Source organism: Pantoea sp. UYEF8 (assembly GCF_040546285.1).
Classification (GTDB): domain Bacteria; phylum Pseudomonadota; class Gammaproteobacteria; order Enterobacterales; family Enterobacteriaceae; genus Pantoea; species Pantoea brenneri.
The window spans coordinates 1-227,370 of the sequence record NZ_JBEPNM010000005.1 but is presented as its reverse complement, the minus strand read 5'-3'; the positions used below and the strand labels follow the sequence as shown (position 1 = coordinate 227,370).

At 57.4% G+C, this 227,370-nt stretch carries 207 protein-coding genes, 2 tRNA genes, 1 rRNA gene, 1 pseudogene and 1 riboswitch (1 of these 212 only partly in view); of the genes and pseudogenes, 87 read left to right on the top strand and 124 right to left on the bottom strand.

Going from position 1 to position 227,370, the window contains the following annotated elements; all coding sequences use genetic code 11:
- The 4 genes from slyD to kefG form a co-directional block, all read right to left on the bottom strand.
- Positions 1–554: the 5' portion of a peptidylprolyl isomerase gene (gene slyD, locus ABIB18_RS12485; protein ID WP_031376817.1), read on the bottom strand. Its footprint begins 7 nt before the window's first position; only the first 554 of its 561 coding nucleotides appear in the window; it begins with the start codon at positions 552–554; its stop codon lies off the left edge, out of view.
- 197 nt (positions 555–751) lie between these two features.
- A complete protein-coding gene (locus ABIB18_RS12480; RefSeq protein WP_010253033.1) occupies positions 752–946 on the bottom strand; it encodes a YheV family putative zinc ribbon protein in 195 nt (64 codons plus the stop codon).
- 23 nt (positions 947–969) lie between these two features.
- On the bottom strand, positions 970–2,775 hold the full coding sequence (gene kefB / locus ABIB18_RS12475) for a glutathione-regulated potassium-efflux system protein KefB (protein WP_031376816.1): 1,806 nt from the start codon (positions 2,773–2,775) through the stop codon (positions 970–972).
- The gene (gene kefG, locus ABIB18_RS12470) at positions 2,776–3,327 is read right to left on the bottom strand and encodes a glutathione-regulated potassium-efflux system ancillary protein KefG (RefSeq protein WP_031376815.1); all 552 of its coding nucleotides are present in this window, start codon (positions 3,325–3,327) and stop codon (positions 2,776–2,778) included.
- A 112-nt stretch (positions 3,328–3,439) separates the two neighbouring features.
- Here kefG and ABIB18_RS12465 point away from each other — a divergent pair, with 112 nt between their 5' ends.
- Positions 3,440–5,344: an ABC transporter ATP-binding protein gene (locus tag ABIB18_RS12465; protein ID WP_354474216.1), complete on the top strand. Its 1,905-nt coding sequence runs from the start codon at positions 3,440–3,442 to the stop codon at positions 5,342–5,344.
- A 51-nt stretch (positions 5,345–5,395) separates the two neighbouring features.
- On the opposite strand, the gene tauD is transcribed toward ABIB18_RS12465, so the two are convergent.
- The 4 genes from tauD to tauA are packed head-to-tail and all read right to left on the bottom strand — an operon-like array spanning position 5,396 to position 8,813.
- Positions 5,396–6,235, bottom strand: coding sequence for a taurine dioxygenase (gene tauD / locus ABIB18_RS12460; RefSeq protein ID WP_031376813.1), 840 nt, complete (start codon positions 6,233–6,235; stop codon positions 5,396–5,398).
- The gene (tauC, locus tag ABIB18_RS12455; protein WP_031376812.1) at positions 6,232–7,059 is read right to left on the bottom strand and encodes a taurine ABC transporter permease TauC; all 828 of its coding nucleotides are present in this window, start codon (positions 7,057–7,059) and stop codon (positions 6,232–6,234) included. The genes tauD and tauC overlap by 4 nt, the downstream gene beginning before the upstream one ends.
- Positions 7,056–7,823: a taurine ABC transporter ATP-binding subunit gene (tauB, locus tag ABIB18_RS12450; RefSeq protein ID WP_031376811.1), complete on the bottom strand. Its 768-nt coding sequence runs from the start codon at positions 7,821–7,823 to the stop codon at positions 7,056–7,058. Before tauB ends, tauC begins: the two co-directional genes overlap by 4 nt.
- 9 nt (positions 7,824–7,832) lie before the next feature.
- Complete coding sequence (tauA, locus tag ABIB18_RS12445; protein WP_089562385.1) at positions 7,833–8,813, bottom strand: taurine ABC transporter substrate-binding protein; 981 nt, start codon at positions 8,811–8,813, stop codon at positions 7,833–7,835.
- A 237-nt stretch (positions 8,814–9,050) separates the two neighbouring features.
- Here tauA and ABIB18_RS12440 point away from each other — a divergent pair, with 237 nt between their 5' ends.
- Positions 9,051–10,031, top strand: coding sequence for a LacI family DNA-binding transcriptional regulator (locus tag ABIB18_RS12440; protein ID WP_031376809.1), 981 nt, complete (start codon positions 9,051–9,053; stop codon positions 10,029–10,031).
- 1 nt (position 10,032) lies between these two features.
- Here the strand turns inward: ABIB18_RS12440 and ABIB18_RS12435 are convergent, their stop codons facing one another.
- Entirely contained in the window at positions 10,033–10,635 is a 603-nt protein-coding gene (locus ABIB18_RS12435; protein ID WP_031376808.1) for a LysE family translocator, read from the bottom strand.
- A 60-nt stretch (positions 10,636–10,695) separates the two neighbouring features.
- Between ABIB18_RS12435 and ABIB18_RS12430 the strand changes: the two genes are divergently transcribed.
- The 3 genes from ABIB18_RS12430 to ABIB18_RS12420 all read left to right on the top strand — a co-directional run bounded on the left by ABIB18_RS12430 (position 10,696) and on the right by ABIB18_RS12420 (position 12,866).
- Positions 10,696–11,712, top strand: coding sequence for a hydrolase (locus tag ABIB18_RS12430; protein ID WP_031376807.1), 1,017 nt, complete (start codon positions 10,696–10,698; stop codon positions 11,710–11,712).
- Positions 11,713–11,716: 4 nt separating this feature from the next.
- Positions 11,717–11,935 (top strand): YheU family protein, encoded by a 219-nt coding sequence (locus tag ABIB18_RS12425; protein WP_031376806.1) that lies wholly within the window; start codon positions 11,717–11,719, stop codon positions 11,933–11,935.
- 61 nt (positions 11,936–11,996) lie between these two features.
- A complete protein-coding gene (locus ABIB18_RS12420) occupies positions 11,997–12,866 on the top strand; it encodes a phosphoribulokinase (RefSeq protein WP_031376805.1) in 870 nt (289 codons plus the stop codon).
- Between the two features lie 584 nt (positions 12,867–13,450).
- Here the strand turns inward: ABIB18_RS12420 and ABIB18_RS12415 are convergent.
- Complete coding sequence (locus ABIB18_RS12415; protein ID WP_031376804.1) at positions 13,451–13,855, bottom strand: OsmC family protein; 405 nt, start codon at positions 13,853–13,855, stop codon at positions 13,451–13,453.
- 302 nt (positions 13,856–14,157) lie between these two features.
- Between ABIB18_RS12415 and crp the strand changes: the two genes are divergently transcribed.
- On the top strand, positions 14,158–14,790 hold the full coding sequence (crp, locus tag ABIB18_RS12410) for a cAMP-activated global transcriptional regulator CRP (RefSeq protein WP_000242758.1): 633 nt from the start codon (positions 14,158–14,160) through the stop codon (positions 14,788–14,790).
- A 57-nt stretch (positions 14,791–14,847) separates the two neighbouring features.
- A complete protein-coding gene (locus ABIB18_RS12405; RefSeq protein WP_069729407.1) occupies positions 14,848–16,923 on the top strand; it encodes a YccS/YhfK family putative transporter in 2,076 nt (691 codons plus the stop codon).
- A gap of 1 nt (position 16,924) precedes the next feature.
- On the opposite strand, the gene argD is transcribed toward ABIB18_RS12405, so the two are convergent.
- The 5 genes from argD to ppiA form a co-directional block, all read right to left on the bottom strand.
- Positions 16,925–18,145, bottom strand: a complete 1,221-nt coding sequence (gene argD, locus ABIB18_RS12400; protein ID WP_354474215.1) for a bifunctional acetylornithine/succinyldiaminopimelate transaminase — start codon at positions 18,143–18,145, stop codon at positions 16,925–16,927.
- An 81-nt stretch (positions 18,146–18,226) separates the two neighbouring features.
- Positions 18,227–18,802: an aminodeoxychorismate/anthranilate synthase component II gene (locus ABIB18_RS12395; protein ID WP_354474214.1), complete on the bottom strand. Its 576-nt coding sequence runs from the start codon at positions 18,800–18,802 to the stop codon at positions 18,227–18,229.
- 41 nt (positions 18,803–18,843) lie between these two features.
- Positions 18,844–19,437, bottom strand: a complete 594-nt coding sequence (locus tag ABIB18_RS12390; protein WP_031376800.1) for a putative adenosine monophosphate-protein transferase Fic — start codon at positions 19,435–19,437, stop codon at positions 18,844–18,846.
- A complete protein-coding gene (gene ficA / locus ABIB18_RS12385; protein WP_089562387.1) occupies positions 19,427–19,597 on the bottom strand; it encodes a FicA/YhfG family antitoxin in 171 nt (56 codons plus the stop codon). Before ficA ends, ABIB18_RS12390 begins: the two co-directional genes overlap by 11 nt.
- Positions 19,598–19,695: 98 nt before the next feature.
- Entirely contained in the window at positions 19,696–20,268 is a 573-nt protein-coding gene (ppiA, locus tag ABIB18_RS12380) for a peptidylprolyl isomerase A (RefSeq protein ID WP_031376799.1), read from the bottom strand.
- A 260-nt stretch (positions 20,269–20,528) separates the two neighbouring features.
- On the opposite strand from ppiA, the gene tsgA reads away from it, so the two are divergent.
- Positions 20,529–21,707 (top strand): MFS transporter TsgA, encoded by a 1,179-nt coding sequence (tsgA, locus tag ABIB18_RS12375; RefSeq protein WP_031376798.1) that lies wholly within the window; start codon positions 20,529–20,531, stop codon positions 21,705–21,707.
- Between the two features lie 35 nt (positions 21,708–21,742).
- On the opposite strand, the gene ABIB18_RS12370 is transcribed toward tsgA, so the two are convergent.
- Positions 21,743–23,020: a cytosine deaminase gene (locus ABIB18_RS12370; RefSeq protein WP_069729410.1), complete on the bottom strand. Its 1,278-nt coding sequence runs from the start codon at positions 23,018–23,020 to the stop codon at positions 21,743–21,745.
- Between the two features lie 220 nt (positions 23,021–23,240).
- Between ABIB18_RS12370 and nirB the strand changes: the two genes are divergently transcribed.
- Genes nirB through cysG form a run of 3 tightly spaced genes read left to right on the top strand, consistent with a single transcriptional unit; the run spans position 23,241 to position 27,517 of the window.
- Positions 23,241–25,778 (top strand): nitrite reductase large subunit NirB, encoded by a 2,538-nt coding sequence (nirB, locus tag ABIB18_RS12365; RefSeq protein ID WP_279857171.1) that lies wholly within the window; start codon positions 23,241–23,243, stop codon positions 25,776–25,778.
- Positions 25,778–26,104: a nitrite reductase small subunit NirD gene (nirD, locus tag ABIB18_RS12360; RefSeq protein ID WP_031376795.1), complete on the top strand. Its 327-nt coding sequence runs from the start codon at positions 25,778–25,780 to the stop codon at positions 26,102–26,104. The genes nirB and nirD overlap by 1 nt, the downstream gene beginning before the upstream one ends.
- 48 nt (positions 26,105–26,152) lie before the next feature.
- Positions 26,153–27,517, top strand: a complete 1,365-nt coding sequence (gene cysG, locus ABIB18_RS12355) for a siroheme synthase CysG (protein WP_354474213.1) — start codon at positions 26,153–26,155, stop codon at positions 27,515–27,517.
- 65 nt (positions 27,518–27,582) lie between these two features.
- On the opposite strand, the gene trpS is transcribed toward cysG, so the two are convergent.
- The 12 genes from trpS to pilM form a co-directional block, all read right to left on the bottom strand.
- Positions 27,583–28,587, bottom strand: coding sequence for a tryptophan--tRNA ligase (trpS, locus tag ABIB18_RS12350; protein ID WP_031376793.1), 1,005 nt, complete (start codon positions 28,585–28,587; stop codon positions 27,583–27,585).
- A gap of 16 nt (positions 28,588–28,603) precedes the next feature.
- On the bottom strand, positions 28,604–29,281 hold the full coding sequence (locus ABIB18_RS12345) for a phosphoglycolate phosphatase (RefSeq protein WP_354474212.1): 678 nt from the start codon (positions 29,279–29,281) through the stop codon (positions 28,604–28,606).
- Positions 29,265–29,948 (bottom strand): ribulose-phosphate 3-epimerase, encoded by a 684-nt coding sequence (gene rpe / locus ABIB18_RS12340; RefSeq protein ID WP_031376791.1) that lies wholly within the window; start codon positions 29,946–29,948, stop codon positions 29,265–29,267. The genes ABIB18_RS12345 and rpe overlap by 17 nt, the downstream gene beginning before the upstream one ends.
- A gap of 67 nt (positions 29,949–30,015) precedes the next feature.
- Complete coding sequence (gene dam / locus ABIB18_RS12335) at positions 30,016–30,831, bottom strand: adenine-specific DNA-methyltransferase (protein ID WP_031376790.1); 816 nt, start codon at positions 30,829–30,831, stop codon at positions 30,016–30,018.
- 95 nt (positions 30,832–30,926) lie between these two features.
- Positions 30,927–31,967 carry an SPOR domain-containing protein gene (locus ABIB18_RS12330; RefSeq protein ID WP_069729412.1) on the bottom strand — a complete coding sequence of 347 codons (1,041 nt, stop codon included), beginning with the start codon at positions 31,965–31,967 and terminating at the stop codon, positions 30,927–30,929.
- 72 nt (positions 31,968–32,039) lie between these two features.
- Entirely contained in the window at positions 32,040–33,128 is a 1,089-nt protein-coding gene (aroB, locus tag ABIB18_RS12325; protein WP_069729413.1) for a 3-dehydroquinate synthase, read from the bottom strand.
- A 38-nt stretch (positions 33,129–33,166) separates the two neighbouring features.
- The gene (gene aroK / locus ABIB18_RS12320) at positions 33,167–33,688 is read right to left on the bottom strand and encodes a shikimate kinase AroK (RefSeq protein ID WP_003852989.1); all 522 of its coding nucleotides are present in this window, start codon (positions 33,686–33,688) and stop codon (positions 33,167–33,169) included.
- Between the two features lie 363 nt (positions 33,689–34,051).
- Positions 34,052–35,323, bottom strand: a complete 1,272-nt coding sequence (gene hofQ / locus ABIB18_RS12315; RefSeq protein ID WP_072051026.1) for a DNA uptake porin HofQ — start codon at positions 35,321–35,323, stop codon at positions 34,052–34,054.
- Positions 35,262–35,645: a HofP DNA utilization family protein gene (locus ABIB18_RS12310; protein ID WP_354474211.1), complete on the bottom strand. Its 384-nt coding sequence runs from the start codon at positions 35,643–35,645 to the stop codon at positions 35,262–35,264. The genes hofQ and ABIB18_RS12310 overlap by 62 nt, the downstream gene beginning before the upstream one ends.
- Positions 35,635–36,129 carry a HofO family protein gene (locus ABIB18_RS12305; protein ID WP_316553190.1) on the bottom strand — a complete coding sequence of 165 codons (495 nt, stop codon included), beginning with the start codon at positions 36,127–36,129 and terminating at the stop codon, positions 35,635–35,637. The genes ABIB18_RS12310 and ABIB18_RS12305 overlap by 11 nt, the downstream gene beginning before the upstream one ends.
- Complete coding sequence (locus ABIB18_RS12300; protein ID WP_354474210.1) at positions 36,122–36,664, bottom strand: PilN domain-containing protein; 543 nt, start codon at positions 36,662–36,664, stop codon at positions 36,122–36,124. The genes ABIB18_RS12305 and ABIB18_RS12300 overlap by 8 nt, the downstream gene beginning before the upstream one ends.
- Complete coding sequence (pilM, locus tag ABIB18_RS12295) at positions 36,664–37,470, bottom strand: type IV pilus biogenesis protein PilM (protein WP_089562395.1); 807 nt, start codon at positions 37,468–37,470, stop codon at positions 36,664–36,666. Before pilM ends, ABIB18_RS12300 begins: the two co-directional genes overlap by 1 nt.
- A gap of 117 nt (positions 37,471–37,587) precedes the next feature.
- On the opposite strand from pilM, the gene mrcA reads away from it, so the two are divergent.
- Positions 37,588–40,131 carry a peptidoglycan glycosyltransferase/peptidoglycan DD-transpeptidase MrcA gene (mrcA, locus tag ABIB18_RS12290; RefSeq protein ID WP_031375662.1) on the top strand — a complete coding sequence of 848 codons (2,544 nt, stop codon included), beginning with the start codon at positions 37,588–37,590 and terminating at the stop codon, positions 40,129–40,131.
- 76 nt (positions 40,132–40,207) lie between these two features.
- On the opposite strand, the gene nudE is transcribed toward mrcA, so the two are convergent.
- Positions 40,208–40,774 carry an ADP compounds hydrolase NudE gene (nudE, locus tag ABIB18_RS12285; protein ID WP_031375661.1) on the bottom strand — a complete coding sequence of 189 codons (567 nt, stop codon included), beginning with the start codon at positions 40,772–40,774 and terminating at the stop codon, positions 40,208–40,210.
- A 390-nt stretch (positions 40,775–41,164) separates the two neighbouring features.
- On the opposite strand from nudE, the gene ABIB18_RS12280 reads away from it, so the two are divergent.
- From ABIB18_RS12280 to pckA, 5 genes are all read left to right on the top strand, one after another.
- Positions 41,165–43,300 carry an intracellular growth attenuator family protein gene (locus tag ABIB18_RS12280; RefSeq protein WP_354474209.1) on the top strand — a complete coding sequence of 712 codons (2,136 nt, stop codon included), beginning with the start codon at positions 41,165–41,167 and terminating at the stop codon, positions 43,298–43,300.
- A gap of 53 nt (positions 43,301–43,353) precedes the next feature.
- Positions 43,354–44,004 (top strand): GMP/IMP nucleotidase, encoded by a 651-nt coding sequence (yrfG, locus tag ABIB18_RS12275; protein ID WP_031375659.1) that lies wholly within the window; start codon positions 43,354–43,356, stop codon positions 44,002–44,004.
- Between the two features lie 13 nt (positions 44,005–44,017).
- Complete coding sequence (hslR, locus tag ABIB18_RS12270; RefSeq protein ID WP_031375658.1) at positions 44,018–44,419, top strand: ribosome-associated heat shock protein Hsp15; 402 nt, start codon at positions 44,018–44,020, stop codon at positions 44,417–44,419.
- A 50-nt stretch (positions 44,420–44,469) separates the two neighbouring features.
- Complete coding sequence (gene hslO, locus ABIB18_RS12265) at positions 44,470–45,336, top strand: Hsp33 family molecular chaperone HslO (protein ID WP_031375657.1); 867 nt, start codon at positions 44,470–44,472, stop codon at positions 45,334–45,336.
- Between the two features lie 352 nt (positions 45,337–45,688).
- A complete protein-coding gene (gene pckA, locus ABIB18_RS12260) occupies positions 45,689–47,308 on the top strand; it encodes a phosphoenolpyruvate carboxykinase (ATP) (protein ID WP_069729417.1) in 1,620 nt (539 codons plus the stop codon).
- A 37-nt stretch (positions 47,309–47,345) separates the two neighbouring features.
- On the opposite strand, the gene envZ is transcribed toward pckA, so the two are convergent.
- Both envZ and ompR read right to left on the bottom strand, forming a co-directional pair.
- Positions 47,346–48,713, bottom strand: a complete 1,368-nt coding sequence (gene envZ / locus ABIB18_RS12255; RefSeq protein ID WP_031375655.1) for a two-component system sensor histidine kinase EnvZ — start codon at positions 48,711–48,713, stop codon at positions 47,346–47,348.
- Positions 48,710–49,429, bottom strand: a complete 720-nt coding sequence (ompR, locus tag ABIB18_RS12250) for an osmolarity response regulator transcription factor OmpR (RefSeq protein ID WP_001157751.1) — start codon at positions 49,427–49,429, stop codon at positions 48,710–48,712. The genes envZ and ompR overlap by 4 nt, the downstream gene beginning before the upstream one ends.
- A 535-nt stretch (positions 49,430–49,964) precedes the next feature.
- On the opposite strand from ompR, the gene yjbE reads away from it, so the two are divergent.
- From yjbE to ABIB18_RS12230, 4 genes are all read left to right on the top strand, one after another.
- Positions 49,965–50,207 carry an exopolysaccharide production protein YjbE gene (gene yjbE, locus ABIB18_RS12245; RefSeq protein WP_031375654.1) on the top strand — a complete coding sequence of 81 codons (243 nt, stop codon included), beginning with the start codon at positions 49,965–49,967 and terminating at the stop codon, positions 50,205–50,207.
- Positions 50,208–50,394: 187 nt separating this feature from the next.
- Positions 50,395–50,871: a transcription elongation factor GreB gene (greB, locus tag ABIB18_RS12240; protein ID WP_031375653.1), complete on the top strand. Its 477-nt coding sequence runs from the start codon at positions 50,395–50,397 to the stop codon at positions 50,869–50,871.
- A gap of 100 nt (positions 50,872–50,971) precedes the next feature.
- Positions 50,972–53,299: a Tex family protein gene (locus tag ABIB18_RS12235; RefSeq protein ID WP_069729418.1), complete on the top strand. Its 2,328-nt coding sequence runs from the start codon at positions 50,972–50,974 to the stop codon at positions 53,297–53,299.
- Between the two features lie 127 nt (positions 53,300–53,426).
- Positions 53,427–55,112 carry a sugar phosphorylase gene (locus ABIB18_RS12230; protein ID WP_069729419.1) on the top strand — a complete coding sequence of 562 codons (1,686 nt, stop codon included), beginning with the start codon at positions 53,427–53,429 and terminating at the stop codon, positions 55,110–55,112.
- Here the strand turns inward: ABIB18_RS12230 and ABIB18_RS12225 are convergent, their stop codons facing one another.
- The gene (locus ABIB18_RS12225; protein WP_031375651.1) at positions 55,113–55,382 is read right to left on the bottom strand and encodes a YdgH/BhsA/McbA-like domain containing protein; all 270 of its coding nucleotides are present in this window, start codon (positions 55,380–55,382) and stop codon (positions 55,113–55,115) included.
- Positions 55,383–55,550: 168 nt separating this feature from the next.
- Positions 55,551–56,327 (bottom strand): pimeloyl-ACP methyl ester esterase BioH, encoded by a 777-nt coding sequence (gene bioH, locus ABIB18_RS12220; RefSeq protein WP_354474208.1) that lies wholly within the window; start codon positions 56,325–56,327, stop codon positions 55,551–55,553.
- Positions 56,328–56,361: 34 nt separating this feature from the next.
- On the opposite strand from bioH, the gene gntX reads away from it, so the two are divergent.
- Entirely contained in the window at positions 56,362–57,042 is a 681-nt protein-coding gene (gene gntX, locus ABIB18_RS12215) for a DNA utilization protein GntX (RefSeq protein ID WP_031375649.1), read from the top strand.
- 58 nt (positions 57,043–57,100) lie between these two features.
- Entirely contained in the window at positions 57,101–57,676 is a 576-nt protein-coding gene (gene nfuA, locus ABIB18_RS12210) for a Fe-S biogenesis protein NfuA (protein ID WP_031375648.1), read from the top strand.
- A gap of 38 nt (positions 57,677–57,714) precedes the next feature.
- On the opposite strand, the gene malQ is transcribed toward nfuA, so the two are convergent.
- The 5 genes from malQ to glpE all read right to left on the bottom strand — a co-directional run bounded on the left by malQ (position 57,715) and on the right by glpE (position 64,333).
- Positions 57,715–59,784 (bottom strand): 4-alpha-glucanotransferase, encoded by a 2,070-nt coding sequence (gene malQ / locus ABIB18_RS12205; RefSeq protein ID WP_354474207.1) that lies wholly within the window; start codon positions 59,782–59,784, stop codon positions 57,715–57,717.
- Between the two features lie 8 nt (positions 59,785–59,792).
- The gene (malP, locus tag ABIB18_RS12200) at positions 59,793–62,198 is read right to left on the bottom strand and encodes a maltodextrin phosphorylase (RefSeq protein ID WP_354474206.1); all 2,406 of its coding nucleotides are present in this window, start codon (positions 62,196–62,198) and stop codon (positions 59,793–59,795) included.
- Positions 62,199–62,355: 157 nt separating this feature from the next.
- Positions 62,356–63,114, bottom strand: a complete 759-nt coding sequence (locus ABIB18_RS12195; RefSeq protein ID WP_354474205.1) for a DeoR/GlpR family transcriptional regulator — start codon at positions 63,112–63,114, stop codon at positions 62,356–62,358.
- 41 nt (positions 63,115–63,155) lie between these two features.
- Positions 63,156–63,977 carry a rhomboid family intramembrane serine protease GlpG gene (gene glpG / locus ABIB18_RS12190; protein WP_031375644.1) on the bottom strand — a complete coding sequence of 274 codons (822 nt, stop codon included), beginning with the start codon at positions 63,975–63,977 and terminating at the stop codon, positions 63,156–63,158.
- A gap of 29 nt (positions 63,978–64,006) precedes the next feature.
- Positions 64,007–64,333: a thiosulfate sulfurtransferase GlpE gene (gene glpE, locus ABIB18_RS12185; RefSeq protein WP_069729423.1), complete on the bottom strand. Its 327-nt coding sequence runs from the start codon at positions 64,331–64,333 to the stop codon at positions 64,007–64,009.
- A 227-nt stretch (positions 64,334–64,560) separates the two neighbouring features.
- Between glpE and glpD the strand changes: the two genes are divergently transcribed.
- The 9 genes from glpD to mdcH all read left to right on the top strand — a co-directional run bounded on the left by glpD (position 64,561) and on the right by mdcH (position 73,563).
- On the top strand, positions 64,561–66,066 hold the full coding sequence (glpD, locus tag ABIB18_RS12180; RefSeq protein WP_031375642.1) for a glycerol-3-phosphate dehydrogenase: 1,506 nt from the start codon (positions 64,561–64,563) through the stop codon (positions 66,064–66,066).
- A gap of 431 nt (positions 66,067–66,497) precedes the next feature.
- Positions 66,498–68,153, top strand: coding sequence for a malonate decarboxylase subunit alpha (gene mdcA, locus ABIB18_RS12175; RefSeq protein ID WP_031375641.1), 1,656 nt, complete (start codon positions 66,498–66,500; stop codon positions 68,151–68,153).
- Positions 68,153–69,016, top strand: coding sequence for a triphosphoribosyl-dephospho-CoA synthase (locus tag ABIB18_RS12170; protein ID WP_354474204.1), 864 nt, complete (start codon positions 68,153–68,155; stop codon positions 69,014–69,016). Before mdcA ends, ABIB18_RS12170 begins: the two co-directional genes overlap by 1 nt.
- An 8-nt stretch (positions 69,017–69,024) precedes the next feature.
- A complete protein-coding gene (mdcC, locus tag ABIB18_RS12165; RefSeq protein ID WP_031375640.1) occupies positions 69,025–69,324 on the top strand; it encodes a malonate decarboxylase acyl carrier protein in 300 nt (99 codons plus the stop codon).
- Complete coding sequence (locus ABIB18_RS12160; RefSeq protein WP_031375639.1) at positions 69,317–70,150, top strand: biotin-independent malonate decarboxylase subunit beta; 834 nt, start codon at positions 69,317–69,319, stop codon at positions 70,148–70,150. The genes mdcC and ABIB18_RS12160 overlap by 8 nt, the downstream gene beginning before the upstream one ends.
- On the top strand, positions 70,150–70,950 hold the full coding sequence (mdcE, locus tag ABIB18_RS12155; RefSeq protein ID WP_031375638.1) for a biotin-independent malonate decarboxylase subunit gamma: 801 nt from the start codon (positions 70,150–70,152) through the stop codon (positions 70,948–70,950). Before ABIB18_RS12160 ends, mdcE begins: the two co-directional genes overlap by 1 nt.
- A gap of 132 nt (positions 70,951–71,082) precedes the next feature.
- On the top strand, positions 71,083–72,042 hold the full coding sequence (locus ABIB18_RS12150; RefSeq protein WP_031375637.1) for an AEC family transporter: 960 nt from the start codon (positions 71,083–71,085) through the stop codon (positions 72,040–72,042).
- 1 nt (position 72,043) lies between these two features.
- Entirely contained in the window at positions 72,044–72,664 is a 621-nt protein-coding gene (locus ABIB18_RS12145) for a malonate decarboxylase holo-ACP synthase (protein ID WP_354474202.1), read from the top strand.
- Entirely contained in the window at positions 72,661–73,563 is a 903-nt protein-coding gene (gene mdcH / locus ABIB18_RS12140; RefSeq protein WP_046289365.1) for a malonate decarboxylase subunit epsilon, read from the top strand. The genes ABIB18_RS12145 and mdcH overlap by 4 nt, the downstream gene beginning before the upstream one ends.
- Here mdcH and ABIB18_RS12135 read toward each other — a convergent pair.
- From ABIB18_RS12135 to ABIB18_RS12100, 8 genes are all read right to left on the bottom strand, one after another.
- Positions 73,544–74,479: a LysR family transcriptional regulator gene (locus ABIB18_RS12135; RefSeq protein WP_031375635.1), complete on the bottom strand. Its 936-nt coding sequence runs from the start codon at positions 74,477–74,479 to the stop codon at positions 73,544–73,546. The genes mdcH and ABIB18_RS12135 overlap by 20 nt on opposite strands.
- A gap of 311 nt (positions 74,480–74,790) precedes the next feature.
- The gene (gene glgP, locus ABIB18_RS12130; RefSeq protein WP_046289366.1) at positions 74,791–77,238 is read right to left on the bottom strand and encodes a glycogen phosphorylase; all 2,448 of its coding nucleotides are present in this window, start codon (positions 77,236–77,238) and stop codon (positions 74,791–74,793) included.
- A gap of 19 nt (positions 77,239–77,257) precedes the next feature.
- Positions 77,258–78,691, bottom strand: coding sequence for a glycogen synthase GlgA (glgA, locus tag ABIB18_RS12125; protein WP_031375634.1), 1,434 nt, complete (start codon positions 78,689–78,691; stop codon positions 77,258–77,260).
- A gap of 62 nt (positions 78,692–78,753) precedes the next feature.
- The gene (gene glgC, locus ABIB18_RS12120) at positions 78,754–80,046 is read right to left on the bottom strand and encodes a glucose-1-phosphate adenylyltransferase (protein ID WP_031375633.1); all 1,293 of its coding nucleotides are present in this window, start codon (positions 80,044–80,046) and stop codon (positions 78,754–78,756) included.
- Between the two features lie 10 nt (positions 80,047–80,056).
- Positions 80,057–82,039, bottom strand: a complete 1,983-nt coding sequence (gene glgX / locus ABIB18_RS12115) for a glycogen debranching protein GlgX (RefSeq protein ID WP_354474201.1) — start codon at positions 82,037–82,039, stop codon at positions 80,057–80,059.
- Entirely contained in the window at positions 82,036–84,219 is a 2,184-nt protein-coding gene (gene glgB / locus ABIB18_RS12110; protein WP_031375631.1) for a 1,4-alpha-glucan branching enzyme, read from the bottom strand. Before glgB ends, glgX begins: the two co-directional genes overlap by 4 nt.
- 365 nt (positions 84,220–84,584) lie before the next feature.
- Positions 84,585–85,694: an aspartate-semialdehyde dehydrogenase gene (gene asd, locus ABIB18_RS12105; protein ID WP_031375630.1), complete on the bottom strand. Its 1,110-nt coding sequence runs from the start codon at positions 85,692–85,694 to the stop codon at positions 84,585–84,587.
- Positions 85,695–85,729: 35 nt separating this feature from the next.
- Positions 85,730–86,065, bottom strand: a complete 336-nt coding sequence (locus ABIB18_RS12100) for a hypothetical protein (RefSeq protein ID WP_236566415.1) — start codon at positions 86,063–86,065, stop codon at positions 85,730–85,732.
- Here ABIB18_RS12100 and ABIB18_RS12095 point away from each other — a divergent pair.
- From ABIB18_RS12095 to ABIB18_RS12080, 4 genes are all read left to right on the top strand, one after another.
- Complete coding sequence (locus ABIB18_RS12095; RefSeq protein WP_236566404.1) at positions 85,956–86,507, top strand: YhgN family NAAT transporter; 552 nt, start codon at positions 85,956–85,958, stop codon at positions 86,505–86,507. The two genes, ABIB18_RS12100 and ABIB18_RS12095, sit on opposite strands and share 110 nt — an antisense overlap.
- Before the next feature lie 128 nt (positions 86,508–86,635).
- Complete coding sequence (locus tag ABIB18_RS12090) at positions 86,636–87,217, top strand: hypothetical protein (RefSeq protein WP_354474200.1); 582 nt, start codon at positions 86,636–86,638, stop codon at positions 87,215–87,217.
- On the top strand, positions 87,214–87,639 hold the full coding sequence (locus tag ABIB18_RS12085; protein ID WP_354474199.1) for a hypothetical protein: 426 nt from the start codon (positions 87,214–87,216) through the stop codon (positions 87,637–87,639). The genes ABIB18_RS12090 and ABIB18_RS12085 overlap by 4 nt, the downstream gene beginning before the upstream one ends.
- Complete coding sequence (locus ABIB18_RS12080; RefSeq protein WP_354474198.1) at positions 87,636–87,953, top strand: DUF805 domain-containing protein; 318 nt, start codon at positions 87,636–87,638, stop codon at positions 87,951–87,953. The genes ABIB18_RS12085 and ABIB18_RS12080 overlap by 4 nt, the downstream gene beginning before the upstream one ends.
- Positions 87,954–87,977: 24 nt before the next feature.
- On the opposite strand, the gene gntU is transcribed toward ABIB18_RS12080, so the two are convergent.
- The 4 genes from gntU to ABIB18_RS12060 all read right to left on the bottom strand — a co-directional run bounded on the left by gntU (position 87,978) and on the right by ABIB18_RS12060 (position 91,791).
- Entirely contained in the window at positions 87,978–89,318 is a 1,341-nt protein-coding gene (gntU, locus tag ABIB18_RS12075) for a gluconate transporter (protein ID WP_354474197.1), read from the bottom strand.
- Positions 89,319–89,320: 2 nt separating this feature from the next.
- Complete coding sequence (gene gntK, locus ABIB18_RS12070) at positions 89,321–89,857, bottom strand: gluconokinase (RefSeq protein WP_354474196.1); 537 nt, start codon at positions 89,855–89,857, stop codon at positions 89,321–89,323.
- Positions 89,858–89,997: 140 nt separating this feature from the next.
- Positions 89,998–90,993 carry a gluconate operon transcriptional repressor GntR gene (gntR, locus tag ABIB18_RS12065; RefSeq protein WP_159224111.1) on the bottom strand — a complete coding sequence of 332 codons (996 nt, stop codon included), beginning with the start codon at positions 90,991–90,993 and terminating at the stop codon, positions 89,998–90,000.
- Positions 90,994–91,095: 102 nt separating this feature from the next.
- A complete protein-coding gene (locus ABIB18_RS12060; protein ID WP_031375625.1) occupies positions 91,096–91,791 on the bottom strand; it encodes a pirin family protein in 696 nt (231 codons plus the stop codon).
- A 491-nt stretch (positions 91,792–92,282) separates the two neighbouring features.
- Here ABIB18_RS12060 and ABIB18_RS12055 point away from each other — a divergent pair, with 491 nt between their 5' ends.
- Together ABIB18_RS12055 and ABIB18_RS12050 are read left to right on the top strand one after the other, a co-directional pair.
- Positions 92,283–93,566: an HAAAP family serine/threonine permease gene (locus tag ABIB18_RS12055; protein WP_069729844.1), complete on the top strand. Its 1,284-nt coding sequence runs from the start codon at positions 92,283–92,285 to the stop codon at positions 93,564–93,566.
- A gap of 60 nt (positions 93,567–93,626) precedes the next feature.
- Positions 93,627–94,994 (top strand): L-serine ammonia-lyase, encoded by a 1,368-nt coding sequence (locus ABIB18_RS12050; protein ID WP_354474195.1) that lies wholly within the window; start codon positions 93,627–93,629, stop codon positions 94,992–94,994.
- Positions 94,995–95,074: 80 nt separating this feature from the next.
- Here the strand turns inward: ABIB18_RS12050 and ABIB18_RS12045 are convergent, their stop codons facing one another.
- Entirely contained in the window at positions 95,075–95,518 is a 444-nt protein-coding gene (locus tag ABIB18_RS12045; RefSeq protein ID WP_354474194.1) for a helix-turn-helix domain-containing protein, read from the bottom strand.
- Between the two features lie 672 nt (positions 95,519–96,190).
- On the opposite strand from ABIB18_RS12045, the gene ABIB18_RS12040 reads away from it, so the two are divergent.
- Positions 96,191–96,685: a GNAT family N-acetyltransferase gene (locus tag ABIB18_RS12040; protein WP_069729108.1), complete on the top strand. Its 495-nt coding sequence runs from the start codon at positions 96,191–96,193 to the stop codon at positions 96,683–96,685.
- 412 nt (positions 96,686–97,097) lie between these two features.
- Here the strand turns inward: ABIB18_RS12040 and ggt are convergent, their stop codons facing one another.
- Positions 97,098–98,849, bottom strand: coding sequence for a gamma-glutamyltransferase (ggt, locus tag ABIB18_RS12035; RefSeq protein WP_031375620.1), 1,752 nt, complete (start codon positions 98,847–98,849; stop codon positions 97,098–97,100).
- Positions 98,850–99,055: 206 nt separating this feature from the next.
- Between ggt and ABIB18_RS12030 the strand changes: the two genes are divergently transcribed.
- Positions 99,056–99,316: a DUF2756 domain-containing protein gene (locus tag ABIB18_RS12030; RefSeq protein ID WP_354474221.1), complete on the top strand. Its 261-nt coding sequence runs from the start codon at positions 99,056–99,058 to the stop codon at positions 99,314–99,316.
- On the opposite strand, the gene ugpQ is transcribed toward ABIB18_RS12030, so the two are convergent.
- The 10 genes from ugpQ to ABIB18_RS11980 form a co-directional block, all read right to left on the bottom strand.
- Complete coding sequence (gene ugpQ, locus ABIB18_RS12025; protein WP_354474193.1) at positions 99,313–100,056, bottom strand: glycerophosphodiester phosphodiesterase; 744 nt, start codon at positions 100,054–100,056, stop codon at positions 99,313–99,315. The two genes, ABIB18_RS12030 and ugpQ, sit on opposite strands and share 4 nt — an antisense overlap.
- Positions 100,053–101,126 (bottom strand): sn-glycerol-3-phosphate import ATP-binding protein UgpC, encoded by a 1,074-nt coding sequence (locus ABIB18_RS12020; RefSeq protein WP_089561858.1) that lies wholly within the window; start codon positions 101,124–101,126, stop codon positions 100,053–100,055. The genes ugpQ and ABIB18_RS12020 overlap by 4 nt, the downstream gene beginning before the upstream one ends.
- A 1-nt stretch (position 101,127) precedes the next feature.
- A complete protein-coding gene (gene ugpE, locus ABIB18_RS12015; RefSeq protein ID WP_089561859.1) occupies positions 101,128–101,973 on the bottom strand; it encodes a sn-glycerol-3-phosphate ABC transporter permease UgpE in 846 nt (281 codons plus the stop codon).
- Entirely contained in the window at positions 101,970–102,857 is an 888-nt protein-coding gene (ugpA, locus tag ABIB18_RS12010; RefSeq protein WP_046289367.1) for a sn-glycerol-3-phosphate ABC transporter permease UgpA, read from the bottom strand. The genes ugpE and ugpA overlap by 4 nt, the downstream gene beginning before the upstream one ends.
- A 57-nt stretch (positions 102,858–102,914) precedes the next feature.
- A complete protein-coding gene (gene ugpB / locus ABIB18_RS12005) occupies positions 102,915–104,231 on the bottom strand; it encodes a sn-glycerol-3-phosphate ABC transporter substrate-binding protein UgpB (RefSeq protein ID WP_069729104.1) in 1,317 nt (438 codons plus the stop codon).
- Between the two features lie 441 nt (positions 104,232–104,672).
- Positions 104,673–105,386, bottom strand: a complete 714-nt coding sequence (gene livF / locus ABIB18_RS12000; protein ID WP_031376713.1) for a high-affinity branched-chain amino acid ABC transporter ATP-binding protein LivF — start codon at positions 105,384–105,386, stop codon at positions 104,673–104,675.
- Between the two features lies 1 nt (position 105,387).
- The gene (gene livG, locus ABIB18_RS11995) at positions 105,388–106,155 is read right to left on the bottom strand and encodes a high-affinity branched-chain amino acid ABC transporter ATP-binding protein LivG (RefSeq protein WP_031376712.1); all 768 of its coding nucleotides are present in this window, start codon (positions 106,153–106,155) and stop codon (positions 105,388–105,390) included.
- Positions 106,152–107,423, bottom strand: a complete 1,272-nt coding sequence (locus tag ABIB18_RS11990) for a high-affinity branched-chain amino acid ABC transporter permease LivM (protein ID WP_031376711.1) — start codon at positions 107,421–107,423, stop codon at positions 106,152–106,154. The genes livG and ABIB18_RS11990 overlap by 4 nt, the downstream gene beginning before the upstream one ends.
- Positions 107,420–108,346: a high-affinity branched-chain amino acid ABC transporter permease LivH gene (gene livH / locus ABIB18_RS11985; protein WP_009087789.1), complete on the bottom strand. Its 927-nt coding sequence runs from the start codon at positions 108,344–108,346 to the stop codon at positions 107,420–107,422. Before livH ends, ABIB18_RS11990 begins: the two co-directional genes overlap by 4 nt.
- Before the next feature lie 133 nt (positions 108,347–108,479).
- Positions 108,480–109,592: a branched-chain amino acid ABC transporter substrate-binding protein gene (locus ABIB18_RS11980; RefSeq protein ID WP_031376710.1), complete on the bottom strand. Its 1,113-nt coding sequence runs from the start codon at positions 109,590–109,592 to the stop codon at positions 108,480–108,482.
- Positions 109,593–109,989: 397 nt separating this feature from the next.
- Here ABIB18_RS11980 and panM point away from each other — a divergent pair, with 397 nt between their 5' ends.
- Positions 109,990–110,385: an aspartate 1-decarboxylase autocleavage activator PanM gene (panM, locus tag ABIB18_RS11975; RefSeq protein ID WP_031376709.1), complete on the top strand. Its 396-nt coding sequence runs from the start codon at positions 109,990–109,992 to the stop codon at positions 110,383–110,385.
- 62 nt (positions 110,386–110,447) lie between these two features.
- Here panM and rpoH read toward each other — a convergent pair whose 3' ends face one another.
- The 4 genes from rpoH to ftsY all read right to left on the bottom strand — a co-directional run bounded on the left by rpoH (position 110,448) and on the right by ftsY (position 114,872).
- Positions 110,448–111,305: an RNA polymerase sigma factor RpoH gene (gene rpoH / locus ABIB18_RS11970; protein ID WP_031376708.1), complete on the bottom strand. Its 858-nt coding sequence runs from the start codon at positions 111,303–111,305 to the stop codon at positions 110,448–110,450.
- A 240-nt stretch (positions 111,306–111,545) separates the two neighbouring features.
- Positions 111,546–112,532: a permease-like cell division protein FtsX gene (ftsX, locus tag ABIB18_RS11965; protein ID WP_046289368.1), complete on the bottom strand. Its 987-nt coding sequence runs from the start codon at positions 112,530–112,532 to the stop codon at positions 111,546–111,548.
- Positions 112,522–113,190: a cell division ATP-binding protein FtsE gene (gene ftsE / locus ABIB18_RS11960; RefSeq protein WP_031376707.1), complete on the bottom strand. Its 669-nt coding sequence runs from the start codon at positions 113,188–113,190 to the stop codon at positions 112,522–112,524. The genes ftsX and ftsE overlap by 11 nt, the downstream gene beginning before the upstream one ends.
- A 5-nt stretch (positions 113,191–113,195) precedes the next feature.
- Entirely contained in the window at positions 113,196–114,872 is a 1,677-nt protein-coding gene (gene ftsY, locus ABIB18_RS11955; RefSeq protein ID WP_354474192.1) for a signal recognition particle-docking protein FtsY, read from the bottom strand.
- Positions 114,873–115,105: 233 nt separating this feature from the next.
- Between ftsY and rsmD the strand changes: the two genes are divergently transcribed.
- Together rsmD and ABIB18_RS11945 are read left to right on the top strand one after the other, a co-directional pair.
- Complete coding sequence (rsmD, locus tag ABIB18_RS11950; RefSeq protein WP_031375238.1) at positions 115,106–115,705, top strand: 16S rRNA (guanine(966)-N(2))-methyltransferase; 600 nt, start codon at positions 115,106–115,108, stop codon at positions 115,703–115,705.
- Positions 115,695–115,967 carry a DUF1145 family protein gene (locus tag ABIB18_RS11945; RefSeq protein ID WP_354474191.1) on the top strand — a complete coding sequence of 91 codons (273 nt, stop codon included), beginning with the start codon at positions 115,695–115,697 and terminating at the stop codon, positions 115,965–115,967. The genes rsmD and ABIB18_RS11945 overlap by 11 nt, the downstream gene beginning before the upstream one ends.
- 28 nt (positions 115,968–115,995) lie before the next feature.
- Here the strand turns inward: ABIB18_RS11945 and ABIB18_RS11940 are convergent, their stop codons facing one another.
- Entirely contained in the window at positions 115,996–116,352 is a 357-nt protein-coding gene (locus ABIB18_RS11940; RefSeq protein WP_031375240.1) for a DUF2500 domain-containing protein, read from the bottom strand.
- Between the two features lie 152 nt (positions 116,353–116,504).
- Here ABIB18_RS11940 and ABIB18_RS11935 point away from each other — a divergent pair, with 152 nt between their 5' ends.
- Positions 116,505–117,134, top strand: a complete 630-nt coding sequence (locus tag ABIB18_RS11935) for a lysoplasmalogenase (RefSeq protein WP_031375241.1) — start codon at positions 116,505–116,507, stop codon at positions 117,132–117,134.
- An 84-nt stretch (positions 117,135–117,218) separates the two neighbouring features.
- Positions 117,219–119,495 carry a zinc/cadmium/mercury/lead-transporting ATPase gene (locus tag ABIB18_RS11930; RefSeq protein WP_354474190.1) on the top strand — a complete coding sequence of 759 codons (2,277 nt, stop codon included), beginning with the start codon at positions 117,219–117,221 and terminating at the stop codon, positions 119,493–119,495.
- Positions 119,496–119,546: 51 nt separating this feature from the next.
- Here the strand turns inward: ABIB18_RS11930 and tusA are convergent, their stop codons facing one another.
- Complete coding sequence (gene tusA / locus ABIB18_RS11925) at positions 119,547–119,798, bottom strand: sulfurtransferase TusA (RefSeq protein ID WP_031375242.1); 252 nt, start codon at positions 119,796–119,798, stop codon at positions 119,547–119,549.
- A gap of 204 nt (positions 119,799–120,002) precedes the next feature.
- Here tusA and ABIB18_RS11920 point away from each other — a divergent pair, with 204 nt between their 5' ends.
- On the top strand, positions 120,003–120,668 hold the full coding sequence (locus tag ABIB18_RS11920; protein ID WP_031375243.1) for a 7-cyano-7-deazaguanine/7-aminomethyl-7-deazaguanine transporter: 666 nt from the start codon (positions 120,003–120,005) through the stop codon (positions 120,666–120,668).
- 118 nt (positions 120,669–120,786) lie between these two features.
- Positions 120,787–121,341 (top strand): DcrB family lipoprotein, encoded by a 555-nt coding sequence (locus ABIB18_RS11915; protein WP_031375244.1) that lies wholly within the window; start codon positions 120,787–120,789, stop codon positions 121,339–121,341.
- A 79-nt stretch (positions 121,342–121,420) separates the two neighbouring features.
- On the opposite strand, the gene iolE is transcribed toward ABIB18_RS11915, so the two are convergent.
- The 3 genes from iolE to iolD form a co-directional block, all read right to left on the bottom strand.
- Positions 121,421–122,317 carry a myo-inosose-2 dehydratase gene (iolE, locus tag ABIB18_RS11910; RefSeq protein WP_031375245.1) on the bottom strand — a complete coding sequence of 299 codons (897 nt, stop codon included), beginning with the start codon at positions 122,315–122,317 and terminating at the stop codon, positions 121,421–121,423.
- A 47-nt stretch (positions 122,318–122,364) separates the two neighbouring features.
- Positions 122,365–123,375: a bifunctional inositol 2-dehydrogenase/D-chiro-inositol 1-dehydrogenase gene (iolG, locus tag ABIB18_RS11905; RefSeq protein WP_069729100.1), complete on the bottom strand. Its 1,011-nt coding sequence runs from the start codon at positions 123,373–123,375 to the stop codon at positions 122,365–122,367.
- Between the two features lie 63 nt (positions 123,376–123,438).
- A complete protein-coding gene (gene iolD / locus ABIB18_RS11900; protein WP_312758837.1) occupies positions 123,439–125,379 on the bottom strand; it encodes a 3D-(3,5/4)-trihydroxycyclohexane-1,2-dione acylhydrolase (decyclizing) in 1,941 nt (646 codons plus the stop codon).
- 546 nt (positions 125,380–125,925) lie between these two features.
- Here iolD and ABIB18_RS11895 point away from each other — a divergent pair.
- Positions 125,926–127,839 (top strand): bifunctional 5-dehydro-2-deoxygluconokinase/5-dehydro-2-deoxyphosphogluconate aldolase, encoded by a 1,914-nt coding sequence (locus ABIB18_RS11895; RefSeq protein WP_354474189.1) that lies wholly within the window; start codon positions 125,926–125,928, stop codon positions 127,837–127,839.
- Positions 127,840–128,145: 306 nt separating this feature from the next.
- Positions 128,146–128,988 (top strand): MurR/RpiR family transcriptional regulator, encoded by an 843-nt coding sequence (locus tag ABIB18_RS11890; RefSeq protein ID WP_046289370.1) that lies wholly within the window; start codon positions 128,146–128,148, stop codon positions 128,986–128,988.
- 104 nt (positions 128,989–129,092) lie between these two features.
- Here ABIB18_RS11890 and iolB read toward each other — a convergent pair whose 3' ends face one another.
- Positions 129,093–129,911 carry a 5-deoxy-glucuronate isomerase gene (gene iolB, locus ABIB18_RS11885; protein WP_089561866.1) on the bottom strand — a complete coding sequence of 273 codons (819 nt, stop codon included), beginning with the start codon at positions 129,909–129,911 and terminating at the stop codon, positions 129,093–129,095.
- Positions 129,912–130,047: 136 nt separating this feature from the next.
- Positions 130,048–131,553: a CoA-acylating methylmalonate-semialdehyde dehydrogenase gene (locus ABIB18_RS11880; RefSeq protein ID WP_031375252.1), complete on the bottom strand. Its 1,506-nt coding sequence runs from the start codon at positions 131,551–131,553 to the stop codon at positions 130,048–130,050.
- A gap of 426 nt (positions 131,554–131,979) precedes the next feature.
- Between ABIB18_RS11880 and ABIB18_RS11875 the strand changes: the two genes are divergently transcribed.
- Complete coding sequence (locus ABIB18_RS11875) at positions 131,980–132,795, top strand: TIM barrel protein (protein WP_354474188.1); 816 nt, start codon at positions 131,980–131,982, stop codon at positions 132,793–132,795.
- A 76-nt stretch (positions 132,796–132,871) separates the two neighbouring features.
- Here the strand turns inward: ABIB18_RS11875 and ABIB18_RS11870 are convergent, their stop codons facing one another.
- Complete coding sequence (locus tag ABIB18_RS11870) at positions 132,872–134,089, bottom strand: MFS transporter (protein WP_354474187.1); 1,218 nt, start codon at positions 134,087–134,089, stop codon at positions 132,872–132,874.
- Positions 134,090–134,374: 285 nt separating this feature from the next.
- Between ABIB18_RS11870 and ABIB18_RS11865 the strand changes: the two genes are divergently transcribed.
- Positions 134,375–135,430 (top strand): AI-2E family transporter, encoded by a 1,056-nt coding sequence (locus tag ABIB18_RS11865; protein WP_031375254.1) that lies wholly within the window; start codon positions 134,375–134,377, stop codon positions 135,428–135,430.
- On the opposite strand, the gene ABIB18_RS11860 is transcribed toward ABIB18_RS11865, so the two are convergent.
- Positions 135,419–136,102, bottom strand: coding sequence for a FadR/GntR family transcriptional regulator (locus ABIB18_RS11860; protein WP_069729095.1), 684 nt, complete (start codon positions 136,100–136,102; stop codon positions 135,419–135,421). The genes ABIB18_RS11865 and ABIB18_RS11860 overlap by 12 nt on opposite strands.
- Positions 136,103–136,240: 138 nt before the next feature.
- On the opposite strand from ABIB18_RS11860, the gene uxuA reads away from it, so the two are divergent.
- From uxuA to ABIB18_RS11830, 6 genes are all read left to right on the top strand, one after another.
- Positions 136,241–137,425 carry a mannonate dehydratase gene (uxuA, locus tag ABIB18_RS11855; RefSeq protein ID WP_069729094.1) on the top strand — a complete coding sequence of 395 codons (1,185 nt, stop codon included), beginning with the start codon at positions 136,241–136,243 and terminating at the stop codon, positions 137,423–137,425.
- A 338-nt stretch (positions 137,426–137,763) separates the two neighbouring features.
- Positions 137,764–139,347: an EAL domain-containing protein gene (locus ABIB18_RS11850; RefSeq protein ID WP_354474186.1), complete on the top strand. Its 1,584-nt coding sequence runs from the start codon at positions 137,764–137,766 to the stop codon at positions 139,345–139,347.
- The gene (locus tag ABIB18_RS11845) at positions 139,331–139,498 is read left to right on the top strand and encodes a hypothetical protein (protein ID WP_159222896.1); all 168 of its coding nucleotides are present in this window, start codon (positions 139,331–139,333) and stop codon (positions 139,496–139,498) included. Before ABIB18_RS11850 ends, ABIB18_RS11845 begins: the two co-directional genes overlap by 17 nt.
- A gap of 374 nt (positions 139,499–139,872) precedes the next feature.
- Entirely contained in the window at positions 139,873–141,378 is a 1,506-nt protein-coding gene (proP, locus tag ABIB18_RS11840; protein WP_031375258.1) for a glycine betaine/L-proline transporter ProP, read from the top strand.
- A 128-nt stretch (positions 141,379–141,506) separates the two neighbouring features.
- A complete protein-coding gene (gene hemB, locus ABIB18_RS11835; protein ID WP_031375259.1) occupies positions 141,507–142,484 on the top strand; it encodes a porphobilinogen synthase in 978 nt (325 codons plus the stop codon).
- 110 nt (positions 142,485–142,594) lie between these two features.
- Positions 142,595–143,563, top strand: coding sequence for a GGDEF domain-containing protein (locus tag ABIB18_RS11830; protein ID WP_031375260.1), 969 nt, complete (start codon positions 142,595–142,597; stop codon positions 143,561–143,563).
- A gap of 42 nt (positions 143,564–143,605) precedes the next feature.
- Here ABIB18_RS11830 and ABIB18_RS11825 read toward each other — a convergent pair whose 3' ends face one another.
- Positions 143,606–144,628: an alpha/beta fold hydrolase gene (locus tag ABIB18_RS11825; RefSeq protein ID WP_031375261.1), complete on the bottom strand. Its 1,023-nt coding sequence runs from the start codon at positions 144,626–144,628 to the stop codon at positions 143,606–143,608.
- Positions 144,629–144,981: 353 nt separating this feature from the next.
- Between ABIB18_RS11825 and ABIB18_RS11820 the strand changes: the two genes are divergently transcribed.
- Entirely contained in the window at positions 144,982–145,479 is a 498-nt protein-coding gene (locus ABIB18_RS11820) for a helix-turn-helix domain-containing protein (RefSeq protein WP_031375262.1), read from the top strand.
- Between the two features lie 3 nt (positions 145,480–145,482).
- On the opposite strand, the gene ABIB18_RS11815 is transcribed toward ABIB18_RS11820, so the two are convergent.
- Positions 145,483–146,142, bottom strand: coding sequence for an epoxyqueuosine reductase QueH (locus ABIB18_RS11815; protein ID WP_031375263.1), 660 nt, complete (start codon positions 146,140–146,142; stop codon positions 145,483–145,485).
- A 270-nt stretch (positions 146,143–146,412) separates the two neighbouring features.
- Between ABIB18_RS11815 and ABIB18_RS11810 the strand changes: the two genes are divergently transcribed.
- Entirely contained in the window at positions 146,413–147,801 is a 1,389-nt protein-coding gene (locus ABIB18_RS11810; protein WP_031374836.1) for a sugar porter family MFS transporter, read from the top strand.
- 15 nt (positions 147,802–147,816) lie between these two features.
- On the opposite strand, the gene ABIB18_RS11805 is transcribed toward ABIB18_RS11810, so the two are convergent.
- Entirely contained in the window at positions 147,817–148,497 is a 681-nt protein-coding gene (locus ABIB18_RS11805; RefSeq protein WP_031374837.1) for an SDR family oxidoreductase, read from the bottom strand.
- A 254-nt stretch (positions 148,498–148,751) separates the two neighbouring features.
- Between ABIB18_RS11805 and ABIB18_RS11800 the strand changes: the two genes are divergently transcribed.
- The gene (locus ABIB18_RS11800; RefSeq protein ID WP_031374838.1) at positions 148,752–149,771 is read left to right on the top strand and encodes a LacI family DNA-binding transcriptional regulator; all 1,020 of its coding nucleotides are present in this window, start codon (positions 148,752–148,754) and stop codon (positions 149,769–149,771) included.
- 31 nt (positions 149,772–149,802) lie between these two features.
- Here the strand turns inward: ABIB18_RS11800 and ABIB18_RS11795 are convergent, their stop codons facing one another.
- Together ABIB18_RS11795 and ABIB18_RS11790 are read right to left on the bottom strand one after the other, a co-directional pair.
- Positions 149,803–150,630: a hypothetical protein gene (locus ABIB18_RS11795; protein WP_031374839.1), complete on the bottom strand. Its 828-nt coding sequence runs from the start codon at positions 150,628–150,630 to the stop codon at positions 149,803–149,805.
- A 1-nt stretch (position 150,631) separates the two neighbouring features.
- On the bottom strand, positions 150,632–150,829 hold the full coding sequence (locus tag ABIB18_RS11790; protein WP_031374840.1) for a hypothetical protein: 198 nt from the start codon (positions 150,827–150,829) through the stop codon (positions 150,632–150,634).
- 286 nt (positions 150,830–151,115) lie between these two features.
- Here ABIB18_RS11790 and ABIB18_RS11785 point away from each other — a divergent pair, with 286 nt between their 5' ends.
- A complete protein-coding gene (locus tag ABIB18_RS11785; protein WP_031374841.1) occupies positions 151,116–152,102 on the top strand; it encodes an aldo/keto reductase in 987 nt (328 codons plus the stop codon).
- Between the two features lie 9 nt (positions 152,103–152,111).
- Here ABIB18_RS11785 and ABIB18_RS11780 read toward each other — a convergent pair whose 3' ends face one another.
- Entirely contained in the window at positions 152,112–153,296 is a 1,185-nt protein-coding gene (locus tag ABIB18_RS11780) for a BaiN/RdsA family NAD(P)/FAD-dependent oxidoreductase (RefSeq protein WP_089561873.1), read from the bottom strand.
- A 243-nt stretch (positions 153,297–153,539) separates the two neighbouring features.
- On the opposite strand from ABIB18_RS11780, the gene pitA reads away from it, so the two are divergent.
- The gene (pitA, locus tag ABIB18_RS11775; RefSeq protein ID WP_128088259.1) at positions 153,540–155,042 is read left to right on the top strand and encodes an inorganic phosphate transporter PitA; all 1,503 of its coding nucleotides are present in this window, start codon (positions 153,540–153,542) and stop codon (positions 155,040–155,042) included.
- Positions 155,043–155,079: 37 nt separating this feature from the next.
- Here pitA and uspB read toward each other — a convergent pair whose 3' ends face one another.
- Positions 155,080–155,415, bottom strand: a complete 336-nt coding sequence (gene uspB, locus ABIB18_RS11770; protein WP_031374844.1) for a universal stress protein UspB — start codon at positions 155,413–155,415, stop codon at positions 155,080–155,082.
- 417 nt (positions 155,416–155,832) lie between these two features.
- On the opposite strand from uspB, the gene uspA reads away from it, so the two are divergent.
- The gene (gene uspA, locus ABIB18_RS11765) at positions 155,833–156,270 is read left to right on the top strand and encodes a universal stress protein UspA (RefSeq protein ID WP_031374845.1); all 438 of its coding nucleotides are present in this window, start codon (positions 155,833–155,835) and stop codon (positions 156,268–156,270) included.
- A 49-nt stretch (positions 156,271–156,319) separates the two neighbouring features.
- On the opposite strand, the gene rsmJ is transcribed toward uspA, so the two are convergent.
- Positions 156,320–157,072 carry a 16S rRNA (guanine(1516)-N(2))-methyltransferase RsmJ gene (gene rsmJ, locus ABIB18_RS11760; RefSeq protein ID WP_031374846.1) on the bottom strand — a complete coding sequence of 251 codons (753 nt, stop codon included), beginning with the start codon at positions 157,070–157,072 and terminating at the stop codon, positions 156,320–156,322.
- Between the two features lie 8 nt (positions 157,073–157,080).
- The gene (gene prlC / locus ABIB18_RS11755; protein WP_031374847.1) at positions 157,081–159,123 is read right to left on the bottom strand and encodes an oligopeptidase A; all 2,043 of its coding nucleotides are present in this window, start codon (positions 159,121–159,123) and stop codon (positions 157,081–157,083) included.
- Between the two features lie 424 nt (positions 159,124–159,547).
- Here prlC and ABIB18_RS11750 point away from each other — a divergent pair, with 424 nt between their 5' ends.
- Both ABIB18_RS11750 and ABIB18_RS11745 read left to right on the top strand, forming a co-directional pair.
- On the top strand, positions 159,548–160,390 hold the full coding sequence (locus ABIB18_RS11750; RefSeq protein WP_031374848.1) for a 23S rRNA (adenine(2030)-N(6))-methyltransferase RlmJ: 843 nt from the start codon (positions 159,548–159,550) through the stop codon (positions 160,388–160,390).
- A 62-nt stretch (positions 160,391–160,452) separates the two neighbouring features.
- On the top strand, positions 160,453–161,271 hold the full coding sequence (locus tag ABIB18_RS11745) for a CPBP family intramembrane glutamic endopeptidase (RefSeq protein ID WP_354474185.1): 819 nt from the start codon (positions 160,453–160,455) through the stop codon (positions 161,269–161,271).
- Here ABIB18_RS11745 and rnz read toward each other — a convergent pair.
- Positions 161,268–162,179: a ribonuclease Z gene (rnz, locus tag ABIB18_RS11740; protein ID WP_354474184.1), complete on the bottom strand. Its 912-nt coding sequence runs from the start codon at positions 162,177–162,179 to the stop codon at positions 161,268–161,270. The genes ABIB18_RS11745 and rnz overlap by 4 nt on opposite strands.
- A gap of 128 nt (positions 162,180–162,307) precedes the next feature.
- Between rnz and gorA the strand changes: the two genes are divergently transcribed.
- Positions 162,308–163,660, top strand: a complete 1,353-nt coding sequence (gorA, locus tag ABIB18_RS11735) for a glutathione-disulfide reductase (protein WP_354474183.1) — start codon at positions 162,308–162,310, stop codon at positions 163,658–163,660.
- A 99-nt stretch (positions 163,661–163,759) separates the two neighbouring features.
- Here the strand turns inward: gorA and ABIB18_RS11730 are convergent, their stop codons facing one another.
- The 4 genes from ABIB18_RS11730 to ABIB18_RS11715 all read right to left on the bottom strand — a co-directional run bounded on the left by ABIB18_RS11730 (position 163,760) and on the right by ABIB18_RS11715 (position 167,800).
- Complete coding sequence (locus ABIB18_RS11730; protein WP_031374852.1) at positions 163,760–164,656, bottom strand: alpha/beta hydrolase; 897 nt, start codon at positions 164,654–164,656, stop codon at positions 163,760–163,762.
- Between the two features lie 167 nt (positions 164,657–164,823).
- The gene (locus ABIB18_RS11725; RefSeq protein ID WP_031374853.1) at positions 164,824–165,162 is read right to left on the bottom strand and encodes a hypothetical protein; all 339 of its coding nucleotides are present in this window, start codon (positions 165,160–165,162) and stop codon (positions 164,824–164,826) included.
- 20 nt (positions 165,163–165,182) lie between these two features.
- Positions 165,183–166,529 (bottom strand): cation:proton antiporter, encoded by a 1,347-nt coding sequence (locus ABIB18_RS11720; RefSeq protein WP_069729086.1) that lies wholly within the window; start codon positions 166,527–166,529, stop codon positions 165,183–165,185.
- A gap of 62 nt (positions 166,530–166,591) precedes the next feature.
- Positions 166,592–167,800 (bottom strand): MFS transporter, encoded by a 1,209-nt coding sequence (locus tag ABIB18_RS11715; protein WP_046289373.1) that lies wholly within the window; start codon positions 167,798–167,800, stop codon positions 166,592–166,594.
- Between the two features lie 93 nt (positions 167,801–167,893).
- Between ABIB18_RS11715 and ABIB18_RS11710 the strand changes: the two genes are divergently transcribed.
- Positions 167,894–168,853 carry a LysR family transcriptional regulator gene (locus tag ABIB18_RS11710; protein ID WP_046289374.1) on the top strand — a complete coding sequence of 320 codons (960 nt, stop codon included), beginning with the start codon at positions 167,894–167,896 and terminating at the stop codon, positions 168,851–168,853.
- Between the two features lie 51 nt (positions 168,854–168,904).
- Here the strand turns inward: ABIB18_RS11710 and ABIB18_RS11705 are convergent, their stop codons facing one another.
- The 9 genes from ABIB18_RS11705 to ABIB18_RS11665 all read right to left on the bottom strand — a co-directional run bounded on the left by ABIB18_RS11705 (position 168,905) and on the right by ABIB18_RS11665 (position 180,346).
- Positions 168,905–169,408, bottom strand: coding sequence for a TIGR00645 family protein (locus tag ABIB18_RS11705; RefSeq protein ID WP_031377731.1), 504 nt, complete (start codon positions 169,406–169,408; stop codon positions 168,905–168,907).
- Between the two features lie 54 nt (positions 169,409–169,462).
- Complete coding sequence (gene kdpD / locus ABIB18_RS11700; RefSeq protein ID WP_354474182.1) at positions 169,463–172,138, bottom strand: two-component system sensor histidine kinase KdpD; 2,676 nt, start codon at positions 172,136–172,138, stop codon at positions 169,463–169,465.
- A gap of 16 nt (positions 172,139–172,154) precedes the next feature.
- On the bottom strand, positions 172,155–172,721 hold the full coding sequence (kdpC, locus tag ABIB18_RS11695) for a potassium-transporting ATPase subunit KdpC (protein WP_159223118.1): 567 nt from the start codon (positions 172,719–172,721) through the stop codon (positions 172,155–172,157).
- A gap of 10 nt (positions 172,722–172,731) precedes the next feature.
- A complete protein-coding gene (kdpB, locus tag ABIB18_RS11690; protein WP_046289376.1) occupies positions 172,732–174,780 on the bottom strand; it encodes a potassium-transporting ATPase subunit KdpB in 2,049 nt (682 codons plus the stop codon).
- Positions 174,777–176,465 carry a potassium-transporting ATPase subunit KdpA gene (gene kdpA / locus ABIB18_RS11685; RefSeq protein WP_354474181.1) on the bottom strand — a complete coding sequence of 563 codons (1,689 nt, stop codon included), beginning with the start codon at positions 176,463–176,465 and terminating at the stop codon, positions 174,777–174,779. The genes kdpB and kdpA overlap by 4 nt, the downstream gene beginning before the upstream one ends.
- The gene (gene kdpF / locus ABIB18_RS11680; protein ID WP_010253443.1) at positions 176,465–176,554 is read right to left on the bottom strand and encodes a K(+)-transporting ATPase subunit F; all 90 of its coding nucleotides are present in this window, start codon (positions 176,552–176,554) and stop codon (positions 176,465–176,467) included. Before kdpF ends, kdpA begins: the two co-directional genes overlap by 1 nt.
- A 108-nt stretch (positions 176,555–176,662) precedes the next feature.
- Positions 176,663–177,829 (bottom strand): HD-GYP domain-containing protein, encoded by a 1,167-nt coding sequence (locus tag ABIB18_RS11675; protein WP_031377166.1) that lies wholly within the window; start codon positions 177,827–177,829, stop codon positions 176,663–176,665.
- Between the two features lie 188 nt (positions 177,830–178,017).
- On the bottom strand, positions 178,018–178,974 hold the full coding sequence (locus ABIB18_RS11670) for a 2-hydroxyacid dehydrogenase (protein ID WP_354474180.1): 957 nt from the start codon (positions 178,972–178,974) through the stop codon (positions 178,018–178,020).
- Positions 178,955–180,346, bottom strand: a complete 1,392-nt coding sequence (locus tag ABIB18_RS11665) for an MFS transporter (RefSeq protein WP_031377164.1) — start codon at positions 180,344–180,346, stop codon at positions 178,955–178,957. The genes ABIB18_RS11670 and ABIB18_RS11665 overlap by 20 nt, the downstream gene beginning before the upstream one ends.
- A gap of 420 nt (positions 180,347–180,766) precedes the next feature.
- Here ABIB18_RS11665 and ABIB18_RS11660 point away from each other — a divergent pair, with 420 nt between their 5' ends.
- Positions 180,767–181,684 carry a sugar ABC transporter substrate-binding protein gene (locus ABIB18_RS11660; RefSeq protein ID WP_031377163.1) on the top strand — a complete coding sequence of 306 codons (918 nt, stop codon included), beginning with the start codon at positions 180,767–180,769 and terminating at the stop codon, positions 181,682–181,684.
- A 35-nt stretch (positions 181,685–181,719) separates the two neighbouring features.
- On the opposite strand, the gene ABIB18_RS11655 is transcribed toward ABIB18_RS11660, so the two are convergent.
- Positions 181,720–182,220 carry a GNAT family N-acetyltransferase gene (locus ABIB18_RS11655; protein ID WP_031377162.1) on the bottom strand — a complete coding sequence of 167 codons (501 nt, stop codon included), beginning with the start codon at positions 182,218–182,220 and terminating at the stop codon, positions 181,720–181,722.
- Between the two features lie 72 nt (positions 182,221–182,292).
- Here ABIB18_RS11655 and ABIB18_RS11650 point away from each other — a divergent pair, with 72 nt between their 5' ends.
- The gene (locus ABIB18_RS11650; protein WP_279809605.1) at positions 182,293–184,125 is read left to right on the top strand and encodes an ABC transporter ATP-binding protein; all 1,833 of its coding nucleotides are present in this window, start codon (positions 182,293–182,295) and stop codon (positions 184,123–184,125) included.
- Here ABIB18_RS11650 and ABIB18_RS11645 read toward each other — a convergent pair.
- The gene (locus ABIB18_RS11645) at positions 184,122–185,246 is read right to left on the bottom strand and encodes a GNAT family N-acetyltransferase (RefSeq protein ID WP_089561884.1); all 1,125 of its coding nucleotides are present in this window, start codon (positions 185,244–185,246) and stop codon (positions 184,122–184,124) included. The genes ABIB18_RS11650 and ABIB18_RS11645 overlap by 4 nt on opposite strands.
- A 142-nt stretch (positions 185,247–185,388) precedes the next feature.
- On the opposite strand from ABIB18_RS11645, the gene ABIB18_RS11640 reads away from it, so the two are divergent.
- The 3 genes from ABIB18_RS11640 (at position 185,389) to ABIB18_RS11630 (ending at position 187,956) form a co-directional block, all read left to right on the top strand.
- Positions 185,389–186,288, top strand: coding sequence for a LysR family transcriptional regulator (locus tag ABIB18_RS11640; protein WP_031377159.1), 900 nt, complete (start codon positions 185,389–185,391; stop codon positions 186,286–186,288).
- 99 nt (positions 186,289–186,387) lie between these two features.
- Complete coding sequence (locus ABIB18_RS11635; RefSeq protein WP_031377158.1) at positions 186,388–187,329, top strand: glutathione S-transferase family protein; 942 nt, start codon at positions 186,388–186,390, stop codon at positions 187,327–187,329.
- A gap of 21 nt (positions 187,330–187,350) precedes the next feature.
- The gene (locus ABIB18_RS11630; RefSeq protein ID WP_046289378.1) at positions 187,351–187,956 is read left to right on the top strand and encodes an alpha/beta hydrolase; all 606 of its coding nucleotides are present in this window, start codon (positions 187,351–187,353) and stop codon (positions 187,954–187,956) included.
- Between the two features lie 3 nt (positions 187,957–187,959).
- On the opposite strand, the gene ABIB18_RS11625 is transcribed toward ABIB18_RS11630, so the two are convergent.
- Together ABIB18_RS11625 and crcB are read right to left on the bottom strand one after the other, a co-directional pair.
- Positions 187,960–188,775 carry a sugar phosphate isomerase/epimerase family protein gene (locus ABIB18_RS11625; protein ID WP_031377157.1) on the bottom strand — a complete coding sequence of 272 codons (816 nt, stop codon included), beginning with the start codon at positions 188,773–188,775 and terminating at the stop codon, positions 187,960–187,962.
- 139 nt (positions 188,776–188,914) lie between these two features.
- Positions 188,915–189,292: a fluoride efflux transporter CrcB gene (gene crcB, locus ABIB18_RS11620; protein ID WP_031377156.1), complete on the bottom strand. Its 378-nt coding sequence runs from the start codon at positions 189,290–189,292 to the stop codon at positions 188,915–188,917.
- 92 nt (positions 189,293–189,384) lie between these two features.
- Positions 189,385–189,460, bottom strand: a riboswitch (Fluoride riboswitch).
- 127 nt (positions 189,461–189,587) lie between these two features.
- Between crcB and ABIB18_RS11615 the strand changes: the two genes are divergently transcribed.
- Entirely contained in the window at positions 189,588–190,529 is a 942-nt protein-coding gene (locus ABIB18_RS11615) for a nucleoside hydrolase (RefSeq protein ID WP_279809604.1), read from the top strand.
- Here ABIB18_RS11615 and ABIB18_RS11610 read toward each other — a convergent pair.
- On the bottom strand, positions 190,514–191,542 hold the full coding sequence (locus tag ABIB18_RS11610) for a zinc-binding alcohol dehydrogenase family protein (RefSeq protein ID WP_354474179.1): 1,029 nt from the start codon (positions 191,540–191,542) through the stop codon (positions 190,514–190,516). The genes ABIB18_RS11615 and ABIB18_RS11610 overlap by 16 nt on opposite strands.
- A gap of 138 nt (positions 191,543–191,680) precedes the next feature.
- Between ABIB18_RS11610 and ABIB18_RS11605 the strand changes: the two genes are divergently transcribed.
- Together ABIB18_RS11605 and ABIB18_RS11600 are read left to right on the top strand one after the other, a co-directional pair.
- Entirely contained in the window at positions 191,681–192,583 is a 903-nt protein-coding gene (locus ABIB18_RS11605) for a GntR family transcriptional regulator (RefSeq protein WP_031377153.1), read from the top strand.
- A gap of 170 nt (positions 192,584–192,753) precedes the next feature.
- Positions 192,754–194,106: an MFS transporter gene (locus ABIB18_RS11600; protein ID WP_031377152.1), complete on the top strand. Its 1,353-nt coding sequence runs from the start codon at positions 192,754–192,756 to the stop codon at positions 194,104–194,106.
- A gap of 21 nt (positions 194,107–194,127) precedes the next feature.
- On the opposite strand, the gene ABIB18_RS11595 is transcribed toward ABIB18_RS11600, so the two are convergent.
- The 5 genes from ABIB18_RS11595 to mntP all read right to left on the bottom strand — a co-directional run bounded on the left by ABIB18_RS11595 (position 194,128) and on the right by mntP (position 198,449).
- Positions 194,128–195,519 (bottom strand): hypothetical protein, encoded by a 1,392-nt coding sequence (locus tag ABIB18_RS11595; protein WP_354474178.1) that lies wholly within the window; start codon positions 195,517–195,519, stop codon positions 194,128–194,130.
- Positions 195,512–196,423 (bottom strand): alpha/beta fold hydrolase, encoded by a 912-nt coding sequence (locus ABIB18_RS11590; RefSeq protein WP_069729074.1) that lies wholly within the window; start codon positions 196,421–196,423, stop codon positions 195,512–195,514. Before ABIB18_RS11590 ends, ABIB18_RS11595 begins: the two co-directional genes overlap by 8 nt.
- Before the next feature lie 105 nt (positions 196,424–196,528).
- Complete coding sequence (locus ABIB18_RS11585) at positions 196,529–197,365, bottom strand: fumarylacetoacetate hydrolase family protein (protein ID WP_046289387.1); 837 nt, start codon at positions 197,363–197,365, stop codon at positions 196,529–196,531.
- A 311-nt stretch (positions 197,366–197,676) separates the two neighbouring features.
- Positions 197,677–197,754 (bottom strand): stress response protein AzuC, encoded by a 78-nt coding sequence (gene azuC, locus ABIB18_RS11580; protein ID WP_122983632.1) that lies wholly within the window; start codon positions 197,752–197,754, stop codon positions 197,677–197,679.
- Between the two features lie 119 nt (positions 197,755–197,873).
- Complete coding sequence (gene mntP, locus ABIB18_RS11575) at positions 197,874–198,449, bottom strand: manganese efflux pump MntP (protein ID WP_031377046.1); 576 nt, start codon at positions 198,447–198,449, stop codon at positions 197,874–197,876.
- 317 nt (positions 198,450–198,766) lie between these two features.
- Here mntP and ABIB18_RS11570 point away from each other — a divergent pair, with 317 nt between their 5' ends.
- The gene (locus ABIB18_RS11570) at positions 198,767–199,009 is read left to right on the top strand and encodes a DUF1158 domain-containing protein (protein ID WP_031377047.1); all 243 of its coding nucleotides are present in this window, start codon (positions 198,767–198,769) and stop codon (positions 199,007–199,009) included.
- Position 199,010: 1 nt separating this feature from the next.
- Here the strand turns inward: ABIB18_RS11570 and pdxR are convergent, their stop codons facing one another.
- Positions 199,011–200,450, bottom strand: coding sequence for a MocR-like pyridoxine biosynthesis transcription factor PdxR (gene pdxR, locus ABIB18_RS11565; protein WP_031377048.1), 1,440 nt, complete (start codon positions 200,448–200,450; stop codon positions 199,011–199,013).
- Positions 200,451–200,509: 59 nt separating this feature from the next.
- Here pdxR and ABIB18_RS11560 point away from each other — a divergent pair, with 59 nt between their 5' ends.
- The 3 genes from ABIB18_RS11560 to ABIB18_RS11550 all read left to right on the top strand — a co-directional run bounded on the left by ABIB18_RS11560 (position 200,510) and on the right by ABIB18_RS11550 (position 205,596).
- Positions 200,510–200,965 carry a carboxymuconolactone decarboxylase family protein gene (locus ABIB18_RS11560; RefSeq protein WP_354474177.1) on the top strand — a complete coding sequence of 152 codons (456 nt, stop codon included), beginning with the start codon at positions 200,510–200,512 and terminating at the stop codon, positions 200,963–200,965.
- Between the two features lie 508 nt (positions 200,966–201,473).
- Entirely contained in the window at positions 201,474–203,087 is a 1,614-nt protein-coding gene (gene mqo, locus ABIB18_RS11555) for a malate dehydrogenase (quinone) (protein WP_069729072.1), read from the top strand.
- A gap of 124 nt (positions 203,088–203,211) precedes the next feature.
- A complete protein-coding gene (locus ABIB18_RS11550; RefSeq protein ID WP_089561891.1) occupies positions 203,212–205,596 on the top strand; it encodes a phosphoketolase family protein in 2,385 nt (794 codons plus the stop codon).
- Here ABIB18_RS11550 and ABIB18_RS11545 read toward each other — a convergent pair.
- Positions 205,593–206,180: a LysE family translocator gene (locus ABIB18_RS11545; RefSeq protein WP_031377050.1), complete on the bottom strand. Its 588-nt coding sequence runs from the start codon at positions 206,178–206,180 to the stop codon at positions 205,593–205,595. The genes ABIB18_RS11550 and ABIB18_RS11545 overlap by 4 nt on opposite strands.
- Before the next feature lie 134 nt (positions 206,181–206,314).
- Here ABIB18_RS11545 and ABIB18_RS11540 point away from each other — a divergent pair, with 134 nt between their 5' ends.
- Positions 206,315–207,802, top strand: coding sequence for an aminotransferase-like domain-containing protein (locus ABIB18_RS11540; protein WP_354474176.1), 1,488 nt, complete (start codon positions 206,315–206,317; stop codon positions 207,800–207,802).
- Here ABIB18_RS11540 and ABIB18_RS11535 read toward each other — a convergent pair.
- Complete coding sequence (locus ABIB18_RS11535) at positions 207,769–208,392, bottom strand: glutathione S-transferase family protein (RefSeq protein ID WP_031377338.1); 624 nt, start codon at positions 208,390–208,392, stop codon at positions 207,769–207,771. The two genes, ABIB18_RS11540 and ABIB18_RS11535, sit on opposite strands and share 34 nt — an antisense overlap.
- 108 nt (positions 208,393–208,500) lie before the next feature.
- Here ABIB18_RS11535 and ABIB18_RS11530 point away from each other — a divergent pair, with 108 nt between their 5' ends.
- Complete coding sequence (locus ABIB18_RS11530) at positions 208,501–209,349, top strand: PhzF family phenazine biosynthesis protein (RefSeq protein WP_031377337.1); 849 nt, start codon at positions 208,501–208,503, stop codon at positions 209,347–209,349.
- Between the two features lie 45 nt (positions 209,350–209,394).
- Here ABIB18_RS11530 and ABIB18_RS11525 read toward each other — a convergent pair.
- Positions 209,395–210,153: pseudogene (locus tag ABIB18_RS11525) on the bottom strand (SDR family NAD(P)-dependent oxidoreductase).
- A gap of 115 nt (positions 210,154–210,268) precedes the next feature.
- Between ABIB18_RS11525 and ABIB18_RS11520 the strand changes: the two are divergent.
- From ABIB18_RS11520 to ABIB18_RS11510, 3 genes are all read left to right on the top strand, one after another.
- Positions 210,269–211,168, top strand: a complete 900-nt coding sequence (locus tag ABIB18_RS11520; protein WP_031377335.1) for a LysR family transcriptional regulator — start codon at positions 210,269–210,271, stop codon at positions 211,166–211,168.
- Positions 211,169–211,213: 45 nt separating this feature from the next.
- Positions 211,214–212,227, top strand: a complete 1,014-nt coding sequence (gene yhjD / locus ABIB18_RS11515) for an inner membrane protein YhjD (RefSeq protein ID WP_031377334.1) — start codon at positions 211,214–211,216, stop codon at positions 212,225–212,227.
- A 277-nt stretch (positions 212,228–212,504) separates the two neighbouring features.
- On the top strand, positions 212,505–213,836 hold the full coding sequence (locus ABIB18_RS11510) for an MFS transporter (protein ID WP_354474175.1): 1,332 nt from the start codon (positions 212,505–212,507) through the stop codon (positions 213,834–213,836).
- Between the two features lie 48 nt (positions 213,837–213,884).
- Here the strand turns inward: ABIB18_RS11510 and ABIB18_RS11505 are convergent, their stop codons facing one another.
- Both ABIB18_RS11505 and ilvC read right to left on the bottom strand, forming a co-directional pair.
- Positions 213,885–214,136 carry a hypothetical protein gene (locus ABIB18_RS11505; RefSeq protein WP_354474174.1) on the bottom strand — a complete coding sequence of 84 codons (252 nt, stop codon included), beginning with the start codon at positions 214,134–214,136 and terminating at the stop codon, positions 213,885–213,887.
- Positions 214,137–214,654: 518 nt separating this feature from the next.
- On the bottom strand, positions 214,655–216,130 hold the full coding sequence (gene ilvC / locus ABIB18_RS11500; RefSeq protein WP_031377332.1) for a ketol-acid reductoisomerase: 1,476 nt from the start codon (positions 216,128–216,130) through the stop codon (positions 214,655–214,657).
- Positions 216,131–216,293: 163 nt separating this feature from the next.
- Here ilvC and ilvY point away from each other — a divergent pair, with 163 nt between their 5' ends.
- Positions 216,294–217,175, top strand: coding sequence for an HTH-type transcriptional activator IlvY (ilvY, locus tag ABIB18_RS11495; protein ID WP_031377331.1), 882 nt, complete (start codon positions 216,294–216,296; stop codon positions 217,173–217,175).
- Here the strand turns inward: ilvY and ilvA are convergent, their stop codons facing one another.
- The 6 genes from ilvA to ilvL form a co-directional block, all read right to left on the bottom strand.
- Positions 217,176–218,723: a threonine ammonia-lyase, biosynthetic gene (gene ilvA / locus ABIB18_RS11490; RefSeq protein ID WP_354474173.1), complete on the bottom strand. Its 1,548-nt coding sequence runs from the start codon at positions 218,721–218,723 to the stop codon at positions 217,176–217,178.
- A 1-nt stretch (position 218,724) separates the two neighbouring features.
- Positions 218,725–220,575 (bottom strand): dihydroxy-acid dehydratase, encoded by a 1,851-nt coding sequence (gene ilvD / locus ABIB18_RS11485; RefSeq protein ID WP_031377329.1) that lies wholly within the window; start codon positions 220,573–220,575, stop codon positions 218,725–218,727.
- A gap of 62 nt (positions 220,576–220,637) precedes the next feature.
- Positions 220,638–221,567 carry a branched-chain amino acid transaminase gene (locus ABIB18_RS11480; protein WP_031377328.1) on the bottom strand — a complete coding sequence of 310 codons (930 nt, stop codon included), beginning with the start codon at positions 221,565–221,567 and terminating at the stop codon, positions 220,638–220,640.
- A gap of 18 nt (positions 221,568–221,585) precedes the next feature.
- Positions 221,586–221,843 carry an acetolactate synthase 2 small subunit gene (gene ilvM, locus ABIB18_RS11475; RefSeq protein WP_008926359.1) on the bottom strand — a complete coding sequence of 86 codons (258 nt, stop codon included), beginning with the start codon at positions 221,841–221,843 and terminating at the stop codon, positions 221,586–221,588.
- Entirely contained in the window at positions 221,840–223,486 is a 1,647-nt protein-coding gene (ilvG, locus tag ABIB18_RS11470; protein WP_031377327.1) for an acetolactate synthase 2 catalytic subunit, read from the bottom strand. Before ilvG ends, ilvM begins: the two co-directional genes overlap by 4 nt.
- 150 nt (positions 223,487–223,636) lie before the next feature.
- Complete coding sequence (ilvL, locus tag ABIB18_RS11465; protein WP_082097622.1) at positions 223,637–223,735, bottom strand: ilv operon leader peptide; 99 nt, start codon at positions 223,733–223,735, stop codon at positions 223,637–223,639.
- Between the two features lie 330 nt (positions 223,736–224,065).
- Here ilvL and ABIB18_RS11460 point away from each other — a divergent pair, with 330 nt between their 5' ends.
- On the top strand, positions 224,066–225,586 hold the full coding sequence (locus tag ABIB18_RS11460) for a YifB family Mg chelatase-like AAA ATPase (protein ID WP_031377326.1): 1,521 nt from the start codon (positions 224,066–224,068) through the stop codon (positions 225,584–225,586).
- Positions 225,587–225,611: 25 nt separating this feature from the next.
- Here ABIB18_RS11460 and ABIB18_RS11455 read toward each other — a convergent pair whose 3' ends face one another.
- Positions 225,612–225,950, bottom strand: a complete 339-nt coding sequence (locus ABIB18_RS11455; protein ID WP_031377325.1) for a MaoP family protein — start codon at positions 225,948–225,950, stop codon at positions 225,612–225,614.
- Between the two features lie 120 nt (positions 225,951–226,070).
- Here ABIB18_RS11455 and hdfR point away from each other — a divergent pair, with 120 nt between their 5' ends.
- Entirely contained in the window at positions 226,071–226,904 is an 834-nt protein-coding gene (gene hdfR, locus ABIB18_RS11450; RefSeq protein WP_031377324.1) for an HTH-type transcriptional regulator HdfR, read from the top strand.
- A gap of 117 nt (positions 226,905–227,021) precedes the next feature.
- Here hdfR and ABIB18_RS11445 read toward each other — a convergent pair.
- The 3 genes from ABIB18_RS11445 to rrf all read right to left on the bottom strand — a co-directional run.
- Positions 227,022–227,097 (bottom strand) — tRNA-Trp (locus ABIB18_RS11445).
- Between the two features lie 8 nt (positions 227,098–227,105).
- Positions 227,106–227,182, bottom strand: a tRNA-Asp gene (locus tag ABIB18_RS11440).
- A gap of 99 nt (positions 227,183–227,281) precedes the next feature.
- Positions 227,282–227,370: ribosomal RNA gene (rrf, locus tag ABIB18_RS11435) — 5S ribosomal RNA — on the bottom strand; the annotation flags it as partial.

Here is a 227,370-nt window from a genome sequence, read left to right as displayed (position 1 = left end):
CTGCAGCCGCAACCGCCAGTACCGCAACCGCCCTGACCGTGATCGTGGTCATGACCGTGATCATGGTCGTGGTCGTGATGATGGCCATCTGCACCGTGAACGTGACCATGGGCCAGTTCTTCCGGTGTGGCTTCACGAATCGCGACCACTTCGACGTTAAAGTTCAGGTTCTGACCCGCCAGCATGTGGTTACCATCAACCACGACGTGATCGTCTTCCACTTCGGTAATTTCTACCGGTACCGGACCCTGATCGGTTTCTGCCAGGAAGCGCATGCCAACCTGCAGTTCGTCAACGCCCATGAAAACGTCTTTCGGCACACGCTGTACCAGGTTGTCATCGTACTGACCGTACGCGTCGTTTGCCGGAATATGCACGTCAAACTTGTCGCCTGCTACGTGGTTTTCCAGCGCATTTTCCAGACCAGAAATCAGGGAACCATGACCGTGCAGATAGTCCAACGGTGCACTCACCGGTGACTCGTCAACTAACACGCCGTCTTCTGTACGTACCTGATAGGCCAGGCTTACCACCAGGTCTTTTGCTACTTTCATGATATCTCCTAACCGTTGAGAGCTGAGATCCCGTCTCATTGGTCTATTCTTGCGTGCAATAACACCAACCAGAAAGGTTCGTTGCTGAGTGCAAGAGGACATAACCTTTCTCTTGCGACCACAGCGTTAATGGCGCCAATTGTAACGGAATTCAATCCCGCTGTAAGTTTAAGCTTAAAAAAAGCTGAGCCATTCCGCTACTCGGGATGGAAAATCCCGATAACCTGCTCATTGGTGCGAACCTGATCGCGGGCCTGCTTATCGGCCTCACGCATCTGGTGGCCGCACTTAACGCACTCCACCACATCGACATTGTTTTCACGCCACATCGCCAGCGTGTCTTTTTCCTGACAGTGCGGACAGGTCGCACCGGCAATAAAACGTTTACGCATGATATCCCGCCTGTTTAATCACGTTATTCATCATCGTCCCAGCCATCAAGCTGCCGCTTCTCCTGCTGCATTTCGCGCTGGAAGATATCCTCCAGTTCACGCCGCGCTTCACGTACCCGTGACACCTGGGCGGAATCGGTGAGATTCGGCATCAGTTCACGCAGCATGCGCATATCCAGCCGACGGAAATGCTGCTGAGCGCGATGCGCCTGATGGGGATGCATCCCCAGCGACATCAGCGTTTTACGGCCCAGCTCCAGCGCACTGGAGAAGGTTTCACGCGAGAACTGGGTCACGCCGGCCTGCAATAACTCGTGCGCTTCAACACGACCACGGGCACGCGCCAGAATCTGCAGATGGGGAAAATGCTGCTGACATAAATGCACGATCGTCATCGCATCTTCAGGTTCGTTACAGGTAATAACGATCGACTGCGCGCTGGCGGCCCCGGCTGCGCGTAACAGTTCCAGTTCAGTGGCGTCGCCATAGTAAACCTTATAGCCATATTTCCGCATCAGGCTGACCACGCTGATATCGCGTTCCAGCACGGTAATGCGGCTATGGTTTGCCATCAGTAAACGACCCACCACCTGCCCAAAGCGACCAAAGCCGACCACAATCACCTGCGGCTGATCGTCTTCGACGAACGGTTTTTCCGCCTCGTCGTCCGGCTCGTTGAAACGGCGCGCCAGCAGGCGATCGACGCCCTGCATCAGTAATGGCGTGGTCATCATCGACAGCGTTACCGTCACCAGCAGCATCGGCAGCTGATCGCCAGAGAACAGCTTCGCAGAGGCAGCGGCGGAAAACAGCACAAAGGCAAATTCACCGCCCTGGCTCAGCACGCCAGCAAACTGCTGCCGTTCTGAACTGCGCAAACCGTAAATCCGCGCCAGCACGTACAGCACCAGCGTTTTGACCACCACCAGCGTCAGCACGCCCAGCAGGATGGTAATAATATGGGTATAGAGCACCCCGAGGTTAAGCGCCATGCCGACCGAAATAAAGAACAGCCCAAGCAGTAGCCCTTTAAACGGGTCGATGGCGACTTCCAGCTCATGGCGATATTCACTTTCCGCCAGCAAAATGCCGGCAATAAAAGTACCGAGCGCCATCGACAGGCCGAGCGCATCCATAAATAGCGCCGAGCCCAGCACCAGCAACAGCGAGGCGGCGGTAAACACTTCGCGCACCCCGGAAGCCGCGATATAACGGAAGATCGGCCGCAACAGGTAGCGTCCACCCACCAGCATGCCGGCAAAGGCCAGCACCTTCATGCCGACCTTCATCCAGTCGACATGCCCGCTATCGGTGCCCGCCAGCAGCGGAATCAGCGCCAGCGCCGGGATGACCGCGATATCCTGAAACAGCAACACCGAAAAGCCCAACTGCCCCGCTTCGCTGCGGTTCATGCCCTTATCCATCATCAGCTGCAACGCCATGGCGGTGGAGGACATCGCCAGGCCAATCCCGCCGATAACCGCCGCCTGCCAGCTAAAGTGGGTCAGCCACAATAGGCCGCCCAGAATCGCGGCAGAGAAGATCACCTGCGCGGCCCCGACGCCAAAGATCGAACGCCGCAGCGCCCACAGCTTGGCCGGATTCAGCTCCAGCCCGATGATAAACATCAGAAACACCACACCCAGTTCAGAGAAGTGCAGGATCTCATCGACGTCGCTGATAAAGCCTAATCCCCACGGACCAATGGCAATACCCGCCACCAGATAGCCCAGAACTGCACCGATACCGAGGCGAGCCGCCACCGGTACGATCAGTACCGCCGCCACCAGATAAATCACCCCCGCGGTCAGCAGCGTTTGTCCTTCCATCTACACCCCTCCATTCGGCAGCGGTGCTGCCAGCCAGTCGCCATAGGCGCGGGCATAATTTTTCATTAAATCGGGATTCTGACGACGCGCCCAATAGACAATCATTGGCGGCATCCAGTGCATTCGGCACATCTGCGCCGTCAGTTCGAACGGCCGCATAATGTCGTTCATCGAATAGCGATTCAGACCATGGTGTTTAAAGGCGCTTTCCGGTTCGCCGGTGGTGATCACGCTGCGCCAGTACTTACCTTCCAGCGCATTGCCATCCACACCGTTAGCAAACCCGCGCGACAGCACCCGATCCAGCCACTCTTTCAGCAGCGCCGGGCAGCTGTAGGTATAGAGCGGATGCTGGAAAATGATCACCTCGTGTTCGCGCAGCAGCTGTTGTTCATGATGAATGTCGATAAAAAAATCCGGATAGGCGGCGTAGAGATCGTGCACCGTGACATGCTCCAGCGCCTGAGCCGACTGCAGTAAAATCCGATTCGCAATCGAATCCTGCGATTCCGGATGAGCATAAAGCAGCAAAACCTTGGGTGGCTGCGACATCCTTTCCCTCCAAAGCGTCGTCATTGGTGCGGTTTTCCGCTACCATGCACGACGCAGCAAAATCTCATTATGTTGCCTGTAAATTAACATATTCTGACGATACGGCGCTTACATGATTGTCTTCTCTTCCTTACAAATTCGCCGCGGCATCCGCGTTCTGCTCGATAACGCCACCGCCACCATCAATCCTGGCCAGAAGGTCGGTCTGGTGGGTAAAAACGGCTGTGGTAAATCCACGCTGCTGTCGCTGTTAAAAGGTGAGATCACCAGCGATGCCGGCTCAGTCACTTTTCCGTCCAACTGGGCGCTGGCCTGGGTCAATCAGGAGACGCCGGCGCTGGGTAAACCGGCCCTGGAGTACGTGATTGACGGTGACCGTGAGTATCGCCAGCTTGAGGCGCAACTGGCAGACGCCAACCAGCGCGACGACGGCAATGCCATTGCCCTGCTGCACGGCAAGCTCGATGCGGTACAGGCATGGAGCATCCATGCGCGCGCCGCCAGCCTGCTGCACGGCCTGGGCTTCAGTCAGGAGCAGTTGCAACGGCCGGTCAGCGACTTTTCCGGCGGCTGGCGCATGCGTCTTAACCTGGCGCAGGCGCTGATCTGCCGTTCCGATCTGCTGCTGCTTGATGAACCAACCAACCACCTCGATCTCGATGCGGTGATCTGGCTGGAGCGCTGGCTGAAAAGCTACGAAGGCACGCTAATCCTGATCTCCCATGACCGCGACTTCCTCGATCCGGTGGTCGACAAGATTGTGCACATCGAACAGCAGGCGATGTACGAATATACCGGCAACTACACCTCGTTTGAGCGGCAGCGCGTCGCCAAACTGGCACAGCAGCAGTCACTGTATGAGAGCCAGCAGGAGAAAGTGGCGCACCTACAGAGTTATATCGACCGCTTCCGCGCTCAGGCCACCAAGGCGAAGCAGGCACAGAGCCGCATCAAAATGCTGGAACGCATGGAGATGATTGCGCCTGCCCACGTCGATAACCCGTTCAGCTTCAGCTTCCGCGCGCCAGAAAACCTGCCGAATCCGTTGCTGAAGATGGAAAAAGTCACGGCGGGTTATGGCGATCGCATTATCCTCGACGCGATCAAACTCAACCTGGTGCCCGGCTCACGCATCGGTTTGCTCGGCCGTAACGGCGCCGGTAAATCGACCCTGATCAAGCTGCTGGCTGGCGAGCTTGAGGCGATGGAAGGCAAGATTGGTCTGGCAAAAGGGATCAAGCTGGGCTACTTCGCACAGCATCAGCTGGAGTATTTACGGGCTGATGAGTCGCCGGTGCAGCATCTGGCGCGCATCGCACCAAACGTGCTGGAGCAGCAGCTGCGTGACTACCTTGGCGGATTTGGTTTTCAGGGTGACAAAGTCAGCGAAATCACCGAACGTTTCTCGGGCGGGGAGAAGGCGCGACTGGTGCTGGCATTGATCGTCTGGCAGCGTCCTAACCTGCTGCTGCTTGATGAACCGACTAACCACCTCGATCTGGATATGCGACAGGCGCTGACCGAAGCGTTGATCGATTTCGAAGGCGCGCTGGTGGTGGTATCGCACGATCGCCACCTGCTGCGCGCTACCACCGACGATCTCTATCTGGTGCATGACGGCAAAGTGGACGTGTTTGAGGGCGACCTCGAAGATTATCAGCAGTGGCTGAGCGATCTGCAGAAACAGCAGGCGCAACAGGATGCGCCGCCGAAGCTGGATAACGGCAACAGCGCCCAGGCCCGTAAAGATCAGAAGCGCCGGGACGCAGAGCTACGCGCGCAAACGCAACCGCTACGCAAAGAGATTGAGAAGCTGGAAAAGCAGATGACCCGCTGGCAAAGCCAGCTGGCCGAAGCGGAAAACCAGCTGGCCGACAGCGCGATTTATGAGCAAAGCCGTAAGGCGGATCTGACGGTCGCCCTGCAGCGTCAGGCCGAGAGTAAGTCGGCGCTGGAAGAGGTCGAGATGGCCTGGCTGGACGCGCAGGAAAAATTAGAGCAGATGATGGCCAGTTAAACGGCTGGCGTTCTCCCTTTAACCGGGGGAGAGCGCCGCTGACTCTGCGTCTTAAAACGGCTTATCCCCCAGCACCGTTGCCCGCTGCATTATCCGCCGCGCCGGATAGTAATCGGCATTAGCATAATGCTGGGTAACCCGGTTATCCCAGATAGCCAAATCGTTCGGCTGCCAGCGCCAGCGCACCTGGAATTCCGGCTTAGTGACGTGGCTGAACAGGAAGCTCAGCAGCGTCTCACTCTCTTTCTCGCTCAGATCAACAATCCGCGTGGTAAAGCCTTCGTTCACAAACAGCGCTTTTTTGCCGCTGACCGGATGTGTACGGATTACCGGATGCTGCACCGGCGGATGCTTCGCCACCGCCTGCTGCCAGCGCTGATGCTCCTCTTCCGTTTTGCGGTACTTATATTCCTGGAAAGACTTTTTGAAATCGTGCTCGGCGGTCAGGCCGGCCAGCAGGGCTTTAAACGGTGCCGAGAGCGCCTCATAAGCAGCAATGCCGCTGGTCCAGAGCGTGTCCCCTCCCGCCTCCGGCAGAACTTTTGACGCCAGCAACGCAATCGCCGGTGGCGTTTCGATAAACGTCACGTCGGTATGCCAGTTATCGTTATCCGGTGGATTGTCCTGATGCGTGTCCAGCACGATGATCTCTTCAACCCCGTCGGCGTGCGGATAGACCGGGTGAATATGCAGATCGCCGAAGCGGATCGCCAGCGCCCGATGCTGCTCCGGCGTAATCACCTGGTCACGCAGAAACAGTACCTGATGACGCAGCAGGCCATGGTAGAGCTGTTCAAACTGCGCATCACTGAGCGGCCGTGAAACATCAAGGTTGGAAACCTGGGCGCCAATATACGGACCAAGCGGTTGAAAATTCAGACGTTCATTCATGATTGTTCTCCATTCCACGGCGTCAGACGGCGCTGCAGGGCCCGTAAGCCGAGTTCTAAACTAAACGCAATTAAGGCGATGACCGCGATGCCCGCCAGCACCACATCGGTGGCAAGAAACTCCCCGGCGGACTGCACCATAAAACCGAGCCCCCGGGTGGCGGCGATCAGTTCAGCCGCCACCAGCGTTGACCAACCGACCCCCAGACCGATGCGCAGTCCGGTCAGAATTTCGGGCAGCGCGCCAGGCAGAATGACCCAGCGCAGCAGTTGCCAGCGGGAAGCGCCCAGCGACTGTGCCGCCCGGATGCGTACCTGTTGCGCATTACGCACCCCGGCTAAGGTAGAGAGGGTGACCGGCGCAAAAATGGCCAGATAAATCAGCAGGATTTTCGAGGTCTCACCAATGCCGAACCAGATCACCATCAAAGGCAGGTAGGCCAGCGGTGGGATTGGACGATAAAGTTCGATCAGCGGGTCAAGCAATCCACGCGCCACCGGGCTCAGGCCCATCAGAATCCCGACCGGAATTCCGATAGCGGCGGCGGCAAACAGCGCGATCAACATGCGGGTCAGGCTGGCTGTCAGATGCTGCCACAGCGTGGCGTCCATAAACCCTTGTGGGCTGGCAATCAGCAGCAGTTTGCTGAAGACCTGCTGCGGCGGCGGTAAAAACAGCGGCGCGATTAACCCCAGCGCGGTCACGCCCCACCACACCAGTAACAGCAGTAATACGCTCAGTACGCTTAATGAAAAGCGGGTAGAAAAAGGCCAGCGCAGTCGGCGTCGCACCGGCAAGGTTTTGTCGTTGATTAACGCACTCATGCGAACGCCTCCCGTTGCTCAAACACCCGGCTCAGCACATATTCGCGCTGAGCAATAAACTGCGGATCGGATTTGATGCTGCGGCACGGCTCCCCATCGGCAAAGCGCTGACCAAAATCGGGCCGCAGCCGCTCGACAATGCGTCCGGGTCCCGGCGACAGCAGGATCAGCTCGCTGGCGAGAAAGATCGCCTCTTCAATATCGTGGGTAATCAGCAGGATCTGTTTGCCGCTGTCGCGCCACAGCGTCAGCAACAAGGTCTGCATCTGTTCGCGGGTAAAGGCATCAAGCGCGCCAAACGGCTCATCCAGCAGCAGCAGGCGCGGATCGGTCGCCAGCGCGCGCGCAATGCCAACCCGCTGCCGCTGACCGCCTGATAACTGCCAGATTGCCCGCTTTTCCGCGCCTTCCAGGCCGACCTGCCTGATCAGCCGGCGCGCAATGGCTTCACGCTCCTGACGCGCCATGCCAGCCAGTTGCAAACCGAAGGCGACGTTATCCAGCACGTTGCGCCACGGCAGTAAGCCTTCATGCTGAAACACCACTCCGCGGTCAGCCCCCGGTCCGGTGACCGGCTGGTTATCCAGCGTGATGCTGCCCGATTCCACCGGCAAAAAACCGGCTACCAGGTTGAGCAGCGTGGTCTTACCGCAGCCTGACGGCCCCAGCACCACCAGCAGTTCACGGCGATCGATCTGCAGATTGATATCCTGCAACACCGGTTGCCCGGCATAACGCGCATTCAGATGAGCGATGCGTAGCATGAGGACTCCTTAAGGTTTGGCTAACGGCGCGACAAAGCGGGAGGTCACGTAACTGCTGTAATCGTTATCCGCCTGCGGCACTCTGCCCTGCGCTTTCAGAAACTGGGCCGTGTCGACAATCGCCTTGTTCACCGGCTTGCCCAGCTGTTCAATCTGCTGTTGCGCCGTCAGGTAGGTGTTGCCTTTTACCAGGCCGGGCACCTGCGCTTCCGGTACGCCGCTCAGGCGTGACAGCTTGCTGAGATTATCAGGCTGCTTCAGCCAGCTATCAGGATTGTCGAGATAGGATTGCTGCGCGGCCAGCGCGCTGCGGGCAAAGGCGGTGACGATTTCCGGATGCTGCCGGGCGAAGTCTTTGCGCACCACCCAGACGTCGAGAGTGGGCGATCCCCAGCTTCCCACCTGCGCAGAGTCGGTTAACACCTTGCCGTTTTTCTCCAGCTCATTGACTGCAGGTGCCCAGACGTAGGCACCATCAATGTCGCCACGCTGCCAGGCAGCGATAATCGCGGGCGGCTGCAGATTGACCAGCTGCACCTGTGACGGTTTGATGCCCCAGTGTTTCAGCGCCGCCAGCAGGCTGTAATGGGTCGTAGAGATGAACGGCACGGCGATGCGTTTACCGATCAGATCCTGCGGTGTTGTGATGTTCTTCTTCACCACTAAGGCTTCAGAGTTACCGAGCTGAGAAGCCAGCAAAAAGGCTTCGATGGGCAGCTTCTGCGCCGCAGCGACCGCTAACGGACTGGAGCCGATATTGCCGATTTGTACGTCGCCCGACGCCAGCGCGCGCAGCACACCGGCACCGCTGTCAAACTTACGCCAGTCAACGCTGGCACCACTCTCTTTGGCGAAACTGTTGTCCGCCTGCGCCACCTTGGCCGGTTCGGCAGAAGTCTGATACGCCACGGTGACATTGACCGCGTCCGCCCGGAAGGCCAGCAGCGCCAGCGCTGCGGCTAAAAACGTTAAACGTGCTGTAACTGCCATGATTGCTACCCCACCCTTTTTATGATGGAAGCAGTGTCTCTGGCGGCAATAATTTCACCAAGGAATTAAAAATTATCCCTAATAGAAATAAGTTCTTAGATCACTATCTGCAAAACTAAGCTAAAAATCGCAAATGCTGAAAACAGCGCCAGCATAAAAAAATGTCAGGCGCTCACATTCGGCCTGTGCTATTGATATGCGTTCCCGTTTCTTGCTTGTAAAAGGTCTTTGTGTTCGATGTCGATTGAGAAAGTCGCTCAGCTGGCTGGCGTCTCTAAAGCCACGGTGTCGCGGGTTCTCAACGCCCATCCCGGCGTCAAACCCGATACGCGTGAGAAAGTGCTGTCGGCTATCGCCGCCTGTGACTACCAGCCCAACTTATTAGCCCGACAACTGCGCACGGCGCAAAGCCACATGCTGCTGGTGTTGATTTCGGACATCACCAATCCCTTCTGCTCGCGGGTGGTACAGGGCATTGAGGCGGAAGCCGAGCTGCACGGTTATCACATCCTGCTCTGCCACTCCGCCTCGCAGTTACAGCGTGAAGCCGCCTATCTCACGCTGCTGACCGGCAAAGTAGTGGATGGCGTGATCACCATGGATGCGGCGTCGGGACTGCAGGATTTGCAGCACATCATTGCAGGCGCGCCGTGGGTCCAGTGCTCGGAGTTCGATCCGGCTATCCCGGCCTCTTCCGTCACCATCGATCATCTCGATGCGGCACGCGATACCGTCCACTACCTTGCCGGCAAAGGCCGCAAACGCATCGGGCTGGTTAACGGGGATATGCGCTACCTCTATTCGCACCATCGTGAACAGGGCTACCAGCAGGCGATAAACGCGCTGGGACTGCAGTGGTCAGGGGTCGCCTACGCCAGCGATATCTCCACGGAAGCGGGCAGCCAGGCACTACAACAATTACTGGCGATGCCGCAACCGCCGGATGCGATTTTTGCCGTGTCGGATGTGTTGGCTGTGGGGGTGATTCATGCCGCGCTGCAAGCGGGGCTGCGCGTGCCGGAAGATCTGGCGGTAGTGGGTTTTGACGGCATTCCATTTACCGGCAGCCTTAATCCGCCGCTGACCACCATCGAACAACCGATGTATCAGCTCGGGGCGCGAAGCGTGCAGCTGTTGTTGCAGAAAATCCGTCAACCGCACGCGCCGGTAATCCGTGAAGTCCTGCCCTGGAAGCGCGTTGAACGCGCCTCCAGTTAACTCAGTGCCAGATCAACAGCACGCAGGCTGCCGTCAGCAATCCCATGGCGAGATTAAAGATTTTCCAGGCGCGGCGGCTGCGTAAAATGCGGCCAATCATTGCGCCGAATCCCATCCAGATCAGGCCGGACACCAGATTAACGATAAACATGCCGAGACTGATCGCCATCACCGATTGACGATAGGCATCGCCAGCCAGGCTAAAGCTGGCGACCGCGCCCAGCGCCATCAGCCAGGCTTTGGGATTGATCAGCTGCAGTAATCCGCCCTGCCAGAACGGCATGGGCGACTCCGGCACCTGATCGGTTTCCAGTTTTTCGTAGCTGGCGGTGGCAATTTTCCATGCCAGCCACAGCAGGTAGAGGCTACCGGCGATTTTCAGCACCAGATGCAGTGAGGGATAGAGCAGGATCAGTCCGCCGACGCCAAACGCCACCATCAGCAGCATGACCTGCATGCCGATCATGATGCCAATCATCAGAGGAATGGTCCGCAGGAAGCCAAAATTGGCGCCGCCCGCAGTAAGTAACATATTATTAGGGCCTGGCGTGATCGCGGCGACCCAAAGGAATCCTAACATCGACAAGAAAAGACTCAGTTCCATAGCAATCGGGTGCTCCTCACCCCCAGCAAGCAAAAAACCTATCGAAGCTAACAGCGCGATATGGAACAGACAAGCTTTTACCCGATGAAATTAATCGCACCCGACACGGATCAATTTACGCCGTTAGCCGGCATGCGCAATGCGCATCTGCAAACGGTACTGCCACGCCTGCTACGGCGGCAGATCAAGCTCGATCCTCACTGGCAGCGTCTCGATCTGCCCGATGGCGATTTTGTCGATCTCGCCTGGAGTGAAGATCCGCATCTGGCACAGCACAAACCCCGGGTGGTGCTGTTTCACGGACTGGAAGGCAGTTTCCACAGCCCCTATATCCACGGGCTGATGGAAATTTGCCGCGCACGCGGCTGGCTGGCGGTGGTGATGCACTTCCGCGGATGCAGCGGCGAACCTAACCGGCTGAACCGTATCTATCATTCCGGTGAAACCGAAGATGCACGCTATTTTCTGCACTGGCTGCAAACCCGCTGGGGTCGGGTACCGACCGTGGCGGTGGGTTTTTCGCTCGGCGGTAACATGCTGGGCTGCCTGCTGGGTCAGCAGGGATCCGATGCGCCGGTTAACGCGGGCGTCATCGTCTCCGCGCCGCTGCTGCTGGAGCCGTGCAGCGTCAAACTGGAGCGCGGCTTCTCGCGCTTTTACCAATACTATTTACTGGCGCAGCTGAAGAAGAACGCCCGGCGCAAACTGCACGCCTGGCCGGAAACGTTGCCGGTGAATCTGACGCAGCTTAAAGCGCTACGCCGGCTACGCGACTTCGATGACGCGATCACCGCCCGCGCCCACGGTTTCAGCGATGCGGCTGACTATTATCAGCGCGCCAGCGCCCTGCCCTGGCTGAAACAGGTCGATAAGCCGCTGCTGATCATTCATGCCAAAGATGACCCGTTCATGAGTGATGAGGTGATCCCGCACAGCAGCCAATTATCTGCCACTATTACTTATCAACTGACGCCGCACGGCGGTCACGTTGGCTTTGTCGGCGGGACGTTGCGCCAGCCCGAAATGTGGCTTGAACAGCGCATACCCCAGTGGATTGCCCCTTTTCTGGATACCTAACGTTGTGATTATTCCCTGGCAACAGGTCTCACCTGAGACGCTTGAAAACCTGATTGAAACTTTCGTACTGCGTGAAGGCACCGACTACGGCGAGCAGGAACGCAGCCTGAGCGAAAAAGTGGCTGACGTGCGCCGTCAGCTGGAAACCGGCGAAGTGGTGCTGGTGTGGTCGGAACTGCATGAATCGGTCAATATTATGCCGCGCAAAGAATTTCGCGGCTGATGCAGCCGGCGGCAATTCATGTTAACAATGCGCATGGCCCGACTTCACAGGGAGCTTTTTTATGTCAGCACGCCATCCGATAATCGCCGTCACCGGTTCCAGCGGCGCGGGGACCACCACTACCAGTCTCGCGTTCCGTAAAATCTTTCAGCAGCTCGATCTTCACGCTGCCGAACTGGAAGGCGACAGTTTCCACCGTTTCACCCGGCCTGAAATGGATATGGCAATCCGCAAGGCGCGCGATTTGGGCCGTCATGTCAGCTATTTCGGTCCGGAAGCCAATGACTTTGGCCTGCTGGAGCAGAGCTTCAGGCAGTATGGGCTCAACGGCCAGGGCCAGTCGCGTAAATACCTGCACACCTATGACGAAGCGGTACCGTGGAATCAGGTGCCGGGCACCTTTACGCCGTGGCAGCCGCTGCCGCAAAACACCGATATTTTGTTTTACGAAGGACTGCACGGTGGCGTGGTGACCGCCCAGCATAACGTAGCGGAGCATGTCGACCTGCTGGTGGGCGTGGTGCCAATTGTTAACCTCGAGTGGATTCAGAAGCTGGTGCGTGACACTAGCGAACGCGGCCATTCGCGTGAAGCGGTAATGGATTCGGTGGTGCGCTCAATGGAGGATTACATCAACTTCATTACGCCGCAGTTCTCGCGCACCCATCTTAACTTCCAGCGAGTTCCGACAGTCGATACCTCAAATCCGTTTGCCGCCCGCGCTATTCCGTCACTGGATGAGAGCTTCGTGGTGATCCATTTCCAGGCGCTGGACGATATCGACTTCCCTTATCTGCTGGCGATGCTGCAGGGATCGTTCATCTCGCATATCAATACGCTGGTGGTACCGGGCGGAAAAATGGGGCTGGCGATGGAGCTGATCATGGGTCCGCTGGTGAAGCGGCTGGTGGAAGGCAAGCGGATAGAATAAGAGGCCAGCAAAAACCGCTCTGAGAGCAGATGTCTTTAACAAAGAGAGTAAAACTGGCTTTCCTGCGGCTAAAGACTTACCCCTGGGCAGGCTTCAGGGAGCATACACCTTTCGCAAAGACGCAAAACCGCTATCCCTGGCAGGCTCAGCACGGGCCATCCCTGGCCCGCGATGCTTTGCTACAGGCATATGCTCCCTTCGCTTCACGTTCGACAACCGCATCCGGTTTCAGGAAGGTCGCTACAGACAACCCCTGGGCAGAAAGAATCTGGCAGCAATAGATAAGTTCAACACGCTGGGAACCGGGTCAGAAGAGGAAAGCGTCCCGCCGCCCGGATAAAAACGCCGGGAGCGTTTTTGAACAACGCAAAGCGTTGGCCCGGCTACGGGCGCGCCTCAGGGATGAGGTGCGTAATCGCGCGGGCCGAGCGGCCAGGGATTGGCTTAAGCGACTTTCCGATCTGACCCGGTTCCCTGCGCAGGCACAGTATCAAAACGGATTCCCTGCCCAGGCACAGTCTTAAAGCAACCTGCATCAGATACTGGAAGTGAAGTTAGCAGGTCTGCAATGACCCTTGCGGCTACTACAGTTCGATCACTTCATAGCTGTGGGTGATGGTAACCCCTTTACCCAGCATGATGGCGACCGAGCAATATTTTTCAGCAGAAAGATCCACCGCGCGTGAGACCGCCTTATCCTGTAGCGCTTTGCCGCTCACGATAAAGTGCAGGTTGATGTGCGTAAAGATTCGCGGCGCCTCTTCACGACGTTCTGAGGTCAGTTTTACTTCACAATCAGCCACATCGTTGCGACCTTTTTGCAGAATTGAAACGACGTCGATGGCGCTGCATCCGCCCGCCGCCATCAGCACCATCTCCATTGGGCTGGGCGCTTTATCACCCGAATTGCCATCCATTAATACCTGATGTCCGGATGACGACTCACCGAGGAATGTCAGCCCTTCTACCCATTTCACTCTTGCCTGCATGATTTTCGCTCCAGAATATGCGGTTTTGCCGTCAGAGTACGCTTTCGCCTGGTAAACAGCAATCCAGAGAAATCCGCCGTTAGCTGAAGCGAGACAACAGAAGACAGTCGGCAAAAGCTGTGCTACAAACAGTGCTGAAAATATTTTTCGTCACCCGATGGCGAAGCCGGGAAGAATGATGCGCACTGCGCCGAATGCAGCCCGAATAATTTCCTGTAAGGGAAACGCTTGAAGCTTTCATCGCCTGACAGGGAAACTGCCCCCTGTATTTTGGGCACGATTACAACAGAGGATAATAGCGAATGGTTCTCGGCAAACCGCAAACAGACCCTACACTCGAATGGTTCCTGTCCCATTGCCATATTCACAAGTATCCATCCAAAAGTACGCTGATTCACCAAGGTGAAAAAGCTGAAACGCTTTACTACATCGTGAAAGGTTCCGTTGCGGTTCTGATCAAAGATGAAGAAGGCAAAGAGATGATTCTTTCTTACCTGAATCAGGGCGATTTCATTGGCGAGCTTGGCCTGTTCGAAGAAGGTCAGGAGCGCAGCGCCTGGGTACGTGCGAAAACCGCGTGCGAAGTGGCGGAGATTTCTTACAAGAAATTCCGTCAGCTGATCCAGGTTAACCCGGATATCCTGATGCGACTGTCGTCGCAGATGGCGCGTCGCCTGCAGGTTACGTCAGAAAAAGTGGGTAACCTCGCTTTCCTCGACGTGACCGGACGCATTGCTCAGACCCTGCTTAACCTGGCGAAGCAGCCAGACGCCATGACGCATCCCGACGGCATGCAAATTAAAATTACTCGTCAGGAAATTGGCCAAATCGTTGGTTGTTCACGTGAAACCGTGGGCCGTATTTTGAAGATGCTGGAAGATCAGAACCTGATCTCTGCACACGGCAAAACCATCGTCGTTTACGGCACCCGCTAATTCCTGTCACCCACGGCGTGATGGCAACATCGCGCCGTTATTGTTTGTGTTGGGCCGATGTGGCGTCGAATTATTTACCATCCTGAAGTCAACTACGCCTTGCGGCAAACCCTGGTGCTCTGTCTGCCAGTGGCGCTGGGCTGGCTGGCTGGCGACCTGCAAAAAGGTCTGCTGTTCTCGTTAGTTCCCGCCTGTTGCAATATCGCCGGTCTGGATACCCCGCATAAACGCTTCTTCAAACGCCTGATTGTCGGCGGCAGCCTGTTTGCGCTCGGCAGCTTTCTGATTCAGTGGCTGACGCAGCACGCCATTCCGCTGCCGCTGATTCTGTTCGCCTTGCCGTTGCTGCTGGGGGTCACCGGCGAAATCAGCCCGCTGCACGGCCGTCTGCTGCCCGGCACCCTGATCGCCGCCATCTTCACGCTGAGCCTGATTGGCCGTATGCCGATCTATGTGCCGCCGCTGCTCTATATCGGCGGCACGCTATGGTATGGGCTGTTTAACTGGTTCTGGTTCTGGCTGTGGAAAGAGCAGCCAATGCGTGAAAGCCTGAGCCTGATCTACCGTGAGCTGGCCAACTATTGCGACGCCAAATATACCCTGCTGACTCAGCTGACCGATCCGGAAAAGGCCCTGCCGCCGCTGCTGGCGCGTCAGCAAAAAGTGGTCGATATGATCACCACCTGTTACCAGCAGATGCACATGCTTTCCGCCAGCCGGGATCACAGCCATAAGCGGCTGACCCGCGCCTTTCAGGTGGCGCTGGACCTGCAGGAGCACATCTCGGTCAGCCTGCATCAGCCGGAAGAGGTGCAGAAACTGGTGGAGCAGAGCCATGCCGAAGCGGTGATCCGCTGGAACGCCCAGACTATTTCGGCCCGCTTACGGGTGCTGGCGGATAACATTCTCTATCACCAGTTGCCGGATCGTTTTGGCATGGAGAAGCAGCTCAGCGCGCTGGAAAAAATCGCCCGCCAGCATCCTGACAATCCGGTGGGAAATTTCTGTCTCTACCACTTCAATCGGATTGCGCGGGTGCTGCGCACCCAAAAACCGCTCTATCAACGTGACCTGATGGCCGATCGTCAGCGCCGTCTGCCGCTTCTGCCGGCGCTGCGCAGCTATCTGTCCTGGCGTTCGTCGGCACTGCGCACTGCCGGGCGCTTTGCGGTGATGCTGATGCTGGGCAGCGCGCTGGCGCTGTTTTTTAACATCCCTAAACCGTACTGGATTCTGATGACCATTATGTTCGTCAGCCAGAACGGCTACAGCGCCACCCGCGTTCGCATCCAGCACCGGGCGCTGGGCACCTTTGCCGGCCTGGTGATTGCGGCTGCTACCTTACGCCTGGCGGTGCCGGAGTCGCTGGTGCTGCTGATCATGCTGGTGATCACCTTTATCAGCTACCGGTTTACCCGCCAGTTTTACGGCTGGTCGATGATCGGCTTTACGGTGACGGCGGTTTACTCGCTGCAGTTGCTGTCGCTGAATGGGGCGCAGTTCCTGCTGCCGCGCCTGATGGATACGCTGATGGGGTGCCTGATCGCCTTTGGCGGAATGTTGTGGCTGTGGCCGCAGTGGCAGAGTGGCTTATTGCGGCAAAACGCCCACGACGCGCTGGAAACCTATCAGGATGCGCTACGGCTGCTGCTGGGGGCGGAACAGTCACCGGAGAAACTGGCGTATCAGCGGGTACGGGTCAATCAGGCTCACAATGCGCTGTTTAACTCCCTGAACCAGGCGATGCAGGAACCGGCTTTTAACGCTCAGTACCTCAAGGATATGCGTCTGTGGGTCACCCACAGCCAGTTTATTGTTGAGCACATCAATGCAATGACGATTCTGGCGCGTGAACACACCATGCTGACCGCCACGTTAGCTGAGCGTTATCTGCAGTCCTGCGAAATTGCGCTGCAACGTTGTCAGCAGCGACTGGAATATGATGGTGCCAGTTCGCAGGTTAACCTGCTGGATGAGCTGGAAAACATTAATGAAGGGCCGGTCACGGTGGTGGAACAGCATGTACGCCGCATTCTGGATCATCTGAGCGTGATGCACACCATTTCATCTCTGGCGTGGAGCCAGCGACCGCAACATGGCCGCTGGCTGAGCAGACGGTTACGCAAAAACTAAATCAGCCGGTAATCACCTTGCCGACGGCGGTGGCGAAGCGGCGCATACCCTCTTCGATGTCGGCGGGTTCGATGATCAGCGAAGGTGCAAAACGCATCACGTCCGTGCCGGCCACCAGCACCATTACCCCTTCAGCGGCTGCCGCATTGAGGATATCGCGCGCCTTGCCGGCATGCTGAGGCTTCAGCGCCGCGCCAATCAGCAGGCCTTTGCCGCGAATATCACTGAACAGATCGTACTTCGCATCAATCGCCTGCAGCGCGCTGACAAACTGCTGACGCCGGACGCCAACGCCTTCCAGCACTGCCGGGGTATTGATGATATCCAGCGCGGTCTCGGCAATGGCGCAGGCCAGCGGATTGCCGCCGTAGGTGGTGCCGTGCACGCCAGGGGCCATGGTGGAGGCGATCTCATGGGTAGTCAGCATGGCGCTGACCGGGAAACCGCCACCCAGCGCTTTGGCCGAGGTCAGAATATCGGGCTGCACGCCATAGTGCTCATAAGCAAACAGCTTGCCGCTGCGTCCCATACCGCTCTGCACTTCATCCAGCACCAGCAGTGCCTGGTATTGATCGCACAGTTCACGCAGCCCGTGCATAAACTCTTCGGTTGCGGGCACCACGCCGCCCTCACCCTGAATCGGTTCGACCACGATAGCGCAGGTGTGATCGTCGATAACCGCCTTAACCGCAGCCAGATCGTTGAACGGCACGTGGACGATATCGGCAGGTTTAGGGCCAAAGCCATCGGAATATTTTGGCTGTCCGCCGACCGTCACGGTAAACAGCGTCCGGCCGTGGAAAGCATTGTGGAAGGCGATGATCTTACTTTTGAACGGGCTGTGACGTTTGCAGGCGTAATAGCGTGCCAGCTTGAACGCCGCCTCATTCGCTTCTGCACCGGAGTTGGCGAAAAACACCCGCTCGGCAAAGGTGGCATTGATTAACTTGCTGGCGAGACGCAGTGCCGGTTCGTTGGTGAAGACGTTACTGGTATGCCACAGCGTTTCGCCCTGGCTTTTCAGCGTTTCCACCAGCGCAGGATGGCAATGGCCGAGCGCAGTCACGGCGATGCCGCCCGAAAAGTCGATATATTCTTTGCCCTGCAGATCCCAGACGCGGCTGCCCTTGCCTTTGACCGGCACGAACTGCGCTGGTGCATAAACAGGCAAAATAACGTTATCGAACGTTTCCCGTGTGACCGCAATTTTTTCGGCTGCCATTAGTGACCCCATTTGAATGATTGTTGTACTGCTGTGAAATAATAATCACAAAATATGCATAAAAAATCACTCAAAGGCAAACTATTGCGACAGGAAATTGCGCAGCAGCTGGTGTCCCTGCTCGCTGAGAATGCTTTCAGGATGGAATTGCACCCCTTCCAGTGCCAGGGTTTTATGGCGGATGCCCATGATCTCGTCGGGCTGTCCGTCACGCAGGCTCCAGGCGGTGACCTCAAAGACGTCAGGCAGCGTATCGCGTTTTACGATCAATGAATGGTAACGGGTAACGGTGAGGAGATTATTCAACTGGCGGAACACGCCGCTGTTGCTGTGCTGAATCAGCGAGGTTTTACCGTGCATCACCTGACGGGCGCGCACGACCTCGCCGCCCCAGGCCTGCGCAATCGCCTGATGTCCGAGGCAAACGCCCAGCACCGGCAGGCGTCCGGCAAAATGGCGAATCGCCGCCAGTGAAATGCCGGATTCGTTGGGGGTACAGGGTCCCGGGGAAATCACCAGATGGGTCAGCGGCAGCGCATCCATCTGCTGCAGGGTGATGGCATCGTTGCGCACCACCCGAACCTGCGCGCCCAGCTCGCAGAAATATTGATAGAGATTCCAGCTAAAGGAGTCGTAGTTGTCGATCAGCAGCAGCATGACTAATCCAGAGTGGTTACCAGCGCCGCTATTCTACGCGGTTACGCCGGCTCGCTCACCACTTTCGCAAAAACCTGCTCCAGCAGCTGCAGGTCGCCTGCAACGCCTGCCTGATTCGCCACTCGCCAGCTTTCGGCATCGATCGCCTCCCACGCCAGCAGATAACCGGCATGCAGCGCCAGCTGCTCGAAAAAGATGCGTTGCGCGCGGCCATTTCCTTCACGGAAAGGATGCAGCACGTTGATTTCGCAGTAGTAGTGGGCAATACGCTGTACAAAGGCGTCACGCGGCAGGTCGGCGAGGCCATTTTCCTCTTCCAGCGCCGCCATCAGGGCATTCCCCTCTTTTTCGATATATTCGAAATGGCAGAACGGCGTCTCATCGCGCCAGATATCGATGGTACGCAACTCACCGGCCCAGCTGTAAACATCCTGGAACAGCGTACGGTGGATCAGCTGCAGCCACGGCAAGCCGGCATTACGCGGCCCTAACTCCAGCGTCGCCAGACGGGCAGCACTGAAGCTCAGCTCTGCTTTACGCAGCTGTGCCGCGTCATGAATATCGAGCAGATTCTTCAGCACGTTGTCGTTGTGCCACAGGTAGGGATCCTGGCTGACCGCGATATTAGAGACCATATTGCCTCCTCAGCGAAGCCAGACGTGCCGCCGCCTCGTCGCCTTTTACCGCGGGTTCATTGTGGCTGAAGCCTTCCAGCCGACAGCTAGCCTGATAGCTGGCGCTGCGCCGCTGTTGCCACAATGTGGCCTTTTGTTTCTCGGTGAGTTTGTTCGCCATGTCGCCTCCTGCTCAGGTTTTGCCCTAAGTATAAGAGCATTTTCTGGCTTTGCCGGATGCGGGAAAGCGCCGCCATCGACAGATGGCGGCATGAAGCATTAAGGCAGAACTTTAGCGGAGAGGATAACTACCGGTTTAGACGGGACATTCTGGTAAGGACCGACATCTTTGGTCGGTACCTGAGAAATTTTTTCAGCCACATCCTGACCTTTCACAATCTTACCGAATACCGCATAGCCAAAATCACGCTGGCCATGGTCGAGGAAGGCGTTATCGGCCACGTTGAGGAAGAACTGGCTGGTGGCGCTGTCTTTATCGGCGGTACGGGCCATTGAGATGGTGCCGCGCAGGTTACGCAGGCCGTTATCCGCCTCATTTTTGATCGGCGCATTGGTCTGCTTCTGCTGCATGTCGGTGGTAAAGCCGCCGCCCTGCACCATAAAGCCTGGGATCACGCGATGAAAAATGGTGTTGTTGTAGAAGCCACTGTTGACGTAATCAACAAAGTTTTTCACCGAGACCGGCGCTTTTTGGTCATTCAGTTCGAGTTCGATATTGCCGGCGGAGGTGGTGAGCAGAACATGGGTATCGCCTTTTGCGGCCAGGGCCGAGGCAGAAACAGATGAGAGCGCTAACAGGGTAATTGCCGCTGTTAAAGTACGTTTAAACATGAAAGATTCCTTACCTTGGAGAGCTAGCTCAAAAACGTGATTGATTGTAAAGAGCATGTAATACAAGAGCCAGCGTTTTACCTATATTTACGCTGCGGCTTAAAAAGCGCGAGCAATCGATAAAACCCGGCAAATGCGTGATTAAAATCACACAACACATGAAATGTAGATCTCCAGTTTCACTGGTTGTTTATTAAGATCACAGTTCCGTTTACACTTTCTGACACTTTTTGCCACCGGTTTCCTAACAGGTTCAGAACATGACAAACCGTAATCGTATCGGCCTTACCTGGATAAGCTTCTTTTCGTATGCGCTTACCGGCGCATTGGTAATCGTTACCGGCATGGTAATGGGCGATATCGCGAAAGATTTCCAGATCCCCATCTCCAGCATGAGTAACACCTTCACCTTCCTGAACAGCGGGATCCTGGCCGCCGTTTTCCTCAATGCCTGGCTGATGGTGATCGTGCCACTCAAGCGCCAGCTGATTTTCGGTTTCGTCCTGATGGTGCTGGCGATCATTGGCTTAATGACCAGCCGCGATCTCAGCATCTTCTCGCTCTGCATGTTCGTGCTGGGTGTGGTCAGCGGCATTACCATGTCGATCGGGACGTTCCTGATTACCCACATGTATGAAGGTCGCCAGCGCGGATCACGTCTGCTGTTTACCGACTCCTTCTTCAGCATGGCGGGCACGCTGTTCCCGGTGCTGGCAGGTATCCTGCTGGCACGTCAACTGCCATGGTACTGGGTTTATGTCTGCATCGGCTTCATCTATGTGGCGATTTTCATCATGACGCTGTTTGTCGAGTTCCCGGTACTGCGCAAGCCGGAAAACAGCCCGACAGTTGAAAAGGAAAAATGGGGCGTTGGCGTGCTGCTGCTCGCGGTTGCCGCCCTGTGCTACATCCTCGGTCAGCTCGGTTTTATCTCGTGGGTACCGGAATACGCCACCAAAGTGATGGGCATGAATATCGATAATGCCGGACAGCTGGTTGGCAGCTTCTGGACCGCCTATATGGTCGGAATGTGGGCGTTCAGCTTCCTGCTGCGCTTCTTCGATCTGCAACGTATCCTGATGGTGCTGGCTGGCCTGGCGACGCTGCTGATGTACTGGTTCGTCAGCAGCCAGGATGCCGGTATGCTGAAGTGGATCATCATGGTTCTGGGCTTTAGCTCCAGCGCGATTTACACCACCATCATCACGCTCGGCTCGCTGCAAACCAAAGTAGCTTCACCAAAATTGGTGAACTTCATTCTGACCTGCGGCACCGTCGGCACCATGCTGACCTTTGTGGTTACCGCGCCTATCGTCGAGAAGAGCGGCGTGCACACCGCGCTGGTCACCGCTAACGGTCTGTATGCGGTGGTGTTTGTCATGTGTGTCCTGCTGGGACTGGTGACCAAACATCGTTCGCACGGTCACGTCACCCATTAATCTCGCCGGGCGGCGATCCTTCGCCGCCCTGCTTGTCAGCGCCGGAAGTCGACGCGCTCCTGCTCCCGCCAGTAAATCTCACTCTCAGCCGGTCTGGTTGCCGCAATCACTTCACCGCGACGCAGTGAATAGCGCACCGGAACCTGTCTTCTTACCGCATCAAAGCCGCTCTCGGCAGGCAGAATGATCAGGCTGGCCTCGTGGCCGCTCTGAATACCGTAGCCGGAAAGCTGCAGAGTTCTGGCACTGTTATGGGTAATCAGATCTAAGCCGGCATCAATCTGTTCGTAACCCATCAACTGGCAGACGTGCAATCCCATATGCAGCACCTGCAGCATGTTCGCGGTGCCCAGCGGATACCAGGGATCAAACACATCATCGTGCCCGAAGCAGACGTTAATCTCCGCCTCCAGCATCTCTTTCACCCGCGTAATGCCGCGCCGCTTAGGATAGTGGTCGAAACGGCCCTGCAGATGAATGTTAACCAGTGGATTAGCGACAAAATTAATGCCTGACAGTTTTAACAGACGGAACAGCCGCGAGGTGTAGGCACCGTTATAAGAGTGCATAGCGGTAGTGTGGCTGGCGGTGACCCGCGCGCCGTTACCGTCACGATGCGCCAGCGCCGCCACGGTTTCGACAAAGCGCGACTGTTCATCGTCAATCTCATCGCAGTGCACATCAATCAGCTTGTCGTAGCGGTTGGCCAGCGCAAAAGTTTTGTGCAGTGACTCAACGCCATATTCGCGGGTGAATTCGTAATGCGGAATCGCCCCGACGACATCTGCGCCGAGCCGCAATGCTTCTTCCAGCAACGCTTCACCATTGGGATAAGAGAGAATGCCCTCCTGCGGAAAAGCGACAATCTGCAGGGTTATCCACGGTGCCACCTCTTCTTTCAGCTCCAGCATCGCTTTTAACGCGGTCAGGCTGGGGTCGGAGACGTCGACATGGGTACGGACAAACTGAATACCGTTGGCGATCTGCCATTTCAGCGTCTGCAATGCCCGCTGCTTCACGTCCTGATGACTGAGCAACGCCTTGCGCTCAGCCCAGCGCTCAATGCCTTCAAATAGCGTACCGGACTGATTCCAGGTCGGTTCACCGGCAGTCTGGGTGGTATCAAGATGAATATGCGGTTCAATGAACGGCGCACAGGCGAGGCCGCCCTCACCGTCCAGCGATGCCTCCACCGGCGTCGCCTGCTGCGGCTGGGGAGTGATACGGGCAATGTGACCGTCGGCAATTTCAATCTGCCATAAGCCCTCTCGCCAGGGTAAACGCACGTTATTAATCCACTTAAGTGAAACCATTAGCCGCTCCTTTTCCGGTTAACCGTCTGCGGTTAAAACTAGCACGATTCACCGCGTCGCGGACAACGCCCTTAACCCCTTTACAGGCTTACCGGATAAAGTTAATTCAAATCAACCACCTACCTCTAAATAGGTATATGAAGGAGCGGTTGATGTATATCAATGAGCGCCAGAAATGGCGCGCTATTGTAGCCGCAGATATCGTAAATTTGAGGCAAAAATGAGCAAGCACAATGTCGTCATTATCGGTAACGGCATGGTCGGGCACCGTTTTATAGAAGAATTACTTGAGAAGGCTGAACCTGACCAGTTTTCGCTAACCGTCTTTTGTGAAGAGCCGCGTGTCGCCTACGATCGTGTCCACCTTTCCGCCTACTTCTCTCACCACACAGCCGAAGAGCTATCTCTGGTTCGCGACGGGTATTATGAGCGGCATCAGGTCAACCTGCTGCTGGGTGAACGCGCCATTACCATCAACCGCGACGAGAAGCTGATTCACTCCAATACCGGCCGCGCGGTGCATTACGACACGCTGGTGTTCGCCACCGGATCTTATCCGTGGATCCCGCCGATTAACGGCGCAGAAGGCAGCGACTGCTTTGTCTACCGCACCATCGAAGATCTTAACGCTATCGAAGCCTGCTCGCGCCGCAGCAAACGCGGTGCGGTAATCGGCGGTGGACTGCTGGGACTGGAAGCGGCGGGCGCGCTGAAAAATCTCGGCGTCGAAACCCATGTGATTGAATTCGCGCCGGTGCTGATGGCTGAACAGCTCGATCAGCAAGGCGGCGAGCAGTTACGCCGTAAAATCGAGCAGATGGGCGTGCGGGTACATACCGGTAAAAATACCCAACAGATCCACCATCATGAAAACGGCGGTAAAACGCTGCAATTTGCCGATGGCAGCGAGCTGGAGGTCGATTTCATCGTCTTCTCGACCGGTATCCGGCCGCAGGACAAGCTGGCAAAACAGTGTGGATTAGCACTGGGGCCGCGCGGTGGCATCGCCATTAATGATCAGTGCCTGACCAGCGATAGCGACATCTACGCCATCGGTGAATGCGCCGCCTGGCAGAACCGGGTCTACGGACTGGTAGCACCAGGCTACAAAATGGCGCAGGTCGCCAGCGATACCCTGCTGGGCCGCCCCAACGCCTTCACCGGTGCCGACATGAGCGCCAAACTGAAATTGCTGGGTGTCGATGTGGGCGGCATTGGTGATGCGCGTGGCACCACGCCAGGCGCACGCAGTGTGGTGTGGCTGGATGAGAGTAAATCGATCTACAAACGTTTAATTCTCAGCGAAGATCAGCAAACCCTGCTCGGCGCAGTGCTGGTGGGCGATACCAGCGACTACGGCAACCTGCTGCAGCTGGTGCTGAATGCGATACCGCTGCCCGCCAATCCGGAAGCGCTGATTTTACCGGCCGGCAGCGGCGAAAAACCGGCCATCGGGGTCGACTCGCTGCCCGACAGCGCACAAATCTGTTCCTGCTTTGACGTCAGCAAAGGCGACATCATTAACGCGGTACAGGCTGGCTGCCACACGGTAGCGGCGCTGAAAAGCGCCACCCGCGCCGGCACCGGCTGCGGCGGCTGTATTCCATTGATTACTCAGGTACTGAACAGCGAACTGAGCCGTCAGGGAATTGAGGTCAATAACCATCTTTGCGAACACTTCGCTTATTCGCGTCAGGAGCTGTATCACCTGATTCAGGTCGAAGAGATCAAGACGTTTGACGATTTGCTGGCGAAATATGGTCAGGGCTACGGCTGTGAAGTGTGTAAACCGACGGTCGGTTCCCTGCTCGCTTCGTGCTGGAATGAGTATGTGCTCAAGCCACAACATGCCCCGCTACAGGACAGCAACGATCTCTATCTCGGCAATATCCAGAAAGACGGTACCTATTCGGTGATCCCGCGTTCGCCGGGCGGTGAAATCTCGCCGCAGGGATTGAAAGCGGTGGGCGATATTGCCGAACGCTACCAGCTCTACACCAAAATTACCGGCTCGCAGCGCATCGGCATGTTCGGTGCCCGCAAAGAGGATTTGCCCGCCATCTGGTCTGAGCTGATTGCTGCGGGCTTTGAGAGCGGCCAGGCCTACGCCAAAGCGCTGCGCATGGCAAAAACCTGTATTGGCAGCACCTGGTGCCGCTATGGCGTGGGCGACAGCCTCGGCTTTGGCGTGATGCTGGAGAATCGCTACAAAGGCATTCGCACCCCGCATAAAATGAAGTTTGGCGTCTCCGGCTGTACCCGCGAGTGTTCGGAAGCCCAGGCTAAAGATGTCGGCATCATCGCCACCGAAAAAGGCTGGAATCTCTACGTCTGCGGCAACGGCGGCATGAAACCGCGCCATGGTGATCTGCTGGCAGCGGATCTCGATCAGCAGACGCTGATGACCTATCTCGACCGCTTCATGATGTTCTATATCCGCACCGCCGATCGCCTGCAGCGTACCTCAACGTGGCTGGAGAGTCTGGAAGGCGGTATCGACTATCTGCGTAAAGTGATCGTTGACGATAAGCTGGGCCTCAACAGCCATCTCGAGCAGGAAATGAAGCGGCTGCGTGCCAGCGTCCACTGCGAGTGGAAAGCTACGCTCGAAGAGAACAGCAACCTGACGCACTTCGCTCACTTTATTAACTCATCGCAGCGCGATCCGGCGATACAGGTGGTGGCCGAACGCGATCAGCATCGTCCGGCGCGCCCTGAAGAACGCATCGCCGTCACCCTGATTGAGGAGACTGAATAATGAGCCAGTGGAATGCAGTGTGTCAGCTGACACAAATCCTGCCCGCCACCGGTGTTTGCGCACTGGTGAAAGGTCAGCAGATTGCTATCTTTCGTCCACGGAACGATGAGCAACTGTATGCCATCAGCAATATCGACCCGTTTGCCGAGGCCAGCGTGTTATCGCGCGGCATTATCGCCGAGCATCAGTCAACGTTATGGGTCGCCAGCCCGCTGAAAAAACAGCACTTTCGTCTTTGCGATGGCTATTGCATGGAAGATGAAACGCGCTCAGTGGCAGCGTATCCGGTGCGGGTGAATGCGGGCCAGGTCGAAGTCTGTCTCTGATTCCCGTCTACTGCCCGCCGCTGGCGGGCTTTTTTTTGAGGACCGCTTATGGACTATTTCCCGCTGTTTTGTCGGCTGCAGGGCAAACGTTGCCTGCTGGTCGGCGCGGGCGAAGTGGCTGAGCGCAAAGCCCGCCTGCTGCTGGAGGCCGGGGCCGATCTGTGGGTTGGCGCACGCGACTTCTCGCCCGCCTTCCGGCAATGGGCGCAGCAGCAAGCCGTGACCCTGTTGCCCGGCGAGTTTGATCCGCACTGGCTGACCGATTGCTGGCTGATAGTAGCCGCCACCAACGATGATGCGGTCAATCAGCAGGTGGCAGCGGTGGCCGAACGTCAGCGAATTTTCTGCAACCTGGTCGATGCGCCGCAACAGGCCAGCGCCATCATGCCCTCCATCATTGACCGTTCGCCGCTGATGGTGGCGGTCTCATCGGGTGGCCGTGCGCCGGTGCTGGCCCGCTTACTGCGGGAGAAACTGGAAGCAATGTTGCCGCAACATCTGGGCCAACTGGCGCAGCGGGCAGGCAGCTTACGGGCGCGGGTAAAGCAGCAGTTTGCATCGATTGCCGCACGCCGACACTTCTGGGAGCGTTTTTTTAGCAGTGAACGGCTGGCGCAAACCCTGGCAAACGGCGATGGCGAACGTGCTCAGCAGTTAACTGAGGCGCTGTTTGCGGCGGATTTGCCGACGCAGGGTGAAGTGACGCTGGTGGGTGCCGGTCCCGGTGATGCCGGTTTGCTGACGCTGAAAGGGCTGCAGCAGATCCAGCAGGCAGATATCGTGGTGTATGACCGGCTGGTCTCTGAACAGGTGCTTAACCTGGTGCGACGCGATGCCGAGCGTATCTTTGTCGGCAAGCGCGCCGGTCACCACTGCGTACCGCAGGAGGCGATCAACCAGCTGTTGCTGGAGCAGGCGCAGCGCGGTAAACGGGTGGTGCGGCTGAAAGGCGGCGATCCGTTTATCTTTGGCCGCGGTGGCGAAGAGCTGGAGATGCTGGCGCAGCACCAGATCCCGTTCAGCGTGGTGCCCGGCATCACGGCGGCCTCAGGCTGTGCGGCGTACAGCGGCATTCCCCTGACCCACCGCGATCATGCACAAAGCGTCAGGCTGGTCACCGGGCATCTGCAGAAAGAGGGAACGCTCTGCTGGCAGACGCTGGCGGCGGAGCAGCAAACGCTGGTGTTTTATATGGGGCTGGCGCAGGCCGCAGAGATTCAGCATCAGCTGCTGCAGCACGGTATGCGCAGCGATATGCCGGTCGCGCTGGTAGAAAACGGTACCAGCCCCCGTCAGCGCGTGGTCACCGGCACCCTGACCGAACTGGCAGCGCTGGCGCAACAGGTCAGCAGCCCGAGCCTGATGATCATCGGCAGCGTGGTCAGCCTGCGCGATAAGCTGCGCTGGTTTTAACGGTTGAGCAACGCATAAGAAAACGGCGGGCTATAAGCCCGCCGTCTGTGCTGTTGGCAATGCCGTTACGGCATGGCGACAAAGCCGACTGCTTCGTAGACTTTCTTCAGGGTTTCCTGCGCCTGGGCACGGGCTTTCGCCGCACCGTCACGCATCACCTGCTCCAGCAACGCGTCGTCGTTACGGAAACGATGGTAGCGTTCCTGCAGCTCGGACAGCATGCCTGAGACCGAATCCGCTACCGCCCCTTTCAGGTGGCCATACATCTTGCCTTCGAACTCCTGCTCCAGCTCAACGATGCTTTTTCCGGTCACACCCGACAAAATATCCAGCAGGTTAGAGACGCCCGCTTTCTCTTTCACGTCGTAGCGCACCACTGGCGGCTCTTCGGAGTCGGTTACCGCGCGCTTGATTTTCTTCACGACCGATTTCGGATCTTCCAGCAGGCCGATCACGTTATTACGGTTTTCATCCGACTTGGACATTTTCTTCGTCGGTTCCAGCAGCGACATGACGCGCGCGCCTGACTTCGGAATAAACGGCTCTGGCACTTTGAAAACGTCGCCATACAGCGCATTGAAGCGATGGGCGATATCGCGGCTCAGCTCCAGATGCTGTTTCTGATCTTCACCAACCGGGACCTGATGGGTCTGATAGAGCAGAATATCAGCCGCCATCAGCACCGGATAGTCGAACAGGCCGGCATTGATGTTCTCTTCGTAACGCGCCGACTTATCCTTGAACTGCGTCATACGGCTGAGTTCACCGAAATAGGCGTAGCAGTTAAGGATCCAGCTCAGTTGGGTGTGCTCTGGCACATGCGACTGAACAAAGATGGTGCTCTTTTGCGGATCGATACCGCAGGCGAGATAGAGCGCCAGCGTATCCAGCGTGGCTTTACGCAACGCGACGGGATCCTGTCGAACGGTAATGGCGTGCAGATCGACGATGCAGTAAATGCAGTGGAAATCATCCTGCATCTGCACCCACTGACGCAGCGCACCCATATAGTTGCCAATGGTCAGTTCGCCGGACGGCTGTGCGCCGCTGAAAACAATGGGTTTGCTCATGCTTAAGTCCTGATAATTACAGCCCGAGAGCGGGCAAAAGTTGGTCAAAAGAGTCGAGTGTGACGTTGGGCTGGCTACTGGCAATCGATTCGCCATAGTTGTAGCCATAGGTCATGCCGACATTGGGCACGCCAGCCGCCTGGGCAGCCTGAATATCGTTACGCGAATCGCCGACAAACAGCAGCTGATCGGGCAGGACACCAAAGGTCCCCAGCACCAGAAAGATCGCGGCAGGATGCGGTTTCTTCACCGGCACATCGTCACCGCCGATAATCAACGAAAAAGCCTCTGCAATGCCAAGCGATTGAAGCAGTGGCGCGACAAAGGGCGTCGGCTTATTGGTGACAATCGCCAGCGGTAAACCGGTGGCCTGCAGCGCAGTCAGCGTCTGCTTCACCTGCGGGAACAGCGTGCTGCCCGCATCAACCGTGTCAGCATAGTGTTTGTCGAACAGCGCACGCGCATCGTGCTGCTCGTCCGGCTGCGGCTCACGGCCCAGCGCAAAAGTCAGGGCGCGCGACATCATGATGTCCGCTCCGTTACCAATCCAGGTTGAGACGCGCTCAAGGCCGGCGACCGGCAGGCTGAGATCTTTCAGCGTCCGATCGATCGCCTCAGCGAGACCCGGCGCGCTATCGACCAGCGTGCCGTCGAGGTCAAACGCCAGCGCCCGGATATCAGTGAAATGAGCCATTGGCTTTCTCCAGTTCGTTACGCATCTCGTCGATCACTTTTTTGTAATCCGGGTGACCGAAGATGGCAGAACCGGCGACAAACATGTCGGCGCCAGCAGCCGCGATCTGACCGATGTTATCAATCTTCACGCCACCATCCACTTCGAGACGAATATTGTAACCGCTCTGATCGATACGCTTGCGCGCTTCACGCAGCTTATCCAGCGTACCAGGGATAAACGACTGGCCGCCAAAGCCCGGATTAACCGACATCAGCAGAATAATATCCAGCTTATCCATGACGTAATCGAGGTAGCTCAGCGGGGTTGCCGGATTGAATACCAGCCCAGCTTTGCAGCCATGTTCTTTAATCAGCTGCAGGGTGCGATCAACGTGCTCGCTGGCTTCGGGATGAAAGGTGATGTAGGTCGCGCCTGCACGGGCGAACTCGGGGATCAACGCATCCACCGGTTTGACCATCAGATGGACATCGATCGGCGCGGTGATGCCATAGTCGCGCAACGCTTTCAGTACCATCGGTCCCATGGTCAGGTTGGGAACATAGTGGTTATCCATCACGTCGAAGTGAACTACGTCGCCTCCGGCCTCCAGCGCTTTCGCGGTATCTTCGCCCAGGCGAGCAAAGTCCGCCGAAAGGATTGAAGGGGCCAGCAAATATTGTTTCATCCGATTCTCCCACTGTTGTGCGCCAGCCCTGAGGCTGGCGTAATGCGTTGGTCGCGGACGAAACAGACTAGCTATAGAGCGCCAGCAGTTCGTCGACCTTAGTGCGACCGGCTATGCTTCGGCTAATGGAACGCCGGGCTTTGACCACATGTAACACTGCATCCTGATACCACAAACGCGTCAGTGCAGTGTCGTGGTTAGAAATCAGTACCGGAATCCGGTGTTCTGACGAGGCCAGTTGTGCCGCTAACGTCGCCAGATGCTGCTGCTCGCGCAGGCTAAAACTGTTGGTGTGATAAGCCGTGAAGTTCGCCGTCGCCGACAGCGGCGCATAGGGCGGATCACAATATACCACGGAGCCTTTACCGGCATTGTTCAGGGTAACATCGTACGATTCACAGACAAACGTCGCTTTTTGCGCGCGCTCGGCAAACCATAACAGTTCTGCTTCCGGAAAGTAGGGTTTGCGATAGCGGCCAAACGGCACGTTGAATTCGCCACGCAGGTTATAGCGGCATAAACCGTTGTAACAGTGACGATTCAGATAGAGGAAAAGCAGCGCGCGCTGGTAGGCGTCGGTGCTGAGATTAAATTCGGTACGACGCAGGTAATAGCAGGCTTCGTTGTTACCTTCCGGGGTAAACAGCAGCTGCGCGTCACGAATAAAATCCGCCGTGCGCGTTTTGACAATGTTGTAGAGATTGATCAGATCGCTGTTGATATCGGCAAGATGGTAGCGATCAAAATCGGTATTGAGAAACACCGATCCCGCACCAACAAACGGCTCGATCAAACAGTCGCCTTGCGGCAGGTAGCGATGGATCTCTTCTACTAAGGGAAATTTTCCCCCTGCCCATTTCAGGAAAGCGCGATTTTTTTTCATGCTGTCGTGGTTATTACATCTTATTGTGAGGCTGTGGCTGGACCGACAGCAGATCTGCGCTTAAAACGGGGCCAGTAACGCTGGCCCCACATCAATTATTGACTGGCTTCTTTCTTAACCTGGCTAACCGGTTTAACCCACGGATTCTGTGCCCGGACTTCCGCTGGCAGCGATGCCACAGCGCGTTTGGCATCTGCCGGTGTTGCGTATGATCCACTCACCAGCACGTACCACGACTGACCGTTGCGGGTGGTTTTGTAGACGTGATACGCACTCAGATTCTGTTTTTTCGCCCAGGCATTCAGACTTTCCGCTTTGGACGCGCCGCTCAGTTGCAGCGTATAGCTGCCGCCTGGCAGTGATTTGCTGGCTGAACTGCTGCTGGCTGCGGCCGAACCGCTGGCCGCGGTATTGCCGGTAGGCGTGCGGGCTGGCGTCGTATGCGTCCGGCTGTCACTGGTAGTCGCAGGCTTCGAGGCAGTCTTGCGGCCGGCGTCGTGCGCAGGGCGCGTCGGCGACGTCGCTTTGTTCGGCGTCTGACGGCTGACCGGGGCGGTGACCGGGTTGGCTGCGGTTCCGGCATTGCCACTGACGGTGGCCGGCGCAGTTGGCAGCGAGCTACCATTTTGCGCGCCGGTCGCGGCACTGTCGACCTGCTGCTGCTGATTCGTCAGTGCGCTGTTGAGATCGCCAGGTAAAGTGACGCGCTGCTGATTGGCTGGCGTATCAACCGGGGCTGCCTGGGTTGGCGTTGAGGCCACCGGCGGCATCGAGACATCGCGCTGCGGGTTGCTGGCCGCATCACCACTGGCCGGCGCGCTATTTTCGGTCGCCGTCGGAGAGGTCTGCCCACCCGACATTGAAGAGGAGCCGGTCAGATCAATATTTTTCTCGCTGTTCGATCCACCGCCAGTGGCGGGCGCATTGCCGCCGGTCGCGGGCTTCTTATCATCCGGGCCATTCAGCGCCGAGCCAATGCCCAGCACCAGTAACAACAGCACCAGAATCCCCACACCCATCATGATGCGCTGGCGTGAAACCGGTATTTTTGCTGCGGTAGACGCCTTACGTGGGCGCGAGGGACGACGGTCACTGGCGTCAGGTTTTAACTCGTCTTCCGGTTTGAACTCATCCATTATGCCTCCTCCGTAAAGCGGCATTCCGCACTGCGCACCCGGCGCGCCGCGTCACCACTTAACTGCTTAATATCAAGATTTCTGGCAATCGTTAATTGCAGCCAGCACCATATCATGCGCCACGCCGCCACGCACTTCAGAGCGGCCAATTGACAACGGAAGCACCAGCCGTAATTCACCCGCCAGTACTTTCTTGTCGCGCATCATATGAGGCAAGTACATCTCTGCGCTCATCTCCTGCGGACCGTGCACCGGTAAACCGGCACGCTGCAGCAGCGTGATGATACGTTCAGTCTGTTGCGGGCTGAACTGGCCCAGACGTTCAGCGGTACGCGCGGCCATCACCATGCCTGCAGCAATTGCTTCACCGTGCAGCCAGTTGCCGTAGCCCATCTGCGCTTCAATGGCATGACCAAAGGTATGGCCCAGATTGAGCAGTGCGCGCTGTCCGGTTTCCCGTTCATCGGCAGCCACCACGTCCGCTTTCAGTTCACAACAGCGACGAATGCAATAAGCCAGCGCCTGTTCATCCAGCGCTAGCAAGGCGTCAAGGTTCTGCTCCAGCCACTGGAAAAACGCACCATCAAGAATGATGCCGTACTTAATTACTTCGGCCAGACCGGACGCCAGTTCACGTGCCGGCAGCGAGTGCAGACACGCGGTATCAATCACCACCGAAGCGGGCTGATAAAACGCGCCAATCATGTTTTTGCCGAGCGGATGGTTTACGGCTGTTTTGCCGCCAACCGAAGAGTCAACCTGCGACAGTAAGGTGGTCGGCACCTGAATAAAGCGCACGCCACGCTGATAACTGGCCGCAGCAAAACCGGTAAGATCGCCAATAACGCCACCGCCCAGGGCGATCAGCGTCGTATCACGACCGTGCGGTTTTTGCAGTAAAGCGGTAAAGACCTGATCCATCACGGCCAGCGTTTTGTACTGCTCGCCGTCGGGTAAAATCACCTGATCCACTTTCACACCCGCCGCCGTCAGTAGCGCTGACAGTTTGTCGAGATAAAGCGGAGCCAGCGTCTGGTTAGTCACCACCATGGCGTTTTCGCCCGCGGTCAGCGGCCAAAAAGAAGCCGGATCGTTAAACAGTCCGGCGGCGATAGTGATGGGGTAACTGCGTTCCCCCAGTGAGACGGTGATCTTCTCCATGATGCTCGATACCTGTTAAAGAGCCTTCGAACGTTGGATCAACTTTTTTCCAACATGTGGATAATCTGATTCGCCACCACTTTCGCACTTTGATCATCTGTGCGAATAGTCACATCGGCGATCTCTTCGTAAAGCGGGTTACGTTCGCCAGCCAGCGCTTCAAGCACTTCACGCGGCGGTGAATCCACCTGCAGCAACGGACGTTTTTTGTCACGTTGAGTGCGCGCCAGTTGCTTTTCGATGGTGGTCTCAAGATAAACCACGACGCCGCGGGCGGAGAGACGATTACGCGTTTCCCGGGATTTGACGGAGCCACCGCCTGTTGCCAGGACGATGCCTTGCTTTTCAGTCAGTTCGTTAATGATTTTTTCTTCGCGATCGCGAAAGCCAGCTTCGCCTTCGACGTCAAAAACCCAGCCCACATCCGCTCCGGTGCGTCGCTCAATTTCCTGATCGGAATCGAAGAACTCCATGTTGAGTTGCTGAGCCAACTGACGACCAATAGTGCTTTTGCCGGCACCCATCGGCCCAACCAGAAAGATATTGCGTTTCTCTGCCATTTTGTCGGTATTACTAAGAATTCGTTAATGATACCCCGCGTTCAGCATTTGCTGGCGGGACAGGAACTGAGACCTCATGAGCGTTAGCAAGAGTCAGACGAAAAATTATCTCAACACTCAAGGCTGTTTGGCAACCGATTATATTGCCTGCAGCTGATCCATTTCTGAATTGGCCTGTGGTTCGCGAAACTGTAACGCGCCAGCGCTGCGTCTTTACAACGCTGCTCACAGAGGAATTTTCTGATCTGTTTGCTGGGATTTACCCAACATAGACGGTTACACCGTATTGAAAATCGCTAAACCTTGTAAGCTAATTCCTGCCCTGCGTCAATTCGGATGGCCCTCTGGGACGAATTTTCCGTTTTATCCAGCCGTAAGCGCTGCTTCCCTGACCAATCGCGGCGTGATGAAGATCACCAGCTCCCGTTTTTTACGCTGCTCAGATTGCTGACGAAACAGCCCGCCGATCAGCGGCAGGTTGCCCAGTAACGGCACCCGATTTTCGCCCCGGGTTCGCTGCTGCTGAAATATACCGCCCAGCGCCAGCGTCTGCCCATCCCTGACCGTGACCTGAGTTTCAATCTCCTGTTTATCAATCGAGAGCACCTCGCTATCGCCGGTCCGGATGCTGCGGCCAGGCATGTTCTGGCTGATGTGAATGTTGAGCTGGATACGGCCATTGCCGGAAATGCTGGGCGTGACTTCCATGCCCAGTACTGCTTCTTTAAATTCAATACTGGTGGCGCCGCTGTTGCCCGCCGACACTTCATACGGAATTTCCGTGCCCTGCTTAATCGAGGCCGTTTGCTGATGCGAGGTAAACAGACGCGGACTGGCGATAATTTCGATCTGGTTCTCCTGTTCCAGCGCGCTTAACTCCAGATCCAGCAGCTGGCCGCCGATACGCGCCAGCGCCATCCCGACACTCACGCCGGGCGAACTTAGCGCCAGTGGAATCGCCAGCCGCGGATGATGAAGCACATTCGTGACCGCCGCGTCGCCAGCCTGTAATCCCCAGTTCACGCCGAGTTCCTGTAAATGCTCTTCACTGATGGTCACGATATGCGCCGCCAGTTCAATCTGCTCCAGCGGCAGATCCAGCGCCTTTAGCCAGCGCTCCGTTTGCTGCAACGCCGCCGCCGTATCACGCAGTAACAGCGTGTTGGTGCGTTTATCGACCGTGACGCTGCCGCGCGCGGTCATCAGTGACTGGCGCTCACTCAGCAGGCTGCGGTGTACCTCGCTGGCGCTGGCATAATGCAGCAGCACCGCGCGCTGTTGCAGCGGCATCTGTTGCAACCGCTCTTTCTGCTGTTCATCCCGAGCTTGCCGTTGCGCCTGCTGCCAGCTTTCCGGATAGACCAGCAGTACATTTTCGTGCTCAACCAGCGTCAGCTTTGCCATCCGGGCCACCAGATCCAGTGCCTGCTGCCACGGCAGATCATCCAGCCGCAGCGACAACGATCCCTCAACCTCGGGTGCAATAATCAGGTTGATCTGCTGGTAGTCTGCCAGGGCCTGCAAAATGCGCTCAACCGGCGCATTATCAAATGCCAGGCTGAGACGCTGATCGTCAGCGGCGCGGGCCGGCGACAGGCAACTGACTGCCAGCAATAACGTCAGAAGAGTTCTCATGCGGGCTTCCTTTTAAATAAAATGAATGACGTTGTGCACTGCAGCTGTTTTTGATCGCTAAGGTCAGGCTGCGCCGGTCAATGGCAATGAGCTGCCACGGCGTCAGTGCAAAAGGTTGCCCGGCCCGTATCGTCCTCACCTGCCCCTGCGGCGTCAGCAGCCAGCCGTGAAAACGTGATCCGCGACCAACGATCCCCTGCAGACGCCAGCCGGTCAGCGGTTCTGCCGCTGGCAGGCAGGCGGCCCCGGCAAGCGGCTGAAACGGATCGCGGGCCTGCGCGCTGCTGCAGCACAGCACCAGAATCAGCAGGCTACGGCGCATCGTCAGGCTCCAGCCAGAGTTGTGCCACCAGATGCTCTGGCTGCGCCAGCAGCAGGAAATGCGCCGGAAACGGGGCCGCTGCCTGAACAAGTTCAGTAAACAGCGGCTGGAATTCCTGCCATTGCAGATGCAGCGTCAGAGTGCGTGGCTGGGTATCGGGCTGCCACTGCTCCAGCTGGTCGCGTCGTGAAGTGAGGAGGATTTCTATCGCCTGTCCTGAGGCTCCTGATGCAGAACGCACTGCGGGTGATATCAACTGAGCCTGCAGCAGCGCATTCGGCGGATTCTGACGCCATTGCTGCTGGCGCAGCTGCAGCGTCGTGGTCAGCGGCTTCAGGCGCTGCTGTTCAGCTGTCAGCGCCCTGAGTTCCGGCCGCAGCCACACCAGCCAGCTCAGCATCAGTAAACCGGCGGCCGCAGCTGCCAGCGCGCCGTAGCGTGCCATTGCCTTTAACTGCCACCAGCCCGTCCACCACTCACTCATCGCCAACCGCCTGAAGCTGTGCCCGCAGAGTAAAATGATATCCCCCGCCAGGCTGACGCTGAACGCGGCCCTGCGCTATCCGGCTGAACAGCGGCAGCGCCGCCAGCCGTTGACGAAATTGCCGTATCGCCTGCATATCCTGCGCCTGGCCTTCCAGCGTGAACTGGCTGTCGCGTTTCTCCAGCCGCTTCAGCCAGGCGGCCCCGGGCAGCAACACGGGTAAATCCAGCCAGAACTGCTGCCAGGCTGCCCGCTGCATCGCCTGTTGCTGCTGTTTATGGCGCAGCGCTTGCTGAACCGCGAGCTGTTCCATCAGCGCTTGTTGCCGGGCTAAACGCACAAGTAAATCGTCCAGCGCCAGCTGCACCGTGGCGGTTTCCACTGCAGCCCGCTGCTGCAGTGCCTTTATCCGCCACAACGGCAGAATCACCACCAGTATCAGACTGACGGCGACCAGCAGCAGCACCGTCAGGCTTTGCCGTTGCTGCTGCAAATCGCGTCGCTGCCGCCAGGGCAGCAGATTGACCGCCACCATCAGCAATCCTTAATCCGCAGCGCCAGACCGGCCGCCAGCGCGAATGCACCCGGATTGGCGGGCAACGGCGGCTGCTTATACTGGAACAGATCGAAGGGTGAGAACGGTGTCACGACTGCAGGCCAGGTGACGGACTGCGAGGCACAGGCCAGTATCTGCGAGGCCTGCGGAAATGCCTGCTGTTGCAACGCCTCAACCGAAGCCGCGTCGCCCGCATCCGCAGCGGTTTGCCCATCGCTCCACAACCAGCGCTCATCCTGCTGCAACACCAGCACGCTGCCGGCGCGTAAGCGGGCCTGTTGAGCCAGCCGTTTCAGCGCCTCAGTGGTCAGTTCAAACACCTGTGGCGTTAATCCAGCCTGCAGCAGCGGTGCTGCCCACTGGTCGATCACCTCCAGCCGGGCGGCGGTAACACAGAGCTGTCCGCCCGCAGCATCCTGTCGGTAATCCAGCGCCAGCGCAGTGGGCTCCAGCGGGAAAAGACGCCGTGCCGCCGCCTGCACATAGTGCCCCAGAGCCGGCTCGTGCAGCGGCTGTGCCGGGAGCGGTAGCTGGCGCTGTAATACCAGCTGAACCGGCAAACCGACGCGCAGCGAATAGCGCCGTGGCAGGCGCTGTCGCCAGGCGGTTAAGGCCGCCAGTAATTCAGGCGAAGATTGCAGCACGCCGTTTCTTAACGTATCTTGCGGCAGCCGCTGCTGCCACCAGTGGCGTAGCTGCCAGCCATCACGTTGAGGCTGGAGGGCCAGGGCACAAATCTGCCTATTCTGAATATCCAGCCCAATTTGCCAGGTATGAAAAGCCATGCGCGCGATCTCCTTATCGTCCGGGGAAAATGGACATATCAAAGCGTCTGGCTTGCCTTTATACTACCGCGCGGTTGTTTATAAACTGCTCAAACGACAACAGATGGGAAATTCCAGGTGAAGTTCGTAAAGTATTTATTGATCCTTGCAGTGTGTTGCATGTTGTTGGGAGCAGGCTCGATTTATGGTTTGTACAAATACATAGAGCCACAGTTGCCCGATGTGAACACGCTGAAAGATGTGCGTCTGCAAACGCCGATGCAGGTTTACAGCGCTGAGGGCGATTTGATCGCGCAGTACGGTGAAATGCGCCGTATTCCTTTAAAGCTGCAGCAAGTCCCGCCTGAGATGGTGAAAGCGTTTATTGCGACTGAAGATAGCCGTTTTTATGAGCATCATGGCGTCGATCCGGTCGGCATCTTCCGTGCCGCCAGCATTGCGCTGGTGTCGGGCCACGCCTCACAGGGCGCCAGTACCATTACTCAACAGTTAGCACGTAACTTCTTCCTGAGTCCGGAACGCACGCTGATGCGTAAAATAAAGGAAGCGTTTCTGGCGATTCGTATTGAGCAGCTGCTGAATAAAGATGAAATTCTTGAGCTCTACCTCAATAAAATTTACCTCGGCTATCGCGCCTACGGCGTCGGTGCTGCCTCGCAGGTCTATTTTGGTAAGCCGGTCGATCAGCTGTCGCTGAGTGAAATGGCGATGATTGCCGGTCTGCCGAAAGCGCCTTCGACGTTCAACCCGCTTTACTCGCACAGCCGCGCCTTATCACGTCGCAACGTGGTGCTGGCGCGCATGCTGGATCAGCATTACATCACCCAGCAGCAGTACGACGAGGCGCGTAATACGCCACTGGTGGCGAAGTATCATGGTCCGGAAATCGCCTTCTCCGCCCCTTATCTCAGCGAGATGGTGCGTCAGGAGATGGTGAAACGGTACGGTGAAAATGCCTATACCGACGGTTACAAGGTTTACACCACGGTGACCCGTCGCCTGCAGCAGGCGGCACAGACCTCGGTGCGCAATAACGTGATGGCTTACGACATGCGTCATGGCTATCGCGGCCCGACCAGCGTGCTGTGGAAAGTTGGCGAACCGGCGTGGGATCAGGCGCGGATCGAGAAAGCGCTGAAGACGCTGCCGGTCTACGGCCCGCTTCAGCCGGCGGTCGTCACCGAAGCACGGAGCGATGAGGCGACCGTGATGATGAAAGATGGCAGCAATGTCTCGCTGACCTTAGCGGGCGTTCGCTGGGCCCGTCCTTATAAGTCTGACACCGTGCAGGGCCCAACGCCGAAAAGCGTCAGCCAGGTATTACAGCCCGGCCAGCAGATCTGGGTGCGCAAGGTCGACGATGCATGGTGGCTGGGTCAGGTTCCGGATGTGAACTCCGCACTGGTCTCACTCGATCCGAACGACGGCGCAGTGCGTGCGCTGGTCGGCGGGTTCGATTTCAACCAGAGCATGTTTAACCGTGCGACTCAGGCGCTGCGTCAGGTGGGTTCGAACATCAAACCTTTCCTGTATACCGCCGCGATGGATCGTGGCCTGACGCTGGCTTCGATTCTTAATGACGTGCCGATTTCACGCTGGGATGCCGGTGCCGGTGCTGACTGGCGGCCGAAAAACTCCCCGCCAACCTATGATGGCCCGATTCGTCTGCGTCAGGGCTTAGGCCAGTCGAAGAACGTGGTGATGGTACGTGCGATGCGGGCAATGGGCGTCGATTATGCCGCAGAGTATCTGCAGCGTTTCGGCTTCCCGGCGCAAAACATCGTGCATACCGAGTCGCTGGCGCTGGGTGCGGCCTCGTTTACGCCGTTACAGGTGGTTCGCGGCTACTCAGTGATGGCTAACGGCGGATTCCTGGTCGACCCTTACTTCATCACCCGCATCGAGAATGAACAGGGCGGCGTAGTGTTTGAAGAGAAACCGAAAATTGCCTGTCCGCAGTGCAATCTGCCGGTGATCTACGGCGATACCAAAAAAGCGCTGGCACTGAACGAAGAGAGCGTTGAAAACGTGGCGGCATCCGATAAAAACCAGAATCAGGCGGTGCCACAGCCCGAACTGGAGCAGGTGCCCACCCCGCCTGAGCAGGGCAACTATGCACCGCACGTGATCAACACGCCGCTGACCTTCCTGATCAAGAGCGCGCTGAACTCGAATATCTTCGGCGAGCCAGGCTGGATGGGTACCGGCTGGCGCGCCGGTCGTGATCTCAAGCGTAATGACATCGGCGGTAAAACCGGTACCACCAACAGCTCGAAAGATGCCTGGTTCTCCGGTTACGGTCCGGGTGTGGTGACCTCAGTGTGGATTGGCTTTGACGATGCCCGCCGCAATCTGGGCCGCAGCACGCTGTCAGGCGCGATCCCCGATCAGATTTCAGGCTATGAAGGCGGTGCGAAGAGCGCGCAGCCAGCATGGGATGAATTTATGAAGAGTGCGCTGGATGGCGTGCCGGTGCAGCCGTTAACGCCGCCAGAAGGCATTGTCACGGTGACCATCGATCGCAGTACCGGCAAGCTGGCGAACGGCGGTGGCAACACCCGTCAGGAATACTTCATCGAAGGGACTCAGCCAACCGAATATTCGGTACATGATGTCGGCACCACCATTATGGATAATGGCCAGAGCCACGAACTGTTCTGATGTGCAACGCAGATCATAAAAGGCCGACAGATGTCGGCCTTTTTTTATGCAGAATGTTTTACTCAGTAGGTCTGACTCAGTAACCCAGACGCCCCTGCTTCACCAGCCATTCGCGCGCCATAAACAGTGCACTGACGTTACGCGCCTCACGGAAATCAGGCTCCTGTAACAGTGACAACATGTCGCTCAGCGGCCAGCGATGCACGATCAGCGGTTCTGGTTCATCCCCTTCCAGCTTTTCGGCATACAGCCCTTCAGCAATCACGATGTTCATTTTGCTGGAAAAGTAGGAGGGTGCCATCGTCAGCTTGCCCAGCGGGGTCAGCTGACCTGCGCCAAAGCCCACTTCTTCTTTAAGTTCGCGGTCGGCAGCCTGATTAACTGACTCACCGGCATCGATCAGCCCTTTGGGAAAGCCCAGTTCATAGCTTTCCAGCCCCACGGCATATTCCTGAATCAGAATAAGATGGTCATCAATGATCGGCACAATCATGACCGCCTCACGTTCTGAGGGTTTCATCCGCTCATAAACGCGCCGCGCACCATTGCTAAAGGCCAGATCGACCGCTTCGATGGTAAACAATCGTGAACGCGCCACGGCTGTTACATTGAGGATGTCAGGTTTTTTTAACGGGTTTTTCATATCAGCCTCAAACTTTACTGCGCCGGCTCTCAGGAACGAATTAGCATACCTAACCGCAGACAATTGTGCGACAGTCAGACCATGAGGTTGTCGTTACGCCGTTTACGGTTAGCCACTACCCCCTTGTGGTTATCAGTATGAAAAAATTTGCATTAGTCAATACACCCCGATCAGTTTCAGATAATACCGATATTTAATTCAGTCTGAGACGGTTACCATTCGGGCAAGGCAGGGTTTAACAAATGCTAATTTAATGATTTTCAGTACTATTTTTTTGTATGCTTGACTCGTCAGAGTTGTTTAACCCCCCATAATTTGTCTTAAATAATGGGCGTATCCGGGAGCGTAAGTTTAAAGTGAAGACAGCATTTTGGCTGAGTTGAGCAGAGTATGAGCACAATCTTTACGATATTGGCCATAGTGCTAACCTGTTCAATTCTGGCAGGCATTGGGTTTTGGTACGCTATGCGGCATCGTCCGCCGTTGGCGAAACCACTGCCATTTATCAGTCCGCCCTGCCGCAAACTGTCTGATCAGGAGCGTAAGGCGGTCGATAAGTATGTCGCTGCGCTGGAAAAGCAGCCGCGCACTATCGTTACAACGGGCAAACGCGCCGCGCCTGAACGTCTGACCCTGACCGCACAAAGTAATAACGTCTATCCGGTCACCCGTGCGATTACCCGCTACGGCCTGTCGACCGACGATCCCCATAAATGGCGCTACTACCTCGATGAAGTCGAAGTTCATCTGCCGCCGCTGTGGGAGCAGTACATCACCGATGAAAACTACGTTGAACTGATCCGAACCCAATCGATCCCGCTGGTAATCTCCCTAAACGGTCATTCGCTGGTCGATTACGCTGTTGATCAACAAAGCCTGCCGACGCTGATGCGTCCGGTCTCGACCAATGCGTCGATCCGCAAAGCGGAAACCGAGAGCGTTGAGCTGCTTAAGGTGCGTAAAGAGACGCCGGAAGAGTATCGTCTGTCGCGTCCGGATGGCACCCGTGAAGCGGTCATTATCTCGCTCGCCCTGTTGTTATTCTTCTTCAGCCTGCTGGTGCCGGCCACCCTGATGATCTGGCTGGTGCTGGCTGGCGCAGCGATGATCGCCGCCAGCCTGTGGCTGCTCTATCGGGTTCCTGGTGAACGCGGCCTGCGTGATATTCACTGTCTGCGCGGCGCGCCGAAGCGCTGGGGCCTGTTCAGCGAGTCTAATCAGGAACAGAGCAACATCACGCTGGGGATTATCGACCTCGCCTATCCGCCGCACTGGCAACCTTATGTGGCGCACGATCTCGGTCAGGTTACCGATGTGGAAATCTACCTGAACCGTCAGGTGGTGCGTCAGGGCCGGTTCCTTTCGCTGCAGGATGAAGTGAAAAACTTTCCCATCCAGCGCTGGCGTAAAAACGTGGTGCTGGCCTGTGGTTCGCTGGCGGTGCTGGCCCTGCTGGTGACCTGGATCCCGCTCAGCATGCCGATCAAACTCAGCCTGGCCTGGGCTAAAGGCACCGACAGTCTGGAAGTGAGCAGCGTTGATAAGCTCAGCAGCGTGCCGCTGAATATCGGCGATAGCCTCAAGGTCACCGGCACCGGCATGTGTTCGGTGCCTGACAATTATCAGAGCAACCGTAATTACGCCTTTATGCCGTTCGACTGCTCGGCGGTCTACTGGAATAACGCGACGCCTCTGCCGCAGCCGCAGTCGGACATCATCGACAAGGCCGCCGCCCTGCTGGAGACCACGACACGGCAGCTGCACCCGGAAACCAACACCGATCCGAAACTGAACCCGCAGCTGGCCTCCGCGATTCAGAAATCCGGCATGATCCTGCTGGATGACTTCTCCGATCTGGTGATGAAGACGCAGGATTTGTGTAATCAGCCGCAGGATTGCGTGCGGTTAAAGAACGCACTGGTCAATTTAGGCAACGCGAAAGACTGGGAAGCGCTGGTGCGCCGGGCCGACTCGGGTCAGCTGAACGGTATGAATGTGCTGCTGCGTCCGGTCAGTGCCGAGGCGCTGGAAAACCTGGTGAATACCGCCACCTCGACCTTCTTCTTTCGTGAAACCCGGCGCGCGGCGGAAAACCTTAACAGCCCACCGCCAGGCGGTTTCCTGATTGTCAGCGATGAGGGTCGCCAGCTGGTGAATCAGCCTCAGCCGAGCGTTTCCCTGTTTGACCTCGATCCGCCGTCTCAGTGGCGCGAGCTGCAGCGTATGTCCGCTATGCTGCTGCACACGCCGTTCAGCGCCAGCGGCATTATCACCAGCCTGTCGACCGATGCCAACGGCACCCGCCACATCGCGCTGCATAATGAGCCGGATGCGATGGCGCAGTGGCGTTATCTCGGCACCGCCCTGCTGCTGCTGGTGCTGGTTACCTGCGCAGTGATCAACGGTCTGCTGGCGCTGCGCCGCATGCACCGTAATCGTCAGCGGATGACCGATATCCAGCACTATTACGACAAGTGCTTCAACCATAACCTCGGCACTTTGCAGGGTGTGCGCTCGTTATTCTGAGCCCTGCCCTTCTGTGCTACCCTGTCGCCCGGTTTTTTACAGGGTGAGACACCATGATCGTCGACTGGTCTGAGATTGATACCGTACTGCTGGATATGGACGGCACGCTGCTGGATTTGGCGTTTGACCGTCACTTCTGGCTGGAGCATGTGCCTGCCATCCTCAGCCAGCAACGCGGCATCACGCCGGATGAGGCGGAACAGATCATCGCGGAAAAGTATCAGGCCGTAGCTCATACGCTAAACTGGTATTGTCTGGATTACTGGGCGCAGGCACTGGCGCTGGATATCCGCACCATGACCTGGGAACTGCGCAGCCGCGTGGCGCTTCGTGCCGATACGCTGCCGTTTCTGCAGGCACTGCGACGCGCAGGCAAGCGCACCATCCTGCTCACCAATGCGCATCCTTACAATCTGGACGTCAAACTGGCGCAGACAGGTTTAGCGCCACACCTTGATTTATTACTTTCTACCCATACCTTTGGGTATCCGAAAGAAGACCAACGTTTATGGCAGGCGGTACAACAGCACACCGGCTATTGCGCACGGCGTACGCTGTTTATCGATGACAGCGAAGTGATTCTGGATGCGGCGAAGTTAGCCGGCATCGGCTGGTGCTTAGGCGTAAGTAATCCCGATTCGGGCCGTCCTGAGCAAATCTTCGAGCGTCACGTCGCGGTGAGCGATTACCAGACGCTGATCTGAGTCAGGAGCAGCAATGAAAGAGAAAAGCAGCGAAGGCGTGCGCCTCGATAAGTGGCTGTGGGCAGCCCGCTTTTATAAAACCCGTGCGCTGGCGCGCGAGATGATTGAAGGCGGCAAGGTGCATTACAACGGTCAGCGCAGCAAACCCGGCAAGCTGGTGGAGCTGAATGCAGAGCTGACACTCCGCCAGGGCAACGATGAACGGACGGTGGTGGTGGTGGAAATCAGTAATCAACGCCGCCCGGCCAGTGAAGCCCAGCAGCTCTATCGGGAAACGGATGCCAGCATCGAAAAACGCGAGAAAGTGGCGCAGGCGCGCAAGATGAATGCCCTGACGATGCCACATCCCGATCGGCGACCTGATAAGAAAGAGCGTCGCGATTTGATGAAGTTTAAATTATCGGGCGATGAGTAGCGCCGTCTTAACTGACGCGTCACCGCCCCGCCCCAACGAGAGAAAAAAATATGTCAGTCCAGGATCAACTGCACCGTTATCTGTTTGAAAATGCCGCGGTACGTGGCGAGCTGGTGAACGTCTCTAACACCTGGCGCGAAACCGTGAAGAACCACGACTATCCGGCCGCGGTGAATACCCTGCTGGGTGAGATGCTGGTGGCAACCAGCCTGCTGACCGCCACGCTGAAGTTTGACGGCGAAATCACCGTGCAGCTGCAGGGTGACGGTCCGTTGTCGCTGGCGGTAATTAACGGCAACAACAATCAGGAGCTGCGCGGCGTGGCGCGGATTAAAGGCGACATTCCGGCCGACAGCACGCTGAAAAGCATGGTCGGCAACGGCTATCTGGTGATCACCATCTCTCCGGAGAAAGGTGAACGCTATCAGGGCGTGGTCGGGCTGGAAGGCGAGACGCTGGCCGAATGCCTGGAAGATTACTTCATGCGCTCAGAGCAGCTGCCGACGCGGCTGTTTATCCGCACCAGCGAGAAAGGCGCAGCCGGTATCCTGCTGCAGGTTATGCCAGCGCAGGAGACGGAGAAAGAAGCGTTCGACCATCTGGCAACGCTGACCGAAACCATCAAAACCGACGAGCTGATCGATCTGCCGGCCAATGAGGTACTGTGGCGTCTCTACCATCAGGAAGAAGCGACCCTCTACGATCCGCAGCCGGTAATCTACAAATGCACCTGCTCGCGTGAGCGCTGTGGCGAAGTCCTGAAAACGCTGCCGCAGGAAGAGGTCGATGAGATCATCGCGGAAGATGGCAAAATCGATATGCACTGTGATTACTGCGGCTCAAACTACGTGTTTGATGCTGTCGATATTGCCGGCATCCGTAGCCATTCGCTGGAAAACAACGACCGTCTGCACTGATTTATCGGGCGGCTTTAGCCGCCCTTTCCCGCCCCGCTCCGCCTATCCCCATAATTTTCTTGAGAAATTATCTTTTTTTACTTTCATAACATCTTCAAAACGTTCGAAACATAGTCTTAACGCGCCCTGAGTCGCATTTTTAGATCACCAGACTTTTTCCCGAAACGCAGAGGAGTAAACTGCGCGCGATCGTGCAGCCGCCCATAATCCAGAGGCAGATGCCTGAACCGGCCTGCTTTTCGGATGCGGCAAGCTGGCGACGGGCTGTTAACCCTCAATGAAGGGTGCCGGGCGGCACGATCCCAACCTATCTCTGCTTTGCAGAACAGACACCGATTTAAGGAGCAGTAAAATGCGCGTTAACGGCCTGACCTCGCAAGACCTTGCCGCTTTGGGCATCGTGGATACCACGGAAGTGGTCTACAACCCTGATTACGACACGCTGTTTCAGGAAGAGACACGCCCGGACCTCGATGGTTTTGCACGTGGCACCCTGACGCAGAGCGGCGCGATTGCCGTGGATACCGGGATTTTCACCGGGCGATCGCCAAAGGATAAGTACATTGTGCGTGACGACACTACGCGCGATACCCTGTGGTGGAACGATCAGGGCACCGGCAAAAACGATAATCAGCCGCTGTCGCAGGAGACCTGGAACGCGCTGAAAGCGTGCGTTACCCGGCAGCTTTCCGGCAAGCGCCTGTTTGTGGTGGATGCCTTCTGCGGGGCCAATGCCGACTCCCGCCTGAGCGTACGCTTCGTCACCGAGGTGGCCTGGCAGGCGCACTTCGTGAAAAACATGTTTATCCAGCCGGATGAGGCGGAGCTGGCCAGCTTTACCCCCGACTTCGTGGTGATGAACGGCGCGAAATGCACCAACCCGGACTGGCAGGCGCAGGGGCTGCATTCAGAGAATTTCGTTGCCTTCAACCTGACCGAGCGGATGCAGTTGATCGGCGGAACCTGGTACGGCGGCGAGATGAAAAAAGGGCTGTTCGCGGTGATGAACTACCTGCTGCCGCTGAAAGGCATTGCTTCTATGCACTGTTCCGCCAACGTCGGCAAAGCGGGCGACGTTGCGGTGTTCTTTGGCCTGTCCGGCACCGGCAAAACCACGCTCTCCACCGATCCACAGCGTCAGCTGATTGGCGATGATGAGCACGGCTGGGATGACGACGGGGTGTTTAACTTCGAGGGTGGCTGCTACGCCAAAACCATCAACCTCTCTGAGCAGGCCGAGCCGGAGATCTACCATGCGATTCGCCGCAATGCGCTGCTGGAGAATGTGGTGGTGCGCGAAGATGGCAGCGTCGATTACGCCGACGGCAGTAAAACCGAAAATACCCGCGTCTCTTACCCGATCGACCATATCGACAACATCGTGCGGCCGGTCTCCAAAGCGGGCCACGCGAAGAAGGTGATCTTCCTGACCGCCGATGCCTTTGGCGTGCTGCCACCGGTCTCCCGCCTGACCCCTGAGCAGACTCAGTATCATTTCCTGTCGGGCTTTACCGCCAAGCTGGCCGGTACCGAGCGCGGTGTGACTGAGCCGACGCCGACCTTCTCTGCCTGCTTCGGCGCGGCGTTCCTGACGCTGCATCCGACGCAGTACGCCGAAGTGCTGGTGAAGCGGATGGAAGCGGCCGGGGCGCAGGCTTATCTGGTTAACACCGGCTGGAACGGCAGCGGCAAACGTATCTCTCTGAAGAACACCCGCGCCATTATCAATGCGATTCTGGCCGGTGAACTGGATGATGCACCGACAGAAACGCTGCCGATTTTTAATCTGCAGATGCCGGTGAGTCTGGGTGAGCTGAATGCCGATACGCTCGATCCGCGTCGCAGCTGGGAAAGCGAGGAGCAGTGGACCGCAGCAGCCGAGGGTCTGGCGCAGCGGTTTATTGATAACTTCGCCAAATATACCGATAACGAAGCCGGTGCGGCGCTGGTCAAAGCCGGTCCGCAACGCTAAAAAAAACCGGCGCGGCACCCTGCCCGCGCCGGTTTTTTTAGCCTGAAACGCTGTTGCTGCTGTTGTTGTGGCTCAGCGCCAGAGTTTCAACTAACGGCAGCCAGGCACGGATCCGTAACCCGCCGCGTTCACTCTCACCAATCTCCAGCGATCCCTGATGCGCATCGATAATACGCTGCACAATCGCCAGCCCCAGCCCGGTACCGCTGGTGCTGCGGGCGCTATCACCGCGCACAAACGGCTGGAACAGATGCGCCAGCTGATCCGGCTTGATGCCCGGACCATCATCTTCCACCTGAAACCAGGCGCGATGCAGTTCCCGTCCGCTACTGACCTTGATCCAGCCATTACCGTACCGCGCCGCGTTAACCACCAGGTTCGCCAGCGCGCGTTTGATCGACAGCGGATTGATATCCAGCATCAGCTCTTCCGGCATCACCGCATTTTCAATCTCACGTTCATATCCGCTCTCAGCGGCCACCACCTCGCCCAGCACGCTGTTGAGATCGGCGCGCTCGGTCTGCATCTCCTGACCGGTACGCAGATAGTCGATGAACTGCTCGATGATGGCGTTGCACTCTTCGATATCTTTATTAATCGACTCTGCCAGATAGCCATCCTGCTCGCTCATCATCTCGGTGGCGAGACGGATGCGGGTCAGCGGAGTACGCAAATCATGGCTGACGCCCGCCATCAGCAGGGTGCGATCGTCGGCCAGTTGCTTCACGCCTGCCGCCATCTGGTTAAAGGCACGGGTGACCGAACGCACCTCCGAGGCGCCATATTCGCGCAGCGGCGGCGGAATAATGCCGCGTCCGACCTGCAAGGCGGCATGCTCCAGATCGACCAGCGGTCGGTTCTGAATGCGAATAAACAGCCAGGCGCCGCCGATCGCCAGCAGCATAATCGCCAGGGTGTAGCGGAACAGCGGCGAAAAATCGCCCTGATGGATTTCGGTCAGCGGCACCCGCACCCAGATGTCAGGTGACAGCCAGGTTTTCAGCCACACTACCGGGGAGTTCTTATTAACTTCAACCCGCACGTCGGTAGGACCGCCAAGCTGCTGGCCCATCTGCTCGCTCAGGAATTCATAGTGCTGCGCCCATCGCAATCCGCTCTCTTCTGCTGCTGCATTGGTATAGAGCGAGATCCCCAGTTCGCGGTAGATTTCCCGGCGAAACGCCGGTGGCACTTCCAGCTGCGTGCCATCTTCCAGCTGCAACCGGTCGGTCATCAGCATACGCACTTCGTAGGCCAGCACCTTATTGAACTGTTGCAGACTGGGAAGAATGGCGAAGTTCAGCACCACCAGGTAGGTCGTTACCAGGCTGACAAACAGCAGGGTAACGATCAACAGCAAGGTGCGGGCAAACGAACTGCGTGGCGAGAAGCGCAGTCGCCTCATGCTTTACTGCCGTCCGGTACAAAGACGTAGCCCAGGCCCCAGACGGTCTGGATATAACGCGGATGCGCCGGGTCCTCTTCCACCATACGACGCAGGCGGGAGATCTGTACGTCGATCGAACGTTCCATGGCGCTGTATTCGCGGCCACGTGCCAGGTTCATCAGCTTATCGCGCGACAGCGGCTCACGTGGATGGCTGACCAGCGCTTTCAGCACCGCGAACTCGCCGCTGGTGAGTGGCATTGGCTCATCTTCGCGGAACATCTCACGGGTACCGAGGTTGAGCTTGAACTTACCAAAGGCGATGACCGCCTCTTCCTGTGAAGGCGCACCCGGCAGTTCATTGGCCTGACGACGCAGCACCGCCCGGATACGGGCCAGCAGTTCACGCGGGTTAAACGGTTTCGGGATGTAGTCATCCGCGCCGATTTCCAGCCCGACGATGCGATCCACTTCTTCGCCCTTGGCGGTTACCATAATGATTGGCATCGGGTTGCTCTGGCTGCGCAGACGGCGACAGATCGACAGGCCATCTTCGCCAGGTAACATCAGGTCGAGCACCATCAGATGAAAAGATTCACGGGTTAACAAACGGTCCATCTGCTCGGCGTTAGCAACACTGCGCACCTGAAAGCCCTGCTCGGTGAGATAGCGTTCAAGCAGTGCACGCAGACGCATATCATCATCGACGACCAGAATTTTGTAGTTCTCTTGCATTTTCAACTCCCAAAGGCGCTATTGCCTGAGCCAACATTGTTAAAAAAAGATGCCTTATAGTGACAGTCATTAATGGTTTATATTCTAGCCGAAATTGTTACAAAGCATATTAAACAGCAGCTTATATTTAATTTAACCGCATCAGCACCGGGATATAACCGCTTTTCAGCCTGAATAACAGAATTACGGCAATTCCGAAATATCGCTCTGATTTCTCTTCATCGCTGGCGTCAGAAACGCGCCAGTTTTTATTCAGCCAGCAAATTCAGCAGGTTAACAGAGAATTTGACTTAAACATCAGCCATCATTATTGATTAGCTCCAGATAATCTACAACATTGCCGCTTTCGCAGCATAAAATTCTAGCAAACCGTTTATTCCCGCCAGACTTCTCTCGGATTATTTTGACCGACGCCTTTAGCAAGGCCAGTTAAAAATAAAGTTCATTAAATCAATCAGTAAAGCCAACTTTTCGCCCCGGAAAATTTCAACCAGACTGCTCTGGCATCAATTGACGTCTCAACGGGGATAACACAATGAAAAAAACAATTTTACTGCTGAGCGCGCTGGCATTTGGCAGCGTCAGCCCAACTTACGCAGCTATCGCTACAGGTGAAGCGGCGGGCGCTCAGGCGACCACCACTGCACAAGGGAACTCTAATGCCATCGGCGTCGGCGCGGTTGCCGCCCTGCTCGGTGTCGCACTGGCTACCGCCGGTGGCGGCGGTGACGGACACGGCAGCACCTCGACGACCACGGCGACCCACGCCGGAAAATAATTTTTACCCTCTGCTTTATTGGCTTCAGTCACTATCGGCTTCAGAACACGTTTTTGCAGCCACCCTTTTCGCCGCCGGGGAAGTCAACGTGGGTTTTTAGACTTTTAAAACCCGTTCCCCGACTCTTTTTTGCCACGCCCCCTTTGCCTTACACTGACGCTCTTTGATTCTTTCTGGCCAATGCAGCATGAAAACCCGACTGATTACCCGCGAAGGCTTCGATAAGCTGAAAGCAGAACTCGACTACCTGTGGCGTGAAGAGCGACCGGAAGTGACCAAAAAAGTCACCTGGGCTGCCAGCCTCGGCGATCGCAGTGAAAACGCCGATTATCAGTACAACAAAAAGCGCCTGCGTGAAATTGATCGTCGCGTACGTTACCTGACCAAAAGTCTGGAACAGTTGCGCATCGTAGACTATTCGCCGCAGCAGGATGGCAAAGTGTTCTTTGGTGCCTGGGTCGAAATTGAAAACGATGACGGTGACGTTAAGCGCTTTCGCATTGTGGGTTATGATGAGATTTTCGGCCGCAAAGATTACATCTCCATAGACTCGCCGATGGCACGCGCGTTGCTGAAAAAAGAGGTTGGTGATGCCGCTACCGTCGAGACGCCAGCCGGTCCGGCGCTGTGGTATGTCAATGAAATCCGCTATCAGGAAGGGTGATTCAGAATATCGCTGAAAGCCGGCCGCATCTCTGGCAATTTCAACCATCAATCCGTATAACTGTCCGCTATTTCTCAACCCGGAAAGCAAGACAGTCCTGATGATGAAAGTTCTGAGCCAGATAATTGCCAGTGAGCTACAGGCGCGGGCAGAGCAAGTTGATGCCGCCGTTCGCCTGTTAGATGAAGGGAATACCGTGCCGTTTATCGCACGTTATCGTAAAGAGGTCACCGGTGGGCTGGATGATACCCAACTGCGCCAGCTGGAAACCCGCCTCAGCTATCTGCGTGAACTTGAAGAGCGCCGTCAGTCGATTCTGAAGTCGATTGACGAGCAGGGTAAACTCACCGACGACCTTGCTCGCGCCATCAATACCACCCTCAGCAAGACCGAGCTTGAAGATCTATACCTGCCCTATAAACCGAAACGCCGCACCCGTGGTCAGATCGCGATTGAAGCCGGTCTGGAACCGCTGGCCGACACCTTATGGCAGGATCCGTCCCACTCGCCTGAACAGCTGGCTGAACGCTACGTCGACGCCGATAAAGGCGTGGCTGACGTGCGCGCCGCGCTGGATGGCGCCCGCTATATCCTGATGGAGCGTTTCGCCGAAGATGCCGCCCTGCTGGCGAAAGTGCGTAACTACCTGTGGAAGAATGCCCATCTGGTTTCGCGCGTGGTGGAAGGTAAAGAAGAAGCGGGTGCCAAGTTCCGCGACTATTTTGATCACCATGAAGCGCTGAGCAGCGTGCCGTCACACCGTGCGCTGGCGATGCTGCGTGGCCGTAATGAAGGCGTACTGCAGCTGTCGCTCAACGCCGATCCGCAGTTCGATGAAGCACCACGTGAAAGCCATGGCGAAACGCTGATTGCCGAGCACCTTAACCTGCGTCTGAATAACGCCCCGGCGGACAGCTGGCGTAAAGCGGTGGTGAGCTGGACCTGGCGCATCAAGGTGATGCTGCATCTGGAAACCGAGCTGATGGGCACGGTACGCGAGCGTGCTGAAGATGAAGCGATCAACGTTTTCGCCCGCAACCTGCACGATCTGCTGATGGCGGCACCAGCTGGCATGCGCGCCACCATGGGCCTCGATCCGGGTCTGCGTACCGGTGTCAAAGTGGCGGTAGTGGATGCGACCGGCAAACTGGTGGCGACCGATACCGTTTATCCACACACCGGCCAGACGGCGAAAGCGGCCGCTGCCGTGGCCGCGCTCTGCATCAAACATCAGGTTGAGCTGGTGGCGATTGGCAACGGTACCGCGTCGCGCGAAACCGAGCGTTTCTTCCTCGATCTGCAACAGCAGTTCCCGCAGGTCACGGCGCAGAAAGTGATTGTCAGCGAAGCCGGCGCCTCGGTGTACTCGGCGTCTGAACTGGCGGCGCTGGAGTTCCCGGATCTTGATGTTTCGCTGCGCGGCGCAGTCTCCATTGCGCGGCGTCTGCAGGATCCGCTGGCGGAGCTGGTGAAGATCGACCCGAAATCGATCGGTGTCGGCCAGTACCAGCATGACGTCAGTCAGAGTCAGCTGGCGAAGAAACTGGATGCGGTGGTGGAAGACTGTGTGAACGCCGTCGGTGTGGATCTGAATACCGCGTCGGTGCCCCTGCTGACCCGCGTTGCCGGTCTGACGCGAATGATGGCGCAGAATATTGTCGGCTGGCGTGATGAGAACGGCCGGTTCCAGAATCGCCAGCAGCTGCTGAAAGTCAGCCGTCTGGGCCCGAAAGCCTTTGAACAGTGTGCCGGCTTCCTGCGCATCAATCATGGCGACAACCCGCTTGATGCCTCGACCGTCCACCCGGAAGCCTATCCGGTGGTGGAGCGGATTCTGGCCGCCACCGAACAGGCGCTGAGCGACCTGATGGGCAACCCTGGTAGCCTGCGTAATCTGCGCGCCCACGATTTCACCGATGAGCGTTTCGGTTTACCGACCGTAACTGACATCATGAAAGAGCTGGAGAAGCCGGGCCGCGACCCGCGTCCTGAATTCAAAACTGCGCAGTTTGCTGAAGGCGTCGAAACGCTGAATGACCTGACGCCGGGCATGATTCTGGAAGGTGCGGTAACCAACGTCACCAACTTCGGCGCATTCGTCGATATCGGAGTGCATCAGGATGGTCTGGTACACATCTCGTCACTCTCCGACCGCTTCGTCGACGATCCTCACCAGGTGGTGAAGGCGGGCGATATCGTCAAAGTGAAGGTGATGGAAGTCGACCTGCCGCGCAAGCGAATTGCCCTGACGATGCGTCTGGATGAGCAGCCCGGTGAAGGCAACGCCCGTGGCGGAGCGAAAAACGCCGCGCCGCGCGACGACAAACGGCCCGCCGGTGGTAAAGGACGTCCTCGTCCGGCCAGCCAGCCAGCCGGTAACAGCGCGATGGGCGATGCGCTGGCCGCCGCATTCGGTAAGAAACGCTAGCTTTTTCAGGGGGGCGCAGCTTGCCCCCCTTTCAATCTCACTCCCTCAGTGGAAAATCCCTGCCATAGCGCTACGCTAGAAAGACGCCTGTCATAAAAACAACACCTGCTGTGGCACCCAACTCACGATGGAAACGATCACCGATCTAATCGATAAGATTTATGCTGGCACTTTTCCCGCGGCAATGCGTACTCAGCTGCTGGCGGATATTGCGCAAGCGCGCGATGTCATCAAGCTGCCGCGTAAAGCGCACTGGGATGAGCAGGACGTGGTGCTGATCAGCTACGCCGATCAGTTTCGCGAAGCCGATAAGCCGACGCTCAGCACCTTTTCCCGTTTCTATCAGCAGCACCTGCAGTCTATTTTCCCGCTGGTGCACCTGCTGCCGTTCTTCCCCTGGTCGTCTGACGATGGCTTCTCGGTGATTGATTATCATCAGGTCGATCCGCTGTGTGGCGACTGGCAGGATGTGGCGCGGCTGCATCAGGAAACCCGGCTGATGTTTGATTTTGTCTGTAACCATATGTCGTCGCACAGCGCGTGGTTCAGACACTTTCTGGCGCAGGACCCGGGCTGGGATGACTTCTTTATCAGCATGCCGCCCGCCACCGATCTCAGCGCGGTAACCCGCCCGCGCACTTCACCGCTGCTGACGCCGTTTCAGATGGCCGATGGCGAGACCCGCTTTATCTGGACCACCTTTAGCGCCGATCAGATTGACCTCAACTTCGCCAATCCGATGGTGCTGCTGCGCATGGTCAACGTACTGCTCGACTACCTGAAGCGCGGGGCGGATTATGTGCGGCTGGATGCGGTGGGCTACATGTGGAAAACGCCCGGCACCCGCTGCATTCATCTGGAAAAGACCCATCAGCTGGTCAAACTGTTCCGCGCCATCGCCGATATTGTCGCGCCGGGCACGGTGATTATCACCGAGACCAATGTGCCGCATCAGGACAACATCAGCTATCTGGGCAACGGCCATGATGAGGCGCAGATGGTCTACCAGTTTTCACTGCCACCGCTGGTGCTGCACGGCATCCACACCGGCTCGGCGCGCGCACTGCGACAGTGGGCCAGCAGCCTCGATCTCAGCAGTAATGACACCACCTTCTTCAACTTCCTGGCGTCGCACGACGGTATCGGGCTGAATCCGGCGCGCGGCATTCTGAGCGAGGTGGAGATTGTGGCGCTGGTGCGCGATCTGGCGCTGGAGGGCGCGCTGGTCTCCTATAAAAACAACCCGGACGGCAGCACCAGCCCGTATGAAATCAACGTCACCTACCTGGATGCGTTAAACCGCGAAACCGATGATGACGCGACCCGCCTGCAGCGATTTTTACTGGCGCATGCCATTTTGCTGGCCTTCCCCGGCGTGCCGGCTATCTACATCCAGAGCATTCTCGGCTCACGCAACCACTATGATGGCGTGCGGGCGGCAGGACATAACCGGGCAATTAATCGTCAGAAGTACCCTTTAAAAGAGATTGAGGCAGCGCTGGCAGGAGGTGACTGGCTGCGCCAGCAAATCTATACCCATCTGGGTAAGCTGATTCAGCTGCGTCGTCGTCAGCCGGCGTTTCATCCCGATAACCCGATGACGCTCTACGACAGCGAAAATGCGCTGCTGGTGATGCGGCGGCATCAGCCAGAAAGCGGTGACGGACTGCTGTGCGTGTTTAATCTCGGCGGGCGTCCGGTTGAGACCCGGTTGCCGGTGGCGCATACCTTGCAGGATGTGGTGAGTGGCAGGAAGGTTGATGGCACCCAGCCGGTGAGGCTGGATGCCTGGCAGTTTATGTGGTTACGCTAATTATTTATAGACGTCAGCCGTGGCGCTGAATTTACCGTGCTCACGGCCCGCGATGACCAGGTAATATTTGCCCCCTTTCTCATCTGCAAGCTGCGACAGCACTTTTTTCGCATCCATTGGCGAGGTGGTTTCCGCCGTGGTATTGACCGTACCAATCTTCTGCAGGTTCATCTTCTTAACTTCTTCTTTGGTGACCTCTTTCGCCGCCATCGCAGAAAATGAAATCGCGCCCATCATCATTGAAGCCACAACCCATTTAAAAACCTTCATTATGTTTACCCTCATTCATGGTCCATTGTGAGATGTAAGCAGCCGCGAAACGCGTAAGGCTATATGGAACGGCATAGTCCTCCGTGACTAATCACATAAAAATGCAGCGGCCTTGCTCACGAAGAGAAGTATTGCCGCTACCGGCAAATTTGCCAGTCACCGGCGCAATTATGTCGGCAAATCGTTGATGAAATTCATAATCTGCTGACAAAACGCCTCCGGATGGGAAATAAAAGGCGCGTGGGCGGCTTTGTCTATCACCCGCGAAGGCGAAGCGGGCAGCGTCTGATCAAGGCGAGCAGCAATGCTGCGCGGCACTAAACCATCCAGTGCGCCGTACAGCCGCAGGAACGGCAGCGATATCTGCGGCAACGCGCTGCGCAGATCGACCTGCCGCAAAATATCCAGTCCGCTATCCAGCACCGCCACCGACGGCATTGGCTGCGACAGCACCACCTCTTTCAGGCGGCGCGCATCGGCCCGGGCGGTCTCTGTTCCCAGGGTTTGCAGCGCCAGAAAGCGCTCGACCGTGCGCTGAAAATCATTGCTGAGCAGCTGCTGAAAATTTTGCAGCGTGTCGGGTTTAATACCTGGCCACTCTGCATTGGCGGTAAAACAGGGAGAGGATGCCACGGTAATCAGCGCACGCAGCCGTTGCGGCGCGGTCAGCGCCAGCTGGGTTGCCACCAGACCGCCCAGCGACCAGCCTGCGACGATCGCCTGCGGAGGCAGCATCGGCAGTAACTTCTGCGCCATTTCGTCCAGCGTCAGCGCGCCAAACGCCTGGCTGCGGCCATAGCCAGGCAGATCGACCAGATGCAGGCGATAGTGCGGGCTGAGCCGCGGAATCATGCTTTGCCAGACTTCCGCATTCAGTCCCCATCCGTGCAGTAGCACAAGATCCACATTCCCTGTTCCACAGGTGTGCCAGTAAAGCGACGTCATCAGTTACTATCCCGAAAGTGATAAGGAGGTCGCTATGCTATCAATGCCTGCCCTGTGTTGGCTATGCCGGTTGCCGTTGCGAATCGCGCAACACGGCCTGTGCAGCCTCTGTTTACGTCAGCTGCCCGCCCTGCCGCGGCTCTGCCCGCGCTGCGGATTGCCAGCCGGTAACCTGCGGCTGCCCTGCGGACGCTGTCTGCTGAAGCCGCCGCCGTGGCAGGCGCTGATCTGCGTAAACAGCTACCGTCCGCCGTTCAGTCGCTGGGTTAATCAGCTCAAATTTTCTCGCGTTACCGCACTCAGGGTGATGCTGGCGCGGCTGCTTTTGCTAAGCTGGCAGGATAGCTACCGACGTGGCAACCTGCCACGCCCTGACCTGCTACTGTCGGTCCCGCTGCACCCGCGACGATGCTGGCAGCGCGGCTACAATCAAACCGATCTGCTGGCCGCGCCGCTGGCGCACTGGCTGGGTTGCGAGCGGGGGATGGGATTACATCGTCAGCGACAGGGGGCGTTACAGCATCAGTTGAACGCCCGCCAGCGCCGCAGAAACCTTCGCGGTGCCTTCCGCCTTGAAATGGCGGTGCACGGACGCCATATCGCCCTGCTGGATGACGTGGTCACCACCGGCAGCACGGTAGAAGAAATCAGTCGCCTGTTACTGGCGCAGGGAGCGGCCAGCGTGCAGATCTGGTGCCTGTGCCGTACCTTGTAGAGCGTCATTGATGGGCGTATTATAACCAACTAAATTAGTCAACTATTGAGCAATCGACATGATCCGAATTACTGATTCTGCCCAAGAGCATTTTTCCAAACTGCTATCCAAACAAGAAGATGGCACCCAGATTCGCGTATTCGTGATTAACCCGGGTACGCCAACTGCCGAATGCGGTGTCTCTTACTGCCCACCCGATGCGGTTGAAGCGACGGATACCGAGCTGAAGTTCGAAAAGCTCTCCGCCTACGTTGACGAACTGAGCGCGCCCTATCTGGAAGACGCTGAAATCGATTTCGTCACCGATAACCTCGGTTCGCAGCTGACGCTGAAAGCGCCTAACGCCAAAATGCGTAAGGTCTCTGACGATGCGCCGATGGTAGAGCGCGTTGAGTATCTGCTGCAGGCGCAGATCAACCCACAGCTGGCTGGCCACGGCGGTCGCGTGTCGCTGATGGAGATCACCGATGACGGTTACGCCATTTTGCAGTTCGGCGGCGGCTGTAATGGCTGTTCAATGATCGACGTCACCCTGAAAGATGGCATCGAGAAAGAGCTGCTGGCCGCCTTCCCGGAACTGAAAGGCGTACGCGATATCACCGAGCACCAGCGCGGTGAGCACTCGTTCTATTGATGATCACGCGCGACAGCCCGTCTGTCGCGCTGATCTGTTCAGCCAGGCTTACGCTGCTGGCTGACCGCGTTAAGCAGCTTATTCACTTCCTCGTCAGCAAACATCTCTTCCAGCGTTTTACTCAGTTTCCGCCGCCAGTTGGGGTATTGCTCAACCGTGCCCGGCACATTTACCGGCGTAGTCATCCCGAGCCAGTCCTCCGGCTGCAGGCCCAGCAGGGCGCTGTCGGTATCGGCCAGGAAGCGATGTATCGCCCGGTTCAGCGTCGGCGTCATCGCCAGCTTATCGGCTTTTTTCGGACTGCGGGCCGGTAGCGCTCCCGCCTGATGCAGCGCATCAAGCAGCGCCTGCTTCTGTTCTGCCCGCTGCTGATGCAGCGCCTTAACCGCATCACCCGGATAGAGGCCAATCTTTTCGCCCAGCGACAGATCGCCCTGCTCCCAGAACCCGGTCAGCGTTGGCAAATCATGGGTACTGGCGCTGGCAATTGACTGGCGCGGGTAGGCTGCGGGAGCGCGATAGCTGCCGTTTTTCTCCTGCTCGAACCACAGCACCTTCCATGAAAACACCCCGCTTTTACGCAGCAGGCTGACGATCTCTTTCGGTACGGTGCCAAGATCCTCCCCGATCACCATGCAGCGCAGCCGGTGGCTCTCCAGCGCCAGAATGCCGAGCAAATCATCAACCGGATAGGCCACGTAGGCACCTTTATCGGCCGTTTCCCCGGCCGGCACCCACCAGAGGCGCAGCAGCGACATCACATGGTCGATTCGTAACGCGCCGCAATCGCGCATATTGGCGCGCAGCATGTCGATAAACGGCTGATAACCTCGCGCCTGCATCACGTGCGGATCCATCGGCGGCAGGCCCCAGTACTGACCCAGCGGACCGAGGCGATCGGGCGGCGCGCCAATCGACGCCTGCAGACGATACAGCTCCGGATCGTGCCAGGTTTCAGCACTGCCTTCCGCCACGCCGACCGCCAGATCGCGATAAAGACCCACGCTCATCCCCAGCGCCTGGCTGCGCGACCAGCAGCGGGAGAACTGCTGCTGTGCCAGCCACTGCAACCACTGCCAGAAGGCAATTTCCTCTTGGTGCTGCTCGCACCAGTGCTGCACCTCCGGCAACTGGCTGTTACGCCAGCCTTCCGGCCACGCGGGCCAGCCCCAGTGCTGCGCATTGCCCGCCCGCCGCTCAAGCTGTATGCCATCATAGGCCGCCTGATAGCGCAGGCTGTCTCCGCCCTCACGGACAAAGGCAGCCCACGACTGTTTATCTTCGCTCTCTGCATCCCGCGCCTGGAAGTGTGCCCAGGCGAGGCGCAGCGCGGCCAGCTTAAGCGCCATCACCGCTTCATAATCGACCAGCTCCGCCTCACGCGCTTTGCTCAGCGCCCGCTGCGTTTTAGCGCTTTTCCACCACTTCTGCGCCGCCGGGCTCTGCTGGAAGTCGACCACCTGACCCACGTCGATATAGATAATATTCAGCCAGCGACGCGACGACGGACTGTAGGGGCTGGCAAAATCGGCGCTGGCCGGATAGAGCGCATGCAGCGGATTAAGCCCGACGAAATCGCCGCCGCGGGCCGCCAGCTGCTCCAGCAGCGTCTGCAGATCGCCGAAGTCACCGATGCCCCAGTTCTGCGCCGAACGAACCGTATAGAGCTGTACCAGTGCGCCCCAGCGCTTCTCGCCCGCTTCCAGCGCCGGCGGCAGATAGCAGCGGCGCGGCGTGATAATGATGCGGGTCTGCCACTGCTTTTTTCCCTTACTCAGCGTCAGCTGGTGATAGCCCTGCGCCAGCGGACCTGGCAACGTAAAGGATTCGCCGGCCGTCAGTTCACCGCTGAGCTGCTTGCCCTTCTCGGTCTGGAGCTGCCAGTGATAAATACCGCTGCCCTGCGGCGTGAGCTGACGTTTACCGCTGCCGCTGAAGACCGCGACCGGCGGTAAGGGTGACTTCTTTGCATCATGAGGATCGCCCATCACCGCCAGCAACGCGCGTTTGGTGTCGTCGCTGATCGCCTCTTTCTCGCCGTTAACGTTAATGTAATCCAGTGAAATACCGGCCGCACGGGCGGCCTGATCAAGTGAGTTCTGTTTCATGCTGCTCCTTAGCGTGCTGCCTGCCAGATACGTTGCTGATAATCACTAATCGCGCGATCCGAGCTGAACATGCCGGTTCGCGCGGTGTTGAGGATGGCGGCGCGGGTCCAGCTCAGCGGATCGCGCCACAGCGCTTCCACGCGTTGCTGTGCCTCGATGTAGGCCGGAAAATCTGCCAGTACCAGCCACGGGTCGCCGTTTTTGGTCAGGCTCGCCAGCATCAGGTCAAACGCCTGTTTGTCCCCGCCGCTGAATTTGCCCTTCTCCAGTGATTTGAGTAGCGCGTCGAGCCCCTTGTTCTGCTTGCGCACTTTTTTCGGGTTATACCCGGCGGCTTTCAGCGCTTTCACCTCATCAACGCGATGACCGAAGATAAAGATATTCTCCTCGCCGACCTGTTCAGCGATTTCGACATTAGCCCCGTCCAGCGTGCCGATGGTCAGCGCGCCGTTCAGCGCCAGCTTCATATTGCCGGTGCCGGACGCTTCATAACCGGCGGTGGAAATCTGCTCAGATAAGTCCGCGGCCGGGATCATCATCTCCGCCACGGTGATCCGGTAGTCGGGAATGAACACCACTTTGAGCTTGTCGCCGACCCGCGGGTCGTTGTTGACCACTTCCGCCACTTTATTGATAGCGTAAATAATATTTTTCGCGAGGTAATAGCCGGGAGCCGCCTTGGCGCCAAACAGGAAGACGCGCGGAATAAAGCGGGCATCGTCCGGGTTATCAAGCAGGGTCTGATAGCAGTGCAGGATATGCAGCAGGCTGAGATGCTGGCGTTTGTACTCATGTAACCGCTTGATCTGCACGTCGAACATCGCATCCGGGTTGACGATAATGCCGGTGTGCCGTGCGATGTAGTCGGTCAGCCGCGCTTTATTCTGCTGCTTGATGCTGCGGTAACGCTGACAAAACGCCGGATCGTCGACATAGGCTTCCAGCCCTTTGAGCGCATCAAGGTTATTGACCCACTCCACCTTCAGCGTGTCATCAATCAGGGACGCCAGCGCCGGGTTACACTGTTTTAACCAGCGGCGCGGCGTAATGCCGTTGGTGACGTTATGGAATTTCTGCGGCCACAGCTGGTAATACTCCGGAAACAGATCGGTCACCACCAGGCTGGAATGCAACGCCGCCACGCCGTTTACCGCGAAACCGCTGACCACGCAAAGGTTCGCCATGCGCACCTCACCGTCCGCCACCACCGCCAGCTTGTGCCATAGCGCTTTGTCATCCGGCCAGCGCTGCTTCACCTGCTTTTTCAGGCGCTGATTGATCTCTTTGATGATCAGCATGTGACGCGGTAGCAGGCTGCGCATCAGTTTTTCATCCCAGCGCTCCAGGGCTTCGGGCATCAGCGTGTGGTTGGTGTAGGCGAATAACCGGCTGGTGATATGCCAGGCCTGATCCCAGCTCAGTTGATGCTCGTCCAGCAACCGCCGCAGCATTTCCGGGATGGCGATGGTCGGATGGGTATCATTAAGCTGAATCACTTCGAAATCGGGCAGACTATGAATGCTGCGCCCCGCCAGATGGTGACGGCGCAGAATATCGGCCACCGCACAGGCGCACTGGAAATATTGCTGCATCAGGCGCAGGCGTTTGCCCGCCTGATGGTTGTCGTTGGGATACAGCACCTTCGTCAGTTTTGCCGCATCAATGCCGGGCTGCTCCGCCTGCAAAAACTGACCGTCGTTAAAGCGGGTCAGATCGAAAGGATGGGCGCTGGTCGCCTGCCACAAACGCAGCGGCAGCGTGGTGCCATTGCGGTAGCCGGTAACCGGCAGATCCCACGCCTCGCCGCGCAGATAAAAATCGGGCTGCCAGCGTACGCCGCCCTGCTCCAGTTTCTCCACGCTGCCGCCCATCGCCACCTCAACATCCAGTGCCGCATTGTGGCGGAACCACGGATAGCGTTCGCGCTGCCAGTCATCCGGCGCTTCAATCTGCTGTCCCTGATCGAACGACTGGCGAAACAGGCCGTACTGATAGTTGAGCCCGTGGCCGGTGGCCGACTGACCGACGGTGGCCATGGAGTCCATGTAGCAGGCCGCCAGTCGACCCAGCCCGCCGTTGCCGAGCGCCGGATCAACCTCCTGCTCCAGCAGTTCAGTTAGATCGATTTGCTGCTCAGCCAGCAGCGCTTTTACGTCGTCATACCAGCCAAGATTGAGCAGGTTATTGCCGGTCAGGCGACCGATCAGGAACTCCATCGACAGATAATTGACGTGGCGCTGCCGCTCAGAGACGCGGGGAGCCGGTTGCGCAGCCAGTAATTCCGCCAGCGCAGCGCTAATCGCCTGCCACCACTGGTGCGTGGTCATCTGTTGTGCGGAGGTGAGACCTAAGTGTTGCCATTGACGGGTTAGTGCGGCGTTGAAACGGGCTTTATTGAATTTTTGCTGCGGCATATCACTCCCTTCTGTTACGCAATGAGGTGAAGCAAAACGAGCAAGCGCACGGGCTGGCAACAGGGTGCCAGCGACGTGTTAAGTAAAGACGGGAGTGGGGAAAAAAGCGACAGCAATCAAACAAAAACGCCAGCCGGGCAGCTGGCGAGGGCGGAAATCAGCAGAGTTCGAGGTGGACCTCATGCTGCTCAATCACCTTCATCACGCTGGATGGCGGCATTTTATCGGTGTAGAGATGATCCAGCAGGTTCATGTTGCCGAGGTTAACCATCGCGTTACGGCCAAATTTAGAGTGGTCCGCAACCAGCATCACGCAGCGTGAGTTTTCAATGATGGCGCGCTTGGTACGCACTTCGTGATAGTCGAACTCCAGCAGTGAGCCATCCATATCGATTCCGCTGATGCCGAGAATGCCATAATCAAGGCGGAACTGAGAGATGAAGTCGAGCGTGGCTTCTCCCATTACCGCCCCGTCACGGGTACGCACTTCGCCACCGGCGATGATGACCCGAAAATCGGGTTTCCCCATCAGCAGCATCGCCACGTTCAGGTTGTTGGTCACCACCCGCAGATCGTTATGGTTCAGCAGCGCATGCGCCACCGCTTCTGGCGTGGTGCCGATATCAATAAACAGCGTGGCACCATCCGGGATCTGGCTGGCCACCCGCTGCGCAATCCGCGCTTTCTCCGCCGACAACATCATCTTACGATCGTGCCAGGCGGTGTTTTCAGAACTGGAGGGAAGCGCCGCGCCGCCGTGATGGCGCTGAATCTTATTTTGATCGGCCAGATCGTTCAGGTCGCGACGAATGGTCTGCGGGCTCACCTCGAAATGATCCACCAGCTCCTCAGTACTGACATATCCCTGACGTCGGACTAAATCGATAATCGCGTCATGACGTTGCGTCTGCTTCACGTTCCTCTCCTGTTTTCTCGCTTATTCCTGAAATGCCGCGACTAACGGCGCGCGATTTTTCGCGTATCGACCAGCGCCATGGCTAAGCCGACCACCAGACCGGCGACGTGCGCCGCGTTGGCGATCGCCAGACCAAACGCGCCAAACCAGCCAATCACCAGCCAGACCAGCGCGAAGCCGATCAATCCACGTTCCAGATAGATGCCGCTGTCGGGATCGCGTTCACCGCGCAGCCAGCAATAGCCCATCAGCGCATACACCACGCCCGACAGACCGCCAAACCAGATGCCGCTGAATTTGGCCTGCATCCAGCCGCTCAGCAGCGCGGAGATCAGCATAATCACGAACAGCTTGCCGCTGCCGAGCCGCTTCTCTACCGCGCCGCCCAGATACCACCACCACATCAGGTTGAACAGGATGTGCAGCAGTGAAAAGTGCAGCAGCGCATGGCTGAACCAGCGCCAGACCTCAAGATGCTGATCGGTGTCCGGCCACGCCAGCCAGGACATCACGGTGCGATCGCCGACGATCTGCATCAGGATAAACACCGCAATGCAGAGCAGCATCACCGTCATGGTCAGCGGACCGGCACGCTCGCGGATGTTGGCCCAGATGTTGCTGCGCTCATAGCGTAAGCCGCTGTCCGTTTTGCCGCTGTGCCAGCTCGCCGCCTGATAGCGCGGATGGTTAGGATCCTGCACGAACTGCTGAAGTTCGTTTTCGACCATCTCCAGCTGACTTTCATCATCCAGCATGATGACGTAGTGGCTTTCACGTTCAATACGCAGCGTGACGCCGCGCGTTGCCATGTAGTCAACAAACGCCTGCGCCATGCGCGGTTGGTTAAATTGGGTAATGCGCATCAGTAACTCTCCATGTGACGAGCGGCAATTTATTCGCTGCCGTGAGCAACCTGCTGGGGAAAAGCGGCACGCCAGGCGTCAAACCCGCCGTCAATGCTATAGGCGGCGCTGAATCCCTGGCCCAGCAGAAATTGTGCGGCGCCTTTACTGCTGTTGCCGTGATAACACATCACTAGCACCGGCAGGCTATGGTCCGCGCCGGCAACAAAGTCGCTGAGATTGCTGTTGGTCAGATGCAGTGCGCCGGCGGCGTGACCGAGGGCAAAGCTTTGTGGGTCACGGATATCGACCAGCAGGGCACCCTGCGCCAGACGGTCCTGCGCCTGCTGCACATTAATACATTCAAACGTTTCCATGGTGTCTCTCATAACATCGTCACAATGGCGCCTAGTGTAACCCGAGAATCAGCGCCTATAACCTGACAATCATTGCGGCTTTGTAATTTTTTCCCCGGCAGAATGTTAGCTATATCACGCAAAATTGTTTTTACCTGGTTAAAAGCTGGCATCAATGTTGGTTTGCGATTATGATTATGCTCGAAAACGAACATTAATGAACTATTCCGAACATCGGAGGAGATGACGTGGAAACCAAAGACCTGATCGTGATCGGCGGCGGCATCAACGGTGCCGGCATTGCAGCAGATGCTGCAGGACGCGGACTGTCGGTGCTGATGCTGGAGGCGCGGGACCTGGCTTGCGCGACCTCCTCCGCCAGTTCAAAACTGATTCATGGTGGCCTGCGTTACCTGGAGCACTACGAGTTTCGTCTGGTGAGTGAAGCGCTGGCCGAACGTGAAGTGCTGCTGAAAATGGCCCCGCATATCGCTTTCCCGATGCGCTTCCGCCTGCCGCACCGCCCGCATCTGCGTCCGGCGTGGATGATCCGTACCGGCCTGTTTATGTATGACCATCTGGGTAAACGAACCAGTCTGCCAGGCAGTAAGAGCTTGCGTTTTGGCGCGGATTCGGCCCTGAAGCCAGAAATCACGCGCGGATTCGAATACTCCGACTGCTGGGTAGATGATGCCCGCATGGTGGTGCTGAATGCGCAGGAAGTGGTGAAGCGTGGCGGTGAAGTGCGTACCCGTACCCGCGTCACCCGCGCCTGGCGTGAAGGCGGCCTGTGGATGGTCGAAGCGGAAGATGTCGACAGCGGCAAAACCTACACCTGGCGCGCTAAAGGCCTGGTCAACGCGGCAGGCCCGTGGGTTAAACAGCTGTTCGACGACAGCCTGAAGTTAAAATCGCCGTATGGCATTCGCCTGATCAAAGGCAGCCACATCGTGGTGCCGCGCGTGCATACCGAGAAGCAGGCTTACATTCTGCAGAACGAAGATAACCGTATCGTGTTTGTTATCCCGTGGATGGATGAATTCTCCATCATCGGCACCACTGACGTGGAGTACAAAGGCGATCCGAAAAACGTTCACATCGACGACAGCGAGACCGACTACCTGCTGAAAGTGTTCAATGGCCACTTTAAAAAGCAGCTGACCACGGACGATATTGTCTGGTCATACTCCGGTGTGCGTCCGCTGTGTGATGACGAATCCGATTCACCGCAGGCGATTACCCGTGATTACACGCTGGATGTGCGTGACGATAACGGCCAGGCACCGCTGCTGTCGGTGTTCGGCGGCAAGCTGACCACCTACCGTAAGCTGGCGGAACATGCGCTGGAGAAACTGGCGAAGTACTACCCGAATGCCGGTCCGGCCTGGACGAAGAACTGCGTGCTGCCGGGCGGTAATATCTCCGGTACCCGTGAAGATTACGCCGCCAGCCTGCGTCGCCGTTATCCGTTCATTAGCGAAAATATGGCGCGCCACTTCGCCCGTACCTACGGCAGCAACACCGAAACGCTGTTAGCCGGCGCGAAGAGTCTGGACGATCTGGGTGAGAATTTTGGTCATGAGTTTTACGAGGCCGAATTACGTTACCTGGTACAGCATGAATGGGTGCGTGAAGTTGACGATGCCATCTGGCGCCGTACCAAGCAGGGCATGTGGCTGAGCAAAGAGCAGCAGGCCCGTGTGGCAGAATGGCTGGCGCAGAAAGCCAAACCCACGCTGTCACTGGCGTCATAATCAGGCAACACGGAAAAAAGCAGGCTCCGGCCTGCTTTTTTTAACTGCCGCAACCGGGTTACGGCAACAGGCTTTCGCGGTAAGCGTCAGTCGCGAATTGTCACGTCAGTGCTGAGGTTATTTAACGGTAATATAACTGTCATGCGGTCACCGCTATTAAGCCGCATTAGCAGAAGATCTCCTTTTTATTAAATTTTTATTAATCCTGTCAGATTCACGCCAATATTAACCCCGATCAATATTTATTCATTTAATTTCTGAATTACCGCCTAAACTCAATCTTTCATGTTTCGGTTATCCCGGCCACGCCGTGCTCATCGTTAATTAAAATCTAACGTTCGCGTGTTTTGCTTAATTGAACCATGCAACCAGAAAGTTCAGACTTCTCTCAGCAAAAACGACATATCCGTTATTTTAATCAGGAGGTTGAAATGAACACAGGCCAAACGCCTGCCCGGGAATGGAACACACGCCGCAGTGAGAAAGCGCGGCGTCTGGCATCCTTCCCTGTTGATGGCAAAGTCATTCCTACTGAAAGAGCTGTTGAAGCATTTGAAAAATTGATTGCGCCCGGTGACCGGGTCGTGCTGGAAGGTAATAACCAGAAACAGGCAGATTTTTTATCGCGTACCCTGGCGGAAGTTAATCCAGCCAAAGTCCACGACCTGCATATGATTATGCCGAGCGTCGGCCGCAGCGAACATCTTGATATTTTCGAGAAAGGTATCGCCCGCAAACTCGATTTTTCTTTTTCCGGCCCGCAAAGCCTGCGTATTTCCCAGCTGTTAGAAGATGGACAACTGGAAATAGGCGCGATTCACACCTATATCGAACTCTATTCCCGCCTCTACGTTGATCTGAGCCCGAACGTCGCGCTGATTGCCGGTTATAAAGCTGACCGTAAAGGCAATCTGTATACCGGCCCAAGCACCGAAGATACGCCGGCACTGGTAGAAGCTGCCGCGTTTCGTGACGGTATCGTGATTGCTCAGGTGAATGAACTGGTCGATGACGAAACCGACCTGCCACGCGTCGACATCCCCGGTTCCTGGATCGACTATATCGTGGTGGCGGACAAACCTTTCTTCATCGAACCGCTGTTTACCCGCGACCCACGCCTGATCAAACAGGAACATATCCTGATGGCGATGATGGCGATCAAAGGGATCTACGCTGAACACCAGGTGCAGTCGCTTAACCACGGCATTGGTTTTAACACCGCCGCGATTGAACTGCTGCTGCCAACCTACGGTGAACAACTCGGCCTGAAAGGCAAAATCTGTAAGCACTGGACGCTGAACCCGCATCCGACGCTGATCCCGGCGATTGAGAGCGGCTGGGTTGAGAGCGTGCACTGCTTCGGCGGTGAGCTGGGCATGGAAGAGTACATTCGCGCCCGCCCCGATATCTTCTTCACCGGCAGCGACGGCTCTATGCGCTCTAACCGCGCCTTCTGTCAGCTGGCAGGCCAGTACGCGGTTGATATGTTTATCGGCGCAACCTTACAGGTTGATGGGCTGGCGAACTCCTCTACCGTGACCCGCGGTCGCCTTTCCGGCTTCGGCGGGGCGCCTAACATGGGCCACGATCCGCACGGCCGCCGCCATGCTTCGCCCGCCTGGCTCAATATGATCACCGAGCCAGATCCGATGCAGCGCGGTAAAAAACTGGTGGTTCAGATGGTTGAAACCTTCCAGGCCGGTGCAAAACCTACCTTCGTTGAAACGCTGGATGCGGTAGAGGTCGCAAAATCGACCGGCATGCCGCTGGCACCGGTGATGATTTATGGCGATGACGTTACCCACGTGCTGACCGAAGAAGGTATTGCCTATCTCTATCGGGCAGAAAGTCTTGAAGAGCGCCGCGCCATGGTCGCTGCGGTGGCCGGGATTACCGATATCGGTCTTGGCGTTGATGCGGCACGCGTAGCAGCCCTGCGTAAAAGCGGCAAAGTCGTCTATCCGGAAGACATGGGCATCCGTCGTTCAGATGCGACCCGCTCGCTGCTCGCCGCCAGCAGTGTCTCAGACCTGGTTGAATGGTCGGGCGGTCTTTATAACCCACCGGCAAAATTCCGGAGCTGGTAATGAAACTCCTGTCGCAGACTCAACCCGAGGCGCAGGCCAGCCTGCTGGCGATCACAGCGCGCGATTGTCTGACCGATGAAGCGCGGCTGAGTCCCAAGCCGGGTCTGGTCGACAGTCGGGGAAACGGGGCGCATCAGGACCTGACGCTGGCCCTGATGGAGCGTTCCGCCGAAAGCCTGGTGCCAACCTTCCTGGCGCTGGCCCGTCAGAGCTGGATGCGGCCAGCCGACATCGCCCTGCGCGAAACGGTGGGTCGTCTGGGACGTGAGGGCGAGCGGCAGATGATGGCGGCCACCGGCGGCGTGAATACCCATCGTGGTGCTATCTGGGCGCTGGGTCTGCTGGTCAGCGCGGCCGCAATGCACGGCGGACACGCCACGGCTGCCAGCCTGACGCAGACAGCCGCAATGCTGGCAAGCCTGCCCGATCGGGCGGCACCGAAAGTGTTCAGCAAGGGGCTGAAAGCGAGTCACCGCTATCAGGTACCCGGCGCACGTGAGGAGGCGCAACAGGCTTTTCCTCACGTGATGCAGCTGGCGCTGCCGCAGTTATTGCGCAGCCGGGCAGCCGGTGCCAGCGAAAGCGAAGCCCGTCTGGATGCGCTGATGGCGATCATGACCTCACTCAGCGATACCTGCGTGCTGTCACGCGCCGGCATGACCGGACTGGAAACCATGCAGCGCGGTGCCCGCGCGGTGCTGCTGGCCGGTGGCTGCGGTACCGCTGAAGGTCAGGCCGCCCTCGCCCGTCTGGATCGCCGCATGCTGGCACTGAACGCATCCCCAGGCGGTGCCGCCGATTTGCTGGCCGCTACGCTGTTTGTCGACAGGGTATGTCCGGCCACCAACCACTCTTTTAATTAGAGGTCGTTATGGAACACATCACATTATCTTTCCCTGCTAACCGCGCACTCAGCGGTAAAGCCCTGGCAGGGGTCGTTGGTTCCGGTGATATGGAAGTCCTGTACACCGCAACCGAAGGGCAAACGCTGAATATTGATATCACCACTTCACTGGATAACAGCGACGCCCGCTGGAAGGCGCTGTTTGACCGCCTGAATTTAATCAGCGGCCTGCCTGCCGGACAGCTGGTTATTCACGACTTTGGCGCAACGCCCGGCGTCGCGCGTATCCGTATTGAACAGGTATTTGAAGAGGTGAGCCATGCGTAACGATGCCAGTTTTATTGAATTACGTGCCCGTGAGCGTGCGCGTGCGCTGCTGGACGACGGCAGCTATCGCGAACTGCTGGATCCCTTCGAAGGCATTATGTCGCCGTGGCTGGCACCGCAGGGTGTGGTGCCACAGTCCGATGACGGCATGGTGGTGGCACGCGGTACGCTGAACGGTCAGCCGGCGGTGGTGATTGCCATCGAAGGCACCTTCCAGGGCGGCAGCATGGGCGAAGTATCCGGCGCGAAAATGGCCGCGGCGCTCGAACTGGCCGCTGAAGACAATCGCAACGGAATACCGACTCAGGCGGTACTGTGCCTCGAAACCGGCGGCGTCCGTTTGCAGGAGGCTAATCTGGGACTGGCGGCGATTGCCGACATCCATGCGGCGATCGTCGACCTGCGTCGCTATACCCCGGTTATCGGCATCATTGCCGGCACCGTCGGCTGTTTTGGCGGCATGTCTATCGCTGCCGCGCTCTGCAGCTACCTGATCGTGACACGCGAAGCACGCCTCGGCCTTAACGGACCACAGGTTATCGAGCAGGAAGCGGGCATTGAAGAGTATGACTCTCGCGACCGTCCGTTTATCTGGAGCATGACCGGCGGCGAAATCCGCTACGCCAGCGGCCTGGTGGATGCGCTGGTCAGCGATGGCGTCAATGCGGTTAAAACTGCCATGAATGACTTCATTGCCAAAGGCGTACCGGCGCAGCATCGCAGTGATAAATATGCGGATTTCCTGCCACGTCTGAGCAACTTCGACACCCGTCAGCAGGCCGATACCGCCACGATTAAACAGCTTTTCGCCCGGGAGGATAAATAATGACCCAGACCAACAGCCGCGGTGCAACATGGCTGGCAAAACTCGCACCCGATGCGCAACGCCTGAGTGGGCTGTGCCCCTCTGTTCAGGTCGCTGACGGCGAACTTAATGGCGAAAGCGTCCGCTTTATCGCCGTAGTCCCTGACGCAGACAATCACTATCCCCGTGCCGCCAGAGGTGAAGTCGGCCTGCTGGAAGGCTGGACGCTGGCGAAAGTGGTAAATGAAACCATCGACGCTGACAGCAACAGCGCGGTGAAACGTCCGATTGTGGCAGTGATCGATGTGCCGAGTCAGGCTTATGGCCGCCGTGAAGAGGCGTTTGGTATTCACCAGGCGCTGGCCGGTGCCGCCGGTGCCTACGCGAAAGCCCGTCTGGCCGGTCATCCGGTGATTGGCCTGATTGTCGGTAAAGCGATGTCCGGCGCATTTCTGGCGCACGGCTATCAGGCGAACCGGCTGATCGCGCTCAACGACCAGGGCGTGCTGGTGCATGCAATGGGCAAAGAGTCCGCTGCGCGCATCACGCTGCGTACCGTCGACGCGCTGGAAAAACTGGCGGCCACCATTCCACCGATGGCCTATGACGTCAGCAACTTCCACACCCTGGGCCTGCTGTCTGACCTGCTGACCGTGGCCGATCCTGATGCACCGTCAGATGCCGATCTGGCGATGGTTGAGATTGCCCTGCAGAAAGCTATCGCTGATGCCCGTCAGGATCCGAGCCTGAAAAACCGGCTGGGCGCTGAAAATCGCCGCAGCTCCTCGCTGGTCCGTGAGCGGATGCGCGCCAGCTGGTAAACCCGACTACAAAACAAAAAAACCTGCCGGAAACGGCCTGGACGGGGCGGATGACCGCCCCGCAATAAGGGCCGCTTTTAGAATTATAAACATCGTGTTAGCCAAGAATTCTTCTTAAAATACAGGTGATTTATGATTTATATAATTGTTCATGCCCTTGCTCCAATCTTTGTGATCATGCTGCTGGGTTTCTGGGCCGGTAAGGCTGGAATGGTCAACAACAAAGACGTTTCACTGCTCAATATTTTTGTAATGGATTTTGCCCTGCCCGCTGCCCTGTTCAGCGCGACAGTACAAACCCCCTGGCCAGGCATCGTGGCGCAATGGCCGTTAATCGTGGTGCTTACCGGTGCCATGTGGATCACCTATGCGGGTATCTATTTTGCCGCGACTAAAATTTTCAAAAAGTCGCCGCAGGATGCCGCAGTGCTGACGCTGACCGTTGCGCTGCCAAACTACGCTGCACTCGGCCTGCCGATTCTTGCCAGCGTTCTGGGTGAAAACCCAACAACTTCGCTCTCTGTAGCGGTATCCATTGCCTGTGGTTCAGTCCTGCTGACGCCGCTGTGCCTGCTGATTCTGGAACGCGAAAAAGCCTTTGCGGCGGGAACCGCACACGGTTCAACGCTGACCATGCTGCCGATCCTGATGTGGCGTTCAGTAAAGAAACCGATCGTGATGGGTCCGTTGATTGGTGTGGTGCTGTCGGCGCTGGGCGTTAAAATGCCGGATCTGGTGCTGGCGGCGATTAAACCGCTGGGCCTGGCGGCGACCGCAGCCGCGCTGTTCCTGACCGGGGTGATCCTCTCTGCGCGTAAACTGAAACTCAACGCCGTGGTTGGTGTCGGCACGATTACCAAACTGCTGATTCAGCCCTTTATTGCCTGGGGTCTGGTGCTGGCGCTGGGTCTGAGTGGTCCGGTGGCGATTACTGCGATTCTGATGATTGCGCTGTCAGCCGGCTTCTTTGGCGTGGTGTTTGGTAACCGCTTCGGTGTGCAGTCGCCGGATGCTGAAGCCGTGCTGCTGTTAAGTTCGATTCTGTGTATTTTATCGTTACCCCTGTTCATTACTCTGACTTCCGGAATGTAATATGACGTTCACACCGCGCCCCCACGATCTCCTCTGGCTGCGCTCAGACAGCGCGCTGTTAGCCATCAGCGACGCCTGGGTCAGCCAGCACTGGCAGCACGCTTTTCCAGTGGTGGTGCGGCGCGATGTGAATCAATCGGGGCTGATTCCGGTCGGCGTGCGCGGTGAAAAACGTGAACAGCGCGCCGCCGGATGGACAGACGCCGCCGATATTGAACGCGTCGTCACACCGGAAATGCTGGCTGATCGCAGCCAACTGCTCGCGTCGCCGTTTGTTGATTATCCGCCGGTCAGGGCGGCGATCGCGCTCAGCGACAGCGTCTGGCCATGGTACTGGGGCGTCACCGGCAGCACCGGTTATGCTCTGGCGACACAGCGGCCGACGCTGCACGCCGCCAGCGATCTGGACTTACTGATTCGTGCGCCGCAGCCGCTGGCACGCGACGAGCTGCAGCAGTGGCAGAACCAGACTGAAACGCTGCCCTGCCGCGTTGATACGCAGGTGGAAACGCCGCTCGGCGCTTTTGCCCTCAACGAATGGCTGCGTGAAGGCCGCGTACTGTTGAAAACCGCCACCGGTCCGAGACTGACCGCGTCACCCTGGAGCAGAGATCCCGCATGAAAATCCTTTTTACTTTTCCCGGCCAGGGCACCCAGCGGGTCGGTATGTTGCAACATCTTCCCGACGGTGAGGCGGTGTTAAACAGCGCGCGCGCCGTGCTTGGTGAAGAGACCGACCTGCTCGACAGCGCTGACGCACTGCGTCATACCCGCGCCGTCCAGCTCAGCCTGCTGATTGCCGGCGTAGCCTGGGCGCGTGAGCTGATCAGACACGGATTGAAGCCAGACATTGTCAGCGGCCTGTCGATTGGCGCTTATCCCGCCGCGGTGATTGCTGGCGCACTCGATTTCAGCGATGCGCTACGGCTGGTGGCTCTGCGCGGCGATCTGATGGAGCAGGCCTATCCGCAGGGCTACGGCCTGACCGCAATTACCGGACTGACGCTCAGCCGGCTGGAGAAGCTGCTGGTCGACAGCAATACTTATATTGCCAACCTCAATGCAGAAACGCAGATCGTGATTGCCGGACGGGATGAGGATATGGCGCGGGTGGCGCAAAAAGCGCTGGCGGCCGGTGCCAGCAAAGCGGTCAGGCTGGCGGTCAGCGTGCCTTCTCACTGCGCACTGCTGGATAAGCCTGCTGCTGAACTGGCTGCCGCGTTTGAGTCTGTCAGTCTTTCACGCCCTGGCTGCGCTTACCTGAGCGGTTCGACCGGTCGGGTAATCTGGGAGCCGGGCAAAATTGCCGACGACCTCGCCTATAACATGGCGCGAACGGTGCAGTGGAATGATGCGGTGATTTCAGCCAACCAGCGCGATGCCCGCCTGGCGATTGAAATGCCGCCAGGCAATGTGCTGACCGGCCTCACCCTGCAGGCGGGCTGGCAGGGCGAAGCCATTTGCATGGAGCGCAACAGCGTTGAGGTGGCACTGCATCTGGCTAAACGGCTGAGTCAGTAAGGCCGCGGGCATACATTCGCCCTTCTGCGGCCAGCGCCAGCAGCTCCTGATCGCGTTCGCGGCGGTGTGAGTAGACAATCGAAATCTGCTGGCGCATCTGATAAGGCTCGGCCAGGCTGACCAGCTGGATATTGTTTTCGTAGACTTTTTTCATCCGTCCCGGAATTAACGCCAGCCCCATGCCAGCCTGCACCAGGCTGACCATCGAAAAGATGTCATTCACCTTCGTCACCACTCGCGGTTCAAATCCGGCAACCTGAAACGCCTCCTGAAAACCGGCATAGGTAGCAAAGCCTTCGGCCAGCGAAACGAAATCGCGATCGGCATAGTCGCGCAGATCCGCCGGACGGCTCAGATCCAGCGTTTCACCGGCTGGCGCGGCCAGGAAAATGTCATCATAAAACAGCGGGACCACATCGAACAGCGAATCGCTGAACTCGCCGTTGTTGGTGGCGATCAGGATCGCATCAAGCGCATCATCCTCAAGCATGTTGAGCAGCATCTGATTTGAGCCCATGGTGAGATCAAGCTCGAGCGTCGGTCGGCGCAGCTTCATGCCCATGATCAGTCGCGGGATGGTTTCCAGCGTCAGCGAGTAGAGCGTGCCGATCCGCAGACGACCACAGCCCACGCCAGCCACCAGCCGTGCTTCTTCGATCCCTTTCCCCATCAGCGCCGTCACATCCCGGCAATACTCCAGCAGCGTCCAGGCGGCGGGCAGCGGCACCAGGTTGCGGCCTTTATGGATAAACAACGGACAGTCGATGCCTTCTTCCAGCGTGTGCAGCGCACGATGGACGCTGACGCTGCTCAGTTCCAGCGCTTCTGCGGTGCGGGCGATATTGCCTTTGGTCATAAACATCATGAAGACGCTGAGCTTGCGAAAGGTAATCTCGTGATTGATGTTGTCACTCATTGTCTGTTCTGCCTGTCTGGTCAAAAGATGAAACGCATGTAAGCCGGGCTGCATAATAGCCGATACCTCAGCGAGAGCGTTATGATCTGGCATGTCTGCCGTGGTACTTCTGCCGGGGAGTCAATCGTGCGGGATCGGCGATCCGCTGCCGTCACGGCAAAGCGGGATGAGTGCAGGTATCAGCCTGATCAGGGGAAGCGCTGAACGTCACGGTGGATCGGCGGTAGCGGAAATGACGGGCGTGAAGCAGTGCGGCCGCTCCCTCGGCCGCCGCGAATGATAACGTCACCGCGGGCGGTGACGTGCGCGTCTTATAACCTTATCGGCGAAATATTCCAGATCTCATCGGCATACTCCTGAATGGTGCGGTCCGACGAGAAATAGCCCATGCCGGCAATGTTCATCGCCGCACGCCGCTGCCATTCATCCGGCTGGCGATAGAGCGCATCCACCTTATCCTGGGTATCGACATAACTGCGGTAATCCGCCAGCAGCTGATAGTGATCGCCGAAGTTCACCAGCGAATCAAACAGGTTACGGTAGCGGCCTGGCTCCTGCGGGCTGAATACGCCAGAGGCCAGTTGGGTCAGCACCTGATGCAGCTCCGGGTCCTCTTCGTAGTACTGACGCGGGTTATATCCGCCTTTACGCAGCGCTTCAACCTGCGGCGTGGTGTTACCGAAAATGAAGATATTCTCCTCGCCGACGTGATCCAGCATCTCGACATTGGCGCCATCCAGCGTACCGATGGTCAGCGCGCCGTTGAGGGCAAACTTCATATTACTGGTGCCGGAGGCTTCGGTACCGGCCGTGGAGATCTGCTCAGAAAGATCGGCCGCCGGGATGATGATCTGCGCCAGGCTGACGCTGTAGTTCGGAATGAAGACCACCTTCAGCTTATTTTTCACCTGCGGATCGTTGTTGATCACTTTAGCGACATCGTTAATCAGATGAATGATGTGCTTGGCGACGTAATAGGCCGAGGCAGCTTTGCCGGCAAAAATATTGACGCGCGGCACCCAGTCCGCCTGCGGATCGGCTTTGATGCGGTTATAGCGGGTGATCACATGCAGCACGTTGAGCAGCTGCCGCTTGTACTCATGGATACGTTTAATCTGCACGTCAAACAGCGCGTTCGGGTCCAGCACCACATCAAGGTTTTTCGCCACCCAGTCAGCCAGCCGACGTTTGTTCTGATGTTTGGCAACCGCCACTTTTTCGATAAAGGCCGGATAATCAATCTGCGCTTTCAGCTCGCCGAGCTGGCTGAGATCGGTACGCCAGTTGCGGCCGATCTCCTCATCCAGCACTTCAGAGAGCGCCGGGTTCGCCAGCGCCAGCCAGCGACGCGGCGTCACGCCATTGGTCTTGTTGCAGAAACGGCCGGGGAACAGCCGCGAGAAATCAGCAAACAGCGACTGTACCATCAGATTGGAGTGCAGCTCAGAGACGCCATTGACCTTATGGCTGACCACCACCGCCAGCCACGCCATGCGGATCCGGCGGCCGTCGTTCTCATCGATGATCGAAATGCGCGACAGCAGATCCCAGTCATCCGGGTAGTAGTCCTGAATGGTTTTCAGGAAGAAGTCGTTAATTTCGAAAATGATGCTGAGATGACGTGGCAAAATTTTGCCAATCATATCGACCGGCCAGGTCTCCAGCGCTTCGGTCATCAGCGTGTGGTTGGTGTAAGAGAACACCTGACAGCAGACGTCAAACGCGTTGCCCCAGCTGAACTTATGTTCGTCGATCAGCAGACGCATCAGTTCGGGGATCGCCAGCACCGGGTGGGTGTCATTCAGGTGGATAGCGATTTTATCGGCGAGGTTGTCCCAGGTCTGGTGCATCCGCCAGTGACGATTAAGAATGTCCTGAACGGTGGCGGACACCAGGAAATACTCCTGACGCAACCGCAGTTCACGGCCGGAATAGGTTGAATCATCGGGATAGAGCACGCGGGAAACGTTCTCGGAGTGGTTTTTATCTTCCACCGCCGCGAAATAGTCGCCCTGGTTAAATTTACCGAGGTTGATCTCGTTACTCGCCTGCGCGCCCCACAACCGCAGGGTGTTGGTGGCATCGGTGTCGAAACCCGGAATGATCTGGTCATACGCCATCGCCAAAATCTCTTCTGTCTCCAGCCAGCGCACCTTCGCCCCTTCATGCTGCACCCGGCCGCCAAAACGCACTTTGTAACGGGTATTGAAGCGCTGGAATTCCCACGGATTACCGTACTCAAGCCAGTAATCCGGCGACTCTTTCTGCTCACCTTCCACAATGTTCTGTTTGAACATGCCGTAGTCATAACGAATGCCGTAGCCGCGGCCGGGCATACCCAGCGTTGCCAGGGAGTCGAGGAAACAGGCCGCCAGGCGACCCAGACCGCCGTTACCGAGGCCAGGATCGTTCTCTTCTTCCATCAGCTCGGCCAGGTCCAGCCCCATCTCATCCAGCGCCTGGTTCAGATCGTCATAAATCCCCATCGCCAGCAGCGCATTGCCCAGCGTGCGGCCCATCAGGAACTCCATCGACAGGTAATAAACCTGCCGCACGTCCTGTGACAGCTGGGCACGACTGGAACGCAGCCAGCGCTCAACCATCCGGTCGCGCACCGCCAGCAGCGAGGCGTTAAGCCACTCGTGCTTATTGGCAATAGAAGGATCTTTACCGATGGTAAACATCAGTTTGTAGGCAATCGAATGCTTTAAGGCATCAACCGTCAACGTTGGTGAGGCGTAAGTGAAAGGTGCATTCATATCCAGTTTTCCCAATCCGTTACATCAAACGTTGGTAGAGATCACGGTAGGCTTGTGCCGCCACCTGCCAGCTAAAATCCATCCCCATGGCCTGGCGCTGAACGTAACGCCACAGCGAAGGACGAGACCACAACACAAACGCACGCCGGATGGCCCGTAACAGCGACCAGGCATTTGCATCTTCAAAACTGAAGCCACTGGCGATACCGTCCGCCAGATTCTCTAATGAACTGTCATTGACCGTATCGGCCAGGCCGCCGGTACGACGCACTAACGGCAACGTACCATACTTCAGGCCATAAAGTTGAGTCAGGCCGCACGGCTCGAATCGGCTCGGCACCACAATTACGTCCGCGCCGCCGACAATGCGGTGTGAGAACGCTTCGTGGTAGCCAATCTGCACCCCGACGCTACCCGGATGCTCTGCCGCCGCGGCCAGGAATCCCTGTTGCAGCTCGGCATCGCCCTGCCCCAGCAGCACCAGCTGTCCGCCCTGTGCCAGCAGGCCCGGCAGCGCTTCCAGTACCAGGTCCAGCCCTTTCTGTTTGGTCAGACGGCTGATGACGCAGAATACCGGGGCCTTATCATCCACCTTCAGCCCCATCGCAACCTGCAGCTGGCGTTTGTTTTCCGCCTTGGCTTCCAGCGTGTCGCGGTTATAGCGCGCGTTGAGCAGCAGGTCATGCGCCGGATCCCAGATTGACGGGTCCACGCCATTCAGAATGCCGCTCAGGCGACCTTCACGCATACGCTGCGCCAGTAAGGTTTCCATGCCATAACCGAACTCGGCCGAGGTGATTTCATGCGCATAGGTCGGACTGACCGCTGTGACGTGATCGGCGTAGTAAAGGCCCGCTTTGAGGAAAGAGATCTGACCGAAAAACTCCAGTCCGTACATGCTGAAAAACGACCACGGCAGGCCGATCTCTTCCATGTGATGCGCCGCGAACAGTCCCTGATAAGCCAGGTTATGCACGGTGAACACCGATTTGGCCGGACGGCCCCGCGCTTCCAGATAGGCGCAGGTCAGGCCGGCATGCCAGTCGTGGGCGTGAACGATATCCGGACGCCACATCGTATCCAGACCGCACGCCAGCTCACAGCCCATCCAGCCGAGCAGCGCGAAGCGCAGATAGTTATCGACGTAGGCAAACTGCGACTCATCATGATACGGACTGCCCGGACGGTCGTAGAGCGCCGGCGCATCAATCAGGTAGATGCCTACCCCGTTAAACTCACCAAACAGTAAGCGCACATGTCCGGCAAACGTATCCAATTCTGTTACCACCTGAAGATCAGGTATGCCCTTGCGCAATGCTGGAAAAGCGGGCAATAACACCCGCGTATCCGTGCCACCCGCAATTTGTGCTTGAGGTAATGCCCCGACTACATCAGCCAGTCCGCCCGTTTTGAGCAGCGGGAAAAGTTCTGAACAGACATGTAAAACCTGCATCCTCGACCTCATTAAGTTATCAGGCACGATCCGCGTGCCGATTGCGTGTGTTCCGCTATCGCTTACTGCCCCGCATTGGCCAATTTAGCCAGCATGGCGCGGGTAACCAGTACGATGCCTTCATCCGAACGGTGAAACCGGCGACTGTCTTCATCAGGGTTTTCGCCGATGACCATTCCTTCTGGCAGCTCGCAGGCGCGATCAATCACACAGCGGCGCAGACGGCAGGATCGGCCAACCACCACATCGGGCAGCAGCACGGTTGAATCAATATTGCAAAACGAGTTAACGCGCACCCGGGGAAACAGCACCGAGTTCACCACCACCGAGCCGGAGATGATGCAGCCGCCCGATACCAGCGAGTTCATGGTCATGCCGTGACTGCCGGACCGATCCTGGACAAACTTGGCGGGTGGCAGCGGCTCCATATGGGTGCGAATTGGCCAGGTCACGTCGTACATATCCAGTTCCGGCATTACCGAGGCCAGGTCGAGGTTAGCGCGCCAGTAAGCTTCGAGCGTGCCGACATCGCGCCAGTAAGGCGGCGCCTTGTCGTCGTTCTGCACGCAGGAGAGCGCAAAGGAGTGCGCGTAGCCTTCACCGCTCGCTACGATTTTCGGCAGAATATCTTTGCCAAAGTCGTGATTTGAGCCTGGGGTCTGCAGATCTTCTTCCAGCAACGCATAGAGATAATCGGCGTTGAAGACGTAGATCCCCATACTGGCCAGCGCCTGAGTGTCATCACCCGGCATGGTCGGCGGTTTTGGCGGCTTCTCGACGAAGTCGATCACCATGTTCTCTTCGTTAACCGCCATCACGCCAAACGCGGTGGCTTCATGCACCGGCACCGGCAAACAGGCGATGGTACATTTCGCCTCATTGACCACGTGATCCAGCAGCATGCGCGAATAATCCATCTTATAAATGTGGTCCCCGGCGAGGATCACGATGTACTGCGCCTGATAACGGCGAATCACATCAAGGTTTTGCGTTACCGCATCGGCGGTGCCGCGATACCACTGTTCGGTGGAGAAGCGCTGCTGCGCTGGCAGCAAATCCACAAACTCATTCATCTCTTCATTGAAGATCGACCAGCCACGCTGGATGTGCTGGGTCAGGGTGTGGGACTGGTACTGGGTAATCACGCCGATGCGGCGGATACCGGAGTTAACGCAGTTGGACAAGGCAAAGTCGATAATGCGGAACTTGCCGCCGAAGTGCACCGCCGGTTTGGCGCGTTTTGCCGTCAGGTCGACCAGCCGTGTACCGCGTCCACCGGCGAGGATCAGAGCAACCGTTTGTGTAGGGAGCTGGCGCGCCAGCATCAGGTGATCTGTTCTGTCTAATTTAACCATGTCTGACTCCTTATGATTGCTTTTGGAACACGCACACACCGTGTGCGGGACCATGCCAGACAGTTAACAGGATGGGGTTATCGTCCCCGGCGAAAGGAGGAAGGGCACGCCATTCTCCGTCTGGTAACACGATGTCATTCACCGAGTCCGTGGCGTTTATTGTTATTAACCAGCGGCCGGACAGCAGGATCTGCAATCTATGCGTCCCCTGTGCCCATTCATCGTGTTGCAGTGGCTGGCCACCGGCATTGAGCCACTGCACATTGCCATCACCTTCCTGCCACCAGCGATCCGCCGTCAGCGCCGGAATGTGCTGACGCAGCTGGATCAGGGCCGCAGTGAATCCGACCAATCCCTTCTCATCCGCCTGCCAGTCAAGCCAGCTCAGGGCGTTGTCCTGACAGTAGGCGTTGTTGTTACCGTGCTGCGTGTGGCCGCGCTCATCGCCCGCCAGCAGCATCGGCGTGCCCTGCGACAGTAACAGGGTGGTGAGCAAGCCCCGCACGCTGCGACGGCGGCGCTCAATCACATCGAAGCTGACGTTCAGCCCCTCTTTGCCGTGGTTATGGCTGTAGTTATCGCCGTGTCCGTCACGGTTATCTTCCCCGTTGGCTTCGTTGTGCTTGCGTTCGAAGCTCACCACATCCCACAGCGTAAAGCCGTCGTGAGCGGTGATCAGGTTGACGGTGGCGTGTGGCTGCCGCTCCTCATGCTGAAAAAGATCGCTGGAGGCGGCAAAGCGACGGGCAAACTCGCCGTTGCTCATCGCACCGTGCAGCCAGTAACGTCGCGCGGTGTCGCGGAAGCGATCGTTCCATTCAGCAAACGGCGCAGGAAAATGGCCGACCTGGTAGCCATTGGGTCCGATATCCCAGGGTTCGGCAATCAGCTTGACCTGTGACAGCAGCGGACAGGCGCGTATCGCCTCAAACAGTGGTGCATCGCGCTGGTAGTCGGGCGTACGCCCCAGCACCGGTGCCAGATCAAAACGGAAACCGTCGACGTGACAGACGCGCACCCAGTAGCGCAGCGCATCCAGCGCCCACGCCATCACCTGCGGATGATGCAGATTGAGCGTGTTGCCGCAGCCGGTCCAGTTCTGGTAGTCGCCCTGCTCGTCCAGCCAGTAATAGCTGGCGTTATCGATGCCGCGCATTGAAATCGTCGGGCCGATGACGTCCAGTTCGGCGGTGTGGTTAAACACCACATCCAGCAGCACTTCTATCCCGGCCGCATGCAGGTTTTTGACCGCCTGCTGAAACTCCTGCAGCGGGGTCAGCCCATCCTGTCCGGAGGCGTAGCGCGGATCGACCGCCCAGAGCGCAAACGGGTTATAGCCCCAGTAGTTGCTCAGCCCCAACTGAAGCAAACGCGGTTCGCTGGCAAAATGGGCAACCGGCAACAGTTCAATCGCCGTGATACCGAGACGACGCAGGTAATCCACCATAACAGGATGGCCGAGCGCCGCGTAAGTGCCGCGCAGCGTTTCCGGAATTTCCGGATGCTGCCGGGTCAGGCCGCGCACGTGCGCCTCATAAATCACCGTGTTGCCCCACGGCGTACGCGGCGCAACGTCGTCCTGCCAGTCGAAATCTTCGGCCACCACCCGTGACTTCGGCGCGATCGCCGCGCTGTCGTGCGGGTCAGGCGCGTTAATGCCGCCGTGAAAACGGGCATCGTCCGGCACGTCGCCTTCTACCGCGCGGGCGCAAGGATCGACCAGCAGCTTAGCCGGGTTAAAACGATGCCCCTGGCGGGGCGCCCATGGACCGTGAACCCGATAGCCGTAACGCTGCCCAGGCTTTAGCGTCGGAACATAGCCATGCCAGATATCGCCGCTGCGGCCCGGCAGATCGATACGCTGCTCCACGCCGTTTTCATCAAACAGGCATAGCTCAACGCGGCTGGCATGCTGTGAAAACAGGGTGAAATTGACGCCTTTGCCATCGTAACTGGCACCAGGCGGCTGCGGATCGCCGGCCGTTATGGTCATTCGCCCTCCCGCACCAGCCACAGGGTCGCCAGCGGCGGCAGATTCAGACTCAGCGACTGCGGTCGCCCATGGCTCGGCTGCTGATCGGTATGCACACCGTGGTTGCGCACGTCGCTGCCGTGATATTCATGCTGGTCGGTATTCAGCACTTCGCGCCACTTGCCTGGCTGGTTCACGCCAAAGCGATATCCCGGCCGCGGCACCGGCGTAAAGTTACTGACCACAATCACTTCATTGCCTTCACGGTCGCGACGGACAAAGGCAAACACCGAATGCTCCGCATCGTCGACCACCAGCCATTCAAATCCCTGCGGATCGAAGTCGAGCTGATGCAGCGGCGTGTAATATTGATAGGTATGGTTGAGATCGCGCACCAGACGCTGCACGCCGTGGTGCCAGTTGTCACCGCCTTCCAGCAGATGCCAGTCGAGGCTGACGTCATGATTCCACTCGCGGCCCTGGGCGAACTCATTGCCCATAAACAGCAGTTTCTTGCCCGGGAAGCCCCACATCCAGCCGTAATAGGCGCGCAGGTTGGCGAACTTCTGCCACGCGTCGCCCGGCATGCGGTCGAGAATCGAGCGCTTACCGTGCACCACTTCGTCGTGTGACAGCGGCAGCACAAAATTCTCGGTGTAGTTGTACATCATGCCGAAGCTCATCAGGTTGTGATGATAACGGCGATGGATCGGATCGAGTTTCATGTAGTCGAGCGTGTCGTGCATCCAGCCGAGGTTCCATTTGAACCAGAAGCCCAGCCCGCCGCCTTCGGTCGGGCGCGTCACGCCAGGGTAATCGGTCGACTCTTCCGCCATGGTCACCGAGCCGGAGGCCACGGTGCCCAGCGTGCGGTTGGTGTAGCGCAGAAACTCAATCGCTTCGAGGTTTTCACGCCCGCCATACTGGTTAGGCACCCACTCGCCTTCAGCGCGGCTGTAGTCGCGGTAAATCATCGACGCCACCGCATCGACGCGCAGACCATCAATGCCAAAGCGTTCGACCCAGTAGAGCGCATTACCCGACAGGTAGTTGCTGACTTCGCGCCGGCCAAAGTTGTAGATCAGGGTGTTCCAGTCCTGATGAAAACCTTCACGCGGATCGCTGTGTTCATACAGCTCAGTACCATCAAATTTTGCCAGACCAAAGTCATCACTCGGGAAGTGGCCCGGCACCCAGTCCAGCAGCACGTTCAGGCCGGCGGCATGGGCGCTGTCGATAAAGGCACGGAATTCGTCACGGGTTCCGAAGCGACGGGTTGGCGCATACATGCCCAGCGGCTGATAACCCCAGCTGCCATCAAACGGGTGTTCGTTGATCGGCAATAGTTCGATATGGGTAAAGCCCATCTCTTTGACGTAGGGCACCAGCTGCTCAGCCAGCTCTTTGTAGCTCAGCCAGAAGTTATTGTCGGTGTGGCGTCGCCATGAACCGAGATGCACTTCATAAATTGAGATCGGCGCATCAAAGGCGTTGGCCGCCTTGCGCTCCTCTTTCATCTCAATAGCATCGGGCAGACCACAAATCATCGAAGCCGTTTGCGGACGCATCTGCGCTTCAAAGGCGAACGGATCCGCTTTGATGCGCAGCTGGCCGTTGGCATCGATAATTTCAAATTTATACAGCTGGCCGTTAACCGCGCCTGGCACAAACAGCTCCCAGATGCCCATCTCTTTACGCAGGCGCATCGGGTGACGGCGGCCATCCCAGAAGTTGAAATCACCCACTACCGACACGCGACGGGCATTGGGCGCCCAGACGCAGAAACGGGTACCGGTGACGCCATCAATCACGTCACCGTGGGCGCCCAGCGTTTCGTAAGGGCGCAGGTGGGTCCCTTCGGCCAGCAGCCACAGGTCCATTTCCTGCAGCAGCGGGCCAAAGCGGTAGGCATCGTCGATCAGGTTCTGCTGACCGTGCCAGTTCACCGCCAGCTGGTAGCGGAAACGGTTTTTACGGCGTGGGATCACGCCGCTGAAGAAGCCGCGTGCATCTTCGCACGCCAGCTGAGCAAGTTTGCGCCCGGTGGAGGTTTCGATTACCCACACCTCAAGCGCTTCAGGTAACAACGCCCTGACTTCCAGGCCTTGCTGAGTCTGGTGCATCCCCAGTAACGCAAACGGGTCAGAATAATTACCTGCAAACAGGGCATTGATCGCATCGCGATCGGGAAGCTCTGACATGACTTTCTTCCTGTGATATTTGGCAGGCGAAATGAGCAACACGACACGGCTCGTCGCGCTTCAAATGCACTGCTCTTCATTGAGCCATACGTACGACGACAAAAGGAGTCAGGCCATTCCATGGGAAAAGTGTCTTTGCCGTGTACAACAACCATTTAGTCCGGAAAGCAAAACAGTCAACTTGCGGCACATCATGGTTAAATCATAGCTTGGTAGCGGCAGTTGCCATGGCTGAAAACAAAAAATTATTCACCGAGCGGTAAAAAAGGGAAGCTGATCACTTAGTAAGCGAAACGGCAGCGCAAAGATGCCGCAACAAAAACAAAAAAGGCCGGATAAATCCGGCCCTTGGCGAGTCTCATCGATTAGTTGGTTAACAACCGCAGCATACGGCGTAGCGGTTCAGCCGCACCCCATAATAACTGGTCACCGACGGTAAAGGCGGAGAGGTACTCCGGCCCCATATTCAGTTTACGCAGACGGCCAACCGGCGTGGTCAGCGTGCCGGTCACCGCCGCTGGCGTCAGTTCACGCATTGTCCGTTCGCGATCGTTCGGCACCACTTTGACCCACTCATTATGCGCAGCCAGCAGCTGCTCGATTTCGGCCAGCGGCAGGTCGCGTTTCAGCTTCAGGGTAAACGCCTGGCTGTGACAGCGCAGCGCACCGACGCGTACACACAGTCCATCAACCGGAATCACATTACGGGTGGCGAGAATCTTGTTGGTTTCCGCCTGCCCTTTCCACTCTTCACGGCTCTGACCGTTATCCAGCTGCTTGTCGATCCACGGGATCAGGCTGCCAGCCAGCGGCACGCCGAAGTTATCGGTCGGCAGGGTACCGGAGCGGGTGAAATCGGTGACGCTACGCTCGATGTCGAGAATGGCTGACGCCGGATTCTGCAGCGCAGGTGCCACGTGATCGTGCAGCATGCCCATCTGGGTCAGCAGCTCACGCATATGGCGCGCACCGCCGCCTGAAGCCGCCTGATAGGTCGCCACCGAGGCCCACTCCACCAGATCCTGCGCAAACAGCCCGCCGAGTGACATCAGCATCAGGCTGACGGTGCAGTTTCCGCCGACAAACGTCTTGATGCCACGATCGATACCTTCACGGATCACCTGATGGTTAACCGGATCGAGGATGATGATCGCATCGTCTTTCATCCGCAGCGTAGAGGCGGCATCGATCCAGTAACCCTGCCAGCCACTCTCGCGCAGCTTCGGATAGACCTCGCTGGTGTAATCGCCGCCCTGGCAGGTGATGATGATATCCAGCGCACGCAGCGCCTCGATATCAAATGCATCCTGCAGTACGCCCTGCTGCTTACCGCCAAAGGCGGGTGCGGCCTGGCCGTGCTGCGACGTCGAGAAGAAGACCGGATTGATGAGATCAAAATCACGCTCTTCGCTCATGCGGGACATCAGCACTGAGCCGACCATACCGCGCCAACCAACAAAACCTACATTCTTCATGTCGTGTCCGTCTCAGGCGGTTTCACACCTGCTTTTCATTTCAGAGGAGAGAACGACGTGTTAATTTCACGTCGCTCTGCGTAATAATAAGATTTACCTGTGACTACCAACTCTACAAAATGCAGGCTTTCTGGCAAGTGAATTAATTCGATTACGCTAACTTTTTCAGCAGCGTAACTAATAACAGCCATTTTTAGATCACGAGACGGCGCAAAACGAATGACTGAAATGATTTCAGCAACCATATTATTGTTGTTAATTATGGACCCACTGGGCAATTTGCCCATTTTTATGTCGGTTTTAAAGCATCTGGAACCGAAACGGCGGCGAGTGGTACTGATACGTGAAATGCTGATCGCGTTAATCATCATGCTGCTGTTTTTGTTTACCGGTGAGCGCATTCTGGCTTTTCTGAATCTGCGTACCGAGACGGTGTCGATTTCCGGTGGGGTAATCCTGTTCTTAATCGCCATCAAGATGATTTTCCCGTCGGCGGAGAGCAGCAGTACTGGCTTATCGGCAGGCGAAGAGCCATTCCTGGTGCCGCTGGCGATCCCGCTGGTCGCCGGACCGTCGCTGCTGGCGACCCTGATGCTGTTGTCACATCAGTACCCACAACAGATGACGCATCTGGTGGGCGCACTGTTGATTGCCTGGGGCGTAACGGTCGGTATTTTGCTGCTGTCGGGCCTGTTCCTCCGCCTGCTGGGCGACAAAGGGGTGAATGCGCTGGAGCGGCTGATGGGATTGATTCTGATTATGCTGGCAACCCAGATGTTCCTTGATGGGATTCGGGCCTACCTGAAGTTATAAGCGCACCTTTGTCCTTTTACCCTGACAGGCCAGCAGGCAGCCGCATTAATTCATGCGTGTTTGTCACAATGTTACGGCGTTGAAATGAACAATAATATTTATATAATGCTGTAAAAAAGGAGATATCCATGGCAGGCAGTATCGAAAATTATGCCGGGGCAGGCGTCTTTATTATCGTTGAGCGCCTTTACAGCAGGGATGCGCTGAACTGGCACGGTGTTGGCGCCTCCATGGTGCAGATTCACAAAATGGTTTACCAGCTTTATCATAAACAAGATGTTTATCTGGAAGGCAGGAAGATCGAACCCGACAGCGCGTCGGTTTGGCAGCGTTTAAAAATCCTGTTTGGCGCGGATCTGGTGCAGAAAAATGCAGCCGATAACAGTACCTGCTTTTCCCTCGACTATGCAGGTTCTCGCTTTGTCACTACGCCTTTTTCAGGCATCGACTTAAAAAAAATCCCGGATTTTTTGACCAGAGAATATACCCTTCCTGGCCGCAACGTGCTGGCCTTTGGCAGCGATCCCTTTCCGCATGTCGGCCTTTATGGCCGTTCAGATGCCCGCTTTGTGATGGCGGAGGGTGGTAAAGGTGACCCGACCGCCGCCGCGAAATACGATGCAAAAAGTAAACAGCTGGTGATGGTGGACCCCGGACAAGAGCTGCCGCAGTTGATGCAGCGTCTGAAAAACCGGAGGGAAATACAATGAGGTTGTTATTACCCTTTTTTTTCGGCGCGCTCTATCTGATAACAGGTTACTTCTCCCTTCAGGAAGTCCTGCAGTATGCCAACAGCGGCCATTCAGGCGTGATCACAGATATGCGCAGTTATCTGGTTGCCCCGCTACTCTGCGCGTTGCTCTGGTTGCTGGTTTATCTGGTAGCCTGGTGGAGTTTCAGAAAAATTGCCTTCCTGTCCGTGGCTAAAGAAACAGCCTTTCAGGCGCTATTCTTTCTGGCAAATATACTCTGTTTAGCTGGCTTGACCGTATTATCCGTCTCGGGCCGGAAAGCGGCGTTGAATGACGTACAGCTGATGCAGGTTGACGTCACTGATTTTGCCTGGGTCTACTTACTTGCCGCCGCCATCACGCTGGTTGTTTTTGCTCTGATAAGAAGAAAATGGGCATGAACAGGCTGCTGCAGATTATCAAAAGCTGTCTGCTGCGTACGTTTAACTATCAAGGGTGTGAAGGAAGGACGAGCTATTTTATTTTCCTGCTGTTTCAGCTGCTCTGGTTCTGCAGTTATCTGCAATGGTTTACCGGGCCACAGCATGAAATAGGCTTAATCGCGCTGCTGCTGTTTATTTTGCCTGTTTTTTCCTGCGGGGTGAGGAGAATAAATGACTCTGGCTATTCACGCGGCGTCATTATCCTTTTGGTGGTAGCGCCTTATCTGCTGTTCCCTTTTTTACTCTTCCCCCGTTCGCGAGAAAAAACCTGACGGGCAAATAGCCCGTCGGGTTGGTCAGGAAAGCAGTGCGAAAGCAATCATACCCACGATAGCCCCGGTAGTGCCGAGAATGGTTTCCATCAGAGTCCAGGTTTTCAGGGTCTCTGCTTCGCTGGCCCCGGTGAAGCGACCAAACAGCCAGAAACCGGCATCATTGACGTGACTGATGATAATCGACCCGCCGCCGATACAAATCGACAGTGCCGCCAGCTGAGCGCCGCTGTAGTGCAGCGGTTCAATCACCGGCATAATCAAGCCGACCGTGGTCAGACAGGCGACCGTCGCCGATCCCTGAATCACCCGCACTGCGCCCGACAGGATAAAGCAGGCCAGTGCAATCGGCAGTCCCGCACCGGTCAGCGCATTACCCAGCACCGGGCCGACGCCGGAATCTACCAGCACCTGCTTAAACACCCCGCCCGCACCGATCACCAGCAGAATAATACCCGCCGGTTGCAGCGCACTGCCGCACACCTGCATCACCCGCTCTTTGTCCATGCCCTGACGGTAGGCCAGACCATAAATCGCCACCAGCAACGCCAGCAGAATGGCGGTAAACGGGTGACCGATGAACTCCAGCCACTCATATAAAGGGGTGCCTTCGGTGGTGAAGCGCGCGCCGATAGTTTTCAGGCCGACCAGCACCAGCGGGAACAGAATCAATGACAGGCTGAAGCCAAACGACGGCAGCTTACTCTCATCGACATCCGGCTGATGATCTTCCGGCGGTGCGCTGAAGGAGACATGATTCCCGATGAAATTGCCGAACAGCGGACCGGCAATCAGCATGCCGGGGATCGCCGCGCACAGGCCAAGCAGGATCATCCAGCCAAAGTCAGCGTGCATCTGCGAGGCCAGCAGCATCGGCGCCGGGCCAGGCAACAGGAAGGCGGCAGCGGCGGCGACCCCGGCAAACAGCGGGATGACCAGCTTGACCAGATTGCCACCGGTACGCCGCGCCACGGCAAAAGCGATACTGATTAGCAGCACCACCGCCACTTCAAAAAACAGCGGCAGCGCGCAGATCAGGCCGGCAATGCCCATCGCATAGTGGGCACGACTCTGACCAAAGGTTTTCAGCATCCGGATAGCGATCTGATCGACGGCACCGGTTTCGTGCAGGATTTTGCCGAACATCGCGCCCAGCGCCACCACAATGGCGAGGAAGCCGAGCGTACCGCCCATCCCCTTCTGCATGGTTTCGGCGATCTGATTCAGCGGCATGCCGGAGAACAAACCGGCACCAATCGACACTAACATCAGGGCGACAAAGGCGTGCATGCGCGCTTTCATCACCAGAAAAAGCAGCAGCAGGACAGAGCCTGCTGCGGTCAAAACGAGTGTTGCGGTATTCATCTCTAACCCTGGCTGATTGCGTCCCTGATAGTCGCAACCGTAGCCGCCACAACCTCGTCGAGTGAATAATCGATATCCACCACCAGTACATCTGACTCATCGCTGCCGGGCTCTTCCAGCGTCGCAAACTGAGTGACCAGCATTTGCGGCTTGAAGAAGTGACCTTTACGCGCTTTGAGACGGGCTTCGATGGTGTCGAAGTCGCCTTTCAGATAGACGAAACGCAGGTTGTCATTACCCTGACGCAGAATATCGCGATAACTTTTTTTCAGCGCCGAGCAGACAATCACTGAAATCGCCTGGGTACGTTGCATCGCAAAAGCGGCATCGTTCAGCGCCTGTAACCATGGCTGACGATCGTTATCATCCAGCGGATGACCGTCGGCCATTTTCAGGATGTTGGCACGTGGGTGGAGAAAATCACCGTCGAGAAAGGCGGTATTCAGTTGATGCGAAACCTGGTTGGCGACGGCAGACTTACCGCTGCCTGAAACGCCCATCAGGATAAAAACGTGATGCGACGGGGATTGCGTTGTCATTTTTCTGCTCCGGCAGGGATGAATTTGCCAATGTTACCGATAACAATGTCGTTTCTCATTGTCTTGACCGCTTAACAGCCTGGCAACCTTTTTACCGGGAAAAGCACGAAAGTGTGAGCTGACTCATAAAATCGCCAGAATCAGATGCTGCCACCTTCACTGATTTCAAAACCGACATCGAGCGGTTGATTCACGCTGCTGTCACCGGCGATACGCGCCAGCAGCAGCGCCGCCGCTTCACGTCCCATCCGGTCGCGCGGCGTCAGTACCGTTGCCAGTTGCGGCGTCACCACCTGACTGATGTCGTGACCGTGAAAACCAGCAATCGCCATCTGGCTTGGCACCTGCAACCCTTGCCGCTGGCATTCAAACATCGCGCCGACCGCCAGGTCATCGTTGGTACAGAACAGACTGTCGGTTTCAGGATAGAGTCGTTGCGCTTCTCGCAGCAGATCACAACCGGCGCTGAACGACGAGGCATCTTCCATCATCACGCTGCGCGGCGTCAGCCCCGCTTCGCGCATCGCCGCTTCATAACCGCGCTGCTTTTGCAGCGTACGTTCATCAAGCCGCGCGCCAAGGTAAACCGTATAACGATGGCCTTTACGCAGAATAGCCTGGGTCATCTGACGTGCCGCTTCCACATTGTCGAAGCCTACCGCCATATCCAGGCAGGGCGTCACGCTGTCCATCACCTCAATCACCGGAATGCCGGCCACTTCCAGCATCCGCAGCGTGCCGGGAGTGTGAGTGCGTTCGGTCAGGATCACCCCATCAATGTTCCAGCCGAGCAGCGAGCGCAGCTGTAACTCTTCTTTTTGGGGGTTATAGCCGAAGTGAGCCACCAGCGTCTGGTAGCCCGCCTCATCGGTGACGGCTTCGATGCCGCGCAGAACGTCGGCGAAAACCTGGTTGGTGAGCGACGGCAGCAGCACGCCAATGGCGCGGCTGGTCGCATTAGAAAGCATGTCGGGCGCGCGATTAGGGATATAACCCAGCTCATCCAGCGCCACGGCAATCTTATCGCGCAGGGCAATGGAGACCTGCTCAGGATTGCGCAGGTAACGGCTGACGGTCATTTTAGTAATGCCGACGCGATCGGCAACGTCCTGTAATACCGGTCTTTTCTTCTTCATCGTAGCGCCTGGGATCGCCCTCATAGCTTAAGTACGATGAGTCTATCACTTTTCTGTCACCAAATTGCCAACCGGGCGCGACGTTGCGCGCCCGTATCCGAATCAGACCGGTGGCAGATCAAACAGCAGTACTTCGGCGGCGCTGCTGGCCTCAATGGTCAGTGCGCTTTCATCCCAGATAGCCAGCGCATCGCTGGTGGTGACCGCCTGACCGTTAACGGTGACATCACCTTTAACCACCTGAATCCAGATGCGACGACCGGCATCAATTGCGACGTTGTCCTGCTCACCCGCCGCCAGCACCCAGCGCGATAAGGTCATATCCTGATAAACCTTCAGCGAGCCATCACGCGCATCCGGACTCAGCACCAGCTGTCGTCCCTGCACATCCGGGAAGCGACGCTGATCGTAGCGTGGCTCAATGCCGGTACGCTCAGGAATGATCCAGATTTGGTAAAGATGCAGCGGCTCGCTGGCACTGGCGTTGTACTCCGAGTGACGCACACCGGTGCCGGCGCTCATGATCTGGAATTCTCCGGCCGGGATCTGCTCTTTGTTGCCCATGCTGTCCTGATGCTCAACTGTTCCGGAGAGCACGTAGGTCAGAATTTCCATATCTTTATGCGGATGGGTACCAAAACCCTGGCCGCCTTCCACCACATCTTCATTGATCACCCGCAGCGCGGAGTAACCCATAAAGTTAGCGTCGTGATAGCTGGCGAAGGAAAAGGTGTGCCAGCTATCGAGCCAGCCGTGGTTAGCGTGACCGCGTTCTTCAGCTTTACGTACATAAATCATGTTCAAATCTCCTCAATGTTTTTTATAGTCTCTCCCTGAGGCGCTTTGATTGATAGCTGAAAAACTTCACGCCTCTGTTCAAAATCATTGAACAAAAGCGGGCTTATCACTGAAACAGATCGAACGAACCGGATGTGATGAAGGGATGAAGGGGACACCTGACATACAGGTTAACCGGATAAATCTGCCGGATAATAGCCGCGGGATAGTCAGCGGTTAATTTATTTTGCCGCGTCACCGGCTCAGGCATATTTACGCTCAGGTGAAAGCACGCACAACCTTATTAAGGCATTAAAAATAATACCTTAAAAATAACGCTAAATAAGGGATGATTTTTGATACCTTAAAAGTTTATTTATAAAATGAATAATGTGATCGCCGTAAATAACCTGTCCTCATAAACCCTACTAAAATAGTCAGCAAATAAAAAGCCTGTTGCTTTAAATACCCTCCGATTCATTTTATTTCTGATTATTATTAGGAACCCAATTATGGATGCCGTTCAAAATACGCTGATATCAGATGAAACTCCACGCTGGAGAAAAAGCGATACCGTCTGGATGCTGGGACTGTATGGCACTGCAATTGGTGCTGGCGTTTTGTTTTTGCCGATCAATGCCGGTACCGGTGGTTTACTGCCGTTAATCATTATGGCACTGCTGGCTTTCCCGATGACGTTCTTTGCCCATCGTGGGCTCACCCGTTTTGTTCTTTCCGGCAAGAATCCGGGAGAAAACATTACTGAAGTGGTGGAGGAACATTTTGGTATCGGCGCGGGAAAACTCATCACCCTGCTCTACTTTTTTGCTATTTACCCTATTCTGCTGGTGTATAGCGTCGCAATTACCAACACCGTCGACAGCTTTCTCACCCACCAGCTTCACCTGATATCGCCGCCGCGTGCGGTACTGGCTTTCATTCTGATTGTCGGCATGATGGCCATCGTGCGCTTCGGCGAAAAGGCTATCGTGAAGGCGATGAGTATTCTGGTGTTCCCGTTCGTGGCCGCACTGATGTTGCTCGCGCTGTATCTGATCCCGCAATGGAACGGAGCCATTCTGAATACGCTCTCGATGAGTGGTTCTGAAACCACCGGCGGCGGATTATGGCTCACGCTGTGGCTGGCCATTCCCGTGATGGTGTTCTCCTTCAATCACTCCCCGATTATTTCATCGTTTGCGGTAGCCAAGCGTCAGGAGTACGGCGATCAGGCGGCATCAAAATGTTCACGCATTTTGGCCTGTGCCCATATCATGATGGTCCTCACCGTAATGTTCTTCGTCTTCAGCTGCGTTCTGAGTCTCTCCCCGGAAAACCTGGCAGAGGCGAAGGCGCAGAATATTTCCATCCTTTCCTACCTTGCTAACCATTTTAACGCCCCGTTAATTGCCTGGATGGCCCCGATTATCGCCATTATCGCCATCACCAAATCTTTTCTCGGCCATTATCTGGGCGCGCGTGAAGGTTTTAACGGCATGGTGATTAAATCGCTTCGCAGCAAAGGCAAGTCGATAGAAATTAATAAACTGAACCGGATCACCGCCTTCTTTATGCTGGCTACCACCTGGATTGTTGCCACCCTCAACCCCAGCATTCTTGGCATGATTGAAACCCTGGGCGGACCGGTTATCGCCATGATCCTGTTCCTGATGCCGATGTACGCCATTAATAAAGTCCCGGCTATGCGCAAATATAGCGGTCATCTGAGTAATCTCTTTGTCGTCATCATTGGCCTGATTGCTATCTCCGCCATCGCTTTCTCTTTAGTTAGCTAATGCCGTCGCTTGCCGTACCGGTCAGCGCCTCTTTCATATTGCAATCCGCATGGGTGAATCATGATTAGCGTTTTCGATATTTTTAAAATCAGCATCGGGCCATCCAGTTCGCATACGGTCGGACCGATGAAAGCGGGTAAACATTTCGTTGATACGCTAAAAGAAAAGGGCCTGCTGGATCGCGTGAGCCGGCTGGTGGTGGATATTTATGGCTCTCTTTCCCTGACGGGAAAAGGTCATCATACCGATATTGCGATTATTCTCGGCCTGAGTGGCTATCTGCCTGACACCGTGGATATCGATCAGATCCCAGCGATCATTCGCGACGTGAATACGCTGCAACAGTTGCGTATCGAAGAAGGGCGGCGGGAGATTGCCTTCCCGGTGGCAGAGTGCATGCGCTTTCACAGCGAGTTTCTGCCGTTACATGAAAACGGCATGAGCATAACCGCCTTTTGTGACGGAAAAATCGTTCACGCCCAGACCTATTATTCTGTCGGAGGCGGCTTTATTGTCACCGAAGACGATTTTGGTAAAAACCTGGATAGCGAAGTCGATATTCCCTTCCCCTTCTACTCCGCCCGTAACCTGCTGGCGCATTGCCATAATAACAACCTGTCGGTTTCGGCCGTCATGATGAAGAACGAGATAGCACGCTATGGCCGCCGTGAAGTCGAAGACAATATGGCACAACTGTGGCAAACCATGCGTAATGCGATTACCCGTGGCATCAGTACTGAAGGCGTATTACCCGGTCCGCTGAAGGTGCCGCGTCGGGCCTCTTCTCTGCATCGCATTCTGGCACCACAGAGCCAGTCTATTAATCCCCTGAGTGCCATGGACTGGGTGAATATGTTCGCTATGGCGGTGAGTGAAGAAAATGCCGCCGGAGGACGGGTGGTCACCGCCCCCACCAATGGCGCATGCGGCATTATCCCGGCGGTACTGGCTTATTATGATCGATTCATCAAGCCGGTAACGCCTGAACTCTATATGCGTTATTTCCTGACGGCAGGCGCAATTGGCATTCTTTATAAGATGAATGCGTCAATTTCCGGCGCTGAAGTCGGCTGTCAGGGAGAAGTCGGCGTGGCCTGTTCGATGGCGGCGGCGGGCCTGGCCGAAATGCTGGGGGCCGATGCGGAGAAAGTCTGCATCGCGGCTGAAATTGGCATGGAGCATAATCTTGGTCTGACCTGCGATCCCGTTGCGGGACAGGTGCAGGTGCCCTGTATAGAACGGAATGCGATTGCTGCCGTCAAAGCCATTAACTCAACCAGTATGGCGATGTACCGCACCAGCGATCCCAAAGTGTCGCTGGATAAGATCATTGAAACCATGTTTGAAACCGGCAAAGACATGAATGCCAAATACCGTGAAACAGCCCGCGGCGGTCTGGCGATCAAAGTTGCGATATGTGAATCGTAACGGCCTGAAAACCGCTGGCGGCGAGGCTGGCGGTTTTTTTAATTAACCCGGACCTGACAGAGGTTATGCTTTGAGTCGGGTTATTTTGATTCGCTTTCCGTGGCCAGATCGGACCAGACCATGCTGCGCACTTCAGAAGAGGTGTACCACTCATTTATGGTTGCGCTGGCAGGACGCTCAGCAACAGCTTCAGTGGTATCCGCCGCCGGTGACTGGCTGCTCTGTTTTTTCCGGATACGAATACGGGCAGGTGGCGCAGCGGTAAACTGCGCGTTAAAGGTTCGCATGTGTGAATCGGACAAAATTGACTCCAGCTGATGCAATCGTCCAAGACCACGCAATATCCCAATTAAGGTGCTCAGGGTGACTGATTCACCCAACTCTGCCCGTTTAATGGTGGCCGTGCCGACGCGTGCGCGTTCAGCAAGCTCAATCTGTGAGAGCCCAAGCTGCATACGGGTTTCTTTAATTCTGCAGCACAATTCAGAAATAATGGCGCCATCGGACAGCGTATTAAAACGCATATCAATACCTCATTACTGGATATACAGAATAAATTATTGGGTAAACCAGCCGCTAAATAAAGCAGATAATTTTGAAATAACAGCATTAGCATCAAGGTAAGTTATTTATTAACCAGCCGACGGCAACGGGTAGGGAAAAATGTGATGTTAATCGCTATTCATAAACCCATCGCACGGGCTTTATTTTCCCGCGTCATCAATACCGTTTCGTGTCGGTATTTCAGGACGCAGTAAAAAACCGCCACACAGGTTTTTTATTAACAACTGACACCACCCAATATAACCTTCTGGCTTTATTTTTGATTGAATGATGGCTGTAGCTGAAGAGATGGCGAAGGGGAAGACGGTTACGCTGGCGGCCAGACAGCATATTAACCGCAGGGTCATCCTGCTGGATACGATGATCAGAGTGCCTGCTGCTTATCCCTGCCGATCGGTGAGTGTCAGTCAAAAAAAAAGCCAGCACCCGGGCTGGCTAAAGTAATACTGGAAGCAATGTGAGCAATGTCGTGCTTTCTCAGGCTGTCGGGCGACTGCCCAAGAACGCATCGCAATAATAATCATTATCATTCGCGTCTGTAAAGCGATTTAGCCGATTTTTTTGTTGATTATTGGAGTGAATCCCTTGATGTTAAAAGGGATTTATCCATTTAATTCGCAGGGGGAGGCACCATGAGTGAGATAACCATTCGCCACGTTATGCCGGAAGATGCGGCTGCACTGCACAGGATTTATAGTCAGCCCGATACCCAGGCGAATACGCTACATCTGCCCCACTCGTCGTTACAGATGTGGCAAACCCGGCTCAGCACTCCCCAGCCAGGCGTACGTCTATTGGTCGCCTGTATGGATGACGAGGTGGTCGGGCAATGCGCCCTGGAAGTGCCCGACCGCGCCCGACGGCGTCACTCCGCCACGCTGGGCATGGGGGTCGACGAACGTTACCGCCAGCGCGGTGTGGGCCGTGCCCTGATGCAGGAGATGGTCAGCTTGTGCGACAACTGGCTGCAGGTATCGCGGATGGAACTGACGGTGTTTGTTGATAATGCGCCGGCCATCGCCCTTTATCGTCGTTTCGGTTTTGAGATCGAGGGAACGGCTAAGGGCTTCGCAATGCGGCACGGTGAACTGATCGACGCGTATTATATGGCGCGGCTGAAATCCTGACGCCTCAGAATAAAAAAGGGCACCCTGAGGTATGATGCTCGTCAGTTAAGGTTAAATTTATAAAGGCTGTCACGGTCAAACGTGGCAGCTTTTTTTACTGGGCGAGCGTGCCGGAATGCGGGCCTGAGCACCACTCTCATGCCCTTTCAACAGCACACACCGAAGCTTCAGAGCAGGCGGGTGCCGATCAGGGGCAGGCAATCCGCAGCGCTGAACAGAATGAGTCTGCCAGGAGAACCCGCAGGACGCGGGCGAAAGGCGGGGCAGCACAGGATGAGCCATCCCCGGCGGTCCGTCAGGCAGACGAATGAAGTGAAGGAACCGCACAGCGGCGCGAGGACCGCCAGCCCCTGAGCGGCGCCAGACTGCGTTATCACCTTCTGCTTAACTGACGAGTATTACACCTTGCGCCTTAATAACCGGCACTGAGATCGTCAATGCTGCGCGGATCGGACGCGCCATACAACATCCCATCCGGCCCGATCATAATGCTCTGCGTACTGCCCATCGCTGGCAGCACTTTCACATGCTGACCTTTGGTTTCCAGCAGACGCAGGGTATCGGGGCTGAAGCCTTTCTCAACGCGCAGCTGATCGGGCAGCCACTGATGGTGGAAACGCGGTGCATTGGTGGCTTCGGCGACATTCATCCCGAAATCGATGCTGTTCACCACCATCTGCAAGACCGTGGTGATAATACGGCTGCCGCCCGGACTGCCGGTGACCAGCCAGGTTTTGCCGCCTTTCGCCACAATGGTCGGTGACATGGAAGAGAGCGGACGTTTCGCCGGCTGCACCGCATTGGCCTCACCGCCGACCAGCCCATAGACGTTTGGCGTTCCCGGTTTGGCTGAGAAATCGTCCATCTCGTTATTCATCAGAATGCCGCTGTTGCCCGCCACAATACCGCTGCCGAAATAAGTATTCAGCGTGTAAGTGACCGCCACCGCATTGCCCTGTTTATCCACCACCGAGAAATGGGTGGTCTGGTTACTTTCGTAGGGTTCGAGCTTGCCGGGTTTGATCTCGCTGGAAGGACGCGCTTTGGCGACATCAATCTGCTGCGCCAGGGTTCTGGCATAGGCTTTGCTGGTTAACGCCTGCCACGGCACCTTAACGAAATCGGGATCGCCAAGGTATTCAGAGCGGTCCGCATAGGCATATTTCTCCGCTTCGGCCATTACCTGCATCGCGTCAGCACTGCCAAAGCCCATCTTCGCCAGATCGAAGTTTTCGAGGATATTGAGGATCTGCACGATGTGGATGCCACCGGACGACGGCGGTGGCATTGAGAAGACCTCATAACCACGGTAGGTGCCGCTGATCGGCTTACGTTCAACCGCGCGGTAGGCCGCCAGATCGGCTTTATTGATCAGGCCGCCGTGCTGCGCCATCTCGCCCGCAATCTCATCGGCGATAGCGCCTTTATAAAAGGCATCCGGCCCCTGACGGGCAATTAATTGCAGGCTGTGGGCGAGGTTTTTCTGCACCAGCCGGTCGCCCTTCTGCCATGGCGTGCCGTCCGCTTTGTAGAAGATCGCTTTACTGTTGGGATGGTTAATCAGCACTTCTTTGCCGTAGGTTTTCAGGTCATCCGCCAGCGCATCATTGACCACGATGCCGTCGCGCGCCAGTTTGATCGCCGGAGCCAGCAGCGTACTCAGCGGCAGCGTGCCATATTTATGGGCTGCCAGCGCCAGCCCCGCCACCGTACCGGGTGTGCCGGAGGCCAGATGCGAGGTGAGCGACAGCTTACTGTCGGCATTTCCCTGCTTGTCGAGGAACATGTCACGCGAGGCGTGGCCCGGTGCCATTTCACGGAAATCGATGGCGCTGGTGCGACCGGACGCCGTGCGCAGCAGCATAAAGCCGCCGCCGCCGAGGTTACCGGCCTGTGGATGGGTGACGGCCAGCGCAAAGCCCACCGCCACTGCGGCATCAACGGCGTTGCCGCCCTGACGCAGAATCTCGACTCCGACCTGGGTTGCCATCGCATCGACCGAGGCCACCATGCCGTGCTGTGCTTTTACCGGGTGGAAGGTGTCGCTGTCGACGCCGTAGGAAACCGGCGGTGCCTGAGTCGGGGCCGCATTCGCCCCCGCGACCACGGTAAAGCTCATCACCAACGACCAGCCGAGCTGGCGCACTGTTGCCTGCATTTTCATCCCGCCACCATCCTTATTTGTTATTTACATTTTTTTATCATTTCCGCAAGTGGCTACAAATACAGCAAATTAGTCAGGGTTAAGTCAAATCAGGAATACATCTGAAGGTAAGGTCTGTGATATCGCGTAAACTTATGCATGCGACCCTGGACGCCGGACGATGGCGTTCAGCATCCAGCACCTGTCGCTTTCAGGAAGGAGGAATGATGAAGAAGTGGATTATTGCTTTGGCGGCTCTGCTGCCCTTCGCCACGCTGGCGAATACGCTGAACAGTACCAACGATCCTAACCGGCCCGGCTATAACCCGAGCCAGCAACGGATGCAGAGCCAGATGCAGGCGCAACAGCAACAACAGCAGTTGAAGCTGCGTCAGGACCAGCAGCGTAAGATGCAGGAGCAACGCAACAGCGCCCAGCAACGCGTGATCACCACCCAGCCGGGCCAGCAGAACCAGAATCAGAACTAGCTAAAATCGGGGCCGATGATGTCGATGCAGTCAGTACAGATGGCATCAACGCCCCATTTCAGCAGTTCCCGCGTCCGCTCCGGGCTGTTAACGGTATAAGCCAGAATTTTAAGGCCCGCCGCTTTCAGCTCCGCCACCCGCGCTTCGGTCAGCACTTTGTGATTGAGATGGATCGAAACGCAGGCCAGCGCCGAGGTCTTGTCGCGCCACTGGTCATCCCAGCTGTGCGACAGTAAACCTCGCGGCAGTTGCGGTTCAGCCTGCATCGCCGCGTCCAGCGCGACGTACGAGAAGGATGAGAGCAACGGCGGCGTTTGCCCCTGCCACAGGCGGGCTGCTGCCTGCGCCACTGCCCGCCCGGTTTCCGCCTCGCTGCCGGTGGTCGGTTTTATTTCGATATTCGCCATCATCTGATGCTGACGGCAGCGATCGGCGACCTGATCCAGCCGTGCCAGCTTCTCGCCGTTAAACGCTTTGCTGAACCAGCTGCCGGCATCGAGTTGCGACAGTTTCTCCCACGGCAGCTGCCCCGCAACACCCCAGCCATTACTGGTGCGGTCCAGCGTGTCGTCGTGCAGCAGAAAGATCTGCGCGTCGCCTGATAATTTGGCATCAAATTCAATCATCTGATGGCCATATTTCGCCCCGACGTCAATTGCCGCCAGGGTGTTTTCCGGTGCCAGTTTGCCGCCGCCGCGATGCGCGAAGATGTGCGGATAGGGCCAGTGTTGTGTGCTCATTCCAGACGCTTTCCATGGGTTGAATCGAAGAAGTGTAACGCATCTGCGGGCAGATGCAGCCACAGCGTGCTGCCGGGCTGTGGCCGCTCGCTGTGAGCTAAGCGTACCACCAGCGGCGTATCACCGATGCGGCCATGGGCAAGATTGTCAGCCCCCAGCATTTCCAGCGTATCAACCCGCAGCGGTATCCCACCCTGTTCACGGCTGCTGAGCTGGATATGTTCCGGCCGGATACCCAGCACCACCGGACGGTTGGCCCACTTCGCTTTGCTCTCGCTTAGCGGCAGGGCATGCGACGCGTCCAGATTAAAGCGGCTGCCATCACTGTTGAATGCGCCTTTCAGCAGGTTCATTGCCGGTGCGCCGATAAACGAGGCGACGAACTGACTGGCGGGACGCTCGTAAACCTCAACCGGCGTACCCAGCTGCTCGACCACGCCTTTGTTCATTACCATTACCCGCTGCGCCAGCGTCATCGCTTCAACCTGATCGTGGGTGACATACAGGCTGGTGGTCTGCAAACGCCGATGCAGCTGTTGCAGCTCCAGACGCATCTGCACCCGCAGGCGCGCATCAAGGTTGGAGAGCGGCTCATCGAACAGAAAGACCGCCGGTTCACGCACAATCGCGCGGCCCATGGCAACGCGCTGACGCTGCCCGCCAGAGAGCTCACGCGGCCGGCGGGTCAGCAGATGATCCAGCTCAAGGCTGCGCGCGGCGTCCAGCACCCGTAGCCGAATCTGCTCTTTGCCCATGCCGCGGATCTTCAGGCCATAGGCCATGTTCTCTTCCACTGACATATGGGGATAGAGCGCATAGTTCTGGAACACCATCGCAATGCCGCGATCTTTTGGCTCTTCCTGCGTGACGCGTTTGTTGTCGATGTAGATGTCGCCGGAGCTGACGCGCTCGAGGCCCGCCACCATCCGCAGCAGCGTCGATTTACCGCAGCCGGAGGGGCCAACCATCACCATAAATTCGCCATCATTTACCGTGACGTTCAGCGGCTGAATGATCTGATTTTTACCATCGTAGGACTTGGTCACTGCCTGAAGGGTTACGCCTGCCATCTTATTTCTCACTCTCAACCAGGCCGCGCACAAAGGCACGCTGCATGACTAACACCACCACCACCGGTGGGATCAGGGTTAATAACATCGCCGCCATCACTTCGTTCCACTGGGTCGGTGAACCGCTGGTGGAGATCATGCTTTTAATCCCCGCCACCGCCGTGCCGAGGCTGGGGTCATTGATGATCAGCAGCGGCCAGAGATACTGATTCCAGCCGTAGATAAAGGTGATAACGAACAGCGCCGCCAGATTGGTTTTCGACAGTGGCAGCACGATATCGCGGAAGAAACGCATCGCGCTGGCACCATCAATCCGGGCGGCTTCCACCAGTTCATCCGGCAGTGACATAAAAAACTGGCGGAACAAAAAGGTGGCGGTCGCCGATGCCATCAGCGGCAGGGTCAGGCCGCTATAACTGTCGAGCAGATTCAGATCGGCGATCACCTGCACCGTCGGGAAAATACGCACCTCGACCGGCAGCATCAGGGTGATGAAAATCAGCCAGAAGAACAGCGTCCGCAGCGGAAAGCGGAACCAGACCAGCGCAAATGCCGAGAGCATCGAGACGGTGATTTTGCCGACGGTGATCCCGAGCGCCATGATGGTGCTGTTCAGCAGCATCAGGCCGAATGCCGGGCCGTTACCGTTCACACCGTGGGTCCAGATGCGCGAGACGTTTTCCCACAGGTGAGTGCCGGGTACCAGCGTCATCGGCACCTGATAGACCGCATCGTTATCCAGCGTGGCCGCCACGAAGGCGACGTAGAGCGGGAACAGGATGGTCAGCACGCCCAGTATCAGCACGATGTGGCTGAAGATATCCAGCCCGCGTCGATTCTCAATCATTGGTATTGCACCTTACGTTCAACGAAGCGGAACTGAATCACCGTCAGACCGATCACCAACACCATCAGCACCACCGACTGAGCAGCGGATGAGGAGAGATCCAGGCCGGTGAAGCCTTCGCGATAGATTTTGTAGATCAGCGTGGTGGTGGCCTGCACCGGTCCGCCGCCGGTGGCGGCATCGATCACCGGGAAGGTATCGAAGAAGGCATAAATCAGGTTCACCACCAGCAGGAAGAAGCTGACCGGCGTAATCAGCGGTAATGAGAGATTAAAGAAACGGCGCACCGGTCCGGCACCGTCAATCGCGGCGGCTTCAACCAGCGATTTGGGGATCGACTGCAGCGCGGCGAAGAAAAACAGGAAGTTGTAGCTCATCTGCTGCCAGATCGACGCCAGCACAATCAGGAACATCGCCTGGCCGCTGTTTTGCGCGTAGTTCCAGTTGTAGCCGATGTGGTTCAGCAGGTAGCTGAACAGGCCAAGGCCGGGATTGAACAGAAACATCCACAGCACCGCTGCCACGACCGGCGCGACGGCATACGGCAGCAGCAGTAGCGTCTGGTAAAGCTTGCGCAGCCGCACCACGTAATCCACCAGCGCCGCCAGTAGCAGCGATAACACCATGCCGCACACCGTGACCAGACCGCTGAATTTGATGGTGGTCCAGAATGAATCCAGATAGTAAGGATCGGCAAACAGCCGTTTAAAGTTATCCAGCCCGACGAAGGTGCTGGAGAGCCCAAAAGGATCGAGGCTTTGCAGCGAATACCACAAGGCTTCGCCAGCCGGCCAGAGAAAGAAGATGGCGGTGATCACCAGTTGCGGCAGCACCAAAAGATAGGGCAACAGGCTGGTGCGAAATACCGGACGAGATGAAGACATGGCGCACTCTGATTCAGAAAGAGAAAGGGCCAGCCGGTGCTGGCCCGATACAGCGGATTACTTCACCTGCTGCTGGAAACGACGCAGCAGTTCATTGCCGCGTTTCACCGCATTATCCAGTGCGCCCTGCGGCGACTGTTTGCCGGTCCAGACGCTTTCCAGCTCTTCATCCACCACGGTACGAATCTGTGGCATGTTGCCGAGACGCATCCCTTTGGTAAACGGTAACGGCGGCTTGTTCAGCATCTGACGGGTCGCGATATCAGCACCCGGATTTTTATCGTAGAAGCCCTGCTGTTTGCTCAGCTCATAGGCAGCCGTGGTGATTGGCAGATAGCCAGTTTTCTGATGCCATTCAGCGGCGATTTCCGGCTGGGCAAGGAACTGCATAAACTCAGCCACGCCTTTGTAGGTGGCCGCGTCTTTGCCCTTCATCACCCACAGGCTGGCCCCGCCGATGATGGCGTTTTGTGGTGCCTCAGGAACCCTGTCGTCATACGGCATCATGCCGACGCCGAAGTTAAATTTGGCGTAATGACGAATATCCGCCAGCGAGCCGGATGAGGCGGTGGTGATACCGCAATCGCCGTTATAGAACTTGGCGGTGGATTCATCTTTGCGGCCAAAGTAGGTGAAGTCGCCCTTTTTATTCATCTCTTCCAGCATCTGGATATGACGAACCTGCACCGGCTTATTGAACTCCAGGACCGCATCGCGTCCGTCAAAACCGTTGTTTTTAGTCGCCACCGGCAGGGCATGCCAGGCACTGAAGTTTTCGATCTGAATCCAGCCCTGCCAGCCGCTGGCGTAACCACAGCTCATGCCCGATTTACGCAGCGCCGCCGCATCTTTCGCCAGTTCCTGCCAGGTTTTGGGGGGCTGGTCCGGGTTAAGACCCGCTTTTTTGAACGCGTCTTTGTTGTAGTAGAGCACCGGCGTCGAGCTGTTGAACGGCTGAGAGATCAGCTGACCGTTGCTGTCGCTGTAGTAGCCCGCCACCGTCGGCACAAACTGTTTTTCATCAAACGGAATACCGGCATCTTTAAACACCTGATGCACCGGCACAATCGCCTGCGACGCCATCATGGTGGCAGTACCGACTTCATACACCTGCAACACGGCGGGTGCTTTGCCGGTGCGCACTGCCGCGATACCTGCCGCCAGGCTCTGCTCGTAGTTACCTTTGTAGGTCGGAACAATTTTGTAATCGGGATGGGCCTGGTTAAAGCGTTGCGCCAGCGAGTCAACTTCTTTGCCTAACTCGCCTTCCATAGAGTGCCAGAACGGGATCTCAGTGGCGGCCAGCGCCTGGCCACTGAGCGTCAGGCCAAGCAGCACGCCGATCAGGCTACGACGATAGGTAACGACGGACATAGAATTTTCCTGTGCAGGTAAATACGCGTGAAATCACGCATTTGTGGTTCGCGAAGTAACATGACACGGGAAAATGACGGATTAATAACGGGCGGATGACAGCCAGATGACAGGCTTAAGCGTGAAAAAGGCGGAGCGGCTACCGGCCGGGCTGAGATTTTTGACAACGTCTGGCCTGGTTGCTGTAAGGCTGAGCCCTGCACAGAGAACACGGTCAGATCGGAAAGACGCTAAAGCCAATCCATGACATGCCCGACCCGCGCGATTACGCACCCATTTTGATGGCCGTGGGCGGCGCAGCGAGCATTTATATCGAAGGCCGTCGGCGGCGCAGGCAGGTTGCGGGCGGACAGCGCGCAGTAACCGGAGCGTACATTCAGTACGTGAGGATTACGAGCACTGCCCAACCACAACCTGACCAGTAAGCCAGGCCTCTGAATATTAAGCTCCCAGGTACGCGCTTCGGACGGCTTCATTGGAAAGCAGCGCAGCCCCGCTATCCTCCAGCACCACATGGCCGTTTTCCAGCACGTAGCCACGATCCGCCAGCTTCAGCGCCTGGTTGGCGTTCTGCTCCACCAGGAAGATGGTCATCCCCTCGCTGCGCAGCTGTTCGATGGTGTCGAAGATCTGCTGAATAATAATCGGTGCCAGACCCAGCGACGGTTCATCCAGCAACAGCAGGCGGGGCTGGCTCATCAGCGCACGGCCAATCGCCAGCATCTGCTGCTCACCACCTGACATGGTGCCGGCACGCTGGATTTTGCGCTCCTCCAGCCGCGGGAACAGTTGATAAACGCGCTTGATCCGCTCCAGATATTGCGGACGGCTGGCAAAAAAGCCGCCCATCGCCAGATTCTCTTCCACCGTCATACGCGAAAACACCCGCCGGCCTTCCGGTACGATGGCGATAGCTTCACGCATGATGCGCGCCGTTTGCCAGTCAGTAATGGTTTTACCGTCAAAGGTGATGGTGCCGTGGGTGGCACGCGGTTCGCCACACAGCGTCCCCAGCAGTGTGGTTTTTCCGGCACCGTTGGCCCCAATCAGCGTGACGATTTCGCCCTGATTGATGTAAAGGCTGACGTTATGCAACGCCTGGATTTTGCCGTAGTGGGCGCTCACGTTCTCAATGGTTAACATCGCATTTGCCATCTTACGCCTCTCCTAAATAGGCACGGATCACGTCCGGATTATTGCGAATTTCTTCCGGCGTGCCGTTAGCCAACGGCGTTCCCTGATTGACCACGTAAATGCGATCAGAAATGCCCATCACCAGCTTCATATCATGTTCAATCAGCAGCACTGAAACCTTGTGTTCACCGCGCAGTTCGGCAATCAGCTCATCCAGTTGGTGCGTCTCTTTGGGGTTAAGACCGGCCGCCGGTTCATCCAGCATCAGGATTTCCGGACGCGTCACCATGCAGCGCGCAATCTCCAGACGCCGCTGCTGACCATAGGCCAGATTACCGGCCTGACGGTTAGCCAGATCCAGCAAGCCGACCCGCTCCAGCCAGTTGGCTGCGCGATCGAGCGCCTCGCTTTCACTGCGACGAAACGCCGGGGTTTTGAGCAGACCGGCAAACAGCCCGCTCTTCAGATGTTGATGTTGCGCCACCAGCAGATTTTCAATCACCGTCATTTCACGAAACAGACGCACGTGCTGGAAGGTCCGCACAATCCCCATCCGCGCAATCTTCTGGCCGGGTAATCCTTCCAGATGCTGCTCACGCAGTTTAATGCTGCCACCGGTCGGCTTGTAGAAGCCGGTCAGGCAGTTAAACACCGTGGTTTTACCGGCACCGTTCGGCCCGATTAGCGAGACGATTTCCTGCGGATGCAGCGCCAGCGCCACGTTGTTAACCGCTAACAGGCCGCCGAAGCGCATCATCAAACCTTCAACGGCTAATAAAGGCTGACTCATGCCTGTTCTCCTTGTTTACCTTGTCTGAGCTTCAGATGCGGACGCTTCATCGGCAACAGTCCCTGCGGACGCCAGATCATCATCAGCACCATTAAGCCTCCCAGCACCAGCATGCTGTACTCATTGAGATCACGCATCAGCTCGCGAGAGACCACCAGCAGAATGGCGGCCAGTATCACCGCAAACTGCGAGCCCATGCCGCCGAGTACCACAATCGCCAGCACAAAAGCCGATTCGACAAAGGTAAAGGATTCCGGGCTGACAAAGCCCTGACGCGCGGCGAACAGGCTGCCGGCAAAGCCGGCGAAGGCGGCGCTGATGGTGAAGGCAGTCAGTTTAATTCGGGTCGGGCTGAGGCCAAGCGAACGGCAGGCGATCTCATCCTCACGTAGCGCTTCCCAGGCGCGGCCCAGCGGCATGCGCAACAGACGGTTAATCACAAACAGCGTCAGCACCACCAGCAGCAATGCCACCAGATAGAGGAAGATAATCCGGTCACTGGGATCGTATTTCAGGCCAAAGAAGTGGTGAAAGGTATCCCAGCCGCCTTCACGCGGTGTACGGCCAAATTCCAGACCAAAGAAGGTCGGTTTCGGGATCTGGCTGATGCCGTTCGGGCCACCGGTCAGAGCGGTATTGTTGAGCAGCAGAATACGCACGATCTCACCAAAGCCCAGCGTCACAATCGCCAGATAGTCGCCGCGCAACCGCAAGACCGGGAAGCCCAGCAGCAGACCAAACAGCGCGGCCACCATCCCCGAGAGCGGCAGGCACTGCCAGAAGCCAAGCCCGTAATAGTGGTTCAGCAAAGCGAAGGTGTAAGCGCCGATGGCATAGAAGCCGCCGTAACCTAAAACCAGTAAGCCCGACAGGCCGACCACCACGTTCAGTCCGAGACCGAGCATCACGTAGATCAGCGTCATGGTGGCAATATCGACCGTGCCGCGCGACACCAGGAAGGGCCAGGCGAGCGCCGCCACGATCATTACCGCCATCACCAGTTTTTGCTTCGGCGTTGAGCCATCAATGCCTGGCAGCACCAGCGCCGGACCCGAGATTTTCTTCAGGCCGCTCTGCCAGACCGGCCGCAGCAGCTGGAACAGAAATACCACCACACAGGCGACGGCAATCCAGTTCCAGCGCACGCTGCCGGCGTTTTGCACCACCAGGTTAGTGCCGTCCAGATTCAGGCGCAGACCCATAAAGAAGCTGGCGAGCAGCAATAACATCAGCGACGAAATCAGGGCGTTGAGCAAGGAAGACTTCATACTTTTTCCACCTCCGGACGGCCCAGAATCCCGGTCGGCATCACCAGCAGTACCACAATCAGTAAGGCAAAGGAGACGACATCTTTATACTCGGTGCTCAGATAGGCGGAGGTCAGCGCTTCGGCGATTCCCAGCACCAGGCCACCAATCATCGCGCCCGGAATACTGCCAATGCCGCCCAGCACTGCGGCGGTGAACGCCTTCATGCCGGCCATAAAGCCGATGAACGGGTTGATCGATCCATAAAACTGGCCCAGCAGCACGCCCGCGACCGCCGCCATGGCGGCACCGATAACAAAGGTCAGTGAGATGACGCGATCGGTATTGATACCCAGCAGACTGGCCATTTTCAGATCTTCGGCACAGGCGCGACAGGCGCGGCCCATACGCGAATAGCGAATAAAGGTGGTCAGCGCCAGCATCGCCAGGAACGTCACCACCCAGATCACAATTTGCATGGTGGAGATGGTGGCGGCAAAGCCGTTGCTCTCGCCGACGGTCCACTGACCGGTAATCAGACTCGGCAGCGCCAGGTCGCGCGATCCCTGGGTCAGGCTGACGTAGTTTTGCAGGAATATTGACATCCCGATGGCGGAAATCAGCGCAATCAGGCGCTTGGAAGAGCGCACCGGCCGGTAAGCGACGCGTTCAATGCTCCAGCCGTAGGCGCTGGAGATAATCACCGCCATCACAAACCCGGCGGCAATCATCAGCCAGGTGGTGTCGATGCCCATCATCATCAGGGCGGCAATCACGATAAAGGAGACGTAGCTACCGATCATGTAAACCTCGCCGTGGGCGAAGTTAATCATGCCGATGATGCCGTAAACCATGGTGTAACCGATGGCGATCAGCGCATAGGTGCTGCCGAGGGTAACACCGTTGAACATCTGCTGGATAAAATAGAGGAACTGCTCGGACATACCTTAACCCTTACTTATCCGCTCGTGACCGAACGGAGTACAAAAAACGCCTGGCAGCACAGACCAGGCGTTAGTGTTGCAGGGGAGCAGGCAGCGGTTACCCGCTACCTGACCCGCCAGTAAACAGCCTGATTTACTTCACAGCGGTCGAGGTACCGTCGGCATGCCATTTGAAGACGCCGAACTCAAAGCCTTTCAGATCGCCCTTCTGATCCCAGCTCAGGTTGCCCATCACGGTTGGCACCGCAGCGCCTTCCTTGAGGTTTTTCACGATATCTTCCGGCTCTGCGCTCTTGCTGCGCTCCATCCCGGCCGCCAGCGATTGCAGGGCAGCATAGGTGGTCCAGACGAACGGACCGGTTGGATCGAGTTTCTTCGCTTTCAGCGCATCAACGATCGGTTGGTTGGTCTCAACCTGATCGTAGCGTTTCGGTAAGGTCACCAGCATGCCTTCAGAGGCGGCACCGGCGATGTTGGACAGCGAGGCGTTACCGACCCCTTCCGGACCCATGAACTGGGTTTTCAGACCGGCTGCACGCGCCTGGCGAACAATCTGGCCCATCTCCGGGTAGTAACCGCCGAAGTAGACGAAATCGACGTTCTCTTTCTTAAAGCGCGCCACCAGGGTGGAGAAATCTTTATCGCCTGCGGTGATACCTTCAAACATCACGATGTTGGCGCCCTGCTTTTTCAGGCTATCCTGCACTGAACGCGCCAGGCCTTCGCCATACTGCTGCTTGTCGTGAACCACGGCAATACGCTGCGGCTTCAGCTCGGTCATGGCGTATTTGGCCGCGGTCGGGCCCTGATCGGAGTCGAGACCGGTGGTGCGCATAATCAGTTTATAACCGCGGGCGGTGAGATCCGGCGCGGTGGCGGCAGGGGTAATCATCAGCACGCCTTCATCTTCATAAATGTCAGACGCCGGCTGGGTCGATGAGGAGCAGAGATGGCCGATAACATAGCGGATGCCGTCGTTGATCACTTTGTTGGCTACCGCCACCGCCTGTTTCGGGTCGCAGGCATCGTCATATTTCACCGCAACCAGTTTGTTGCCGTTGACGCCGCCTTTGGCATTAATATCTTCAATCGCCTGAGTAGCCCCGGCAAACTGCATGTCGCCATACTGCGCAACCGGGCCAGACATCGCCCCAACAATCGCCACTTTAATATCTTCAGCCAGCGCTGCATGGCTCATCGCCAGTGCTACGCATCCCGCCAGTAATGCGCGACCTTTCATTTTCATCCGGACTACCCCATGTGTTATGTCGTGTATGTGTGAGTGCAAACTGCCAGATAAAGATCAAAAACTGATTAAGCAATAATGAGTTAGCGCACTTTTCTGGCATTTATTAGTAATAAGGCTTTATTTTTCAGGTTATTAAACAGGAAGTTTCTTCTGTAAATCAACTGACATATTCAGAATTGCCTGAGTGCAACAGCATAATACACTGGATGCAACGGCCGGTTTTTCACCACTTTGCCAGCGGCTTATGCTGGATTGATCGCATCCAGGGCCTGTTTACAACTATCATTCTGGCAGCCAGGCCATCTTTTGACCTGTTTTATTGATGAAAATGTGTCAGCGCTCTGGTTGTATACTTTCGCTACACTTTCCCCTTTTACAAGTACAGGTGTTTGTCATGAAGCTCACCATCCAGCGTTTAACCGCGCTGACGCCGCAGGACCGCATTGATCTGGCTAAAATCTGGCCGGATCTGGAGATTGATCGTCTGGAACAGCGCCTGAATGAACGGCATCGACTTTATGCGGCACGCTTCAACGATCGTCTGCTGGGCGCGTTACAGCTGGAGATTTCAGGTATTCACGGCAAGATCCAGCGGCTGGCGGTGCGCGATGTCACCCGTCGCCGCGGAGTCGGGCAATATTTGCTGGAAGAGACCATCAGGCAGAACGGGTCATTAGCGGACTGGTGGATGGCAGACGATGGCAGCGACGATCAGCAGGTGCGGGCGGCGTTTATGCAGGCGTGTGGCTTCAGGGCGCAGGCGGATGGCTGGGTATTAGCGGTCGATTAGGCGGGCGCAGAAAACAAAAAGGGCGACATGATAATGTCGCCCCTGAAGGTTACCTTGCGGTATTACGCTTCGATCGCCATGCGCAGTTTTTTCATGGCGTTCTTTTCCAGCTGGCGGACACGTTCCGCTGAGACGCCGTATTGATCGGCTAGCTCCTGCAGCGTGGTTTTGTTGTCTTCATCCAGCCAGCGGGCACGAATGATGTGCTGACTACGCTCATCCAGACCTTCCATCGCATAGCTCAGCTTATCGGCAGCGTGGGCATCCCAGTTATCCTCTTCAATGCCATCGGCAAAGTCAGAGGTTTTATCCTGCAGATAGAGCACCGGCGCCATTGATTTGCCTTCACCGCTCTCATCGTCGGCCGACATATCAAAGGTCATATCCTGCGCCGCCATACGTGATTCCATTTCACGCACGTCTTTACTGCTCACGCCCAGCTCGCGCGCCACCATCTCGACTTCATCCTGGTTGAACCAGCCCAGACGCTGCTTGGTTTTGCGCAGGTTAAAGAACAGCTTACGCTGTGCTTTAGTGGTCGCGACTTTCACGATACGCCAGTTACGCAGCACGTATTCGTGAATCTCGGCTTTAATCCAGTGCACGGCAAATGAGACCAGGCGCACGCCCACTTCAGGGTTGAAGCGACGCACCGCTTTCATCAGGCCGATGTTACCTTCCTGAATCAGGTCAGCCTGCGGCAAGCCGTAGCCGGAGTAGTTACGAGCGATATGAACTACAAAGCGTAGGTGAGACAGGATCAGCGTCTTTGCCGCATCCAGATCGCCCTGGTAATGCAGCCGTTCAGCCAACGCTTTTTCCTCTTCTGCCGATAGCATCGGCCAGGTATTGGCAGCCCGGACGTAAGACTCCAGGTTACCAAGAGGAGCAATAGCTAAAGTTTGCATTTCTTTGGTCATTCAAACCCTCACAAATTCAGTGGAATTGCCGCACATTTCCTTGCGCAGACGATACAGTATGTCAACGTCGCGCGAAATCCGAAAGCAATCTGTGCTACCGGGACAACAAAGTTATCCACAACAACAATTATAGCAGTGAATATTTTACACACAGATGACAGGAAGGGAAGAGGTAATACGTCCTCTGCATCCGGTCTTCGGCAGCAGAGGAGTATTATAACAAAAAAATGTTGCAGACGTTTACTGGGGCGTAAATCGGCGTAAATGTTGTACCGTCGCCAGCCAGGCGGCCACCCAGCCGATGATCGCGGCAATCAGTAATAACAGCAGCGCCTCATCCCAGGAGAATCCCTCCAGTGAGAAGGTAGTGCCGAATACGGTCGCCACGTGGGCCACCACCGACTGTAACCGCAGCACCAGCACTTCTGAAAGCACCAGCGACAGTACCGCGCCGCTGAAGCCCAGCAACGCGCCGCCATACAGGAAGGGCCGCAGGATAAAGCCATCGGTCGCACCAATCAGCTTTTGTACGTTGATGGTATCGCGACGGGCAAAGATGCTGAGCCGTACGCTGTTACCGATCACCAGGAACACCGCCACAATCATCAGCACGCCGATCATTGAGGCAATCTGCCCTACCAGCCCGGTCAGCGCCGCCAGCCGTGCGAACCAGCTGTCGTCCATCCGCACTTCATCTACGCCCTGCACTTTGGTGACCCGATCGCGCAGGCTCTGCATGGTGTCGGAATTCTGGAAATTGAGCTTCGGCGTGATAATCGCCACCGCAGGCAGCGGATTCTGCTCCAGCATATCCATCGCACCGCCAAAGCCTGACCAGTTGCGGAACTCGTTGAGCGCCTCTTCCCGCGTCAGGTAATTGACGTTATCCACGCCATCAACCTGTTTGAGCTGCGCCACCACGTTTTCCGCGGCAGTGTCATCCAGAGCTTTGTCGAGATAGACCGTCAGTTGCGGTGCCGGATACCACTGCGTCGCCGCCTGACTGACGTTTTTCCACACCATATAGCAGACGCTTGGCAGGGTCAGCGAAATGGCGATTACCATCACCGTCAGTAGCGTCGCCAGCGGCTGACGCCACATGTCAGACAGCGTACCGCGCAGCGCGTAGCGCCACTGTTCCTGCCAGCCGCCTTTCAGCGCTTTGCTTTTTGACGGCTGCTGCTTCGCTTTCTGCGCCGTCGGGCGTTTATTGCGTTTATTGACCATCGTGGCCTCCGTGCAGGCGTCCCTGGTTCAGCGTCATGACGCGGTAGTTACGACGGGCGATTAAGCCGTTGTCGTGCGTCGCCATTAATACCGTGACGCCAACGCGGTTGAACTCTTCGAACAGCCGCAGAATGTCTTCCGACAGCGCTTCATCAAGGTTACCGGTTGGTTCATCCGCCAGCAGCACCGCCGGTTTGTTTACCACCGCACGGGCGATACCGACACGCTGCTGTTCACCGCCTGACAGCTGAATCGGGTAACTTTTCGCTTTGTCGAGCAGGCCGACTTTATCCAGCGCTGCTGAGACACGACGACGGATATCTTCGCCGCTGGCACCGGAGATAATCAGCGGGATCGCCACGTTGTCATACACCGAACGATCCATCAGCAGGTGGTGATCCTGAAAGATCATGCCAATCTGACGGCGCAGGAAAGGCACTTCACTGTTACGCAAGCGGGAAATATCGTGGCCGCTAAACCAGATTTGTCCGGCACTCGGACGCTCAATGCCACAAATCAGCTTCAGCAACGTACTTTTACCGGCACCGGAGTGGCCGGTCAGGAACGCCATTTCGCCGGGACGCAGATGGAAATCCACCCCCTGCAGTGCCTGACGTCCGCCGAGATATGCCTTACTGACCTCTTCAAAGCGAATCATCCTAATTAGTCCTCTCGGGCAAACAGTGCCTCAATAAAATCTTCCGCCTTAAACGGCCGTAAATCCTCGATGCCTTCCCCGACACCGATATAGCGAATCGGAATACCGAACTGATCGGCGACCGAGAAGATCACACCGCCCTTGGCCGTGCCATCCAGCTTGGTCAGCGCGATACCGGTTAAGCCAACCGCTTCATGGAACAGTCTGGCCTGGCTGACCGCATTCTGCCCGGTGCTGGCGTCAAGCGTCAGCATCACTTCATGCGGCGCATCTTCGTCCAGCTTCTTCATTACGCGGGTGATTTTCTTCAGCTCTTCCATCAGGTGTGATTTGTTCTGCAGACGACCGGCGGTATCCGCGATCAGAACATCCACACCGCGTGATTTGGCTGCCTGAATCGCATCGAAGATCACCGAAGCGGAATCCGCACCGGTATGCTGGGCAATCACCGGAATATTATTGCGCTGGCCCCAGACCTGCAGCTGCTCTACCGCAGCGGCACGGAAGGTGTCGCCGGCAGCCAGCATCACCGATTTGCCCTCGGCCTGATACTGACGCGCCAGTTTGCCGATGGTGGTGGTTTTACCCACACCGTTGACGCCAACCATCAGGATGACAAACGGCGTTTTGCCGGAGACATCCAGCGGCGCATCGACTTTGGCCAGAATCGAGGCCATTTCGGCTTTCAGCAAGCCGTAGAGCGCTTCTGCGTCACGCAGCTGCTTACGGTTCGCCTGTTGAGTCAGGTGAGTAATGATGCGGCGGGTCGTATCGACGCCGACGTCGGCAATCAGTAACTGCTCTTCCAGCTCATCAAACAGGTCATCATCAATCTTTTTGCCACGGAACAGGCTGATAAAACCGGAACCGAGGTTCTGACGGGTTTTCACCAGGCTGCGCTTCAGGCGGGCAAAGAAGCCCTCCTTGCTGGGACGTTCCTGCTCCTGCGTGATGATTGGCGCAGCGGCTAACGGCAGATCGCTGACGGTATCCGGCACGACATCGGCTTCTTCGCTTTCTGCCAGCGCCAGCGCGTCCAGCTCTTCATCGCTCAGCGGCGCGTCGGCCGGTGGCGTTTCGATGATCTCTGCCTCGCCCAGTGCCAGCGCGTCCAGCTCTTCGTCGCTCAGCGGCGCGTCGGCCGGTGGCGTTTCGATGATCTCCGCATCGCCCAGTGCCAGCGCTTCCAGCTCTTCGTCGCTCAGCGGCGCGTCGGCCGGTGGCGTTTCGATGATCTCCGCCTCGCCCAGTGCCAGCGCTTCCAGCTCTTCGTCGCTCAGCGGCGCGTCGGCCTGATGCAGTTCAGCATCAGCCGCTGGTGTGATAACGGCATCAGCCTCGACGACCGGGGCAACGTCAGCCTCCGGCCCCCTCGCCGTTTCCAGTAAGGCTTCCGGGTCAGCCTGAATCGGCTCCGGCTCCGCCAGGGCTTCCGGCGCGGCTTCGTGTGGCGCAGCGGCCGTCACATCCGCATCACGCTGCTGTCCGGCCACCGTTTCGGTGATGGCGACAGTCTCTTCCGCTTGCGCTTCAGCCTGCGTTAAGGTTGCGGCTTGCTGCTCTGACTGCGGCTGAGCAGACTCAGCCGCCTGCTGCGCCTGCTCTTCCGCAGAGGGTTGCTTCTCTTCTTCTTTGCCAAATCCCAGCCAGGAAAAAAAGCCACGTTTTTTCTCTTTTGCCATTGTGTGACTACACTCCTCGATGGCTTTGTCCCGGTCGCACGTCGTTTCCAGGGGTGAATCAATTAAAATTGGCTAACGCCAGACCGGCGTAAAACCGCAGAATACTGCATGACTTCAGCAACTCAGTAGTCTAACACTTTCCAGCCAGCTCACCACAGCACCCTTTTTTAACGTTTCTTCTCACCGATTCGCCCGTTAAACTACGCAACAAATTATGACGAGTTGTGAGCAAGATGACTAAAAACCCCCGCAGTACCGGCGGTGCCGGCCAGATCCGCATCATCGGCGGACAATGGCGCGGACGCAAATTGCCGGTGCCCGATAGTGCCGGACTGCGCCCGACCACCGATCGGGTTCGTGAAACGCTGTTTAACTGGCTGGCGCCGGTACTGCCCGACGCACGTTGTCTCGACTGTTTCGCCGGCAGCGGCGCGTTAGGTCTGGAAGCGCTGTCGCGTTACGCTGGATCGGCTACGCTACTGGAGCTGGAGCGTCCGGTGGCACAGCAACTGATGAAGAATCTGCAGACGCTGAACGCCAGCAACGGCAAAGTGATTCAGACCAATGCCCTGAGCTTTCTGGCTCAGCCGGGCCAACCGTTTGACGTGGTGTTTATCGATCCGCCGTTTCGTCAGGGCCTGCTGGAACAGACGCTGCAGCTGCTGGAACAGAATCACTGGCTGGCAGACGAGGCGCTGATCTACGTCGAAAGTGAAGTGGAGAATGGCGCGCCGCCGGTGCCGCCAGAGTGGAACCTTTATCGCGAGAAAATAGCCGGACAAGTGGCTTATCGTTTATATCAACGTCAACTGGAGACGCAGGATGTTACTTAATTTGGGGCGTCTGTTGATGCTGTGCGTATGGGGTTTTTTGCTGGTTAACGTGGTCCATCCCTACCCGAAACCGCTGACCTACTTCATTAATGTCGCGCTGTTTTTCATGATCATGATGCACGGCCTGCAGCTGGTGTTACTGCGTGTAACGCAGACCAAAGATGCCCCGCCAATCAACCGCCTTACCCAGGTGAAAGTGTTTGTGTTCGGCGTATTTGAGCTGGTCGCCTGGCAGAAAAAGCACTTCCCGCGGAAAAAGTAGTCTTCAGAGCGGGCACCCTGCCCGCTGATTACTGCGCTGGCGTAAAGCTGATAAAGCGCGTCCCCTGCATTTTTAATTCGCCCTTCGCCCCTTTATCCAGCTGATGATACTGCGCTTCCTGAAGCTGCACTTTAATGTCGCTGGCACCGTTAAGCGGATGAAACAGCGCTTCGTAGCGCATCTCTTCTCCGGCAATCACTTCACGCTGACGTGAGCGGCGATTGGGTGCCGGAAACTCCCGTTTGGTTTTAACCTGTGCCGTCAGGGATCGCACCGGAGAGGCGTCATTGACGGCGGTTTCCCGGCGCTGCTTGATGAACTGACGGGTTGCCAGCACGGCGATAATTGCCAGAACGATAATAAAGATTAGCGGTGGTTTGCTCATAATTCTCTCGGGCTTAAAGGGTGCGGATGGCGTTAACTGCGCGGCAAAGCATACAACCAGAGTTGCCTGATTGTCACATCGTCGGGACGTAACCTAAACTGGAAGGGATATTTTGGGATCTTTCACCATTTTGGTTAAAAAAGGGAGAAACAATGCTCTGGTCTTTCCTCGCTGTACTTTTCTCCGGCTGGCTCTACGTTGATGCCACCTATCGCGGTCCGCAATGGCAACGCTGGCTGTTTAAACCGGTCACACTGTTGCTGCTGGTCGGCCTGGCCTGGCAGGCTCCGACGCTGAATACCACTGACTATCTGATTCTGGCCGGCCTGATCGCCACGCTGGTCGGTGATGCGCTAACGCTATTGCCCCGTCAGCAGATGCTCTATGCGATTGGCGCATTTTTCCTGTCGCATCTGCTGTATACCCTCTGTTTTGCCGCCAGCATGACCATGACCTTTTTCTGGCCGATCCCGCTGACGCTGCTGATTATCGGCGTGGTGCTGATTGGCATTCTGTGGAGCAGACTGGAAGATCTGCGCTGGCCGATCTGTACTTTTATCGGCATGACGCTGGTGATGACCTGGATCGCTACTGAGCAATACTTCTTCCGCCCTACCGATTACAGCTTCTCAATCATGGTCGGTGCAGGTCTGCTGCTGCTGGCTAACATTGTCTGGTTTATCAGCCACTATCGCCGTCGTTTCAGTGCCGACAGCGCTATCGTTGCGGCCTGCTACTTTGCCGGTCACTTTATGATTGTCCGTTCACTGTGGGTGATTTAAAAAATTGACCTTGACTCTGGAGTTCACTCCAGAGTGTAGGATAGCGGGATGGACAGCTTCGTCCATCCCTTTTCCGGAGGTCATATGCATCAACATCACGCCTGTGGCTGCGGCAAACCGCGTGCCAGCCACGCCGCAGCCAAACCCCTGTGCCAGATCCCTCAGTCCCGTCCCCTGACGCTCTCTATTCATGCCGCAACTCCGGTCACGCCGGATAGTGCGGGCTGCTGCTGCGACAGTAACAGCAGTCCCGGCAACGACGCCGATGAGGAAAGTGACCGACGACGCGTCGGCACTCTACCTTATAGCTGGCAGGTCAGCGGGATGGATTGTCCCGGCTGCGCCCGCAGCATTGAAACCGCAGTTCAGCAGGTCGCGGGCGTCACCGAGGCGCGCGTCCTGTTCAGCAGTGAAAAACTGGTGGTCAATGCGGACAGCGACGTGCGCCAGGCGGTGGAGCAGGCGGTCAAAAAAGCCGGCTTCCAGCTCAGTACGCAGACCGAAACGGCAGCCGATGGCCCACGCTGGCAGCATAACCGCATGCTGATTGCGCTGGCGCTGCTGGTGCTCGCCAGCAGCCTGCTCAGCCATTTCGCGCCGCTGTGGGGAGATCGCCTGTTTATTGTCACTACCCTGATCGGCCTGTTTCCGGTGGCGCGCAGCGCCTGGCAACGGCTGCGCAGCGGCTCGCCTTTCACCATCGAAACCCTGATGACGCTGGCCTCAGCGGGTGCGCTGATCATCGGCGCTCACGCCGAAGCAGCGATGGTGCTGGTGCTGTTTCAGCTTGGCGAACAGCTCGAAAGCTATGCCGCCTCGCGGGCGCGCAGTGGCGTGACCCGCCTGATGGCGCTGCGGCCGGAATCGGCGGTCCGTCTTGAGCAGGGTCGGCGCAGCGACGTGCCACTGGCTGCGCTGCAGCCCGGCGATCAGATTGAAGTGTCAGCCGGCAGTCGCCTGCCGGTCGATGGCCGCTTAATCACGCCGCTCGCCAGCTTTGATGAAAGCGCGTTAACCGGCGAGTCGCTGCCGGTGACGCGCAGCAGCGGCGAAAAAATACTGGCCGGTGCCACCAGCATTGACCGGCTGGTCACGCTGGAAGTGGTATCGAAACCGGGCGAAAGCGCGATTGACCGGATACTGCAGCTGATTGAAGAAGCAGAAACCCACCGCGCCCCGGTTGAGCGCTTTATCGATCGGTTCAGCCGTCTCTATACGCCGTTGGTGATGCTGCTGTCGCTGCTGGTGATGGTGGTGCCCCCGCTGCTCGGCGCGGGAGAATGGCAGCCGTGGATCTACAAGGGCCTGACCTTACTGCTGATTGGCTGCCCCTGTGCACTGGTGATTTCCACGCCGGCGGCGATTACCTCCGGGCTGGCTGCCGCTGCACGTCAGGGCGCGCTGATCAAAGGCGGCGCGGCCTTAGAACGTCTGAGTTCCCTGCGCATGATGGCGTTCGATAAAACCGGCACCCTGACCGTTGGCAAGCCGCAGCTCACCGGGATTCTGCGCTTTGGCGAGACCGGCGAGGCAGAGATGCTGGCGCTCAGCGCGGCGGTTGAACAGGGCGCGACGCATCCACTGGCCAGTGCGATTGTGGCGGCGGCGGCGGCACGCAATCTGGCCATCCCGGCCGCCCGCGATCAGCAGATTCAGGCGGGACGGGGCATTACGGCGGTGGTCAATGGCCAGCCGATCCGGTTGCTGACGCCCACGCAGATGACCGGACTGACGGCGCAGCAAACCGAACAGATCACCCAGCGTGAAGCAGCAGGTGAAACGGTGGTGTTGCTGACCCGCAATGGCGAGGCGCTGGGCGCGCTGGCCTTGCGCGATCAGCTGCGCAGCGATGCGATCGCCGCATTACAGGCGCTGAAAAAACTGGGCATTGAGAGTCTGATGCTGACCGGCGACAACCCGCGTGCAGCGGCAGCCATCGCCCGGCAACTGGGCATTGAGTACCGTGCCAGCCTGTTACCGGCCGACAAGGTGGCGGCGATAGCAGAACTGAGTCAGCAGCAGCCGCTGGCGATGGTCGGGGATGGCATTAACGATGCGCCGGCGATGAAAGCGGCGACGCTGGGGATCGCGATGGGCAGCGGCACCGACGTTGCGCTGGAGGCGGCCGATGCCGCGCTGACGCGCAATCAGCTCAGCAATCTGGCACCGATGATTGTACTGGCGCGCCGTACGCGCCGCATCATTCGTCAGAACCTGACCATTGCGCTGGGGCTGAAGGCGGTATTTCTGGTCACGACCCTGCTGGGACTGACCGGATTGTGGCTGGCGGTGCTGGCGGATTCCGGCGCAACGGCGCTGGTCACCGCTAACGCGCTGCGATTACTGCGCAACCGAAGCTGAAGACGAGCGGCCGGTCAGATGACGGGCCGCGCTGCCAATGGGCACCCAGCGTTACTCCGCCATCCCTTTCTGGATCAGGAACTGATAAGGCAGGTTATCGGTCTGCTGCGCCAGCAGGCGATGCTCCATAAAGCGGCAGAAGCCGGGAATATCGCGGGTGGTGGCCGGATCGTCGGCAATGATCAACAGCGTATCGCCATCCTGCAGGCTGCGAACGGTTTTGCGCACCATCATCACCGGCTCCGGACAACGCAGGCCACGGGCATCCAGTTGATGGTCGGCAGAGGAAAAAGCATCGCTCATAATGGACTCGGTTCAGGTTTGGGGCGCTCATTCTAGCGCGTGGTGCCGTTGACGCAAGGCGATAACGATTGCGCTAAAATTAACCATTGCATAAATAGCACAACGCGGTAAGATGCCGCCGCTTTTTGCTCATAAAACTGCCAGGCGCTGCCCGAACGGCGTCCCGCAATGGGTTCCCTCACCCCAACATTAAAAAGGTTGATTATGCTCGCATTCTCTTCGCGTCAGCGCATGCACGCGCTGTTCTGGTTATCGCTGTTTCACCTGCTGGTGATCACCTCCAGTAACTACCTGGTGCAGCTGCCGATTTCCATTTTCGGCTTCCACACCACCTGGGGCGCGTTCAGCTTCCCGTTTATCTTCCTGGCAACCGATCTGACCGTGCGCATCTTTGGCGCGCCGCTGGCCCGACGCATTATTCTGGCGGTGATGATCCCGGCGCTGTTTATCTCCTATGCCGTTTCTTCGCTCTATTATCAGGGTCAGTGGCAGGGCTGGGCGGCACTGGAACAGGTGAATCTGTTTGTCGCGCGTATCGCCTGCGCCAGCTTTATGGCTTACGCCCTGGGTCAGATCCTCGACGTGCACGTCTTCAACCGTCTGCGCGCCCTGCCGCAATGGTGGATCGCTCCAGGCTGCGCCATGTTCCTCGGCAACATCAGCGATACGCTGGCCTTTTTCTTCATCGCCTTTTATAAAAGCCCTGATGCGTTTATGGCCCAGCACTGGGTGGAGATCGCCCTGGTTGACTACAGCTTCAAAGTGCTGATCTGCATGGTGTTCTTCCTGCCGGCCTACGGCGTATTGCTCAATGCCGCGCTGAAACGCCTGGCTGAGCGCCGTGCCACCAGCCAGATAAATTTCGGCTAACCCGCCATACCGATTTACGCCATTACCCGCTAAGATCTGCTGACAATCATCAGGTTGCGTTTGCAACCTGATTCCTGTTGTATTAACGGCTGACTGGAAACTTAAAAAAGGGATTCTGATGCGCAACCTGGTGAAATATGTAGGAATGGGCTTACTGGTGCTGGGCTTAGCCGCCTGTGACCAGAAGAAAGATGACGCGGCGAATGACAACGGCGTCAGCGCCAGTCAGTCGGCGCAGACCGTGACGCTGATGGATGGCAAACTGAGCTTCTCGCTGCCGCCGGGCATGTCGGACAAGAGCGGCAAGCTCGGTTCACAGACCACCAATATGCACGTGTATGCCGACGAAACCGGTGCGCGCGCGATTATTGTGATTGCCGGTGAGCCGACCAGTGATGGGCTGGACGTGCTGTCACAGCGTATGGAGCAGCAGCAGCGCAACCGCGATCCGCAACTGCAGGTGGTCTCGAACAAAGCGGTCACGCTGAAAGATCAGCCGGCACAGCAGCTGGATACGGTGATTTCTGCCAATAACCAGACCTCATGGTCATCGGTGATTCTGGCCAAAGTCGACGGCAAACTGGTGACGCTGCAGATTACCCTGCCAGGCGACAACCAGCAGCAGGCACAAAGCGATGCCGACAATATTGTGAAGAGTATTGCGCTGAAATAAGGCCGGGCGACTGCCCTGCTGGCTTGCGGCTTCCCCCATCTGGGGGAAGCCGGTTTATCTCACGGTTTCCCGCCTGCGCTTACAATCCTGCGTTCTCACGAATATATTTGCGCGCTTTCACCGCATATTCAAACGGGTTAGCCAGCGCCGGGTCCTGCTCCGCTTCCACCACCATCCAGCCTTTGTAGCCGTAATCGTCGAGGATTTTGAACACCGGTTTGAAATCGATCACGCCATCGCCCGGTACGGTGAAGGTGCCCTTTTTCACCCCTTCCAGGAAGGAGAGATGATTGTCGCGCACCTCGGCGACGACCTCGTCACGCACGTCTTTCAGGTGGACGTGGAAAATGCGCGGCAGATATTTTTCCAGCACCGCCAGCATCTTCTGCTGCGATCCCTCAGAGTAGTAGACGTGACCGGTGTCATACAGCAGGCCAACCTGATCGTCGGTCAGGGCCATAAAGCGGTCTATCTCTTCAGTCGTCTGAATACCGGTCCCCATATGGTGATGCAGCGTGACCCGCATCCCCTTCTCAGCCGCAATCCGCGCCAGTTCGTTATAGCCTTCTGCCGTCAGCTGCCACTCCTCATCACTGAACACCGGTTTCTGCTCAAACACCGCCAGCGTGGTGCCCTGAATACTTTTGCTCTGTTCTGAACAGCCAATCACCCGCGCACCCATCGCATGCAGGAAGTTCATGTGGTTAACGAACTCGTCGATGGTTTTAGCTTTGTCGCCGTTGGCAAAAAAGGTGCTGAACCAGGCGTTGCAGATCTCAATGCCGCGAATGTCGAGCATCGGTTTAAGAATCGCCGGATCGCGCGGATATTTACTGCCGACTTCGCTACCGGTAAAACCGGCCAGCGCCATCTCGCTCACCGTCTGCTGGAAGGTGTTCTCACTGCCGAGATCCGGCATGTCATCGTTGGTCCAGCCAATCGGGGCGATAGCCAGTTTTACATTGTCTTTGTTCATCATTTTATTCCTGAGCCGGGGCGGTCATCCCGCCTGTCTGGGCTGAATTAAGAGTAGAAAGCAGGACGTGGCGGCATCTCTACCGTTTCAATCGCACCGCTGTTTTGCGCTTTGATACAGGCATCGGCGGCCACTGAGGCGGCAAAGCCATCCCAGGCAGACGGACCGGTCAGCGTGCCCGCTTTCACGTCGTTGATGAACGCCTGCAGCTCCACGTCATACGCTTCGATAAACCGATCTTTCCAGTCAACCAGAATGGTGTTCGACAGTCGGGCATCTTTACGCAGCTGTACCGACGACGGCTCAGGCAACCGGGCAATGCCCTCTTCCCCAACCACTTCGCACTGGATGTCATAGCCATAGGCGCAGTTGACGAAGATCTCGACGTCGATGCGTACCCCTTTCTGGGTCTCAAACAGCACAATCTGCGGATCTTTCAGTTGGGCATGGGATTTTGAGGTGACGCGCGGGAAGACCACCTGCACCGTTTTATAATCGTCATTGGTCAGCCAGCGCAGCACGTCCAGTTCATGGATCAGCGTGTTGGTGATCGCCATCGGCGTGGTGTAATTTTCCGGCACGGTCGGGTTACGGTGCGCACAGTGCAGCATCAGCGGCTCGCCAATATCCCCGTCGGTAATCACTTTTTTCAGCGCGCGGTAGCCAGCATCGTAAGGGCGCATAAAGCCGACCTGCACCAGCCGTTTGCCGGCCTGGATTTCAGCGTCCACCACCCGGCGACAGCCTTCGGCGCTCATCGCCAGCGGCTTCTCACAGAACACCGGTTTGCCCGCGGCAATCGCAGCTAAGGTGAACTCTTCGTGGGTCGGGTCCCATGACGTCACCAGCACCGCATCCACCTCTGGTGACTGGATCACGTCATGTCCGTTCTGGAACACTTGCGCCTCGATGTTCAGGCGCTGCAGCGCAGCGCGCGCGCCGTCAACGTTGATATCCGAGACGGCAACCACCTGTGCGCCCTGCAACACGTGGTTGCAGCGGCGAATATGTTCCTGACCAATTGCACCTGTACCGATGACGCCAAGTTTCAAAGTCATAATTACACCTGTGTAGGGTTCGTGCTGAGATAAGAGGAAAGGGGCCGTGATCCGGCCCTGAAATTAGTATTTACGCGCCTGATCCAGATGGGTTTTCAGCTTATCCGCTACCGCCTGAACCCGTTCAGAATCGGAGGCCTGCGCGACGCCAACGTGCCACCAGCTGAAATATTTGTGGATCATGGTTTTCGGCAGCACTTTGATGTCGATAAGCGTGGAAACGGTCTGCGTTCTGGCATCTTCCAGCGCGGCTTTTAGCTGCTCCAGCGTGGTGACGCGGTAGGTTTTACAGCCGTAGCCTGCCGCGATGGCGGCGAAATCAACCGGCACGAAGCCCCCATCCAGCTTGCCACCTTCCGGATTACGGAAGCGGAACTCGGTGGTGAAGCTGTCCATTCCGTGTTCCATTTGCAGGTTATTGATGCAGCCGTTGGTCATGTTATCCAGCAGCACCACGTTGATCTTCGCCCCTTCCTGAATTGAGGTAACCAGCTCGGAATGCAGCATCATGAAAGAGCCATCGCCGACCAGCGCATAGACTTCTCGCTGCGGCTGCGCCAGTTTTGCGCCCAGCGCGGCGTTAACTTCATAACCCATACAGGAGTAGCCGTACTCCACGTGATAGGCGTTGTAATCTTTGGTGCGCCAGACGCGCTGCAGATCGCCGGGCAAGCTGCCCGCTGCCGCAACAATCACCGCCTCTTTGGGTAACTGTTCGTTCAGCGTGCCGAGCACGCTGCTTTGCGTCAGGACTGACTGGGTCAGGCGGTTGAACTCGGCGAATACCGCTTCACGATCGAGATGGTCGGCAATCTCCGGCACAAAGTCCTGTTGGTGATACTCCACCTGATAGACACGCTGAGTCTCTTTCAGCAGTTTGCTCTGCGCCTGTTCAATCTGGCTGCCCCAGTCGTTACTGTAATGCTGTGACGCCAGCGCAGCCGTCAGCGCGGTCAACCCTTCACGGGCATCGGCCAGCAGCTGTACGCCATCCAGCTTGTAGCTGTCGAAATTGCTGACGTTGATATTGAGGAAGCTGACGTCCGGATTCTGGAAAATCCATTTCGAGGCGGTGGTGAAGTCGGTGTAACGGGTACCAATACCGATGACTAAATCAGCCTCTTTTGCCAGCAGGTTGGCGGCCAGACAGCCGGTTTCACCGACGCCGCCGACGTTAAGCGGATGGTCGGAGATCACCGTGCCTTTGCCCGCCTGCGTTTCGGCAAACGGAATCTGATAACGCTCGGCGAACTGGCGCAGCGCCTCACCCGCTTCAGAGTATTTAACCCCGCCGCCACAGACGATCAGCGGCTTGCGCTTACGGCCGATCAGCGTCAGGGCATCGGCCAGCTGCGCCGCAACCGGCAGGCGACGATCCAGTCGGTGCACCCGCTTCTGGAAGAAATAGTCCGGGTAATCCCAGGCTTCACCCTGCACATCCTGCGGCAGCGACAGCGTTACCGCGCCGGTTTCGGCCGGATCGGTCAGCACGCGCAGGGCGTTAATGCAGGCCGACATCAGCTGTTCCGGACGGCTGACGCGGTCCCAGTATTTGCTGACGGCCCGGAAGGCGTCGTTGGTGCTGATGCTAAGATCGTAGCTCTGCTCAATCTGCTGCAAAACCGGATCGGGCTGGCGGGTAGCGAACACGTCGCCGGGCAACAGCAGCAGCGGAATACGGTTCGCGGTGGCGGTGGCAGCCGCGGTAATCATGTTGGCGGCACCGGGTCCGACTGACGAGCTGCAGGCGATGATCTGACGACGCAGTGACTGTTTAGCAAAGCCGGTGGCGGCATGCGCCATGCCCTGCTCATTGCGGCCCTGATACACAACCAGATCGCCGCTATCCTGCTCCAGCGCCTGTCCCATTCCCAGCACGTTGCCATGACCGAAAATGGCGAAGATGCCTTTTACAAACTTAGTCTCAACGCCATCAACATCAATGTATTGATTATCAAGAAATTTAACCAGCGCCTGTGCAGTGGTCAGTCTGATTGTGCCCATATGCTCTTCCTTTACATGCTGGTGGTACCTGACTCCGGTACAACGCGCCAGGCGAAGTCATACTGCGGAAAAGGCGACCGGTATAATTGAAACGTGAGGCGATTATAAACAAATATATTTTTCATAAAATACAATTACAGAAGAAACATTTCATTTTGCGAGTGAGATCAAATTTAGTGACGCTGCCGGGACTGACAGGCGATCCGGACCGGGTAAACTGGAACGTTTTATGGACATCATCGAATGATGAAAAAATTCATTTCACTTCAGCAGCTTCCTCTATTAATGGGGATATTCCTGCGATCTCTCTCACAACCCTGATATGCCGGGCGCCGTCAACCTGGCTCTGCCGATCGCTGAGTGGAATCAGGAGTTTTACCTGGTTCACAAAATCGCGATGGATATTTCATTTCATGTTGAACTTGGAATTTTTATTCCTCATACTGCCCTCATAGCCAATCAGGCACCTATAGACCCGGAAGCAAAGCGCGCGACGTCGGGCTTTTCGCCCGCAGTGTCTGCTAATCACAGAAGGAAACCACAGGTATGAGTACACAACAGAAGCGGCTTGATGTGATTTGTATCGGGCGCATCGCCGTTGATTTTTATGGTCAGCAGATCGGGGCGCGGCTGGAGGATGTCACCTCATTCGCCAAATATCTCGGGGGTTCCTCAGGCAACGTCGCCTATGGCACTGCGATTCAGGGCCTGAAATCGGCGATGCTGGCGCGGGTGGGAGATGAGCACAATGGTCGCTTTCTGCGCGAAGAGTTGCAGCGCGTCGGCTGTAATACCGATGCCTTAATCACCGACGAAAAACGCCTGACCGGCATGGTGATCCTCGGTATTAAAGATGAAGAGACTTTTCCGCTGATTTTCTACCGTGATAACTGCGCCGATATGGGCCTGGTACCGGACGACGTGCAGGAAGATTTTATCGCCTCTTCGCGCGCGGTCGCGGTGACCGGCACCCACTTATCCCACCCGCAGACCCGCGAAGCGGTGCTGAAAGCGCTGGTTATTGCCCGCCGCAACGGCCTGCGTACCGCACTGGATATCGATTATCGTCCGGTGCTGTGGGGACTGACCTCGCTCGGCGACGGTGAAACCCGTTTCATTGAATCGTCGCAGGTGACGCAACAGCTACAGGAAGTGGTGCATTATTTCGATTTAATCGTCGGTACCGAAGAAGAGTTTCATATTGCCGGTGGCAGCACCGATACGCTGACCGCCCTGAAGAACGTGCGTCAGGCCAGTCAGGCGACGCTGGTCTGCAAACGCGGTCCGCTGGGCTGCGTGGTGTTTGAAGGTGAGATCCCGGATAGCTGGGAACAGACCCGGCTGCACAGCGGGGTGCGGGTCGAAGTGCTAAACGTGCTGGGCGCAGGCGATGCGTTTATGTCCGGCCTGCTGCGTGGCTGGCTGAACGATGAAGGCTGGGAACAGGCATGCCGTTACGCCAACGCCTGCGGAGCGCTGGTGGTGTCACGCCACGGCTGCGCGCCCGCCATGCCCACCAAAGCGGAGCTGGATGATTTCCTGAGTCGCGATAAAGAGGTGAAACGGCCCGATCTCGACAGTCGCCTCAACCATCTGCACCGCGTGACCACCCGCAAACAGCAGTGGCCGGAACTGAACGTGTTCGCCTTTGACCATCGTAAACAGCTGGTGGATATGGCGCGCGAAGCGGGCGTCGATGAGAGCAAAATTCCACAGCTTAAACTGCTGCTGCTGAAAGCGGCCGAGGAAGCGGCGCAAACCGCCGGACTGGAGAACAAAAGCGGTATTCTGGCGGATACCACTTACGGCCAGAAAGCGCTGAATGCCATCACCGGTAAACAGTGGTGGATTGGTCGCCCGATTGAACTGCCGGGTTCGCGCCCACTGCGGCTGGAACATGGCAACATCGGCTCACAGCTAATCGACTGGCCAGCCGAACACGTCGTGAAATGCCTGGTGTTTTATCATCCGCACGACAGTGCCGAACTGCGTAAAGAGCAGGATGAGCAGGTACTGGATGTCTGGAACGGCTGTAACAAAAGTGGCCATGAACTGCTGCTGGAAGTGATTTTGCCGGAGAGCAACCCGGATCGTAATGAAGGTTACTATTTTGATATTCTCAGTCACTTCTACAGCCTCGGCATTCAGCCGGACTGGTGGAAACTGCCGCCGCTGCCGGCCGAAAGCTGGCAGGCGATCAGCGGATTGATCGAACAGCAGGACCCGCACTGCCGCGGCATTCTGTTACTCGGTCTGGACGCGCCGGAAGAGAAGCTCAAAGCTGGCTTCGCCGCTGCGGCGAAAGCGCCATGGGTAAAAGGCTTTGCTGTCGGCCGGACGATTTTTGGTCAGCCATCGCGCCAGTGGTTACAGGGCGAACTGGACGATCAGTCGCTGATCGACACCGTGAAAGGCAACTACCTGCGGCTGATTGAGTACTGGCGCGCCGCCCGCGCCTGATGCAGCCCGCCAGACGCCATCCTGCTCAGAGGGTGGCGTTTTTTTATGTCTTACACCGTCATCCTTCTGCTGTCGCCCGCCCTGCTATCCTCACTCTCCCCATCCTGACAGCCGCAAATCAGCGCCGTTTTATCCTTGTGCGCCACGAACCGCCTCTCCGGCTGGCCGCGCCGGGACATTCTGTGAAGCAATTCATAAAGCCATGAAATAAACCGCTCTGTTGACGCAAACAAATGAAATTTTCCATCCATCTGGTACTATAGCGCTCATTATCCAGCCATTATTCTTATTACACGGGCAGAAGTAATGACCAATAATCCCACCCAACTTTCTTTATTGCAGGACGATATTCGTCGCCGCTACGAAACGCTGAGCAAACGTCTTAAACAGGTTGCGCGTTACATTCTTGATAACAGCAATAGCATTGCCTTTGATACCGTGGCCTCTATTGCCCAGCAGGCTGATGTCCCGCCATCAACCCTGATTCGCTTTGCCAACGCTTTTGGCTTTAGCGGCTTCAATGAAATGAAACAGGTTTTTCGTCAGCACCTGATGGAAGAGACGGTTAACTACACTGAACGCGCCCGTCTGTTTCGTCAGACCTCAACCGATGACAGCGCCAGTGCGCCTGAAAGCCCGGCTGAGATCCTCAATGTGTTTACCATGGTTAACAGCCAGGCGTTACAGCAGCTGGCGATGCAGGTTAATCCGGAGCAGCTGAACAAAGCGGTGAAGCTGCTGAACGAGGCCGAGAATATCTATGTGATTGGCCTGCGCCGTTCTTTCAGCGTCGCCTCTTATCTGGTGTATGCGCTGCGCCATCTGGAACGCCGGGCCTTCCTGATCGACGGCCTCGGCGGCATGTTTACCGAACAGCTCAGCCTGGTGAATCCTAAAGATGTGGTGATTGCCATCAGCTACTCGCCGTATGCGCGTGAAGCGGTCGAAGTGGTTGAAATGGGTGCCAAGCGCGGTGCGCATCAGATTGCCATCACCGACAGCCAGGTCAGCCCGCTGGCCGCCTTCAGCGACGTCTGTTTTGTGGTGCGTGAAGCGCAGGTGGATGGCTTCCGGTCGCAGGTTGCATCACTTTGTCTGGCGCAGACGCTGGCGGTGTCACTGGCACTGAACAATGCGGAAACGCCCTGATTCAGGCGATTAAAAAAGGCAGCCTGTTGGCTGCCTTTTTTATTGGTCGGCGGTGAGCTTAATCACGGCCGGCGGTGGAACGGTTACGGCTGACGGTGAGACAGTTATGACTGACGCGGATAGTCGTCGCTATTGACCCAGGCGTGATCTTTCTCCCAGGTAAACTTCCACAGCCGCACCGGTCCGGCCATCACGTTCAGGTAGTAGTTGTTGTAACCCGCCAGCGTCGCCACCGGATGATAGCCACGCGGCACCATCACCACATCGCGATTGTAGGGCGCCATGCACGCGTCCAGCGAGCGATCGTCGGTGTAAACCCGCTGCATGGCAAAGCCCGGTTCCGGATCGAAACGGTGATAATAGGTCTCTTCCAGATAAGTTTCGTCTTCGCTCTCTTCCTGGTCGTGCTTGTGGCTGGGATAAGAGCTGGTATCGCCTTCATTGGTATAGACTTCCACCACCAGCAGACTGTCAGCCGGTTTATTATCCGGCAGAATATTGTGTACCAGCCGCTGGTTACGTCCTTTGCCACGATGCTCCACCCCGACATCTTCCGGCGCAATCAGCCGCGCAGGCAGATTGCCGTGGCCCGGCGCGCTACAGACTGCCAGTTCCAGATCGCTGTCGGCCTGCACGTCGACTTCATCGTCATGCGGGACATAGACTGACCACGGCGGCACGCGCTCAAACGGTGACATGCGCTTACCGATGCCAGGGAATTCTGCGTGGCGGGTTTTAACCGAGGCCAGCCCGGCGACTATCACCAGGCACAGCTCGTTATCACCGCTGCTGAGGCGCAGGGTTTCTCCCTTCTTCAACAGATAAACGTCGAAACCGACATAACGCCAGCCGGCGCGCTCCGGCGTGACGTGCTGAATGCGACCCTGACTGTCTGGTGCTTGTGCTTTCGAAAGTAAAGACATCCCATTCCTCCTCTCTGCATGATAGATGCGCTTGCCGTCGCAGTGGCCCGGATTTAACCAGCCGCCTGAAACCGCTAACCGGCAGGCCATCGTAATGCGGCCTGCCGGTCGGGCACCTCAAACAGAGTTCATTGAATTAACTTAGCGTAGGCATACTGAATTCTGAAACGGTCTGCTGACCCGCTGGCCAGCGCACCGTGGCGGTTTTCATCCGGGTGTAGAAACGCACACCGTCCGGACCGTGGACGTTGAGCGCGCCGAACACCGAACGCTTCCAGCCACCAAAGCTGTGGAAAGCCATCGGCACCGGAACCGGCACGTTCACCCCGACCATGCCGGCTTCAACGTTCTGGACAAATTCACGCGCGGTGTTGCCGTTGCTGGTGAAAATGGCGCTGCCGTTGCCGAACTCATGGCTGTTGACCAGTTGCAGCGCGCTGTCGTAGTCCGGCGCACGCATGATGCTCAGCACCGGGCCAAAAATCTCTTCACGCCAGATCACCATGTCAGAGGTGACGTTATCAAACAGCGTGCCGCCGACGTAGTAACCTTCGGCGTGTCCGGCCACCTGAATAGTGCGGCCATCCACCACCAGCTTCGCACCTTCCTGCTCACCTTTATCAATGTAGCCGAGCACTTTCTTCTGATGCGCCGCCGAAACCACCGGCCCCATCTCATTCTCTTCTGCGCCTTTATTGATGCCAGGCCCGACACGCAGCGCTTTTACCAGCGGCGTCAGGCGGGCAATCAGTTTGTCAGCCGTATCATCACCAACCGCGACCACCACCGGCAGCGCCATGCAGCGCTCACCCGCTGATCCAAACGCCCCACCCATAATGGCGTTCACGGTGGCATCCAGATCGGCATCCGGCATCACGATGGCGTGGTTTTTGGCGGCGCCAAACGCCTGTACCCGCTTACCGTGGGCGCTGGCCGTTTTGTAGATGTGTTCTGCTACGCCGGATGACCCGACAAAGCTCACCGCCGCGATGCGCGGATCTTTGTACAACTGTTCAGCATCTTCATTTGAGCTGTGTACCACGTTGAATACGCCATCTGGCAGACCCGCTTCGGTAAGCAGTTCCGCCATGCGGACCGCGGCAGACGGATCAAGCGCAGGCGGCTTCAGAACAAAGGTATTGCCGCAGGCCAGAGCGATCGGGAACATCCACAGCGGCACCATCGCCGGGAAGTTAAACGGCGTAATCCCCGCCACAACCCCGACCGGCTGCATCAGCGAAAAGCTGTCAACGCCACTGCCGACATTCGGTGAGTATTCCCCTTTCAGCAGATGCGGGATCCCGCAGGCAAACTCAATCACTTCAATGCCGCGGGTCAGTTCGCCCAGCGCGTCAGACCAGACTTTGCCATGTTCGGAGACAATCAGCGCCGCCAGTTCATCGCGATGTTGTTCCATCAGCGCTTTGAAGTTGAACAGCACACGGGCACGGCGCAGCGGTGAGGTTTTCGACCAGGCCGGGAAGGCGTTGTGCGCAACCTCAATCGCATGAGCCACTTCGTCAGCAGTACTCTGCGTCAGTTCACGTACCACTTTTCCGGTTGCCGGATCGTAAACCGGGATGGTTTCGTTGCTGGCGCTGAAGGTGGTTTTACCGCCAATAAAGTTTCCTGTGATAGTCATGATGTTGCCTCTTTAAATGGTTAAGTTCCCTGCAGACTCACTGTGCGGCCTGTCCCGCAGCCTGATCAGGCAAACCTGAAAGCGTGCTATGAAACTATTACAGTGGAACAAATTTTTCAAATGGATATTTTTAGAAAATTTCTTTTTAGCGGCACAGATCGCATTTTTATCGTCACCCGATCGAGGCAGCCTGATATCGGGCCAAAGCCAGCCTGTCAGGCGCTTTACGGCCGCTGACAAATCCGTTAGCCGGGTGAAAAAGTCACGGTTTTTGCTGGCGCGATCGGGTTTTACCGGTCCGCAGTGAAACGGAATATGGAATTAATGCGAGACGGATCTAATAATTACCATTTCATAATTCATAAATAATGAAATAAATGTTCTCTTTAGCCCCATCTTCCTCTTTCCTGCCACCGGAGTCGCAGCATGGCCATCGATCCCACCCGCTTCTGTATTAATCGTAAAATCGCGCCCCGGCTCTCACTGGAGGCTTTTTTCCAGCTGGTCCAGCGCCTGGGGCTGAGTAAGGTGGAGCTGCGTAATGATATGCCGGGCGGCAGGGTGACTGACGGCCTCACTGCTGAACAGCTTCGCGCGCTGACCGACAAATACCACATTGATATTGTCACCATTAACGCCCTCTATCCCTTTAACCGCATTGATGACGATCTGCTGACCCGGACGGAGGCGTTGTTACAGGAGGCGCAACGGATTGGCGCCCGTGCGCTGGTGATGTGTCCGCTCAACGAGGGAATCAGCGTATCGCCGCAGCAAACCGTGGCGGCGCTGCAGCAGCTGGCTCCGCGCTTTGCCCATTATGGGATTCAGGGCCTGGTCGAGCCGCTGGGATTTCCGGTCAGCTCACTCCGTTCGGCCGTGCAGGCACAACAGCTGATTGCTGAGGCAGCGGTGCCGTTTAAGCTGGTGCTGGATACCTTCCATCATCATCTCTATGAGCAGGCTGAACAGGAGTTTCCGCTGGGCATTGAGGTTGAGCAAATCGGGCTGGTGCATCTCTCTGGCGTGGAAGATCTGCGCTCGACGGCGGAACTGACTGATGAGGAACGGGTGATGTTAAGCGATGGCGATGTGCTGAACAGCGTGGTGCAGGTCAAGCGGCTGGAGATGCTGGGTTACAAGGGAATTTACGCGTTTGAACCCTTCTCCAGCCAGCTGGATAGCTGGACACCGGCTGAGATTGAACGCCAGATTCGTCACAGTATCGAACTGCTGCAGGCCTGAGCCTGCACAAATCATCGTCCGAACATCTTCTTATCTGTGTCTGAAAAGACGTTTGGCCCCGGTTGGGGCCCTTTTTTTATCCCTGATGTGGCTCTGTAGCCGGTTGCCTGAACTGCAGACGCAGAGTGCAGACGCACGCCAGACAGACCAGCAGTGCCGTCAGCAGGTAGACCTGAGAAACCCCGGCATAGCTCATGATCAGCCCGGCGATCGGCCCGGTAATGCCGAGCGACAGATCCATAAAGGCGGTGTACGTTGCCAGCGCGCTGCCCTGATTTTGCTGCGGCACCACTTTTACTGCCACCACCCCCAGCGCCGGGAACACCAGCGAGAAACCGGCTCCGGTAAGAAACGCCCCCGCTTTGGCCATCCACGGATCGCCAGCGGCGGCTACCAGAAACAGCCCGATTACTTCAACCGCCAGACAGATGCTGGCAACCCGCAAACCACCGTGCCGGTTGATGGCGTTCGGAAACAACAGCCGCGCCCCGACGAAAGCCCCGCTGAACAGCGACAGCGCAAAGGCGGCGCCTCCCCAGCCTTTATCCTGATAAAACAGGGTAATAAAGGTAGCAATGACGCCGAAACCGGCAGAGCCCATCGCCAGAATCGCGCCGAAGCCAGCAATTTTTCCCAGCACCGCGCGGAACGGCAGCGGTCTGGCTTTACTGCCTTTGACGGCCGGACGCGGCAAGGCCCCGGCAATCCCTACCAGGCAGATGGCGATGATGATCCCCGACAGCCACAGCAGCCCGCCGAGCCGGTAAATCAGTACCCCGAGCGGCGCGCCAATCGCCATCGCGCCGTAGGTGACGATGCCGTTCCATGAGATCACCCGGCCAATGTGCAACGAACCAACCCGCGCCACGCCCCACAATGAGGTGCCGGTGCCGGTGAAACTCTGCCCCACCCCGAGGATCAACCGGCCGATGCACAGTAGCGTCAGGCTCAGCAACGGACTGTCGAGCGTCAGCGCCGCCAGCAGGATACAGACGCCGCTGATCAGGCAACCCACCAGCCCGATCACCACCACTTTCTTAGGCCCCCAGAGATCGGCATAGCGTCCGGCATGCGGCCGGCTCAGCAGCGTCGCCACATACTGCAGGCTGATCACTAACCCGGCCCAGAAGGCGCTAAAGCCCAGCGTGTCGTGCACCCAGCCCGGCAGAATCGCCAGTGGCAGACCAATAGTGAGATAACTGGCGAAGTTGTAGATCACGATAGAGAGGATCAGCAGAGATATTTTTACGCTACCGGATGCGGTAGTCGGCTCCGCTGCAGGTTGGTCAGGCATCAGTCCTCGCGCGCGTAGTTGGCTGAAAGGTAACGGTTAGCTGTTAACTATACCTGCTTTCACCGGTAACGCATCACGGCGGCCATCCGGTGGCGTTATTTTTGTCATCCGCGCAAATGCTGCAAACGGCGGAGTCAGACCCGACAGGGGATTCACTGGCTGACGCGCCTGAGGTCCCGGTGGTCTCAAATCCGGCGGCTGTTTTTACCGTTTCTCTGATAAATCAGCTTGTTAATTTTACTTCAGCTACACTTTGCTCAGCCAATTTGTGTGATGGGAGAGGGAATGAGCGAGCTGCAACGGGAAAAAATCGGACAAAATATTTTGATCAAACTGGCGATGCTGGTGATTATCCTCGCTGGCGTGCGGGCCGCGTCCGATATTCTGGTGCCACTGTTGCTGGCGGCCTTTTTTGCCATTGTGCTCAACCCGCTGGTCACCATGCTGATGCGGCGCGGTTTTCGCCGTGGGCTGGCGATTACGCTGGTTATCACGGTGATCTTCTTCGTCATCCTGCTGCTTGGCGCGGTGCTGGCCAGTTCAATGAGTGAGTTCTCCGATCTCTACCCGCAGCTGCGCGCCACCATGGAGCAGAAAATGACGATATTGCAGCATCTGGCGGCTGGCTTTCACCTCAACATCTCGACCGATGTGTTAATTCAGCGCTTCGACCCGAACACCATGATGAACCTGGCAACGGTGGCGCTGAGCGGCTTTTCGGGTGCCATGACCAATACGGTGCTGCTGATCCTGACCGTGGTTTTTATGCTGTTTGAAGTGCATCACCTGCCCTACAAAATGCGTAATGCGCTGGTTAATCCCAAGATCCGTATCGCCGGACTGCATAAAGCGCTGAAAGGGGTGACGCACTATCTGGCGCTGAAGACGCTGGTCAGTGTGATAACCGGCCTGTCGGTGTGGCTCAGCCTCTATCTGCTGGATGTGAAATTCGCCCTGCTGTGGGGTGTGGTGGCGTTTATCCTCAACTTCATTCCCAATATCGGCCCGATCATTGCCGGCATTCCGCCGTTTTTGCAGGCGTTATTACTCAACAGCCTGTTTGATGCGGCGATGGTGGCGGCGCTGTTTACCGCTATCCATATGGTGTTTGGCAATATGCTGGAGCCGCGCCTGATGGGCCGGGGACTGGGTTTATCCACTCTGGTGGTGTTTCTGTCGTTGGTGTTCTGGGGCTGGCTGCTCGGTCCGGTCGGGATGCTATTATCGGTGCCGCTCACCAGCATTACCAAAATCCTGATGGAGACCACGCCGGGCGGTAGCCGGCTGGCGATTATGCTGGGCACCGGGCGACCAAAACGGGCGCGAGGCTTAACCAAGTAGTCGTTGCTGGACGTGACGCAGATGATTCTCCATCGCCTGACGGGCCGCCACTTCGTCACCGGCCACGATCGCGTTGGCGATCTGCTGATGATCGGCGTTCATCTCAAGGGCAAAACTGTTATCGGCGAAATGGCGCTCCAGCCGCTGCACGTGCGGACTGTGGCGCTTGTTCCATAGCTGCTCCAGCATCTCGCGCAGCAGGTCGTTGCCGCTCATCTCACTGATCAACAGATGAAAGCGTTTATCCTGCTCCAGAAAGGCAGCATCATTTTGCGCGTGCTGTTGCAGCTGCGCCGTCAGCGCCAGCAGGGCAGCGCGCTGTGCCGGGGTGCCGTTGCGCGCGGCAAATCCCGCCAGCATCCCTTCAAACGCTTCTCTGGCCTGTAACAGATCCTGCAGGCTGCAGGCTTCGCTCTCCTGCGGGGTTGCCGTCTCGGGCAACGGCTGAGAGACAAAGACGCCGGTGCCGGTACGGATATCGACCCAGCCGGTCATCTCCAGCGCAATTAACGCCTCACGTACTGAAGAGCGGCTGACCCCCAGCTGCTTCGCCAGCTCACGTTCCGGCGGCAGCATCCCACCGGCGACAAACTCGCCGCGATCAATACCCGCCATAATGGCGTTGGCAATCTGACGATAAAGACGTTCGGTTTTTACCACTGGCAGCGCCATCATCCACTCCTGTTATCTGGCTTCACCGATCGCGCAGTTTGTCATGCTGCGATCCGGATCACGGCCTCATTTTGCTGACTATCATACTCTTGGTCCAGCGGCCTGACCACTGGGCCACATCACAGTTGAGGAGTAAACATGGAACATACATGGCGATGGTACGGTCCGAACGATCCGGTCTCGCTGGATGATGCCCGTCAGGCTGGCGCAACCGGCATCGTAACCGCGCTGCACCATATTCCTAACGGCGAAATCTGGCCGGTCGAAGAGATTAAAGCCCGCCAGGCGTTGCTGGCAGAGAAAGGACTGGTCTGGTCGGTGGTCGAGAGCATTCCGGTGCATGAATCGATCAAGACCCAGCGCGGCGACTACCTGCGCTATATTGCTCACTATCAGCAGTCGATACGTAATCTGGCCGCCTGTGGCATTGATACCGTCTGCTACAACTTCATGCCGGTGCTGGACTGGACCCGCACCGACCTCGCCTGGACTCTGCCGGATGGGGCGAAAGCGCTGCGATTTGACGCCGACGCTTTTGCCGCCTTTGAGCTGCATCTGCTGCAACGGCCGGGTGCCGAACAGGATTACAGCGTCGCCGAACAGCAGGCCGCCGCCCGACTGTTCGCCGCCATGAGCGAAGAAGAGAAAAACACCCTGGTGCGCAATATTATTGCCGGTTTGCCCGGTGCCGAAGAGGGCTACACCCTTGAGCAGTTCCAGGCACAGCTGACGCAATATGACGGCATCGATAAAGCCCGGTTGCGCGAGCATATGGCCACCTTCCTGCGCGCCATTGTGCCGGTGGCGGAAGAGGTGGGCATCAAACTGGCGGTGCATCCGGACGATCCGCCGCGCCCGATTCTCGGCCTGCCGCGCATTATCTCGACTCAGGAAGATATGCAGTGGCTGAAACAGACGGTAGACAGTCTGCACAACGGCTTCTGTTTCTGTACCGGCTCATATGGCGTTCGCGCCGATAACCCGCTGGTTGAGATGGCGGAAGCCTTTGCCGACCGCATCAATTTTGTGCACCTGCGCGCCACCAAGCGTGAGGACAATCCCAACAGCTTCCACGAAGCTGCCCACCTTGCAGGTGATGTTGATATGGTCGGGGTGATCAAAGTAATTCTGGCTGAAGAGCAGCGTCGCCGTCAGGCTGGCAACGGCCGGGCTATCCCGATGCGTCCCGATCACGGACATCAGATGCTGGACGATCTGCACAAACGCACCAACCCCGGCTACTCTGCCATTGGACGTCTGAAAGGACTGGCGGAATTACGTGGTGTCGAAGTGGCCCTGAAACAGATCTATTTTAACCACTGAGTTAACCCGACTGGCCCTGGGTCCGGCCTGAAGCTGGCCGGGGCCGGTTTCGCCGTTGAGCGCTCCGTTCTGCCGCCCTCTTGTCCGGTGCCCGCCATGCCACAGCAACCGGCGTTGCCGCCCGCGACCTGCCCTTTCTTTCGGAATACGTTTAAAATCATGTCTGAATGCCAGCAAAAGCAAAACATTGTCAACTAATGCATTCTCTGGACGATAATTGACCTTAATCAGTTCTGTTGATGGCCAAAACGCTAACCTGCATCGCCCGGAGACATGCTATGCTGCGCCGATTGATTAGCACCTCCTCATAACGCCTATAACACTCAGAGGATTTTGCGGTGCCGATATTGCAACGAAAACGCGATTACGCCAGGCTGATTATCATCGTATCCGGCGTGTTGCCTTTAATACTTGGCATTTTTTTCACCGCCCTCGATGCGCGCCATACGGTCCACCAACAGCAGGTGAGCGCCGCCAATACGCTTTTATCTCAGGCTGAGAAAATGAGCGACAGCGCCTGGGATATGATCAGCTCACTACGCCAGTTTCAGAACCAACCCTGCAGCCAGATTGAAAACACCCTGCAGCGACTCGGTACCCTCAACGCCTATTTCCGTGCCATTGGTAAACTGGAAAAGGATCAGATCGCCTGCTCTTCCGCCTATGGACTAAATTCTGGCTCGCTATCACAAATGATGATGCGTGATGTGCCGGTGACCGGCAAAGCCTGGTGGAGTCTGTCGATCGCCGGGACGTACGCGGTGCCGTATCGTCCGGCGGTGGTGTTCGTACGTGAACTGCCGGGCGGAGAAGGTTTCTGGGCAGTGATCGATGGCCAGTATCTGATCGATTTTATGCAGGCGATTGGCAGCGCACGCGGCTATCACCTGAGCATGCAGTTTAGCGGCGGCGCGCCGATCGCTTATGGCGCAGCGCAAACCACCGCGCAGGGCTGGTTTGAACCGCTGGTTTACCAGGCCACTTCCCGGCGTTATCTGCTGAGCGTTACGGTGGTCGCGCCGCCGAGCGAACTGATAACGGCCTGGCGACAGGTGCTGTTTATCTTCCTGCCGATGGCGGCCATTTTTTCCATTCTGCTGATGATCCTGACCTCGAACTGGCTCCGACGCCGTATCTCCTGGCGTGATGAGATCCGTCGCGCTATCGCTGGCGGCCAGTTCAGGGCGCACTATCAGCCGGTTTATGACGATCGATTGCAACGCTGCAGTGGCGTGGAGGCGCTGTTGCGCTGGACCATGCCCGATGGCATTGGCGTGCGGCCGGACATTTTTATCGGTGCTGCCGAAGCCGAAGGGATGATTGTGCCGCTGACCCGTCATCTGCTCGATCTGATTGCGGAGGATGTGCAAGGCTGGCAGGTGCCTGCGCACTTCCATCTGGCGATTAATGTGGCCGCCGATCATCTGCAGCATCCTGAATTTGTCAGCGATATGCTGCATTTTGCCGAGCGGGTGAAAGAGAAGCAGTTCGTGATCACTCTTGAGCTGACGGAGCGCAGCCTGATTAAAGATGGCGAAGGTGTGGCGCGTAAGCTGGAACAGCTGCGGCAGATCGGCATGAAGGTGGCGATTGATGACTTCGGTACGGGAAACTGCTCACTGAGCTATCTGCAGACCTTCGCACTGGACTACCTGAAAATTGATCGCGGGTTTATTAACGCCATTGAATCGCTGGACGGTGAAACACCGGTGCTGGACGCCATTATTAACCTCAGCCATAAACTGCAGCTGGAGGTGCTGGGCGAAGGGGTTGAGACCGCCCTGCAGTTCCGCTATCTGCAACAGCGTGGCGTGGTGTTTATTCAGGGTTACTACTATGCCCGCCCGATGGATAACGTTGCGCTGATCGCCTGGCTGGAGCAACACGGACAGCGCCCGTTACAGCATGACGATCCCCTCTGACATCCCACGGTTGCCAGCCAGTTATCAGCGCGAAATATCGGCGACCCTGGCTGCCGTTTCGCCAGCCTCAACCCGCCAGCCGGCTTCACCGCGCTGCGCGCTGCTGCTGATCTTTTCGCCAGCGCTCGGCTCACCCGGCAAATGTATCTGAATGTTTCAGCATCGCTGACACCCGCCCCCTATCCGCAGTAAATCGCCTGAAAACTAACCGAAGCGGCAGAAATGGCGGCAACTCTGCTGAAAAAAGCGTCGTTCGTCACGCAGAGTGATTATTTTTTTCAGGGTTATAAACGGGGTAAACGATCGGCCAGAGGGGTTAGTTTTAGCTCAAACATGACAGATATCACACAAAAACGGTATACTCTGTCGCTTAATGCAATAATCCCGGCACTAATTATTGCGTTGGCTAGCCGATAAAATGCACCTGTTTACGGCTATGCTTTAATTTCCTCAACGCCGCGGTCTGAACGATTCCGCTCGGTTCGCGCCGTTGAGGACTTTCATGTTCCATTACAGGGTAATTCTATGAAATTGCGTAGGAAGCGTGTAAAACCAATTGGCATTGATGATGTGACTATCATCGATGATGCCCGTTTACGTAAAGCCATCACCGCGGCCTCTCTGGGTAACGCGATGGAGTGGTTTGACTTCGGTGTGTATGGCTTTGTGGCTTACGCGCTGGGTAAAGTGTTTTTCCCGGACGTCTCGCCGGGCGTTCAGATGATTGCGGCGCTCGCCACCTTCTCTGTTCCCTTCCTGATTCGCCCGCTGGGTGGGCTGTTCTTCGGTATGCTGGGCGACAAATATGGTCGTCAGAAAATTCTCTCTATCACCATCATCATCATGTCGGTCAGTACCTTCTGTATCGGCCTGATACCCTCCTATGCCTCGATCGGCATCTGGGCACCGATTCTGCTGCTGTTAGCCAAGATGGCGCAGGGCTTCTCGGTCGGCGGTGAATATACCGGCGCCTCGATCTTCGTGGCTGAGTATTCGCCTGACCGCAAACGCGGCTTTATGGGAAGCTGGCTCGACTTTGGTTCGATTGCCGGTTTCGTGCTCGGCGCGGGCCTGGTGGTGCTGATTTCCTCCATTATTGGTGAAGATAGCTTCCTTGAGTGGGGCTGGCGTCTGCCGTTCTTCGTGGCGCTGCCGCTGGGGATTATCGGTCTTTACCTGCGCCATGCGCTGGAAGAGACGCCGGCATTCCAGCAGCACGTGGACAAACTGGAACAGGGCGACCGCGAAGGCCTGCAGGATGGCCCGAAGGTCTCGTTTAAAGAGATTGCGACTAAACACTGGCGCAGCCTGCTCTCCTGTATCGGTCTGGTGATCGCCACTAACGTCACCTACTACATGTTGCTGACGTACATGCCGAGCTACCTGTCACATAACCTGCACTACAGCGAAGATCATGGGGTGATGATTATCATCGCCATCATGATCGGTATGCTGTTTGTCCAGCCGATGATCGGCATGATGAGTGACCGTTTCGGCCGTCGTCCGTTTGTCATCATCGGCAGTATCGCCCTGATGATCTTCGCGATTCCAGCCTTTATGATGATCAACAGTGGCGTGCTGGGACTGATTTTTGCCGGTCTGCTGCTGCTGGCGGTGATCCTCAACGCCTTTACCGGTGTGATGGCCTCGTCGCTGCCGGCGATGTTCCCGACCCACATCCGCTACAGTGCGCTGGCCAGTGCGTTTAACATCTCGGTGTTGATCGCCGGTCTGACCCCGACCCTGGCCGCCTGGCTGGTGGAAACCACCAGCAACCTCTATATGCCAGCTTACTATCTGATGGTGGTCGCGGTAATTGGCCTGATTACCGGTCTGTTCATGAAAGAGACCGCCAATAAACCGCTGAAAGGTGCAACACCAGCCGCCTCGGATATGGAAGAAGCGCGCGAAATCCTGCAGGAACATCACGATAACATCGAGCACAAAATCGAAGATATCGACGAAGAGATCGCCCGCCTCGAAGCGAAACGTAAAAACCTGGTGCAGCAGCACCCGGACATTAACGAGTAAGCGTCTTCCCTCTCCCGCCGCCCGGCGGGAGAGTTTTTCTCCCGCGCCGTTACCGCACACAAACCTTCATGCCTCCCCGGCAAAGGGAGTAAACTATTGTCACTTTTTTCACCTGCGTAAGAATGAATATGTCTGATTATTCCCTTATCCAGCGCCCAAGAAGATTGCGCGCCAGCGCGTCAATGCGCGAAATGTTCCAGGAATCTTCCCTCAGCCTGAACGATCTGGCTCTGCCCATTTTCGTTGAAGAGGGTGTCGACGATTACAAAGCGATTCAGGCGATGCCTGGCGTGATGCGTATCCCGGAAAAACGTCTCGCCTATGAGATTGAACGCATCGCGAAAGCCGGTATCCGCTCGGTGATGACCTTTGGTATTTCACACCATACCGATGCTACCGGCAGCGATGCCTGGAATGAAAACGGTCTGGTGGCGCGGATGTCCCGCATCTGCAAAGAGACGGTACCGGAAATGATCGTCATGTCCGATACCTGTTTCTGTGAATACACCAGCCACGGTCACTGCGGTGTGCTGTGCGATCACGGCGTTGATAACGACGCGACGCTGATCAACCTTGGCAAGCAGGCGGTAGTGGCGGCCGCGGCGGGCGCGGACTTTATCGCCCCTTCTGCGGCGATGGATGGCCAGGTACAGGCGATTCGTCAGGCGCTGGACGCGGCGGGCTTCACTCAAACCGCGATCATGTCTTACTCGACTAAGTTCGCCTCATCGTTTTACGGTCCATTCCGTGAAGCAGCGGGAACGGCACTGAAAGGTGATCGTAAGACCTACCAGATGAATCCGATGAATCGCCGTGAAGCGATCCGTGAATCACTGATTGATGCGGCGGAAGGTGCAGATTCACTGATGGTGAAACCGGCAGGTGCCTATCTGGATATCCTGCGTGATATTCGTGAGCGCACTGAGCTGCCGCTGGCGGCCTACCAGGTGAGCGGTGAGTACGCCATGATTAAATTTGCCGCGCAGGCCGGTGCCATTGATGAACGTAATGTGGTACTGGAAAGCCTGGGTGCGATTAAACGTGCCGGTGCGGACCTGATTTTCAGTTATTTCGCGCTTGATCTCGCCGAACAAAAAGTGCTCTGATCCCCTCCTCAATAAGACAGTGAATTGAATCGCTTCGATCACTGTCTTTTTTCTTTGCCGTAAGGCACACATCAGAACCTGGCTTCACCAAAAAAATAAAGGGCTCTGCGATGAAAGCACCCGAGATCGCTGCCGATGAGGCACAACGTTTATCGCAGTTGCGTGCGTTGAACGTTATGAATACCCCTGCAGAAGAGCGTTTTGATCGTTTGACCCGTCTGGCACGCCGGCTGTTTGACGTTCCGATTGCGTTAGTCAGCCTGCTGGAAGCCGATCACCAGTGGTTTAAGTCGGCGCAGGGTTTTGAGCCCGCCGGATCGCCACGCAACATCTCCTTTTGCGGCCATGCCATCCTGCAGGATGAGATCATGATTGTGGAAGATGCCGCCACCGATGAGCGCTTTCATGACAATCCTCTGGTGACCGGCGAGCCGCACATTCGCTTCTACGCCGGCTGTCCGCTGCGGGCACCGGGTGGCGCGAAAATGGGCACGCTGTGCATCATTGGCCGTGAGCCGCGCCAGTTTGACGAAGAAGATCGGGCCACGCTGCGCGACCTGGCGGCGATGGCCGAAGCGGAACTGGTGGCGTTTCAGGCGGCCACCTGCGATGAGCTGACGCAGATTACCAATCGGCGTGGCTTTATGACGCTGGGCGAGATGGTGCTGAAAGAGTGCCGGATGAAGAACCGGCCCGCCTGTCTGACCTTTCTCGATCTGGATAAGTTTAAGCAGATTAATGACTCGCTCGGCCATCGTGAGGGCGACCGGGCGCTGATGGATTTTGCTGACGCGATGAAAGTGGTGTTTAAACATTCCGATCTGTTTGCCCGCTTAGGCGGCGATGAGTTCGTGGTGCTGTTTAACGGCCTGCAACAGCAGCAGACGGAAGCGCTGCTGCAGCAGTTTGCCCACTACTTAGCCCAGCAGTCGATCAGCCTGAACCGCCGTTACCATCTGCACTTCTCGTATGGCGTGGTGGAGTTTGATGCAGCCCATCCGCAGTCGCTGGAGCAGTTACTGCATGACAGCGATGAGCAAATGTACCGCAGTAAAAAGCAGAAGCGAGCGGTGCTGTAACCGGTCAGGCGCCACTGCGCCTGACCGGTTACACCTGAGGGGTTACTGTCGCGCCAGGTCGTCGAGCAGGGTCTGATTAAACTTCGCTGGCTCTTCCATCTGCGGCGCATGTCCCATTCCCGGGAATTCGATTAACCGCGCGCCCGGAATCCGCTTCGCCACCTCTTTACCCAGCACCGCGTAATCACCGAGCCGCGCTTTGACCGCCGCAGGTGCGATATCGCTGCCAATTGCGGTGGTGTCGGCAGTGCCGATCATCAGGGTGGTCGGCACCGTCAAATCGCCGAATTCATAAAACACCGGTTGCGTGAAAATCATGTCGTAAATCAGCGCTGAATTCCACGCCACTTTCTGGTGTCCTGGCCCGCTGTTCAGCCCGGCCAGCATATCGACCCATTTGTCATACTCCGGTTTCCAGCGACCGACATAATAGGTCTGCTGCTCATACTTCTTAATCCCTTCGGCACTCAGCTTGAGTTCGCGCTGATACCACTGATCGACGGACCGCCACGGCGCGCCCTTAGCCTTCCAGTCTTCCAGCCCGATCGGGTTGACCAGCACCAGCTTCCGGGTCTGCTCCGGATACATCAGCGCATAGCGTGTCGCCAGCATTCCGCCGGTGGAGTGGCCAATAATCACCGCTTTTTCTACCCCCAGCTGCGCCAGCAGCTGATGGGTGTTCTCCGCCAGCTGCTGAAAACTGTACTGGTAATGCGCCGGTTTGGTTGAACTGCAGAAACCAATCTGGTCGGGCGCCACCACGCGATAGCCTTGCTGACTGAGTGCGCGAATCGTCTCTTCCCAGGTCGCGCCACAGAAGTTTTTCCCGTGCATCAGCACCACGGTTTGTCCGTTGGCTTTTTGCGTCGGTTTCACATCCATGTAGCCCATGCTCAGCGGTTGCTGCTGAGAGGAAAAATTGAAATGTTGCAGAGGGTAAGGATAGTGAAATCCTTCCAGCTGCTCGCCGTAAACGTTGGCGGCGAGCGCCGGTGCCGTGCTGAGTAAGGTCAGCGAGGTGAGCAAGGCGGCAAGCGGTTTCTTCAACGCGTATGTCGGGCTCATCCAGGGTTCTCCAGGTTAAAGGTGAGGTGTAAGCCTGGCATGAAGTGCTGAAAAGTGTATTGATGGGCTGTGCGATGTTGATCATCCCCCTGCCGCTGAGACGTCTTATCACCGGTTAAACCCGCTTAAGCGAAACCGTTTAATTAATATTACGCATCCCGCTTATTCACACTACTTATTTCACTCACTTCATCAACATATCAATTACAAGTAAGCCATTTATATTATCAAATAGTTATTAAAACTGCTTTATCGGAGATAACGATTCATTTCCTGATAAAACTTTACGTAAGAAATGCGCAGAAAAAGATAAGTTATTTTAAACTGCCCCCGAAGATAAAAAGGGGGATGTTATGAATGAGCGTAAATATAATGAAAGTGTGATCGTCTCTGTCACCGAGTGGATTGATAACAATCTCGATCAGCGGTTAAGCGTTGATGATATTGCGGAGAAAGCCGGATATTCAAAATGGTATTTACAGAAATTATTTGCCCGCTATCACAATGAAACGCTGGCGCGTTATATTCGCAAGCGCAAGCTGGCTGCCTGTGTCAATGATTTAAAAAATAGCCGTACGCCAATTATTAGCCTGGCGCTGAAATACCATTTTGAAAGCCAGCAATCTTTCACCCGCTCATTTAAACAGGTGATGGGATGTACGCCGAGCGTCTGCCGTCGGCGTCAGCTGGATGAGGCGACGTGCCAGCAGTTATCTGAGGCCGCCAATCCCTGTGCGCTATGCCGCTACGCTCAGCCTGAAACCCGTGAAAAAATCAGCAGCGGAATAAGCCAGAATATCACCTTATCCGCCCATCACTATGGCACGTCTGACTCAGCCCGTAGCCTGTGATGATCAGATATCGTCCGGTTGATAATATTGCACACCGATCTGAATTCGCTCACGGCCCTGCGTGACGCGATGACGATTGGTGTCGCGCAGCGAATAAACGCAGCCGCAATATTCCTGCTGATAAAAACTTTCGCGCTTGCTGATTTCAATCATCCGCGCCGATCCGCCGCCCTTACGCCAGTTAAATTCCCAGTAAAGCAGGTCAGGATAATGGGCCGCCGCACGCACTCCGCAATCATTAATCTGCTGCATATTCTTCCAGCGTGAAATACCCAGCGAACTGGTGATCACCGGAAAACCATTTTCATGGGCATACAAGGCAGTACGTTCAAAGCGCATATCAAAGCACATGGTACAACGCTCGCCGCGCTCCGGTTCCCATTCCATGCCGCGCGCCCGTTTAAACCAGTCATCACGGTCATAATCAGCATCGACAAACGGCACACCAAATTTTTCTGCAAAACGAATATTCTCCTCTTTGCGCAGCTCATATTCTTTGAGCGGATGAATATTTGGGTTGTAGAAATAAATGGTGTAGTCAATGCCGGATGCCAGCATCGCTTCCATCACTTCACCGGAACAGGGGGCACAGCAGGAGTGCAAAAGGACTTTTTTGTGGCCGCCAGGTAAGGGCAGCGGCTGGCGCTGATAAGGCTGAGACATAAGCACCTTCAATCATTGGCTGAAAAACCGCAGTGTAATAGCGCACGCCACCGGTTGCAAAATTTCCCGGGCAGGCGGAGCTTTTGCCTATTTGTGCGCTGTTATCAGTCGGCGCGCTGACCGCCAGGCCGCGCACCGCCGGGCGGCTGGCGCCGTTCCCGCCGATGGCCAGGCTGCGGATGTTTAAACTGTGACCGGTAACACACTGCCCTCGACTATGTTTACATAACATTAACAATATTGACAAAGTCTCAGAGCAAGGAGAGAAGCATGGCTGCAGCAAAGAGATCGGGGGATCGTCAGAACCGCTTTACCTGGTTCGTCTGTTTTATGGCCGCGCTGTCCGGCCTGTTATTTGGCCTGGATATTGGCGTGATTGCCGGCGCGCTGCCGTTTCTCGCCAAAGATTTGCAGATCACTAACCATCAGCAGGAGTGGGTGGTCAGTTCAATGATGTTTGGTGCCGCGCTGGGTGCGCTGGGTGCTGGCTGGATGTCATCAAAGCTGGGACGCAAGAAAAGCATGCTGGCCGGTGCCACGCTGTTCGTGATCGGTTCGCTGTGGTCGGCGTTTTCACCGGATGTCGAATCGCTGGTCTGCGCCCGGGTAATGCTGGGCCTGGCGGTCGGGATCGCCTCTTATACCGCCCCGCTCTATCTGGCCGAAATTGCGCCTGAGCGTATTCGCGGATCAATGATTTCGATGTATCAGCTGATGCTGACCACCGGCATTGTGGTGGCGTACCTCTCCGATACCGCCTTCAGCTATAGCGGTAACTGGCGCTGGATGCTGGGGATTATCGCTATTCCGGCAGTGATCCTGTTTGTCGGCGTGCTGTTTCTGCCCAACAGCCCACGCTGGCTGGCCGCGCACGGTCGCTTTAACGAGGCGCAGCGGGTGCTGGATCGGCTGCGCAACACCAGCGAACAGGCCCGCCAGGAGCTGGAAGAGATCCGTGAAAGCCTGCAGGTGAAGCAACGCGGCTGGTCACTGTTTCGTTCTAACAGCCATTTCCGTCGCGCCGTGTGGCTTGGCATGCTGTTGCAGATTATGCAGCAGTTCACCGGCATGAACGTGGTGATGTATTACGCGCCGAAAATCTTTAATATCGCCGGTTTCTCCAGCACCAGCGAGCAGATGTGGGGCACCGTTATCGTCGGCCTGGTCAATATGCTGGCGACGCTGATTGCCATTTTCCTGGTTGACCGCTGGGGACGTAAACCGATGCTCACCACCAGTTTTCTGGTGATGGCGATCGGCATGGGCGTGCTCGGGACATTACTGCATCTGGGCGTGGAGACTGACTTCCGCAAATATTTCGCCATTGCCATGCTGCTGATGTTTATCGTCGGTTTCGCGATGGCTGCCGGTCCGGTGATCTGGCTGTTGTGCTCAGAGATCCAGCCGCTGAAAGGGCGTGATTTCGGCATTACCGCCTCGACCACCACCAACTGGGTCGGTAACATGATTGTCGGTGCCACTTTCCTGACCATGCTCGACCAGCTGGGCAATGCCAACACTTTCTGGTTCTACGGGGCGCTCAATCTGCTGTTTATCGTGCTGACCATGCTGCTGGTGCCAGAGACCAAGCACGTAACGCTGGAGCATATTGAACGCAACCTGATGAAGGGCAAAGCCCTGCGTGATATCGGGGCGTAACCGCCCCGCAGAGGGTTACCATTGCAGCGTTTTGCCGCTGTAATCAATGTAGTGATGACCGCCGCGGCCCTGCCAGGCGGTCAGCTGCCGGACAATACCTTCAGCGCTCTCCTCAACGGTTAACGGCGCAGCTTCACCGCCCATCTCGGTTTTTACCCAGCCCGGATGCAGCGTCACCAGCGTGCCGGCCTGGGCTTCAACCTCCTCAGCCAGCGACCGGCTCAGCATATTCAGCGCCGCTTTGCTGGCGGAATAGAGCGGCATGTCAGCGCGCGGGTTTTCGCTCAGGCTGGCCAGCTGTGATGAGGTGATCGCCAGCACTCCCTTCTGCTTGCTAAGTAGCGGCAGCAAAATTTCGGCACTGCGTACCGGTGCCACCGCATTGGTCAGGAACAGCTGAGCCAGCTCCTGCGCCTCACTTTGCGCCAGCGTCTGGTGCGCCGGACCAAAAATCCCGGCGTTAATCAGAATCGCATCAAACATCTGTCCGGCGAGCTGGCCTGCCAGCTGCTGCACTGCCGACGATTCGGTCATATCCAGCGCATGCCACGTGACGCCCGGCTGTTCTCCCTGCGCCGGGATGCCGCTGCGATGCGTGGCGGTCACCTGCCAGCCCTGGGCGGCAAACGCCTGCACCACCGCCAGTCCAATACCGCGTGATGCGCCGATCACTAATGCTTTACCTTGCTGAGCCATATTGATTCCTCATTGATGATGTCATCTATCAGCTTAACGGCAAATCCGCCCTGCCAGCAGCCGCAGGTGCTATTTCGTCCGGCAACCGCACAACCGGTAAAATGCGCCCGGCGAGCAGGTAAACCGGCCAGGCACTTTTCCCTGATGGTTTCCCATCAATATTTCGCTTTATCTTTTACTTTTAACCGGTTAGAAGATATCGATTGAGTGGCAGGCTGCGCGACGTTCGCCCGCTTTTTTCACGTGGAGTCTGAATGAAAAAGCTCACCTTAGACACGGTGGCAAAAATGGCCGGCGTCGGCATCGCGACGGTTGATCGGGTGCTGAATGAACGTGGCGGCGTGTCGCTGGAAACCACCCGCAAAGTGCTGAAAGCAGCACGCGAAGTCGGCCTGAAGCGCCTGCTGCCGGAGGAGTATCAGCATCCGTGGCAAATAGAAGTGTTCCTCAGCAACAACGGTTCTTCGTTTTTCCAGCAGCTGACCGCCCACTTCAGCGACGTCGCCAGCCAGCTTGGCTATCGCCGTCTTAAGCTGCACAAAACCCTGGTGACCGAAGCGCAGCCCGAAAAACTGGCGCAGAGCATTATTGCCCGCAGCGCCAATCGTGACGGCATCATTGTTTTCGCCCACGATTCGCCACCGATCTATCGCGCGCTGGCGCTGTGTCGCAGCCGTAACGTGCCGGTGATCACCATCGTGACCGATTTGCCCGCCGCCGATCGCCTGTGCCATGTCGGTATCGACCAGTATCAGGCGGGACGGACAGCCGGTTTGCTGATGAGTAAAACCAGCCATCAGCCCGGCGATATCGTGATGGTCAGCGGCCGTTTCGATTACCAGGCACACCGGCAGCGCATCGCCGGTTTCCGCGAAGTGATGAGCCAGCGCGCACCGCAACGTCACCTGCGTGAAGTGCTGCTTGGTCAGGACGACCGCGGCACCATCCGCAGCCTGCTGGCGCGTAATCTGACCCAGTCGCAGGCGATTGCGGGCGTCTACAATACCGGCATGGGCAATACTGACGTCAGCGAAACGCTGCGCGCCCATCAGCTGCTGGGCCGCTGTACTTACATTACCCACGAGCTTTATTCAGTGACCCGTCAGCTGCTGCTGAATGATGAAGTGGCGTTTACCCTCGATCAGCACGCCCGGCAGCACGCCCGGTTGTCGATTGACCTGCTGCTGCGGCATCTGGAAACCGGTTATCAGCCGGATGTCTATCAGCAGGGTAAAGTCGCGTTCCGGCTGTTTACGGCGGAGAATATGGTGTAACCCCTCACGCATTAAGGGGCCAGCACAAAGGTTACTGCGGCGGCTCCCGGCTCTCATCATCCGGACTCTGGCCGTCATCGCTGCCCTGGCTCTTCTCGACTTCCTGCGGATGACCCATCGACAGCGCAGTGGCACTGGCCGGGTCAAACAGCGACAGGCTTTCAATCTGATCGACCATAATCACTTTACGAAATGACATCGCGTCTTTGGGCGTAGAGTCCAGCGTGATGCCGTGTTCGGCGTACCACTTGCTGTAGTTATGTTCTACCGCCAGCTTCAGCGTTTTGCTGTCGCGATAGCCGCTGAGCATCGGGATCAGGACGATATTTTTGGTGCTCTCATACTCAAAGGTCGAGGCGTGCACCATCCCGATGTAGATGCGGCGCGACTTGAGCGTAATCCACGCCAGTTCACCCTCTTCCATGCACTGAAACAGCAGCTGCTCAACGCCATTCGAGCGCGACAGTTGCTGATAGAGATCTTTACGCCCGGAGACGTTAAGTCGTGCACTGCCCGCCCAGTTCGAGCGATACAGGCAAAACAAAATGGCAAACGCCAGCATGATCACTATCGGAGCCTGGATGCCGAGGAAGCTCCAGTTCATAAACTCCATCTGCCATTTGAGATGGACGCCCGGGATCATCTGTACCGCGTTGGCAATAGCAGAGATGGCGAGCAGCAGTAACCAGACAATGCCAGTGGCAAACACGCCCTGCAAAACAAAAATACAGCCGTACAAGGCAACCAGAAAATAGACATCCCAGCCCGACGAGCGGCGGATTTTAAAGCGGCTATTCAAATCGCGGCTGGTGTACCAGTAACCACTGACCATTAACACCATGAATATTGCGGTACCCACCTCAGACTCCCTTTAACGTATTCACATGGCGGGCAAAATCTTCGTGCACTTCTTCACTGAGGGTGTTGACCGAGATATTGCCGTTCTCGTCAATGATGATGCGTTCACCTTCAGCGATGGAGTCGTTGATGTCCTGGCGGGACATGATCTGCAGAAATTTCTCGGGACTGGCAAACAGCGATTTAACAAATTTGAACATGGCGATCCACTTATCGGGTTTAAAAGAGAAAGTATGTGACCGAAACGGCACTCTCGCCTGGTTAATTTCAGGTGAAATTTCTTAAAATCAATTAATTAGCGAAGCGGTTAGCGTTCATCTCTGGCCGCATTTTGCTGAAATAGCCAACATAACCAGTAGATTGGCGGTGTCGTCTGCCCTTTTTCAGCGTAGCAGTCTGTGACCGGGCGTCATCCCTTCCTCGCCGGTTAGCGCTAAGCTCAATCTTTGTCAGCTTACTGTCACCCCTGTATTGAGGAAGATTCAGATGAAACAACGCACGTTAGGTCGTACCGGTCAGCGCGTCTCCGAAATTGGCTTTGGCGCATGGGCGATTGGCGGGACCTGGGGAGAAGTCAGCCAGCAGGATGCCGAGGCCGCGCTGCACGCTGCCCTGGATGCCGGCATAACCTTTATTGATACTGCCGATGTGTATGGTGACGGCCGCTCTGAAAAGATTATCGCCGGGGTGCTGAATCAGCGCGGCGGTGAGCGCCCGTTTGTGGCAACCAAGCTGGGCCGGCGACTGTCGCCGCACGTGGCGGACGGTTATAACGCCAGCAACCTCAATGCGTTTGTCGACCGCTCGCGCGAGAATCTGCAAACCGGGACGCTGGATTTAGTGCAGCTTCACTGCCCGCCAACCGAGGTTTATTACAATCCGGAGGTGTTTGCAGTGATGGATGAGATGGTTGCCGCCGGGAAAATTCGCCATTACGGCGTGTCGGTAGAAAAAGTCGAAGAGGGGCTGAAGGCGCTGGAATTTCCCAACGTCTCATCCATTCAGCTGATCTACAACATCTTCCGCCAGCGTCCGGCGGAACTGCTGCTGCGTGAGGCAAAACGGCGTAATGTCGGGATTATCGCCCGCGTCCCGCTGGCATCAGGCTTGCTGACCGGGAAAATGGGCCCGGACAGCCAGTTTGCCGCCGACGATCACCGCGCCTTCAACCGCAATGGCGAAGCCTTTGATAAGGGTGAAACCTTTTCCGGCGTACCGTATGAGGTGGCGCTGGAGGCGGTAGAGGAGATTCGTCGTTACGTGCCGGGCGACATCAGCATGGCGATGCTGGCGCTGCGCTGGATCCTGATGAACGACGATGTCAGCGTGGTGATCCCCGGCGCGAAAAATCGCCAGCAGGCTGAAGACAATGCCCGCGCCAGCAGCGTTGACGCGCTGTCTGACGAGACCATGGCGGCGCTGAAGCAGATTTATCAGGCGAAGATCGCCCCTTACGTGCATCAGCGCTGGTAGTCGCGCGATTTACAACGCCTGGGCGCACGCCCAGGCGGAACTCCACGCCCACTGGAAGTTATATCCCCCCAGCCAGCCGGTCACATCCACCACTTCACCAATGAAATAGAGGCCCGGTACCGTCCGTGCTTCCATGGTTTTCGAAGAGAGCTGGGTGGTATCCACGCCGCCCAGCGTCACTTCAGCAGTGCGATAGCCTTCGGTTCCGTTTGGCTGAATACGCCAGGCGTGCAGCGTCTGCACCAGCTCCGCCTGCTGCTTGCTGTTGAGCTGCTTCAGGGTGATATCGGGCACCACCTTCAGCGTTTGCAGCACCTCCACCAGCCGTTTCGGCAGAATTTTTGCCAGGCTGTTCTTCAGGCTGAGGTTCGGATGCGCCTCACGCTGAACGGTCAGAAAGGCGTCGAGCGGCGTGGCAGGCGACAGATCGATAGTGACGAACTCACCCGGCAGCCAGTAGCTGGAGATCTGCAACACCGCCGGGCCAGAGAGTCCCCGATGGGTAAACAGCATCGCCTCTTTAAAGCGGGTGCCATCCTGCGCGTCGATGGTGGTCTCCAGGGCCACGCCGGACAAAGTCTGTAGCTGTTCCAGCAGCGGCTTATGCAGGGTAAACGGCACCAGCGCAGCACGCGTCGGGAAGACGGTCAGACCAAACTGTTCAGCAATCTTATAGCCAAACGGCGATGCGCCCAGGCCGGGCATCGACAGACCGCCACTGGCGATGACCAGTTTTTCCGCCTGAACCGTGCTGCCGTTGAGTTGCAGGGTGTAGCCGCTGTCGTCACGCGTCACGCTCAGCACTTCACTGCGTAACCGCAGCGTCACCTGGCCCTTTTCGCACTCGGCCAGCAGCAGATCGACAATCTGCTGAGCGGAATCATCACAAAACAGCTGGCCAAGGGTTTTCTCATGCCAGGCTATCTGGTGACGATTGACCAGATCGATAAAATCCCACTGGGTATAACGCGCCAGCGCCGACTTACAGAAATGAGGGTTATGTGACAGATAGGCCGCCGGTTCAGTGTAGAGATTGGTGAAGTTGCAGCGCCCTCCGCCCGACATCAGGATCTTACGTCCCGGCTTTTTGCCGTTATCCAGCAGCAATACGCGACGCCCGCGCTGTCCGGCCTGGGCGGCACAGAACAGCCCTGCGGCCCCGGCACCAATGATGATAACGTCAAACTGTTCCACGGCGGTTTACTCACTTAATCGGAAAGGCGCAGATTGTAGTGATCTGCTCACTGAGACGCCAGCGTCAAAAATTTGCCGTAAATGTGTCATAATGTAACTGACTAATATCTGGGCCTTTTTCCCCCTTTAACCCGGCTACGTTACTGCTAAAGGTCAAATTAAGGCTATATTTTCCTTTCCCATACAGCACGTTGTCGCGGATAATGCGCCGCGTTCATGTCCTCCAAAAATGGCGTAACGTTTATGCTACATCTGTTTGCTGGTCTAGACCTCAGTACTGGCCTGTTATTGGTTCTTGCCCTGCTGTTTGTATTGTTTTACGAAGCAATCAACGGCTTCCACGACACGGCCAACGCAGTTGCGACGGTCATCTATACGCGTGCCATGCGTGCCCAGCTTGCTGTGGTTATGGCAGGCGTCTTTAACTTTTTTGGCGTGCTACTCGGTGGATTGAGTGTCGCCTATGCCATTGTTCATATGCTCCCCACCGATCTGTTATTAAATGTTGGATCGGCTCACGGTCTCGCCATGGTGTTTTCTATGCTGCTGGCGGCGATTATCTGGAATCTCGGCACCTGGTATCTGGGTCTGCCGGCATCCAGCTCCCATACCCTGATCGGCGCCATTATTGGTATCGGTCTGACCAACGCCCTGATGACCGGTACCTCGGTGGTTGATGCACTCAACATCCCGAAAGTGCTGAACATCTTCCTGTCTCTGATCCTGTCGCCGATTGTCGGCCTGGCGATCGCCGGTGGCCTGATCTTTATTCTGCGTCGTTACTGGAGCAGCACCAAAAAGCGTGCCCGCATCCATATGACGCCAGCCGACCGCGAAAAGATCGACGGCAAGAAAAAGCCGCCGTTCTGGACCCGCATCGCCCTGATTGTTTCAGCGATCGGCGTCAGCTATTCGCATGGCGCGAATGACGGCCAGAAAGGCATCGGTCTGATTATGCTGGTGTTGATCGGCGTGGCTCCGGCCGGCTTCGTGGTAAACATGAATGCCTCGGGCTACGACATCACCCGGACCCGCGATGCGGTCAATCATCTGGAGCAGTATTATCAGCAGCACAACGCTTCGCTGACGCATATCATCCAGATGGCGCCGCCTAAGCTGCCGACGCCGGAAGAAGTGCCATCAACCAGCCCGCAGGAGTTCCACTGTGACAGCGCCCGCGCGTTACAGGCGGTTCAGCGCGCACAGGTGCTGCTGAATAATCTGCAAAGTTACGATCAGCTGACGGTGGATCAGCGCGGCCAGATGCGTCGCCTGCTGCTGTGTATCTCAGATACGGCGGACAAAGCGGCCAAGCTGCCGGAAACGACCCCGGACGATCAGCGCTTCCTCAATAAACTGAAAGGCGATCTGCTTGGCACCATCGAGTATGCGCCGGTCTGGATTATCGTTGCGGTTGCGTTAGCGCTCGGCACCGGCACCATGATTGGCTGGCGTCGTGTTGCCACCACCATTGGTGAGAAGATTGGTAAAAAAGGCATGACCTATGCACAGGGAATGTCAGCCCAGGTCACGGCAGCGCTCTCTATCGGCGTCGCCAGCTATACCGGAATGCCGGTTTCGACCACCCACATCCTCTCTTCGTCAGTCGCCGGTACCATGCTGGTTGACGGCGGCGGATTGCAGAGCCGGACCATCAAAAACATCGCCATGGCGTGGATCTTCACGCTGCCGGTATGTATTGTGCTGTCAGGTTCGCTCTACTGGATTGCCTTAAAACTGGTGTAATGCCAGCGAGATCAGAGGGCGACGCAAGTCGCCCTTTTTAATGCCAGATCGCCATCGCCACCAGGCTGATCACCACCAGTCCGCACAGCGCGCTGGTCAGCATAAACTGTCCCCTTACCCGCTCGCAGCGACGAATAAATTCGTCATCATGATGATCAAGATAGCGTTTCGCCCAGATATAGGTCACCAGTCGCACCTGTTTGCTGGGCTGGCCGTGAGAGGTGAAAAACCCCGCCCCGTCGACATACTGATACAGCAGCGGATCGCAACCGCGTAATACCGCCAGCAACGCACGCAGAGAAGAAAAATAGCGCGCCATATTCACAATACACACCACACAAAGAGCCCAAAAAAGCGCAATAGTACTGATCATATTCTCCCCTCCTGGCTGGAGCCGCAGGAACAGACGCAGCGGGAAAACGCTGAGCACGCCCACAGAAATAGCCAACCTCTGAATCACCCAACTGCGATAGTGTTCTGAACGCCTGGGCGGTAACAAACCAGACCGCCTTTTTTCAGTGTAGGAGAAATGTTTAAATTTTTTCCAGCGATGAATTTCGTTTGGCGCGAGTAAAATTACCGCATCGTTGATCTTATTCACAAGCCAGGCGGCAACGGCAGCATTTGCCCGCAGAGAAGGCTATACTCAGAGACATAACAACATGACCACCTGCACCGCAGGTACACACTTTGGTGGCGCTCATCGCCCGCTCGCGCAAAGGATTTCGCTAAGCTGTGACGCGGCAGGAACCCCGGATGCCATCCTTAATCTCGTGAAAGGAGTTTTATCATGGCTTATAAACATATCCTGATTGCAGTAGACCTTTCTCCCGAAAGTCAGTTACTGGTGGATAAAGCCGTTTCGCTGGCCCGCCCTTACGACGCCAAAATTTCCCTGATTCACGTCGATGTGAATTATTCCGATCTCTACACCGGCCTGATTGATGTCAACCTGGGCGATATGCAGAAGCGTATTTCTGAAGAGACGCACTCTGCGCTGAAAGGTCTGTCTGATTCCGCAGGCTACCCGATCAGTGAAACCCTGAGCGGCAGCGGCGATCTCGGCCAGGTGCTGGTGGATGCGATTAAAAAGTATGACGTCGATCTGGTGGTGTGTGGTCATCATCAGGACTTCTGGAGCAAGCTGATGTCGTCGGCGCGCCAGTTGATCAACACCGTACATATCGACATGCTGATTGTGCCGCTACGCGATGAAGATGAAGCCTGAGTGACGTGCAGGACCCATAAAGCCGGCTGATTGCCGGCTTTTTATCGGGTTAACTGACCAGTGGGGGATAAATATCGAAGCGATGGCTTTTGGTCACCACCGCCGCCTGGGTAACCACGCCTGCCAGCGGCGGCGCATAGTCGGGCCGCTTCACCACGATCCGCTTCTTTGCCAGCCGACGGGCCGGTTCCAGCAGCGCGTCAGCATCCTCATCGGGACCCACCAGCGACTGAAATACCCGCATCTCTTTTTTCACCATCGCGCTTTTCTGCCGGTGAGGATACATCGGATCGAGATAGACCACGTCCGGCTGCGGGGTGATATCGCTCAGCGCCTCGGCGCTGGCGGCGTGAATCAGCGTCAGGCGCTGACGCAGCCAGCCGCCGATTTCCGCATCCTGATAGCCGCGCTGTAAACCGTCTTCCAGCAGCGCTGCCACCACCGGATGGCGCTCCAGCATCCGCACCCGGCAGCCCAGTGCCGCCAGGACAAAGGCATCACGCCCGAGTCCGGCCGTGGCATCCACCACATCCGGCAGATAGTCGCCTTTAATGCCCACCGCTTTTGCCACGGCTTCACCGCGACCGCCGCCAAAGCGACGACGGTGCGCCATTGCACCCGAGACAAAATCGACAAAGATGCCGCCCAGCTTCGGCTCATCCCGCTTACGCAGCTCAAGATGCGTCGGGGTTTGTACCAGCGCCAGCAAGGCATTTTCGTCGTGCTCCAGCTGCCAGCGCTGCGCTAAACGTGATAAGGCGCCGTCTCCGGCGCCTGATTCATCGAGCAAACAGATTTTCACGTAACGACTTATCCCTGAATGCCGTAATGTTCCAGCATGGCGTCGAGCTGCGGTTCACGGCCGCGGAAGCGTTTGAACAGCTCCATCGGCTCTTCGGAACCGCCACGCGTCAGGATATTGTCGAGGAACGACTGGCCGGTTTCGCGATTGAAAATGCCCTCTTCTTCAAAGCGTGAATAGGCATCTGCCGCCAGTACATCCGCCCACAGGTAGCTGTAGTAACCGGCCGCATAGCCACCGGCGAAGATGTGGCTGAAGGCGTGCGGGAAACGGCCCCATTCCGGGCTCGGCACCACCGCAACGCGGCTTTTCACTTCGCGCAGCGTCTCAAGAATCCGGGCGCCTTTAGCCGGGTCAAATTCGGTATGCAGACGGAAGTCGAACAGGCCGAACTCCAGCTGGCGCAGGATGAACAGCGCCGCCTGGTAGTTCTTGGCCGCCAGCATTTTATCCAGCAACGCCTTCGGCAGCGGCTCACCGGTCTCGTAGTGGCCAGAGATGAACGCCAGCGCATCCGGCTCCCAGCACCAGTTTTCCATAAACTGGCTTGGTAATTCGACCGCATCCCACGGCACCCCGCTGATGCCGGAAACGCCAGGCACTTCAATCCGGGTCAGCATGTGATGCAGGCCGTGACCAAACTCATGGAACAGGGTGATCACTTCGTCGTGGGTGAACAACGCCGGTTTGCCCTGCACCGGGCGGTTAAAGTTACAGGTCAGGTAGGCGACCGGCTTTTGCAGGCTGCCATCGGCTTTACGCATCTGACCGACGCAGTCATCCATCCAGGCTCCGCCGCGTTTGTGTTCACGCGCATACAGATCCAGATAGAAACTGCCGCGCAGTTCGCCGGTTTCATCGAACAGATCGAAGAACTTCACGTCAGGATGATAAACTTCCACATCGGTACGCTGTTTTGCCGTGATGCCGTAAATACGCTTAACCACTTCGAACAGGCCAGCCACCGCACGGGATTCCGGGAAGTAAGGACGCAGCTGTTCATCGCTGATGGTGTAGAGGTGCTGCTTCTGTTTTTCACCGTAATAGGTGAGATCCCACGGATTAAGCTCGGTCACGCCGTGCTCTTTTTGCGCGAAAGCGCGCAGCTGCTCCAGCTCTTTTTCACCCTGCGGACGGGCGCGCTCCGCCAGATCGTTAAGGAAGTCGATAACCTGAGACGGGCTTTGCGCCATCTTAGTCGCCAGCGATTTATCGGCGTAGGAGTCAAAGCCCAGCAGTTGCGCCAGTTCATGACGCAGCGCCAGCTCTTCCGCCATGATCGGGCCGTTATCCCATTTACCCGCATTCGGCCCCTGATCGGACGCGCGGGTCGCGTAGGCGCGATACATCTCTTCGCGCAGCGCGGCGTTATCGCAGTAGGTCATCACAGGCAGATAGCTGGGGATATCCAGCGTCAGCAGCCAGCCTTCCTGACCTTTGGCTTCCGCCTGGGCTTTGGCCGCAGCCATCGCGCTTTCCGGCATCCCTGCCAGATCGTTTTCATCGGTGATCAGCTTGCTCCAGCCCATGGTGGCATCAAGCACGTTGTTGCTGTAAGCCGATCCCAGTTCGGAGAGGCGGGCAGCAATTTCGCCGTAGCGCTGCTGTTTATCTTTCGCCAGGCCGATACCGGAGAGTTCGAAATCACGCAGCGCGTTATCGACCGCTTTCTTCTGCGCCAGATCCAGCGCGGCGTACTGGTCACCCTCTTTCAGGTTGCGGTACGCCTGATACAGGCCTTCATGCTGGCCGACCCAGGTGCTGTATTCAGACAGCAGCGGCAGCGTCTGCTCATAGGCTTCACGCAGTTCCGGGCTGTTTTTAACCGAGTTCAGATGACTGACCGGAGAGAAAATGCGGCTCAGACGGTCATCGCTCTCCGCCAGCGGCTGAACCAGGTTGTCCCAGCTATAGGGTGCGCCTTGCGCCACCACTTTTTCGACCATCGCGCGGCAGTCATTCAGGACTTCCGTAACGGCAGGAACCACATGTTCAGGCTGGATGGCAGAAAAAGGGGGAAGCGTAAAAGATGTCAGTAGCGGATTGGTCATAGCGCAGTCCTTTATTGATGTGTGGGGCGCGATGGGTCGCGCAACGCAATCTAAGTAACATGCGGCTAAGTGTAGCGAAAATCAATGGGGCCTGGCTTCGCTGCGGAAGAAACGAGCGGAATGCGATCGCCGATCGACCGGCAGAATTTGCGTTGCATCAAAGCGCAGCCGCTGCGGTTAGGGTGTAATGCCGCCGTTGCGACAGCTGCCGGCTTTTCACCTGCAGCGTGCGGCCCCGGCGGGATTAGTTATCATGCTTTCGACCCATCGGCGGGACATCCCTGATATAATCGCCCGCTTAATGGTTCTCATGCTGTTCCTGCGTCGGTTGCTGTGCGTCGTTCTGTGGGTAATACGTGAGGTAATAATTGGTATAAATTGATTTTCCATCAATTAAAACCTTATACATTCAACAGGATAAACAATGCTGAGTTATCGCCATAGCTTCCATGCTGGCAACCACGCTGACGTGCTGAAGCACACCGTACTGAGCCTGATCATCACCGCACTGAAAGAGAAAGAGAAACCGTTCTTTTATCTCGATACCCACGCGGGTGCCGGACGTTATCTGCTGAGCGGTGAACACGCTGAGCGCACCGGCGAATATCTGGAAGGTATCGCCCGCATCTGGCAGCAGCCGGACGCGCCAGCCCTGCTGCAACCCTACTTCGACGCCATCCGTGCGCTCAACCGTAACGGGACGCTGCGTTATTACCCGGGTTCGCCGCTGATTGCCCGCCATCTGCTGCGTGAAGATGACCGTCTGCAAATGACCGAACTGCACTCCAGTGACTATCCGCTGCTGCGTAACGAGTTCAGTAAAGATAGCCGCGCGCGCGTAGAACGCGGTGACGGCTATCAGCAGTTAAAAGCCAAACTGCCGCCGCCATCCCGTCGCGGTCTGGTTCTGATCGATCCGCCGTATGAGATGAAAAGCGATTATCAGGCGGTGGTGAAAGGGATTCAGGAAGGCCATAAGCGATTCGGTACCGGCGTCTTCGCGCTGTGGTATCCGGTGGTATTGCGTCAGCAGATCAAGCATATGCTGCGCGATCTGGAAGCGACCGGCATTCGCAATATTCTGCAGATCGAACTGGCCGCCCGTCCCGACAGCGACCAGCGCGGCATGACCGCATCCGGCATGATTGTGATCAATCCGCCGTGGAAGCTGGCTGCCCAGATGAACGAGCTGCTGCCGTGGCTGCATAAAAAACTGGTTCCGGCTGGCACCGGCCACTTTGTGGTCAACCAGATCGTACCCGAATAACTCTCTCTCCTTTTACGCCGCACACTGCCGGTGCTGCGGCGTGGTACTGCAGGTCTGTCACCATGTGGATCATATTGGCTGGCGCGCTAGCCGCGCTGCAACCGGCCCGGCGGCTGGCACTATTATTACTGGCGCTCGCCACGCTGCTGGGGTTTTATCAGGACGTACTGGCGTGGCCCGCGCTGCTGCTGTTCGCGGTCACCGCCGGCGTGGTGGCATGCCGTATTTACGATCGTGACCATCATCGGCGGCAAATGCTGACTGAAGCGGTGCTGGTGCTGATCGCCATCGGGTTATTCCTCCATCTGTTTCCGGGTTTTGATAATCCACGCAAACTTGATGACGTGCAGGTCGGCGCCCGGAGTGTGGCTTTCGGCTTCTCGTTTAATTTCGATAAAGCGCTGATCCCCTTTGTGCTGCTGGCCTGTCTGCCGACGCTGTTTCGCGCCCCGGCCAGCCCGCCGCGTTATAAGCTGCTGGCCGCGCTGGCGCTGGTCGCCGCCGTTCCGCTGCTGTTATACAGTGCCGTATTACTGGGTGGATTAGCGTTTGAACCGCACTTCCCGGCCTGGCTTGGCACCTTTATGCTCGCCAATCTGTTCTTTGTATCGCTGGCGGAAGAGGCGCTGTTTCGTGGTTATCTGCAACAGAAATTAACGCTGGCACTGGGCGGCATACCCGCGCTGGTGCTGAGTGCGCTGCTGTTTGGTCTGGTGCATCTGAGCGGCGGTCTGCTGCTGGTGATCTTTGCGACCCTCGCCGGACTGCTGTATGGGCTGGCGTGGCACTGGAGCGGCCGGTTATGGATTTCGACCGCCCTGCACTTTGGCCTCAATATGACCCATTTACTGCTTTTCACTTATCCGGCACTGCATCACTAAAGCGTAAACACCGCCAGATCATAGGCCAGCTCGGTAGCGGGGAAGATGGTCTGGCATTCAGCCAGCAAACGGGGCATATCTTTCGCCAGATAGCGTGAACTGAAGTGCGTGGCGATCAGCCGTTTTGCACCGGCGTGCTTCGCCACTTCCGCCGCCTGCAAGGTGGTCGAATGGCCGCGTCCGTTGGCCTTCTCAATCATCGCCGCTTCCAGCGTGGCTTCGTGCACCATCAGATCCACGTTGGCCGCCAGCTGCAATGCCACCTCCGTTGGCGCGGTATCACCAAAAATCGCCAGCGTTTTGCCTTTAATCGCCGGGCCCAGATAGTCCGCGCCCTTGATCACCCGGCCATCCTCCAGCGTCACGGTTTCGCCCTGCTTCAGCTGCTGATACCACGGGCCGCGCGGCACGCCTTCCGCCTTCAGGCGCGGCGCATCGAGAAAACCCGGTTTATCATACTGCTCAATCCGATAACCCAGACATTCCAGCGTATGATTCAGCGGCCAGGCACTGATGCGGAACTCACCATCATCCAGCGTCCAGCCCGCCTCAATCTCAACAATCGTCAGCGGATAATCGGTGTAAGAGCCACTGATCGACAGCGCGGTTTCAACGAAGCGCTTTAAGCCCCGGGGGCCATACACGGTCATCGGCGTGGTCAGCCCGGCCATAGAACGGCTGGTGAGCAAGCCCGGCAGCCCGAAAATATGGTCGCCATGCAAATGGGTGATGAAGATCTTATCCAGCTTGCCCGGTTTGAGATCGGAACGCATAAACTGAAGCTGGGTCCCCTCGCCGCAGTCGAACAGCCAGCTTTCGCCGCTCTGCGCCCGGGTAAAGGCGATAGCGGTCACGTTACGCTGCAGGCTGGGCGCACCGCCGCCGGTGCCGAGAAAAGTAAGGTGCATGGTATGCTTCCGTGTCAGTGTGAGAAAAAACAGAACCCTATTACAATCATAGGCGCAAACTTTGCGTCAATTCGACCCGCAGCGTTACACTCTATGCCAATTTTTCATGCAACCGGATGGATACTTCAATGACCCGACATTTCGACTATCTCGCCATCGGCGGCGGCAGCGGCGGCATCGCCTCGATTAACCGTGCGGCCATGTATGGCCAGAAATGCGCCCTGATTGAAGCCAAAGAACTGGGTGGCACCTGCGTTAACGTAGGCTGCGTCCCGAAGAAAATCATGTGGCATGCTGCGCAAATTGCCGAAGCTATCCATCTGTACGGGCCGGACTACGGCTTCGATACCACCGTTAACCGCTTCGACTGGACCACGCTGGTCAAAAACCGCAGCGCCTATATCGATCGTATCCACACCTCGTACGACAACGTGCTGGGTAAAAACAAGGTTGAAGTGATCAAAGGCTTCGCCCGTTTTGTCGATGCGCACAGCGTCGAAGTGAACGGCGAGATCATCACCGCTAACCACATTCTGATTGCCACCGGCGGCCGTCCCAGCCATCCATCGATTCCGGGCGCTGAGTACGGGATTGATTCCGACGGTTTCTTTGAGCTGGACGCGCTGCCGAAGCGTACTGCGGTCATCGGCGCGGGTTACATCGCCGTTGAGCTGGCGGGCGTGGTGAATGCACTGGGCTCGGAAACCCACCTGTTTGTGCGCAGGCATGCTCCGCTGCGCAGCTTCGACCCGCTGATCACCGACACGCTGGTTGAAGTGATGAACAGCGAAGGCCCGACGCTGCATACCGAAGCGATCCCGAAAGCGGTAATCAAAAACGACGATGGCAGCCTGACGCTGCAGCTGGAAAACGGCAGCGACTTCACGGTGGATTGCCTGGTATGGGCGATTGGCCGTGAACCGGCCAATGACAGCCTGAACATTGCGGCGGCGGGCGTAGCGCTGGACGAGAAAGGCTACATTAAGGTCGATAAATTCCAGAACACCAACGTGTCAGGCGTTTATGCGGTCGGTGACAACACCGGTGCGGTAGAACTGACGCCGGTGGCGGTGGCAGCCGGCCGTCGCCTGTCTGAGCGCCTGTTTAACAACAAGCCGGACGAGCATCTCGACTACAGCAACATTCCGACGGTGGTCTTCAGCCATCCGCCGATTGGCACCGTCGGTCTGACCGAACCGCAGGCGCGGGAACAGTATGGCGACGACCAGGTGAAAGTGTATAAATCGGCGTTCACCGCCATGTACACCGCCGTCACCCAGCATCGCCAGCCGTGCCGGATGAAGCTGGTCTGTGTCGGTGCCGAGGAGAAAATCGTCGGTATTCACGGTATCGGATTTGGCATGGATGAGATGCTGCAGGGCTTCGCAGTGGCACTGAAGATGGGGGCCACCAAAAAAGACTTCGACAATACCGTGGCGATTCACCCGACGGCAGCGGAAGAGTTCGTCACCATGCGCTAGCCGCCACGGCTGAGTAATTCAAACAGGCGACCCCGGTCGCCTGTTTTTTTTTTCCTGCGACAGGCCCAGCGGTGCAGGCCTGCACCGCCATGGGGCAATTCAGCTTACGCGATCCAGCCAGCGCACATAAGCCTGATCCCATAACGCCGCAGGCGTCCCGGCCTTGCCAAGCCCGAAACCGTGACCGCCTTTACTGATCTGAATCAGCTCGACCGGCACGCGATTGCGGCGACAGGTGTCGTGCATCAGTTCGGTGTTAAACGGATTCGAGGTGTGGTCATCTTCAGCCTGCGCCAGAAAGGTCGGCGGATACTGGCGGGTGACGTAATTCTGTACCGACCAGTTCGCTTCATCCTGTGGCGTGGCGTTTTTGCCAACCATCATCAGATGGGTATTGGTGTGCTGGTAGGGGGCTTCCAGCGTAATCACCGGATAGATCAGGCCAACGCTGTCGACTTTTGGCACCACCTCATCCAGCGGATCGATGGCCGGGTAAGATTCAAAGTTAGGGCGCGCGGCCGCCATGCCCAGCAGGTGTCCCCCGGCCGAGAAGCCCAGCACGTGGACCTTACGCTCAAACGAGCGCACCAGCCGAATCGCGCGCTGTGCATCCTGCAGCGGGGCAAGCCGGCCGGCCTGCCACTTCTCATGCGGCAGGCGGTAGCTAAGCACATAGGCGGTGTAGCCGTTGGCATTCAGCCAGCGCGCCACCGGCCAGGCTTCGCGTCCCATGCCAATCCAGCGGTAGCCGCCGCCGGCAGCAATCAGCACCGCCTCACCGTTAGGATTTTCCGGTTTAAAGCGCTGAATCGCCGGGCTGACAATATTCGACCACGAGCCGCTGGCATTAACATGAAGTTCGCCCGATGGGCCGCCGCCGCCGGGCGGATCATCCGGCCAGAGAGGAATAATGTCATCGCGGGCAAATAATTTGCCGGTGGTCATGGAGAGCCCAAGCGCTCCCGTGCCGAGAATAAAGCGTCGACGCGTAATCATGATGCCTGTTAAGTGATATCAAAACGCTCAGCCAGCTATTGCGGCGGGCTGCAGAAAAAGTGTGATGCAAGTCTGGTGCCAGACGCTGGCGATTATGTACGCAACGCGCTGCCAAAATCCATAAAAAAACGCGCCCGGACGGCGCGTTTTTGCCTTGAAGGAAGGAATTAATCTTCCTGCTGGAACTGGGCCATTACCGCCTGCTCACACTGCTGCTCATTGACGCGCAGTTTGGCGCGCTCGTCATCACCCAGTTGCAACCAGGCGCTGGCCACTTCACGCGCGGTATCTTCATCAAAACCGGGCTGATTCATCGCCGTCGGTGACTGGCTGCGCGCCACGTAAGATTTCATCTGCTCAACATATTGATCGGCACTGGCGACCTGTTTTTCGCTGCTGACAATGTGACACAGCTGGCTGGCATAGACATTCTGTTCACTATCGTCCGCCGCCAGGGCGCTGCCAGAGGCCAGTACGCTCAGCAGCAGTATGTGAGTCACTTTCATTCTCTACTCCTGTTTTCGGGTTAAACCTTGCGCTGAAGGGCTTCCAGACGCCTTTGACGCCAGTTTAGCAGGGGTGACACGGTTATGCCGTGTATTACCACGCTGCAGACCACCAGGGTTAACGCCATATTGGTCATAATCTCCATCTGCGGCCCTTCCATGCCGTGCGTCCAGGCGTAGGCGATGTAGTTCAGACTGCCGATGCCGCGAATACCGAGCCAGCCAATCAGCAGCCGCTGCCCCATCGGCAGGCCAGCGCGTAGCGTAACCAGCCAGACGGCCAGCGGGCGCACCACCACAAACAGCACCAGCCCCAGCAGCACGCCATAGATGTTCCAGTGCTGCGCCAGCGTGACGCCCAGCACCACCATCATGCCCGCCGCCAGTAACCGTTCAATGGTGTCACCAAACGACAGCGCGTCACCCACCACAAAGCCTATCGACTTCACCATGCTGTTATTGCCCTGATGCGCCAGTCGCTTATTCGGATTGACCAGCGCCTCGGAAGGCAGCACCCGCTCATCCTCTGACAGATCCTCGGGCTGATGGCGACGGAACACCCCCAGCTCAGCGCGGCGCAATCCCAGACCCGCAGCAAAGGCCGCCAGGAAACCCGAGGCACCCAGCCACTGCACCAGCGAATAACTCAGCGCAATCAGCGCCAGTGCCAGGAAATCGTTGGGCGCCACGTCGCCATTGGCGTTTCGCAATTTGGTGGCCAGTACGCCGATTAAGCGGCCCAGGCCAAAACCGATCGCCAGACCGCCGCCGATTGCCCAGATCACCTCTTTCGCTCCCCAATGGGTCAGCAGCGATCCGCTCAGGCTTTCGCCATTGAACAACAGCAGGGCCAGCACCAGCAGCGGCAGCGCCGAGCCATCATTCATCCCGGCTTCGCTGGAGATGGCAACGCGCAGCGAATCGTCATCCTGCGCATCGTTGACCGAGATTAAGCTCGCCAGCACCGGATCGGTCGGGGCGACAATCGCGCCAAACGCCAGCGCAATCGGCCAGTCCAGCCCCACCAGCCAGTGCGCCAGCAGTGTCATCGCCGCTACCGTCAGCAGCATGGCCGGGAAAGCCAGCCGCAGGCCGGTATGCCAGCAGTTATTCTGTAGCGGCAGACGCAGCTTCAGGCCGGTAATAAACAGCGAGGCGGCCATGGTGATTTCAGTAATATGCGCCACCGCTTCTGAATGGGTGACGATATCGATGTGCAGCACGTCAAACGCCCACGGCCCACATAACATCCCGGCGATGAGAAACAGGCCAAAAGAAGTTACCGGCCCCCGGTGTATCCAACCGGAAGCCAGTGACATCAGCAGCAGCAGGCCGCCTGTCGCGGCTGTCCAGGCTAAAAAGCTCATAACACTCCAGATTATTTCGGGTTTATGTCTAAGCCTGGCACATTTTTTGACGACCGCAGAAATCAGTTTTTCAGATGGCGGCTGGCGAAGCGCACCGCAAGACTGGCCGCGCCAGCCAGCGTTGACAGCGCCACGACACCGTTCCAGCCCCAGTGCGCCAGCGCCAGGCTCCCCAGCGCCGCACCGCTTGCCATGCCGATAAACACCACGGTAAACAGCAGCGCATTCAGGCGACTGCGCGCTTCCGGTGCCAGGCCATATACCAGCGTCTGATGCGCCACCAGCGTCGCCTGTACTCCTAAATCGAAACCGATGGTGCTGACCACAATCAACGCCAGCTGAGCCGGCAGCGGCAACAACGGCAGCAGGAACATCAGGGCAAACGAGACGGTCACCAGCGCGGCACCGGCCTGGGTCACTCTGGCCGGACCGATGCGGTCGGCGAAACTGCCGGCCAGCGGCGCGGCCATCGCACCGGCCGCACCGGCTAAACCAAAGGCCCCGGCGACCGCACTGTCGAGGTGAAAACGCTCACTGAGCATTAACGCCAGCGTTGACCAGAAGGCGCTGAAGCCAACCGACAGCAGCCCCTGGGCCAGCGCGGCACGGCGCAGCGTCTGATGATGACGCCACAGATGCGCCAGCGACAGCAGCAGACGCGGATAGCTGACCGACGTGCCGGGCGTAAAGCGCGGCAGCACCCGCCAGAGCGTCAGGCTGATCAGCAGCACCGCCAGCGCCGCCACCATATACATGGTGCGCCAGCCGAAGTATTCGGCCACCACGCCACTGATCACCCGCGACAGCAGAATGCCGACCAGTAGTCCGGTCATCACCGTACCGACCGTTTTGCCACGGCTGCGTTCCGGTGCCAGCGCCGCCGACGCTGGCACGATATCCTGCGCCACCGTGGCGGTCAGGCCGGTGACGAAACTGGCGATCAGCAACGCGCTCAGCCCGCCGGAGAAGCCACACAGCAGCAACGCCGCCACCAGCAGTAATCCTTTGATGAAGATAATGGTGCGGCGGTCATGGCGATCGCCGAGCGGCGCCAGCAGCAGAATGCCGAGGGCATAACCCGCCTGGGTCAGCATCGGCACCATGCCGACCGCGCCGACGCCGACGTTAAACTGTTTGCTGATGATATCCAGCATCGGCTGGCTGTAGTAAATCGATGCCACGCTCAGTCCGGCGCCTGCCGCCAGGGTAAAAACCAGCGGAGCGGGGAGCGTTTCGCTCGAAGAATGAGTCATACTGCGGGTCGCTGACATGGTGTGATCCTCATAAATGCGTAACGCTATTAGCGCACACTGCGGCCATACGCGGTAGACTGCCATCAGACAAAACTGTTATGCGTGGTACGTATGAGCAACCCTAATACCAGCGACCGCATCGAACTGATGCAGACCTTTATTCGTATCGTGGAGAGCGGCAGTTTATCGGCCGCCGCCGCCCAGCTCGGTACTACCCAGCCGACCATCAGCCGGCGGCTGCAAACGCTGGAGCAGCGGCTCGGGCTGAAGTTAATTCTGCGCACCACGCACGCGCTTAAACTCACCGATGATGGTGAGCGCTGTTACGCTCAGGCGCGGCAACTGCTGGCGACCTGGCATGCGCTGGAAGATGAGCTGACCGGGGCCAGCGACGATCCGGTCGGTACCCTGCGGGTCCGTGCGCCGCACGCATTTGGTCAGGATCAGCTGATCGCCCCGCTGGTCGACTACCTGCGCCGCTATCCGCGGCTCAATATTGAGTGGATGCTGAATGACCGCACGCCTGACTTTATGGCCGAGAATATCGATTGCGCCATTCAGGTTGGCGCGCCGACCGATCCGTCAGTGGTGGCGATTCTGCTGGCAGAAGTGCCGCGTATTGTGGTTGCGTCGCCCGGGCTGCTGGCCCGTCATCCGCCGATTGAGCAGGTTGAACAGTTGCGCGATCTGCCGTGGCTGGCGCTGACCAGCTTTTATCGTAATGAAGTCGCATTACAGAAGATCGACGATGGCCAGCCGGTTAACCTGGCGATTACCCCAAGGCTGAGCAGTGACAGCCTGTATGCGGTGCGTAAAGCAGCGCTGGCCGGAATGGGCGCGGCGATCGTGTCGTCGTGGGTGGTACAGCAGGATTTAGCCGAGGGGCGGCTGGTTCAGCTGACGCCGCAGTGGCAGGCCCCGCCGTTGCCGATCTGGCTGACCTATCCGTGGGCCAGCTACTATCCGGCCAGGCTGCAGCATTTCTTTACCATGATTAAAGCGGTGATGCCGCAGCTGGCGGGCACCCGGCCGGCCACGGCTGCACGCCGTCAGGCAGAGCCAGAGGAATAAGCTGCTGCTGCTGCAGGCAAAAAAAAGCGGGTGCCTATGCACCCGCCTTCATCAGTGGCCTTTCTTATCACCACGCGACATATTGTCCAGCCAGCCCATCACAAAGGCAGAGAGCACAAACGTCAGGTGGATAATCACGTACCACATCAGCTTGTCGTTGGCGACGTTGCGCGCTTCCATGAACACCCGCAGCAGGTGAATCGAGGAGATGGCCACAATCGACGCCGCGACTTTGTTCTTCAGTGAGCCGGAGTCCATCTTGCCCAGCCAGCTCAGCTTCTCTTTGCTTTCGTCGATATCGAGTTTAGAAACAAAGTTCTCGTAGCCCGACAGCATCACCATCACCAGCAGTCCGCCAACCAGCGTCATGTCGACCAGCGACAGCAGCAGCAGGATTAGATCGTTTTCCGCAATGCTGAAAATGTTGGGCAGCAGGTGGAAAATTTCCTGGAAAAATTTGATGGTCAGCGCCAGCAGGCCGAGTGAAAGTCCAATGTAAACCGGAGCCAGCAACCAGCGCGATGCATACATCAGGTTTTCGGTAAAACGTTCCATAAATTCCCAATAATAATCAGACAGGTCGGGCAGTATAACTGATCAACTGTGAAGTTATTTCAGCCCTTCGTCAGAAATTTCCGGAACCGGCGGCAGCGGCAGCGACAGACGAAATACAGCGCCGCCTTCGGGCCGATTCTCAGCCCAGATCTGCCCGCCATGACTCTCAATAATGGTCTTACAGATCGCCAGTCCCAGCCCGACGCCCGGCACGGCTGACTCCTTATCACCCCGGGTGAACTTATCAAAAATCCGGCTTAAATCCGCCTCTGGGATGCCGGGTCCGCCATCCCAGAGCGCAATCTCCAGCCGCGTCCCGGCACGCCAGGCACGAATCCCGCGCGGCGCGCAGTTACCGGCATACTTCAGGCTGTTCTCAATCAGGTTGGTAAAGACCCGCTCCAGCAGGCTGCTGTCGCCCTTGATCAGCACGATGTCGTCCGGCAGATCGAGCTGCACCTCGTGCCCTTTCAGCGACGGTGCCATGCTGCTCAGCGCCCCGCCGATCACCTCTTCCAGTGACAGCCACTCCTCACGCAGGTTCAGCCCGCCCGACTGAATGCGCGCCATATCCAGCATGTTACTCACCAGCCGGATGGTGCTCAGCGTCTGCTCACGGATCTGGCTGGCCTGCGGCACATATTTCGAGTTGTCATTGGCGAGGTCGAGCATCAGCATTTCCGCCTGGCCAAACAGCACGGTCAGCGGGGTGCGCAGGTCATGTGACAGCGCGGACAGCAGCGCATTGCGCAGTTGCTCACGCTCCGCCGACAGCCGCGATGCCGCCTCGCTGTGCGACAGCGCCATCCGCTCCAGCGCGTTGGCGATCAGCACGGTAAAGGTTTCCACCAGCCGTTGCTGCTCGGGGATCATCAGCTGACGCAGATTTTGCGGTTCCACCACCAGCAAGCCGCGACAGTGCGCGCCGCTTTTTAACGGCAGGATTTGATACGGCACCGCCGGTAAGGTGTCGGTTCCGGCACCGGCCGGCTGGCCTTTGCTGTAGCTCCACTTAGCGATGGCGCGGTCAGGCTCACTGGCGGGTAGCGCATCGCCAACCGGTTGCAGTTCGCCCTGCTCATCCGGCAGCAGCAGCAGACAGCGCGCCTGCAGGGTGGCGTCCAGCACCCGCTGACTGGTGGCGGCGATATCCTGCGGCGTTAACGCGCTGCCGAGCGATTTGGCCATCTCATACAGCTGACGCGCACGCTGCTCGCGGTAGCGCGCCACCCGCGCCTGATAACGCACCCCGGCCGTCAGGTTGCCGACGATCACCCCCACCGCCAGCATCACGCCAAAGGTCACCAGATATTGCAGGTCGGAGACCGCCACCGTGCCGGTAGGGGCCACAAAGAACAGGTCAAAGGCGAGGATATTCATCACCGTGGCGATCACCGACGGCCAGCGGCCATAGCGCAGCGCCACGATCACCACCGCCAGCAGATAGATCATCACACAGTTGGCCGGATCGAAACCGATCAACAGCGACTGGCCGGCAACGGTCACCGCGATGCACAGCACCAGCGCCATCATCACGCCGCGTAGCTGAATACGCCACTTGTCGCTGGTGACCCGGCCGTCCGCCAGCGGATGCGGCGCGTCGTGCAGCGGCTCATCCAGCGCCACCACCAGCAGATCGAGATCGGGGCCGAGCTGGCCGAGCCGTTCAGCAAAACTGTCACGCCGCCAGCGCCGCAGCGGACGACGGCCGGTAACGATTTTGCCAAGATTGTGTTCGCGCGCGTAACGCAGCACCGCTTCCGCTTCGTCAGGCTCGGAGAGCGTGGCGGTCTCTGCGCCCAGCTCCTGCGCCAGTTGCAGGGTACGCAGGATCGCCCGCCGCCGCGCTTCCGGTAGCCGGTTCAGCCGGGGCGTCTCGACATACACCGCATGCCATTCACTGCCCAGTCGCGCCGCCAGCCGCGCAGCGGTGCGCACCAGTTTTTCACTGCCGGTATCATCGCCAATACACAACAGAATCGCATCGCGGGTGTGCCAGACGCGATCCCGTCCCTGCTGATCGCGCCAGGCGCGCATCTGATCGTCTACCCGGTCCGCAGTGCGGCGCAGCGCCAGCTCACGCAGGGCGAACAGGTTGCCCTTGCGGAAAAAATTCTCAATCGCCCGTTCGGCGCGGTCGCCGATATAGACTTTGCCCTCTTTCAGCCGCTGCAGCAGATCGTCAGGCGGCAGATCGACCAGCACCACCTCATCGGCGCTGTCGAAAAAGGGGTCGGGCACGGTTTCCCGCACCTGAATACCGGTAACGCCGCCCACTACGTCATTGAGGCTCTCCAGATGCTGAACGTTGACGGTGGTCAGCACGTCAATGCCCGCTTCCAGCAGCTCCTCAATGTCCTGCCAGCGTTTGGGATGACGCGAGCCCTGAACGTTGGTGTGCGCCAGCTCGTCCATCAGGATCACCGCCGGATGGCGGGCCAGCGCCGCATCAAGGTCAAACTCGGCATGGCGCGAGCGGCCGGTCGCCCGGCGCGGCAGCAGGGTTAAGCCGCTCAGCAGCTGCGCCGTTTCCGGCCGGTCGTGGGTCTCCACCACGCCGATCAACACATCCAGCCCCTGCGCACGCAGCCGTTGCGCCTCCTGCAGCATGGCGTAGGTTTTCCCGACGCCCGCACAGGCGCCAAAGTAGATTTTCAGCCGGCCGCGATGGCTGTCGCGGCTAGCCTGCAACAGGGCATCGGGATCGGGGCGCGTCGGTTCCTGATTCATAGGGTCCTTGTCGGCATTACAGATCGCTGAGCGCCAGGTTGAGCTGCAGCACATTGACCGTCGGATCGCCGAGGAACGGCATCAGCGGCCGGTGGGTCTGCTGATCAATCAGCGCCTCTACCTGGGCTAACGGTAACTGACGGCTGGCGGCGATGCGAGGGGCCTGCCAGCGCGCCGCGTCAGGTGAAATATCCGGGTCCAGTCCGCTGGCTGAGGCGGTCACCAGCTCAACCGGCACCGCGGCCGGTGCCTGAGGATTGGCGGCCCGCAGCGCGGCAACCCGTTCGGCGACCGCTTTATCCAGCGCCGGGTTACTGGCGGCCAGATTGCTGCCGCCCGACGCCAGCGGGTTATAGGGCCGATCGCCGCTGGCAGAGGGACGACCCCAGAAATAACCGGGCTGGGTAAAGTTCTGCCCAATCAGCGCCGACCCGCGCGCCACACCCTGTTTCTCCAGTAACGAACCGTTGGCCTGCGCCGGAAACAGCCACTGCGCCAGGCCGGTGGTGAGCAAAGGATAAACCACGCCGCTGATAACGGTAAGCAGCAACAACAGTAAAATCGCCGGACGTAACTGACTCATTTTCTTCTCCTCAGGCCATGCCTGACAGGACTAACAGCAAATCGATCGCTTTAATGCCGACAAACGGCACCAGCAGGCCACCCAGCCCGTAGATCAGCAGGTTGCGGCGCAGTAAGGCGGCCGCGCTCAGTGGGCGATAGCTGACGCCCTTCAGCGCCAGCGGAATCAGAAACACAATCACCAGCGCATTAAAGATTACCGCCGACAGAATCGCGCTGGCCGGTGAGTGCAGGTGCATCACGTTGAGCATGTTGAGCTGGGGATAGGTGGCGGCAAACGCGGCCGGAATAATGGCAAAATACTTGGCCACGTCGTTGGCGATACTGAAGGTGGTCAGCGAACCGCGCGTCATCAGCATCTGCTTACCGATGTGCACCACTTCCAGCAGCTTGGTCGGGTTAGAGTCGAGATCGACCATGTTGCCCGCCTCTTTCGCCGCCTGAGTGCCGGAGTTCATCGCCACCGCCACGTCCGCCTGAGCCAGCGCCGGCGCATCGTTGGTGCCGTCACCCGTCATCGCCACCAGCCGTCCTTCCGCCTGGTACTGACGGATCAGCGCCAGTTTGGCCTCGGGCGTCGCCTCGGAAAGAAAGTCATCCACCCCTGCTTCGGCGGCAATTGCCGCGGCCGTCAGCGGGTTATCGCCGGTGATCATCACGGTTTTGATGCCCATCTTGCGCAGCTCGGCAAACCGCTCTTTGATGCCGCCTTTGACGATATCTTTCAGCGCCACCACGCCCAGCACTTTCGCCCCTTCTGCCACCACCAGCGGCGTGCCGCCGGTGCGCGCCACCTCTTCGACCCGGGCGTTCACCTCGGCCGGGAACGCGCCATGGCTGGCTTCAATATGACGACGTACCGCATCGACCGCCCCTTTACGGATCAGCCGATCCTGTACGTTAACCCCACTCATCCGGGTCTGCGCCGAGAACGGAATGAAGCTGGCGCCCATGCTGCTGAGATCGCGTTCACGCAGGTTAAACTGCTGTTTCGCCAGGATGACGATGCTGCGGCCTTCCGGCGTCTCATCCGCCAGCGAGGCGAGCTGCGCGGCATCCGCCAGCTGCTCTTCGCTGACGCCCGGTGCCGGCAGAAACTGTGTCGCCTGCCGGTTACCGAGGGTAATGGTGCCGGTTTTATCCAGCATCAGCACATCAACATCGCCCGCGGCTTCCACCGCGCGGCCGCTGGTGGCGATCACGTTGGCACCGAGCATACGGCTCATCCCCGCCACGCCAATCGCCGACAGCAAGCCGCCGATGGTGGTCGGGATCAGACAGACCAGCAGCGCCACCAGCACCGTGACGCTGACCGGCGTCCCGCCCCACGCCGAGAACGGCCACAGGGTAACGGTCGCCAGCAGAAACACGATAGTGAGTGACACCAGCAGAATGGTCAGGGCGATCTCATTCGGGGTTTTACGGCGTTTGGCCCCCTCCACCATGGCGATCATCCGGTCAAGGAAGGTCTCGCCGGGGTTAGCGCTACAGGTAATCACCAGCCAGTCAGAGAGGATGCGCGTCCCGCCGGTTACCGAGGCAAAATCGCCGCCCGATTCACGGATAACCGGCGCGGATTCGCCGGTAATTGCGCTCTCATCCACCGACGCCCCCCCTTCCAGCACCTCGCCGTCGCACGGAATGATATCGCCCGCTTCCACCAGCACCGCATCGCCTTTGCGCAGCTGATCGGCCGCGACCTGCTGCCAGTCCGCGCCATAGCGCGCCGCCGATAGTTTTTTCGCAAAGCTGGTCTTTTTCACCCCTTTCAGGCTGCTGGCCTGGGCTTTACTGCGCCCTTCTGCCAGCGCCTCTGCCAGATTGGCAAACAGCACGGTGAACCACAGCCAGACCGCAATCGCACCGGTGAAACTGGCGCTGCCGTTCAGCTTGCCAGTCAGCATAGCCAGCGCCAGTAAGGTGGTCAGCACGCTGCCGAGATAGACCACAAACATCACCGGATTACGGAATTGCACCCGAGGATCGAGCTTTTTCAGCGCATCCCAGGCTGAAGTACGCAGCAGCGCCGCGTCAAATAACGCCTGTTGTTGACGACTCATGAGGATTGTCCCTGAACAAGTTGCAGATGCTCAGCCACCGGGCCCAGCGCCAGAGCAGGAATAAAGGTCAGCGCACCGACCAGCAACACGGTGCCGACCAGCAGCGCAATAAACAGCGGGCCGTGCGTTGGCAGCGTGCCGTTGCCCACCGGCTGCACTTTTTTCACCGCCATCGCACCGGCAATCGCCATCACCGGGATGATGATGCCGAAGCGGCCCAGCAGCATGCAGCTGGCCAGCAGCAGGTTCCAGAACGGGGTGTTGGCACTCAGTCCGGCAAACGCGCTGCCGTTGTTATTGGCCGCCGAGGAGACCGCGTAGAGCACTTCACTGAAGCCGTGAATGCCGGGGTTAGCCATCGCGCCCCGTCCGGCGTCGGTCATCATCGCCAGCGCAGTGCCGATTAACACCAGCGCAGGCGTCACCAGAATCGCCAGCGCGGTCATTTTCATCTCCCAGACGTCGATTTTTTTACCGAGGAATTCCGGGGTACGACCGATCATCAGCCCGGCGATAAACACCGCCAGCAGCACAAACAGCAGCATGCCGTACAGGCCAGCTCCGACGCCGCCGAACACCACTTCACCCAGCTGCATCAGCCACATCGGCACCATTCCGCCCAGCGCGGTAAAAGAGTCGTGCATGGCGTTAACCGCGCCGCATGAGGCGGCAGTGGTGATCACCGCAAACAGGCTGCTGTTAAGAATGCCAAACCGGGTCTCTTTGCCCTCCATGTTGACCGCGCTGTCGGCGCCCAGCGTCAGCAGATGCGGATTGCCGCGCAGTTCTGCCCACATCACCACCGCCACCGCCACCACAAACATCAGCGTCATCGCCCACAGCAGCATGCTGCCCTGACGGCGATCGCGTACGCTTTCACCAAAGGCAAAGCAGAGCGCCGCCGGGATCAGGAAGATGCTCAGCATCTGTATCAGGTTGGTCAGCAGCGTCGGGTTTTCAAACGGATGAGCGGAGTTGGCGTTGAAGAAGCCACCGCCGTTGGTGCCGAGCATTTTGATCGCTTCCTGCGAGGCCACCGGACCCATCGCCAGCGTTTGCTGTGTGCCTTCCAGCGTGGTGAGCGTGTGGTACGGCGACAGCGTCTGGATGCTGCCCTGGCTGACAAAAATCAGCGCCATCAGCAGGCTGATCGGCAGCAGCACATAGAGCGTGATGCGCGTCAGGTCACGCCAGGCGTTGCCGAGCATCCCGCTTCCGCGCTGAGCGAATCCGCGAATCAGCGCAAACGCAACCGCAATACCGGTGGCCGCCGACAGGAAGTTCTGCACCGTCAGCCCCACCATCTGGCTGAAATAGCTCAGGGTGCTTTCGCCGCTGTAGGACTGCCAGTTGGTATTGGTCACAAAGCTGACCGCGGTGTTCAGCGCCAGATGCCAGCTCAGACCCGGCAATCCCTGTGGGTTAAGCGGCAGCGTGCCCTGCAGCAGTAAAATCGCCAGCAGCAGCGCAAAGCCGAGCGCGTTAAACAGCAGAATCGCCAGCAGATAATGCGGCCAGCGCATCCCGCTTTGCTGTGCGCCCAGCAGCCGCCACAGCGGCGCTTCGACCCGGGCGAACAGCGGCTTATCGGCAACCAGCGCCGCCAGGCCACGCCCAAGCGGTTGCGCCAGCACCATTAACAGCAGCAGATAACATCCGATGAGTAAAAAAGCATTGGCCGCCATCAGAAGGCCTCCGCATTTAACAGGGCATAGATCAGATAGCCCAGTAACAACACCACCAGCACAATGCCGGTTATTACGCCCACGCTCACAGGAACCTCCAGAGGTTTGGATTTGCTGATTAGCTTGCGCGGCGGCGTATAAAGAAGGGGTTAAAATGCAGCGGGCGGGCGTAAAAATAGTGTAAAAATGGCGAAATATCAGGCGACTTCCAGCGCCCAGATGCGGTTGAGATCGACATTGCCCCACAGCGTGCTGTCTTCCGCCCCGACAATGCTGTCGGTACAGAAGCTATCGCCCAGGTCGAGCTCTTCCGGTTTGACTTCGCGCTGGGCGTGCAGCGACCAGAAGACGTGGACACAGGGCTTCATCAGCGATTTCTCACCCGCTTTGACCACCAGCGCCACCCGGCCTGATGCCAGCCGTACCAGTGAGCCGACCGGATAAATGCCGATGGTACGGACAAAGGCGTGCAGCAGGCCGTTATCGAAGTGGCCACGCCAGCTCAGCATGTGATGCATCGCCTCGGCGGGCGTCCAGCCGGTGCGGTAGACGCGCGTCGAGGTGATGGCGTCATAGACATCACACACCGCCGCCATGCGGGCATACAGCGAGATCTCCTCACCTTTCAGGCCGTGCGGATAACCGCTGCCGTCATATTTTTCATGATGGTGCAGCGCAATATCCAGCAGATCGGCATCGGCACTGGCCTCCATCAGCATCTGTGCACCGACGATCGGATGCTGACGCATGATGGTAAACTCGTCCTCGGTCAGCTTGCCGGCTTTGTTAAGGATCTCCAGCGGCACGGCCGCTTTGCCGACGTCGTGCAGCAAGCCGCCCATCCCGACGCGCCGCAGCTGGATCTCATTCAGCCCGAGCCTTTTCCCCAGCGAAATCATCAGCCCGCAGACCGCCATCGAATGCAGATAGGTGTAGTCATCGTGATTTTTCAGCCGCGCCACGCTCAGCAGTGCAGAGGGTTCACGCCGAATCGATCCGGAGATTTCATCCACCAGATCGATCATATAATCAAGGTTCAGGCTGTTACCGAGGCGCGCCTCGTTGAACATCGCCAGCACTTTGGATTTGCCCTGCTGAAAGATCTGCTGCGCCTGATCCAGCTCCTGAAAAAACGGCGTCCGGGCTATCGATCTTTTTGCCACAACCGGCGCGATCGGAGCCTGCACCGATCGATCGAGGTCGATCCACAGTTGCTGGATCCCTTCGTTGCGTAACATAGCGATTTGTCGTGGATCGGTGATCAGCATCTGGTTGCGAATACGTTTGTCTTTTATCCACCAGACCTCCAGCTTATGGATAAACATGCCTGGACGTAGTTCGTCAACGGTAATCAGCTTTATCACGATATCACTCCTTAATATCAGCGGGTGGTAAGGTGATATCGGCAGCTGCGCAAAATTTCTTCAGGCCGTTTTGTGCGGAGTGTGTGGTCGGAGGAGGCGGTATTCATCGGGGGGAGCCGGCGGGTCCACCGGTTGATGCGGGTACGATGGCGATGCCCGCCACGGCATCGCCTCTGGAGCGAGTGGCGCTAGATGACCGGAGTCAGCAACGGTTTGCCAGCGGCGAACGCCAGCATGTTTTCGAACACCAGATCGGCCATCGCCGCCATGGTTTCTGTGGTGTTGCTGGCGATGTGCGGGGTGATCACGACCTTGTCGCACTGACGCAGCGCCGCAGGCACCTGCGGTTCCTGCTCAAACACATCCAGCCCGGCCCCGGCGATCTGTCCGCTTTCCAGCGCCGCAATCAGCGCCTGCTGATCGACCACGCTGCCGCGCGCAATATTGATCAGATAACCCTGCGGTCCCAGCGCCTGCAGTACCTCCGCGTTGATGATCTGCCGTGTGGCCGCCCCGCCAGGCAGGGTCAGTACCAGAAAATCAGCCTGCTGTGCCAGCGAGACGAGGCTGTCGTGACGGGTATAGGGCACATCCGGACGTGAGCGCGGGTTGTAGTAGTGAATCGCCATATCAAATGCCTGCGCCCGCTTCGCTACCGCCTGACCGATATTGCCCAGCCCGACGATACCGCATACCTTGCCACTCACCTTGCGGCTCAGCGGAAAACGTCCCTGCTGCCAGTGGCCGGCGCGGGTGAAGCGGTCTGCTTCACTGATGCGCCGCGCCACATCCAGCAGCAGCGCCATACCGAGGTCCGCGACACACTCATTCAGCACCTCCGGCGTATTGGTCACCGCAATGTTGCGCGCCCGGGCAGCCTCAATATCGATACTGTCGTAGCCGACGCCGTTACTGCAGATCACCCTGAGATTGGGCAGCGCCGCAATCAGCTCGGCCGATGCGCCCATCACCGCATTGCCGCTGGTAACCAGCATGTCGATTTTACCCCCCATTTCCGCCAGAAACGCCGCTTCGTCCTCCGCCTCCCACAACCGAAAGGCGGTAAAAGTGTTTTCGATCTTCTCTATCAGCTGCGGTGGCAGAAACTTTCCCTTAATCAGCACATTACATTGCTTTAATGCCATCTTCTTTCCCCTGTTTTTCATACGATGCCGGACGTTCACTCTGCTCACCGACCCGCTCAATCGGGCCCATTACCAGCAGGAACAGCAGTGCCGCGACCACACAGTGAGCGGCAACGAATGCCAGCCCGATGCCGTAGCTTCCGGTCAGGCCGACGATGATGCCGAACAGCAGTGGCGTGGTGAAACCGGCAATATTGCCGATGCCGTTAAAGATTGAGCCCGCCAGGCCAACCGCTTCTTTCGGTGCGGTGTCGCTGATAACCGTCCAGGTACCGGCACCCGCCGCCACCCCTTTGCCAAAAAAGGCAAACGACATCACGGCGACAATGCCGACGTTGCTGGGGATTATCGCCGCCAGAACCAGGCTGGCCGCCATCAGCATGCCGACGATATAAGGCGTTTTGCGCGCCCAGGAGACGCTCCAGCCGCGGGCGATCAGTTTGTCCGAGATATAGCCGCCGCTGATGCCGCCGAGGAAACCGAACACCGCCGGCGCAATAGTGGCGAAACCCGCTTCCATGATGTCCATGCCCCGCGCCTGCACCAGATAGATCGGAAACCAGGTAATAAAGAAGTAGCTGAGCGCGATAATGCAGTACTGACCGAGGTAGGCGCACCACAGCATGCGGTTGGTCAGCAGCTTTTTGAACATCGCTTTACTGACCGGTGGACGCGCCCGAAGGGTCTGTTCGGCGTCGATATCCACCAGCCCGCCGCCGTTAATAATGTGCTGCAGTTCGGTTTCCGATACGCCGGGATGGTTGCGCGGTTCCCGCATATAAGCGGCCCAGACAAACACCGCCAGCACGCCGATACCGCCCAGCACGAAGAACGGCCACTCCCAGCCGAAGCGCGATACCAGCCAGCCCGACAGCGGCGAGAAGATGGCAACGGCGAAATATTGCGACGAACTGAACAGCGACGAGGCGCGACCCCGCTCTGCGCCGGGGAACCACATAATGACCACCCGCGCATTGGCCGGAAAGCTCGGGGCCTCAATCAGTCCCAGCAGAAAACGCAGGCCGAACATCAGCATCAGTGCGCCGGTCAGGCCGCTGGAGAACTCGCCGACAAAGCCCATCGCCAGCGTCGAGATCGACCACAGCGCCAGCGTCACGCCATAGACCTTTTTGGCACCAAAGCGATCGAGAAACAGCCCGCCGGGGATCTGCCCGATCACGTAGGCCCAGCTGAAAGCGGAGAGGATCAGGCCGAGCTGGATCGCCGACAGCCCAAACTCCTCTTTAATGGCCGATCCGGAGATCGACAGGATCGAACGATCGGCGTACGCCACCACCGAAAGCAACAGGATCAGACACAGGATCCAGATGCGGACATGGGTAGTGCGGGTGGTCATTTTGTCTTTAACCATGAGGTGAATTCCTTAAAAAGCAGCCAGTTATGCCGCGAGGTTTTTTTCAGGAATACCGCTGAGATTCCCCTGTTGAGGAAATATAGGTAGGAGGCTAACCATTGGTCATTGTGCGAATGTTGAGATCGCTGACGCTGATTTAGCTTAATTCTGGCAACCGCCACAAACAGCAGTGCGGCGCTGCACAAAAGCAGAAAAAGCCGCCGCGCTGTGCAGAAGAATGTGCGCAGGATCGAGGAATTAGCGCCAGGCGACAGCTATGGCTGCGCTATTTTTCCGCAAAATGTGGCCTCGCCTGCAAGTGTGAAAACGCCCGATTGTCAAACTCTGCCGCCCTTCGTAGGCTGCAAATGATCGCATTTATCCACTTTCTAAATAAATGAAAAATAAATTCCATCCTTTCACCTCTGGGAGTCTGCAATGAAAAAAAGTGCATGGGCAATGCTGTGTCTGCTGTCGCTCTCCACCCCGGCGCTGGCAGAGAAAATTGGCGTCTCAATGGCCTATTTCGATCAGAACTTCCTGACCATCATCCGTCAGGCGATCGATAAGGAAGCCAAAGCGCGCAAGCTGGATGCGCAGTTCGAAGATGCGCGCGGCGATGTCGGCCGTCAGACCGATCAGGTGCAGAGTTTTATCAGCGCCGGGGTGGACGCCATCATCGTCGATCCGGTGGACTCGGCCAGTACGCCCGCCCTGACCCGCCTGGCGCAGCAGGCCCACATCCCGCTGGTCTATGTTAACCGCACGCCGGGCGATAAAACTCTGCCGCCTGGCGTGGTGTTCGTCGGTTCAGATGAGCGTGAATCCGGCACGCTGCAGATGGAAGCGCTGGCAAAGCAGGCCAACTATCGCGGCAACGTCGCCATCATGATCGGTAACCTGACCGACGCCGGCGCGCTGCAACGGACGCGGGATGTGGAGCAGGTGGTGGCGAAATACCCCAATATGAAAGTGGTGCTGAAGCAGACTGCTAACTACGCCCGTAATGAAGGCATGGATCTGATGCTCAACTGGCTGTCGAACGGGGAAGATATCGATATTGTTGCCGCCAACAACGATGAAATGGCGATTGGCGCCACCATGGCGATCGCCCAGGCGAAGCCGAAAAAAACCATTCTGGTCGGCGGCATTGATGCCACGCCGGATGGCCTGAAAGCGCTGGCGAGTGGCAAATTAGCGGTGACGGTGTTCCAGGACGCCGTGGGTCAGGGTAAAAAATCGGTAGAGGTGGCGCAGCAGATGATCAAAGGTGAAAAGGTCGATTCCCACCAGTGGATCCCGTTTGAACTGGTGACGCCACAAAACAGGCAGCATTATCAGGATAAAAATCCGTAAGGCAGGCTGGCGCGGCCATGATGCCGCGCCATCGGTCACGGCTGATGCAGTAATTTCGCCATCACGACGACATCATGCAGCTTACCGTCACGCAGCGCCGCCTGGCGCAGCAATCCTTCGCGCTCAAACCCCAGACGATGATAGAGCCGGAGCGCCCGTTCATTGTCGTGGAACACCTCCAGTTGCATGCGGGTGATGCCGAGCCAGTTACGGGAATAGTCGAGCGCGGTGCGGATCAGCTTTTCGCCTACGCCGCGGCCGCTGAATGCCGGATCCACGCCCAGCCCGAAACTGATGCTGTGGCGGGTGCGCGGTTTATTGTCGACAAACAGCGTCAGCTCACCGGCCATCTCCCCGTCGATTTCCGCCACAAACGCGATATAACCTTCGCCATCCATTTTCAGGAACTTTTTCTCCCAGGTCGCGACGCTGGGAAACGGTAGCTGTAGCGTCCAGGGGTAGACATCAGGATGGCTGTAGAGCCGCTGATAGGCGGCGGCATCGTGAGGCTCTCGTCCCCGGATGGTAATTTCCATATTTTCTCCTGTTAGCCGAACGGGTTTGATGCACTAAGCTGTACCTCTTCATCGGACGGAAAGAGTACTGCTATGTTGTATCGCCGTTTTGAACGTTTTATCAATATTTTTCATGATGCTCCCAGCGATTCGCCCCCTGCTACGGTCTGGTCCTTTTACGCCTACTATCTGCGTCAGGTCTGGCCGAGTTTTGCTGCCCTGCTGCTGGTCGGACTGGCGTCAGCGCTGATCGAAGTGGCGCTGTTCAGCTACCTGAGCCGCATTATCGACCTGGTGAATCATTCGACGCCCGCCACCCTGTTCAGCGATAACTGGCCGCTGCTGCTGTGGATGGGCGCGGTGGCGCTGATCCTGCGACCGATTTTCATCGCCCTGCACGACATGCTGGTGCACCAGAGCATCAGCCCGAGCATGACCAGCATGATCCGCTGGCAGCATCACAACTACGTGCTGCGTCAGAGCCTGAACTTCTTTCAGAACGATTTTGCCGGCCGTATCGCACAGCGCATTATGCAGACCGGCAGTTCGCTGCGGGATTCATCCGTACAGCTGGTCGACGCCATCTGGCACGTGCTGATCTACTCCGTCACCTCGCTGGTGCTGTTTGCCGAAGCGGACTGGCGACTGATGATCCCGCTGGTGCTGTGGATTCTGGCCTACAGCGCCTCGCTGCGTTTCTTTGTGCCGCGCGTCAAGGCGCGCTCAGTGGTTTCATCAGAAGCGCGCTCTAAGCTGATGGGAACCATCGTCGACGGCTACACCAATATCACCACCATCAAACTGTTTGCCCATAGCGATCTGGAGCGACAATACGCACGCGAAGCGATTCAGGAGCAGACCGACAAAACCCAGCACGCCAGCCGCATGGTCACCAGCATGGATCTGACGCTGTCGGCGCTGAACGGCATGCTGATTGTCTCGACGTCCGGACTGGCGCTGTGGCTGTGGAGCCAGTCGCTGATTAGCGTCGGGGCGATTGCGCTGGCGACCGGTCTGGTGATCCGTCTGGTGAACATGTCTGGCTGGATCATGTGGGTGGTGAACGGCATTTTCGAAAACATCGGCATGGTACAGGATGGCCTGAACACCATTTCTCAGCCGCTCAGCGTGCAGGATGCACCCGGCGCGAAGCAGCTGAAGGTGACACGCGGCCAGATCCGCTATGAAGATGTGCGCTTTGACTACGGCGGCGGACGTCAGGTGATTAACCAGCTCAACCTCGATATCAAACCCGGCGAGAAGATTGGCCTGATCGGCCCGTCCGGCGCCGGTAAATCGACGCTGGTTAATCTGCTGCTGCGGCTGTATGACCTGAACGGTGGCCGGATTGTGATTGACGATCAGGATATCGCCACGGTGACTCAGGAGAGTCTGCGCAGTCAGATCGGCATGATCACTCAGGACACCTCGCTGCTGCACCGTTCGATACGTGAAAATCTGCTCTACGGGCGTCCCGATGCCAGTGAAGCGGAGTTGCAGATGGCGATTCGCCGCGCCCGTGCTGACGAGTTCATTCCGCTACTCTCCGATCCGCAGGGCCGTACCGGGCTTGATGCGCACGTCGGGGAACGCGGCGTGAAGCTGTCAGGCGGTCAGCGTCAGCGGGTGGCGATTGCCCGCGTGCTGCTGAAGGATGCGCCGATCCTGATCATGGATGAGGCGACGTCAGCGCTGGACTCCGAAGTGGAAGCGGCGATTCAGGAGAGCCTGGAGTCACTGATGCAGGGCAAAACCGTCATCGCCATTGCGCACCGTCTGTCGACCATCGCGAAGATGGACCGGCTGGTGGTGCTGGATAAAGGCGGGATTGTCGAGACCGGCAGCCACGCTGAGCTACTGGCGCACAACGGCTTGTATGCGCGCCTGTGGCAGCATCAGACCGGCGGTTTTGTCGGCGTCGATTAATCGCCGCGTCGGTAAGGCAAGGCGTCGCGTGCTTCTTCGGCCCAGCCGCGCACGCCTTCCCGCTCCTGCTGCAGAAAATCCGCCACCGCATCGCGTAAGCCAGGATGCAGCAGATAGTGCCAGGAGTGGGTAATCTGCGGCTCAAAGCCGCGTACCAGCTTGTGTTCGCCCTGCGCTCCGGCATCAAACCGCGTCAGGCCGTGCTCAATCGCAAAATCCATTCCCTGATAAAAACAGGTTTCGAAGTGCAGCCGATCGAACTCCGCCAGGCAGCCCCAGTAGCGACCGTATAACGCCTTCTCATCCCGCAGGTAGAACGCCATCGCCGCCGGTTGCTGCTGCAGGCGTGCAATCACCACCATGATGTTGTCCGGCATCCGTTCCGCCAGCAGGCTGAAGAAATCCCGCGTCAGATAGGGCTGCTGACCGCGCACCGCGTAAGTGTTGGCGTAGCAGGTGTAGACAAAATCCCACTGATCTTCGCGCAGCCGATCGCCACGGTAGCGCTCGAACACAAAACCGCTTTGCATCACCTGTTCACGCTCTTTGCGCAGCTGTTTACGCTTACGCGACATCAGCGTGTCGAGGAAATCCTGAAAGTCCCGGTAGCCGCGGTTGTGCCAGTGGTACTGACAACCGAGCCGCGCCAGCCAGTCGGGCTGTTCGGCCAGCAGCTGGTTGGCCTGCGCATCGGTAAAGTTAATGTGCGCCCCGCTTAACCCCTGCTGCTGCAACCTTTCCGGTAACGCCGCCAGCAACTGCGCCGCAGCCACGCTGTCGCCCAGCAGGCGCGCCCCGCTGACCGGGCTGAAGGGAATAGCTCCCAGCCATTTAGGGTAATAGCGGATGCCGGCCCGCTGGCTGGCATCTGCCCAGGCGTGATCGAACACATACTCGCCCCACGAATTGCGTTTACGGTAGCCCGGCAGCGCGGCACGGGTGATGCCGCCGTCACGCCACAGCAGATGATCCGGCTGCCAGCCCGATTCGGGCCGCACGCTGCCGCTCTGTTCCAGGGTAAGCAAAAAAGCGTGGCGCAAAAAAGGCTGATCGTCAGGCAACAGCGCATCCCACTCGGCGGCGGCGATCTCCGCCAGCGAAGTCAGGTGAAACAGCGACATGAAAAACTCCAGACAGCAACGGGCGAACGATCAGTCAAGCAGGTTTTCTGCGCCAGCGAAAGGGTGAAGGCACGCAATGTGAAGGCTGCACAGCCTGCCCGCACGCCCTATACTGCGATTTTGCCTCCTGACTGGAATCGCCATGGATCGACTCGAGTGTGACCGGATGTTTGTCACGGTGCTGGAAACCGGCAGTTTTTCGGCGGCGGCGTTACGGCTGGGCACCAGCAGCAGCCAGGCCTCCAAGCGGGTATCGAAGCTGGAACAACAGCTTGGGGTTCAGCTGTTTAAACGCAGCACCCGCGCCCTGTCGCCAACCGACGTCGGGCGCAGCTATTACGAGCGGGTAAAAAACCTGCTGGATGCCTTTGATGCACTGGATGCCAGCGTGCGCGAAAGCGCCAATACGCCCACCGGCCGGCTGAAGATCAGCGCACCCGGCTCTTTCGGCACCGCCGTGTTGTCGCCGGTGCTGGTGGCGTTCGCCCGGCGCTATCCGCTGATTGAACTCGACGTCAGCTTTTCCGATCGTGCGGTGAACATCGTCGATGAGGGATTTGATCTGGCGATTCGCATCGGCAACTTAAGCGACAGCAGCCTGGTGGCGCGTAAGCTGGGCGAGGTCCATGTGCGCATCGCCGCGTCACCGGTCTATCTTGAGCAGTTCGGTAAACCGCAGCACTGGCAGGATATCCGCCAGCATCAGTGCATTATCGACACCAACTTTCGCGATCCGCTGCACTGGCCGTTTGCCGATGGCAGCGGCGAGATGGTCAGCATCCCGATTCAGGGCCGCCTGCGCTTCGCCAATACCGAAGCCTGTTTGCAGGCGGCGATTGCCGGGCTGGGCATTGCGCGACTGCCGGGGTTCATCGCCGCGCCCGCGCTGCGGCGCGGTGAGATCGTCCGATTGCTGGAGAACTTTGATATTCCGCCCCTCGGCCTGTTTGCTGTCTATCCGCCAGCCCGCCATCTGGCGCACCGGGCGCGCCTGCTGATTGACTTTCTCGCCACCCATTTCAGCGAGGTTCCGCCAGATTGATTCCGTCCATAATGGAATAAATGATTGTCTTTTTGGCTGGATTATCACTCATTCTGTCATCAGTTAAGCTACTGCTCAGATCAACAGAGGAGTGGCATCATGTTAGTAGCGGGGAAATGGAGTGGTGACTGGCATCCGGTGCAGGCTACCGATAAACAAGGCGGCTTTGTCCGTCAGGATGCCGGTTTCCGGCACTGGATCAGCCACGATGGTTCAACGGAATTTGCTGCGGAACCGGACCGCTATCATCTCTATGTGGCGCTGATCTGTCCGTGGGCCTCGCGCGCGCTGATCGCCCGTAAACTCAAAGGACTGGAATCGCTGATTAGCGTGACGGTGGTCGAGCCGCAGCTCGGCGCGCAGGGCTGGCGTTTCGGTGAGGCGACCGCTGCTGACCGCGATCTGCTGGACGGGGCGCACTATCTGCATCAGATTTACACCCGCGCCGCGCCCGATTTTACCGGCCGGGCCACCGTTCCGGTGCTGTGGGACAAGAAAACCGCCACCATCGTTAATAACGAGTCGGCTGACATCGTGCGGATGTTTAACAGCGGCTTCGGCGATCTGGCGGACAACCGTCTCGATCTCTATCCCGCCGCGCTGCGTGCAGAGATTGATGCGCTCAATGCCAGTCTCTATCCCCGGCTTAACAATGGCGTGTACCGCGCCGGCTTCGCCACCACCGCGAACAGCTACCAGCAGGCGTTCAGCGAGGTGTTCAGCCAGCTTGACGAACTGGAGTTGATGCTCAGTGATGGCCGCACCTTCCTGCTCGGTGAACGTTTGACTGAAAGCGATATCCGGCTGTTCGTCACCCTGATTCGCTTTGACGTGGCCTACCATGGCCTGTTCAAATGCAACCTGCGCCGGGTGCGCGATTACCCGTTGCTCAATCGCTATCTGAAAAGCATGCTGTCAGTCTCCGGCATCCGTGAGACCGTCAACATTGAACACATCAAACAGGGTTATTACTCGATTTCGGCGCTGAACCCGAACGGAATTGTTCCGGCAGGCCCGGATCTAAGCGAGTACGGTTTATAAAGCCCCTTTTAAGGAACAGCAATGGCAAAAGCACTGGTGATATTTCTGCATGGCGTCGGCAGTAACGGCGACGATCTGGCACCGATTGGGCGTCACTGGGCGGCCTTATTACCGGATGTGGTGTTTGCATCGCCGGATGCGCCTGCAGCGTTTGATGGCGGTTTTGGCTATCAGTGGTTCAGCCTGGCCGGCGTTACGCCAGAGAACCGTCCGGGGCGGGTACGGGCGGCGCGGGCAGCGTTTGACGCCACTCTCAGCAACATTATCAGCCAGCACGGCTTCGCCGAACGCTGGCACGAGGTGGTGCTGGTGGGCTTTTCGCAGGGGTCGATTATGGCGCTGGATGCGCTGGCATCCGGCCGTTATCCGCTGGCGGGCGTGGTGGCATTTTCAGGGCGTCTGGCGTTTGACGGCGAGCTGACGCCGCAGCCTCATCTGCCGGCCATGCTGATCCACGGCCATGCCGATGAGGTGATCCCGTGGCAGGAGAGCGAATCCGCGGCTGCGCGGCTGAAACAGGCGGCAGTGCCGGTTGAAACCCTGTTTGAGCCAGCGACCGGCCACACCATTTCAGCACAGGGCGCTCTGCATGCCGCCGCGTTTATCGGGCAATGCCTGCAGGATTAAACACTACGACCAGTAGCGGCTTAATGCCTGCCACGCCTGCCGGGCAGCCACCTCAGGCGGCAGGCGTTTCAGCGTATCATTAAACACTTCAATGCCAACCGGACCCTGATAACCGGCACTTTTCAGCTTATCCACAAAGCGTCCGATGTCGATAATGCCATCACCGGGTAGCAGTCGCTGATGACGCGCGATGTCGATCAGACTCTGCTTATCCTGCGGCGGAACGGCAGCCATATCACACAGTTGCACCTCGTAAATCCGCTCGGCAGGAATGCCATCCAGCTGTGAAGCGTCGCCGCCCAGCGCACAGATATGGAACAGATCGACCACCAGCCCGATGTTGGGCTGATCGAGACGCTGCAATCGCTGCCACGCCAGCGGCAGGGTGTTATCCACGCTGCACCACGCCATCGGCTCATACATGATGCGCATGTTGTAGCGCGCGGCTTCCGACGCCATCCAGCGCAGGTCATCATCAATCTGATCGGCGCGGCAATCCTCACGGGTACTGGCCGGAGCCTGAATGGTGTCACACCCCAGCGCCTGGGCAATGTGGATAAACTGACGCAGCTCTTCGCGCTTCTGCCCGCGCAGCGCGCTGGGCGCGCCGGTGAAATCACGCAGCACCTGCAGATTGGTAAAGCCGGGTCCCTGCTGAGCGGCAATCCGGGCCAGCGCCGCGGCACCGCCGTCGCAGGCCTCCACGTCCTCACGCCAGATTTCGACCTGGTCAAAACCGGCATTATGCGCCGCCTGTAGCTTCTCTTCGGGCTCACCGTTTAACAACACCAGGTTAAGGAATGTTGGATTACGACTCATCTCTCTGCTCCTTAATCGTCCGGAATAATCGGTGAAGAATAATCAGCTGCAACGCCGCACACCTTGCGGCCTGGGCAACATCGCAGCTAAAACAGTATCTACCTCTTAAGCGTTATGGCAAGCCGCGATTCACGGTCCGTCAGGCCAGCAGCGTCATCAGTGCGAAACCGGCAAACGCCATCAGCAGCGAGCCGATGACATGCACCAGCGCACTGGCCATCGCCCAGAGGTACTTACCTGATTGTAGCAATACCATTAATTCTGCCGTAAACGAGGAGAAGGTGGTCAGCCCGCCGCACAGGCCGGTGATGATCAGTAGCTTCCACGCCGGGTCAATTTCCGGATGGCGGACAAACCAGGCCATCGCCGCGCCAATGATCAACCCGCCGATCAGATTAACCAGCAGCGTGCCGGGCGGCAGGTTGGGAAATAAAGCATTGAAACGTACCGCGAACAGCCACCGCAGCACACAGCCAGCAGAGCCGCCAATCATGACGGCGAACAACGGTTTCAACATGTCTTGCTCCTGATTGCAGATTTCACGCCGGGCTGAGGGGAGAGGCAGAGATAAACCGCGCCTGACACCTCAGCTCCCGCGAAAGGATACACCGAGTGTCAGGCGTCATCAGCCGGGGTAAAGCCCGCCGGCGGTTGGGGAAGGTGGCACGCCATCACCTTAAGCGAAGGATAATACGATGCGACTCTCCGGCTGGCAACTGAGTGGCCACCGCAGCGGTTGCCGCTGAAAACCTTGACGACGGCGCGGCGGTCAGGGTAATGCTGAGCGTTGAAGGCAGCGACCCGGAGAGTCTATGCGTACCCTGATTATTGATACTGACATTGGCGTCGACGATGCGTTTGCGCTGGCCTACGCGGCACGAACTCAGCGGCTGCTGGGCATCACTACCGTTTTTGGCAACGTGGCGGTGGGCCAGGCGGTGAAAAATGCCCGGCTGTTCTGCCAGAAAATGGCGATTGAGGCGGACGTTTATCGCGGCTGTTCCCGGCCGCTGGCGCAGCGTATGAGTGCGCCCGCCACGCTGCACGGCGAAGATGGGCTGGGCGATGCGTTTGATAACCCGTTCAGCGACGCAGCGCCCAGTGCGGTGCAGTTCATTATCGACAGCGTGCGGGCCCATCCGCAGCAGATCACCCTGGTGGCGATTGGCCCGCTGACCAACATCGCCAGCGCCATTAATCAGGCACCGGACATTATTCCGCTGGTTAAAGAGCTGGTGATCATGGGCGGCGCATTCGGTACCGGCGGCCATAGCGGCAACGTGACGCCGTTCAGTGAATTCAACATCTGGAAAGATCCGCACGCCGCCGATCAGGTGCTGACGTCGGCGCTGAAGGTGGTGGTGATACCGCTGGATGTCACCCACCAGGTGCTGATCACCGGCGATGACGTTCAGCGGCTTAACCAGCCGGTTCTGAGCGCCATCTGCCGGCCCTATCTTGCTTATAGCCTGGCGAAAGAGGGCTTTGCTGGCATGGCGCTGCACGACACGCTGGCGCTGGCGTGGCTCAGTCTGCCGGCGGCCTTCACCTTAACGGAAAGCCCGCTGCGGGTGATCACCGAGGGGATCGCCTGCGGCCAGACGGTGCGTAAGCTGAGCGCGCTGGCTTCGCGCCACGATCCGTTTGATGGTCTGCCGTCTCAGCGCATCGCACTGGCGGTAGATGCCGGTGCGGTAAGGTCACACTTCTTTCAGACCCTGACGCTGCTGCACAGCAATCAGCGATCGAAATGAATCACGCCTTTGATCAGTTCGCGGTTGTTGATCACCTGCGACTCAAAGGTATCCGCCAGCGTTGAAAAGTCGAGATGGTGATTAAGCATCATTTCAGCCCGCAGTGCGCCGCTGGCCATTAACTCACGTACCCGATCAAAATCTTCACGGGTGGCGTTGCGGCTGCCCATCAGGGTGGTCTCTTTTTTGTGGAATTCGCTGTCCGGGATCACCAGATCGCCTTTATGCAGTCCGACATAAACGATGGTGCCGCCATGACGCATCAGGTTCACCGCGTTGTTCATCGCCGCCGGGCTGCCGGTGGCGTCGATCACTTTGAGCGCCAGACGCCCGCCAAACTGCTTGCGTAGCGCAGTGTAAAAATCCTCTTCCGCCGGATTGAGCGCTGCCAGGCCGAGCTGGTCAGCCACGTGCTGGCGACGGAACGCGCTGGTATCGGCTACCACCACCTCAGCGCCACTGGCAGCCGCAATCGCCGCCACGCCCAGGCCGATCGGACCCGCGCCGACCACTAATATCTGCTCACCGGCCACGATAGCGGCACGTCTGACCGCATGGGCACTGATGGCGAACGGTTCAATCAGCGCGGCCGCCTCCGGCGCGACATCATCGACCACCAGCAGCGTGCTGACCGGTACGCTCAGGTAGTCGCAGAAACCGCCATCCTGATGGACGCCAATCACTGAAATCTGCTCGCAGCAGTTGGTCTTGCCGCTCTGACAGGCGTCGCAGCGCAGGCAGGAGATGTAGGGCATCAACGCGACCCGCTGACCCGGTTCAACGCCGCTCGCGCCGCTGCCCAGCGCCACCACTTCAGCACAGAGTTCATGGCCCAGCACCCGCGGATAGCTGAAGAACGGCTGGTTGCCGGACCAGGCGTGAATATCGGTGCCACAGATTCCGGCGGTGAGGATTTTAATCAGCGCTTCACCGGCGCCGGGTGTTGGTTGTTCGCGCGTGGCCCAGACCATCTTACGTGGCTCGGCGATGACCAGTGCTTTCATTGTTGTCATGGTGATTCTCCGGGTTGTCCTGCACGCAGTTATGGCGAATCCTGCCTGCGGCGCGGGATTCGATGGCGGGAAGTGTGAAGCACGACGATTTTTTTGGGCTTTGAATGGTTTTTAATGCGTAAAAAACCGGAGGACGGGATGAGCCGCAGTCAGAATTTACGACATAACGTGATTAACCAGATGCTGGAAAGCATCGCCCAGCGCCATATTCTGTCGCCTCTGCCTCCGCAGGCGGCGCTGGCAGAGATGTTCAATATCAGCCGCACCACGGTGCGTCACACCCTGCACTATCTGCATCAGCGGGGCGTGCTGGAAAAGGTCGATCAAACCTGGGTGATCGTGCGCGATCCGTGCGAAGACGACGGGTTCAGTGCGCTAACGCCGCCGATTGAGCAGCAGGCCAGCCACTTCGAACAGGTGTTTTTTAACATGATTAATCAGCGCCAGCTGGTGCCTGGCGACACCTTCAGCGAGCTGCAACTGGCTCAGCAGGTCAAAGTCAGTCCGGTAGTGGTGCGGGAGTTTCTGCTGCGTTTTATGCGATACGATCTGCTGGAGCCGGTCAAACGGGGCCAGTGGCGGATGAAGAAATTCAGCCAGGATTACGCGGAGAAGCTGTTTGAGCTGCGGGAAATGCTGGAAACCCACGCGCTGAGCCGTTTTTTAAATCTGCCAGCCAGCGATGAACGCTGGGTACAGGCGCGGGATCTGCTGGATCGTCACCGATCGATGCGTGACACCATCGCCAGCAACTACCGCCACTTTGCCGCCCTGGATCGGCAGATGCATTCACTGATTTTATCCGCCGCCAATAATCCGTTTTTCAACCAGTCGCTGGAGATCATCTCTGTGATATTTCACTCACATTATCAGTGGGATGAGAGCGATCTGAAGCAACGAAATATTGTGGCGCTGGAGGAGCATATGGCGATTCTGACCGCGCTGATTGGCCGACAGGATGTCGATGCGCTTTGTGCATTACATAACCATCTGGCGACGGCTAAAACCTCGATGGTGCGCTCGATTGGTCAGTACAATTAAAAACCGATTAAAAACCACAAAGCATTAGCTCCCGCACGATTCAGAAACATCTTTGCAACATCTCTTCTCCTTTGCTCTTAGTCTCGACTGCAACGTCATGGCGGCCACTTGCCGCTGCGCGAACCCCCCTCTTCACCATAACGATAACTACCCAGCTTCGGGAGAGTGCAATGGAAAAGACATCAGTGACCGGCCACGACAACGTGTCCGGCGGAGCGGCGCCAGGCCAGGATTACGTTCCAATGCGCGGCGATATCGTCCGCTCACCGCGCATCCGCAAAATTCAGGTGACAGCCATGCTGTTGCTGCTGTTCGCCGCCATTATTAACTACCTCGACCGCAGTTCGCTGTCGGTGGCTAACATGACCATCCGCGAGGAGATGGGTCTGAGCGCCACCGAAATCGGCTTCCTGCTCTCCGCGTTTTCTCTGGCCTACGGCCTGGCGCAGCTGCCGTGTGGCGCGCTGCTGGATCGTAAAGGGCCGCGCATTATGCTCGGCATCGGTATGTTTATCTGGTCGCTGTTTCAGGCGGCATCGGGTCTGGTACATAACTTCACCCAGTTCATCCTGGTGCGTATCGGCCTCGGCATTGGTGAAGCGCCGATGAACCCGTGCGGCGTTAAAGTGATCAACGACTGGTTCAATATCAAAGATCGCGGCATGCCGATGGGGATGTTTAATGCCGCCTCAATGATTGGCCTGTCAGTAGCGCCACCGATTCTGGCTGCCATGATGCTGGTGATGGGCTGGCGCGGCATGTTTGTCACTATTGGTATCCTCGGGATGTTCCTCGCCATTGGCTGGTACATGGTTTACCGCGATCGCGATAACAACACCCTGAGCGCTGAAGAGATCCACTATCTGCAGGCGGGCAGCGTCGCCTCGCGTAAAGAGCCGATCAGCTTCAAAGAGTGGCGCGGCCTGTTTAAGCAGCGCACCATGTGGGGCATGATGATTGGCTTCAGCGGCATTAACTATACCGCGTGGCTCTATATCGCCTGGCTGCCGGGTTATCTGCAGTCGACCTACCATCTGGATCTGAAAAGTACCGGCCTGCTGGCGGCGATTCCGTTCCTGTTTGGTGCGGCGGGGATGTTGCTGAATGGCTATGTGGTCGATTCACTGGTGCGTCGTGGCTTTAACGCGGTGAAAACCCGCAAGGTCTGCATCGTCAGCGGTATGCTGCTGTCCGCCGGCTTTACCGCCGTGGTGACCCGCGCCACCGATACCACCAGTGCCGTTACCCTGATTGGCATGGCGCTGTTCTGCATTCACTTCGCCGGCACCTCATGCTGGGGCCTGATTCACGCTAATGTGACGGCCCGCATGACCGCATCGGTCGGCAGTATCCAGAACTTCGCCAGCTTTATCTTCGCCTCCTTCGCGCCAGTGATCACCGGTTGGGTGCTCGACACCACCAAATCGTTCAGCATGGCGCTGATGATTTGTGCCTGCGTGACGCTGGTTGGCGCACTGGCTTACCTGCTGCTGGTGCGCAAACCGATCACCGACGGCGAGTAATCCCGCCTGACGGCGCAGGCGTTACGTCAGCGCCGTCAGGGTGACTCCATGTTTCGCGCCATAACGCTGGATGCCAGTGATTACCTTCTCCACACTCAGCGGCGGCGGCGGCGGTAACAGCGGCGCCCGTTCCCGTAATGCCGAGTCAAAGCGGGCGAAAGTGGCGAAATCGCGCGGGAAGCGATCCTCATCCACGCCAATCAATGCACCCTCCTCCCGGGCATACGCCAGTAGCGCCTGCCAGCGCGCAATCTCCGCCAGCCCGATGCTGTCGGTGCCGTGCGAAAACAGCATCATGTCGATGTTGCGGAACGGTGGCTGTTTCTCAAGGAAACGCTGCAGTGCCGCAGCAGAGGGCTCGGTGCAGAACACCAGCCAGAACGGGATAGCGTGCTGCTGCATGCTGCACCAGGGGTCCATCAGCAGAAAACTGTCCACCGTCAGGCGGGTCGGTAAAATGCCGGCGGCCAGATACCAGTCGCGGTAGATCTCCGCCACCACATAACTCATCGCTTCCGGATCTTCATAACGAATCTCCATCAGCTTCAGGCCCTGAGACTCCGCCAGTTTTTTCAGCGGCGAGATCAGATAACCATCCAGTCCCCATTCCGCTTCCGGCACGTGATCGGTAATGGCAGGCGGGGTCCAGCGTTCGCGATCAATGCCGTAGCGCGCCAGGTATTCCGCCACCCGCGGACCGCCCTGTAAGTACTCTTTTTCGGTTGCGCCGCCGAGCGCGCCAAACTGAAAGAACGAGCGATCGCTGGTGCGGGTCACCGGCCACTGTCGGGTACAGTGATTGATAAACAGCGTTGATCCGGCCGGCAGGCTGCCCATCAGGAATTCGTTGAACGCCAGCGGCAGCGCGCGCAGTTTCAGCCGGAAGTAGCGCATCTGATCGAGCATCAGCCGATCCTGATTCGGGTCCTGCATGTGATGCACCGCCAGCCGTGGCCAGGCAGCCAGCAGCGCGGCGGCAATCTCCTTGCCCTGCTCAAAGCTCGCCTGCGCATCATCCGGATCGTTATTGGCGGCCCGCACCGGGCAGAGGAAAGTCTGGGGCAGCCAGGGCACGCCCATCGCCGCCGCCAGATGTATCAGCGCACCGTTCGAGGAGCCGATAAAGGCCGCCGGATAGTCCTGCTGCGGGTATTCACTCACCATCCATTCGGCGATCCCTTCTACATCCAGCTCACCGGCCTGACGCAGCGTAATGCCTTCTGCCATGCCGCCCAGCGCGTAGCCCCACTCGCGGAGTCCGGTCGGCAAGCGGTTAAGCGACGGCAGCAGACGATCCAGCGTCGGTGACTGACTGGGGCTGGCGAAGGGCCGATCGTGCAGTGCATTGGCCAGCGCCAGCAGCATCGCCGCGGCAGAGTCGAAACGGGCAATCCCTTTCGGTGGTTTACTCATGCTGATCCTCCTGCTGGATACGCGCCAGGAACGGGCGGATGGCGCTACAGAAACTCCACGGATAGACATAATGCAGGGTGTGCGTCCCGTCGCGCAGCGTGAGTGTTTCGCTGTGCGGCATCAGGGCGGCGAGTTCATCCAGCCAGCGCGCCGGACACACCGGGTCGCGCGAGCCGCGCAAAAGCAGGGTTGGCGCGCTAATGTACGTCAGGCGATGTTCGATATGGTCACGCATCATGGCACGCATGGTGCCGAAGGCGCGCCGCAGACCGGCTTTGGCGTAATCAATGCGCGCCAGCGGTCCCGGCGGACGACGTGCTTCCAGACGACCGTTACGCCAGTCGCGCCAGAGCTGACGCGGCAGGCTGCGGGCGTGACGATCGACCGTCGGCCCCTGCAGCACCAGTCCCGCCACCGCCTGCGGATATTTCACCGCCAGCGCCGCCAGAATCTGGCAGCCAAACGAGTTGCCCACCCAGATGGCGCGCTGGAATCCGTTGTGCTGCAGCCACAGCCACAGCGCGTCGGCCAGCTGATCCACCGACATCACCGGCGCCGAGGCCGGCAGCGCACTGGCCCCGAAACCCGGCAGGTCAGGCACCAGCACGTGATAATCGCGGCTTAATGCCAGCGCCAGCGGTTCCATCGCCCGGCCGGACATCACCAGACCGTGAACCAGCACCACCGGCAACCCCTGGCTCTCATTCGGTGTGACGCGGGTAAACATCCGCCAGTCGCCAATCTGCTGATAATAACCGGCCAGCCCGGCGTGGTGACTGCGCGGCGACACCGGCGGCGTCTGCTTCAGCTGCTGCCAGCGTTTCATGCCCCACAGTGTGGCCGCCACACCTAACCCAACGCCTGCCACGATGGCCGCCTGTTTTCGTCGATGCTTCTGGATCATCCGCTGCTCCTGTTTCGGGGGGATAACTCAGTGTAGGACGGGATTTCGCAGCAGGCGGGTTATCAGATTAACGGTGTGACACATTGCGCTTCGCGGCGAGGGGGGTTACGCAATCACATTGCGCAGACGCCCAATCTGCTCAATTTCTACTTCAACCACATCGCCGGAGAACATAAACAGCGGCGGTGTGCGTTTTTTACCGACGCCACCCGGCGAACCGGTGATGATCACATCGCCGGGCGACAGCGGGCTGAAGGCCGAGATGTATTCAATAATTTTTGCTACCGGATGCACCATGCTGCCGGTGGTATCGTTCTGCACTTCCCGCCCGTTTAACCAGGTTTTGATCGCCAGCTGCTGCGGATCGGGGATGACATCCGCAGTGGTCATCCAGGGTCCGAATCCGCCGGTCTGCGGCCAGTTTTTGCCGGCGGTAAACCAGGTAAACTGCATGTCGCGCACGGTCGCATCCATAAAGCAGCTGTAACCCGCCACCGCCTCCAGCGCGTTGGCAGCGCTGACCTGATGGGCCGCTTTGCCGATGATCACCGCCAGTTCGCCTTCAAAGTCGAACTCCTGAGTGGTAGCGGGCTTTTGCAGCGGCTGGTCATGGCCGGTGAGCGAGTCGGCGAAACGCACAAACAGGGTCGGCGCATCGAGCGTCTCGGCAAACTCTTTTCGTTTATCGGCGTAGTTCATCCCGACGCAAAACACCTTGCCAGGATTCTCAATCACCGGCAGAAAGCGGATGGCGCTAAACGGATAGTCGATTGGCATGGTGTGAAAAGCATGGAGATCGGCCAGCGATGAGCGGCTCAGAAAGGTTTTTAAATCGGCGCAGGCTGCACCGAAGCGTAAACCGAGATCCACCACGCCGTGCTCGCGCACGATACCGAAACTTTTTTTGTCCTGGTCAGGAAGAGAGAAACTGCAAAGCTGCATTGCTGCCCCGTTGTAATCGCGAATTTTCAGATTTTTACTGAGAAAAGAGGCGCGCAGGGTAACAAAAGTCATCGGCAAAAGCGTACACAGTTATGCTCATCGGATCTGCTGCTGATCATTCAGCAGCGTAATAAGCGCTGGAATGATCAGCAAAAAGGATTTTCTGTGGCGTCAGCGATCGCTGTTGACGGCAAATTGCGGGCGGAAACGAGGCGGTGAATGGGGTAAAGCGCGGGCGGTGGAACAGAAGAAAAAGTGATAATCATCGGTCGATCCCTGACCGCGATTATCGAGGGTTTTCTGCGGCGTGCTTAGTACATCGCACCCGGCGGTACGTGTTTGAAGGTTTCGACGTAAGCGCGGAACACGTAGTTAAAAATGCGTTTCATGTGACACCTGATGCAAAATTAGTTGAAGAAATACGCGAAAAGTATAACTTCAGCGCGTTTTTTCGGCAATAAATTTTGAACCAGATCACAAAATTGAGTTTATTTTGCGCAAAAAACCGTTAAGCGGCCTGACCGAGATGTTGCAGCAGAATGGTCGCGCCGACGGCAATCAACACCAGACCGCCCAGCACTTCCGCCCATTTGCCGAGTACCGGACCAATAAAGCGGCCCACCAGCACGCCGGTGGTGGCCATGACGGTGGTGGCGGCCCCGATGGTCAGCGCGGTGGTAATAATGTTGACCTGCAAGAAGGCCAGACCCACACCGACCGCCAGCGCATCAAGGCTGGTCGCCACAGCGGTAGTGGCCAGTACCATAAAGCCATGGCTCTGCGGCGCTTCACAGGGTTCTGCGACGGCGGTTTGCCGGAAACCTTCCATCATCATGCGGCCGCCTAAAAACGCCAGCAGGATAAAGGCGATCCAGTGGTCCCACGCCATGATGTAACGACTGGCGGCCAGGCCAAGCGCCCAGCCAATCAGCGGCGTTAAGGCTTCGATTGAGCCAAAAATCAGACCGGTGCGCAGCGCTTCTTTAAAACCCGGACGATGCAAGGTGGCACCTTTGCCCAATGCAGCAGCAAACGCGTCCATCGACATACCCAGTGCAAGAATTAAGGTGGCAATAAAGGTCATGATTTATTCACCTGGGGCGAAAAAGCGGCAATTCACGCTGTATTCACCACACAAAGTGTTCAGTAATGAAAAAGTGCGCGCAGTCTACCACGCAACCGCAAAGATAAAAAGACAGTAAAATCATGGATTTAAGTATAGCAAAGGCTATAACTTTTATCATTCGCTATGTTTCGCGCTAAGTCGATGGTGGTAAAGCATTTTCTGACAGTTTTCCGCAACGATAATCGGCTTGTCTGGCCACTGCGTCTGCATTCCCTGATTGAACCCCAGCGCTGATTGCCGGAAAATGCCCGGCTTATTATTACGGGATGCCAGTTATGAATAACCCTTTTGAATCTTTAATCGTGCCTGGCGGCATTTTGCTGTTGGGGTTTCTCTCTGCCCTGCTGCTGCCTGCGCCAGCTTTTAGCCTGTCGGTGGCACAGCATCTGCAGCAGATGCTGCATTTGCAGGATCTTAACCAGCTCTACACCGTGGTGTTCTGCATCTGGTTTTTACTGCTGGGCACGGTGGAGTTTTTTGTGATTCGCTTCGTCTGGCGCCGCTGGTTCAGGAGCTGAGTCAGGCAGTCTGCGCATCGACCAGCGCTTTCAGGCGTGCTGCACTGCGCGCATAGCCATCACGCGGTAACTGAGCCGCACCGAGCAGCAGTCCGGCACAGCGTTGTTCGTCGCGCTGATACCAGATCGACAGCGGTGACGGGGCCATGCCATAGGCCAATGCTTGCTGCGCAATCAGCTGATCCGGCGTACCGGCCGGCAACCTGACAATCACCGCCAGCCCGGCACGTTGCACCTCGGGGAAATGGGGTTGCAGAGCGGCCATCATCTGCTCCAGTCGTTCGTGGTAGACCCGCTTCATGCGCCGCAGATGCCGCATGAAGTGCCCTTCCCGCAGGAAAACGGCCACCGCATCATGAAGCAATCCCGACGAGGCCGGTGCTAACAGCGCACAAACTTCCGCAAAACGCGAGACCAGGGCGGGCGGGACCACAATAAAGCCAAGCCGCAATCGCGGCGTCAGCGATTTGCTGAACGTACCGATATGCAGCACCCGTCCCTCGCTGTCGAGCGCCGCCAGCGCCGGTGCAGCCCGGTGACCAGGCTGCAGTTCGCCCAGATAATCATCCTCAATGATCCAGCGCTGTTGATGGCTGGCCCAGTTAAGCAACGCATGGCGGCGTGCCGGCGACAGGGTGACGCCGAGCGGGGCCTGCTGGCCCGGCGTGACCAGCGCAAACGCCGCATCCGGTGCCCGCGCCAGACCTTCCTCAACCTGCAGACCTTCGGCATCGACTGGCACCGCAACCGGCCTTACCCGCAGGGTTTCTACCGCCTGCCGGGCGACCATAAAACCCGGATCTTCCAGCCAGGCCTGCTTCCCCTGAAAATCCATTGCCAGGCCAATCAGCCCCATCGCTCCGGCATAGCCATTGGTGATAAAAATTTGATCGGCATGACAGCGCACCCCGCGCGCGACCGCCAGCCAGGCTACCAGTGCCTGACGCAGGGCCGGCGTGCCGCGCGGATCGGGGTAACTGGCCGGTTTCCCGACCAGTGCCCGCGTCTGACGTTGCAGGATGCGCAGCCAGACTTTGGCCGGAAAGCTATCGCTGGCGGGGATGCCCATCTGGAACGTCAGGGGCGGCGAGTCGTAATCCTCTCCGCCCTCACGCAGTGACAGCGGCACCACAGCCTGGGCGCCAGCGGCTTCGCTCAGCACCGGCAGCGGGTTCACAAAGGTACCGGCCGCGCCGCGGGTATGCAGAAACTGGCGATCCACCAGCATGTCATAGCTGGCGCGCACCGTACCGCGAGCGACGCCGAGCTGGGCCGCTAAATCACGGCAGGAAGGAAGCCGTGCGCCGGGTGGCAAGCGCTGGTCGATGATCGCCTGTTCAATCTGCTGCCGCAGCTGCTCGCTCAGACCCCGCGCCTGGCCGCGTTTAAGCGTCAGCGTGGCGAAAAGCGATGGGCCCATTAAATCGTCATTTTTTGGCACTTTTGCTGCTCCATGGAAAAGCCGACAATCGCCTCAACCCACATCAATGAGGCAAAAAAATGAGTGAACGTATCGATTTTAATCAAGTCGCCCCAGCCGGGATGAAAGCGCTCGGCGGTGTTTACCACTACCTGACACAAACCGATTTGCCGTTAACCCTGCTGGAACTGGTGTTCCTGCGCATCTCGCAAATTAACGGCTGCGCCTACTGCATCGACATGCACAGCAAAGCATTGCATAAAGCCAATGTGAGCTGGGATAAAATTGTGCTGACCGCGGTGTGGAATGAATCGGGGAATTTATTCAGCGATCGCGAGAAGGCGGCCCTGCGCTGGGCAGAGTGCCTGACGCTGATCGCCAGCGCGGGCGCACCCGATGAGGATTATGCCGCACTGCAGGCCTGCTTTAGCGACAAAGAGATTGTCGATTTGAATATCGCCATCGGTCTGATGAACACCTACAACCGCATGGCAATCAGTCTGAAAAAGCTACCGGCGTCTGTGTCAGGTCAGTGAGGCAGTCCGATGCGTGCGCCGTGGCGCGCGCATTTCATCCTCACAAAAATGTAACATTATTTTTACACTGACCGCCTGAAACCGGCGCTGATGCACTTTTAGACTATTCCTTACTCACCGATAACTGCCTGAAATTCAGTGAATTAAATAATTCCTCTCTGTAACCCACTCAGCGGGCGCTGCACCATGATGGCGCGTTCCTGCAACAACCAACTCTCTTAAGCTACTGAGTTATCAATAAAAAATCACTTATACTGCCTCTGCCGCCATGATTAATTCTTATGCTGAATCATTTCTGCATTTAAAAAATAAACAAATGTTTAATTCAGATGCGAGAATGTTATATTCGCATGACAAAGCATAACGTGCAGTTAACCCGTTATCACCGCTTTAACCTATACCTGAGTCTTAACCTTTGAGAAATAGCGCAACGCGCTCGAAAGAAGCGTGACTATTTCGCCTGCAAAACTGTTGAGCTTCAGGTCAACAGAAGAGGAGATGTCGCCTCATGTGCAATTCAGCAGTAAACCTTGCGCTCGCGATGAGCGCCATGGCAAAGGACACCACTACCGCGCAGGAGCGCAAAGACGTTGACGTGTTGCTGATTGGCGCGGGCGTGATGAGCGCCACCCTGGGCGCATGGCTGCAGGATCTGGAACCGGACTGGTCTATCGAAATGGTAGAGCGGCTGGACAGCGTAGCAGAAGAGTCATCCAATGGCTGGAACAATGCAGGCACCGGCCATGCCGCGCTGGCCGAGCTGAACTATACGCCACAGCGTGCCGATGGCAGCATCGACATCTCTAAAGCGGTGACGATCAACGAATCGTTCATGATTTCCCGTCAGTTCTGGGCCTCACAGGTGCAGAAGGGCAACCTGCGCAATCCAAAAAGCTTTATCCACAGCACGCCGCACATGAGTTTTGTCTGGGGCGACGACAATGTCGAGTTCCTGCGCAAACGCTTCCAGGCGCTGCAGAAAAGCACCCTGTTCCGTGGCATGGCCTACTCCGAAGATCCGCAGCAGATTGCTGGCTGGATCCCGCTGGTGATGAAAGGCCGTGATCGCAGTCAGAAAGTGGCGGCCACCTGGACCGAAATGGGAACCGACGTCAATTTCGGTGAAGTGACGCGCCAGCTGATCGCCTCCTTAGAGAAGAAGGCCAATTTCCGTCTGCGTCTGCGTCAGGAAGTGCGTGAACTGACGCGCCTGAGCGATGGTCGCTGGCAGGTTACGCTGCAGTGTCTGGCGAGCGGCACCCGCCGCACGCTGACCGCCAGAAATATCTTTATCGGTGCTGGCGGCGCGGCGCTGCCGCTGTTGCAGAAAGCCGGCGTACCGGAAGCCAACGGCTATGCCGGTTTCCCGGTAGGCGGCTCATTCCTGGTGACTGAAAATCCGCAGGTGGTGGCGCAGCACATGGCCAAGGTCTACGGCAAAGCCAGCGTCGGCGCACCGCCGATGTCGGTACCGCATGTCGATACCCGCGTGCTGGATGGCAAGCAGGTGCTGCTGTTCGGGCCGTTTGCCACCTTCTCCACCAAGTTCCTGAAGCAGGGTTCATTGCTGGATATGTTCACCTCGCTGAACAGCAGCAATATGCTGCCGATGGTTAAAGTGGGGCTGAAAAGCTTTGATCTGGTGAAATATCTGATGGATCAGGTGCTGCAAAGCGATCGCGATCGGATGGATGCCCTGCGCGCCTATGTGCCACAGGCGAAGCAGGAAGACTGGCGTTTAGTCACCGCCGGTCAGCGCGTGCAGATCATCAAAAAAGATGAGAAAGAGGGCGCGGTACTGCGTCTTGGCACCGAAGTGGTTGCCTCGCAGGATGGCTCGATTTCGGCGCTGCTGGGTGCTTCGCCAGGAGCCTCAACGGCTGCGCCGATCATGCTGGAGCTGCTGCACAAGGTCTACCCTGAGCAGATGGCATCGCCAGAATGGCAGAATAAAATCCGCGCCGTTATTCCGTCATGGGGACGCAAGCTGAACGGTGACGTGGCGCTGACCGAGAAAGTGCTGGCGGAAACCAGCCGTATTCTGCAGCTCGATTACACCCCGGTAACGCCGATGGCTGCCAACGATGAAGGGCGCGAAACCGCCTTTGTTGTCGGTAAGTAATTCAGTCCCTGCTCTCTCAAGGCCCCCGCTGTGGGGCCTTTTTGTTTGCCGCTCGCCTGGTTGACTGCGCTATTCTCTATTAGGGTTAAGAGATGTTTTAGCTGAACTTTCAGAAGGAAACGGCATGTCTCAACCCAACGTTGCACCGGAATTCGAGCTTCTTGACCGCTACTGGCGCGCGGCTAACTATTTGTCTGTCGGGCAGATTTACCTGATGGACAATCCACTGCTGCGCGAACCGCTGAAACCAGAGCACATCAAACCCCGCCTGCTGGGTCACTGGGGCACTACGCCCGGTCTGAATTTTATTTATGCTCACCTCAACCGGATTATTCGCCAGCGCGATCTGAATCTGATCTATGTCTGCGGACCGGGTCATGGTGGTCCCGGCATGGTCGCCAATACCTGGCTGGAAGGCAGCTACAGCGAAATTTATCCGCATGTCAGTCAGGATGCAGCGGGTATGCAACGCCTGTTTAAGCAGTTCTCCTTTCCAGGGGGTATTCCCAGCCACGCGGCACCGGAAACGCCCGGCTCCATTAATGAAGGCGGCGAACTGGGCTACTCGCTGGCGCATGCGTTTGGCGCAGCGTTTGATCATCCGGAACTGATTGTGCCGTGCGTGATTGGCGACGGCGAAGCGGAAACCGGACCGCTGGCCTCCAGCTGGCACGGCATTAAATTCCTCAATCCTGCGCGGGACGGTGCGGTGCTGCCGATTCTGCATCTCAACGGTTACAAGATTGCCAATCCGACCATCCTCGGCCGCAGCAGTGATGAAGACCTGCGCCAGTTGTTCAGCGGTTACGGCTATGAGCCGCTGTTCGTCAGCGGCGATCAGCCTGAAAAAATGCACCCACTGATGGCGGAAGCACTGGATAACGCTTTCAGTAAAATTGCCGCCTTCCAGCAGCAGGCGCGCACTGGCAAAGCCAGCAGCGGCGTACCGCGCTGGCCAATGATTGTGCTGCGCAGCCCGAAAGGCTGGACCGGCCCCAAAACCGTGGATGGCAAAAAAGTGGAAGGTTTCTGGCGGGCGCATCAGGTGCCGGTCGCGGCCTGCCGTGAGGATGAAGGCCATCGTCAGATTCTCGAAGCCTGGATGCGAAGCTATCAGCCTGACGATCTGTTTGACGAGCAGGGACGGCTGAAACCGGAGCTGCAGGCGCTGGCTCCGCAGGGCGATAAGCGCATGGGCGCCTCTCCATATGCCAACGGCGGCCTGCTGCGTCGCGAGCTGGATACACCGGACATTGCCGAATTTGCCTTCGATACCGGCGAGCCGGGCTCGCAGATGGCGCAGGCCACCGAGCAGCTCGGCCGCTATCTGCGGGTCCTGTTTGAGCGTAACCTCGATAACTTTCGCCTGTTTGGCCCGGACGAAACCGCCTCTAACCGCCTGACGCCGGTGTTTGACGCCACCAGCCGCACCTGGCTGGAAGCAATAGAACCTTACGATGAGCAGCTGGCGCGTGATGGCCGGGTGATGGAGATCCTGAGCGAGCACCAGTGTCAGGGCTGGCTGGAGGGCTATCTGCTGACCGGCCGTCACGGCCTGTTCAACTGCTATGAAGCCTTTATTCATATCGTCGATTCGATGTTTAACCAGCATGCCAAGTGGCTCAAAGTGACGCGCAAACTGGGCTGGCGTAAACCGGTCTCATCGCTCAACTACCTGCTCTCTTCTCACGTCTGGCGTCAGGATCACAATGGTTACAGCCATCAGGACCCAGGCTTTATCGATCACGTTGCCAACAAAAAAGCCGATATCGTACGCATCTACCTGCCGCCCGATGCCAATACGCTGTTATGGGTTGGCGATCACTGCCTGCGTACCTGGGATCGGATCAACGTGATTGTGGCCGGTAAGCAGCCCGCGCCACAGTGGCTGGATATGGCGAGCGCCATTCGCCATTGCGAAGCGGGTATGGGAGAGTGGCGCTGGGCCGGTACCACGCCGGATGATGCTGAACCGGATGTGGTGATGGCCTGTGCCGGCGATGTGCCAACCATGGAGACGCTGGCGGCGGTCGACCTGCTGCGTGACTATCTGCCCGAGCTGCGAATCCGGGTAGTCAACGTGGTCGATTTAATGGCGCTGCAGACCCAGGATCAACATCCGCATGGCAAGTCAGACCCGGAGTTTGATGCGTTGTTTACCGTGGATAAACCGGTGATTTTTGCCTTCCACGGCTACCCGACGCTGGTGCATCGGCTGACGTATCAGCGCAATAACCACCGTAACTTCCATGTGCGCGGCTTTATTGAAGAGGGAACCACCACCACGCCTTTTGATATGACGGTGCTGAATGAGCTTGACCGTTATCATCTGGCGCAGGAGGCGATCCTGCGCGTGCCGGGGCTGGCCGATGCGCATCCTGAACTGCTGGACGATCTGCAGGAGCGCATCGCTGAACATCATCGCTATGTGCGTGAACACGGTGAAGATGTGCCGGAGGTGCAGAACTGGAAATGGCCTTCGGCAACGGCACCCGGCGCACCGGATTAAACGGCCTGCAACGCGTCCGTCAGCATCCAGACGGTGGTCGCCACCAGCGACAGCGCCATCAGGCTGTTAAAGAGCTGACGCTTCCAGGCAATTTGCAGATGGCTGCGCAGGCGATCGCCGAGCGCAGCCCAGATCAAAATGCAGGGCAGATTCAGCAGCATAAAGCCGAGCATCACCGTCAGCACGCCGCTGCTGGCGCTGTACAACAACGCCACATTGGTCGCCATCAGCCAGGCTTTGGGATTGATCGCCTGGAAACAGGCGCCGCCCAGTAGCGTCATTGGCTGCGGTTTGCTGCGCGCTTCAGGTGCCGCCGCCCGAAAAATCTTCCACGACAGCCACAACAGATAGGCACAGCCTGCCAGCGTCAGCGGCAGGCGAATCGCCGCCATCCAGTGCAGTAATACCTCCAGCGCGACCCCGGCGATCACCGTTTGCAGCGCGCAACCCACCAGAATGCCAAACACCATCGGCAGCGTGCGGCGCATGCCGAAATTGACGCCTGAAGTCGCCAGCAGCAGGTTATTCGGGCCAGGCGTAATGGACATAACGGTCACGTAACTGAAAAAAGAGGGATCAAGCATGATGGCACTCCTGATTATCAACAGAGCTTCATGCTACGGCGTGAAAAGGAATGGTAACAGTGACACAAAATCACTATTGTGATGGTTACAGTTTCGATTAACAGCAATTGTACCCATCGCGTCCGGAGGCTATTGTGTCCCTTGCTCCTTTACCCGATCAGCGTCTCTATCAGCAGCTGGCTGACAACTTCGCTGAGGCTATCCATCAGGGCACGCTGAAGCCCGGCAAACGCCTGCCCGCCATCCGGCGCGTGGCGCAATCGCATCAGGTCAGCGTCAATACCGTGCTGAATGCCTGGCAGCTGCTGGAAGATCGCGGCCTGATTGAGGCGCGTCCACAGTCGGGCTACTACGTGCGCGGTGTGCTGCCGGCGGTGACCCGGCACGATCCGCATAAAGCCCGGGTTCGCGATCCCAGCAGTGAAAAACTCGACCTGATCGATAAGGTGTTTGCCGCCCAGAATCATCCCGACTACATCAATATTTCGCTGGCCTGCCCGCAGGATAGTGAGCTGTTTCCTGCGGCGCGTATTGGCCGGATAACCGCCGCGCTGCTGCGCCGTCATCCCAATATGATTGGGCGCTATGCGCTTCCGCCCGGTAGTGAGCGCTTACGGGAGGAGATCGCGCGGCGGGCGCTGCACGCCGGACAGACGCTGACCGCCGATGAGATCACCCTGACCCACGGCTGCATGGAGGCGTTGCAGCTGGCGCTGCGTGCCGTGACGCAACCCGGTGACTGCGTCGGGCTGGAGTCGCCGACCTACTTCTTTCTGTTTCCGCTGCTGGCGTCGCTGGGCCTGAAGGCGCTGGAAATCCCGACCGATCCACAGCATGGCCTGTCGCTGGATGCGCTGGAGATGTTGCTACAGGAGCAGCGTATTAAGGCGTTAATCGCCATGCCGAGCGCCCAGAATCCGCTTGGCTACTGCATGTCGCTGGCAAACAAGAAGCGGCTGGCGAAGTTAGTGAATACTTACCACGTTCCGCTGATTGAGGATGGACTGTATGACGAACTGCAGTTCGACTGGCCGCTTTCACCGGCGGTAAAAGCTTTTGATCGCGATGGCTGGGTGCTCTACTGCACCAGCTTTACCAAAACCGTGGCACCCGATTTTCGTATCGGCTGGGTCGCCGCCGGACGCTTCCACAGCGCCATTGCCCGGTTAAAAGCGGTGTCATCGATGGCGGAATCGGCGCTGCTGTCAGAAACGCTGGCGGAATTCCTGGCTAACGGTGGCTATGATCACCATCTGCGCACCCTGCGCCGTCGCTATGCCGCCAATCTGGATCAGGCGCGCGGGTTAATCGCCCGCCACTTCCCGCAGGGCACCCGCGCCACGCTGCCGCGCGGTGGCTTTGTCTTCTGGGTCGAACTGCCGGGCGGCGTCAATACTACCGAGATGTTTGACCGGCTGTTGCAGGAGCAGATTTGCGTCACGCCTGGTGCCCTTTACTCGCTCAGTGAACGCTACAACCACGCGCTGCGTCTCTCCTGCTGCTATCCGTTTGACGATCGCTACAGCTGGGCAATCCGCCGCGCCGGTGAAATAGCCTGCGAGCTAGCCGGCCTGCCCGCTGGCGAGGATCACGGCGTGCCGTTGCGGCCCCAGACGGTGTAGCCGTGGCGCTCGGTCAGGCGCTCGTAATAGTGGCGCACCGCCGGATAATCAGGATGGTCGAGCGGCGTTTCAAACCAGCGGTTCACCGCCAGGCCAATCGGAATATCCGCCAGGGTGAAGTTACGTCCGGCGACGTAGCGGCCGGTTTTTTCCAGCTGCTGGTTGAGAATGCTCATGGTATGCGACCAGCCTTTGCAGGCTGCCGCCAGCAGGCGTGGGTCCTGATGGGCCGGCGAGTGACGCACCAGTGACATAAAAGCGTAGCGCCATGAGGTGTTGAGCTCGGTAGACTGCCAGTCCATCCACTGATCGATCGGTGCCCGCGATTGCGGATGGATCGGGTAGAGCCATTCGCCGCCATAGGCGTTTGCCAGATAGCGCAGGATGGCGTTGGATTCCCAGATGACCAGATCGTCATCTTTCAGCACCGGCACCATCGCATTCGGGTTAAGTGCCATAAATTCAGGTGAGTGGGTTGACTGGAAGCCATCGCCCCACTCCTCCCGCAGGTAATCGAGGTCAAGCTCGTCGCAGAGCCACAACACTTTGCGCACGTTGATAGAAGAGGTACGTCCGAGGATGGTTAACATTCACAGTCTCCAGTGAAATCTTTAAATTATTCATAGTCCTGTTACCTGCTATAAGCAATCATCCGGCAGAGAAAAGGCCATTCTGACCACAATAAGCAAGGAGTGACAATGAAGGTCGCGTTTAAGCAAGTCGATGTGTTTACCTCATCCGCCTTTAACGGTAATCCGCTGGCGGTGATCATGGATGCGCAGGGGTTAAGCGACAGCCAGCTGGCGGCCATCGCCCGCTGGACCAACCTGTCGGAAACCACCTTTGTGCTGCCGCCACAGGATGCCCAGGCCGATTATCGGGTGCGCATTTTTACCGTCGAGGGTGAACTGCCGTTTGCCGGTCATCCGACGCTCGGCACCGCGCATGCACTGCTGGAAGCAGGCTGGCCAACCCGGACGCCGGGCGAAATTGTGCAGGAGTGCGGCGTCGGTAACGTGCGGATCAAGATTGCCGCAGACGGCGCGCTGGCGTTTGCCGCGCCGGCGGCCACCATTACGCCATGGCAGGACGCCCTGATGGGCAATGCGTTAAACAGCGACGCGTTCGATCTGACCCAAAGCCCGACGGTGGTGGATATGGGGATTCGCTGGCTGCTGGTGCCGATGGTCAGCGCCGACGCGGTGCTGGCGCTTCAGCCCAACGTCAGCGATCTGCAGCGGCTGATTAAACACGCAGGCGTGACGGGTGTGATGCCCTTTGGCCGTTTGCCGCAGGGCGAAAGTGAGCAGTATGAAGTGCGCGGCCTGCTGGTTGAATATGGCAGCCTGACCGAAGATCCGATCACCGGCAGCGCCAATGCCTGTCTGGCCCGCTACTTCGCGGCGGCCGGCCAGACCACGGATTACCGGGTGCGTCAGGGCACCGTACTGCAACGCGCGGGTCGGGTGCAGGTCACTTTTGCCGGGGATGAAATCTGGATTGGCGGCAATACCGTGACGGTGATTGACGGAACCATCTCACTCTGACACGCCGCGGCCCGGTGGATTTGCTGTCCGCCAGGCCGCCGGCGATTAAATCCCCTGGCCGCCAGACGCTTCGATACGCTGGGCGGTGATCCAGCCGGTTTCGTCACTCAGAATGGCGCTGATGGCGTCACCGATGTCATCCGGCAATCCCACCCGACCCAGCGCGGTCAGGCCAGCGATCTGTTGGTTAAGCTCTTTGGTATCACGCACCCGACCGCCACCGAAGTCGGTTTCAATCGCGCCAGGTGCCAGGATATTGACGCGGATCCGCCGCGCGCCCAGCTCTTTCGCCTGATAACGCGTCAGGACCTCCATCGCTCCTTTCATCGCCGCGTAGGTGCTGGAACCCGGATACACCAGCCGCGTCAGGCCGCTGGAAATATTGAGGATGCGCCCGCCATCCTCAATCAGCGGCAGCAGCTTCTGCGTCAGGAAGTAAGGTCCTTTAAAATGGACGTTAACCAGCGCGTCAAACTACTGCTCGGTGGTGTCGGTGAAGGCTTTGTAATGGCCATGACCGGCGTTGTTCACTAAATAGTCAAACTGCTCGCGCTGCCAGTACTGCTGCAGCTGCTGGCGGACCTGCTCAACAAACGCATCAAAGCGGCTGCTTTCACCGACATCCAGCGCCAGCGCCACTGCGCGGGCACCCAGCGCTTCAATTTCTTTCACCACCGCCTGTGCCTCGTCAGCGTGACTGCGATAGGTCAGAATGATATCAACGCCTCTGGCAGCCAGTTTTAACGCTCCATTGCGGCCTAAACCGCGGTTTGCTCCGGTAATCAACGCAATTTTATGATTCATGTTGCACACCTGTTGGAAAATTGAACACGGTTTAAAGATATTCCTGAATAATTGATCTATAAACAGATCGAAATAGAGATCACTGTTTCAATAAGAACAACAATCGGTGCACAACATGGATAAAATTCACGCAATGCAGGTGTTTGTTCGGGTTGCCGAAATGGGCAGTTTTACCCGCGCCGCAGAAAGTTTAGGTTTACCCAAAGGCAGCGTGTCGCGGCAGATTCAGGCGCTGGAAAATCAGATGGCGACCCGCCTGTTGCATCGCACCACCCGCCGGGTGCAGCTGACGCAGGATGGGCTGGTCTATTACGATCGCTGTCTTGATTTGCTGTCGATGATTGACGATATGGACAGCCTGTTTCAGCACGATCCCGCCACGCTCAGCGGCAAACTGCGGGTCGATATGTCAGTGGCGATGGCGACCGGCTTTATCCTGCCGCGACTGCCGGAGTTCTTACAGCACTATCCGGGCGTGGAGATTGAGCTGAGCAGCAGCGATCGTCAGGTCGATGTGATCCGCGAAGGATTTGACTGCGTGATTCGGGTCGGCGAGCTGAAAGATTCAGGTTTAATTGCACGAAAAATTGGGACTTACACCTTGATCAATTGCGCCAGCCCTGGCTACCTTTCGCGCTTCGGCAGACCGATCCGGCTGGAAGAGTTGTCGCAGCACGCCATGGTGCATTACAGCCAGCAACTGGGTCAGCCGTCGCCAGGGTTTGAATATTTTGACGGCAGGCAGTGCCACTATGTGCACACCGGTGGCGTAGTGACGGTGAACAGCACCGAGACCTACCGCGCCGCCTGTCTGGCCGGCTTAGGCATTATTCAGGTGCCGGCGATCGGCATTCAGAAGCTGCTGGAGCAGGGTGAACTGGTTGAAGTACTGCACCATTTTCCCGCCAGGCCGATGCCGATCCACCTGCTCTATCCGCATCGGCGCAATGTCGCCCGACGGGTGCGGGTATTTATGGAGTGGCTGAGTCAGGTACTACAGGAGTACGTCACCTGAGCGGCTATACTTTGATTTTAATGATAAACAGGACAGTGAAGGTCTATGACAGACAAGCAGGAAAATCCACAGGATACGCAGCCGCCAAAACCGCTGATCGATATTAAAACCGGCAACCCTTCTGTTGACCAATCGATTGTGCGCGTTTCGCGTTTTGCCGCCTGGTTTCAGGCGATTCCGGCGGTGGCGCATTTTATCCGCGCGCTGGAACGGTTTAACGATCGGCTCGGCAGCCAGTTTGGCGCAGCGATTACCTACTTCTCCTTTTTATCGCTGATCCCGATTCTGATGGTCTCGTTTGCCGCCGTGGGTTTTGTGCTGGCATCGAATCAGGATTTGCTGACCGATATCATCAACAAAATCGTCAGCAGCATCAGCGATCCGACGCTGGCTACCACCCTGAAAAATACCGTCAATACCGCGATTCAGCAGCGCGCTACCGTCGGTATTACCGGGTTACTGCTGGCGCTCTATTCGGGTCTTAACTGGATGGGGAATCTGCGGGAAGCGATCCGGGCCCAGTCGCGCGACGTGTGGGAGCGCAAACCCGACGATAAGGAGAAAATCTGGAAACGCTATATCCGCGATTTCCTGTCGCTGACCGGCCTGATGCTGGCGCTGGTGATTACGCTGTCGCTGACCTCGGTTGCCGGTTCGGCACAGGCGATGATTGTCAGCGCACTGGGACTGGACGGCATCGACTGGCTCCGCCCGGCAATGACCATTATCGCCACCTCGATTTCAGTGCTGGCTAACTACCTGCTGTTCCTCTGGATTTTCTGGATCCTGCCGCGTCACAAGCCGCGCAAGAAAGCGCTGTTCCGCGGTACGCTGCTGGCGGCGGTCGGTTTCGAAGTGATCAAATTTGTCATGACGCTGACGCTGCCGAAGCTGGCGACCTCGCCGTCTGGCGCGGCGTTTGGCTCGGTACTCGGTCTGATGGCGTTCTTCTATTTCTTCGCCCGCCTGACGCTGTTCTGTGCCGCCTGGATCGCTACTGCAAAATATAAAGACGATCCGCAAATGCCACAGGCGGGTCGCCCTTCTCACCCGCAATAATCACCAGCGGTTAACAACAGCGGAAAATATCACCCCGAGGCTATTTTTTATCCACATAACAGGATGAATAGCTGAGGGGTCACTTTTATTTAGCCCTTTCGTAGAGTATCCCGCCAGATTTAGCCCGGTTTACCCCGGCATCCTCCGACATTCCCCGGACGACAGAAATTATCCTCTCTTTGCCCGGCGAAGCCAGTAACGACGCGGGTTTCAGCATTGAATGACGTCTGGCAGGTGCGTAAGATTCTTTATCTGTATTTACAAATAAGAAACAGTTATGCAAGCCTCCATCTCAGAAACACTCGACAAGCAACAGGACCCCACGCCGGTTAATTCGCGCAGCAAAGTGGTGATCGCCTCGTTGGTCGGTACGGCCATTGAGTTCTTCGATTTTTATATTTATGCCACTGCCGCGGTGATCGTTTTCCCGCACATTTTTTTCCCGCAGGGTGACGCCACCGTCGCCACGCTACAGTCACTGGCGACCTTTGCGATCGCGTTTATTGCGCGTCCGATTGGTTCGGCCGTGTTTGGTCACTTTGGCGATCGCATTGGCCGTAAAGCAACCCTGGTCGCCTCGCTGCTGACCATGGGGATCTCGACCGTGGTGATCGGTCTGCTGCCGGGTTATGAAACCATTGGCGTGCTGGCTCCGCTGCTGCTGGCGCTGGCACGTTTCGGTCAGGGTCTGGGGCTCGGCGGAGAATGGGGCGGCGCGGCGCTGCTGGCCACCGAAAATGCCCCGGCGAAGAAGCGTGCACTGTATGGGTCGTTCCCCCAGCTTGGCGCGCCGATTGGCTTCTTCTTCGCTAACGGTACCTTCCTGCTGCTGTCATGGCTGCTGACCGATGAGCAGTTCATGCAGTGGGGCTGGCGCGTGCCGTTTATTCTCTCTGCGGTGCTGGTATTGATCGGCCTGTATGTGCGCGTGTCGCTGCATGAGAGTCCGGTGTTTGCCAAAGTGCAGAAAGAGAAAAAGCAGGTGCGGGTACCGATTGCCGCGCTGCTGAGTAAGCATCTGACTGCCACCATTCTCGGCACTTTTATCATGCTGGCGACCTATACCCTGTTCTACATCATGACCGTCTACTCGATGAGTTATGGCACCACGCCGGCACCGGCCGGACTGGGTATTCCGCGTAACAGTATGCTGTGGATGCTGATGTTAGCCGTGATTGGCTTTGGCGTGATGGTGCCGATTGCCGGGCTGCTGGCTGACCGTTTTGGTCGCCGTAAGACGATGATCACCATTACGCTGATGATTATCGCCTTTTCGTTTCTGTTCCCGGCGATGCTCGGTTCAGGATCGCAGGCGCTGGTGATGGCGTTTCTGTTGCTGGGTCTGAGCATTATGGGCCTGACCTTTGGTCCGATGGGCGCGCTGCTGCCGGAGCTGTTCCCGACTGAAGTGCGTTATACCGGCGCATCGTTTTCCTATAACCTGTCGTCGATTCTCGGTGCCTCTGTCGCGCCCTATATCGCCACCTGGCTGAATGCGAATTACGGTTTGCAGGCGGTAGGGTTCTATCTGGCTTCGATGGCGGGGCTGACGCTGATTGCGTTGATCGCCTGTAAAGAGACGCGCAACCAGACGCTGTATGACGTCTAATCCCGTTGTATGAAGGACAGTGAAAAACCCGGCAGCCGCCGGGTTTTTTTATGGCTCTCGCCTGGCGCTGGCATCATCAGGTAGAAAAACGGCAGGCTGAAGGCTCAGGTTAATGCGCAGCCCTAAAGGCGTCGTGTTGAGGTTAGTGCGCTGGCTCAGGACTAAAGGCGTCATGTTGAGGTTAGTGCGCTGGCTCAGGGAATAAGGCGCCGCGTTGAGGTTAACCGGCTGGCTCAGGGCGCATACGCCTTTCGCAAAGACGCAAAAGACGCCATCCCTGGCATGCTCAGCGCGGGCCATTACGCACCTCATCCCTGAGGTGCGCCCGTAAACGGGCCAACGCTTTGCGTTGTTCAAAAACGCTCCCTGCGTTTTTGTCCCTGGCCCGCGATGCTTTGCTACAGGCGTATGCGCCCATCGCGTTTAGAGGGTTAGCTGTCTGTTTGAAAAAACCGGACCTCGCTGAAAGGCTTATTGTTATTGGCAGCAATGAAGAAGCTTAAGAGCACAGGCAATACGGTCAGAAGAGGAAAGCGTCACGCGTCATGGACAAAAACGCAGGGCGCGTTTTTGAACAACGCAAAGCGTTGCCCCGGTGACGGGTGCACTCAGGGATGAGATGCGTAATCGCGCGAGCCAGGCGTGCCAGGGAAGGCGGATTTTGCGTCTTTCCGATCTGACCGTGTTGCTTGTACAGCCACGGTTTCACAGTGAAGCGGCCAGACCATAGGCACGTCTACAGGAGGTGCCCATCGATTGATAAACAAAAAACCCCGGCAAGCCGGGGTTTGTTTTGCTGAAAACGGTGGTGACGCTAATTAGCCCGCAACAGCGATGCGTTTCATGTCAGTCATATAGCCACGCAGTTTACGGCCGACCGCTTCAATCGGATGCTGGCGAACGGCTTCGTTGACGTCACGCAGCTGCGCGTTATCTACCTGCGTTCCTTCAACCGCTTTACCCAGGTCACCCGGCTGCAGCGTGGTCATGAACTCTTTCAGCAACGGCACCGCGGCGAATGAGAACAGGTAGTTGCCGTATTCAGCGGTATCGGAGATAACCACGTTCATTTCATACAGGCGCTTACGGGCGATGGTGTTCGCGATCAGCGGCAGCTCATGCAGTGATTCATAGTAGGCAGACTCTTCGATAATGCCGGCATCGACCATGGTTTCAAACGCCAGCTCAACGCCCGCTTTAACCATCGCTACCATCAATACGCCTTTGTCGTAGTACTCCTGCTCTTCGATTTTACCTTCATACTGCGAGGCCGTTTCGAAAGCGGTTTTGCCGGTCTCTTCACGCCAGGTCAGCAGGTTTTTATCGTCATTGGCCCAGTCAGCCATCATGCCGGAAGAGAACTCACCCGAAATGATATCATCCATATGTTTCTGGAACAGCGGCGCCATGATGGTTTTCAGCTGCTCTGACAGCGCATAAGCCCGCAGTTTTGCCGGATTAGAAAGGCGATCCATCATCAGCGTGATGCCGCCGAACTTCAGCGACTCGGTAATGGTTTCCCAGCCAAACTGAATCAGTTTTTCGGCGTAGGCCGGATCGGTCCCTTCCGCCACCAGCTTGTCGAAGCATAACAGTGAACCCGCCTGCAGCATGCCGCACAGGATGGTCTGCTCGCCCATCAGGTCAGATTTTACTTCTGCCACGAAGGAAGATTCCAGCACGCCAGCACGATCGCCACCGGTCGCTGCGGCCCAGGCTTTGGCAATCGCCATGCCTTCGCCTTTAGGATCGTTTTCCGGGTGAACCGCGATCAGCGTCGGCACACCAAAACCACGTTTGTATTCTTCACGCACTTCGGTGCCCGGGCACTTCGGCGCGACCATCACTACGGTGATATCTTTACGGATGGTTTCACCCACTTCCACGATGTTGAAACCGTGAGAGTAACCCAGCGCGGCGCCATCTTTCATCAGGGGCTGAACCGCCTGAACCACCGCAGAGTGCTGCTTGTCCGGCGTCAGGTTTACGACCAGGTCCGCCTGCGGGATCAGCTCTTCGTACGTACCCACTTTGAAACCGTTATCGGTCGCTTTGCGCCATGAAGGGCGTTTCTCCGCAATCGCTTCAGCACGCAGTGCATAGGCGACGTCCAGACCGGAATCACGCATGTTGAGACCCTGATTCAGGCCCTGCGCACCACAGCCAACGATAACGACTTTTTTGCCTTTCAGGAAACTGGCGCCATCGGCGAATTCTTCGCGTGCCATGAAACGACATTTACCTAATTGCGCTAACTGGTTGCGCAAGTTCAATGTGTTGAAATAGTTAGCCATGGGTACTCCAGTGAGGTTGTGTTTGCTTTTTTTTGTTCAGGGACGGCGTGTAGTGCAGCGCCGCGAATGACCCCATCATATGACAGGAATTCTGTTGCTTAAATTGATATATTAACAACGTCACATTGCAATAAATGCAACATCACGTTAAGGCGACGCGCATATGGATTTACGAGATCTGAAACTGTTTCTTCATCTGGCCGAAAGCTGTCACTTCGGCCGCACGGCGCGTGCGATGCACGTCAGTCCCTCCACGCTCTCGCGCCAGATTCAGCGGCTGGAGGAGGATGTCGGACATGCGCTGTTTCTGCGTGATAACCGCACCGTCACGCTGACAGAAGCGGGCGAACGCCTGCGCCAGTTTGCTCAGCAGACGCTGCTGCAATATCAGCAGCTGCGCCACGTGATGGATCTCAACGGCCCGTCGCTCAGCGGCGAGCTGCGCCTGTTCTGCTCGGTGACCGCAGCCTACAGCCACCTGCCGCCGATCCTCGACCGTTTTCGTGCCGAGCACCCGCAGGTAGAAATCAAACTTAACACCGGTGATGCCGCCGATGCGGTAGAGAAAGTGCACACCGGCGAAGCCGATCTGGCGATTGCCGGACGGCCTGAAACCTTACCGGCCAGCATCGATTTTATGCCGCTCGGGCTGATTCCGCTGGTGCTGATCGCGCCAGCGTTACCCTGCGCGGTGCGGACTCAGGCCACTCAGGCGCTGCCGGAATGGTCGCAAATCCCGTTTATCCTGCCGGAGCAGGGGCCGGCGCGCCGGCGTATCGATTTGTGGTTCCGCCGTCATCGCATTGCGAATCCGTTAATTTACGCCACGGTATCCGGCCATGAGGCGATTGTTTCCATGGTGGCGCTGGGATGCGGTATCGCCCTGTTGCCGGACGTGGTGCTGGAGAATAGTCCGGAACCGGTGCGTAACCGCGTCATGATGCTGGAGAATGTTGAATCGGTGGCACCGTTTGAACTCGGTGTCTGCGTGCAGAAAAAGCGGCTCGGCGAGCCGCTGATCAGTGCTTTCTGGAGCCAGTTGTAATCAGCTGCCCGCCAGGAAGAAGCGGAATGCCGGGTTCTGCGTTTCGTCGTGAAAGTCGTAACCCAGGTCGGTAAGATGCTCCTCAAAGCGTGGCTCATCGGTACCCAGTTCAAACGCCGTCAGTACGCGACCGTAGTCAGTACCGTGGCTGCGGTAGTGGAACAGCGAAATATTCCAGTGGGTACCGAGCGTTTGCAGAAATTTCAGCAAGGCGCCTGGCGCTTCCGGGAATTCAAAGCTGAACAGTCGTTCACGCAGCGGCTTGGAAGGCCGTCCGCCGACCATATAACGCACGTGCAGCTTGGCCATCTCATCATCCGAAAGATCAACCACCTGATAACCGCTGTCGGTGAGCTGGCTGATGATTTCGCTGCGCTCTTCCAGACCGCGGGTCAGCCGCACGCCAACAAAAATGCAGGCTTTGTCGGCATCGGCATAGCGGTAGTTGAACTCGGTAATAGACCGTCCGCCCAGCGTCTGACAGAACCGCAGGAAGCTGCCCTGCTGTTCCGGAATGGTCACCGCCAGCAGCGCTTCGCGCTGTTCGCCCAGCTCGCAGCGCTCAGAAACGTAACGCAGACCGTGGAAATTGACGTTAGCGCCCGATAAGACGTGCGCCAGCCGTTCGCCTTTGATGTCGTGCTGCTGGATATACTTCTTCATGCCCGCCAGCGCCAGCGCGCCAGAAGGTTCCGCTACGGCCCGCACATCTTCGAACAGATCTTTCATCGCAGCGCAGATCGCATCACTGTCGACGGTAATGATGTCGTCGATATAGGCCTGACACAGCCGGAAGGTTTCGCTGCCAATCCGTTTGACCGCGACGCCTTCAGCGAACAGCCCGACGCGCGGCAGATCGACCGGATGGCCGGCCTCCAGCGCCGCTTTCAGGCAGGCGGAATCTTCAGACTCAACCGCAATCACTTTGATTTGCGGCATCAGCTGCTTAATTAATACCGCCACACCAGCCGCCAGTCCGCCGCCACCAACCGGGACAAACACCCGATCCAGATGTGCATCCTGTTGCAACAGCTCCATCGCCAGCGTGCCTTGCCCGGCAATCACGGCCGGGTGGTCAAACGGCGGCACAAAGGTGTAGCCGCGCTGCTCTGACAGCTCAATCGCTTTGGCTTTCGCTTCGTCAAAATTGGCGCCAAACAAATAAGCCTCACCGCCAAATGCGCGCACCGCATCAACCTTGATATCTGCTGTCGCCAGCGGCATCACAATCAGCGATTTAATGCCCAGCTTGCTGGCGGAGAGCGCCACACCCTGCGCATGGTTGCCGGCTGATGCCGTCACCACGCCGCGCGCTTTTTGCTCTTCGTTCAGTCCGGCGATCATCGCGTAAGCCCCGCGCAGTTTGAAACTGTGCACCGGCTGACGATCTTCACGCTTCACCAGAATGGTGTTGCCCAGACGCGATGAAATTTTTTCCATAACCTGCAGCGGCGTTACCTGTGCCACTTCATACACCGGCGAACGCAGCACGGCGCGCAAATACTCGGCGCCGCAGGGCGCCTCGGGTAGCGGTTGAGACTCGGCCATTTTAGCCTCCCAGCTTGCTCTTATCGCGGACGGCACCTTTGTCAGCACTGGTCGCGAGTAATGCGTAGGCACGCAGCGCAAAGGAGACTTCACGCTGACGATTGATCGGCGTATACGCCGCATCACCGCGCGCTTCCTGCTCTTCACGGCGGGCATGCAGTTCGTTATCCGGCACGGCCAGTTTGATGCCGCGGTTAGGAATATCGATTTCGATGGTGTCGCCATCTTTGACCAGTGCAATGGTGCCGCCGTTGGCTGCTTCAGGCGAGGCGTGACCGATGGAGAGACCAGAGGTACCGCCAGAGAAACGGCCATCGGTGATCAGCGCGCAGCTCTTGCCCAGACCCATCGATTTCAGATAAGTGGTCGGATAGAGCATCTCCTGCATGCCAGGGCCGCCTTTAGGCCCTTCGTAGCGGATCACCACCACGTCGCCCGCCACCACTTTACCGCCCAGAATCGCTTCAACCGCATCATCCTGGCTTTCATAGACTTTGGCCGGACCGCTGAAGGTGAGGATCTCTTTATCTACGCCGGCAGTTTTAACGATGCAGCCATCTTCCGCGATGTTGCCGTACAGCACGGCCAGGCCGCCATCCTGTGAATAAGCGTGCTCGCGGGTGCGAATACAGCCTTCTGCGCGATCGTCATCCAGCGTATCCCAGCGGCAATTCTGCGAGAACGCCTGGGTGGTACGAATACCCGCCGGACCCGCGCGGAACATATCTTTTACCGCCTGATCTTTGGTTAGCATGATGTCGTACTGATCCAGCGTTTCACGCATGGTCTGCTGCAGGATATTACGGGCGCTGCTGTCGAACAGGCCGGCACGATCCAGCTCGCCGAGAATGGCGAAGACGCCACCCGCGCGATGCACATCTTCCATGTGATATTTCGGCGTACTTGGTGCCACTTTACACAGCTGAGGCACTTTGCGTGACAGGCGATCGATGTCGGAGATATTAAAGTCGATTTCGCCTTCCTGTGCGGCTGCCAGCAGGTGGAGCACGGTGTTGGTGGACCCGCCCATGGCGATATCCAGCATCATGGCGTTCTCAAAAGCGGCCTTGTTGGCGATGTTACGCGGCAGCATGTTGACGTCATCCTGCTCGTAGTAGCGTTTGGTCAGGCTGACGATGCGTTTACCGGCGTTGATAAACAGCTCTTTACGATCGGCGTGGGTCGCCAGCAGGGAGCCGTTGCCAGGCTGTGACAGGCCAAGCGCTTCGGTCAGACAGTTCATCGAGTTGGCGGTGAACATACCGGAGCAGGAGCCGCAGGTTGGGCAGGCTGAACGCTCAATCTGCTCGCTGTCGGCGTCGCTGACGTTCGGGTTGGCACCCTGAATCATTGCGTCAACCAGATCCAGCTTGATGATCTGATCGGAAAGCTTGGTTTTACCCGCTTCCATCGGTCCGCCGGATACAAAGATCACCGGAATATTCAGGCGCAGCGACGCCATCAGCATTCCCGGAGTGATTTTGTCGCAGTTAGAGATGCAGACCATGGCGTCGGCGCAGTGCGCGTTGACCATGTACTCGACGGAGTCAGCAATCAGCTCACGCGAAGGCAGTGAATACAGCATGCCGCCATGACCCATGGCAATACCGTCGTCCACCGCGATGGTGTTGAACTCTTTGGCCACACCGCCTGACGCTTCGATCTGCTCGGCGACCAGTTTGCCGAGATCGCGCAAATGAACGTGGCCAGGTACAAATTGGGTGAATGAGTTAACCACTGCGATAATCGGTTTACCGAAATCGTCGTCGGTCATTCCTGTCGCGCGCCATAAGGCACGGGCACCCGCCATGTTACGGCCGTGGGTGGTAGTGGCGGAACGGTACTTAGGCATGCTCTATTTACTCCAGTAAGAATAGGCTCGCGGGCGTCAGATAACGCCCGCGCTGAATCTGATTACGGGTTTACCGGATCTAACCAGCCCCATTTGTCTTCGGTTTCGCCAGTGAACAGACCAAAGAAGGCCTGCTGGATACGGGCAGTAATCGGGCCGCGCTTGCCTTCGCCAACCTGGATACGGTCAACGCTACGTACCGGCGTGATTTCTGCTGCGGTACCGGACATGAAGATTTCATCCGCCAGATAGAGCGATTCGCGTGACAGCGTCTGCTCGCGCACTTCGATACCCATGTCGATCGCCAGTTTGATGATGGCGTCGCGGGTGATGCCTGGCAGCGCTGAAGAAGTGAATGGCGGAGTGAACAGAATGCCATCTTTGACTTCGAACAGGTTTTCACCGGCGCCTTCCGAGATGTAGCCGTTGGTGTCCAGTGCGATGCCTTCCTGATAGCCGTGGCGACGGGCTTCGCTGCCCACCAGCAATGAGGAGAGGTAGTTACCACCCGCTTTAGCCGCTGTTGGCAGGGTATTCGGGGCTACGCGGTTCCATGAAGACACCATCGCATCGATACCATTTTCCAGCGCTTCGGCACCGAGGTAAGCACCCCATGGGAAGGCGGCAATGATTACATCGGTGCTGAAACCGTCTGGCGGGTTCACGCCCAGGCCCACGTCACCGACGAACGCCAGCGGACGGATATAGGCACTTTTCAGTTTATTGACGCGAATGACTTCGCGGCACGCTTCCATCAGCTCATCAACGCTGCTTTTAATCGGGAAACGATAGATTTTGGCGGAGTCGTGCAGACGTTGCATGTGTTCGCGATGACGGAACACAACCGGTCCTTTGTGAGAGTCGTAGCAGCGCACGCCTTCAAATACCGACGTACCATAGTGCAACGCGTGGGACATGACGCTAACCTTCGCCTCTTCCCACTTAACCATCTCGCCATTGAACCAAATAAAGTCTGCTTTCTTCGTGCTCATTTTTATTCCCTCTCGCGGCTAGGCGCGGATTTGTTGTGTTGTCTGTTGTTGAATCTGAACGCAGGCGACATCGATCAGTTTGCTTAACTGCGAAGACAGTAAATCGACGGAGCGCTGGCTGGCAACGGTCATTTCGATATTAATGTTTTCAGCGTTGGCCACTGAAGCCATGTTCATTGAGCAAACCTGAAAACCGCGGTGACGCACCACGCGTAAGATGCGCTCCAATATTTCAGGGCGAAAGCGGGCTTCGATAGACAATTGGTGCTGGTTCATACGGTTTTCTCCATCATGTTTGCATTGCTGGCACCCGGCGGTACCAGTGGCCAGACGTTTTCATGCTCATCAATTGCAACATGCAGGAAGTAAGGACCTTCGCTGTTCAGCAGAGCATCAAGTGCGGCGTCGACCTGTTCTTTACGGGTGATGCGCTGGCCGGGGATATTGAAGGCGCTGGCCAGCGTCAGGAAATCGGGGTTATCGGACAGATTGGTTTCGCTGTAGCGACCATCGAAAAACAGCTGCTGCCACTGGCGGACCATACCGAGACGCTGATTATCCAGCAGTACGATTTTGACCGGCAGCTTGCCGCGTTTGATGGTGCCCAGTTCCTGAATATTCATCATGATTGAGCCATCGCCAGAGACACAGATGACGGTGTCCTGCGGTCGGGCGACCTGCGCACCAATCGCGGCCGGTAAGCCGAATCCCATGGTGCCTAAGCCGCTGGAGGTGATGAAATTCTCTGGCGCGCTAAACGCCATATGCTGCGCTGCCCACATCTGGTGCTGACCGACGTCGGTCGTCACCACCGCGCTGGCAGGCTTGCGATCGGAGAGCTGCTTCAGCAACAGTGGCGCATAGATGGCGTCACCTGGATGATCATAGCGCCAGCTGTGGCTGGCTTTGAGCGCTTTCACTTCGTTGCGCCAGGCGTCGATATGCAACGGCTGGCTCAGCGCTGGCAGCAAATGATTAAGGTCGCCCTGCAGTGAGACGTGGGCGCGGCGTAATTTGTTCAGCTCGGCCGGATCGATATCGAGGTGAATGACGCTGGCGTGAGGAGCGAAGGTATCCAGCTTGCCGGTCACCCGGTCGTCAAAGCGCGCACCGACCGCGATCAGTAAGTCGCAGCTCTGCACCGCCAGGTTGGCCGCTTTGGTACCGTGCATACCCAGCATGCCGAGATAGAGTTCGCTGTCTGCATCGACGCTGCCCAGCCCTTTCAGGGTTGCTACGGCAGGGATGCCGGTTTCTTCAGCCAGCGCACGCAGCGCCGGCACCGCCTGCGCCATCCCGACGCCGCCACCGATATAGAACATCGGTTTTTTTGCCTGCGCCATCAGCGCGCGGGCTTCGACAATCGCCTGATGTGGCAGATCCATCCCCTCTTCTACCGGCACCAGATGCGGCCCAGGCTCCCCCTGCGCAATCTGAATATCCTTAGGAATATCAACCAGTACCGGACCGGGACGTCCCGACTGTGCCAGGGCGAATGCTTCAGCCATGATTGCGGGCAACTCATCTAACGACTCGACCAGGAAACTGTGTTTGGTGCAGGCCAGGGATAAGCCCAGCACGTCGATTTCCTGAAAGGCATCAGTACCAATGAAGGCGGAAGAGACCTGGCCGGTTACCGCCACAACCGGTACCGAGTCCATCATCGCATCGGCCAGACCGGTGATCAGGTTGGTTGCGCCAGGTCCGGAGGTCGCAATGCAGACACCGGTTTTACCGGTCGAACGCGCATAACCAATCGCAGCCATCACAGCGCCTTGCTCATGACGACACAGTAGGTGTTCCACGCCGCCATCGTAGAGCGCGTCGTATACCGGCATGATGGCGCCGCCAGGGTAACCGAATACGGTATCGACACCCTGCGCGCGTAAAGCCTGAACTACCCACTGTGCACCTGTCATCGCTATTCTCCTGTGTCCTGACCGGAACAACAGAATTTTATGCTACTGTTCATTGTTTGTTCCTTGTGGATTTACTGATATTTTGCCTGGTCGAAAAAAAACCCCCGGACCTTTCGGTGCGGGGGTTTTTTCGGATTCGAGGCTTGATTTTTAAGCCTTTCTTTCTCCAAGCGTAGCCCCGCACGGTAGGTTAATAATCACCACCACGCTAATCACAACTAGGCTAATCACTTGTAGAAGGGCTTTCATGTGTTATTCAATTCTTTTACGTGTTCGAAGTAATGCCTACAGAGTTAACATAGTCAGGGGCATCAGCACAACATTTTTCGTCTGCTTTTTTCCGCCACCGGGCGTAAGCATTGCCCTATCGGTTTGTAATAAAACAAATAATTTCCGGATGATAAATATTCATCACTTTAGTGACGTAATAATATTTTGCTGAATTTGCGCGCAGTCCCGTGGCGTTTTGTCACGGTATGCAACGATTACCGTTCTGCTGTGCTTCACCCCGCATAAGGCTCATCACGCTTTCGCTTTTTTTTTTGGCTGACCGCAGACTGGCAGCCTTAAGGAGCGAGTATGTCATTATCAAAAGTTCTGACCCGGGCTGCACTGGGGGTCAACGCCCCCCTGGTAACTATCGAAGCGCATATCAGCAATGGTCTGCCCGCGCTGACGCTGGTCGGTCTGCCAGAGACCACGGTAAAAGAGGCACGTGAGCGGGTACGTAGTGCCATCATCAATAGCGGATTCGTCTTTCCAGCTAAAAGGGTCACCATCAACCTGGCACCGGCGGATTTACCCAAAGAAGGCGGACGGTATGACCTGCCCATGGCGATTGCCATTCTGGTTGCCTCTGAACAGCTCCCTGCGGACAAGCTGACCCGCTATGAGTTTCTGGGTGAGCTTGCCCTTGATGGCGCGCTCTGCAGTGTACAGGGCGCGATTCCCGCGGCGATGGTAGCGATGCAGGCCGGGCGACAACTGGTGCTCTCACGCGAAAACCAGGCCGATGCCGGACTGATTCGTCAGGGCGCATCACTGATTGCCTCGCACCTCAGTGAGGTATGCGCCTTTTTGCATAATCAGCTCGTGTTACCGGTCGCCGCCTATCCTGACGACCAGCCAGAAGCGCCTGGAGACGATCTGGCTGACATTATTGGTCAGCAGCAGGGTCGCAGAGCGTTAGAAATTACCGCCGCGGGTGGGCATAACCTGTTGCTGATTGGCCCGCCCGGCACTGGCAAAACCATGCTGGCGACCCGACTGCCAGGTATCATGCCGCCCTTAAGCGATCAGGAAGCACTGGAATGCGCGGCGATTGCCAGCCTGGTCAACAGCCACCTTTCACATCGACAGTGGCGCACAAGGCCGTTCAGGTCGCCTCATCACAGTGCCTCACTCTATGCCCTGATTGGTGGCGGCTCGTTACCCCGGCCTGGTGAGATCTCTCTGGCACATAATGGTGTGCTGTTTTTAGATGAATTACCGGAATTTGATCGTAAGGTGCTCGACTCGCTGCGCGAACCGATAGAATCGGGGCTGATTGCCATTTCCCGTGCCCGGGCAAAAGTGACCTACCCGGCGCGGTTTCAGCTGATTGCCGCGATGAATCCCAGTCCCACCGGACATTATCAGGGACAACACAATCGCTGCTCGCCTCAGCAGGTGCTGCGTTATCTCAGTAAGTTGTCCGGGCCTTTTCTGGATCGCTTTGATCTGTCACTGGAGGTGCCGCTGCTGCCCAGTGGGATGCTGAGTAAACAGCGCCGGACGGCTGAAGGATCAGCGACGGTGCGTCAACGGGTCGTCGCCGCACGCGCGATCCAGCTGGCGCGGTCAGGCAAGATTAATGCTCATTTGAACAATGCAGAAATTCTGCGCTGGTGCCAGATTGGCAAAGAAGATGCTGAATGGCTGGAGTCGGTGCTGGAGAAGCTGGGTTTGTCGGTACGGGCATGGCAGCGAATTTTGAAAGTGTCCCGTACGCTGGCCGATCTGGCAGGAGAAGCAGCGATAAACCGTACGCATTTGCAGGAGGCGGTGAGCTATCGCAGCATTGACCGGTTAATGATCCATCTGCATAACAGCCTGCAATAAAAAAGGGGCATAAGCCCCTTTTTTATTAGTCGTCGCTGTCGCTGAAGTCTTCGACAGTATCCATCTGCGGTTTCCCGCCAGACAGAGTGTGAAAACGCTTCGGACGCTTAATGCGTGTGATGTATTTGGTCCATACACGCTCAGCTTCTGTTTGCGGCTCACGCAGACCACGACACACTTCGATAAATAACCGTTCTTCTTCTGTTGCAGGTTCACGCTTTGATAAATCAAGCTCATTAAAGGCGAAACCGTGGCGTTCAAGAAGCTGGGCTTCTTTAATCGTAAAATCACCGTGACGTGAAAATCCACGCGGGTAATGTTTGTTATCAAAGAAACGATTTTCGGTTAAGAAGCTTTCCGCCATGTTACACGCTCCTGATTCTATTAAGCCTTACTATTTATGGCGCGGAGTATTAGATAGGCTTGACAGAGTGTAAAACAAAACATTTAAATCTATACGACAAACAATTTTTGGGAGAACGCTGTGGATACGGAATTACTGAAGACTTTCCTGGAAGTGAGCCGCACACGCCATTTCGGGCGTGCTGCGGAAGCACTTTACCTCACGCAATCTGCTGTCAGTTTTCGCATCCGTCAGCTGGAAAATCAGCTTGGTGTTAACCTTTTCACCAGACATCGCAACAACATACGGCTGACGGCAGCGGGTGAACGGCTGTTGCCTTACGCTGAGAGTCTGATGAGTACCTGGCTGATGGCTAAGAAGGAGGTCTCCCACACTCAGCAGCATCATGAGCTGTCGATTGGGGCCAGTGCTTCGCTCTGGGAGGCTTATCTCACTCCGTGGCTGCAGACGCTGTATGAGAACCGGGAAAGCCTGCATTTAGAAGCCCGTGTAGCACAGCGTCATTTGCTGGTTAAGCAGTTGCATGAGCGTCAGCTGGATCTGCTGATCACCACCGAAGCTCCTAAAATGGATGAACTGACCAGCCAGCAAATTGGCCATATCTCACTGGCGCTGTTTTGCGCTCGCCAGAGTGAGAAACGTGAGAAGTATGATTATATTAAGCTGGAGTGGGGGGCGGATTTTCATCAGCATGAGAGCTATCTCTCAGGCGGAGATGACGTGCCGGTTCTGACCACGACATCGGCGCATGTAACACGAGAGCTGTTACACACCACCGGAGCGTGTGCCTTTCTGCCTGACTTCTGGCACAGCCTTTACAGTGAACTGATGGTCATTCCCGATACGCCAGTGGCGGTACGCCCTCTTTATGCCGTCTGGTTGCAGAACAGCGATCAGCAAGCGCATATACGTCAGCTGCTGAAGTTTCCGGTTCTGGTGAGGCAAAACAGCTGAATTAACAGCAGGAAGGGTGATAAATACGCGTCAAAAGCCAGTGCGTTTTAGCTGGTTTTTTGTTTTTGGCTTTTTACAGGCAAAAAAAATCCTTTGCCGAAGCAAAGGATCGTTTTCTGGCAGGGGCGGAGGGACTCGAACCCCCAACACCCGGTTTTGGAGACCGGTGCTCTACCAATTGAACTACGCCCCTAAATAGGGTGGCGGAACGGACGGGGCTCGAACCCGCGACCCCCTGCGTGACAGGCAGGTATTCTAACCAACTGAACTACCGCTCCACCGATTCTGTACTGCGGTCCGCTGTTGCGGACCTCAGGTGTTTCGCCCGCCCCGCGTCACCGGAGTGGTCACGACCAGCGTGCTGGTCTTAATTTGATGCCTGGCAGTTCCCTACTCTCGCATGGGGAGACCCCACACTACCATCGGCGCTACGGCGTTTCACTTCTGAGTTCGGCATGGGGTCAGG

What these genes read in the sequence shown, in the direction of transcription:
- ABIB18_RS11600 (WP_031377152.1), top strand. Translation starts at nt 192,754, where the DNA reads ATGGAAAAGACATCAGTGACCGGCCACGACAACGTGTCCGGCGGAGCG.
- ugpA (WP_046289367.1), bottom strand. Translation starts at nt 102,857, where the DNA reads ATGTCTTCATCTCGTCCGGTATTTCGCACCAGCCTGTTGCCCTATCTT.
- ABIB18_RS11730 (WP_031374852.1), bottom strand. Translation starts at nt 164,656, where the DNA reads ATGATTACGCGTCGACGCTTTATTCTCGGCACGGGAGCGCTTGGGCTC.
- ABIB18_RS11590 (WP_069729074.1), bottom strand. Translation starts at nt 196,423, where the DNA reads ATGATCCAGAAGCATCGACGAAAACAGGCGGCCATCGTGGCAGGCGTT.
- ABIB18_RS12480 (WP_010253033.1), bottom strand. Translation starts at nt 946, where the DNA reads ATGCGTAAACGTTTTATTGCCGGTGCGACCTGTCCGCACTGTCAGGAA.
- iolG (WP_069729100.1), bottom strand. Translation starts at nt 123,375, where the DNA reads ATGACTTTGAAACTTGGCGTCATCGGTACAGGTGCAATTGGTCAGGAA.
- kefB (WP_031376816.1), bottom strand. Translation starts at nt 2,775, where the DNA reads ATGGAAGGACAAACGCTGCTGACCGCGGGGGTGATTTATCTGGTGGCG.
- argD (WP_354474215.1), bottom strand. Translation starts at nt 18,145, where the DNA reads ATGGCAGCCGAAAAAATTGCGGTCACACGGGAAACGTTCGATAACGTT.
- ABIB18_RS11785 (WP_031374841.1), top strand. Translation starts at nt 151,116, where the DNA reads ATGAAACAACGCACGTTAGGTCGTACCGGTCAGCGCGTCTCCGAAATT.
- gntR (WP_159224111.1), bottom strand. Translation starts at nt 90,993, where the DNA reads ATGAAGAAGAAAAGACCGGTATTACAGGACGTTGCCGATCGCGTCGGC.
- glpG (WP_031375644.1), bottom strand. Translation starts at nt 63,977, where the DNA reads ATGCGCATTACCCAATTTAACCAACCGCGCATGGCGCAGGCGTTTGTT.
- ABIB18_RS12415 (WP_031376804.1), bottom strand. Translation starts at nt 13,855, where the DNA reads ATGCAGGCAAGAGTGAAATGGGTAGAAGGGCTGACATTCCTCGGTGAG.
- ABIB18_RS11655 (WP_031377162.1), bottom strand. Translation starts at nt 182,220, where the DNA reads ATGGAAATTACCATCCGGGGACGAGAGCCTCACGATGCCGCCGCCTAT.
- ABIB18_RS11560 (WP_354474177.1), top strand. Translation starts at nt 200,510, where the DNA reads ATGAGTGAACGTATCGATTTTAATCAAGTCGCCCCAGCCGGGATGAAA.
- ABIB18_RS11630 (WP_046289378.1), top strand. Translation starts at nt 187,351, where the DNA reads ATGGCAAAAGCACTGGTGATATTTCTGCATGGCGTCGGCAGTAACGGC.
- prlC (WP_031374847.1), bottom strand. Translation starts at nt 159,123, where the DNA reads ATGACCAATCCGCTACTGACATCTTTTACGCTTCCCCCTTTTTCTGCC.
- ilvY (WP_031377331.1), top strand. Translation starts at nt 216,294, where the DNA reads ATGGATTTACGAGATCTGAAACTGTTTCTTCATCTGGCCGAAAGCTGT.
- gntK (WP_354474196.1), bottom strand. Translation starts at nt 89,857, where the DNA reads ATGACAACGCAATCCCCGTCGCATCACGTTTTTATCCTGATGGGCGTT.
- ftsE (WP_031376707.1), bottom strand. Translation starts at nt 113,190, where the DNA reads ATGATTCGCTTTGAAGAGGTCAGTAAGGCATATCTCGGCGGACGTCAG.
- ABIB18_RS11645 (WP_089561884.1), bottom strand. Translation starts at nt 185,246, where the DNA reads ATGTCGCTGTTTCACCTGACTTCGCTGGCGGAGATCGCCGCCGCCGAG.
- mdcE (WP_031375638.1), top strand. Translation starts at nt 70,150, where the DNA reads ATGACCCAGACCAACAGCCGCGGTGCAACATGGCTGGCAAAACTCGCA.
- ugpQ (WP_354474193.1), bottom strand. Translation starts at nt 100,056, where the DNA reads ATGAGCACACAACACTGGCCCTATCCGCACATCTTCGCGCATCGCGGC.
- nudE (WP_031375661.1), bottom strand. Translation starts at nt 40,774, where the DNA reads ATGAAAAACCCGTTAAAAAAACCTGACATCCTCAATGTAACAGCCGTG.
- crp (WP_000242758.1), top strand. Translation starts at nt 14,158, where the DNA reads ATGGTTCTCGGCAAACCGCAAACAGACCCTACACTCGAATGGTTCCTG.
- ABIB18_RS11635 (WP_031377158.1), top strand. Translation starts at nt 186,388, where the DNA reads ATGTTAGTAGCGGGGAAATGGAGTGGTGACTGGCATCCGGTGCAGGCT.
- ABIB18_RS11810 (WP_031374836.1), top strand. Translation starts at nt 146,413, where the DNA reads ATGGCTGCAGCAAAGAGATCGGGGGATCGTCAGAACCGCTTTACCTGG.
- hemB (WP_031375259.1), top strand. Translation starts at nt 141,507, where the DNA reads ATGTCTGATTATTCCCTTATCCAGCGCCCAAGAAGATTGCGCGCCAGC.
- nirD (WP_031376795.1), top strand. Translation starts at nt 25,778, where the DNA reads ATGAGCCAGTGGAATGCAGTGTGTCAGCTGACACAAATCCTGCCCGCC.
- ABIB18_RS11460 (WP_031377326.1), top strand. Translation starts at nt 224,066, where the DNA reads ATGTCATTATCAAAAGTTCTGACCCGGGCTGCACTGGGGGTCAACGCC.
- ABIB18_RS11745 (WP_354474185.1), top strand. Translation starts at nt 160,453, where the DNA reads ATGTGGATCATATTGGCTGGCGCGCTAGCCGCGCTGCAACCGGCCCGG.
- iolB (WP_089561866.1), bottom strand. Translation starts at nt 129,911, where the DNA reads ATGTCTTTACTTTCGAAAGCACAAGCACCAGACAGTCAGGGTCGCATT.
- greB (WP_031375653.1), top strand. Translation starts at nt 50,395, where the DNA reads ATGAAAACCCGACTGATTACCCGCGAAGGCTTCGATAAGCTGAAAGCA.
- ABIB18_RS12100 (WP_236566415.1), bottom strand. Translation starts at nt 86,065, where the DNA reads ATGATGATTAACGCGATCAGCATTTCACGTATCAGTACCACTCGCCGC.
- ABIB18_RS11650 (WP_279809605.1), top strand. Translation starts at nt 182,293, where the DNA reads ATGTTGTATCGCCGTTTTGAACGTTTTATCAATATTTTTCATGATGCT.
- mdcA (WP_031375641.1), top strand. Translation starts at nt 66,498, where the DNA reads ATGAACACAGGCCAAACGCCTGCCCGGGAATGGAACACACGCCGCAGT.
- livF (WP_031376713.1), bottom strand. Translation starts at nt 105,386, where the DNA reads ATGGCAAATGCGATGTTAACCATTGAGAACGTGAGCGCCCACTACGGC.
- yhjD (WP_031377334.1), top strand. Translation starts at nt 211,214, where the DNA reads ATGACAGACAAGCAGGAAAATCCACAGGATACGCAGCCGCCAAAACCG.
- dam (WP_031376790.1), bottom strand. Translation starts at nt 30,831, where the DNA reads ATGAAAAAAAATCGCGCTTTCCTGAAATGGGCAGGGGGAAAATTTCCC.
- ABIB18_RS12150 (WP_031375637.1), top strand. Translation starts at nt 71,083, where the DNA reads ATGATTTATATAATTGTTCATGCCCTTGCTCCAATCTTTGTGATCATG.
- rsmD (WP_031375238.1), top strand. Translation starts at nt 115,106, where the DNA reads ATGACTAAAAACCCCCGCAGTACCGGCGGTGCCGGCCAGATCCGCATC.
- ABIB18_RS12330 (WP_069729412.1), bottom strand. Translation starts at nt 31,967, where the DNA reads ATGGATGAGTTCAAACCGGAAGACGAGTTAAAACCTGACGCCAGTGAC.
- ABIB18_RS11710 (WP_046289374.1), top strand. Translation starts at nt 167,894, where the DNA reads ATGAGCAACCCTAATACCAGCGACCGCATCGAACTGATGCAGACCTTT.
- mdcC (WP_031375640.1), top strand. Translation starts at nt 69,025, where the DNA reads ATGGAACACATCACATTATCTTTCCCTGCTAACCGCGCACTCAGCGGT.
- ilvC (WP_031377332.1), bottom strand. Translation starts at nt 216,130, where the DNA reads ATGGCTAACTATTTCAACACATTGAACTTGCGCAACCAGTTAGCGCAA.
- ABIB18_RS12160 (WP_031375639.1), top strand. Translation starts at nt 69,317, where the DNA reads ATGCGTAACGATGCCAGTTTTATTGAATTACGTGCCCGTGAGCGTGCG.
- ABIB18_RS11720 (WP_069729086.1), bottom strand. Translation starts at nt 166,529, where the DNA reads ATGAGCTTTTTAGCCTGGACAGCCGCGACAGGCGGCCTGCTGCTGCTG.
- ABIB18_RS12370 (WP_069729410.1), bottom strand. Translation starts at nt 23,020, where the DNA reads ATGGTTTCACTTAAGTGGATTAATAACGTGCGTTTACCCTGGCGAGAG.
- ABIB18_RS12085 (WP_354474199.1), top strand. Translation starts at nt 87,214, where the DNA reads ATGAGGTTGTTATTACCCTTTTTTTTCGGCGCGCTCTATCTGATAACA.
- ABIB18_RS12465 (WP_354474216.1), top strand. Translation starts at nt 3,440, where the DNA reads ATGATTGTCTTCTCTTCCTTACAAATTCGCCGCGGCATCCGCGTTCTG.
- bioH (WP_354474208.1), bottom strand. Translation starts at nt 56,327, where the DNA reads ATGACGTCGCTTTACTGGCACACCTGTGGAACAGGGAATGTGGATCTT.
- ABIB18_RS12080 (WP_354474198.1), top strand. Translation starts at nt 87,636, where the DNA reads ATGAACAGGCTGCTGCAGATTATCAAAAGCTGTCTGCTGCGTACGTTT.
- crcB (WP_031377156.1), bottom strand. Translation starts at nt 189,292, where the DNA reads ATGTTGAAACCGTTGTTCGCCGTCATGATTGGCGGCTCTGCTGGCTGT.
- ABIB18_RS12030 (WP_354474221.1), top strand. Translation starts at nt 99,056, where the DNA reads ATGAAGAAGTGGATTATTGCTTTGGCGGCTCTGCTGCCCTTCGCCACG.
- ilvL (WP_082097622.1), bottom strand. Translation starts at nt 223,735, where the DNA reads ATGAAAGCCCTTCTACAAGTGATTAGCCTAGTTGTGATTAGCGTGGTG.
- ABIB18_RS11790 (WP_031374840.1), bottom strand. Translation starts at nt 150,829, where the DNA reads ATGTTCAAATTTGTTAAATCGCTGTTTGCCAGTCCCGAGAAATTTCTG.
- ABIB18_RS11930 (WP_354474190.1), top strand. Translation starts at nt 117,219, where the DNA reads ATGCATCAACATCACGCCTGTGGCTGCGGCAAACCGCGTGCCAGCCAC.
- ABIB18_RS11805 (WP_031374837.1), bottom strand. Translation starts at nt 148,497, where the DNA reads ATGGCTCAGCAAGGTAAAGCATTAGTGATCGGCGCATCACGCGGTATT.
- hslR (WP_031375658.1), top strand. Translation starts at nt 44,018, where the DNA reads ATGAAAGAGAAAAGCAGCGAAGGCGTGCGCCTCGATAAGTGGCTGTGG.
- ABIB18_RS11800 (WP_031374838.1), top strand. Translation starts at nt 148,752, where the DNA reads ATGAAAAAGCTCACCTTAGACACGGTGGCAAAAATGGCCGGCGTCGGC.
- ABIB18_RS11585 (WP_046289387.1), bottom strand. Translation starts at nt 197,365, where the DNA reads ATGCAGCTTTGCAGTTTCTCTCTTCCTGACCAGGACAAAAAAAGTTTC.
- ABIB18_RS11640 (WP_031377159.1), top strand. Translation starts at nt 185,389, where the DNA reads ATGGATCGACTCGAGTGTGACCGGATGTTTGTCACGGTGCTGGAAACC.
- ABIB18_RS12395 (WP_354474214.1), bottom strand. Translation starts at nt 18,802, where the DNA reads ATGCTGCTGCTGATCGACAACTACGACTCCTTTAGCTGGAATCTCTAT.
- gorA (WP_354474183.1), top strand. Translation starts at nt 162,308, where the DNA reads ATGACCCGACATTTCGACTATCTCGCCATCGGCGGCGGCAGCGGCGGC.
- hofQ (WP_072051026.1), bottom strand. Translation starts at nt 35,323, where the DNA reads ATGAGAACTCTTCTGACGTTATTGCTGGCAGTCAGTTGCCTGTCGCCG.
- ABIB18_RS11935 (WP_031375241.1), top strand. Translation starts at nt 116,505, where the DNA reads ATGCTCTGGTCTTTCCTCGCTGTACTTTTCTCCGGCTGGCTCTACGTT.
- kefG (WP_031376815.1), bottom strand. Translation starts at nt 3,327, where the DNA reads ATGTCGCAGCCACCCAAGGTTTTGCTGCTTTATGCTCATCCGGAATCG.
- hslO (WP_031375657.1), top strand. Translation starts at nt 44,470, where the DNA reads ATGTCAGTCCAGGATCAACTGCACCGTTATCTGTTTGAAAATGCCGCG.
- mdcH (WP_046289365.1), top strand. Translation starts at nt 72,661, where the DNA reads ATGAAAATCCTTTTTACTTTTCCCGGCCAGGGCACCCAGCGGGTCGGT.
- ABIB18_RS12310 (WP_354474211.1), bottom strand. Translation starts at nt 35,645, where the DNA reads ATGCGCCGTAGCCTGCTGATTCTGGTGCTGTGCTGCAGCAGCGCGCAG.
- ABIB18_RS12430 (WP_031376807.1), top strand. Translation starts at nt 10,696, where the DNA reads ATGGAACAGACAAGCTTTTACCCGATGAAATTAATCGCACCCGACACG.
- tusA (WP_031375242.1), bottom strand. Translation starts at nt 119,798, where the DNA reads ATGAGCGATGCTTTTTCCTCTGCCGACCATCAACTGGATGCCCGTGGC.
- ABIB18_RS12040 (WP_069729108.1), top strand. Translation starts at nt 96,191, where the DNA reads ATGAGTGAGATAACCATTCGCCACGTTATGCCGGAAGATGCGGCTGCA.
- pitA (WP_128088259.1), top strand. Translation starts at nt 153,540, where the DNA reads ATGCTACATCTGTTTGCTGGTCTAGACCTCAGTACTGGCCTGTTATTG.
- ABIB18_RS12305 (WP_316553190.1), bottom strand. Translation starts at nt 36,129, where the DNA reads ATGAGTGAGTGGTGGACGGGCTGGTGGCAGTTAAAGGCAATGGCACGC.
- pckA (WP_069729417.1), top strand. Translation starts at nt 45,689, where the DNA reads ATGCGCGTTAACGGCCTGACCTCGCAAGACCTTGCCGCTTTGGGCATC.
- panM (WP_031376709.1), top strand. Translation starts at nt 109,990, where the DNA reads ATGAAGCTCACCATCCAGCGTTTAACCGCGCTGACGCCGCAGGACCGC.
- ugpE (WP_089561859.1), bottom strand. Translation starts at nt 101,973, where the DNA reads ATGATTGAGAATCGACGCGGGCTGGATATCTTCAGCCACATCGTGCTG.
- ilvD (WP_031377329.1), bottom strand. Translation starts at nt 220,575, where the DNA reads ATGCCTAAGTACCGTTCCGCCACTACCACCCACGGCCGTAACATGGCG.
- malQ (WP_354474207.1), bottom strand. Translation starts at nt 59,784, where the DNA reads ATGAAACAGAACTCACTTGATCAGGCCGCCCGTGCGGCCGGTATTTCA.
- ABIB18_RS12020 (WP_089561858.1), bottom strand. Translation starts at nt 101,126, where the DNA reads ATGGCAGGCGTAACCCTTCAGGCAGTGACCAAGTCCTACGATGGTAAA.
- ftsY (WP_354474192.1), bottom strand. Translation starts at nt 114,872, where the DNA reads ATGGCAAAAGAGAAAAAACGTGGCTTTTTTTCCTGGCTGGGATTTGGC.
- trpS (WP_031376793.1), bottom strand. Translation starts at nt 28,587, where the DNA reads ATGAGCAAACCCATTGTTTTCAGCGGCGCACAGCCGTCCGGCGAACTG.
- ABIB18_RS11570 (WP_031377047.1), top strand. Translation starts at nt 198,767, where the DNA reads ATGAATAACCCTTTTGAATCTTTAATCGTGCCTGGCGGCATTTTGCTG.
- ABIB18_RS11665 (WP_031377164.1), bottom strand. Translation starts at nt 180,346, where the DNA reads ATGGTTAAAGACAAAATGACCACCCGCACTACCCATGTCCGCATCTGG.
- ABIB18_RS12060 (WP_031375625.1), bottom strand. Translation starts at nt 91,791, where the DNA reads ATGATTTATGTACGTAAAGCTGAAGAACGCGGTCACGCTAACCACGGC.
- ABIB18_RS11860 (WP_069729095.1), bottom strand. Translation starts at nt 136,102, where the DNA reads ATGGCGCTGCCAGTGGTAAAAACCGAACGTCTTTATCGTCAGATTGCC.
- ABIB18_RS12170 (WP_354474204.1), top strand. Translation starts at nt 68,153, where the DNA reads ATGAAACTCCTGTCGCAGACTCAACCCGAGGCGCAGGCCAGCCTGCTG.
- mqo (WP_069729072.1), top strand. Translation starts at nt 201,474, where the DNA reads ATGTGCAATTCAGCAGTAAACCTTGCGCTCGCGATGAGCGCCATGGCA.
- ggt (WP_031375620.1), bottom strand. Translation starts at nt 98,849, where the DNA reads ATGAAAATGCAGGCAACAGTGCGCCAGCTCGGCTGGTCGTTGGTGATG.
- ABIB18_RS11940 (WP_031375240.1), bottom strand. Translation starts at nt 116,352, where the DNA reads ATGAGCAAACCACCGCTAATCTTTATTATCGTTCTGGCAATTATCGCC.
- rpe (WP_031376791.1), bottom strand. Translation starts at nt 29,948, where the DNA reads ATGAAACAATATTTGCTGGCCCCTTCAATCCTTTCGGCGGACTTTGCT.
- ABIB18_RS11980 (WP_031376710.1), bottom strand. Translation starts at nt 109,592, where the DNA reads ATGAAAATGAAAGGTCGCGCATTACTGGCGGGATGCGTAGCACTGGCG.
- ABIB18_RS11820 (WP_031375262.1), top strand. Translation starts at nt 144,982, where the DNA reads ATGAATGAGCGTAAATATAATGAAAGTGTGATCGTCTCTGTCACCGAG.
- ABIB18_RS11510 (WP_354474175.1), top strand. Translation starts at nt 212,505, where the DNA reads ATGCAAGCCTCCATCTCAGAAACACTCGACAAGCAACAGGACCCCACG.
- livG (WP_031376712.1), bottom strand. Translation starts at nt 106,155, where the DNA reads ATGAGTCAGCCTTTATTAGCCGTTGAAGGTTTGATGATGCGCTTCGGC.
- ABIB18_RS11920 (WP_031375243.1), top strand. Translation starts at nt 120,003, where the DNA reads ATGCTCGCATTCTCTTCGCGTCAGCGCATGCACGCGCTGTTCTGGTTA.
- ABIB18_RS11715 (WP_046289373.1), bottom strand. Translation starts at nt 167,800, where the DNA reads ATGTCAGCGACCCGCAGTATGACTCATTCTTCGAGCGAAACGCTCCCC.
- aroK (WP_003852989.1), bottom strand. Translation starts at nt 33,688, where the DNA reads ATGGCAGAGAAACGCAATATCTTTCTGGTTGGGCCGATGGGTGCCGGC.
- ABIB18_RS11520 (WP_031377335.1), top strand. Translation starts at nt 210,269, where the DNA reads ATGGATAAAATTCACGCAATGCAGGTGTTTGTTCGGGTTGCCGAAATG.
- kdpB (WP_046289376.1), bottom strand. Translation starts at nt 174,780, where the DNA reads ATGAGTCGTCAACAACAGGCGTTATTTGACGCGGCGCTGCTGCGTACT.
- kdpC (WP_159223118.1), bottom strand. Translation starts at nt 172,721, where the DNA reads ATGAGTCAGTTACGTCCGGCGATTTTACTGTTGTTGCTGCTTACCGTT.
- ABIB18_RS11895 (WP_354474189.1), top strand. Translation starts at nt 125,926, where the DNA reads ATGAGTACACAACAGAAGCGGCTTGATGTGATTTGTATCGGGCGCATC.
- ABIB18_RS11660 (WP_031377163.1), top strand. Translation starts at nt 180,767, where the DNA reads ATGAAAAAAAGTGCATGGGCAATGCTGTGTCTGCTGTCGCTCTCCACC.
- ABIB18_RS11915 (WP_031375244.1), top strand. Translation starts at nt 120,787, where the DNA reads ATGCGCAACCTGGTGAAATATGTAGGAATGGGCTTACTGGTGCTGGGC.
- ABIB18_RS12090 (WP_354474200.1), top strand. Translation starts at nt 86,636, where the DNA reads ATGGCAGGCAGTATCGAAAATTATGCCGGGGCAGGCGTCTTTATTATC.
- uspA (WP_031374845.1), top strand. Translation starts at nt 155,833, where the DNA reads ATGGCTTATAAACATATCCTGATTGCAGTAGACCTTTCTCCCGAAAGT.
- ABIB18_RS11545 (WP_031377050.1), bottom strand. Translation starts at nt 206,180, where the DNA reads ATGCTTGATCCCTCTTTTTTCAGTTACGTGACCGTTATGTCCATTACG.
- ilvA (WP_354474173.1), bottom strand. Translation starts at nt 218,723, where the DNA reads ATGGCCGAGTCTCAACCGCTACCCGAGGCGCCCTGCGGCGCCGAGTAT.
- ppiA (WP_031376799.1), bottom strand. Translation starts at nt 20,268, where the DNA reads ATGTTTAAACGTACTTTAACAGCGGCAATTACCCTGTTAGCGCTCTCA.
- nirB (WP_279857171.1), top strand. Translation starts at nt 23,241, where the DNA reads ATGAGCAAGCACAATGTCGTCATTATCGGTAACGGCATGGTCGGGCAC.
- ABIB18_RS11595 (WP_354474178.1), bottom strand. Translation starts at nt 195,519, where the DNA reads ATGAGTAAACCACCGAAAGGGATTGCCCGTTTCGACTCTGCCGCGGCG.
- yjbE (WP_031375654.1), top strand. Translation starts at nt 49,965, where the DNA reads ATGAAAAAAACAATTTTACTGCTGAGCGCGCTGGCATTTGGCAGCGTC.
- ABIB18_RS11725 (WP_031374853.1), bottom strand. Translation starts at nt 165,162, where the DNA reads ATGAAAGTGACTCACATACTGCTGCTGAGCGTACTGGCCTCTGGCAGC.
- glgX (WP_354474201.1), bottom strand. Translation starts at nt 82,039, where the DNA reads ATGACCATAACGGCCGGCGATCCGCAGCCGCCTGGTGCCAGTTACGAT.
- glpE (WP_069729423.1), bottom strand. Translation starts at nt 64,333, where the DNA reads ATGGAAACGTTTGAATGTATTAATGTGCAGCAGGCGCAGGACCGTCTG.
- tauA (WP_089562385.1), bottom strand. Translation starts at nt 8,813, where the DNA reads ATGGCAGTTACAGCACGTTTAACGTTTTTAGCCGCAGCGCTGGCGCTG.
- ompR (WP_001157751.1), bottom strand. Translation starts at nt 49,429, where the DNA reads ATGCAAGAGAACTACAAAATTCTGGTCGTCGATGATGATATGCGTCTG.
- tauD (WP_031376813.1), bottom strand. Translation starts at nt 6,235, where the DNA reads ATGAATGAACGTCTGAATTTTCAACCGCTTGGTCCGTATATTGGCGCC.
- ABIB18_RS12235 (WP_069729418.1), top strand. Translation starts at nt 50,972, where the DNA reads ATGATGAAAGTTCTGAGCCAGATAATTGCCAGTGAGCTACAGGCGCGG.
- ABIB18_RS12050 (WP_354474195.1), top strand. Translation starts at nt 93,627, where the DNA reads ATGATTAGCGTTTTCGATATTTTTAAAATCAGCATCGGGCCATCCAGT.
- cysG (WP_354474213.1), top strand. Translation starts at nt 26,153, where the DNA reads ATGGACTATTTCCCGCTGTTTTGTCGGCTGCAGGGCAAACGTTGCCTG.
- proP (WP_031375258.1), top strand. Translation starts at nt 139,873, where the DNA reads ATGAAATTGCGTAGGAAGCGTGTAAAACCAATTGGCATTGATGATGTG.
- ABIB18_RS12300 (WP_354474210.1), bottom strand. Translation starts at nt 36,664, where the DNA reads ATGGTGGCGGTCAATCTGCTGCCCTGGCGGCAGCGACGCGATTTGCAG.
- ilvM (WP_008926359.1), bottom strand. Translation starts at nt 221,843, where the DNA reads ATGAACCAGCACCAATTGTCTATCGAAGCCCGCTTTCGCCCTGAAATA.
- aroB (WP_069729413.1), bottom strand. Translation starts at nt 33,128, where the DNA reads ATGGAGAAGATCACCGTCTCACTGGGGGAACGCAGTTACCCCATCACT.
- uxuA (WP_069729094.1), top strand. Translation starts at nt 136,241, where the DNA reads ATGGAACATACATGGCGATGGTACGGTCCGAACGATCCGGTCTCGCTG.
- ABIB18_RS11530 (WP_031377337.1), top strand. Translation starts at nt 208,501, where the DNA reads ATGAAGGTCGCGTTTAAGCAAGTCGATGTGTTTACCTCATCCGCCTTT.
- gntU (WP_354474197.1), bottom strand. Translation starts at nt 89,318, where the DNA reads ATGAATACCGCAACACTCGTTTTGACCGCAGCAGGCTCTGTCCTGCTG.
- ABIB18_RS11625 (WP_031377157.1), bottom strand. Translation starts at nt 188,775, where the DNA reads ATGAGTCGTAATCCAACATTCCTTAACCTGGTGTTGTTAAACGGTGAG.
- ABIB18_RS11945 (WP_354474191.1), top strand. Translation starts at nt 115,695, where the DNA reads ATGTTACTTAATTTGGGGCGTCTGTTGATGCTGTGCGTATGGGGTTTT.
- ABIB18_RS12435 (WP_031376808.1), bottom strand. Translation starts at nt 10,635, where the DNA reads ATGGAACTGAGTCTTTTCTTGTCGATGTTAGGATTCCTTTGGGTCGCC.
- ABIB18_RS12135 (WP_031375635.1), bottom strand. Translation starts at nt 74,479, where the DNA reads ATGAGTGACAACATCAATCACGAGATTACCTTTCGCAAGCTCAGCGTC.
- tauB (WP_031376811.1), bottom strand. Translation starts at nt 7,823, where the DNA reads ATGCTACGCATCGCTCATCTGAATGCGCGTTATGCCGGGCAACCGGTG.
- ficA (WP_089562387.1), bottom strand. Translation starts at nt 19,597, where the DNA reads ATGGCGAACAAACTCACCGAGAAACAAAAGGCCACATTGTGGCAACAG.
- ABIB18_RS11845 (WP_159222896.1), top strand. Translation starts at nt 139,331, where the DNA reads ATGACGATCCCCTCTGACATCCCACGGTTGCCAGCCAGTTATCAGCGC.
- ABIB18_RS11605 (WP_031377153.1), top strand. Translation starts at nt 191,681, where the DNA reads ATGAGCCGCAGTCAGAATTTACGACATAACGTGATTAACCAGATGCTG.
- malP (WP_354474206.1), bottom strand. Translation starts at nt 62,198, where the DNA reads ATGCCGCAGCAAAAATTCAATAAAGCCCGTTTCAACGCCGCACTAACC.
- envZ (WP_031375655.1), bottom strand. Translation starts at nt 48,713, where the DNA reads ATGAGGCGACTGCGCTTCTCGCCACGCAGTTCGTTTGCCCGCACCTTG.
- kdpA (WP_354474181.1), bottom strand. Translation starts at nt 176,465, where the DNA reads ATGGCGGCCAATGCTTTTTTACTCATCGGATGTTATCTGCTGCTGTTA.
- ABIB18_RS12420 (WP_031376805.1), top strand. Translation starts at nt 11,997, where the DNA reads ATGTCAGCACGCCATCCGATAATCGCCGTCACCGGTTCCAGCGGCGCG.
- ABIB18_RS11615 (WP_279809604.1), top strand. Translation starts at nt 189,588, where the DNA reads ATGCGTACCCTGATTATTGATACTGACATTGGCGTCGACGATGCGTTT.
- nfuA (WP_031375648.1), top strand. Translation starts at nt 57,101, where the DNA reads ATGATCCGAATTACTGATTCTGCCCAAGAGCATTTTTCCAAACTGCTA.
- ABIB18_RS11505 (WP_354474174.1), bottom strand. Translation starts at nt 214,136, where the DNA reads ATGGCCCGCGCTGAGCATGCCAGGGATGGCGTCTTTTGCGTCTTTGCG.
- ilvG (WP_031377327.1), bottom strand. Translation starts at nt 223,486, where the DNA reads ATGACAGGTGCACAGTGGGTAGTTCAGGCTTTACGCGCGCAGGGTGTC.
- ABIB18_RS11880 (WP_031375252.1), bottom strand. Translation starts at nt 131,553, where the DNA reads ATGACTATCACAGGAAACTTTATTGGCGGTAAAACCACCTTCAGCGCC.
- ABIB18_RS11550 (WP_089561891.1), top strand. Translation starts at nt 203,212, where the DNA reads ATGTCTCAACCCAACGTTGCACCGGAATTCGAGCTTCTTGACCGCTAC.
- glgA (WP_031375634.1), bottom strand. Translation starts at nt 78,691, where the DNA reads ATGCAGGTTTTACATGTCTGTTCAGAACTTTTCCCGCTGCTCAAAACG.
- asd (WP_031375630.1), bottom strand. Translation starts at nt 85,694, where the DNA reads ATGAAGAATGTAGGTTTTGTTGGTTGGCGCGGTATGGTCGGCTCAGTG.
- gntX (WP_031375649.1), top strand. Translation starts at nt 56,362, where the DNA reads ATGCTATCAATGCCTGCCCTGTGTTGGCTATGCCGGTTGCCGTTGCGA.
- ABIB18_RS11535 (WP_031377338.1), bottom strand. Translation starts at nt 208,392, where the DNA reads ATGTTAACCATCCTCGGACGTACCTCTTCTATCAACGTGCGCAAAGTG.
- ABIB18_RS11815 (WP_031375263.1), bottom strand. Translation starts at nt 146,142, where the DNA reads ATGTCTCAGCCTTATCAGCGCCAGCCGCTGCCCTTACCTGGCGGCCAC.
- ABIB18_RS11610 (WP_354474179.1), bottom strand. Translation starts at nt 191,542, where the DNA reads ATGACAACAATGAAAGCACTGGTCATCGCCGAGCCACGTAAGATGGTC.
- ABIB18_RS11875 (WP_354474188.1), top strand. Translation starts at nt 131,980, where the DNA reads ATGGCCATCGATCCCACCCGCTTCTGTATTAATCGTAAAATCGCGCCC.
- ABIB18_RS12230 (WP_069729419.1), top strand. Translation starts at nt 53,427, where the DNA reads ATGGAAACGATCACCGATCTAATCGATAAGATTTATGCTGGCACTTTT.
- iolD (WP_312758837.1), bottom strand. Translation starts at nt 125,379, where the DNA reads ATGGGCACAATCAGACTGACCACTGCACAGGCGCTGGTTAAATTTCTT.
- uspB (WP_031374844.1), bottom strand. Translation starts at nt 155,415, where the DNA reads ATGATCAGTACTATTGCGCTTTTTTGGGCTCTTTGTGTGGTGTGTATT.
- glgB (WP_031375631.1), bottom strand. Translation starts at nt 84,219, where the DNA reads ATGTCAGAGCTTCCCGATCGCGATGCGATCAATGCCCTGTTTGCAGGT.
- ABIB18_RS12405 (WP_069729407.1), top strand. Translation starts at nt 14,848, where the DNA reads ATGTGGCGTCGAATTATTTACCATCCTGAAGTCAACTACGCCTTGCGG.
- tsgA (WP_031376798.1), top strand. Translation starts at nt 20,529, where the DNA reads ATGACAAACCGTAATCGTATCGGCCTTACCTGGATAAGCTTCTTTTCG.
- ABIB18_RS11705 (WP_031377731.1), bottom strand. Translation starts at nt 169,408, where the DNA reads ATGGAACGTTTTACCGAAAACCTGATGTATGCATCGCGCTGGTTGCTG.
- tauC (WP_031376812.1), bottom strand. Translation starts at nt 7,059, where the DNA reads ATGAGTGCGTTAATCAACGACAAAACCTTGCCGGTGCGACGCCGACTG.
- ABIB18_RS11870 (WP_354474187.1), bottom strand. Translation starts at nt 134,089, where the DNA reads ATGCCTGACCAACCTGCAGCGGAGCCGACTACCGCATCCGGTAGCGTA.
- yrfG (WP_031375659.1), top strand. Translation starts at nt 43,354, where the DNA reads ATGATCGTCGACTGGTCTGAGATTGATACCGTACTGCTGGATATGGAC.
- ABIB18_RS12280 (WP_354474209.1), top strand. Translation starts at nt 41,165, where the DNA reads ATGAGCACAATCTTTACGATATTGGCCATAGTGCTAACCTGTTCAATT.
- ABIB18_RS11480 (WP_031377328.1), bottom strand. Translation starts at nt 221,567, where the DNA reads ATGAGCACGAAGAAAGCAGACTTTATTTGGTTCAATGGCGAGATGGTT.
- ABIB18_RS11990 (WP_031376711.1), bottom strand. Translation starts at nt 107,423, where the DNA reads ATGAAGTCTTCCTTGCTCAACGCCCTGATTTCGTCGCTGATGTTATTG.
- kdpD (WP_354474182.1), bottom strand. Translation starts at nt 172,138, where the DNA reads ATGAATCAGGAACCGACGCGCCCCGATCCCGATGCCCTGTTGCAGGCT.
- glgP (WP_046289366.1), bottom strand. Translation starts at nt 77,238, where the DNA reads ATGAATGCACCTTTCACTTACGCCTCACCAACGTTGACGGTTGATGCC.
- mntP (WP_031377046.1), bottom strand. Translation starts at nt 198,449, where the DNA reads ATGACCTTTATTGCCACCTTAATTCTTGCACTGGGTATGTCGATGGAC.
- ugpB (WP_069729104.1), bottom strand. Translation starts at nt 104,231, where the DNA reads ATGTCCGTCGTTACCTATCGTCGTAGCCTGATCGGCGTGCTGCTTGGC.
- rnz (WP_354474184.1), bottom strand. Translation starts at nt 162,179, where the DNA reads ATGCACCTTACTTTTCTCGGCACCGGCGGCGGTGCGCCCAGCCTGCAG.
- pilM (WP_089562395.1), bottom strand. Translation starts at nt 37,470, where the DNA reads ATGGCTTTTCATACCTGGCAAATTGGGCTGGATATTCAGAATAGGCAG.
- rpoH (WP_031376708.1), bottom strand. Translation starts at nt 111,305, where the DNA reads ATGACCAAAGAAATGCAAACTTTAGCTATTGCTCCTCTTGGTAACCTG.
- ABIB18_RS11455 (WP_031377325.1), bottom strand. Translation starts at nt 225,950, where the DNA reads ATGGCGGAAAGCTTCTTAACCGAAAATCGTTTCTTTGATAACAAACAT.
- ABIB18_RS11825 (WP_031375261.1), bottom strand. Translation starts at nt 144,628, where the DNA reads ATGAGCCCGACATACGCGTTGAAGAAACCGCTTGCCGCCTTGCTCACC.
- ABIB18_RS12345 (WP_354474212.1), bottom strand. Translation starts at nt 29,281, where the DNA reads ATGGCTCATTTCACTGATATCCGGGCGCTGGCGTTTGACCTCGACGGC.
- ABIB18_RS12055 (WP_069729844.1), top strand. Translation starts at nt 92,283, where the DNA reads ATGGATGCCGTTCAAAATACGCTGATATCAGATGAAACTCCACGCTGG.
- ABIB18_RS12045 (WP_354474194.1), bottom strand. Translation starts at nt 95,518, where the DNA reads ATGCGTTTTAATACGCTGTCCGATGGCGCCATTATTTCTGAATTGTGC.
- ABIB18_RS12095 (WP_236566404.1), top strand. Translation starts at nt 85,956, where the DNA reads ATGGACCCACTGGGCAATTTGCCCATTTTTATGTCGGTTTTAAAGCAT.
- ABIB18_RS11865 (WP_031375254.1), top strand. Translation starts at nt 134,375, where the DNA reads ATGAGCGAGCTGCAACGGGAAAAAATCGGACAAAATATTTTGATCAAA.
- azuC (WP_122983632.1), bottom strand. Translation starts at nt 197,754, where the DNA reads ATGAAACGCATTTTTAACTACGTGTTCCGCGCTTACGTCGAAACCTTC.
- ABIB18_RS11670 (WP_354474180.1), bottom strand. Translation starts at nt 178,974, where the DNA reads ATGGCATTAAAGCAATGTAATGTGCTGATTAAGGGAAAGTTTCTGCCA.
- glgC (WP_031375633.1), bottom strand. Translation starts at nt 80,046, where the DNA reads ATGGTTAAATTAGACAGAACAGATCACCTGATGCTGGCGCGCCAGCTC.
- ABIB18_RS11890 (WP_046289370.1), top strand. Translation starts at nt 128,146, where the DNA reads ATGACCAATAATCCCACCCAACTTTCTTTATTGCAGGACGATATTCGT.
- ABIB18_RS12440 (WP_031376809.1), top strand. Translation starts at nt 9,051, where the DNA reads ATGTCGATTGAGAAAGTCGCTCAGCTGGCTGGCGTCTCTAAAGCCACG.
- ftsX (WP_046289368.1), bottom strand. Translation starts at nt 112,532, where the DNA reads ATGGTCAATAAACGCAATAAACGCCCGACGGCGCAGAAAGCGAAGCAG.
- ABIB18_RS11830 (WP_031375260.1), top strand. Translation starts at nt 142,595, where the DNA reads ATGAAAGCACCCGAGATCGCTGCCGATGAGGCACAACGTTTATCGCAG.
- ABIB18_RS12225 (WP_031375651.1), bottom strand. Translation starts at nt 55,382, where the DNA reads ATGAAGGTTTTTAAATGGGTTGTGGCTTCAATGATGATGGGCGCGATT.
- ABIB18_RS12145 (WP_354474202.1), top strand. Translation starts at nt 72,044, where the DNA reads ATGACGTTCACACCGCGCCCCCACGATCTCCTCTGGCTGCGCTCAGAC.
- iolE (WP_031375245.1), bottom strand. Translation starts at nt 122,317, where the DNA reads ATGAACAAAGACAATGTAAAACTGGCTATCGCCCCGATTGGCTGGACC.
- ABIB18_RS11750 (WP_031374848.1), top strand. Translation starts at nt 159,548, where the DNA reads ATGCTGAGTTATCGCCATAGCTTCCATGCTGGCAACCACGCTGACGTG.
- ABIB18_RS12390 (WP_031376800.1), bottom strand. Translation starts at nt 19,437, where the DNA reads ATGGTCTCTAATATCGCGGTCAGCCAGGATCCCTACCTGTGGCACAAC.
- livH (WP_009087789.1), bottom strand. Translation starts at nt 108,346, where the DNA reads ATGTCCGAGCAGTTCCTCTATTTTATCCAGCAGATGTTCAACGGTGTT.